At 39.2% G+C, this 230,686-nt stretch carries 204 protein-coding genes, 2 tRNA genes and 2 other RNA genes (2 of these 208 only partly in view); 123 read left to right on the plus strand and 85 right to left on the minus strand.

Translation table 11 applies throughout. The features are described 5' to 3' along the window. Both RMA94_RS08710 and RMA94_RS08715 read left to right on the plus strand, forming a co-directional pair. Nucleotides 1–654, plus strand: partial view of a hypothetical protein gene (locus RMA94_RS08710; RefSeq protein WP_311082565.1) — the 3' portion only. The gene continues 414 nt to the left of window position 1, outside the view; only the last 654 of its 1,068 coding nucleotides appear in the window; the start codon falls outside the window, past its left edge; it ends in the stop codon at nt 652–654. Continuing rightward, nucleotides 654–968 carry an RnfH family protein gene (locus RMA94_RS08715; protein ID WP_130173869.1) on the plus strand — a complete coding sequence of 105 codons (315 nt, stop codon included), beginning with the start codon at nt 654–656 and terminating at the stop codon, nt 966–968. Before RMA94_RS08710 ends, RMA94_RS08715 begins: the two co-directional genes overlap by 1 nt. A 64-nt stretch (nt 969–1,032) precedes the next feature. Here the strand turns inward: RMA94_RS08715 and RMA94_RS08720 are convergent, their stop codons facing one another. Further along, nucleotides 1,033–1,431 carry an outer membrane protein assembly factor BamE gene (locus tag RMA94_RS08720; RefSeq protein ID WP_002121740.1) on the minus strand — a complete coding sequence of 133 codons (399 nt, stop codon included), beginning with the start codon at nt 1,429–1,431 and terminating at the stop codon, nt 1,033–1,035. Nucleotides 1,432–1,542: 111 nt separating this feature from the next. Here RMA94_RS08720 and fur point away from each other — a divergent pair, with 111 nt between their 5' ends. Further along, nucleotides 1,543–1,980, plus strand: coding sequence for a ferric iron uptake transcriptional regulator (gene fur, locus RMA94_RS08725; RefSeq protein WP_016141990.1), 438 nt, complete (start codon nt 1,543–1,545; stop codon nt 1,978–1,980). Between the two features lie 69 nt (nt 1,981–2,049). On the opposite strand, the gene RMA94_RS08730 is transcribed toward fur, so the two are convergent. Next, nucleotides 2,050–3,168 (minus strand): PilT/PilU family type 4a pilus ATPase, encoded by a 1,119-nt coding sequence (locus tag RMA94_RS08730; protein WP_130173867.1) that lies wholly within the window; start codon nt 3,166–3,168, stop codon nt 2,050–2,052. Nucleotides 3,169–3,187: 19 nt separating this feature from the next. Next, entirely contained in the window at nt 3,188–4,225 is a 1,038-nt protein-coding gene (locus RMA94_RS08735; protein ID WP_002121749.1) for a type IV pilus twitching motility protein PilT, read from the minus strand. 126 nt (nt 4,226–4,351) lie between these two features. Between RMA94_RS08735 and RMA94_RS08740 the strand changes: the two genes are divergently transcribed. The 3 genes from RMA94_RS08740 to RMA94_RS08750 all read left to right on the plus strand — a co-directional run bounded on the left by RMA94_RS08740 (nt 4,352) and on the right by RMA94_RS08750 (nt 6,504). Beyond that, on the plus strand, nt 4,352–5,038 hold the full coding sequence (locus tag RMA94_RS08740; RefSeq protein ID WP_130173865.1) for a YggS family pyridoxal phosphate-dependent enzyme: 687 nt from the start codon (nt 4,352–4,354) through the stop codon (nt 5,036–5,038). 167 nt (nt 5,039–5,205) lie between these two features. Continuing rightward, on the plus strand, nt 5,206–5,943 hold the full coding sequence (locus RMA94_RS08745) for a hypothetical protein (protein ID WP_130173863.1): 738 nt from the start codon (nt 5,206–5,208) through the stop codon (nt 5,941–5,943). 165 nt (nt 5,944–6,108) lie between these two features. Beyond that, nucleotides 6,109–6,504 (plus strand): hypothetical protein, encoded by a 396-nt coding sequence (locus tag RMA94_RS08750; protein ID WP_130173861.1) that lies wholly within the window; start codon nt 6,109–6,111, stop codon nt 6,502–6,504. A gap of 26 nt (nt 6,505–6,530) precedes the next feature. On the opposite strand, the gene RMA94_RS08755 is transcribed toward RMA94_RS08750, so the two are convergent. Beyond that, a complete protein-coding gene (locus RMA94_RS08755) occupies nt 6,531–10,127 on the minus strand; it encodes an AAA family ATPase (RefSeq protein WP_311082569.1) in 3,597 nt (1,198 codons plus the stop codon). Nucleotides 10,128–10,136: 9 nt separating this feature from the next. Beyond that, the gene (locus RMA94_RS08760) at nt 10,137–11,405 is read right to left on the minus strand and encodes an exonuclease SbcCD subunit D C-terminal domain-containing protein (protein ID WP_311082571.1); all 1,269 of its coding nucleotides are present in this window, start codon (nt 11,403–11,405) and stop codon (nt 10,137–10,139) included. A gap of 163 nt (nt 11,406–11,568) precedes the next feature. On the opposite strand from RMA94_RS08760, the gene RMA94_RS08765 reads away from it, so the two are divergent. Then, a complete protein-coding gene (locus RMA94_RS08765; RefSeq protein ID WP_213074737.1) occupies nt 11,569–12,042 on the plus strand; it encodes an OsmC family protein in 474 nt (157 codons plus the stop codon). A 61-nt stretch (nt 12,043–12,103) separates the two neighbouring features. Here the strand turns inward: RMA94_RS08765 and RMA94_RS08770 are convergent, their stop codons facing one another. After that, nucleotides 12,104–12,481, minus strand: a complete 378-nt coding sequence (locus RMA94_RS08770) for a VOC family protein (protein WP_005075324.1) — start codon at nt 12,479–12,481, stop codon at nt 12,104–12,106. A 380-nt stretch (nt 12,482–12,861) separates the two neighbouring features. Here RMA94_RS08770 and RMA94_RS08775 point away from each other — a divergent pair, with 380 nt between their 5' ends. Both RMA94_RS08775 and RMA94_RS08780 read left to right on the plus strand, forming a co-directional pair. After that, nucleotides 12,862–13,314 (plus strand): ABZJ_00895 family protein, encoded by a 453-nt coding sequence (locus tag RMA94_RS08775; protein ID WP_311082575.1) that lies wholly within the window; start codon nt 12,862–12,864, stop codon nt 13,312–13,314. A gap of 88 nt (nt 13,315–13,402) precedes the next feature. Beyond that, on the plus strand, nt 13,403–14,308 hold the full coding sequence (locus tag RMA94_RS08780) for a TIGR01777 family oxidoreductase (protein WP_311082576.1): 906 nt from the start codon (nt 13,403–13,405) through the stop codon (nt 14,306–14,308). Here RMA94_RS08780 and RMA94_RS08785 read toward each other — a convergent pair. Together RMA94_RS08785 and hemB are read right to left on the minus strand one after the other, a co-directional pair. Next, a complete protein-coding gene (locus RMA94_RS08785) occupies nt 14,300–15,415 on the minus strand; it encodes an FAD-dependent oxidoreductase (RefSeq protein ID WP_311082578.1) in 1,116 nt (371 codons plus the stop codon). The genes RMA94_RS08780 and RMA94_RS08785 overlap by 9 nt on opposite strands. 25 nt (nt 15,416–15,440) lie before the next feature. Further along, on the minus strand, nt 15,441–16,454 hold the full coding sequence (hemB, locus tag RMA94_RS08790; RefSeq protein WP_039254387.1) for a porphobilinogen synthase: 1,014 nt from the start codon (nt 16,452–16,454) through the stop codon (nt 15,441–15,443). A gap of 142 nt (nt 16,455–16,596) precedes the next feature. On the opposite strand from hemB, the gene RMA94_RS08795 reads away from it, so the two are divergent. The 7 genes from RMA94_RS08795 to RMA94_RS08825 all read left to right on the plus strand — a co-directional run bounded on the left by RMA94_RS08795 (nt 16,597) and on the right by RMA94_RS08825 (nt 26,230). Then, nucleotides 16,597–17,094: a thioesterase family protein gene (locus tag RMA94_RS08795; RefSeq protein WP_017481338.1), complete on the plus strand. Its 498-nt coding sequence runs from the start codon at nt 16,597–16,599 to the stop codon at nt 17,092–17,094. A 267-nt stretch (nt 17,095–17,361) separates the two neighbouring features. Beyond that, nucleotides 17,362–18,513 carry an EmrA/EmrK family multidrug efflux transporter periplasmic adaptor subunit gene (locus RMA94_RS08800; RefSeq protein WP_002121732.1) on the plus strand — a complete coding sequence of 384 codons (1,152 nt, stop codon included), beginning with the start codon at nt 17,362–17,364 and terminating at the stop codon, nt 18,511–18,513. 6 nt (nt 18,514–18,519) lie between these two features. Next, nucleotides 18,520–20,043, plus strand: a complete 1,524-nt coding sequence (locus tag RMA94_RS08805) for a DHA2 family efflux MFS transporter permease subunit (RefSeq protein WP_311082581.1) — start codon at nt 18,520–18,522, stop codon at nt 20,041–20,043. Between the two features lie 303 nt (nt 20,044–20,346). After that, complete coding sequence (ggt, locus tag RMA94_RS08810; RefSeq protein WP_311082583.1) at nt 20,347–22,332, plus strand: gamma-glutamyltransferase; 1,986 nt, start codon at nt 20,347–20,349, stop codon at nt 22,330–22,332. Nucleotides 22,333–22,493: 161 nt separating this feature from the next. After that, nucleotides 22,494–22,853: a transfer-messenger RNA gene (ssrA, locus tag RMA94_RS08815) on the plus strand. A 159-nt stretch (nt 22,854–23,012) separates the two neighbouring features. Further along, on the plus strand, nt 23,013–25,145 hold the full coding sequence (locus tag RMA94_RS08820; RefSeq protein WP_311082585.1) for an AAA family ATPase: 2,133 nt from the start codon (nt 23,013–23,015) through the stop codon (nt 25,143–25,145). 5 nt (nt 25,146–25,150) lie between these two features. Next, complete coding sequence (locus tag RMA94_RS08825) at nt 25,151–26,230, plus strand: 5-methylcytosine restriction system specificity protein McrC (RefSeq protein ID WP_087088387.1); 1,080 nt, start codon at nt 25,151–25,153, stop codon at nt 26,228–26,230. A 9-nt stretch (nt 26,231–26,239) separates the two neighbouring features. On the opposite strand, the gene RMA94_RS08830 is transcribed toward RMA94_RS08825, so the two are convergent. Genes RMA94_RS08830 through RMA94_RS08850 form a run of 5 tightly spaced genes read right to left on the minus strand, consistent with a single transcriptional unit; the run spans nt 26,240 to nt 35,000 of the window. Next, complete coding sequence (locus RMA94_RS08830) at nt 26,240–27,730, minus strand: class I SAM-dependent DNA methyltransferase (RefSeq protein WP_228148930.1); 1,491 nt, start codon at nt 27,728–27,730, stop codon at nt 26,240–26,242. 25 nt (nt 27,731–27,755) lie between these two features. Further along, nucleotides 27,756–28,640, minus strand: coding sequence for a hypothetical protein (locus tag RMA94_RS08835; protein WP_087088391.1), 885 nt, complete (start codon nt 28,638–28,640; stop codon nt 27,756–27,758). Further along, nucleotides 28,637–30,397 carry an AAA family ATPase gene (locus RMA94_RS08840; RefSeq protein ID WP_087088393.1) on the minus strand — a complete coding sequence of 587 codons (1,761 nt, stop codon included), beginning with the start codon at nt 30,395–30,397 and terminating at the stop codon, nt 28,637–28,639. Before RMA94_RS08840 ends, RMA94_RS08835 begins: the two co-directional genes overlap by 4 nt. Beyond that, nucleotides 30,387–32,198, minus strand: coding sequence for a restriction endonuclease subunit S (locus RMA94_RS08845; protein ID WP_087088395.1), 1,812 nt, complete (start codon nt 32,196–32,198; stop codon nt 30,387–30,389). Before RMA94_RS08845 ends, RMA94_RS08840 begins: the two co-directional genes overlap by 11 nt. A 15-nt stretch (nt 32,199–32,213) precedes the next feature. After that, entirely contained in the window at nt 32,214–35,000 is a 2,787-nt protein-coding gene (locus RMA94_RS08850; RefSeq protein WP_311082594.1) for a DEAD/DEAH box helicase family protein, read from the minus strand. A gap of 514 nt (nt 35,001–35,514) precedes the next feature. On the opposite strand from RMA94_RS08850, the gene RMA94_RS08855 reads away from it, so the two are divergent. Next, nucleotides 35,515–36,465, plus strand: a complete 951-nt coding sequence (locus tag RMA94_RS08855) for a hypothetical protein (RefSeq protein WP_311082596.1) — start codon at nt 35,515–35,517, stop codon at nt 36,463–36,465. Between the two features lie 5 nt (nt 36,466–36,470). Here the strand turns inward: RMA94_RS08855 and RMA94_RS08860 are convergent, their stop codons facing one another. From RMA94_RS08860 to RMA94_RS08880, 5 genes are all read right to left on the minus strand, one after another. Next, the gene (locus RMA94_RS08860; RefSeq protein ID WP_032050869.1) at nt 36,471–36,773 is read right to left on the minus strand and encodes a hypothetical protein; all 303 of its coding nucleotides are present in this window, start codon (nt 36,771–36,773) and stop codon (nt 36,471–36,473) included. A 280-nt stretch (nt 36,774–37,053) separates the two neighbouring features. Beyond that, the gene (locus RMA94_RS08865) at nt 37,054–37,338 is read right to left on the minus strand and encodes a hypothetical protein (protein ID WP_086394347.1); all 285 of its coding nucleotides are present in this window, start codon (nt 37,336–37,338) and stop codon (nt 37,054–37,056) included. A 634-nt stretch (nt 37,339–37,972) separates the two neighbouring features. Next, complete coding sequence (locus RMA94_RS08870) at nt 37,973–39,319, minus strand: OprD family outer membrane porin (RefSeq protein ID WP_311082598.1); 1,347 nt, start codon at nt 39,317–39,319, stop codon at nt 37,973–37,975. Between the two features lie 77 nt (nt 39,320–39,396). Further along, complete coding sequence (locus RMA94_RS08875; RefSeq protein WP_311082600.1) at nt 39,397–40,782, minus strand: MFS transporter; 1,386 nt, start codon at nt 40,780–40,782, stop codon at nt 39,397–39,399. A gap of 172 nt (nt 40,783–40,954) precedes the next feature. After that, nucleotides 40,955–41,899, minus strand: a complete 945-nt coding sequence (locus RMA94_RS08880; protein WP_271050253.1) for a dihydrodipicolinate synthase family protein — start codon at nt 41,897–41,899, stop codon at nt 40,955–40,957. 187 nt (nt 41,900–42,086) lie between these two features. Between RMA94_RS08880 and RMA94_RS08885 the strand changes: the two genes are divergently transcribed. The 9 genes from RMA94_RS08885 to RMA94_RS08925 all read left to right on the plus strand — a co-directional run bounded on the left by RMA94_RS08885 (nt 42,087) and on the right by RMA94_RS08925 (nt 52,552). Continuing rightward, complete coding sequence (locus tag RMA94_RS08885) at nt 42,087–42,977, plus strand: LysR family transcriptional regulator (RefSeq protein WP_311082601.1); 891 nt, start codon at nt 42,087–42,089, stop codon at nt 42,975–42,977. Between the two features lie 136 nt (nt 42,978–43,113). Further along, nucleotides 43,114–43,635 (plus strand): sigma-70 family RNA polymerase sigma factor, encoded by a 522-nt coding sequence (locus RMA94_RS08890; RefSeq protein ID WP_003653184.1) that lies wholly within the window; start codon nt 43,114–43,116, stop codon nt 43,633–43,635. Then, on the plus strand, nt 43,636–44,652 hold the full coding sequence (locus RMA94_RS08895; protein WP_311082602.1) for a FecR domain-containing protein: 1,017 nt from the start codon (nt 43,636–43,638) through the stop codon (nt 44,650–44,652). Between the two features lie 139 nt (nt 44,653–44,791). Continuing rightward, nucleotides 44,792–47,968, plus strand: coding sequence for a TonB-dependent receptor domain-containing protein (locus tag RMA94_RS08900; protein WP_311082604.1), 3,177 nt, complete (start codon nt 44,792–44,794; stop codon nt 47,966–47,968). Between the two features lie 190 nt (nt 47,969–48,158). Continuing rightward, nucleotides 48,159–48,950, plus strand: a complete 792-nt coding sequence (locus tag RMA94_RS08905) for a Slam-dependent surface lipoprotein (protein WP_032037442.1) — start codon at nt 48,159–48,161, stop codon at nt 48,948–48,950. 103 nt (nt 48,951–49,053) lie between these two features. After that, the gene (locus tag RMA94_RS08910; protein WP_311084022.1) at nt 49,054–50,520 is read left to right on the plus strand and encodes a porin family protein; all 1,467 of its coding nucleotides are present in this window, start codon (nt 49,054–49,056) and stop codon (nt 50,518–50,520) included. Nucleotides 50,521–50,530: 10 nt separating this feature from the next. After that, entirely contained in the window at nt 50,531–51,451 is a 921-nt protein-coding gene (locus RMA94_RS08915) for a TonB family protein (protein WP_311082606.1), read from the plus strand. A 32-nt stretch (nt 51,452–51,483) separates the two neighbouring features. Further along, nucleotides 51,484–52,083: a biliverdin-producing heme oxygenase gene (locus RMA94_RS08920; protein WP_304397085.1), complete on the plus strand. Its 600-nt coding sequence runs from the start codon at nt 51,484–51,486 to the stop codon at nt 52,081–52,083. Nucleotides 52,084–52,111: 28 nt separating this feature from the next. Further along, nucleotides 52,112–52,552: a YbaN family protein gene (locus RMA94_RS08925; protein WP_311082607.1), complete on the plus strand. Its 441-nt coding sequence runs from the start codon at nt 52,112–52,114 to the stop codon at nt 52,550–52,552. Nucleotides 52,553–52,554: 2 nt separating this feature from the next. Here RMA94_RS08925 and RMA94_RS08930 read toward each other — a convergent pair whose 3' ends face one another. Continuing rightward, nucleotides 52,555–52,830: a hypothetical protein gene (locus tag RMA94_RS08930; protein ID WP_000061143.1), complete on the minus strand. Its 276-nt coding sequence runs from the start codon at nt 52,828–52,830 to the stop codon at nt 52,555–52,557. 321 nt (nt 52,831–53,151) lie between these two features. Between RMA94_RS08930 and RMA94_RS08935 the strand changes: the two genes are divergently transcribed. Together RMA94_RS08935 and RMA94_RS08940 are read left to right on the plus strand one after the other, a co-directional pair. Beyond that, the gene (locus RMA94_RS08935) at nt 53,152–53,859 is read left to right on the plus strand and encodes a YoaK family protein (RefSeq protein ID WP_014206013.1); all 708 of its coding nucleotides are present in this window, start codon (nt 53,152–53,154) and stop codon (nt 53,857–53,859) included. Nucleotides 53,860–54,008: 149 nt separating this feature from the next. Beyond that, nucleotides 54,009–55,922: an alpha/beta fold hydrolase gene (locus RMA94_RS08940; RefSeq protein ID WP_311082608.1), complete on the plus strand. Its 1,914-nt coding sequence runs from the start codon at nt 54,009–54,011 to the stop codon at nt 55,920–55,922. Between the two features lie 55 nt (nt 55,923–55,977). Here the strand turns inward: RMA94_RS08940 and RMA94_RS08945 are convergent, their stop codons facing one another. The 7 genes from RMA94_RS08945 to betI form a co-directional block, all read right to left on the minus strand. Next, nucleotides 55,978–57,312, minus strand: a complete 1,335-nt coding sequence (locus RMA94_RS08945; RefSeq protein ID WP_311082609.1) for a basic amino acid/polyamine antiporter — start codon at nt 57,310–57,312, stop codon at nt 55,978–55,980. A 5-nt stretch (nt 57,313–57,317) separates the two neighbouring features. Continuing rightward, nucleotides 57,318–58,196 (minus strand): homocysteine S-methyltransferase family protein, encoded by an 879-nt coding sequence (locus RMA94_RS08950; protein ID WP_130118744.1) that lies wholly within the window; start codon nt 58,194–58,196, stop codon nt 57,318–57,320. Between the two features lie 216 nt (nt 58,197–58,412). Beyond that, on the minus strand, nt 58,413–58,883 hold the full coding sequence (locus RMA94_RS08955; protein WP_311082611.1) for a hypothetical protein: 471 nt from the start codon (nt 58,881–58,883) through the stop codon (nt 58,413–58,415). 91 nt (nt 58,884–58,974) lie between these two features. Continuing rightward, entirely contained in the window at nt 58,975–60,615 is a 1,641-nt protein-coding gene (mqo, locus tag RMA94_RS08960) for a malate dehydrogenase (quinone) (protein ID WP_069037285.1), read from the minus strand. Nucleotides 60,616–61,125: 510 nt separating this feature from the next. Beyond that, nucleotides 61,126–62,784 carry a choline dehydrogenase gene (betA, locus tag RMA94_RS08965; RefSeq protein WP_202732861.1) on the minus strand — a complete coding sequence of 553 codons (1,659 nt, stop codon included), beginning with the start codon at nt 62,782–62,784 and terminating at the stop codon, nt 61,126–61,128. Between the two features lie 95 nt (nt 62,785–62,879). Next, nucleotides 62,880–64,352 carry a betaine-aldehyde dehydrogenase gene (gene betB, locus RMA94_RS08970; protein ID WP_032052489.1) on the minus strand — a complete coding sequence of 491 codons (1,473 nt, stop codon included), beginning with the start codon at nt 64,350–64,352 and terminating at the stop codon, nt 62,880–62,882. Then, nucleotides 64,345–64,968: a transcriptional regulator BetI gene (gene betI, locus RMA94_RS08975; protein WP_005070763.1), complete on the minus strand. Its 624-nt coding sequence runs from the start codon at nt 64,966–64,968 to the stop codon at nt 64,345–64,347. Before betI ends, betB begins: the two co-directional genes overlap by 8 nt. 264 nt (nt 64,969–65,232) lie before the next feature. On the opposite strand from betI, the gene RMA94_RS08980 reads away from it, so the two are divergent. From RMA94_RS08980 to RMA94_RS08995, 4 genes are all read left to right on the plus strand, one after another. After that, complete coding sequence (locus tag RMA94_RS08980; RefSeq protein ID WP_311082614.1) at nt 65,233–66,855, plus strand: BCCT family transporter; 1,623 nt, start codon at nt 65,233–65,235, stop codon at nt 66,853–66,855. Nucleotides 66,856–66,976: 121 nt separating this feature from the next. Continuing rightward, nucleotides 66,977–69,043 (plus strand): choline transporter, encoded by a 2,067-nt coding sequence (locus RMA94_RS08985; RefSeq protein WP_032063618.1) that lies wholly within the window; start codon nt 66,977–66,979, stop codon nt 69,041–69,043. Between the two features lie 11 nt (nt 69,044–69,054). Beyond that, a complete protein-coding gene (locus RMA94_RS08990; protein WP_002117499.1) occupies nt 69,055–69,669 on the plus strand; it encodes a MarC family protein in 615 nt (204 codons plus the stop codon). Nucleotides 69,670–69,919: 250 nt separating this feature from the next. Then, nucleotides 69,920–70,435, plus strand: coding sequence for an acyl-CoA thioesterase (locus tag RMA94_RS08995; protein WP_005070756.1), 516 nt, complete (start codon nt 69,920–69,922; stop codon nt 70,433–70,435). 127 nt (nt 70,436–70,562) lie between these two features. Here the strand turns inward: RMA94_RS08995 and RMA94_RS09000 are convergent, their stop codons facing one another. Further along, entirely contained in the window at nt 70,563–70,763 is a 201-nt protein-coding gene (locus RMA94_RS09000) for a hypothetical protein (RefSeq protein ID WP_032005829.1), read from the minus strand. 500 nt (nt 70,764–71,263) lie between these two features. On the opposite strand from RMA94_RS09000, the gene RMA94_RS09005 reads away from it, so the two are divergent. Next, complete coding sequence (locus RMA94_RS09005; protein WP_262441939.1) at nt 71,264–72,262, plus strand: GTP-binding protein; 999 nt, start codon at nt 71,264–71,266, stop codon at nt 72,260–72,262. A 45-nt stretch (nt 72,263–72,307) separates the two neighbouring features. Here RMA94_RS09005 and dctA read toward each other — a convergent pair whose 3' ends face one another. Beyond that, the gene (gene dctA / locus RMA94_RS09010; protein WP_063098292.1) at nt 72,308–73,570 is read right to left on the minus strand and encodes a C4-dicarboxylate transporter DctA; all 1,263 of its coding nucleotides are present in this window, start codon (nt 73,568–73,570) and stop codon (nt 72,308–72,310) included. Nucleotides 73,571–73,759: 189 nt separating this feature from the next. Between dctA and RMA94_RS09015 the strand changes: the two genes are divergently transcribed. From RMA94_RS09015 to pgaD, 5 genes are all read left to right on the plus strand, one after another. Next, the gene (locus RMA94_RS09015) at nt 73,760–74,290 is read left to right on the plus strand and encodes a YaeQ family protein (protein ID WP_039757051.1); all 531 of its coding nucleotides are present in this window, start codon (nt 73,760–73,762) and stop codon (nt 74,288–74,290) included. 87 nt (nt 74,291–74,377) lie between these two features. Next, nucleotides 74,378–74,716 carry an FKBP-type peptidyl-prolyl cis-trans isomerase gene (locus RMA94_RS09020; RefSeq protein WP_002117532.1) on the plus strand — a complete coding sequence of 113 codons (339 nt, stop codon included), beginning with the start codon at nt 74,378–74,380 and terminating at the stop codon, nt 74,714–74,716. A 243-nt stretch (nt 74,717–74,959) separates the two neighbouring features. Further along, nucleotides 74,960–76,954: a poly-beta-1,6-N-acetyl-D-glucosamine N-deacetylase PgaB gene (gene pgaB / locus RMA94_RS09025; RefSeq protein ID WP_311082615.1), complete on the plus strand. Its 1,995-nt coding sequence runs from the start codon at nt 74,960–74,962 to the stop codon at nt 76,952–76,954. Nucleotides 76,955–76,967: 13 nt separating this feature from the next. Beyond that, nucleotides 76,968–78,227: a poly-beta-1,6-N-acetyl-D-glucosamine synthase gene (gene pgaC / locus RMA94_RS09030; protein ID WP_002117710.1), complete on the plus strand. Its 1,260-nt coding sequence runs from the start codon at nt 76,968–76,970 to the stop codon at nt 78,225–78,227. A gap of 83 nt (nt 78,228–78,310) precedes the next feature. Beyond that, nucleotides 78,311–78,730, plus strand: coding sequence for a poly-beta-1,6-N-acetyl-D-glucosamine biosynthesis protein PgaD (gene pgaD, locus RMA94_RS09035; protein ID WP_311082616.1), 420 nt, complete (start codon nt 78,311–78,313; stop codon nt 78,728–78,730). Nucleotides 78,731–78,831: 101 nt separating this feature from the next. Here the strand turns inward: pgaD and RMA94_RS09040 are convergent, their stop codons facing one another. Then, nucleotides 78,832–79,620 carry a crotonase/enoyl-CoA hydratase family protein gene (locus RMA94_RS09040; RefSeq protein ID WP_311082617.1) on the minus strand — a complete coding sequence of 263 codons (789 nt, stop codon included), beginning with the start codon at nt 79,618–79,620 and terminating at the stop codon, nt 78,832–78,834. Between the two features lie 247 nt (nt 79,621–79,867). Between RMA94_RS09040 and pnuC the strand changes: the two genes are divergently transcribed. Beyond that, nucleotides 79,868–80,449 carry a nicotinamide riboside transporter PnuC gene (pnuC, locus tag RMA94_RS09045; RefSeq protein WP_005075405.1) on the plus strand — a complete coding sequence of 194 codons (582 nt, stop codon included), beginning with the start codon at nt 79,868–79,870 and terminating at the stop codon, nt 80,447–80,449. A gap of 14 nt (nt 80,450–80,463) precedes the next feature. Then, nucleotides 80,464–80,763 carry a hypothetical protein gene (locus RMA94_RS09050; protein WP_032056871.1) on the plus strand — a complete coding sequence of 100 codons (300 nt, stop codon included), beginning with the start codon at nt 80,464–80,466 and terminating at the stop codon, nt 80,761–80,763. Nucleotides 80,764–80,808: 45 nt separating this feature from the next. Here the strand turns inward: RMA94_RS09050 and RMA94_RS09055 are convergent, their stop codons facing one another. Further along, entirely contained in the window at nt 80,809–81,621 is an 813-nt protein-coding gene (locus RMA94_RS09055; protein ID WP_046813281.1) for an IclR family transcriptional regulator, read from the minus strand. 273 nt (nt 81,622–81,894) lie between these two features. Between RMA94_RS09055 and RMA94_RS09060 the strand changes: the two genes are divergently transcribed. From RMA94_RS09060 to RMA94_RS09125, 14 genes are all read left to right on the plus strand, one after another. Next, nucleotides 81,895–82,200 carry a non-heme iron oxygenase ferredoxin subunit gene (locus RMA94_RS09060; protein WP_002117586.1) on the plus strand — a complete coding sequence of 102 codons (306 nt, stop codon included), beginning with the start codon at nt 81,895–81,897 and terminating at the stop codon, nt 82,198–82,200. Between the two features lie 27 nt (nt 82,201–82,227). Beyond that, the gene (locus tag RMA94_RS09065; protein WP_005070730.1) at nt 82,228–82,527 is read left to right on the plus strand and encodes a recombinase-like helix-turn-helix domain-containing protein; all 300 of its coding nucleotides are present in this window, start codon (nt 82,228–82,230) and stop codon (nt 82,525–82,527) included. A 16-nt stretch (nt 82,528–82,543) separates the two neighbouring features. Further along, on the plus strand, nt 82,544–83,611 hold the full coding sequence (locus RMA94_RS09070; RefSeq protein WP_005070727.1) for an aromatic ring-hydroxylating dioxygenase subunit alpha: 1,068 nt from the start codon (nt 82,544–82,546) through the stop codon (nt 83,609–83,611). Then, nucleotides 83,604–84,368, plus strand: coding sequence for an SDR family oxidoreductase (locus RMA94_RS09075; RefSeq protein ID WP_311082618.1), 765 nt, complete (start codon nt 83,604–83,606; stop codon nt 84,366–84,368). The genes RMA94_RS09070 and RMA94_RS09075 overlap by 8 nt, the downstream gene beginning before the upstream one ends. A gap of 11 nt (nt 84,369–84,379) precedes the next feature. Beyond that, on the plus strand, nt 84,380–85,309 hold the full coding sequence (locus tag RMA94_RS09080; RefSeq protein WP_182917504.1) for a VOC family protein: 930 nt from the start codon (nt 84,380–84,382) through the stop codon (nt 85,307–85,309). A 28-nt stretch (nt 85,310–85,337) separates the two neighbouring features. Next, the gene (locus RMA94_RS09085) at nt 85,338–86,549 is read left to right on the plus strand and encodes an NAD(P)/FAD-dependent oxidoreductase (protein ID WP_017387113.1); all 1,212 of its coding nucleotides are present in this window, start codon (nt 85,338–85,340) and stop codon (nt 86,547–86,549) included. A gap of 42 nt (nt 86,550–86,591) precedes the next feature. Then, nucleotides 86,592–87,815, plus strand: a complete 1,224-nt coding sequence (locus tag RMA94_RS09090) for an MFS transporter (protein WP_014206034.1) — start codon at nt 86,592–86,594, stop codon at nt 87,813–87,815. A gap of 23 nt (nt 87,816–87,838) precedes the next feature. After that, nucleotides 87,839–88,360 carry a cupin domain-containing protein gene (locus tag RMA94_RS09095; RefSeq protein WP_002117566.1) on the plus strand — a complete coding sequence of 174 codons (522 nt, stop codon included), beginning with the start codon at nt 87,839–87,841 and terminating at the stop codon, nt 88,358–88,360. A gap of 35 nt (nt 88,361–88,395) precedes the next feature. Next, nucleotides 88,396–89,220, plus strand: a complete 825-nt coding sequence (locus RMA94_RS09100) for an alpha/beta fold hydrolase (protein WP_046813285.1) — start codon at nt 88,396–88,398, stop codon at nt 89,218–89,220. Between the two features lie 15 nt (nt 89,221–89,235). Beyond that, nucleotides 89,236–90,030 (plus strand): SDR family oxidoreductase, encoded by a 795-nt coding sequence (locus RMA94_RS09105; protein WP_005803011.1) that lies wholly within the window; start codon nt 89,236–89,238, stop codon nt 90,028–90,030. A 15-nt stretch (nt 90,031–90,045) separates the two neighbouring features. Continuing rightward, entirely contained in the window at nt 90,046–90,837 is a 792-nt protein-coding gene (locus tag RMA94_RS09110; protein ID WP_057068466.1) for an aspartate dehydrogenase, read from the plus strand. Nucleotides 90,838–90,850: 13 nt separating this feature from the next. Continuing rightward, nucleotides 90,851–92,317: an aldehyde dehydrogenase gene (locus tag RMA94_RS09115; protein WP_311082620.1), complete on the plus strand. Its 1,467-nt coding sequence runs from the start codon at nt 90,851–90,853 to the stop codon at nt 92,315–92,317. Between the two features lie 38 nt (nt 92,318–92,355). Further along, nucleotides 92,356–93,996, plus strand: coding sequence for a thiamine pyrophosphate-binding protein (locus RMA94_RS09120; protein WP_311082621.1), 1,641 nt, complete (start codon nt 92,356–92,358; stop codon nt 93,994–93,996). 154 nt (nt 93,997–94,150) lie between these two features. Beyond that, nucleotides 94,151–95,347: a hypothetical protein gene (locus RMA94_RS09125; protein ID WP_213067786.1), complete on the plus strand. Its 1,197-nt coding sequence runs from the start codon at nt 94,151–94,153 to the stop codon at nt 95,345–95,347. 61 nt (nt 95,348–95,408) lie between these two features. Here the strand turns inward: RMA94_RS09125 and RMA94_RS09130 are convergent, their stop codons facing one another. Beyond that, on the minus strand, nt 95,409–96,707 hold the full coding sequence (locus RMA94_RS09130; RefSeq protein ID WP_016802808.1) for an MFS transporter: 1,299 nt from the start codon (nt 96,705–96,707) through the stop codon (nt 95,409–95,411). Nucleotides 96,708–96,942: 235 nt separating this feature from the next. Between RMA94_RS09130 and def the strand changes: the two genes are divergently transcribed. Continuing rightward, nucleotides 96,943–97,425: a peptide deformylase gene (gene def / locus RMA94_RS09135; protein ID WP_311082624.1), complete on the plus strand. Its 483-nt coding sequence runs from the start codon at nt 96,943–96,945 to the stop codon at nt 97,423–97,425. A gap of 178 nt (nt 97,426–97,603) precedes the next feature. Then, nucleotides 97,604–98,926, plus strand: a complete 1,323-nt coding sequence (locus RMA94_RS09140; RefSeq protein ID WP_114259783.1) for a glutaminase — start codon at nt 97,604–97,606, stop codon at nt 98,924–98,926. On the opposite strand, the gene RMA94_RS09145 is transcribed toward RMA94_RS09140, so the two are convergent. Next, nucleotides 98,893–99,681, minus strand: a complete 789-nt coding sequence (locus RMA94_RS09145) for a helix-turn-helix transcriptional regulator (RefSeq protein WP_016802806.1) — start codon at nt 99,679–99,681, stop codon at nt 98,893–98,895. The genes RMA94_RS09140 and RMA94_RS09145 overlap by 34 nt on opposite strands. A 106-nt stretch (nt 99,682–99,787) precedes the next feature. On the opposite strand from RMA94_RS09145, the gene RMA94_RS09150 reads away from it, so the two are divergent. Continuing rightward, a complete protein-coding gene (locus tag RMA94_RS09150; RefSeq protein WP_262727971.1) occupies nt 99,788–101,008 on the plus strand; it encodes an MFS transporter in 1,221 nt (406 codons plus the stop codon). 67 nt (nt 101,009–101,075) lie between these two features. On the opposite strand, the gene RMA94_RS09155 is transcribed toward RMA94_RS09150, so the two are convergent. Next, complete coding sequence (locus tag RMA94_RS09155; protein ID WP_311082626.1) at nt 101,076–102,221, minus strand: aldose epimerase family protein; 1,146 nt, start codon at nt 102,219–102,221, stop codon at nt 101,076–101,078. A gap of 193 nt (nt 102,222–102,414) precedes the next feature. Between RMA94_RS09155 and RMA94_RS09160 the strand changes: the two genes are divergently transcribed. Beyond that, nucleotides 102,415–102,861 carry a hypothetical protein gene (locus tag RMA94_RS09160; RefSeq protein ID WP_311082627.1) on the plus strand — a complete coding sequence of 149 codons (447 nt, stop codon included), beginning with the start codon at nt 102,415–102,417 and terminating at the stop codon, nt 102,859–102,861. Between the two features lie 11 nt (nt 102,862–102,872). Here RMA94_RS09160 and RMA94_RS09165 read toward each other — a convergent pair whose 3' ends face one another. Continuing rightward, nucleotides 102,873–103,748 (minus strand): LysR substrate-binding domain-containing protein, encoded by an 876-nt coding sequence (locus tag RMA94_RS09165; RefSeq protein ID WP_081037658.1) that lies wholly within the window; start codon nt 103,746–103,748, stop codon nt 102,873–102,875. 184 nt (nt 103,749–103,932) lie between these two features. Between RMA94_RS09165 and RMA94_RS09170 the strand changes: the two genes are divergently transcribed. From RMA94_RS09170 to RMA94_RS09185, 4 genes are all read left to right on the plus strand, one after another. Beyond that, nucleotides 103,933–104,682 (plus strand): SDR family NAD(P)-dependent oxidoreductase, encoded by a 750-nt coding sequence (locus RMA94_RS09170; RefSeq protein ID WP_069141010.1) that lies wholly within the window; start codon nt 103,933–103,935, stop codon nt 104,680–104,682. A 78-nt stretch (nt 104,683–104,760) separates the two neighbouring features. Next, nucleotides 104,761–106,062: an MFS transporter gene (locus RMA94_RS09175; protein WP_032037199.1), complete on the plus strand. Its 1,302-nt coding sequence runs from the start codon at nt 104,761–104,763 to the stop codon at nt 106,060–106,062. A 19-nt stretch (nt 106,063–106,081) separates the two neighbouring features. Further along, nucleotides 106,082–106,927 carry a transketolase gene (locus RMA94_RS09180; protein WP_311084023.1) on the plus strand — a complete coding sequence of 282 codons (846 nt, stop codon included), beginning with the start codon at nt 106,082–106,084 and terminating at the stop codon, nt 106,925–106,927. A 10-nt stretch (nt 106,928–106,937) separates the two neighbouring features. Next, nucleotides 106,938–107,942 (plus strand): transketolase family protein, encoded by a 1,005-nt coding sequence (locus tag RMA94_RS09185; protein ID WP_311082629.1) that lies wholly within the window; start codon nt 106,938–106,940, stop codon nt 107,940–107,942. Between the two features lie 81 nt (nt 107,943–108,023). On the opposite strand, the gene metH is transcribed toward RMA94_RS09185, so the two are convergent. Then, nucleotides 108,024–111,710, minus strand: a complete 3,687-nt coding sequence (metH, locus tag RMA94_RS09190; protein ID WP_311082631.1) for a methionine synthase — start codon at nt 111,708–111,710, stop codon at nt 108,024–108,026. Between the two features lie 464 nt (nt 111,711–112,174). Between metH and RMA94_RS09195 the strand changes: the two genes are divergently transcribed. Then, nucleotides 112,175–113,806 (plus strand): inorganic phosphate transporter, encoded by a 1,632-nt coding sequence (locus RMA94_RS09195; protein WP_161281807.1) that lies wholly within the window; start codon nt 112,175–112,177, stop codon nt 113,804–113,806. A 165-nt stretch (nt 113,807–113,971) separates the two neighbouring features. After that, on the plus strand, nt 113,972–115,306 hold the full coding sequence (locus RMA94_RS09200; RefSeq protein WP_311082633.1) for a D-serine ammonia-lyase: 1,335 nt from the start codon (nt 113,972–113,974) through the stop codon (nt 115,304–115,306). 46 nt (nt 115,307–115,352) lie between these two features. Here RMA94_RS09200 and RMA94_RS09205 read toward each other — a convergent pair whose 3' ends face one another. The 5 genes from RMA94_RS09205 to RMA94_RS09225 all read right to left on the minus strand — a co-directional run bounded on the left by RMA94_RS09205 (nt 115,353) and on the right by RMA94_RS09225 (nt 121,194). Then, the gene (locus RMA94_RS09205) at nt 115,353–116,900 is read right to left on the minus strand and encodes a hypothetical protein (protein WP_311082634.1); all 1,548 of its coding nucleotides are present in this window, start codon (nt 116,898–116,900) and stop codon (nt 115,353–115,355) included. 554 nt (nt 116,901–117,454) lie between these two features. Further along, entirely contained in the window at nt 117,455–117,619 is a 165-nt protein-coding gene (locus RMA94_RS09210; protein WP_000854552.1) for a hypothetical protein, read from the minus strand. Between the two features lie 109 nt (nt 117,620–117,728). Beyond that, nucleotides 117,729–118,733, minus strand: coding sequence for a formylglycine-generating enzyme family protein (locus RMA94_RS09215; protein ID WP_311082637.1), 1,005 nt, complete (start codon nt 118,731–118,733; stop codon nt 117,729–117,731). Then, nucleotides 118,730–120,406 (minus strand): arylsulfatase, encoded by a 1,677-nt coding sequence (locus tag RMA94_RS09220; RefSeq protein WP_311082639.1) that lies wholly within the window; start codon nt 120,404–120,406, stop codon nt 118,730–118,732. Before RMA94_RS09220 ends, RMA94_RS09215 begins: the two co-directional genes overlap by 4 nt. Before the next feature lie 170 nt (nt 120,407–120,576). Then, the gene (locus tag RMA94_RS09225) at nt 120,577–121,194 is read right to left on the minus strand and encodes a rhomboid family intramembrane serine protease (RefSeq protein WP_004793994.1); all 618 of its coding nucleotides are present in this window, start codon (nt 121,192–121,194) and stop codon (nt 120,577–120,579) included. A 157-nt stretch (nt 121,195–121,351) separates the two neighbouring features. On the opposite strand from RMA94_RS09225, the gene nfuA reads away from it, so the two are divergent. Then, nucleotides 121,352–121,990 (plus strand): Fe-S biogenesis protein NfuA, encoded by a 639-nt coding sequence (nfuA, locus tag RMA94_RS09230; protein WP_151987195.1) that lies wholly within the window; start codon nt 121,352–121,354, stop codon nt 121,988–121,990. A 165-nt stretch (nt 121,991–122,155) separates the two neighbouring features. Further along, nucleotides 122,156–124,195: a ligand-gated channel protein gene (locus tag RMA94_RS09235; RefSeq protein ID WP_311082642.1), complete on the plus strand. Its 2,040-nt coding sequence runs from the start codon at nt 122,156–122,158 to the stop codon at nt 124,193–124,195. 22 nt (nt 124,196–124,217) lie between these two features. Here the strand turns inward: RMA94_RS09235 and RMA94_RS09240 are convergent, their stop codons facing one another. Both RMA94_RS09240 and RMA94_RS09245 read right to left on the minus strand, forming a co-directional pair. After that, complete coding sequence (locus tag RMA94_RS09240; protein ID WP_311082644.1) at nt 124,218–125,225, minus strand: hypothetical protein; 1,008 nt, start codon at nt 125,223–125,225, stop codon at nt 124,218–124,220. Between the two features lie 25 nt (nt 125,226–125,250). After that, entirely contained in the window at nt 125,251–126,276 is a 1,026-nt protein-coding gene (locus RMA94_RS09245; protein WP_311082646.1) for an alpha/beta hydrolase, read from the minus strand. Nucleotides 126,277–126,560: 284 nt separating this feature from the next. On the opposite strand from RMA94_RS09245, the gene RMA94_RS09250 reads away from it, so the two are divergent. Continuing rightward, nucleotides 126,561–127,175, plus strand: coding sequence for a carbonic anhydrase (locus tag RMA94_RS09250; protein ID WP_002117769.1), 615 nt, complete (start codon nt 126,561–126,563; stop codon nt 127,173–127,175). Nucleotides 127,176–127,210: 35 nt separating this feature from the next. On the opposite strand, the gene RMA94_RS09255 is transcribed toward RMA94_RS09250, so the two are convergent. After that, complete coding sequence (locus RMA94_RS09255) at nt 127,211–127,834, minus strand: arylesterase (RefSeq protein ID WP_005075467.1); 624 nt, start codon at nt 127,832–127,834, stop codon at nt 127,211–127,213. A gap of 44 nt (nt 127,835–127,878) precedes the next feature. On the opposite strand from RMA94_RS09255, the gene RMA94_RS09260 reads away from it, so the two are divergent. Together RMA94_RS09260 and RMA94_RS09265 are read left to right on the plus strand one after the other, a co-directional pair. Next, nucleotides 127,879–128,571 carry an ABC transporter ATP-binding protein gene (locus RMA94_RS09260; protein WP_005070633.1) on the plus strand — a complete coding sequence of 231 codons (693 nt, stop codon included), beginning with the start codon at nt 127,879–127,881 and terminating at the stop codon, nt 128,569–128,571. A 3-nt stretch (nt 128,572–128,574) separates the two neighbouring features. Next, nucleotides 128,575–131,034 (plus strand): FtsX-like permease family protein, encoded by a 2,460-nt coding sequence (locus tag RMA94_RS09265; protein WP_311082651.1) that lies wholly within the window; start codon nt 128,575–128,577, stop codon nt 131,032–131,034. Between the two features lies 1 nt (nt 131,035). Here RMA94_RS09265 and RMA94_RS09270 read toward each other — a convergent pair whose 3' ends face one another. Next, entirely contained in the window at nt 131,036–131,845 is an 810-nt protein-coding gene (locus tag RMA94_RS09270; protein ID WP_311082652.1) for a rhomboid family intramembrane serine protease, read from the minus strand. Nucleotides 131,846–131,921: 76 nt separating this feature from the next. On the opposite strand from RMA94_RS09270, the gene mtgA reads away from it, so the two are divergent. Together mtgA and ppk1 are read left to right on the plus strand one after the other, a co-directional pair. Beyond that, a complete protein-coding gene (gene mtgA, locus RMA94_RS09275) occupies nt 131,922–132,599 on the plus strand; it encodes a monofunctional biosynthetic peptidoglycan transglycosylase (protein WP_002117784.1) in 678 nt (225 codons plus the stop codon). Nucleotides 132,600–132,703: 104 nt separating this feature from the next. Further along, nucleotides 132,704–134,782 carry a polyphosphate kinase 1 gene (gene ppk1, locus RMA94_RS09280; protein ID WP_033848618.1) on the plus strand — a complete coding sequence of 693 codons (2,079 nt, stop codon included), beginning with the start codon at nt 132,704–132,706 and terminating at the stop codon, nt 134,780–134,782. A gap of 60 nt (nt 134,783–134,842) precedes the next feature. Here ppk1 and RMA94_RS09285 read toward each other — a convergent pair whose 3' ends face one another. Then, nucleotides 134,843–134,971 carry a hypothetical protein gene (locus RMA94_RS09285; RefSeq protein WP_014206068.1) on the minus strand — a complete coding sequence of 43 codons (129 nt, stop codon included), beginning with the start codon at nt 134,969–134,971 and terminating at the stop codon, nt 134,843–134,845. A 57-nt stretch (nt 134,972–135,028) separates the two neighbouring features. Here RMA94_RS09285 and RMA94_RS09290 point away from each other — a divergent pair, with 57 nt between their 5' ends. Beyond that, complete coding sequence (locus tag RMA94_RS09290; RefSeq protein ID WP_069122497.1) at nt 135,029–135,619, plus strand: SPOR domain-containing protein; 591 nt, start codon at nt 135,029–135,031, stop codon at nt 135,617–135,619. A 29-nt stretch (nt 135,620–135,648) separates the two neighbouring features. On the opposite strand, the gene oxyR is transcribed toward RMA94_RS09290, so the two are convergent. The 4 genes from oxyR to rubA form a co-directional block, all read right to left on the minus strand. Continuing rightward, complete coding sequence (oxyR, locus tag RMA94_RS09295) at nt 135,649–136,557, minus strand: LysR family transcriptional regulator OxyR (RefSeq protein ID WP_005070616.1); 909 nt, start codon at nt 136,555–136,557, stop codon at nt 135,649–135,651. Between the two features lie 6 nt (nt 136,558–136,563). Further along, nucleotides 136,564–137,508, minus strand: coding sequence for an esterase EstB (estB, locus tag RMA94_RS09300; RefSeq protein WP_057068520.1), 945 nt, complete (start codon nt 137,506–137,508; stop codon nt 136,564–136,566). Nucleotides 137,509–137,560: 52 nt separating this feature from the next. Then, complete coding sequence (rubB, locus tag RMA94_RS09305) at nt 137,561–138,742, minus strand: rubredoxin reductase RubB (protein ID WP_311082658.1); 1,182 nt, start codon at nt 138,740–138,742, stop codon at nt 137,561–137,563. A 94-nt stretch (nt 138,743–138,836) separates the two neighbouring features. Next, nucleotides 138,837–139,001 (minus strand): rubredoxin RubA, encoded by a 165-nt coding sequence (gene rubA / locus RMA94_RS09310; RefSeq protein WP_000760495.1) that lies wholly within the window; start codon nt 138,999–139,001, stop codon nt 138,837–138,839. A gap of 446 nt (nt 139,002–139,447) precedes the next feature. On the opposite strand from rubA, the gene RMA94_RS09315 reads away from it, so the two are divergent. Continuing rightward, nucleotides 139,448–139,891 (plus strand): SRPBCC domain-containing protein, encoded by a 444-nt coding sequence (locus RMA94_RS09315; protein WP_311082660.1) that lies wholly within the window; start codon nt 139,448–139,450, stop codon nt 139,889–139,891. Nucleotides 139,892–139,902: 11 nt separating this feature from the next. Here the strand turns inward: RMA94_RS09315 and RMA94_RS09320 are convergent, their stop codons facing one another. Continuing rightward, nucleotides 139,903–140,391, minus strand: coding sequence for a YqiA/YcfP family alpha/beta fold hydrolase (locus RMA94_RS09320; RefSeq protein WP_170248906.1), 489 nt, complete (start codon nt 140,389–140,391; stop codon nt 139,903–139,905). Nucleotides 140,392–140,647: 256 nt separating this feature from the next. On the opposite strand from RMA94_RS09320, the gene lysS reads away from it, so the two are divergent. The 5 genes from lysS to cysN all read left to right on the plus strand — a co-directional run bounded on the left by lysS (nt 140,648) and on the right by cysN (nt 146,736). Beyond that, the gene (gene lysS / locus RMA94_RS09325) at nt 140,648–142,177 is read left to right on the plus strand and encodes a lysine--tRNA ligase (protein WP_002117806.1); all 1,530 of its coding nucleotides are present in this window, start codon (nt 140,648–140,650) and stop codon (nt 142,175–142,177) included. A 186-nt stretch (nt 142,178–142,363) separates the two neighbouring features. Further along, nucleotides 142,364–143,806, plus strand: a complete 1,443-nt coding sequence (locus tag RMA94_RS09330) for a capsule assembly Wzi family protein (protein ID WP_086264887.1) — start codon at nt 142,364–142,366, stop codon at nt 143,804–143,806. Nucleotides 143,807–144,059: 253 nt separating this feature from the next. Continuing rightward, nucleotides 144,060–144,191 carry a hypothetical protein gene (locus RMA94_RS09335; protein WP_002117520.1) on the plus strand — a complete coding sequence of 44 codons (132 nt, stop codon included), beginning with the start codon at nt 144,060–144,062 and terminating at the stop codon, nt 144,189–144,191. Beyond that, a complete protein-coding gene (gene cysD, locus RMA94_RS09340; RefSeq protein ID WP_000140408.1) occupies nt 144,184–145,092 on the plus strand; it encodes a sulfate adenylyltransferase subunit CysD in 909 nt (302 codons plus the stop codon). Before RMA94_RS09335 ends, cysD begins: the two co-directional genes overlap by 8 nt. 30 nt (nt 145,093–145,122) lie before the next feature. After that, nucleotides 145,123–146,736 carry a sulfate adenylyltransferase subunit CysN gene (gene cysN / locus RMA94_RS09345; RefSeq protein WP_311082665.1) on the plus strand — a complete coding sequence of 538 codons (1,614 nt, stop codon included), beginning with the start codon at nt 145,123–145,125 and terminating at the stop codon, nt 146,734–146,736. Nucleotides 146,737–146,787: 51 nt separating this feature from the next. Here cysN and RMA94_RS09350 read toward each other — a convergent pair whose 3' ends face one another. Next, a complete protein-coding gene (locus tag RMA94_RS09350) occupies nt 146,788–147,345 on the minus strand; it encodes a DUF2239 family protein (protein WP_080749870.1) in 558 nt (185 codons plus the stop codon). Nucleotides 147,346–147,558: 213 nt separating this feature from the next. Here RMA94_RS09350 and RMA94_RS09355 point away from each other — a divergent pair, with 213 nt between their 5' ends. Next, on the plus strand, nt 147,559–148,071 hold the full coding sequence (locus RMA94_RS09355; protein ID WP_002117749.1) for a hypothetical protein: 513 nt from the start codon (nt 147,559–147,561) through the stop codon (nt 148,069–148,071). A 41-nt stretch (nt 148,072–148,112) separates the two neighbouring features. Here RMA94_RS09355 and RMA94_RS09360 read toward each other — a convergent pair whose 3' ends face one another. The 3 genes from RMA94_RS09360 to RMA94_RS09370 form a co-directional block, all read right to left on the minus strand. Continuing rightward, nucleotides 148,113–149,450 carry a CitMHS family transporter gene (locus tag RMA94_RS09360; RefSeq protein ID WP_002117607.1) on the minus strand — a complete coding sequence of 446 codons (1,338 nt, stop codon included), beginning with the start codon at nt 149,448–149,450 and terminating at the stop codon, nt 148,113–148,115. Between the two features lie 568 nt (nt 149,451–150,018). Continuing rightward, the gene (locus RMA94_RS09365; protein ID WP_002117726.1) at nt 150,019–151,344 is read right to left on the minus strand and encodes a hemolysin family protein; all 1,326 of its coding nucleotides are present in this window, start codon (nt 151,342–151,344) and stop codon (nt 150,019–150,021) included. 123 nt (nt 151,345–151,467) lie between these two features. Next, nucleotides 151,468–152,457 carry a LysR family transcriptional regulator gene (locus RMA94_RS09370; RefSeq protein ID WP_004703082.1) on the minus strand — a complete coding sequence of 330 codons (990 nt, stop codon included), beginning with the start codon at nt 152,455–152,457 and terminating at the stop codon, nt 151,468–151,470. 587 nt (nt 152,458–153,044) lie between these two features. Between RMA94_RS09370 and RMA94_RS09375 the strand changes: the two genes are divergently transcribed. Continuing rightward, nucleotides 153,045–154,649 (plus strand): isocitrate lyase, encoded by a 1,605-nt coding sequence (locus tag RMA94_RS09375; RefSeq protein ID WP_002117581.1) that lies wholly within the window; start codon nt 153,045–153,047, stop codon nt 154,647–154,649. 55 nt (nt 154,650–154,704) lie between these two features. Here RMA94_RS09375 and RMA94_RS09380 read toward each other — a convergent pair whose 3' ends face one another. Both RMA94_RS09380 and RMA94_RS09385 read right to left on the minus strand, forming a co-directional pair. Then, complete coding sequence (locus RMA94_RS09380; RefSeq protein ID WP_005075493.1) at nt 154,705–155,175, minus strand: copper resistance protein NlpE; 471 nt, start codon at nt 155,173–155,175, stop codon at nt 154,705–154,707. 187 nt (nt 155,176–155,362) lie between these two features. After that, nucleotides 155,363–155,686: a hypothetical protein gene (locus RMA94_RS09385; protein ID WP_005070594.1), complete on the minus strand. Its 324-nt coding sequence runs from the start codon at nt 155,684–155,686 to the stop codon at nt 155,363–155,365. 201 nt (nt 155,687–155,887) lie between these two features. On the opposite strand from RMA94_RS09385, the gene RMA94_RS09390 reads away from it, so the two are divergent. From RMA94_RS09390 to RMA94_RS09430, 9 genes are all read left to right on the plus strand, one after another. Beyond that, on the plus strand, nt 155,888–156,763 hold the full coding sequence (locus tag RMA94_RS09390; protein ID WP_214285146.1) for an urease accessory protein UreD: 876 nt from the start codon (nt 155,888–155,890) through the stop codon (nt 156,761–156,763). Nucleotides 156,764–156,863: 100 nt separating this feature from the next. Continuing rightward, nucleotides 156,864–157,166, plus strand: coding sequence for an urease subunit gamma (gene ureA, locus RMA94_RS09395; RefSeq protein ID WP_002117495.1), 303 nt, complete (start codon nt 156,864–156,866; stop codon nt 157,164–157,166). An 11-nt stretch (nt 157,167–157,177) separates the two neighbouring features. Further along, nucleotides 157,178–157,498, plus strand: coding sequence for an urease subunit beta (locus RMA94_RS09400; protein ID WP_005802937.1), 321 nt, complete (start codon nt 157,178–157,180; stop codon nt 157,496–157,498). Then, nucleotides 157,488–157,946, plus strand: a complete 459-nt coding sequence (locus RMA94_RS09405; RefSeq protein ID WP_161281917.1) for a GNAT family N-acetyltransferase — start codon at nt 157,488–157,490, stop codon at nt 157,944–157,946. The genes RMA94_RS09400 and RMA94_RS09405 overlap by 11 nt, the downstream gene beginning before the upstream one ends. A gap of 12 nt (nt 157,947–157,958) precedes the next feature. Then, the gene (gene ureC, locus RMA94_RS09410; protein WP_311082669.1) at nt 157,959–159,659 is read left to right on the plus strand and encodes an urease subunit alpha; all 1,701 of its coding nucleotides are present in this window, start codon (nt 157,959–157,961) and stop codon (nt 159,657–159,659) included. Nucleotides 159,660–159,729: 70 nt separating this feature from the next. Beyond that, entirely contained in the window at nt 159,730–160,212 is a 483-nt protein-coding gene (gene ureE, locus RMA94_RS09415; RefSeq protein WP_014206085.1) for an urease accessory protein UreE, read from the plus strand. Then, the gene (locus tag RMA94_RS09420; protein WP_063098329.1) at nt 160,199–160,864 is read left to right on the plus strand and encodes an urease accessory protein UreF; all 666 of its coding nucleotides are present in this window, start codon (nt 160,199–160,201) and stop codon (nt 160,862–160,864) included. The genes ureE and RMA94_RS09420 overlap by 14 nt, the downstream gene beginning before the upstream one ends. 23 nt (nt 160,865–160,887) lie before the next feature. After that, nucleotides 160,888–161,502 (plus strand): urease accessory protein UreG, encoded by a 615-nt coding sequence (gene ureG, locus RMA94_RS09425; RefSeq protein ID WP_002117800.1) that lies wholly within the window; start codon nt 160,888–160,890, stop codon nt 161,500–161,502. A 9-nt stretch (nt 161,503–161,511) separates the two neighbouring features. Next, a complete protein-coding gene (locus RMA94_RS09430) occupies nt 161,512–162,081 on the plus strand; it encodes a HupE/UreJ family protein (RefSeq protein WP_311082671.1) in 570 nt (189 codons plus the stop codon). Between the two features lie 42 nt (nt 162,082–162,123). Here RMA94_RS09430 and rsmD read toward each other — a convergent pair whose 3' ends face one another. Then, a complete protein-coding gene (gene rsmD, locus RMA94_RS09435; RefSeq protein ID WP_262441900.1) occupies nt 162,124–162,675 on the minus strand; it encodes a 16S rRNA (guanine(966)-N(2))-methyltransferase RsmD in 552 nt (183 codons plus the stop codon). Next, complete coding sequence (mrdA, locus tag RMA94_RS09440; RefSeq protein WP_262441899.1) at nt 162,675–164,693, minus strand: penicillin-binding protein 2; 2,019 nt, start codon at nt 164,691–164,693, stop codon at nt 162,675–162,677. Before mrdA ends, rsmD begins: the two co-directional genes overlap by 1 nt. 235 nt (nt 164,694–164,928) lie before the next feature. Between mrdA and RMA94_RS09445 the strand changes: the two genes are divergently transcribed. From RMA94_RS09445 to RMA94_RS09460, 4 genes are all read left to right on the plus strand, one after another. Further along, nucleotides 164,929–165,447 carry a hypothetical protein gene (locus RMA94_RS09445; protein WP_171430178.1) on the plus strand — a complete coding sequence of 173 codons (519 nt, stop codon included), beginning with the start codon at nt 164,929–164,931 and terminating at the stop codon, nt 165,445–165,447. 61 nt (nt 165,448–165,508) lie between these two features. Continuing rightward, on the plus strand, nt 165,509–166,822 hold the full coding sequence (locus tag RMA94_RS09450; RefSeq protein ID WP_005070566.1) for a membrane protein: 1,314 nt from the start codon (nt 165,509–165,511) through the stop codon (nt 166,820–166,822). Between the two features lie 86 nt (nt 166,823–166,908). Further along, the gene (adk, locus tag RMA94_RS09455; protein WP_002117671.1) at nt 166,909–167,562 is read left to right on the plus strand and encodes an adenylate kinase; all 654 of its coding nucleotides are present in this window, start codon (nt 166,909–166,911) and stop codon (nt 167,560–167,562) included. A 71-nt stretch (nt 167,563–167,633) separates the two neighbouring features. Beyond that, complete coding sequence (locus tag RMA94_RS09460; protein WP_002117672.1) at nt 167,634–167,771, plus strand: hypothetical protein; 138 nt, start codon at nt 167,634–167,636, stop codon at nt 167,769–167,771. Between the two features lie 37 nt (nt 167,772–167,808). Here the strand turns inward: RMA94_RS09460 and nth are convergent, their stop codons facing one another. Further along, nucleotides 167,809–168,498 carry an endonuclease III gene (gene nth / locus RMA94_RS09465; protein WP_017398664.1) on the minus strand — a complete coding sequence of 230 codons (690 nt, stop codon included), beginning with the start codon at nt 168,496–168,498 and terminating at the stop codon, nt 167,809–167,811. After that, a complete protein-coding gene (locus RMA94_RS09470) occupies nt 168,499–169,290 on the minus strand; it encodes an RnfABCDGE type electron transport complex subunit B (RefSeq protein WP_078220363.1) in 792 nt (263 codons plus the stop codon). It lies immediately after the preceding gene. A gap of 273 nt (nt 169,291–169,563) precedes the next feature. Between RMA94_RS09470 and gdhA the strand changes: the two genes are divergently transcribed. Further along, nucleotides 169,564–170,967, plus strand: a complete 1,404-nt coding sequence (gene gdhA, locus RMA94_RS09475) for an NADP-specific glutamate dehydrogenase (protein WP_311082674.1) — start codon at nt 169,564–169,566, stop codon at nt 170,965–170,967. A 53-nt stretch (nt 170,968–171,020) separates the two neighbouring features. On the opposite strand, the gene RMA94_RS09480 is transcribed toward gdhA, so the two are convergent. From RMA94_RS09480 to RMA94_RS09500, 5 genes are all read right to left on the minus strand, one after another. After that, on the minus strand, nt 171,021–172,130 hold the full coding sequence (locus tag RMA94_RS09480) for an META and DUF4377 domain-containing protein (RefSeq protein WP_311082675.1): 1,110 nt from the start codon (nt 172,128–172,130) through the stop codon (nt 171,021–171,023). 168 nt (nt 172,131–172,298) lie between these two features. After that, a complete protein-coding gene (locus RMA94_RS09485; protein WP_032005893.1) occupies nt 172,299–173,075 on the minus strand; it encodes a class III extradiol ring-cleavage dioxygenase in 777 nt (258 codons plus the stop codon). A gap of 112 nt (nt 173,076–173,187) precedes the next feature. Continuing rightward, nucleotides 173,188–173,667 carry a 23S rRNA (pseudouridine(1915)-N(3))-methyltransferase RlmH gene (gene rlmH, locus RMA94_RS09490; protein ID WP_002054393.1) on the minus strand — a complete coding sequence of 160 codons (480 nt, stop codon included), beginning with the start codon at nt 173,665–173,667 and terminating at the stop codon, nt 173,188–173,190. A 304-nt stretch (nt 173,668–173,971) separates the two neighbouring features. Further along, entirely contained in the window at nt 173,972–176,401 is a 2,430-nt protein-coding gene (gene lon / locus RMA94_RS09495; RefSeq protein WP_032037256.1) for an endopeptidase La, read from the minus strand. 461 nt (nt 176,402–176,862) lie between these two features. Beyond that, entirely contained in the window at nt 176,863–177,447 is a 585-nt protein-coding gene (locus RMA94_RS09500; protein ID WP_068529191.1) for a 5-formyltetrahydrofolate cyclo-ligase, read from the minus strand. Nucleotides 177,448–177,686: 239 nt separating this feature from the next. On the opposite strand from RMA94_RS09500, the gene RMA94_RS09505 reads away from it, so the two are divergent. The 3 genes from RMA94_RS09505 (at nt 177,687) to RMA94_RS09515 (ending at nt 178,671) form a co-directional block, all read left to right on the plus strand. Next, nucleotides 177,687–178,031 (plus strand): hypothetical protein, encoded by a 345-nt coding sequence (locus RMA94_RS09505; RefSeq protein WP_017398660.1) that lies wholly within the window; start codon nt 177,687–177,689, stop codon nt 178,029–178,031. Between the two features lie 112 nt (nt 178,032–178,143). Beyond that, on the plus strand, nt 178,144–178,257 hold the full coding sequence (locus RMA94_RS09510; protein WP_002117788.1) for a hypothetical protein: 114 nt from the start codon (nt 178,144–178,146) through the stop codon (nt 178,255–178,257). Nucleotides 178,258–178,350: 93 nt separating this feature from the next. Further along, the gene (locus tag RMA94_RS09515) at nt 178,351–178,671 is read left to right on the plus strand and encodes a hypothetical protein (protein WP_068529188.1); all 321 of its coding nucleotides are present in this window, start codon (nt 178,351–178,353) and stop codon (nt 178,669–178,671) included. 139 nt (nt 178,672–178,810) lie between these two features. Here RMA94_RS09515 and ssrS read toward each other — a convergent pair. The 3 genes from ssrS to RMA94_RS09530 all read right to left on the minus strand — a co-directional run bounded on the left by ssrS (nt 178,811) and on the right by RMA94_RS09530 (nt 180,029). Further along, nucleotides 178,811–178,995: non-coding RNA, 6S RNA (gene ssrS / locus RMA94_RS09520), on the minus strand. A gap of 192 nt (nt 178,996–179,187) precedes the next feature. After that, complete coding sequence (locus RMA94_RS09525; protein ID WP_005070547.1) at nt 179,188–179,472, minus strand: cell division protein ZapA; 285 nt, start codon at nt 179,470–179,472, stop codon at nt 179,188–179,190. After that, nucleotides 179,469–180,029: a hypothetical protein gene (locus RMA94_RS09530; RefSeq protein ID WP_002117619.1), complete on the minus strand. Its 561-nt coding sequence runs from the start codon at nt 180,027–180,029 to the stop codon at nt 179,469–179,471. The genes RMA94_RS09525 and RMA94_RS09530 overlap by 4 nt, the downstream gene beginning before the upstream one ends. Nucleotides 180,030–180,093: 64 nt before the next feature. Between RMA94_RS09530 and RMA94_RS09535 the strand changes: the two genes are divergently transcribed. The 5 genes from RMA94_RS09535 (at nt 180,094) to RMA94_RS09555 (ending at nt 185,041) form a co-directional block, all read left to right on the plus strand. Beyond that, entirely contained in the window at nt 180,094–180,723 is a 630-nt protein-coding gene (locus tag RMA94_RS09535; RefSeq protein ID WP_130173730.1) for a UPF0149 family protein, read from the plus strand. Nucleotides 180,724–180,790: 67 nt separating this feature from the next. Further along, nucleotides 180,791–182,113 (plus strand): Xaa-Pro aminopeptidase, encoded by a 1,323-nt coding sequence (gene pepP / locus RMA94_RS09540; protein WP_130173728.1) that lies wholly within the window; start codon nt 180,791–180,793, stop codon nt 182,111–182,113. Nucleotides 182,114–182,144: 31 nt separating this feature from the next. Then, on the plus strand, nt 182,145–183,353 hold the full coding sequence (ubiH, locus tag RMA94_RS09545; RefSeq protein WP_125739134.1) for a 2-octaprenyl-6-methoxyphenyl hydroxylase: 1,209 nt from the start codon (nt 182,145–182,147) through the stop codon (nt 183,351–183,353). Beyond that, nucleotides 183,350–184,582, plus strand: a complete 1,233-nt coding sequence (locus RMA94_RS09550; protein ID WP_311082680.1) for an FAD-dependent monooxygenase — start codon at nt 183,350–183,352, stop codon at nt 184,580–184,582. The genes ubiH and RMA94_RS09550 overlap by 4 nt, the downstream gene beginning before the upstream one ends. A gap of 207 nt (nt 184,583–184,789) precedes the next feature. Next, nucleotides 184,790–185,041: a hypothetical protein gene (locus RMA94_RS09555; protein WP_002117665.1), complete on the plus strand. Its 252-nt coding sequence runs from the start codon at nt 184,790–184,792 to the stop codon at nt 185,039–185,041. A gap of 38 nt (nt 185,042–185,079) precedes the next feature. On the opposite strand, the gene RMA94_RS09560 is transcribed toward RMA94_RS09555, so the two are convergent. After that, on the minus strand, nt 185,080–185,481 hold the full coding sequence (locus tag RMA94_RS09560) for a MerR family transcriptional regulator (RefSeq protein WP_044100633.1): 402 nt from the start codon (nt 185,479–185,481) through the stop codon (nt 185,080–185,082). Between the two features lie 65 nt (nt 185,482–185,546). Here RMA94_RS09560 and RMA94_RS09565 point away from each other — a divergent pair, with 65 nt between their 5' ends. After that, nucleotides 185,547–186,188: a cation transporter gene (locus RMA94_RS09565; RefSeq protein WP_130173724.1), complete on the plus strand. Its 642-nt coding sequence runs from the start codon at nt 185,547–185,549 to the stop codon at nt 186,186–186,188. A 55-nt stretch (nt 186,189–186,243) separates the two neighbouring features. Here RMA94_RS09565 and RMA94_RS09570 read toward each other — a convergent pair whose 3' ends face one another. Further along, complete coding sequence (locus RMA94_RS09570; RefSeq protein ID WP_057068558.1) at nt 186,244–186,846, minus strand: LysE/ArgO family amino acid transporter; 603 nt, start codon at nt 186,844–186,846, stop codon at nt 186,244–186,246. Between the two features lie 105 nt (nt 186,847–186,951). On the opposite strand from RMA94_RS09570, the gene RMA94_RS09575 reads away from it, so the two are divergent. Beyond that, nucleotides 186,952–187,842 (plus strand): LysR family transcriptional regulator ArgP, encoded by an 891-nt coding sequence (locus RMA94_RS09575; RefSeq protein ID WP_311082683.1) that lies wholly within the window; start codon nt 186,952–186,954, stop codon nt 187,840–187,842. Nucleotides 187,843–187,844: 2 nt separating this feature from the next. Here the strand turns inward: RMA94_RS09575 and rsmI are convergent, their stop codons facing one another. Further along, a complete protein-coding gene (gene rsmI / locus RMA94_RS09580; RefSeq protein WP_311082684.1) occupies nt 187,845–188,681 on the minus strand; it encodes a 16S rRNA (cytidine(1402)-2'-O)-methyltransferase in 837 nt (278 codons plus the stop codon). A gap of 209 nt (nt 188,682–188,890) precedes the next feature. Between rsmI and RMA94_RS09585 the strand changes: the two genes are divergently transcribed. From RMA94_RS09585 to RMA94_RS09595, 3 genes are all read left to right on the plus strand, one after another. Further along, nucleotides 188,891–189,292 carry a YraN family protein gene (locus tag RMA94_RS09585; RefSeq protein ID WP_014206105.1) on the plus strand — a complete coding sequence of 134 codons (402 nt, stop codon included), beginning with the start codon at nt 188,891–188,893 and terminating at the stop codon, nt 189,290–189,292. Between the two features lie 79 nt (nt 189,293–189,371). After that, the gene (locus tag RMA94_RS09590; protein WP_002117601.1) at nt 189,372–190,079 is read left to right on the plus strand and encodes a BON domain-containing protein; all 708 of its coding nucleotides are present in this window, start codon (nt 189,372–189,374) and stop codon (nt 190,077–190,079) included. A gap of 3 nt (nt 190,080–190,082) precedes the next feature. Further along, the gene (locus RMA94_RS09595; RefSeq protein ID WP_213385098.1) at nt 190,083–190,946 is read left to right on the plus strand and encodes an alpha/beta hydrolase; all 864 of its coding nucleotides are present in this window, start codon (nt 190,083–190,085) and stop codon (nt 190,944–190,946) included. 28 nt (nt 190,947–190,974) lie between these two features. Here RMA94_RS09595 and nudC read toward each other — a convergent pair whose 3' ends face one another. From nudC to dnaQ, 3 genes are all read right to left on the minus strand, one after another. Continuing rightward, nucleotides 190,975–191,718 (minus strand): NAD(+) diphosphatase, encoded by a 744-nt coding sequence (gene nudC / locus RMA94_RS09600; protein ID WP_068529007.1) that lies wholly within the window; start codon nt 191,716–191,718, stop codon nt 190,975–190,977. Then, a complete protein-coding gene (locus tag RMA94_RS09605) occupies nt 191,718–193,361 on the minus strand; it encodes a chemotaxis protein (RefSeq protein ID WP_202724541.1) in 1,644 nt (547 codons plus the stop codon). The genes nudC and RMA94_RS09605 overlap by 1 nt, the downstream gene beginning before the upstream one ends. Before the next feature lie 131 nt (nt 193,362–193,492). Continuing rightward, nucleotides 193,493–194,872, minus strand: coding sequence for a DNA polymerase III subunit epsilon (dnaQ, locus tag RMA94_RS09610; RefSeq protein WP_311082687.1), 1,380 nt, complete (start codon nt 194,870–194,872; stop codon nt 193,493–193,495). Between the two features lie 233 nt (nt 194,873–195,105). Here dnaQ and RMA94_RS09615 point away from each other — a divergent pair, with 233 nt between their 5' ends. The 6 genes from RMA94_RS09615 to RMA94_RS09640 all read left to right on the plus strand — a co-directional run bounded on the left by RMA94_RS09615 (nt 195,106) and on the right by RMA94_RS09640 (nt 205,269). After that, nucleotides 195,106–198,321, plus strand: a complete 3,216-nt coding sequence (locus tag RMA94_RS09615) for a LysM peptidoglycan-binding domain-containing protein (protein ID WP_017387171.1) — start codon at nt 195,106–195,108, stop codon at nt 198,319–198,321. 15 nt (nt 198,322–198,336) lie between these two features. Next, on the plus strand, nt 198,337–200,172 hold the full coding sequence (locus RMA94_RS09620) for an extracellular solute-binding protein (RefSeq protein ID WP_311082689.1): 1,836 nt from the start codon (nt 198,337–198,339) through the stop codon (nt 200,170–200,172). Nucleotides 200,173–200,203: 31 nt separating this feature from the next. After that, the gene (locus RMA94_RS09625) at nt 200,204–201,256 is read left to right on the plus strand and encodes a microcin C ABC transporter permease YejB (protein ID WP_199984630.1); all 1,053 of its coding nucleotides are present in this window, start codon (nt 200,204–200,206) and stop codon (nt 201,254–201,256) included. Further along, nucleotides 201,256–202,266 carry an ABC transporter permease gene (locus RMA94_RS09630; protein ID WP_311082690.1) on the plus strand — a complete coding sequence of 337 codons (1,011 nt, stop codon included), beginning with the start codon at nt 201,256–201,258 and terminating at the stop codon, nt 202,264–202,266. Before RMA94_RS09625 ends, RMA94_RS09630 begins: the two co-directional genes overlap by 1 nt. After that, entirely contained in the window at nt 202,244–203,836 is a 1,593-nt protein-coding gene (locus RMA94_RS09635; protein ID WP_311082691.1) for a dipeptide ABC transporter ATP-binding protein, read from the plus strand. Before RMA94_RS09630 ends, RMA94_RS09635 begins: the two co-directional genes overlap by 23 nt. A gap of 188 nt (nt 203,837–204,024) precedes the next feature. Continuing rightward, the gene (locus RMA94_RS09640) at nt 204,025–205,269 is read left to right on the plus strand and encodes an NADH:flavin oxidoreductase/NADH oxidase family protein (RefSeq protein WP_311080520.1); all 1,245 of its coding nucleotides are present in this window, start codon (nt 204,025–204,027) and stop codon (nt 205,267–205,269) included. Nucleotides 205,270–205,310: 41 nt separating this feature from the next. Here RMA94_RS09640 and RMA94_RS09645 read toward each other — a convergent pair whose 3' ends face one another. The 4 genes from RMA94_RS09645 to pyrC all read right to left on the minus strand — a co-directional run bounded on the left by RMA94_RS09645 (nt 205,311) and on the right by pyrC (nt 209,376). Beyond that, nucleotides 205,311–207,425: a TonB-dependent receptor gene (locus tag RMA94_RS09645; protein WP_311082692.1), complete on the minus strand. Its 2,115-nt coding sequence runs from the start codon at nt 207,423–207,425 to the stop codon at nt 205,311–205,313. A gap of 175 nt (nt 207,426–207,600) precedes the next feature. Continuing rightward, nucleotides 207,601–207,676, minus strand: a tRNA-Glu gene (locus tag RMA94_RS09650). Between the two features lie 18 nt (nt 207,677–207,694). Further along, entirely contained in the window at nt 207,695–208,357 is a 663-nt protein-coding gene (rnt, locus tag RMA94_RS09655; RefSeq protein WP_002117536.1) for a ribonuclease T, read from the minus strand. Next, nucleotides 208,342–209,376, minus strand: a complete 1,035-nt coding sequence (gene pyrC / locus RMA94_RS09660) for a dihydroorotase (protein WP_311082693.1) — start codon at nt 209,374–209,376, stop codon at nt 208,342–208,344. The genes rnt and pyrC overlap by 16 nt, the downstream gene beginning before the upstream one ends. A gap of 149 nt (nt 209,377–209,525) precedes the next feature. On the opposite strand from pyrC, the gene RMA94_RS09665 reads away from it, so the two are divergent. Next, entirely contained in the window at nt 209,526–210,788 is a 1,263-nt protein-coding gene (locus tag RMA94_RS09665) for a diguanylate cyclase (RefSeq protein ID WP_069036846.1), read from the plus strand. A 61-nt stretch (nt 210,789–210,849) separates the two neighbouring features. Here the strand turns inward: RMA94_RS09665 and argG are convergent, their stop codons facing one another. Beyond that, entirely contained in the window at nt 210,850–212,208 is a 1,359-nt protein-coding gene (argG, locus tag RMA94_RS09670; protein WP_014206117.1) for an argininosuccinate synthase, read from the minus strand. A 297-nt stretch (nt 212,209–212,505) separates the two neighbouring features. Here argG and RMA94_RS09675 point away from each other — a divergent pair, with 297 nt between their 5' ends. The 3 genes from RMA94_RS09675 (at nt 212,506) to RMA94_RS09685 (ending at nt 215,403) form a co-directional block, all read left to right on the plus strand. Then, a complete protein-coding gene (locus RMA94_RS09675) occupies nt 212,506–214,536 on the plus strand; it encodes an NADPH-dependent 2,4-dienoyl-CoA reductase (protein WP_311082695.1) in 2,031 nt (676 codons plus the stop codon). 85 nt (nt 214,537–214,621) lie between these two features. Beyond that, a tRNA-Ser gene (locus tag RMA94_RS09680) sits at nt 214,622–214,711 on the plus strand. A 368-nt stretch (nt 214,712–215,079) separates the two neighbouring features. After that, nucleotides 215,080–215,403: a hypothetical protein gene (locus RMA94_RS09685; protein WP_208753495.1), complete on the plus strand. Its 324-nt coding sequence runs from the start codon at nt 215,080–215,082 to the stop codon at nt 215,401–215,403. Between the two features lie 11 nt (nt 215,404–215,414). Here RMA94_RS09685 and RMA94_RS09690 read toward each other — a convergent pair whose 3' ends face one another. Continuing rightward, complete coding sequence (locus tag RMA94_RS09690; protein ID WP_069122590.1) at nt 215,415–216,515, minus strand: M48 family metallopeptidase; 1,101 nt, start codon at nt 216,513–216,515, stop codon at nt 215,415–215,417. A gap of 20 nt (nt 216,516–216,535) precedes the next feature. Then, nucleotides 216,536–217,624: a YjgN family protein gene (locus tag RMA94_RS09695; protein WP_311082697.1), complete on the minus strand. Its 1,089-nt coding sequence runs from the start codon at nt 217,622–217,624 to the stop codon at nt 216,536–216,538. A 931-nt stretch (nt 217,625–218,555) separates the two neighbouring features. Here RMA94_RS09695 and RMA94_RS09700 point away from each other — a divergent pair. Together RMA94_RS09700 and RMA94_RS09705 are read left to right on the plus strand one after the other, a co-directional pair. Further along, on the plus strand, nt 218,556–219,131 hold the full coding sequence (locus tag RMA94_RS09700; RefSeq protein WP_311082698.1) for a TetR/AcrR family transcriptional regulator: 576 nt from the start codon (nt 218,556–218,558) through the stop codon (nt 219,129–219,131). 233 nt (nt 219,132–219,364) lie between these two features. Beyond that, complete coding sequence (locus RMA94_RS09705) at nt 219,365–220,288, plus strand: hypothetical protein (RefSeq protein WP_311082699.1); 924 nt, start codon at nt 219,365–219,367, stop codon at nt 220,286–220,288. A 75-nt stretch (nt 220,289–220,363) separates the two neighbouring features. On the opposite strand, the gene RMA94_RS09710 is transcribed toward RMA94_RS09705, so the two are convergent. Next, nucleotides 220,364–220,834: a hypothetical protein gene (locus RMA94_RS09710; protein ID WP_032004098.1), complete on the minus strand. Its 471-nt coding sequence runs from the start codon at nt 220,832–220,834 to the stop codon at nt 220,364–220,366. Nucleotides 220,835–221,101: 267 nt separating this feature from the next. Here RMA94_RS09710 and RMA94_RS09715 point away from each other — a divergent pair, with 267 nt between their 5' ends. The 4 genes from RMA94_RS09715 to RMA94_RS09730 all read left to right on the plus strand — a co-directional run bounded on the left by RMA94_RS09715 (nt 221,102) and on the right by RMA94_RS09730 (nt 227,054). Further along, nucleotides 221,102–223,729 (plus strand): type VI secretion system Vgr family protein, encoded by a 2,628-nt coding sequence (locus RMA94_RS09715; protein ID WP_311082701.1) that lies wholly within the window; start codon nt 221,102–221,104, stop codon nt 223,727–223,729. Further along, nucleotides 223,730–224,635, plus strand: a complete 906-nt coding sequence (locus RMA94_RS09720; RefSeq protein WP_311082703.1) for a DUF4123 domain-containing protein — start codon at nt 223,730–223,732, stop codon at nt 224,633–224,635. It begins immediately after the preceding gene. A gap of 292 nt (nt 224,636–224,927) precedes the next feature. Then, nucleotides 224,928–225,344, plus strand: coding sequence for a hypothetical protein (locus tag RMA94_RS09725; RefSeq protein ID WP_130173945.1), 417 nt, complete (start codon nt 224,928–224,930; stop codon nt 225,342–225,344). 18 nt (nt 225,345–225,362) lie between these two features. Next, on the plus strand, nt 225,363–227,054 hold the full coding sequence (locus RMA94_RS09730; RefSeq protein ID WP_311082706.1) for a DUF2235 domain-containing protein: 1,692 nt from the start codon (nt 225,363–225,365) through the stop codon (nt 227,052–227,054). 130 nt (nt 227,055–227,184) lie between these two features. Here RMA94_RS09730 and RMA94_RS09735 read toward each other — a convergent pair whose 3' ends face one another. The 3 genes from RMA94_RS09735 to RMA94_RS09745 all read right to left on the minus strand — a co-directional run. Next, entirely contained in the window at nt 227,185–227,544 is a 360-nt protein-coding gene (locus tag RMA94_RS09735) for a hypothetical protein (protein WP_002120526.1), read from the minus strand. A gap of 377 nt (nt 227,545–227,921) precedes the next feature. Next, nucleotides 227,922–229,280 carry an amino acid permease gene (locus RMA94_RS09740; protein ID WP_311082707.1) on the minus strand — a complete coding sequence of 453 codons (1,359 nt, stop codon included), beginning with the start codon at nt 229,278–229,280 and terminating at the stop codon, nt 227,922–227,924. 146 nt (nt 229,281–229,426) lie between these two features. Next, nucleotides 229,427–230,686, minus strand: the 3' portion of a protein-coding gene (locus RMA94_RS09745; protein WP_044099646.1) for an FAD-binding oxidoreductase. The gene runs 186 nt beyond the window's last position; 1,260 of the gene's 1,446 nt are visible here — the last part of the coding sequence; its start codon lies beyond the right edge, outside the window; the stop codon is at nt 229,427–229,429.

A 230,686-nucleotide genomic window follows, 5' to 3' on the forward strand; every position in this document is an offset into this window, starting at 1 on the left:
ATTTTAATTTTACTGATGACGGTTGGTGTAATTGCTTCTCTTGTTTTAGCTAACACGATGGGAACGACTTTACAGCCTTGGCATTGGACCAATGTTGAGTTTAAAGAGTGGGGTAATGCAACTGTACTTGCACTTGTTGCGAGTGGGTTAGGCTTAGGGCTTTACTGGCAAAATAGTGTAGGTGCTGTTCAGCCACAAGAAGGAGCAACGAAAACTGTTCTTCCAATCTGGTTAGCTCAGTTAATTGCTGTGATTGCCTTCGGATTCTTTTCTTTACAAGCACAGCTTCCTGTTTTTACTTGGATCTTTACCGCAGTAATGACAACAGCGTTATTTGTCCAATTGGCTAGAGAGCAGCTTGCTCAGCGTCAGCTTATGCCTATTTTACAGTGGGTGATTATTGTTGTAGCGATTGCTGTTTGGGCTGTGCCTGAGCTTCATAACATCTTTACGCTGATTTTGATGCTTTGGGGATTACTCATTTGCTTGATCTATGCCATTTTTGCTGGCTGGATTATGAAAATTAGCCATTTGCGTAAATCTATGAATTTTAGCAATGAGTTGTTTTATAACTTATGGCGCATTGCGGTACGTATTGTATTGCCGCTTTCAATTGTGATTGCCATGATTGCGGTAATTGGACAAATGATCTGATGGAAAAAGCTCAGCAAGTGTGGGTTGCTTATGCAGCTCCAGAGCAACAGTTTTTAGTTGCTATTCCATTTGAAGCTGGTATGACTGCATTACAAGCAGTTGAGACGAGTGGTTTGCAGACACAGGTCAGTTTGCCTGAGCCATTACAACTTGGCATCTTTGGTGCAAAAGTTGAAGCACATGCGATTTTGCAAGCTGGTGATCGAGTTGAGGTTTATCGACCTTTAACGATCAATCCCAAAGATATACGTCGTAAACGCGCTGAGAAAAACCCTGTGGGGCGATATATTAAAAGTAATCGCTTTAAGCAATAAGTCCCATAAACAAAACCCCTCAAAGTATTTCACTTGAGGGGTTTATTTTTATTAGAAAAAACGATTATAGTGGTGGTGCAGTTAAAATCGCTTCTTTAGAAGCAGGTAAACCTGGTTGCGATTCTGGAATAGTTTCTAAACCTTCAATTTTAGTTACAGTACCAGTTCCATCAAAGTAAATTTTTAAATGCTGACCATGTGCTGCGGGGATTTTAGCTTTTTTAGCATAAGTTCCCGGGATATAGTTGTAAATGTAGTCCCAACGTAGAGGATTTAGAGGATCAGTCACTGTTGGACTACCAAGCAAAAAACGCACTTGCTGGAAATTCATGCCGACTTGTACTTGAGAGGCTTGAGCTTTGGTCAATGGAGTCCCTTGAGGAATATCAACCTTATACACACCAAAGATTGAACAACCAGCAAGGAGTGAAGTGACTAATAACGTCAGCACGAGTTTTTGCATTTTGCTACACTATCCCAATAAATTATGATGCATTTGATCAAAGGATAGATCATACTTCATCTAAATTCTATTGCCTATTCCAACTTGAGATTTGTTGAGAGACCTTTTTTCATGCCTATTTCCAATCAAGATTTGCGCAAAGCTGGACTTAAAGTTACCCTTCCACGAATTAAGATTTTGGAATTATTAGAAAATTCAAAACAACATCATCTTAGCGCTGAAGATATTTACAAGACTTTGTTAGAACAAGGGGAAGATGTCGGCCTTGCGACAGTTTACCGTGTGTTAACACAATTTGAAGCTGCGGGTATCATTCAGCGCCACCATTTTGAAAACAATCATTCTGTTTTTGAAATTATGCAAGAAGATCACCACGATCATTTGGTTTGCCATAATTGCAACAAAGTTATTGAATTTACTAATGATATTATCGAGAAAGAACAGCATGCTGTAGCAGAGCAACATGGGTTTACCTTAACGGGTCACTCATTAAATCTCTACGGTTACTGTAACGAACCTGAATGTCAGGAAGTGCTGCGCAAGAAATAATCGTTTTCACACAAAGAAAACAAATAAAAAAGGAAGGTTACGTTTAACCTTCCTTTTTTTATGAAGAAATTACTGTCGGTCGAAGGTTAAATGCTGATTTGTGCCTGCAATTTGCTCAGGACCTTCTTCGGCAAGCTTAATTGTTAAACGTAAATCGTTTGGTGAGTCGGCATGTTTTAATGCATCTTTGTAGGTAATTTGGCCTGACTTATAAAGATCAAACAGTGCTTGGTCAAAAGTTTGCATACCGAGTTCACGTGAGCGTTTCATTAAATCTTTAATTTCATGAATTTCACCTTTACGAATATAGTCTGAAATTAATGGGGAGTTAATGAGAATCTCAATCGCTGCACGGCGCGAATTACCATCAGGCGTTGGAATAAGTTGCTGTGCAATCATGGCCTTTAAGTTAAGTGATAAATCCATGTAGAGCTGGCTATGACGGTCACTTTCAAAGAAGTGAATAATACGGTCAAGTGCTTGGTTGGCGTTGTTCGCATGCATTGTGGCTAATACAAGGTGACCTGTTTCGGCGAAGCCAATCGCGTAGTCCATAACTTCACGAGAGCGAATCTCACCAATCAAGATTACATCGGGTGCTTGTCGCAAAGTATTCTTTAAGGCAATTTCAAATGAGTCTGTATCAATTCCGACTTCACGTTGAGTAATGATGCAGCCACCGTGTTCATGAATAAACTCAATCGGGTCTTCAATGGTAATGATATGACCTTTAGAGTTATGGTTCCGATAACTAATCATTGAAGCCAAAGATGTCGATTTACCTGTACCTGTTGCCCCTACAAAAATAATGATGCCGCGTTTGGTCATCGATAAATCTTTAAGCACAGGTGGTAATTGCAAGTCATCAATTGAAGGAATTTTAGTTTCAATTCGACGTAATACCATGCCTGGCATGTCGCGTTGCTGAAAAGCACTGACACGAAAGCGGGCAGTTTTATCACGGTTCATAATGGCAAAGTTACATTCACGAGTCTCAGCAAATTCTTTGCGTTGTTTTTCACTCATGATGGAATGTAATAGTTGTCCAATAATTTCGCCTGAAAGACTATTTTTTGAAATGGGAACAATTTGCCCGTTAATCTTCATCGATGGTGCAACGCCATCTGTAATAAAGAGGTCGGATGATTTTTTTTCAACCATTAGGTTGAGTAGGTCATTAAAATCCATATTTATTCTCTAGTTATTTTTATAGGAATGATTCAGGCTGTTTGGCAGCAGTACGAGCTGTTTGAGGGCTGATCACACCGCGAGACACCAAATTTTTTAAGCTTTGGTCGAGGGTGGTCATGCCATGATTTGCGCCAGTCTGAATAGCTGAATACATTTGCGCGACTTTGTTTTCACGAATTAAGTTACGAATTGCAGGAATACCAATCATGATTTCATGGGCTGCGACACGGCCACCGCCATTCTTTTTAAGCAGGGTTTGTGAAATAACAGCCTGTAAAGATTCAGACAGCATGGCACGAACCATGTCTTTTTCTTCTGCTGGGAATACGTCAATTACACGGTCAATGGTTTTCGCAGCAGAAGTGGTATGCAGCGTGCCAAACACCAAATGACCTGTTTCGGCAGCGGTAAGCGCTAAACGAATAGTCTCAAGGTCACGCATCTCACCGACCAAAATAATATCTGGGTCTTCACGCAGTGCTGAACGTAGCGCCTCATTAAAGCCATGTGTATCACGATGCACTTCACGTTGGTTAATCAAACATTTCTTAGATTGGTGTACAAATTCGATAGGGTCTTCAACCGTTAGAATGTGGTCATAACGATTTTCGTTGATGTAGTCCATCATCGCTGCAAGCGTCGTTGATTTACCCGAACCTGTTGGACCTGTCACCAGTACAATCCCGCGAGGATAGTCACAAATGTCTTTAAAGATTTGTCCTAAGCCTAAATCTTCCATGGTGAGTACTTTGGACGGAATGGTACGAAACACTGCACCCGCACCACGGTTTTGGTTAAATGCGTTTACACGGAAACGAGCAACGTTGGGCACTTCAAAAGAAAAGTCGGTTTCGAGTTTTTCTTCGTAGTCACGACGCTGTTTATCATTCATGATGTCGTAGACCAAACGATGAACATCTTTATGATCTAGAGCAGGTAAGTTAATGCGACGGACTTCACCATCAACGCGAATCATTGGTGGCATGCCAGCAGATAGGTGTAAATCGGACGCGCCATTTTTCACAGAGAAGGCGAGTAGCTCTGTAATATCCATAATTTCCCCAAGTAAATCAAAATATGTCATTATTTTGTAGAATAATATACGGCTTTCACCGAGGCTTACCAACACCTCGCTTTAGGTGAAAAGCAAAAAAGTTTTTTGAAAATGAGAACCTTGTCAATGAATTACCTGCAAGATGCGCGTCAGCACGTATTACAGCAAATCCAAAGTGCTTGTGGACATGCTCAGCGTGCGCCTGAAACTGTGCAACTTTTAGCCGTATCGAAAACACATCCAAGTGAAAGTTTGCGTGAAATGTATGCAGCAGGGCAAAGAGCATTTGGCGAAAACTATTTGCAAGAAGCTTTGGAAAAAATCGAAGCTTTACACGACTTAGACATTGAATGGCATTTTATTGGTCATGTTCAACGCAACAAGACGAAGCATTTGGCCGAGAAATTTGATTGGGTACATGGTGTAGATCGTTTAATTATTGCCGAGCGATTATCTAACCAACGTGGCGATGATCAATCTGCACTTAATATTTGTTTGCAAGTCAATATTGATGGGCAAGACAGTAAAGATGGTTGTGCACCAGATGAAGTTGCCGAGCTGGTTGCTCAAATCAGTCAATTACCAAAAATCAAGTTACGCGGTTTAATGGTCATTCCAGCACCTGACAATACTGCTGCATTTGCAGATGCTAAAGCCTTGTTTGATGCTGTGAAAGACCAACATGCCCACCCAGAAGATTGGGATACTTTAAGTATGGGAATGTCGAGTGATTTAGAAGCTGCAATTGCTGCTGGTTCAACTATGGTTCGTGTAGGAACAGCTTTGTTTGGTGTAAGGGATTATTTAAAATAATCTGAATTTATTTTCTATATACAGTAGAAATTACAATTATATAAAATAACTCTGCTGTAGAAAAAAGCGTATAAATTTGAAATAGTTTTTTATTCATTTATACTCATTAGTATAAATGAATAAATTTTTTACAACGATAAAAAATCGAATTTAGGATCAGGTTTAGAATGAAGAAACTCTATTTTTTAATATCTTTTATATTATGCTTATTTTTAGCAGCGTGTAGTAAGAAACAAAGCGATATTACTTCGGAATCAACTGATCAAAATACTCAAGTGAGTGTAGATGAAAAACTAGGAACAAAATGGGGAGATGAGATTACATCACATGTCTCTGAAGTAAATTTAGCTCGGTTATCAGACCAGCCAATTGCTGAATCACAAGTTCGTTATGCCAATAAACAATATGAAGGTAAAACAGTAAATAGTATTGCATTGCTTGCGGGGAAAATTAGTTTCTCTATTGTTGATGATGCAGGTCAAACATTTGCTTTGTTTCGTGATGGTCAAAATTATTTTCTTTCGGGTAATGATGGTCAAAGCTATCAATTAAAATATGAAAATCATACTGATAATACCTATGAAGTAGTGGCAAGTGTTGACGGTATTGATGTCTTAAATGGCAGTGCGGCTTCACGAAATAATGCAGGTTATGTATTACATCCACATAGTGAGATTAAAATAGAGGGTTTCCGTAAGAGTGACTCTGCTGTTGCTTCCTTTACATTTAGTAAGCCTGAAGATGCTTATGCAGCGAATTCAGATAATGGTTCAGTTCAGAATACAGGCATTATTGGAACAGTGATTTATCAAGTCCAATCACCTGATTCAAATAATGCAGATAAGGAAAATAAATCTTCTAAATATGCACCGCCACCTGAGGCTTTCCCTGCTGATAAGAGTTAACAATAGATGAGAAAACTCCTGCAAGATTCATTATTTTGAAGAGGTTTTCTCATGAAAGATTAAGAGTTTTAATAATATTTTTAAAAATTGTATGGATTTTAATCTGTTAATGCTCATTGAGCAGAAGATAATCTAGCTTCTGTTATTTAAAATTTAGGAATATAAATGAATATCGCAAAATGTTTATTGGCTGTTTTAATTGTTGTTACATGCATCTCTAGCAATGCAACACCCATACCTGAGATGGAAAATGCAGTTATTTCTGAGCATAAAACATATCAGGATTTTAAAGAAACTTTTATATTTTTGATTACAAAATTGACAGAAGAAAGTAAAGCTGAATCTGATGAGGAAAGTGTATCGGATGCACATTGGACATGTGTGAATCAACAGGAAATTGTGAAGATGTTTAATAATAATAAAAAATATAAGAAACAATTTGATCAGGAATTTGCAAAGGAATATCCAAGTTTTGATGCAACACTAGATGGCTTTCAAAAGTCAGTAACTGAAATGAAGTCATTTTGTGATCAGATGCAAGCGGCGTATGACAAGATCTAGATCCTGAAAAAGTGATGAGTTAGAGCTTAACTCGTCACTTCAATGGTACTTGCACCTGCGCCGAGTGGTTTTACCTGAATTTGTACAGGAATACGCTCATGCATTTCTTGAATGTGTGAGATGAGAATGACTTGGCGTCCCTGATTTTGCAATTGGTCTAAAGCATTCATGACCATATGTAAAGATGAAGCATCTAAAGTACCAAAGCCTTCATCAATAAACAGCGATTCAATTTTCATTGAACCCGAGGCCATATTGGCAATGGCTAAAGACAAAGCCAGTGCAGTTAAGAAGGACTCACCGCCAGACAAAGATGCAACAGAGCGGGTCTCTCCATCCATGTCGTGGTCAATAATCGCAAGGCTTAAAGACTGATCTAGACGTTTTAAAGTATAACGTTGAGACAGCATTGCTAGTTGCTGATTGGCATGCTCAACTAAAATATCTAGGTGATATTGCTGAGCATAATCGCGGAATTTCTTACCTTCTCTATCTCCCATCAAGCTTGAAATTTTGCTCCAGCGATGTTCCTCTTGCTGAATATTTTGAATTTGCTCGGCGTATCGTTGCTGTTTAGCCAGATTTTGCTGATGGACTTCAAGCTTAAGCTTAAGCCGATCACGTACTTCAAGCTGGGCTTTGAGCTCTGTAATATTGTCTTGAATGAGGCTAACAAGCTTTTCATATTCGATATCTGGCTGAGTTTGTAAGTGCTCGCTCAATTGCTCTTGCATAGTTTTAAGGGCAGAAGAGGCTTCACTTAATAAACGCTCGGCATGATTAAGACGGTTACGAATGTCTTGCTCTTGAGCTGAATTAATTTGCATGAGCGCCGTAAGATCAGAGGCTTGAAAATCAGCATGGGTTTTTAACCAGATTTGAATTTGTTCATGAATCTGCTGCTGGTACCCCGCAGTGTGTTGATGTTGATGCTTGAGTTGGTCGAGTGATTGTTTTTGCTGTTCAAAGTGTTGTCTGGTTTGTTCGAAACGTTGTTTGGACTCATGGTATGCCGTTTGTTGTTGCTGACGTTTGGCGTCATGCTCAATTAACCATTCATGTGGTTTAAGATCCGAGCGACCTGTCATTTGCTGAATGAGCGATACCGCTTTTTCATTATTTTGCTGACCTTTAAGCGTAATTTCTTTGAGATTTTGATCGACCTCATCAATTTGCTTGGCCATTTGTTCAAAGTTAGCAGTCAACATTTTAAGTTCCTGTTGCTGCTGTTCAAAACGCTGTGAAAGCTGTTCTTGTTGCTCAAGCTGCTTAGCACGTACGTCTAAAATTGACCAAGTCTGCTTAGCTGTTTGGCTACTCGATTGCTGCCATGCGTGCTGTTCGGCTTCAGATAGACACTCAACAATATGTTGAACTTGTTGTTGCCATTGCTGTGCCGTATTGAGCAATGTTTCATTACGCTGAATAGATTGAACGAGCTGATTGTGCTGTTTAATTGCTTGGGCTAAACGCAAGTTTTCTGAGTCAAATGAATTTATGGCAGTTTGCGCAGCTTGTCTGAGTTCGTTCAGCGTTAGCAAGATCTGCTCAGGAGCTTGATTAAGCTCAATATGTAAGTGATTGAGCTTAAACGTTTGCTCAAGTTCTTGTTGCAAACTTGATTGTTTTGTTTGAAGTTGAGCTAGATATTTCTGAACTTGCTCAAGCTCGGCACGACACTGGGTAAGTGCATGTTGCTGGGTTTGCCATGCATTAAATTTAGTTTGCTCGAGTGCAACAGCTTGCTGCTCTTGTTGTTGCTGCAAATCGAATAAAGCTTTGGAAACTGCACTATCATCAATACGGTAAGGGTGGTGGGTACTTCCACAGACTAAACACGCTTCACCTTCTTTAAGATTGGCCCGTAATTGTTCAATATTTTCTGTGTGTAATAAACGCTGCTGTTGCAGGATGTGCTGTAACTTTTCACGCTCAGTTTTTGCTGTTTGGTAGTCTTGTTCAGCTAACTGGCAAACGGTTTTAAGTTGCTGCTCTTGGGCTGAGGTTTGCGTTTGTTTTTCAGTGAATTGTTGAAGCTCAGCATATAGCTCATGATAAATTTTTATTTTTTGCTGAATCAGATCTAACTGCGTGACTTGAGCAAGCTTTTGTTCTTTGTCTTTACGTTGCTGTTCAAGCTTTAACTCAATTTGTTCAACTGTGCCTAGTGAAGCTATGAGTTGTTCTAGTTCACTTTTAGCTTCCGATAGCTTTTGGCGAGCAAGGGTAAGGTTTCCGAGCTGTTGTTCGATTGCTTGGTAATTTTGAATAAATTGCCCAAGTTGATGTAGATGTGCTGAAAGGCCTTTATCCAACACAGCATATTGCTGAGTTTGGGTAAGCTGTTGTTGCAGATGAATTTGGTTCTGCTCAAGCTGTGCAATGTGCTGTTGCACAGTGTTTTGCTGCTGGTGCAGTGGACTGAGTTTTTGCTCAAGTACGTTTCTTTTTTCTTTGCACTTTTTATATTCATCGGCAATAAAAGCACGTTCCTGAATGGACTGCCGAACTTGATTTAAAGCATATTGATGCTGTTGCTCAAAATCGAGTGTCTGTTTGAGCTCTTGTTCTGCGAGTTGATATTGTTTTTGTCCCGTTTCAAAAATTTGCACCAACTCATTAAACTTGGTTTGAGCTTGATGAATTTGCGGCTCAAGTTGTTGTAGGGTTTGTAAATTTTGAGATTGCTGAAAAACTTGTGGGCGTATTTCAGAGAAAACTTCGAGTCGTTTTAATTGCTCACGCTCACCAGCCAATTGTTGATGATGATTTTGCTGCGTTTGAAACTGTTGCTGTTTAGCTTGAACTTCTAGCTCAAGTTTCGCTTTACGCTCAAACCATTGTTGTTGTTTGTCTAAGACATTTTTTTGCTGTTCTAACTGTTGATAGTTTTGTTCGGCTTGCTGGTATTGTTCTGTAAATGCAGCAATCTCTTCATCAGACAAAATTTCAATGTGGCCTAAGAACTCTTCCAGCTGTTTACGCTGCTTTGCAATATCAGCTGTTTTACGAAAAGCCAGTTCACCGATTTTGGCGAAAATGCTGGAGTTGGTCAGGTACTCAAGTAATTCACCACGTTCACTGTCTCGAGCTTTTAAAAATGCGGTTACTTCTGACTGCGCAAGTAATACGGCACGAGTAAACTGCTCAAATGAAAGCTGGGTAATTTGTTTAACTTTTTCATCAACCGCTTTGGCTTTGTCGGCAAGTACCACACCATCAGTTAAGCATTTTAAGTGGCGCTGCACACTTTGTAATTTACCATTTGGGTTTTCACGTGCCCGTTTAATTTCCCAACGAGCCAAATAGCGCTTTTGATCTTGCGCAATAAAGCAAAGTTCAGCAAAACCATGGCCTGTACCACGGCGTAAGACAGTTAAAGGAGAGTTGGTCAGCAACTCAGAGCCATCAACATCTTTTAACTTACCATCGCTGTCTTTAAGGCGAGGAACCCGATTAAATAAGGCCAGACACATCGCATCTAAAATGGTCGACTTACCTGCGCCAGTTTTCCCCACAATTGCAATGAGACCTGCATGGGCCAGAGGTGCGCTTTCAAAGTCAATAAAATGTTCATCAGCAAGCGATGCCAGATTTTTTATTCGAATGGATAAAATTTTCATGGCATATCCTTAATGGCTTGCATCATTTTCAAGATGTTTTTGTGCTTCTTGTACCAGACTCAGAAAATCTTTTAAGACCGCATCATCGGCGTTGTAACCTTGTTTTTCCCAAATATTTTGAAAGAGTCTTTCTGGTGTTGGTGGTTCAAGTGCGATTTGCTGGGTGGTATTTGAATCGGTCGCGTCTTTATTTACATATTGACGTGAAATACGCACTAAACGATAGCGGTCAGGTGGTAGAGCTGCTTCAAACTGCTGACGTAAATTTGGCTGTGGCGGCGTTAAACTATAATACTCAATATCGACATATTCACGGTGGTCAATATTCTCAATCACGCCGTGTGGTAAAGCTTTGAGTTGTTGTAGCACTTCATTTAACTCACCACGGATACGGTGCAATTGTATGCAACGTGGAATTTCTACAGCTTCAAATTGCAAACGGCTGTCTGTGTCTTGAGTCGGATCAACTTTGACCTCAACCACTTGATGCTTGTAATTAATTTCACTAAAAGAAAGTGGAATGGGTGAACCGCTATAACGAATGTGCGGCTGACCTACCTTTTGTGGTTTATGTAGATGTCCTAAAGCGACATAGTCCACCGCATCTTCAAACAATGTCGTTGAAAGTGCCTCTTCATTACCAATAATAATGGGGCGTTCAGAGTCGGATGTTTCCCCACCTTGCATATGCGCATGTGACATCAAAATAAGTGCTTGGTCTGGCGTTTTACGACGTTTGGCTTCGGCAATAAGCTGCTGGTGCAAATAGGCAATCGCATTTTTGCTATTGGTGGTATGTTCGTTAAAGCCCGTAATTTCGGCTGAGCGTAAAAAAGGCAGGGCAAGGCACCACGCCACAATATCTTGATTTTGATTATAAATAGGTAAAAGTAGTCGATCGAGATCTAGAGTTTTATCTTCATTCCAGCGAACCACACCTACGGTTTTTGCATTGTATTTTTCTAAAAGCGGTTCGACCTGTTCAATACGATAGCCTGAGTCATGGTTACCCGCAATCATGAGTGTTTGCATGTGCGGTGCAATACGATGGGCATCTGCTAAAAATTGGTAGAGTTGTTTTTGTGCTTGTGAACCCGGGTTAATGACATCAAAAATATCGCCAGCAATAAGCAGGGCATGAGGTTGTTTTTCTTGAATTTGAGTGAGCAACCAACTTAAAAATTGTTGGTGTTCGTAGTGTCGTGAGTGATTATAAAAAAACTGCCCCAAATGCCAGTCAGAAGTATGTAGAAAATGTACGGACATAGAAACAGACATCAAGCCAAGATAAACACAGATACGTTAGCATAAATTGGCAGGAGATTTTATCAAGACATTTTAAAGTGCTCGTTATTTAAGCCAGCAATGAAATCTGAATTATTTTGTCTCCTTAAGCTCTGCTTTGTTACTATCAGGTCAAACCATGAACTTTGAGAACAAAATGGCTATTCATAAATACGAAGTAAAAATACAGTGGGAAGGCAATACGGGTACAGGCACTTCATCTTATCGTTCATATAAACGCGACTTTAGTATTCAGCATCCTCAAAAGACGACTATTCAAGGTTCATCAGACCCTGCCTATTTGGGCGATGTGACCAGATGGAACCCCGAAGATTTATTGGTTGCATCAGCTTCAGCTTGTCATAAGCTTTGGTATTTACACCTATGTGCAGTCAATCATATTCACGTTGTGAGTTATGTCGATCATGCACTGGGATTTATGGAAGATACAGATCCGGTCAAACGTGGTCATTTTACCCAAATTATTTTAAGACCAGAGATTGTTTTAGAAAAAGGTGCAGACCAAGAGTTTGCAGCAAAACTGCATGAAGAAGCACATCACGAATGTATGATTGCCAATTCGGTGAATTTTCCGATTACATGTGAGGCCAGCTTTAGCTTTGCCGAATAATTAATATGAAATAGCCACCGATAAAAAGGCGGTGGCTATACATTAAAAATAAATAAAATCTTTAAGCTGCATTTTCATCGACTTGAAAAATACCAAAAACGTTGTGGTCTAAATCGACAAAGTAACCATGCCAAGCACGGCCCGGAATAGCGAATTTATCCATTGCTACAATACCACCTTGCGCTAAAATTTTTGCAGCTACCTCATCGAAGTTTTCCACCTGAACCGAACAGGTAAATGCATTTGTCCCATATTCCATTGGAGGCGTTTGAGCGGGGCGTTTTAATAGCCCACCCATAATTGAAGGTGTCTCTATGCGATAATATTCAATCGGTAAGTTTGGATCTAGTTTAAATTGCCAGCCAAACACAGCTTGATAAAACTGCGCATCGCGGGCAGGGTTTGAAGACTGGATTTCAAAATAGGCAATAGTGTTCATATTATTTAAATCATATTTTTATGGTGTAAAAAGTATACGCATAGCCTTTATAGCCACGAAAGCACTATTGTGTATGGTGAGCGTAAAATAAATGAAAGTGCTAGAAAATAAAAACCGACGATTCGAGTGATGAGAGAATCGTCGGTCAAAAACTTCATCAAGGGTTTCGGCTGCTAACAAAACCTAATCCGAAGGAAGGAAAGAGTCGTAATGAAAGGTCACCGAAACAATTTTGCGGATGCCGTGCAAAGGAAGTATTCGGTTGCTGCGACCTTGTTACCCTATATAACGTCAAGAGATCAGGATTGGTTGACAGAAAAATGAAAAAAAATCGAAAAAAATTTATAATTATTTTTTGAACCCATAAATTAGGCAAAAATATGACCAAATTACGTTCTTACTTTCTCTGGTTTTTTGGTTTATGCATCGTGCTCACCTTAATTGTAGGTGTGGTTGCAGCACTATTACCAGCGAGTGTAGGCGGTATTTTAACAGCCGTTCCATATTTAGGCGCAATGATTTTTGTCTTATTTAAATTTTTAAAGAAAGAACGCCGTGCCCCGACTGTACCAGAAAAAAAGAAATTTACTTTAGGTTTTACCCTGATTTTTTGGGGCTACAACTTATGTGGTGTTTTATTTGGCCTGTTTTTATTTTCAAGAAAAGACCCTGAGATTTTGCAAAACTTTATGCTTTACCTCAAACAGCCTCAGTTCTTAAGCATTATGGTGATTATGCTTTTAATGTTAGCTATTCCGCTTTATTTAATTACCTACTGGTTTTATGGAAAACAGGCACAGCGCATGGCAAACAAAATGTTTAATGTGTCATAACTCACCACAAAAACTGATACGATTAGATCGTTATTAAATTTTATAACTATATTAATTAAAAACTGCTGTCCTCGGTTTTGGAGGAAATATGAATAAGAATGTATTAATCACAGGTGCCAGTGGCTTTATTGGAACGTATTTAATTAGGTTCCTATTACAAAAAAATTATAACGTGATTGCGGTGACACGGCAGGCTGGAAGGGAATCTGACCATCCTGCCTTGCAGTGGGTACAAAAGTTTGAAGATATTTCGACCCGACAAATTGATTATGTGGTGAATTTGGCAGGTGCAAATATTGGCGAGAAACGCTGGACCGAGTCACGTAAAAAACAACTCATTGAAAGCCGTGTAAATACGACCCGAAAACTGTATGCATGGCTTAATCAATCTCAAATTTTTCCGGAAGTGATTGTGTCTGGTTCTGCAATTGGTTATTACGGAATAGATGATCAAGAAAAGTGGGCAGAAGTGTGTACTGAACAAAGCCCGCCACAGCCTATTTTTATGTCCGAGCTTTGCCAAGAGTGGGAGCGAGCAGCTTTAGCAGATTCTCAACAAAATACTAAAATTATTCGCTTAGGTGTGGTGTTTGGGCAGGGCGGTGGCATTTTGCCTAAAATGTTGCTTCCTATTCGATTCAATTTAGTCGGTCAAATTGGTCATGGCCGTCAGCCTGTGGTTTGGGTACATATTGAAGACGTATTAAACGCAATTGAGTTTATATTTAAACATCCTCAATCAGCTCAAATTCACAATGTCGTAGCGCCAGAAAATGTGACTCAAAAAGCTTTTGTTGAACAAGCAGCAGAGGTTTTGAATAAGAAACCATTGTTGTCAGCGCCAAGTACGGTTTTTCGCTGTTTGTTAGGGGAACAATCGCAATTGATCTTAAATGGACAATACGTCAAACCCGCTGCCTTACAAGCAGAAGGATTTGAGTTTGCTTATCCTCAGTTAAAAATGGCTTTAGAAAATATACTCGCGTCAGGCTAAGATTTTATTTTGCAAACGCTCTGGGGAATATGCTTTGGCATCAACTAATGTCGGTTGATCCAGCATAAGCTGACGGAGCAATTGCGCAGAACCTGCGCCCATACACAAACCATTTCTAAAATGACCAAAGTTTGCCCACAGGTTATCCATTTCAGGCATTTTGCCAATGTAGGGAACGCCATTTGGTGAACTTGGTCTGAGTCCTGCCCAGCGATGTACAATCGGGAAATCGGCCAGTTCAGGCACCATTTCTAAACATGCTTCTAAAATATTGTGCTGAGTCGTTTCATCGGTAGAGGTGTCAAAACCACGATGTGCCATGCTAGAACCACATACGATATGACCATCCATACGAGGAATCAGATACATGACTCGATTCATACACATGGTCGGTAGCCAGTGAGCAGGGGTTTTAAATAACAGCATTTGGCCTTGAACAGGTTCGACTGGAATTTCGAGTTGTAATTGTGAGTTCCAGTAATGGCTCCAAGCGCCCGAAGTTATTACAAAATGGTCTGCTGTATATTTGCGACCATCTTCGGTTTGTAGTGCCTGTATCACATCGCCATTTTGAATCAGTTTTTTAACAGGAGTGTGTTCAAAAAACTCAACATTTGGATGTTGCTTTAAATAGCTAATCAGGGACTGTAATACACGTGGATTACGAATATTAGACAGTTCAGGGAAATAAATGGCTTCTTGAAACTGATCGGAAATATGTGGATTTACTTGTTCTAGCGCATCTCGCTGTAAATATTCACAGCGCTGCATCGGTTCTTGATGCTGCTCGGCGTAGGAAAGTCCAACGTCAAAATCTTCTTCATCAAAAATCAGCATGCCTGTGTCATGTATTTCAAAATCAATCCCTGTAACAGGGTAGAGCTTTCGGTTCCATGCTTGATAAGAAGCTTTGCCAAATTGAGCGAGTTGGTTCACTGCATGCACATAACGCCACGGGTACATCGGAGAGAGAATACCTCCGCCAGCCCAAGAGGCTGCTTGTCCCGCTTGTTGTTGATCAAAAATGCTGATGGTACAGCCTTGTTCAACCAACTCCAGCGCAGACATTAATCCACTTATGCCCGCGCCAATAATTGCAATATGCATGCAGTGTTATCCTTTCTCTGCGAACTTAGTTCATTTCCTTGAGTTTTTCAGCAGCGGTTTCTGCAAAGTAAGTCCAGATTCCGTCTGCACCAGCGCGGCGGCAGCACATGAGTGATTCTAAAATGACTGAGTCTGATAACCAGCCATTTTGAATTGCGCCAGCTAACATTGCATATTCACCACTCACTTGATAAATGAATGTCGGAACACCAAAGGTATCTTTCACTTCACGTACCACATCCAGATATGGCATGCCCGGTTTTACAATCACCATGTCGGCGCCTTCTTGAATATCAAGCGCGATTTCATGTAAAGCTTCGGCACGGTTGGCAAAGTCCATCTGGTAGTTATATTTATTACCACCTTTAAGGTTGGATGCAGAGCCAACAGCATCACGGAACGGGCCATAGAAGCTAGATGCATATTTTGCAGAGTAGGCCATGATGTTGGTATAGATGTGACCATTGGCTTCTAAAGCCTGACGAATCGCGCCAATACGGCCATCCATCATGTCACTAGGAGCAATCACTTCGGCACCTGCTTCTGCGTGACTTAACGCTTGTTTAATCAAGCATTCTACAGTCTCGTCATTTAGCACATAGCCAGTGTCATCAATAATGCCGTCTTGACCATGGGTGGTATATGGGTCGAGGGCACCATCGGTAATTAACACCATTTCTGGTAATTCTTTTTTAAGCAGACGGCAGGTGGTTTGTACTAAACCATCTTCACGCCATGCAGCTTCTGCGGTGAGGCTTTTATCTTCTTGCGGGGTAACTGGAAAAAGAGCCAGTTTTGATACGCCCAATTCCAGAAGTCTTTCAGCTTTTTTCAGTAACAAATCTGCCGACAAACGCTGAATGTTCGGCATACTTGGAATATCTTGGGTCTGATTTTGTCCCGGTAATACAAATACTGGATAAATCAAGTGATTGGTAGTGAGCTGTGTTTCGCTGACCATCGCACGCAACTGGTCATTTTTACGGATACGGCGCATGCGAGTGGCTGGAAATGCAGGACGATTGAACGTATAAGTCATAACAATCTCGATGTTCGGTATTACACTAGGATAGGTTGGCGGATATTCCATTACTGTCAACCGACTGCTGTATTGTAGCCCCATAATGCTGTATTTGTACAAAATTATGGGCGTTTATCATGCTTTTAAATTTAGGCAACATATGAGTGAAGAAAAGAAAAATTGGACTGGGAACATCCATTTAGGTGCAAAAACTGACCTGACTGTGGTTCTCAACCAATTATGTAAGGCGTTTAATAGCTCTCCTTTTTTTAAGCATAGTGGAATGATTATGCGTGTGGTGGACGGGCACATTGAAGGCTATATCGAGATGCAACCCAACCTGATTGGCAATTTGGCATTTCAGATTTTGCATGGCGGTGTTGCTGCAACTTTGCTCGATAGTATTGGTGGAATTGTGGCAATGGAACACCTATATCGCCGTTCAACTCCCGAAACTTTAACTGAAACCATTAAGCAAGTGTCGCGTTTGGCAACAGTCGACATGCGTGTAGATTATTTAGCACCGGGGCGTGGTAAATATTTTATTGCACGTGCTGAAGTTCTGCGTTTAGGTCGTAAGGGCTGCACCATGCGCATGACCATGGTCAATGATGAAGAGAAAGCCATTGCTGCCGGTATTGCTTCATATGCCTATTAAGCAATGAATTGAACCATTTAAAAGCGCCGAGTGCGCTTTTTTTAGTGTTTGAAAAGCTAAAATTTTTACAAAAACTTTGAGATAAACATTAATTTAATTAGAACGAACGCATGAGTTATAAATTTTTATTCTCATATTATGAGGTTTTAGCGTTAAAATTAGCTCCTTTGACAATGCGGTATGTCTTGTTTATAGAAAAATAAAAACTCTATAACAAGGTGTAGTGCGAGATTGATGGCAAAGCCAACTCATCTTTAGGAACATACCATGACTGATGCACAAAGCAATGTACAAGAAACAGTGCCAACAACATCTGCCTCGGATGAAAACAATCAAAACAAGCGCAAAAAATTTCTTGGTTTTTTTGCGCTGATTTTATTGATCGCCGCTATTTTGTATGCAATCTGGGCATTATTTTTAAATAATTCCGTGAGTACGGATAATGCCTATGTCGGTGCAGAAACCGCGCAAATTACTTCAATGGTGAGCGGACAGGTCGCTCAGGTTGTCGTAAAAGATACCCAAACGGTACATCGTGGTGACGTGCTGGTTCGTATTGATGACCGTGATGCCAAAATTGCATTGGCCCAAGCTGAGGCAGAACTTGCCAAAGCAAAACGCCAATACAAACAAACTGCGGCAAACAGTAGTTCTTTAAACTCTCAAGTGGTGGTGCGTGCTGACGAAATTAACAGTGCCAAAGCACAAGTTGCCCAAGCACAGGCTGACTATGACAAAGCTGCTTTAGAACTGAATCGCCGTGCGCAGCTTGCTGCCTCTGGTGCAGTGTCTAAAGAAGAACTGACTAAAGCACAAAGTGCAGTTGAAACAGCCAAAGCAGGGCTAGAGCTTGCTAAAGCTGGTTTAGCGCAAGCCTCTTCGAGCCGTAAAGCTGCCGAAAGTACTTTAGCTGCAAATGAAGCGTTAATTCAGGGTGTAAGCGAGACTTCAACACCTGATGTACAAGTTGCACAAGCACATGTTGAACAAGCTCAGCTTGATTTGGAACGTACCGTGATTCGTGCACCAGTCGATGGGGTGGTTACGCGTCGTAATATTCAAGTCGGTCAACGTGTTGCACCGGGCACCAGCATGATGATGATTGTGCCGCTCAATGATTTATATGTAGATGCGAACTTCAAAGAAAGTCAGTTGAAAAAAGTCCGTCCGGGTCAGGCTGTCACATTAACTTCAGATTTATATGGCGATGACGTTGAATATCACGGCAAAGTGATGGGCTTCTCTGGTGGTACAGGCTCTGCCTTTGCCTTAATTCCGGCTCAAAATGCAACAGGCAACTGGATTAAAGTGGTTCAACGCTTACCGGTTCGTATTGCACTTGATCCGAAAGAACTTGCTGAACACCCACTGCGTGTCGGCTTGTCGATGGAAGCAAAAGTCGACTTATCTGCGAAGTAAACGCTTATGAAAACGCAAACACCTTTTGCCGAACTAAGCGGTGGCCGTTTAATACTGGCAGCGTTTGTTATTGCCTTGTCGAATTTTATGGTCGTGCTTGATACGACCATTGCCAACGTATCTGTACCGCACATTACCGGTAACCTTGCCGTTTCAAGTACACAAGGAACATGGGTTGTTACGTCGTATGCTGTTGCAGAAGCGATTTGTGTACCTTTAACAGGTTGGCTTGCGGGTCGCTTTGGAACCGTTCGGGTTTTTATTTTTGGTCTGATTGGTTTTACCATTTTTTCTTTCTTGTGTGGTCTAGCAAACTCATTAGGGATGCTGGTGTTTTTCCGTATTGGACAAGGTCTATGCGGTGGCCCCCTCATGCCACTCAGCCAAACCTTGCTGATGCGTATTTTCCCTCAAGAAAAGCATGCACAGGCGATGGGCTTATGGGCCATGACTACCGTCGTTGGACCAATTTTAGGGCCAATTTTGGGTGGTCTGATTAGTGACAACCTGTCTTGGCACTGGATTTTCTTTATTAACATACCAGTCGGGATTGTTTGTGTTTTAGCAGCAATCCGTTTGCTTAAACCAGCCGAAACAGAAACGATTTCTTTAAGAATCGATACCGTCGGTTTAGGTCTGTTAATTTTGTGGATTGGTGCGCTCCAGCTCATGCTCGATTTAGGGCACGAACGAGATTGGTTTAATAGCACCAGCATTATCGTTTTAGCTTTAACTGCCGCTATTGGCTTTGTGGTGTTCCTCATATGGGAGCTGACCGATAAACACCCCGTGGTAGACGTGAAAGTCTTTAGGCATAGGGGCTTTGCAATCTCGGTGCTGGCCTTGTCGCTTGGCTTTGGCGCGTTCTTTGGCAGTATTGTACTGATTCCCCAGTGGCTGCAAATGAACCTTTCCTACACCGCCACGTGGGCAGGCTATTTAACTGCAACCATGGGCTTTGGTAGTCTGACCATGTCACCGATTGTGGCAAAGCTCTCGACCAAACATGACCCAAGAGCACTAGCGAGTTTCGGTTTAATTTTGCTGGGTGGTGTGACCTTAATGCGGGCATTCTGGACCACAGATGCCGACTTTATGGCGTTGGCTTGGCCGCAAATCTTGCAAGGTTTTGCTGTACCGTTCTTCTTTATTCCACTGTCGAATATTGCACTCGGTTCGGTACTCCAGCAAGAGATTGCATCCGCTGCGGGTCTTATGAACTTCTTACGAACCATGGCAGGGGCGATTGGTGCTTCAATTGCAGTGACCGTGTGGGATGACCATGCTAAAGTTGCGCGTAGTGAAATGGTGTCAAACCTACATACGACTGAAGTACAAAACACACTTTTGCAAAATGGTTTTACGGCTGACTCGACCTTAGGAATTATTTCAAACCTTGTCGATAAAGAAGCGATTACCATGTCGGCAAACCATGTATTTTTGCTATTTGCGATGGTGTTTGTCTTTGCGGGACTGGTCATTTGGCTGTGTCCAAAACCCAAACAGGTCAGCGGTATGCCTTCTCACTAAGCACCAAAAAGCATCTCTTCGGAGGTGCTTTTTTTAGGCCAACTACAAAATGAGTGAGTTTATAAATAGGAAATTTTGCCTGTATTTAAAGAAATAAAGCATGCCAGAATTGGGCAAATCAGTTATAAAAGAGTGTGATAACAAGCAAGGAGACATCGCACAGAGCACAAAATAAACACCCTCAATCATTTAATAATATTAAAACTTTATTTTTATCAAAGATTAAAAAACTGAAGACCTGAAAACAAAGAAGCTTGCATGGCAATTGCATGGATAGGCAGGCGTATATATTGGAGTTATCACGTGAATAAAAGATATTCATTTTTGTTCAGTAGTTTATTAGCAGTCGGTTTATTACAAGGATGTGGAGATGATTCCTCGTCAGATCAGCTCAAGGATGATTCAAATACAACCCCGCCCAATTTAATTGTTGATAATGACCCGACCAGTTGTAGCAAACTGGCACAAGACGGTTCAAGCGTAGTGGTCGGTTCAAACCAAAATGGTGACCCGGCAGCGCCAGAGGGTGCTTCGGGTTATAGACTCGGTAACACGGTTAAATACGCAGATAAATATATGGTGGTGGCAAATACGCCACTTGCGGTAAAAGCGGGTTGTGATGTTTTAAAAGCAGGTGGTAGTGCAGTCGATGCAGCCGTTGCGGTACAAGCCGTGCTTGGTTTGGTCGAGCCACAGTCGAGTACCATTGCTGGTAGCGGTTTTATGATGTATTACGATGCCAAAACCAAACAAGTCACTGCTTATGATGGCCGTGAAACCGCACCTGCCGCAGCCAACGAATTTTATTTAATTCGCCAAAATATATATGACCCAAATTCACCTGCACCAGTACCAAGTGCGCGCCGTAGTGGTCGCTCGATTGGTGTGCCGGGTGTGATGCGTTTGCTTGAACAAGCACAAAAAGAACATGGCAAACTCAAATGGAACCAGCTTTTTGGTGAAGCGATTGGTTTGGCTGATAATGGTTTCCGCATTCCGGGGCGTTTGGCAGATGCAATTGCAAGCAATGCAAACAATTTAGCACTCGATGCAAATGCAATGGCGACCTATTTCTACCCAGATGGATCACCACGTAAAGTCGGTGAGACCATGACCAATAAAGCGTATGCAAAAACGCTTGAAGCACTCGCTTCACAAGGCGCAAATGCGCTGCACACGGGTCCAATTGCTCAAGCGATTGTGGCAAAAGCAGGGCAAACTGTAGGGGATGACCCCGCACGGACTCCAATTACCCCAAGTTTAATGACCTTACAGGATTTATCGAACTATCAGGTGAAAAAACGCGACCCGATTTGCACGACGTACCGTGACCGTTACTATGTTTGCACCATGCCGCCTCCATCTTCGGGAGGAATTGCGGTTGCACAGACGTTGGGTATTTTAGAAAACTTTGATATGTCGCTTTACCCACCTAAGAACCCTGAAAATGAAGGCGGTGTACCTGATGTCATGGGCGTACATTTAGTGTCTGAGGCAGAGCGTTTGGCCTATGCCGACCGCGATAAATATGTGGCAGACACTGACTTTGTTCGTTTGCCGGCACAGGGTATTCCAAGTTTTATTGATAAAAATTACCTGAAACAACGTGCAGCACTAATTAACCCGAACCAAAGTATGGGCGTTGCGCCTGCAGGCAATTTCAACCCAGCTTCGGGTGTCGACACGACTGTTGAACATGGCACGACTCAGTTCACGATTGTAGATGCCTATGGCAATGTGGTTTCAATGACATCGACTGTTGAATCGAGCATGGGTTCATTCCACATGGTGGATGGTTTCTTGCTGTCGAACCAGTTAACTGACTTTAGCGCGAATCCTTATGACAGCACTGGGGCACCAGTTGCCAACCGTGTAGAAGGGGGCAAACGTCCACGTAGTACTATGGCACCAACTTTAGTGTTTAAAGGCACCACGCCAGATGAGTTTTATATGGCAACAGGTTCACCAGGCGGCGGGACCATCATTCAATATGTGGTTAAAACGTTGGTGGGTGCATTGGACTGGAACTTAAATGCACAGCAGGCCACTTCGCTTGTAAACTTTGGCGCAACCAATAGCAAAAACACCAATATTGATAGCTCGAATGTACAGCTTTCCTTAGTTGACTTAATTGAAGGCTTAAAAGCAAAAGGGCATGGCATTTCTAACACTGCGCAAACCAGCGGTATTTCAACGATTATGAAAGTAAATATAAATAATCAAAGCAAATACGCAGGTGGGGTAGACCCACGCCGTGAAGGGATCGTGTTAGGCAATGGAGCTTTATAGATCAAACTTTAAAAAAAGCTGTCATTTTTGGCAGCTTTTTTATGAGGGGCCTTGAAAAAAACAAAAGGCTCTCCATTATGTAAATATGTTCATCAGTAGCAGACTGTTGATAAATTGCACAGCATTTTATTTTAGTTATGCTATGATGTTCAGACATTCATGGGGATGTTATTGGCTTCGACGCCGGTGATGAAACTCATAGATGCATGCCGAGAGCGCATTTTCTCTCGTAAATAAAATTTGCATTTTAATAGTCGCAAACGACGAAACTTACGCTCTAGCTGCCTAAGGGCAGTTTGTCCGCTTCCTAGAATACTTGTGGTTTAGGAACCCGACCGTAGCGCACGCACACAAGTCCGTATAGAGTCAAGCCTCGGGGCTTTATACCAAACTTAGAGGATCGCACCTTGTACCCTGTTCGTCGGGTCACTTGGTGTTAAAACAATAGACGATATCTAAGCATGTAGTATTCTCGAGCGTAGTGCTGGCGGACGCGGGTTCAACTCCCGCCATCTCCACCAAAATTCGTGAAAAACCCTGAAACGTAAGTTTCGGGGTTTTTTATTGGCTTTAAATTAATATTTTATTAAAAAATAATAAGTTTGCTTTTATTCAAAATTATGAGTTTAAAGTTAAAAGAATATATAATTTATTAATTTGCATTAAATTAGTAAGAAAAAATGGCTTTAAATAATATTGAAAACCAACTGGATAAATCAACTGTAACTTATTGGTTCGTGGGAGCAACCTTTGGTCGCAATGAAGATCAATTTGAGCGCTTTATTAGTCAAAGGATTTGGGAAAATGGATACGAAAATGAGTTAACAGATAAAGTCCAGTCAATGAAAGTAGGGGATAAAATAGCTATCAAGTCCAGTTATGTTCGTAAAAATGGACTGCCATTTGATAGTAGAGGTAATTTCGTTTCAGTAATGGCTATTAAAGCTATTGGGACTATAACAGCAAACCGTAATGATGGTCACTTCGTAGATGTAGATTGGGAAGTATTTAAGCAACCTAAAGAGTGGTATTTTTATACGAATAGAACAACTTTATGGGAAGTTAAGTATGAATCTGACTATGCTAAAAAATTAATTGATTTTACTTTTGGAAATAGAACTCAAGATTTAGATTTCTTCCGAAATGAGCCATATTGGAAGAATCGTTTTGGAGATATTATTAAGAAAGAAATTACTTGGGCGCCATTTTTGGTTGATTTATCTAATAAACTATTAATATATAAACAGAATAGAACTACTTTAGTCGAAAAAATTAAGCTTATTGCTGAAAAACATAATTTATCTTATTTATTGAATAAAAAATTGAATGATATTTGTCCATTTACTGTGGTGGGTATGATTAATAGGCAAATGACTATTGCTAATAGAAAAGCAATTGCCGCTGATTTAGCACAAGTTTTGTCTATAGAGTCAGAGTTGCCTACTGATTTTGATGGGGTTCCAGTTTTAAATAACATGAAATCTTGGTTCTTCTCTTATGAACAATTTCAGCAGCCCAACGATGTACAAAATTTATGGAATTTCTTTGAATCATCAATTTTGTTTGCAGATGGAGAAGATACTGTTCAAGCAACACAGATATTTATAGATTCTTATAACAACCTTTTAAAGCAAAAGGGTATTGGTTGGAATATTACGATGGCATTGTTTTGGATACGGCCATGGGATTATTTAAGTCTAGATGGTAGTTCCCGTAAGTTTATTGAAGAAGAATTAAAAGTTAAAATTCCATATAGTGGTATTAAGAAAACTATAGATGGTAAGAATTATTTAGGATTGATTAGTAGTCTCAAAACAATGTTTGAAAATGATAATTCCATTGTAAAAAGTTTTCCTGAGTTAAGTATTAAAGCTTATGACCCTGATATCTTAGAACAAGATGAAATTGCTGATGAATCATTAATCATTGAAGAGTTTGAGATATCTTTAACTGATATTGTTGCTAATCAATGTTTTATTGAGGAAGAAAGACTCAGCCAGATTGTTCGTAGAATTAAGTCAAAAAAGAATGTTATTTTCCAAGGGGCAACAGGTACTGGCAAAACTTGGATTGCAAAACAGTTAGCGGAATATATTGTTGGGCATAATAAAGAAAATTTTATTCATGTTCAGTTCCATCCGACCACCTCGTACGAGGATTTTGTTAGAGGTTGGAGGCCTAATTCTGACGGAAAATTACAGCTTGTTGATGGTCCTTTTCTTGAATTGATAAATCGAGCACGTCATAACCCTTCACAAAACTTTGTTATTTTAATAGAGGAAGTTAACAGAGGAAATCCTTCGCAGATATTTGGTGAAATGTTGACGCTAATAGAAAACTCAAAACGAACTCATCAATATTCATTAGAGTTAATTTATAAAAAAGATAAAAATGAAAAAATTTATGTACCTGAGAATGTTTATGTATTAGGTACAATGAATATTGCTGATCGTTCATTGGCCAAACTAGATTTAGCATTTCGAAGACGTTTTGCTTTTGAAGAGTTGGAACCAACTTTTAATGAAGTTTGGATGAAAGTTGTTAAGGAAAATGTTGTTCAAGTAACTTCAGAACAACTCCAAAAGTTACGTTTTAATATTGAGGAATTAAATAATGTAATTAAAAAAGATCCTCGCTTAGGTAAACCATTCTGCATAGGTCATAGTTTCTTTACATCAGTTCAAACCTTTTCAAGTATACAAGAGTGGCTTGATGATATTGTAGAGTCAGAAATCAAGCCATTGTTGTTAGATTATTGGCCAGACAATGAGTCTCAAGTTTCAAATTTTTGTAATGAATTAAAGGATATCTAAGTAGCATGTTAGATATCCACTACCATTACATCACTAAATATGGCATACCTATAAAAAATGTTTGGTTATTAATTCTTTATGCATCAGAAGTCTACAAAACTTCTGAAGATAAATTTTTTAACATTGAGGAAAATCTTGAAGACTTATATACCGTTATATTAGAGTTATTATGCAATCAATTTGATAAGAATATTTCTAAAGGATTTTCAAGTAATTATATTACTAGAAGTGAAAATTTAACTCGTGTACGAGGCAGTATTAACTTTTTAATAACTGAAAGTAAGATGTTGATGCAAAGAGGACAGGTCAATTGTTCTTATGATGAGCTTACTCTAAATATCCCACGATACCAATATGTACTTATAACTTTAAAAAATGCACTTTTCTTAAAAGGTATAGAGGGGGTTAAAGAGAGGCTTTTACAAAATATTAATATTCTTGAAGGACTAGGAGTAACTTGTCCACTAATTCAAAACTATGACCTTAGATCAGATCGATTCGGACATTTTGACTATTCTGAACAGGCCCTTCTCCAAACATGTCAGCTGCTAAATGAACTAAAAATTCCTACAATGCAAAAAGGAAATCATTTAATTCCGAATTTAGAGGAAATGAGTGAGGAGTGGCTAAGAAAACTATTTGAGAAAGCAGTTTATGGATTTTATTCTAAAAATTTACCTGCTAATGTTTGGGATGTAAGTCATAACAAAAAATTGCAGTGGAAGCTAGACACTGATTCATTGATTACAGATGTGTTGCCTCAGATGGAGGCTGATATCATTATAAGAAATAGACAAACGGGACAAGCGACTATCATTGATACTAAATTTAATAAAATTTTAGTAAGCAATCGTTTTGGACGAGAAAAGTTCAGGAGTGGTTATATCTATCAAATATATACGTATCTAAGGTCACAAGAAGAAGAGGGATGTCCACTATTTCAAAGAGGAGTGTTACTTCATCCAAGTGTTGGAGAAAAAATATTCGATAAAGTGAAAATTCAGGGCTATTTGTTAGAGTTTCAAACAATCGATTTAACAGAAATGGCAAAAGAGATTAAAGCTAGACTAATCGAATTAGCCTAGCTTTTTATTTTAGTTTTTTAAACTTATAGCAACGGATTTAAAAGCATCTAACGCAGCTTCTAAATGCTCAATAATTTCTTGCTGAAGAACTTCTGGTGAGGGTAAATCATCAAGATTGTCTAAACTGTTGTCCTTCAACCAGAAGATATCTAGACTGGTTTTGTCACGAGCAATGATTTCATCATAGCTGAAATATTTAAATCGTTCAGTCTCCTGACGTTCAAAGCGATTTTCAGGGTTATAACACTGAATAAAATCACTCAAATCAGATTGACGTAATTGACGAGTTTTGAGCGTAAATCGTTGATTGGTCCTAAGATCATAGAACCAAATTCCTTTCGTTTGAATCTTTTCAGATTTAGGTTTGTTATCGAAGAAAATAACGTTTGCTTTTACACCATTTGCATAAAAGATACCTGTTGGTAATCGCAAAATGGTATGTACATCGCATCCAGCAAGTAATTTTTTACGTACACGTTCACCAACACCACCTTCGAACAATACATTATCTGGTAATACTACAGCTGCTTTTCCATCTTTTTTTAGCATACTCACAATATGCTGGAGAAAATTAAGTTGCTTATTTGATGTAGTTACCCAAAAGTCTGAACGTTCATAGGTGAGAGATTCTTTATCTTCTTCACCTTCCTCGTTGGTAACCGTCATACTGCTCTTCTTACCAAAAGGAGGGTTCGCTAAAACATAGTCTGCTTTTTTTGTTGGCTCACTTATTAAAGCATCTGCACGAACAATAGATGGTTCATCGGTAAGGTGACCAACATTATGTAAGTACAGATTCATGAGACATAGACGTCTTGTACTTGGAACGATCTCATTACCAAAGAATGTATTTTCTTGAAGAAATTTAGCTTGTTTGTTATCTAATTTTTGAGCCAACAGGTATTTATGTGCACCAAGAAAAAAGCCACCTGTACCACACGCTGGATCAGCAATGGTTTTCAACGGTTGAGGACGAATACATTCTACGATTGCATCGATGACAGGACGAGGAGTGAAGTACTGTCCAGCCCCACTCTTTGTATCTTCAGCATTTTTCTGTAATAGGCCTTCGTACATATCACCTTTTACATCAGCGCCGATACCACTCCATGTATCTTCATTGATGAGTTGAACTAAACGATGTAATTTGGCTGGATCTTGTATTTTATTCTGTGCTTTAAAGAAAATAGCACCTAACATACCTGACATTGTACCAAGCTTATTGAGTACTTTAAGATAGTGATCTTCTATCTCAGCACCTTTTAAGCTAATGAGGCTGTCCCAGTCAAAACCATCAGGAATACCAATATCAACTGACTCAAATGGATGCAATGTTTTTTGCTCGTGAGCCATTTTTAAGAAAAGTAAGAATGTCAGTTGTTCTAGATAATCACCATAGCCTACACCATCATCACGTAAGGTGTGGCAGAAATTCCAAATTTTGGAGATTAAAGTCGTTGCATTCATTACAATATAATCAGGTCTAAATAGCTCGGTCAAGAATACATCAATATTAGTCCAAGACCTATAATCCCATTGATGTTAGTTTACTATCTAACCAAGGTATATCTTCACAATATTGCAGAATTATACCTTTGACAAAGGTGTAATATTCTCGTGCAGGATTGAGATTTCTTTCAATAAATCTCTCGAAGCCTGCATCTACACTATTTTTACCTATGTACTTGTCTAATATAAATTCGATATCTGCTTTTATTTCTCTTTTCTTTTCCACTACACCATAAGCATTTAGCCCTAACAATTTAATAGAAAATGATGCTCTTATATATTCAACAGTTGTGACATCCGAGGCAATAGGTTTAATTTCACCAGAAAGAGTATGTAAAAGATGTGCTGTATCTGCTTGAATACATGGATCAAGTAGTAGTGGTGCTTCTGTTAAATGATTCCCAGTTAGATCCCAACAACGTTGATTTTCGTCAACTAAAGGGAATGAGTTTCCTTTACCATGCACGATTTTTGTAGAGGGATCAGTGTCTAACCTATTACATCTCTGACAAGATAATCTATAATTAGTCCACTCATAACTTAACCACCAGTAGCCTTCAAATTCATCACCAGCTTTTACATGGGAGGTAGGATATTTTAATATTCCTTTGTCAATCTTTACTTGATTCTTTGGTCTAAAGTGTTCGACATCAGAGGTAGATCTCAATTCTTTCGACTCACAAAACCAACATTTACCAGAGCTTTTTGATACCAACCATTGCTTTAAGTCTTTCCAATGGGCATCTTTAATCAATTTTTCTTGGGGGGTAAGAGTCTTTTTTGGAAAAGGTCCAACAATTTTTGCAACTTGTAATAAGCGATATGTATACGTGGTTGAGGGATTACTAGGGTTGTGAAAATTTATATCTGTTGGTGGTGAGGTATGATCTATAAAATTCATTCGTCAGTCTTCATTAAACTTTCAACTAAAGCTTCTAAAGCTCTCTGCTTATTTTCGTCTGTAACGATAGGCTCGTCTGCATATGTAGTTCCATGCATTAAATCAAAACGAGCACGCATATATTCCTGTTTTAGGCGATCTTTAAAATCGAAATTAAAATCTAATTTCTCAAGATATTTGCTTAGATCTTGTTGTCGTTGTTTATCTTTTGGGGTTTTATCTGCTCTTGGTGTAATTACTAATTTTTGATACTCGATTAATAATTCATTAGTTTGTTTGTCTAGTGAACTACCTAGTCCAAACATATCACTGGTGATGATTCCAGCATACCCCATACCTTTCGGATGTAAATCAGGCTCAGTTGCATAAATCTGCTTATCTTCATCACGATGTAAAATTTGAATTTGCTCTTTTTGAAGCTCTGCAATTGCGATAGGGTTATGAGTGGTTAATACAATATGACTGTTTGTTCTTAATCCATTGCTTTCATTTTTCATGAAATCCTGTAAATATTTTAAATATTCGACCGACCATTTAGGGTTTAGATGTGTATCTGGTTCATCAAGTAAATAAAGACTTTCTTCTTCATTTGTAAAACGTAGTAAGCCTAATACTGTTAATAGTTGTTGTTCACCCTCACTCAACTCCTTAAACGTAACAGTGTCATTATTCTTTTTTAACTTAACTCGTATATGTACAGCTTCAATTAATTCAGAAATATAAGTACTTTCTAAATCACGAAATAGGGTCCGTGGTTCTTTATGCTCTATCAGCCTTTGAAAAGATGTCATATCTTTAAGAAAGAGATATTGATATTCACGAGTTTTTTTATTCCATAGACTGCTTTTTGATTTTCTTTTGAATTTAATGGGTGCTAATGAAAGATTGTAAAGTTCACTTAGAAACTCTTTAACGACTCCTTTTGAATCCCAAAGTCTCGAATCACCATCATCATTTTTATTTGTCCAAGAAGGTTGGCGGAGTTCAAATAAAATTGATTCAATCCCAGATTCAGCATCAATACCTAACTGATTTTCTAAAAATGATTTAATAGTTTCATCTTGTTTAAACAAAAAGGCTAAAAGTACAAATTGACTGTGAATTGGAAGGGCATAGAACATGCGCTTAAAACCAACTTCTTCAGAAGGTTTAGCGCCTCTTAATTTTTTGTCATACTTCTCAATGTAAGGTATAAAAATATTATGCATTCTGGTACTTAAACCAGAATAATAACTAAAGACAAATCTTGGTAAAAATTCGCTATTGTCAGCTGTAAATTTAGAAAAAGAGACAATGATAGGCTTAGGTGTTTCCGTACTCCTTTCTTCAACTTTAACGTTGAGATGGTTATCTTCTTGAAAGAAATCAGACTGTTTTAGCTCGACTAAACTTACTGATGATTTCTCTTTATCTAATGGCTCTAGAATTGGTTGAAAAGGGATATATGAAAAAATAAATTTATCTTTTTCTAAATCTGGATCAGCTTGAATAGTGACATATTTTTTGTTGATGCCCGATCCAATTTCATATTTAATCTCGTAAGCAAAAGCAGGTGTTTTATCTTTAGATGGCTGGATTAAGTCTCGAAATATAATAGCGAGCGCTTCTAATACATTAGATTTACCTGTTCCATTCCAGCCAATAACGACAGTGATTGATTGATGTTCATTAAAGTCTATACAGACGTTTTTTAAATTTTTAAATTGATGGGTGGGGCTATTCTTAGCACTGCCGATCTTTAAGTAATCAAGACGCATCAGTTTTGTCCTTAAGTTTAATCAGATCCTGTTGCTTTTTATTTAGTTGATCTGGTCTTACCATTATTTTATCGTCTAGGCTCAGTGTGCGAAGCTCTTCGTAAAATTGCTCAATATCTTCAATACTGCTTTGTGCAGTTAGCCCGAAAGCAGTTGCTAATTCTTGTCCTGAAATCCAATCTGACTGATTTTTTAGAACGTCGAGGATAGTCTTAGACATACTAACTTCCTTTTTAACTTTTGGGGTTGAGCTTTTTTGGGTATTATTCTTTTTCGCTAAAAATTCAGCTTCTTTTTGCTGCTGAATGCGTTCTAACAAGATTTGAGCAGGTTCATCATTTGGATCTTGATACACTAAACTGCCATTGAATGCATCCTTCAGAACATTAAGTTTTTGATCTGATGTTTGCTTAAGGATTATCGCTAATGAATCAAATTGATTAGAAATATTTTCTAATTTTAAAGATATTAAATTCGTTAGATATAATTGCTCCGTTAATGGTGGTAAAGCAATTGGGGTTTGTTTTATATCTTCACCAGAAACACCAGTTTGACCAGAAGTAGTTTTGGCTCTAGACTTTACATAACCTCTTGAGTGACCAATATTTGCAGCTAACTCAATCCAATTTGATAATGTTTCACCTAAAATAGGCTGAGCTCTGATTAGTTTGTCTGGATGTAGCATTGGCTTATCAAGATCTCGTACCACACCAAACACACCTAATAAATCAATACTACCGTTATAACGAGTTATTAAAATATCATTATTTTTAATAATGAAATTTTTAACACTTTCGTATGGTAAATCAATATGTCGGCATTCATCTAAGTGAACTTTCATTGCTCTGACAGCATTGATCCTTAAAATAGGATAGCCTTTTTCTTCAATATTCGGTTTTGGAGACATTCCATTTCGAATTGGGTATGCAAGTTGATCTAAGCTAGCCCATGTCCAATTGTTAGGTAGCTTAGGTAAATTAATAGAGTCATAAGGTTGAACAGGCTCAGGATATTTTTCCTGCCAATTTTTAGGAGGAGTTTTCCCTTTCTCGTTAAACTCGTTAAGTTTTTCTTGTGCCCAACGTTCACGGCGTTCTTTTAAAATACGCTCTAACAGCTGCTTACCAGTTTCAGAAATTTCAGTTTGGGTTTCACGCCATTCTTTACTGAGTTTACCTTCAACGGCTGATTTTAATAATGATTGACGATAAAGTTCTAACTTCTTCTGAGCTGTTTCAAGTTCTTCAATTCCATTATCCAATTCGCTGAATAACTCATCGATTTTGTCAGCGATACGTTTTTGTTCATTTAAAGGTGGAAGTGGTAATAATATTTCATTAAGAGTTTTAGATGATAAATGTTTTACAGTAATTGATGAGGTCGCATCATTAATAGCCTTTAAATATGGAGGGAGAAGATAAATTAAAAATTGCTTATCGTAGATGTTGTCATTTTTAAGTGATATTTTACATACTCGCTGATTGAGTAGGCTAGGCGAACTTTTCCATAAACCTAAATTGAAATCTCCATCCATTCCCACTAAAATTTCATTTTTATTAACTAAATAAATATCATCGTAATCGCCATTATAGTAGGTTGTTGTATTGCCTTCGGTTACATCACGAATTCTTATTAAAGGTAGACCTATACCATCATTGTTAAAATAGGAAGAAGGAAATGCAAATCCATTCAAGATAGTAGCTACATTACTTAATTCAATGCGGAGCCATGATGGATGTTTAGAAAGAAGTCCCGTAGTATCTTCTTTAATAATATCTGAGATCTTTCTGGTTAAAGCCATTTTGATACCATCATGTTATGCAACGAGTTCTTCGTTCAATTCTTTAATTAATGGCATAAGTTTCTCTCGACCAAAAACTTCTGCCGCTTTAAATGCCCCACCATTACTCGCCAATGACCCCAACTTAAAATCATTCGGTGTTAGCTGACAACTATTTGCTATATGATCTTTCATTAGACGTAACCATGTCATTTGCTCTTCGTTGAATGCAGTGGCATTGTTAGCATTATGCCTAAACACCCATTTCTGAAAGCGCTTATCTACTTCTTCGCTAAAAGGGGAAAGCTCATGATTTAAGCCAGAAGCAAAACGAACTAAGGATAATAAATCGGTTAATTTACGCTGAGAATTTACCCCTTTGACTTGACTACTCTTTACTCTTTCATAAGCAGACCAAAGACGTTCAGTCGTAAGTAATAGCGGAGGACGGCTGAGTTTATCATGAAGTTCATGGATCATCGTCAATGTCAGTTCACGACGTTGGTAAGGTTGATCATAAAAGAAACTTAAAGCCCCAATCTCTTCACGATTCTCTTTCAAGTATTTTTCAAACTGTTCAATATCTTCTTTTGCTTTCTGCTCAACATTTGCAGAGAAGCCTCGGTTAATTACCTTATCCAAATTTACCGTATCAATTACCTGTTCTGCATCTTTTTTATCGGTCAGGAGAGAACGAAGTTCAGGATCATCAAAAACTCTATAAGCTTGTTCTAAGAGTTCAGACATTTTTTCTAAATATTGTTGTTCTGAGATGGAGTCTTCATTCAACACATTACCTTTTAAGCCTTCATCTAAGATGACAGCTTGATTAATTGTATCGGGGTCAACGGCATTAATAATGGTTTCTGTAATCTGCTTTAGATTTTTACCTTTGGTCAACTCAGTAATTTTAGATTGAGTCTCTGCATCTAGGTTTTTGTTTAGTCGAATTAAGCGATTTGCTAGACTTAAAGCAGTATCTTCATCAACATCACCGAGAATGACGCCATCCATAAGTTGTTTTAACGTCGTTGAGGGTTTTCGTTCTAGTTGACGACTTTCTGTTTTTTGAGATTTCTCAACACCTACAGCATCGATAATGACGAAACGAGTTTTTGCACCTGAGGCACTTTGAGAGACTTTTTGTAGCCCATCTTTATCTAAGCTACGAACCCCGCGCCCTTTCATTTGCTCATAATAACCTTTGGAACGTACATCTCGCATGAAGAGCAATACTTCTAAAGGTTTGACATCTGTACCAGTCGCAATCATATCGACTGTTACTGCTATACGAGGGTTATATTCGTTCCGAAAATCACTCAAAACACCATCAGGATCTTTTGCACTGTAGGTAACTTTTTCACAAAATTCATTACCTTTACCATATTCTTCACGAACAATATTAATTATGTCATCCGCATGGCTATCTGATTTCGCAAATATTAATGTTTTTGGAACTTCTTCCCGATTAGGAAAGATTTCTTGGCTGACGGCACGCTTCATTTCACGAATAATATTGCGAATTTGACTTGGATTCACAACATCCTTGTCTAAGTCCTTATGGGTATAGACAATCTCTTCTTCTGTTTCAACTAACCGTTTAGCACGAGTCTGGCGGTTACGACGGTCAATCCATTGTTTGGCACGGATTTTTTTACCTTTCTTTGTTATCTCAGTTTCAATTTCATAAATGTCATATCCAACATTGACACCATCAACCACTGACTGTTCATAACTATATTCTGCAACAATATTTTCGTTAAAAAAGCCATATGTTCTGTTGTCAGGTGTTGCAGTCAGACCAACAAGAAATGCATCAAAGTAATCAAGTACTTGTTTCCATAAGTTGTAGATACTACGATGACATTCATCAATAATAATAAAATCAAAAGACTCAATTGGCACATTAGGGTTATATTGAATATGTTTTTTAGATAGTCGTGTACTTTCTTCCAAAGCAGTAACTTCATTTAGATTAATATCTTCATCTTGCTCATCTAATTTCTCGCCAGATAAAATGGAATACATTCGTTGAATGGTAGAAATGCATACATCAGTTTTAGTATCTAACGTTGATGACATTAATCTTTGAACATTATAAAGTTCAGTGAATTTACGTTTGTCATCGGGTGGGGTAAATGCCATAAGTTCTTGATGAGCTTGCTTACCTAAGTTCCGTGTATCAACTAGAAATAAAATCCGTTTTGCTTTAGCAAACTTTAATAGACGATATACAGATGAAATCGCAGTAAATGTTTTCCCTGCACCAGTTGCCATATGAACTAAAGATCGTGGTTTTTGTAGCGCTAAAGATTTTTCTAACCCAGTAATCGCATTAATCTGACAGTCACGAAGATTATCTGTCACTAAGGGTGGCATCTCTAGTAAGTTTTGTCGTAAGTTTTTATTTCTTTTATATAGCTCATCTAAATATTCGGGCTTATAAAAATGGAATAGTTCACGAGATCGAGCTTCAGGATCTCGTCTGTCCGTGAATCGAATAATCTTTGATGTAGCTTGAAATAGAAATGGAAGGGCATCGTATGTCTGTTTGGCTTTAAAGCCAGAAGTAGCGTATCGATCAGTTTGGCGCTCGTGAGCAGTAATATTTTCCCCTTCTTCATCACGTTTAGCTTCAAGTACACCAATTGGTGTTCTATTCACAAAGAGAATATAGTCCGCAGGTCCTGTCTTTGTTTGAAATTCACGAACAGCAATGCCAAATCCTGCACTAGGATTGTAGTTTTTTTTATCGACAACAATCCAACCAGCATCTTCTAGTTTTTTATCAATAACTATACGTGCTTTATCTTCAGGCTTCATGATACTGTTATTTCTAAACTTCTATATTTAGGAAAAGTATACTCATAATTATTAAATTGTTAAACTTGTAATTTAGAATTACTAAATATTACCTTTGATTTAAGTTTATAAATTTTATTAATTAATAAAAACTCTCCATATTGTTAAATTAATCTTTATCCGACTTTAACATAGCTCTTACCTCATCTATTGAAAATGCAGGTTTATGTTGATGGATGATAAAATGGCAATTAGGACAGACAGGAGCCATATCTTTTATTGGGTCAACAATATATTTTTTACCAATAAAGCTAACCAAAGTTTAATTTTTTATGGGGTTAAAATAGAAATTATTGCAACACAAGTTAAAGTAGAAATTCCAAGCACTCATAAGTTTTGGAGTGTTATTGAAAGTATGTGAAAACATACTCTGAAATTTGGGGAAATTTCAAAAGATGATTACTCCGCTGGGGAGCGGTTCAAGAAAAAGGTAATCATTGATTTTTTTATAATTTATAAGATTTGGTTAGATCAAATGAACAACTTAATAACGAGATGTGTAAATAATCTGGGGCAGTGGCATGAAGTTGCGCTGACAATGACTAAAGCGATAGTTGCAATAGGGGTGTTGTGCTTAGTTGTGTATCTTTTAACAATTGGCTATATCCCGTCGGAAATTAGCTTTGGTGATACACTTATTTTTTTACTGATTTTTGCCGCGTTCTCTATTGCTTACACTGTATTAGGGCTTATGCTATTTTTCTTTGGCACATCCTTAGCTCCAGTCACATATCTTGTCTTAAATTGGGTTGATAAGTATTTACCACCACATATTAGAATTGGGAAAAAACTTCCTTTTCCAAAAATTAATATTATTACGTTAAGTGGTTCTCTTTATCTTTTATATGTTATTCACGGCATATTTTTATTACATTGGAAGATTAATCTGTACATAGGCATTACCGTATTTTTTATTGCCTTTGCGTATTATCCTTTTTACATGAATCGGCAGAAGATTAAAGAATTTAATATAAAATTTGAAAATCTAGCAGATATTGTTGATGATCCTGATGCAAGTGATCATCTTAAAGCATTTGCAATAAAAAAATTAAAGAGGTTAGAAACGCATATTAAAGATAGCTTAGAAATAGCTTTGTTTATTAGCTTAACTCCGCTTGTACCCCTGATTCTTATTGGTGATGTTGGTAAAATATTTCTTAATACTACAATGCAAAATACTGGGGTACGAATAGAAAAGGCAACCTTATATATTAAAGAGCCTTATGCAAATTTAATTGAATTACCAAAAACGACTACTAAAGAACCGAGTCAGTATAAAACCTTTATTTTTAAAGATGTTAAAGTGTTGTTTCAAGGCATTGGTAAAAGCACTTTAGTTTCTTATAAGGTAAAGAATATGGAAAAGCAGTTAGTAATTCCTAATGAATATATTACTGTAGAGCGAAGCAAGAAAATTGAAGAGTAATTAAATTATAAAAAATAAGAAATAGTTAGAATTATGAAAGCAAGGATGTAAACAATTGCAATTGTTGTTCTAGCCATAGCGTTTGCATCACTACTTTTTTCCGTAAGTGGGGGAAAAAGTGGTAATGCTGCATTTTTTAAAATAAAGAATATTAAGGCGTACCCTGCAATAAGTGAAAATACATATTCAAATCCCAACTTTCCTTTAAAGTAAGCAATTAAAGCCATTATTAACATGAATAGGGCTAAGCTTATTAAAAGATATCTCTTAGAGGGAGAGTCTTTTATAAAGAAATCTTCTATTGACATAGGAATGGCTCGCTTTGAAATATTAAATTTTAGATAAACAATTTTTTTTCAAATCAACGAATTAATTTTTTTTGAGCATTCTTTCTATGTAAAAATAATAGACTAAATTTTTTGATTAACATAGATACTTCAAGACAAATGGTAGGAACTAATCCTTAGAAAAGGACGTAATGAAATCATTCCCCCAAGGCCCCCGTGCCACAACAGAACTTTAATTTTTTGCGCTGATTTAAAGTAATCTACCATTGCGACACAGAGATAAGGGAGCTAAGCCAAACGCTTAGCCCATGTCTTCTTTATCGCACCGCCGCATCACGCTAAAAAAAGTAGGGGCAAAGTCCTGTGGGAGAGCAGGACTTTGCAAACTGACATGTTCTAGACGCTGCATAAGCTTATGCGAGTAAACTTGCTCAAGCCGTTGGTAAATACAGTCGCAACTGGCTTGGGTGTGCCCACCCGACAGGCAAATTTTTTCAAAATCCTGCTGAGTGTGGAGGTCACAACCCGAAACGCTGTAATCGCCGATCACAAGGCCTAAAACCAAAATAGTTTTATAAAATTTCATATTATTCTCGTAATGATTGGGGATATATCAATGAGAAAAAATAAACTGCTATATTCTAAGTTTTAAAATCATTTTTTAGGATGTAGTTAATCCGCCTATAAAATAAGGAAAATAAAATGATTAAAATTTTAAAATAAAAATAATTTATAAATTAAAAACTTTAGATAATAGAAAACCTAAGTTTTAAATAAATAAAAAGTTTATAGGGGAGAGGGGATAAGTTTATATAGTGGCATGGTCAACTCCTAGAATTTATGGAGCTCTACCACCAAAGATCACCGTCAATTGATTATGGTGGTAGAACGAAAGGGGGTTAGCAGACTGGGATCCAAGGAACCAGCACGCGCAAGCGCGTCCCCCTCCCGTCCTACCGCAAAGAAAAGGGACGCAAGGGTCTAACGACTTATAGTGGAACTATAACCCGCCATGGATCTACGGTCTGCTAAAACCGACTGGCAATGTAGGCCAGTGGGACCATAATAATCATAAGTTTTTAACAGGTCAATTCAATTTAAATAAAATATTATAAAAATTTTAAATATAAATTTATATTTCAATTAAACTCAAAAGTTAATATATTTAAAGCTGTAAATTAATAAAAATAATAAAGCTAAACTAAACGTTTGGCCTATACTTAAAATGTATAACGGTAATTAATAAATACTCGGTGCTGGTCCCAATCTTTCCGAGACATTCCATTTATTTTTTCACCTAAGTTTACATTTTCAAACTTCGACTCATAATGCAAAAATGAATAACGCACATCTAAGTTTTTCACCCACGGCAAGGCATAACTCACTGTAAAGTCAAAGTAACGCTCTTTACCCTCAATATCACTGCTGATGTTATTTTGGTGAGCGCCAAAGCCATAAATATACTTCGCCTCGGTTTTTAAACCTTTCACATAGTCTTTCCAGTTATATTTCAGGCGAAGGGCAACGGCGGTTTCATCGTTGTTGGTAAAGTCGGGGCCAATGGTCGCAGAGGTCGGAAACGGGTTGGTACCGTGGTCTTGCGTCACAACCGAGTTGCGGGCGGAGTGCACGGCAAAGTTATCTTCAATCCAAAAACCATCAAACTTTGAAACGGCAATGCTGCCTTCAATATTATTCTTGGCTAGATTTACATCGACAAAATAGCCATTGCCACGGTTGTTAATGTCTTGGCCTTTGACACAGTCCAGCTCGGTTTCGGCACCGCATTTAAACAGTTTGCCATCATCACGCGAGAAAAAAGCACCTGTGTTAAATGTCCACACCAAGCCATGAAACGGCAACTTATATTGAGCAATTGCCCCGTACTTTTTTAAGTAATCTTTGCTATTTAAATACTCGGCATTCACGCTCCAGTTTTTGTACTGATACTTAGCTCCCAGCAAACCGACATAATCAATACGCTCGTCATTTTCAGTCACCAGTTTTTCAAATGAGTCCATGCTGCGCGGTTTCCAGCGGTCATAGTAAGCCATGTAAGTTTGTAGCTGATCATTCAATTGAAACTGACCACTCGCACCCGAAAAAGTATCGGGCACCACGCGGTTATTGGTGCTTTTAAGTAACAGCGAATCGTGCAACTGGCGACCTAATTTAATCTCGCCTTTATCGCCCAGTTTAGCTTTGATGTAGAGCTGCCCTAAAGTTGCAAAGTTTTGATCGAGCTTGCCGTTATTTTCGACCTCTAAAAGCTGAGTGCTAGGCTTGCCAGAGTCAAATAACTTGGTGACTGCATAGAGTGAACCATCTACCCCAAGCCAGTTCCACATGTACGGGGACTGATAATTTAACTCAAGCCCTAAGGCACTTTGTTCATATTCACTCGACGAAGGCGAAGGGTTGGCAAGCGTGGGCTGGGCAGTGCCTTCATCGTTCCAGTAACGGGTGTTAAGCTTTAATTCTAACTTGCCAAATTGTTGAGGAAGCTCTGCATATGCATTGCTCACGCTGCCTAAACCAATACAGCCCCATAGCAAATATTTATTCATTTTAAATTCCTTTTTTAAGCATGAATAAGCCCTTTGCCTAACGCTGGGTTAGGCAAGCTTTTTATGAAATGGATGAATTAAGGAGAGAGTTTTTCGAGCACTTGGCCTTTGGTTTCAATGGCAAACAAGAAAGTCACTAGGCCACCAATGAGTGCCACAACGGCAAGCACACTAAACACATATTGAATGCCATAGCCACCAACCACGAGGCCGACCATAACTGGTCCAATCGCAGAGCCGGCACGGAGCCAAGCGGTACTAAAACCAATGCCCATCGCACGGAGACGAGTAGGGTAAAGTTCGGCAGCGTAAAGGTATAAAGAGAATGAAATAGTTTGCAAAATGGCATAGCTCAGCGTTGCTAAAATCACAACTTCCATCGCCGATTTTGCACCTAAAATTGAGAGGCTCATGAGTGGAATAATCGCCAAGAAAAACGCTGCACTGTACCAAGGACGGCGGCCGACTTTATCAATCATTAACGCACAGATAATAGAGGCAATCACACCCACGCCCGAGGTAATCCAGCCATAACCTAAACTGGTTTGAAGCGACAGACCAAAGTGTTGTTTGTAGAGAGATGGCAGCCAAGTCACCATGGCATTGTTCACCATATACACGCAAAACCACATGCCCCATAGGGTAAAGGTGCGTTTACGGTAAATGCCATGGAACAGCTCACGCCAGTCGGTTTTTGCCATGCCTTGCGGGTTAATCTCTTTAACCACTGGTTCAAGCAAAGTTTTACCGCTTTTAATGGCACCATCTTCAAAGCTTTTGACGACTTGATCTGCTTCTTTAAAGCGGCCTTTTGAAGCAAGCCAGCGTGGTGACTCAGGCAAGAAAAACCGTAAAGGAATCACCAGTAAAGATGGAACTAGGCCCACAATAAACATGACTTTCCAGCCGTAAATTGGCATCAGAAAAAATGCTGCCATGCCTGCAAACATAAGACCAAGTGGGAACAAAACTTCATAGAGCAAGAAAAACTTACCGCGCTTTTCTGCGCCAATAAACTCGTTAATATAGGCACTTGCAACAGGCACTTCACCGCCAGTTCCAACACCTTGTAAGAAACGGAAAATTAACAGCGACATTCCGCTCCACGCAAACAGACAAGAAATGTCCATTGCCACAAACAGTAAAATGGTAAAAGATAGGACTTTTAAACGACCGACTTTTTCGGCAAGAGAACCAAAGAAGATCGCACCGACCAGTTGCCCGACATAGCCCGCGGCAATGATCGCACCAACATAGGCAGGCGTCAGGTGCCATTCGGTAATGAGTTGGGGTAAAGCAAAGGCAATCGCTAGAACAGTATACGCGTCAAAAAAGGTCGCGATCCCAATCGTAATTCGCATAAATTGCAATCGACCAGTGACGGGTAGTCGTTCGATTCTTGCAATAATTTCCGCATTTTTTTGATGATGACTAATTTGTTCTACATCCGCTAGATTTGTCATCTTCTATCTCCTTATTACTACATTCCTCGTAGTTTTGTTGTTCTATTTCGCACCACCTGTTCACCACAGTTTGCATGCTTTTTATTATTGTTTTTAAGAGACATGCCCGATGTTTGGCCTCAGGCAGCGTACAGGAAAAAAAGGCTAGCGTACATGCTAGCCCGAATAGAATTTAAGTAACGGCTTGGGTTAAATCGACCTTGCCAATTCCGGCTTGACGCATCGCATCATGAATTTCTTGCTCAGCACCGTCTGCCAGTGGAAGCAGAGGCGATCGCACAGTGGCATGGTCCAAAATTCCGCGAGCAACCAGTGCATGTTTAAGCGCGACCGTGCCTTCCATGTGTGAACCACGGTGGTAAACATTGCGAGTTACTGGTAAAAGCTGGTCGTGAATCGCACGAGCTTTGGCGTAATCTTTAGCTTTACCTGCTTTAATCATTTCAATTAACAGTTCAGGGGCAATGTTGCCATAGCCAACCAAAGCGCCGTCTACATCAAACATAGTGTGAAGCAAATATTCATCGTGGCACGTCAACACCTGTAAGTCTGGACGTTCACGGCGAATAATTGGAATTTCGACATCCCAGCGGCGCATATTACGCACGCCATTTTTCATGGCAAACACGCCTGGCTGTGCAGAAATATCGAGTAGAGTCTCTAGGTCGTAAGTGGCCTTCGTTGCATCTGGATATTGGAACAAAATAGATGGCAAACCACTTTCTTCATAAATTGCTTTATAGCGGTCTTGTGGTGCGCCTTTTTGATAGCCAAAACGCAACCAGCCATGTGAAGGGTAAATCAAACCTGCCGAAGCACCAGCGCTGACTGCACGTTTTGCTTCTTCTGCTGCAACCGAAGTACCTTCGAGTGTAATCCCTGCGATTACCGGAATTTTGTCATCTACCGATTTAACAAAGCTTTCGATGACCTGCATTTGTTCTTTTTGCGACAAGAATGTTCCTTCACCTGCATGCCCAAGAACAACCAAGCCTTTCACACCATCAATACTGCCTAACCATGAACCTAAACGTTGAATTGCATTATGGTCTACTTGCCCGTCACGGGTAAAAGGAGTCACAGGTGCTGGGGTTAATCCACGTAAATCTAAACTCATAATCGTACTTCCTATACAGTGTAATTAAATATTCTCTGGTTCTTAATCTGACTTAAATCGTGTTGTAGAGAACATGATTGGAGTATAGAAATAGGTGAGCTATGTAGGAATTACCAATTCTTGAATTTCAGTTATACTGAAAATGTATGGCCCAAAAAGCTGCCTATTTACGATTTAGGACGAATCGATGAATTATGAATTATGGAAAATATTTTTAGACGCGGTCGAACTCGGTAGCTTAAGCAAAGTCGCGATGCTACATAACACCAACCAACCGCAAATCAGTCGGCAAATGAACGAACTTGAAGCGCAATGTGGTGGTCGTTTGTTTAATCGAACTGGCCGCGGCGTTGAGCTTACCGATTTAGGTCAGCATTTACTTCCTAAAATTCGTTCATGGCTAAACGTAACCGATCAACTCAATAATGAAATTTTGCACTCGACCGATACACCGATTGGTACGGTGCGCATAGCTAGTTTGCCGTCTACTGCACATCCGTTGTTATCGACTCTGTATAAAGTACTGCAGGAAAAATATCCCCTAATTAAACTGTCGGTGCGTGAAGGGCAAGGGGTGCATTTAGAAAAATGGCTGGAAGATGGCAGCGTCGATTTAGCCATACTCTATCGGTTTAACCCGACGCCTAAACAGGGCGATGTTTACCTTACCGAAGCCGATACCTATTTGGTCGGCTGTGAAGGAGATGCACTCACTCAGGCCAATGAAGTAGAGTTTAAAAAGGTAAGTCAGTTACCACTGGTCACCTTTTGCAGGCCAAGTAACTGGCGAAACTTTTTAGACCACATGGCTTATGAAAATGGGGTAGAACTGAATATTGTGTTTGAAGCCGATTCGATTAGTTTACAAACCCATTTGGTTTCAGAGTCTCGCATGTACACCATGCTGGGACCACAAGCGTTAAAGAAGGCCAGCCAATACACCTCAATTCAAGCCGCAAAAATTATTAACCCTGCGCTAAAGCGCTACATTTCTTTGTCTATTTCTAAACATGGCTATTTAACGCCTGCGTGTAAGGCGGTGATGGAAGAAATTAGGAGTTTGGCTGATTTGCTTTAAGAAAAGTGCAGCAAAGCAAGCGGGCAATTAATTCAATTTATTAAACAGTGATTTAAGTTTTACTTGAATTATTGCTTGACTTGTTTAAATGATAATTATTATCATTTGTAAGTTCCTTGTTTTGAGTCCAATTGCTGTGAACAAAACTTCTTTGCTTGTAGATCAGTTATATAGAAGTCACCAAAGCTGGCTTCACCAATGGTTGAGACAAAAATTAGGTAATACTGATCAGGCCGCAGATCTGGTTCAGGACACATTTATTAAACTGCTACAAACGCGAGACGAGCTATTCGGCATTAAGGAACCGCGTGCCTATTTAACCTCGATTGCTAAAAACCTACTCATTGACCAAGTGCGCCGTAAACGCATTGAACAGGCCTATTTAGATGGCTTGAGTCAAATGGAATATATGCTTGACGCAGTGGCCTCACCCGAAGACCAGATGCAAATTATTCAAGCAATTAACCAGCTTTGTAAAGCACTCGAAGGGGTTTCTGAAAAAGCACAGCAAGCTTTTATTTTGCATTACCTCGAAGGCTATACCCATAAAGAAATTGCTGAGCGTTTAAATGTGTCGACCAAAATGATTCAAAAATATTTGGCGAGCTGCTTAATTCAGTGCTACCAAAACCGACAAGACATGGACGCTTGCATTTAAATGGCTATGGAAAAAAGCAAACATCACCAGCTCGTTGAAGAAGCCGCATATTGGATTGTTCAACTGAGTTCGGATGATGAAAGCTCACGAAAAACTGCCAATCAAAAATTTGAAGAGTGGAAAAAAACCAGTGAACAACACCGCCAAGTGGCTGCCGATATTGAACAGTGTATTGGATCAATTCAAAAACTTTCTCAAACCAGCGGACATAAAAAAGTTACTAAAGTCGCTCTTAAAGCTGGCCTAAGCTCAGGAAAAACCTATAAACATTTACGTGCAGGAACAGCTTTTGCCGTTGTGTTTGTTGCCATGAGTGGGGCGTTATTTTATTTAACTGACACCACTGTGGCCTATGTTACGGCCGACATTCAAGGGCAATTGGGGCAGTGGACCACGCAAACCTTACCAGATGGCTCACGTTTAATTTTACGTGGTAAAAGTGCAGTTAATCTTGATTTTAAAACCAACCAGCGAGTGGTTGAGCTGGTGCAAGGTCAAATTTATGTCGATGTTGCCAAAGATAAGACTAGACCGTTTTTGGTCAAAACCAGTCATGGACAAATTCAGGCACTCGGCACAGCTTTTAGCGTCAGTTATGACCCCTCAGCAACCGAGCTCAACATGTTGCACTCGAAGGTAAAAGTAGAAGCCACGCAAGTTAAAACCACTCAATTGCATGCGACTCGTCAGGCTATTGTCGAGGCAGGTCAAGCCATTAAAATGGACAAAAATGGCGTACAAAAACTGCCTGCACTGAATGTTTATAACGAACAACAAAAATGGCAAAAGCATCAACTCATGGTAGAAAACTTGCCACTGAATCAAGTGCTACAAGAGCTAGACCGCAACTACAAAGGCAAAATTATTTTTAATGATGCGGCGTTGCAACATGTACGGGTCAATGCGGTATTGCCTTTAGACCAAACAACAGAATCACTTAAGCTTTTGGCTACGGTTTTTCCAGACCTGAAAATTAAGCAAATCACGCCGTTTGTGGTCATGGTTTCTTTAAAATAATAAAAAATTAAATTTATTTTCGATTTTAGGTTCCACTTTTTTGAAAGTCGTTCGTCATAGTAAGTAGAAGCAATAAATATGGATCATTTTAATTTGTTGTATTGAATGATTCTTATTACGATTTACTGGGGCGGGGCAAATGAAAAAAGCGGGAACGGGGCAAAAGCGGAATCGATCGATTTTTCGATTTTCAACACTGGCGTTTGCCATACATGCTGTGTCGATGGGTGGGCTTGTTGTTGTGCTTCCTATGCAGCAGGCCTATGCACAAACAGCCGGAGTGAAAAGCTATAACATTCCTGCGGGTCGCCTTGCTAACGTACTCAACCAGTTTGCCGAACAATCGGGTACTTCAATTGCAATGGATGCCCAGCAACTCCAAGGGTTGCATAGCCTAGGCTTAAAAGGCAATTTTGCTGTCGAGCAAGGTTTTGAGCAGCTTTTAAAATCAACCGAATTTAATGCTGTAAAAGTTGGGCAGGGCTACACACTCAGCAAAAAATCTACGCCTCGGGTCACTCCCGCTAAGGTTCAGGCCACTAGCCTGCCGCCAAGTAGCGCCGTAATTGAAGAAGATGCATCGATACGACTCACGCCAATTGTGGTGTACGGCAAAGAAGACCGTGACACAGAAGGCTATAACAAAGTTTATGACGCAAACCGCTCTTCGGTCTATGCGGGCAAAGACTATGTTGAGCGATTTAAAGGAACCAACCCAGCCGATGTTTTACAAGGCATGGTGGGAGTCTATAGCGGCGATGCCCGTAACAGTGGCGCACTCGACCCAAGTGTACGTGGTGTGCAGGGTGTTGGTCGTGTGCCTTTAACCATTGATGGCACTGAACAGTCGATTGCCGTGTGGCGTGGCTACAACGGGGTAAACAATCGAAACTATATCGACCCCAATCTTATTGCGGGCATTGAAGTCATTAAAGGCCCATCTTTAGAGCGTAATACCACAACTTCTGTTGGCGGTGGTGTAGTCGTTAAAACGCTAGAGGCCGATGACATTGTTCGTCCGGGTAAGTCTTTTGGTGCCGAGTTAAAAGTAGAAGGCTCAACCAACTCAATCGATCCGTCTTTGCCAGACATGAGCAAAGTGGGCCAAAACTACGATGACACAACGCCTTGGATCGACATGAACGGGTCAAAGTATGACCCCGATATTTATAAAAAGAACCGGACCAGAAGTGATAACTCTCATTTTTCGGGCGATGACTTAGCGGGCCGACTGGCAATTGCCACCAAGCAAGACAAATTCGATTTACTGGCAGTGTATGCAGTACGTGAGCGCGGCAATTATTTTTCTGGCACACATGGCGCGGGCTACTATAAACGAGCGACACCGGACAGCAGCCTCGATTTTATTCCTTACTTTGCCTATGCCTATCAACCGGGTGATGAAGTTCCTAACACCTCAAGTCATATGGAATCGTGGTTATTAAAAGGGACCTATCGCCCAACCGATAGCCAGACTCTTAAGCTGACTTACCGAGATACCAAAAATATTTTTGGTGAAATTATGCCGTCTCGGATTGTTTGGGGCATTACGCCTGACTTGGGTGTTCCGCAGTGGCCTTTAAGCAATATTCACTCTAAAGCCTATAGCCTCGAGTATAAGTTTAAGCCTGAGAATAATCGCTGGATTGATTTTTATGCCAATATTTGGCAAACCGACACCGAAAGCCAGACATACACACGTGGTGGATGGCCAACCACAATCGATTTTAGAGATAACACCATTATTAATACGGCAATAAGCCATTCTGACAATACGCGTAAAGGCATTACGGTCAGTAATAAAACCCGTTTATTAGACCAGCTTGATTTGACGCTCGGCGGAAGTTTCTTAAAAGAAAAATTAACATCTGACGATGTGTATGGTGAATTTGGCCCAAGTTATTCGCTCTATCAAGCATTGCCACGGGCAGGGCGCCGTGAGGAAAAAACGTTCGACTTTAATTTTAATTATCGACCCCTGTCTTGGTTAAGTTTTGATGCGGGCATGCGTTATCGTTCATATTGGGCTGTTGATGACTTTTTAAATAAGTCTTTGCAGAGCGAGATTGCCCCGAGTTTAAATCCGCTATTTACCAAAAAAAGTAGGCTTAAAGAATATACCTTTGAATATCAGACCATGCCTGAGAGTTACACCTCGACTCAGCAGCGTTTAATCAATGTTTTAAAACAGCGTTATGCCACAAAAAATCCTGAGTGGGATGGGCAGCTCGACACTGTACCTGCATCAGAGAGCACGTTGTATAACATGATCTGGTCACAGAAAAATACGCTGAGCTGGAAAGCAGATGCGAATGGGCAATTGTCGCTTGCTGATAATCCTTTAAATCAGCTCAATGCCTCTGGACAAAAGTACGTCGTAACTGGCGGGAACTTTATGTCGGTGGTAGACCAAGTTCCGGTTGAGTCGGCCGACAAAGTTAAAGATAGCGGCTGGGCACCGCAGTTAGGCGCCTCAATTCATCTCACGCCAAACAGCAGAATCTATGCCCGCTATGCAGAGGAATATCGCTTACCAAGTTTGTTTGAAAGCACTGTCGGTTTTTCTGCTATGTTGCCATATCAAGCAATCAAACCTGAACATGCTTTTAACTACGAAGTAGGGTATGTCTATGACATGCGCGATTGGTTCAGCACAGCGCGCAATGCCGACATTAAGCTCGCTTATTACTACAACAAAACCAAAAATGTGATTGAGCGTGACCAAAACCTTATTTTTACCAATATGGATGAGCAAAAGCTATCAGGTCTAGAGTTACAAAGCCGTTTTGATAATGGCGGTTTCTTCACAGACTTGAGCGTGGCCTATAACTTAAAAAATGAAGTGTGTGACACCAATAGTGCCATTAACAAAATGATTTTAGGCGGCACGGTTCAAACCGAGCAGCGCCTTGAGTTCCGTGAACCGTATCAGCGTTGTGTTGATGATGGTTTTCCAAATGGCTACTTGGTGACTATGGCCACTCCTGAACTGAGTTTTCACGGTTTACTTGGCGCACGCTTTTTTGATGAAAAGTTAGAACTCGGTGCACGTGCAACATTTTATAAAGCTTATGAAAGCCCGCTACGCAAAAACAATGATGCTAGCGTCAATAAAGGCTATTACCTCAATGTGCCTTTGGCTTGGGATGACACGTGGATTTTTGATGCCTATGCACGTTATCAGGTCGATGACTACAACACGGTTGAGTTTGTCGGCAGTAATCTTTCTAACCAGTTTTATATCGATCCTTTAACTCGTAGTGCCATGGCCGCACCCGGCCGAACGATGAAAATTAGTTGGACCACTAAATTTTAAAAAGAATTTGATTCCCTCTATACATACATAAAAGGGGAGTCAGGTAACGGTAAATAATAAGATTGAATGATTATTATTTACAAAAAGCCGAGTAGGTTTTCAGCTGGGCCTACTCAATAAACTAAAAATAGCGAAATCGTTATTTTAAATTAAACAATAACTTAGTTTTAAAAAGATGGAGTAACAACAAATGAAAATCTCTCAATTGTTCTTGGGTCTCGTTGCTTGTTCAACTGCATTTGCTTATGCAGGAATTGATGGTATTTCGAGTAATGAAAGTAATATCAAAATCGGTGCTGCTGCCAATGCAAGCCATCCGGGTGGTGTAGCAGCGGTGTCGGTTCAAGCTGCGGGTGCGCCATATAACGCTTTTACAGGTTTTAGTTCGTTAAAAGGTTTGGCTCAGGCTTTTGCTGCTCAGGGAACGAGTAACACCAATGTAACGGTTGGCAGCAAAACCTTTAATATTTCGCATATTCCAGTGTCTGCAATGCCACCTTCACACAGTGCATTAGGTAATTTTAACTTTGGTCAGGTGGGCACACAGGAAGTCTATTTTGGTGAATGGTGGAAAGCGGGCGACACGCCGGCAAGCGCGAGCCATACCGTTTACTACGCGGGTGATAACACCAATACTAGTGTTCCAACCGCGGGTACTGCAACCTATACCGTTGCAGGAGTTAACGGCTCTGGAAGCAATCTGTTAAGCGGTACGTTCACCGCAAATTATGGTGCGGGCACACTTGAAGGAACGCTTACAGGAACTGGTACGGCTGTTTCATCATTAAGCCTAGATGGTGTGGCATTTAACCCGGGTACTGCTGCGTTTGCAGGTTTGGCAACGGCTAACGGTACGGCTGGTGTCGACAACTCTGGTGTGGTGCAAGGTCAATTCTTTGGTGCAAATGCTTCGGCTTTAGCGGGTATTGCCCAGTTTGATAACGTGTCTTACAACACTGCATTTGGCGGTGCTAAAAATTAATGAATGCAAAAGGAATCTACACACGTAGGTTCCTTTTGTTTTTTGGGCTTTTGCTTGGTTGCTTCAGGTTTATTGTTTTATGAAACGAACGTTTTTGTGCTGTCTGACATTGTTGAGTTGTCCATTTTTATATGCCGACGAAGACACACAGCTTCGTCTTAATCAAAGCTTGGACCAAACGCTTTTACAAGAACAGCGACAGTTTCATGAGCAGGGAACCATTCGTAGTACCGAGCAATTACCTAAACTTCAAATTAATGGACAAGAATACAGTGTTGAGCAAAACCCGAATGATCTTGCCAAGGCATTATATTTGGCTGTCATGCAAAAACAGTGGCTCAAAGCCACGGTTTATTTAGAACATTATAAAAAATATGTTGGCTACGATCGGGCTTTAACCGACTTTGCCGAAGGGGCAGTTGCACGTTCTCAGGGGCAACTGAAATTGGCTGAACAAAAATTTCAAAGCAGCCTAAAACAACAACCTCATAATTTAATTTGTGAACTTGAGTTAGCGCGCGTGCTGTTTGAACAACAGAAGAATAAGGAAGCAGCACGCCTTTTTATTTCAATTCAAGATCAACTTAAACAAAGTGATCCTGCGGTAATTCCGTCTGGGGTTTTAACAACAGTAAATACCTTTGTTCAGGCATTAAAAAAACGAGACTCTTGGCAAGGCTCGGTTTCAGCGGGTTACACCTATGTCAGTAATTTAAATAGTTCGTCTGAACAGAGCAAAACATGGATGCTTTATGGCAAAGATAGTGGCGGTAATATTATCCCAATTGAGCAAGTTACCCGTGGAACGCCTAAAGCTGAGTCGGCAATAGGTTTAGATTACGAAGCCAGTCTGATAAAACGCTATGCGATTAAGGGGCATCATGGCGTGGCTTTACGTGCACTGGCGTTTGGACAGTCCTATAACGACCACGCGGCATTTAATGAATCTACCATTAACATTAATGCAGGCTACAGCTACTTTGACTTAAAAAATCAAATTGGGGTGAGTCCGCTATTTGAACATAAACGTTATGGCAATGATGGTCTTTACAATGCCTGGGGTGCGCGTGCCGAGTGGATGCATTTTATCTCTGCAGATAAAGCTTTCAAGCTTGAGGCTGAGAGTAAAGATTTAAATTATCAGAAATATAAAACCCTAGATGGGGTAGAAAGCTCAGCTTTTGCTACTTTCTGGAAGATTTTTCCAGACCAGTGGACTTTTTTTGGTGGTCTAGATGTGCTCGACCATTCGACCCAAGAAAAATACATGGCTGCCTACCAACAGCAAGGTGTGCGATTGGGCTTAAGCAAATCTTGGAGTACAGGATTTAATACCACTTTGCTGAGTTCTTATCGTTGGCGTGTGTTTGATAAATACGCAGAAACTTTCTTAGCTCGTCGTCATGATTTTGAACAAAACTATACCTTTGTTGTGCAAATGCCGCGCTTTGAGTTTTATGGCATGACGCCTAATTTAACCTATCGCTATAACCATAATAAAAGCAATGTCGATTGGCTGTATTCCTACGATAAACACAACATTAGTCTCAAGCTTGAGCATCGTTTTTAGGGAATAAGTCATGAAATCAAAATCTTTATTCCCTACACATAAGCCGATGGTTATGTTGCCTTTACCACAAGGGCCAAAGCATTTTTATAAGTGCTTAACCGTAGTCGTGGTGATTGGTCTGCATGTGTTTGTTGTCTGGATGCTGAGTCATTTAATTGAACCTTATACTTTTAAAGCAACACCCAAAGTAGATGCCTTAAAAGTAAGTTTTGTGTCATTGGCGCCCGCTAAAAAGCCATCGGCTGAAAAGACTGAAAGCCAACCTAAAAACAGTGTAACGCCTCAATCTACTTTAAACAGTTCGGTATCTCATGCGCCCGATCAGCCAAAAAACTCGCCTACAAATGTTCAAACATTAGCGTCAAAAACTGCCCCTAAAGAGGCCGTGCAAAATAATTTAAATGACAAACAGCAAGTACAATCAAAAACGACTTTAAATAATTCAACTTCACTCCAACCAGCGCAGCGTACAGAAAGGCTGGTGACTCATACCGATAAAAAACTGAGTTCGACAGACTTTGAACAAACGCAAACTGAGCAGTTGCCACAAAACACCAATAGTGAAACTAAAAGTGGTGGGGTCAAAACACCCGCAATGCAGCAAGAATATTCCAAAGCCCCTAGCACTCAAGTTGAACACGATGACGTTGTTCAGGTGAGTAGCGTGGATGTGCTGAGTTTTGGCGGACTTGACTATGATGACCGCGAGTTAAAACAACAAAATCGTTTGGTTGAGCTTCGTATTCGCATTAATGAAAAAGGGCAGCCAATCAACATTCAATTACGTCAAAGTTCGGGCATTCAAAGCCTTGATGAACGGGTCATACAAGCTGTACGTAAATCTAGATTTAAACCCCACAAAATTAACGGTCGAGCCGTGACCATTGTTGTGGATTTTCCAGTCCAACTCAAACTCAATCGGGGCCGCTAACCGATGAGTAATATCTATTTTGCAGGAGAAAGATGATGAATTCATCTACAGAACAAATCATTAGCAACAGTTTGTCTTTACGTTTGAAACAAGAAACTGCTGCTGAACACGAACGTATGCATCAATTAATGTCAGAGGCGAAGGTGTTTTCAAGTAAAGAAAAATACGCGCAATTTACTTTGTCTCAATATTACTTTCAGCGCGAAATTGAACATCTTTTTGAAAAAGAGGGTGTGGCAGGACTGATTCCAGACTTAGACATTCGTGGCCGCTCAAAACAAGCACTTGCCGATTTAAATGATTTAGGTATTCAACCCAACGAACAGCAATTACAAAGTGAAAACGTACAGCTACCCGAAGCTTTAGGCTGGATTTATGTGTCTGAAGGTTCAACCTTAGGGGCAGCATTTTTATTTAAAGAAGCTCAAAAGCATTTGGGTTTTTCTGAAACGTTTGCTGCACGTAATTTAGCTGCATATCCCGAAGGGCGCGCTAAAGTCTGGAAACGTTTTGTAAAAGCACTGGATGAAGCAGGCTTTGACCAAACCCAGCAAGACCGAGTCGTTCAAGGAGCTTTAGATGCCTTTGGATATTTTGGTCAAGCGCTTGATCAGCTTGATGAATTGAAGTAGTAAAAAGTGGATAAAGGGAATACCCGATATGGACAAACTCAATCAAGTAAATGTAATCGTAAAACATGAGCAGTCGTTAGCGCCTGCTCAACCAGTCAGTAAGCTTGCCCGTTCTATGTGGGCACGCTGGGTGTTTATTGGTTTGGCTTGGTTGTGTATTGCGCTTGGCATATTGGGTATTTTTATTCCGGGTTTACCTACCGTTGATTTTATAATTTTGGCGGTTTTCTTTGCGGCTCGAGGTTCTGAAAAACTTCATCAATGGTTTCGAAATCATCGCTATATCGGCCCACTTATTCATGAGTGGCAAGAACATCGTCGTATTCCCAAAAAGGCGAAATACATCTCGACCTTAAGTATGAGTCTGGCTGCGGGACTGATGATTTGGACCATTCCGCATCCGTGGTTTGTCTATCCAGCAATTTTATGTATGGCTGGGGTATTGGTGTGGATGTGGCTTAAAAAATAAAATTATGACTGGCATTTTTGCATAGTACGCATCATGGATTTTACAAAATCACGCGGTATTTCAGGACTTTGTAAACTCAAACTTCCAAGTTTATGCATGAGCTTAGGGGAGTATTGGCGTTCTAAACGATGATAAATGCATGTACAGCTTGCACGGCTATGACCAGCCGCAATACATTTTAGATAGAAATCACGATGAGGACTGTTTTTTTGACCCGCGAAGGCAACAGATACAAATAATAATCCCCCTAAAAAAACTGAAAAATTATAAAGTGACATATATCTACTCGTGATTGTTGTTATTGATTATCCATATTTTGGCATAACTTTTTCAGGTCCAAAACCAGTTGATGTCAACTAGCGGCTTCATCATAGTTAGAACAGTTTTGGAGGTCAAATTGATTTAAGGAGGAGAACAGTTTAGTGTTTTAAAAATAGTCAATTTTGATTGTTGCCATTTTAAAGACAGTGTTACGACATTACGCACCCTATTTTTTTACATGATTTTTTGTTTTCATAAACGCTTTAGTATTATTCATTTTTAAATCATTTATATACAACTTGCTTACTTTAAAGTTTTAATTTAACAGGATATTTTATATGACAGATACCCCAATTAAAAAAGACACAGAAAGTACCTGGGCAATATGTCGAGATCCTGTTTTACTCACTATGGTGGGTGGGGCAATTGATACTATTGGCTTTATTGCATTGTTTGGCTTTTTCACCGCGCATGTGACGGGAAACTTAGTGTTAGCAGGGGCAGCATGGGTTAAAGGTGGCTCGGGTTTATGGATTAAGCTCGCAGCAATCCCACTATTTATTTTGACTGTTGTCATTACCAAACTGTTGATTGACCGCAGTCAGGTCAAGCATAAGACGCTGTCTTATTTATTTTTATTTGAAGCTATTTTTCTATGTGCCTTTATGGTGGCAGGGCTTTACTTCGAGCCATTTAAAGATCCGGATGCATTAACAGTTGCAGTAACGGGTGGGCTAGGTTTAATTGCTTTGGCTATTCGTAATACTTCAAGCAAAACCCTTATTAAAAATATTAGCCCAAGCACTATGATGACAGGCAACACTACCCAGCTTGGGATAGATATTGCCAACTTACTTAAAAACAATAACGCAGCTAATCGAGCAAGTTTTCTAAAAAGTGCCAGTATTGTAATTGGTTTTGTGATTGGTGCTTTCTTAGGGGCGATACTTTATGTCTATTTTGATTTCTGGAGTGTAGCGCCGTTTATCTTACCAATTTTGTATTTCTCTTATTTAGCTTCACAGCAAAAGTTCAACCAAGCTTGATTTGAAAAAATAACAAATTAGCCTGAATTAAAATGAGTTCAGGCTTTTTTTCGTAATAAAGGAAAACGGAAGCGGACTCGAAATTGTTCGTTCAGTGCTTTACAGGCATAATGACCAGATGGGGAATACATTCGATTAAGGAAGGCAGAATGACAAAGTCTTACCATTATTCAATCATAACAATAATGGCTTTGCTCAGTGGTTGTCAGGTCATTCATTTAAAAGAAAGTAATTTAAGCAATGCTTTAAAAAGTAAGAATGAAAGTATTCTGACCGATGGCACCTTAAGCCATCAAACCCAAAACTTACTGTATTTGGTCAAAGAAGATGAAAAAACTTGCCTACAAAATTTTGATGATTGTTTAAATAAGGTTCAGAGCCTGTCCGAAAATAGTAGCCGAGAAGAACGCTATGCTGCGCTGAGTGAAATTTACTTGGCAAAAGCTTTAGATGTTGGGCGTAGTAGCCAGTGTCATGTTATTAATAAAAGTAACAGTTGCGTTGAGCAAGAGTTAGCGCTGTTCGATAAAAGCTTACGCTATAGTTATGTCTATTTATTTGACTCTGAAGAGTCGCCTTTCGATCGGGTGTTTGACCATCGCCAAAATCAGGTACGTATTTTTTATAACGTCGCCTTGTCAAAGCTTATGACCACGTATTTTAATCATTTAAATACACATCGTTTTCCGCCATTGCTGAAAGCAGATGGGCATGAGTACCATGTCAATTTTGACCACGCGTTAGATGTACAAAAAATTGAAGTCGATACTTTTCGCTCCAGCTATAACATGAACTTTTCCGGTTTTAATACCGTCAACCGTAAGGATGGTTTGGGGGCAGAGTTTATTGTTGGGCGTAAAGAAAATGATGTAAATCACGGCTTCATTTTAGACCCCGATAATTTTTATGCTCATCAAGCCAATCCTAATATTCATTTACCACGCTTCTTTCCAGCCACTGCGATTGCATACCCAAAACAAAAAGCCACAGCCGATCAGGTCATTGCTGGGGCAGAGTTAGAAATTTCAATGTTCGATCCATATCGACAAGACCGTGTAAAAATTGAAGGTGTGGACTATCCACTGACTGCAAACTATTCGGCTCCTTATGGGCTTTGGCTATCAAAATATAATTTAGGGGCAGCAGGTTATTGGTCTTTAATTAATAAAGAAGCCAATTTAATCATGCCGCATTTATATATGCTGGAACCTTTTAACCCAAATAAGAAAATTATTGTGTTTGTTCATGGCCTGGCAAGTAGCCCAGAGGCGTGGGTGAGCCTAACCAATGACATTATGGGCGATGCTGAATTAAGGAAAAACTATCAAGTTTGGCAAGTGTTTTATTCAACCAACATGCCAATTTTTGAAAGTCGTTTTCAGATTTATTCATTGTTGAATCAGGCTTTTCAAAACATTGCCAAAGACAGTTATGCTGCACACGATGCAGTGTTAGTTGGGCATAGTATGGGCGGCGTGATTAGCCGTTTACTGGTGAGCAATGCCGATGTTTCAGAGCAAGCCATGCAAAAAATGAATGAAGCGCAGCTAAACCGTTTAAAAGAAAATCCGATAATTCAAGAGCGTTTTCAGTTCAAGGCTTTGCCATATTTTAATCGAGTTGTTTTTGTTTCGGCACCGCATCATGGCACAGACTACGCTGACCGATGGTTTACCCAAATTGCCCGCCGTATCATTCGTTTGCCCGCTGATTTTTTTATTGCAGTTGAAATGAGAGATGAGAAAAATACAAAACTCAGAAAAGGCTTAATTGAAAATGGGGCGAGTAATTTAAGTCGCTCTTCTAACTTTATGCAGTTGACTCAAGCCATTCAGCCATCGCCCCAAGTGGTCTATCACTCGATTATGGGTAATATTAATGGGACAACAGATAAGTTAAAAAGCAGTGATGGGATTGTGCCTTATCAAAGTTCACATCTGGGTGGGGAGCAGTCAGAGCTGATTATTAAAGGTGGGCATTCGATTCAAACTAGCCCAGAGGCGATATTAGAATTACGCCGTATTTTACGATTGCATTTAAAGCAGTCGCAGCCTTCAAAATAGAAATTTTTGTTTTTAGAAAACCACTGCTGAACTAGGTCAACAGTGGTTGAAATAATTAATTTAACTGATTTTGTTTGAGCGATTTTTTATGCTCAAAGTAGCTGATTGAAAAAATAACCAAGCCGACCAAATACAACACACCAGACAACAGAAGTAAGTCTAGTCCTGCGGCATAGAGCAACCAAAGCGCATAGATTGAAGCGATACTTGCAATCGCAATATGCGGCATGCGTTTATGGCGAATGGATTCTTTAAGATAAAACGCCGAAACCAGAAAATAAGGCAGCAAAATCATGACCGATGAAATCAATAAAAGCTGAGTGTAGTTTTTATTGAAAAAATACACGGCAATGAGTGAGCCTTGTACCACAAGCGTCGTCAGCCAAAGTGATGAGATTGGTACATTATTTTGATTATTCTTTAAAAATAATTTCGGGAAAGCACCATTTTTTGCAGCCAGAAATGGAATTTCAGTGGCAAATAACGTCCAGCTTAAATAAGACGATGCAACAGAAATAATCAGCCCGATAGTAATAATAATGGTACCCGGCAAGCCGATCAGTTGCTGCAAAATGGTCGCCATAGATGGGTTATGCATGCCTGCAAGCGCTTCACGACTCGCCACACCATAAGCCAATACTGTCACCATCACGTAAAAACTTAATGCCAGCAAAACACCTAAAATAGTTGCTTTACCAATATCATGACGTTTTTTTGCACGCGATGATAAAACTACAGCACCTTCAATACCGGTAAATACCCAAAGGGTAATCAACATCAGGTCTTTCACTTGCTGCCAAAGTGGAACTTGCAAAGAAAAGTCATGTAAGTTGAGTTTGAATAGATCAAACTTAAAGGCAATGAAGGTAAAGAAGATGAAAACCACCATTGGAATAATTTTGGCAATGGTTGCCAGTAAATTCACAATCGCCGCTTCTTTAATGCCTCGACTCACTAACCAGTGCACCAGCCATACAAAAATGCTTGAGCCAATCAGTGAATAGAGCGTATTACCTTCACCAAAAATAATATGGTCTTTGCTGTCGGTAAACATGCCCACGCCTGAAAAGGCAATGACTACATAGCCGACAATACCAATGGTAGTACACAACCAATAGCCCCACGCCGAGCAAAACCCGATCAGGTCTCCAAAGCCTTCGCGTGCATAGTTATAAATACCGCCGTCAAGGTCTGGTCGTTGACGCGTTAAATGCAACAACGAGAGGGCCAAGAAAATAATACCGACCCCAGTAATGAGCCATGCGACTAGAAGGGCAGAGCCGTTGGCGACTTGAGCCATGTTTTGGGGAAGGCTAAAAACGCCTGACCCCACCATAGAACTAAAGACCAGCGCTGTAAGAGACAATAATCCGATTTTGGCAGCAGACATGGTATTTATTCTTTAAAAAATTTTGAAAGTTCAGCAATGTGTTCTGGTCCAATACCGCAGCAACCGCCCACTAAACTTGCACCTGCTTGTTGCCATTGCTTGGCAAAACCTAGATAAGCTGGAGCATCTAAGTCTTTACGAATTTCATCCAGACCATCGTTGGCAGTAGCGCTTTCATCTTGTGGTGGGAAAGCATTGGCATAAGCACCAATCTGCACAGACTCTGGAATAAGTCCTTTAATTTCATTAATTGCTTGCAAGATCACTTCAGGTTGGCAGCAGTTAAACAACACTGCTTTGGCATTTGATTGTTTGATGAACTCAGCCACTTGCTGCATATTTTCACCAGAACGAAGGAGGGCTTGTTCTTGTTTAATCTCATCTTGCAGCGTAAATGACACCCAATAGTCCTTACCATCTTGTGGTAATAGCGCATGAACTGTTTCGACTTCTTTTAAGCACGATTGGGTTTCAGCGAGCCAGAAATCTACTTCTGGTGCCAATGTGTTAATGATCGGCTCAGCAAGGCTTTTAGCTTGTTCAGGTTGGAACAGGTCAGCACGATAAGAACCAAATAACGGTGGTAAGCAGCCTGCGATTTTGACATTTTTGCCGCTTTCTTTAACTGCATTTTTTGCTTGTTCAATAGCAACTTTAATTAAACGCACGCCGTCAGTTTCAAAGCGTTCTTGTCCAATATGAAAAGGCACAACAGCGTAGTTGTTAGTCGTAATGACTTCTGAGCCAGCATTAATAAAATCGAGATGTACTTCTTTTACTGTTTCTGGTGCTTCAATGAGTGCAAGCGCAGACCACTCTGGTTGACGAAACGGAGCGCCACGACGGGCCAATTCACGGCCTAAACCGCCATCTAAAATTTTCATAAATTACAACGTAAAGGGAGAAAAATAATTCAGCTAATCTAGCGTGTAGATGGATCGTATTCAATCGCGAATATGCTCGATATATTTCTAAATAAATTAGATTGTTATGAATATTTTTTCTTAAAAGGAATTCTGTAGATCATGTTCAGTTTTACTGATGAACTTCATGTGAAAAAGATTACGTATTTATTTGAAAATATAGACTAAAAAATAATCTTATAACGCGCCATATTGTTGCCAATTTTCGCCAGTGTGCTGCGTTCTATAATACGCTTTAAGCTGTTCAAGCTGCATAAAGTGTATGCCTGACCAAATTAATAAACTGATGAATATTAAAACTTTAGATAAGCGACGAACTTTTTCTAGGCGAGCAAAAGCTAACAGTACAAAAAATAAGGCAGGTAAAAATATAAAGAATTGAACAGGGGAGAAAAATAAATGAGCAGTACTGAAATATAACGCTACTGCACCCATCAGCAGATTTAAAACAGAACATAGCTTTTGATATTTACCGAGCTTAAGTGCATAAGCCGTTATGGCAAGTAACACTGCTGAGCTGATGTAAATTGCTGTGCCGCCAATCATCCACATATAAAAACCGCTTACCAAAAGATAAGCCAGCAGTAAAACAAGCACGAACTTAAAACCAAATGACAAGAGGCGAGGTGATGATTTTAAAGGCTTCATAGTGAATCTAAATATCTCAACTGAGGTCTTAAAAAACAAAAGGACGAATCGAAATTCATCCTTTTGGAATTTTACTTATACATCGTCAAACTTAGTTTGCTTTTGCAACTGGGGCAGCAGCAGTTTCATCGTTTGCAGCTTTGAACGGAGATGTATAGTTCAAGCCAAGCGTAGAACTTGTGTATTGACGAACTTTGTCGAGTAACACAGGATCTTTGCTTAAGTCTTGTTTATAAGAAACCACAATTTCATGAAGCTTCTGATTCCACTTACCTTCAGTTTGCTCAGGGAAAGCTTTTTCAAGCAAGTTAAGCATGATGTAAGGAGAAGTCGAAGCACCAGGAGATGCACCTAACAATGCAGTTACAGCACCATCTTTAGAAGCAAAGATTTCTGTACCGAATTGAAGTGTTGCTGGTTTACCTGGTTCTTTTTTGATGATCTGAACACGTTGACCACCTTGGCTTAAACGCCAGTCTTCAGCTTTCGCATCTGGGTAGTATTTACGAAGTTCATTGAGACGGTCTTCATCTGACATCATAACTTGGCTGACCAAGTATTTAACAAGATCAAGGTTTTCCAAGCCAACAGTCGTCATTGGTAAAACGTTGTTTTTGTTGGTAGATGCAAGTAAATCAAGCTGAGAACCATTTTTCAGGAACTTGTTTGAATAGGTTGCAAATGGGCCAAACAATACATATTTTTTACCGTCGATATAACGTGTATCAATATGTGGTACAGACATTGGAGGCGCACCAAGTTCAGCACGGCCATATACTTTCGCTGTGTGTTCAGCAGTAATTTTGGGGTTGTCAGTAATTAAGAACTCACCACCAACAGGGAAGCCAGCATATTGTTTAGCTTCTGGTAAACCGGTAAGTTGCAATAATTTAACTGCTGCACCACCTGCACCGATAAATACAAAACGTGTTTTAACGTGATCTACTTTACCAGTTTTCAAATTTTTGAAAGACACAGTCCAAGTTTTGTCATCATTTTGGCTGATGCCAGTCACTTCAGTTGATGTCTGTAATTTGAAATTCGGGTTTTGATTTAAATGACCCACTAATTGTTTAGTGATTGAACCATAGTTTACGTCAGAGCCAACATCCATACGGGTCGCGGCAACTTTTTGACTTGGATCACGGTCATTCATGACTAAAGGTGCCCATTGTTTAATAACAGCAGGGTCTTCAGTAAATTTCATACCTTTGAACAACGGGCTTTGAATCATGGCAGCATAACGTTTTTCTAAGAATTGAACGTTATCGCCCCAAACGAAAGCAATATGCGGAACTGGATTAATGAATGATTTCGGTTCAGCTAAAACGCCTTGTTTTACCTGATATGACCAGAACTGTTTAGCAACTTCAAATTGAGAAGCAACTTTTTCAGCTTTGGCAATTTCCATCTTACCGTTTTTCTCTTCGGTATAGTTCATTTCCATAAAGCCAGAGTGGCCTGTTCCGGCATTGTTAAAGCCGTTTGAACTTTCTTGAGCAACTTGGTCAAGACGTTCGTACATACGAATTTGCCAGTTTGGTTCAAGCTCAGTGAAATAAGTACCGAGAGTGGCACTCATGATGCCGCCGCCAACAAGAACAGCATCAACAACTGGCTCATCTTTTGCAGTTTCAACTTGTTTTGACGTTGTTGGTCTAAACAAGAATGCAATACCTGCAATTAGAATAAGAATGATTAATACCAGAAGGTATTTCAAAAACTTTTTCATGTAAGGGGGACCTTAAAATAAGTTATTTGAGTCACTTAAGGTGTGAGGAAACCTAGACAGCGTATCCAGACAAAACGGATATAAATGCGAAAGTAAATTCTCAAAATTAGAGAACTTCGAAAAAAATAAAAATTACTTGGGATTATCGCAAACACTCTATATTTTAGACTAATTTTGCATTGACAAGACAATTTTTATAATAAATGGGGTTCATCAAAATCATAAATATGATTTATATTTAATCAAATTGAGCTTTAAAAAGATAATTTAAGCTAATTATTTTTATTTAAATATTTGAAATTAAATTAATAATTTTAATTTGATTAAAGTTAAATCATTTGAAGAATATTTGCCTATAAAAATCGATTAATTTTTATTTCGTACCCTATTTATGTAAATAAGCTCTTCGCAGGCGCTCATTTTCTGTCATACATCGTTCTTATTAATATTGGTTCTATAAAGATTAAATTAAGGGCATATCTCTGCATAAGAAATATGCCCTTTCAGATTTTATGATGCTACATAGAACGGTGCAGTTGAACGTGGTAACGCTTCACGTCCACGAATTTGGTCTGCAATTTTCTCGGCAATCATAATGGTGGTTGCATTTAAGTTACCAGTAATGATTAGTGGCATGATTGAGGCATCAACTACACGTAAACCACACATACCGTGGACGCGACCTTGACCATCTACCACAGCCATTTCATCTTCACCCATCTTACAACTACAAGACGGATGGTAAGCTGTTTCTGCATGGTTACGAACAAAGTCATCAAGCTCTGCATCGGTTTGCAAATGTTTACCTGGGCTAATTTCATCACCACGATATGGATCAAGCGCAGGTTGCTGCATGATTTCACGAGTAATACGAATTGCATCGCGGAACTCGCGCCAGTCTTGCTCAGTCGACATGTAGTTAAACAAGATACTTGGATGCTCAAACGGATCCTTCGATTTAAGTTTGATACGACCGCGTGAAGGCGAACGCATTGAACCGACGTGAGCTTGGAAACCATGTTCTTTCACTGCATTACTACCGTTGTAGTTAATGGCAACTGGCAAGAAATGGTACTGGATATTTGGCCATGTAAACTCATCCGAACTACGGATAAATCCGCCTGCTTCAAACTGGTTACTTGCACCAATACCTGTACCGTTAAATAACCACTCGGCACCAATCGCAGGTTGGTTATACCATTTCAAGGCAGGGTATAAAGAAACGGGTTGTTTACATTTATATTGTAAGTACATTTCTAGATGGTCTTGCAGGTTTTCACCTACGCCCGGCAAATCATGAACCACATCGATATCCATTGATTTTAAGAAGGTACTTTGACCCACACCTGAGCGCTGTAAAATTTGCGGTGACGCAATTGCACCTGCGCACAGTAATACTTCGCGTTTAACCAATGCACGTTGTAAGTTGTTTTGGTCAGCGCCAATAATATATTCAACACCAATTGCTTGTTTTTGATTAAACAAGATTTTGTTGGTCGTCGCATGAGTCAAAATAGTCAGGTTTGGACGACCTTTTGCCATATCTAAATAGCCACGTGCAGTGCTTGAACGCCGACCTTTAGGCGTAACCGTGCGGTCCATTGGACCAAAGCCTTCTTGTTGGTAACCATTTAAGTCATCAGTACGAGGGTAACCGGCTTGTACACCAGCTTCAACCATGGCATGGAACAACACATTGTTGCCATTTTTAGGAGTAGCAACGGACACAGGACCATTGCCGCCATGGTAGTCATTTTCACCAATGTCACGGGTTTCGGCTTTTTTGTAGTATGGCAAACAGTCGGCATAAGACCAGTTTTCAAGGCCTTTATGTGTTGCCCATTGTTCTAAATCCATTGCATTACCGCGGATATAGCACATGCCGTTAATTAAAGATGAACCACCTAAACCTTTACCACGACCACATTCCATACGGCGGTTATTCATGTGTGGCTCAGGATCGGTTAAATAAGCCCAGTTATAGCGACGGCCTTGAAGAGGGTAGGCCAAAGCTGCCGGCATTTGTGTACGGAAATCCAAGCGATAATCTGGTCCACCCGCTTCTAATAATAAAACGGTGGTATCTTTGTCTTCAGTAAGACGCGCAGCGAGTACATTTCCGGCAGATCCTGCGCCAATAATAATGTAATCATATTCTTTAATATTCATAACTATCCTTTTTTTACTAACAGTTTGCCTGAGCAATCTATAAAGACTGCTCGGCATATGTGATTTAGGTTGAAGTGTTTAAAGCGATGGAGGCATTAAAAAATGCTTTGATAATCGCCAAGTTCAACTTGAATAGATTTGATACGGGTATAGTGCCCAAGCGTAGTTAAGCCATTTTCGCGGCCTACACCAGATTGTTTATAGCCACCGACTGGCATCTCGGCAGGCGATTCACCCCACGTGTTAATCCAGCAAATACCGGCTTCAATTTGGTGAATAATACGATGAGCACGGCTTATGTCTTGAGTAACTACGCCGGCAGCTAAACCAAAGGTCGTGTCGTTAGCACGTTGAATCACTTCTTCTTCAGTTTCATAGCTTAAGATGCTCATGACAGGTCCAAAAATCTCTTCTTGAACAATAGCCATCTGGTCAGTGCAGTCGCTAAATACTGTAGGTAGTACATAAGCGCCTTTGGCAAGTTCGCCTTCTGTTGCGCGGCCACCGCCAATTAACACTTTAGCGCCTTGTTGTTTGCCTGACTCAATGAAAGACAACACTTTTTCCATGTGAGGGAAGCTAGTGAGTGGACCGAAGTTGGTGTCTTCAGCCATTGGGTCGCCAATGCGAATACGTTTTACACGCTCTACAACCGCTTTTTCAAAGTCGGCTAGAAGTGATTTTGGAACAAATACACGCGTACCGTTGGTACATACCTGACCTGAGCTAAAGAAGTTCGCCATGACTGCAATATCTGCTGCACGGTTCAGGTCGGCATCTTCACAAATAATCAGTGGAGATTTACCACCGAGTTCCATGGTCACTTCTTTAAGCGTAGAACCAGCGGCACTTGCCATGACTTTTTTGCCAGTTTCCACACCACCAGTGAATGAGATTTTTTCAATCACGGGATGTTCAGTCAGCCATTGTCCAATTTCACGGCCAGCACCTTGCACCACGTTAAATACGCCGTCTGGTAAGCCAGCTTCTGTATAGATTTCTGCAAGTTTAAATGCAGTAAGTGGGGTGGTTTCACTTGGCTTGAAAATCATGGCATTACCGGCAGCAAGAGCAGGGGCAGATTTCCATAAAGCAATTTGAATTGGATAGTTCCAAGCACCGATACCGGCAACTACGCCTAAAGGTTCACGGCGTGTATAAAAGAAACTTGATTCGCGAAGTGGAACTTGTTCACCTTGAATGGCTGTTGCAAGTCCTGCGTAGTATTCGAGTACATCTGCACCAGTCACGATGTCGACTGTAGATGTTTCGCTAAAAGCTTTACCTGTGTCGAGTGTTTCAAGACGGGCAAGCTCATCATTACGTTCACGAAGAATGTCGACAGCACGACGTAAAATACGTGAACGCTCCATGGCAGTCATGGCAGCCCAGATTTTTTGTCCTTGTTGGGCACTTTGTACAGCAGCTTCAATATCTTGTTCAGAAGCTTGTTGAAGAGTCGCGATTGTCTCGCCGTTGGCAGGGTTAATGCTATTAAATGTTTTACCACTGGTTGCTTTAACGTAGCGTCCATGGATATACAATTGATGAACTTGTACATCACTCATTTTGTCTCTCCTGCAAAGGCTTGTTCGCAAATTGCAATTGCGTTTGTACATAATCGTAAGCAATGGAACGAGCAAGATTGCTGTCAAATTCGTTATGACGGCTTAAACTGCCTCGTAACCATAATCCATCAATCAATGCTGCCAAACCTCTAGCGGCAACACTGGCCTGTTGTTCATCCATTAACTTAAGAAAATAAAACTTTAAGTTGGAATACAGGCGTTGATCATTAATCTTTTGCAAGCGGCTTAAGTCTGGTACATGCATACTTGCTGACCAAAAGTCCAACCAGACCCGCATTGCTTTTTCATTGACCTGACTAATGTCAAAGTTAGAGTCGATAATGGCCTTAATTTGGCTCTCTGGATGCGAATCTGCTTCTGCTCTGTACTGTTCGGTTTTACGACGCAGAACATTTAACATTTCTTGCATACAGGTATTTATCAACCCTTGTTTGTCGCCAAAATAATGGCTAACAATGCCGGTCGACAGCTCGGCTTTTTTTGCAATTTGTGCAATGGTGGTATTAGATAACCCCACTTCATAAATTACGTCGAGTGCAGCGTTCATGATTTCTTCACGTCGCACATGTTCTGGTTTTACTCTGCGTTTTGTCATGGTTGTCCACATCAGCACTTTTAGTGGTGCTTAAAATTCAACATGTTAACTTGCAGAGCATCATAGCACTTTTTTATCATACTTGTTATTGATTGAACGTTCAATCAATAACAAGTATGATATGTAAAAATCAATGAATTTTTGAACAAGCTTCTAAAAATAAAGAGGTGAAATCAAAGGTTCTTAAGGATAGGATGATGCGCATAAGTACATTACTTATCACGTTATTTTGAGAAAAATACACCGATTGCAAGGAGCAATAAGATGGTGTTGAAAAGTGATGGATATTCTTCAGACCATATTCGGTTAAATCGTTTCGTATTTTGGAGTTCAGCAATCAGTATCGGTATTTTTGGCCTACTTTTTGTGCTGTTTCCAGAAAAAAGTCAGTTTTGGCTGACCTATGTACAAGAGCAAGTAAATCACTTTTTTGGGTGGTATTACATGCTGGTTATTGTGCTGTGTCTGGGTTTTGTTGGTTGGCTCGCTTTTTCAAAAGTAGGGCAGATTCCTTTGGGAAAAGATGACGACAAACCAGAGTTTAGTTATTTAGCTTGGACTTCAATGCTGTTTTCGGCAGGGATTGGTATTGCGCTACTTTATTATGGTGTGGCCGAACCAGTTGACCATTTTTTAAGACCGCCAGAAGGTGAGGCAGGAACGATTCAGGCAGCCCGTAATGCGATGACTTATAGCTTTTTGCATTGGGGGATTCATGGCTGGGTGCTCTATGCATTGCTTGGAGTTACTTTAGGTTATTTTGCTTTCAGACAAAACTTGCCATTAGCACTGCGTTCAGCACTTTACCCAATTTTTGGAGAGCGAGTGCATGCCTTGGTGGGCGATTTTGTCGATGGCTTTGGAATTTTAGCGACAGTTATTTCCTTGGTTACCAACTTGGGAATCGGAGCGTTAGTGCTTGTATCGGGCATTTGTTATTTACTTCCGCAAATTCCGGATAACTCTGCGACTTTAATTACTGCCGTGCTCATCATGATGTTCGTTGCCACGATTACGACAGTGGTGGGTATTGAAAAAGGTTTGGCGTGGTTGTCGCGTATTAATTTACGTCTGCTATATGCCTTACTTTTATTTGTATTTTTAACGGGTCCGACAAACCATTTATTAAATGGTCTGGTACAAAATACGGGCGATTATCTCAATAATTTTATTGGTAAAAGTTTTGATATGTATTTGTACAATCAAAAAGCCAGTGGCTGGTTGGGTTCGTGGACTGTATTTTATTGGGCATGGTGGATTGCTTGGGCGCCTTTTGTCGGCATGTTTATTGCCCGCATTTCAAAAGGACGTACCATTCGTGAAGTAGTATTAGGTGTATGCTTGATTCCACTAGGCTTTACACTGGCTTGGATTTCAGTTTTTGGAAACACTGCAATTTATTTTATCTTGCAGCAAAAACAGAAAGTATTAGGTGATATGGTCTTAACTGATCCAGCATTATCTTTATTTAAATTACTCGAATATCTGCCGTTTAATCCGTACGTTGCAGGTATTGTTGTTGTAATTTGTTTCGTTTTATTTTTGACACCAGTTGGCTCTGGTACACTAATGATCGCTAATTTGTCCTCAAAAGGGGGCACCAATGATAGTGATTCACCGATCTGGTTACGCGTCTTTTGGTCTGTGGTAATTACCATTGTAAGTATTGGCTTGCTTTTAGCCGGTAGTTTTAACTCCATGCAAAGTGCTGTGGTGTTATGTGGTTTACCATTTTCAGTCATTATTTTGCTTTATATGTTTGGTTTAGCCAAAGCATTAAAGCAAGATGATTTTGACCCTCAATTAGTGAAAAAACAGTTAGCTGTTTCAAAAGACATTTCAGTCCCATCGAATTGTGACCAGAATAAAGTGACCGAGGTTTTATAACCTCAATCGATCACATCTATATATTATTTTTTTGCGTTTAAAGTCGTCTTTTCATTGTTTTAAATAAGAGTGAAAAGACGAAATTAAATATTTTGTTTTTATTTTATTCCTTGAGGATTGTATGGCAACAGATAATCCAAGAGCAGTTGATGATTTAACATTATCTAAATCTAAAAAAGACCCGCTCAACCGTGTGGTTTTTTATTTTTCAGCTGTACTTATTTTAATTTTTTCTCTCGTCACGTTTTTGTTCAACGATTTTGCAAATCGAGTCATGAATGCCGTGCTTCAGTGGGTAACTTCAACCTTTGGTTGGTATTATCTGCTGGCTGCAACACTATATATGGCCTTCGTGATTTTTATTGCCTGCTCAAGATATGGCAGTATCAAATTAGGACCTAAGCATTCAAAGCCTGAGTTTAGTTTACTCAGTTGGTCTGCCATGCTGTTCTCGGCTGGTATTGGTATCGACCTCATGTTCTTCTCGGTCGCTGAACCACTATCTCATTACATGCAACCTCCGGTCGGAGCAGGGCAAACCTATGAAGCAGCACGCCAAAGTATGGTTTGGACCTTATTCCACTATGGTTTAACTGGCTGGTGTATGTATGCCTTGATTGGTATGTCATTGGGATATTTCAGCTATCGTTATAATTTGCCGCTTACCATTCGTTCTGCACTTTATCCAATCTTTGGACAAAGAATTAATGGTGCGATTGGACATAGTGTTGATACAGCTGCCGTGATCGGGACAATTTTTGGTATTGCGACCACCTGCGGGATTGGAGTAGTACAGCTGAATTACGGCCTACATGTGTTATTGGGGTTACCAGAAAATATCTGGATGCAATTTATCCTGATTGCTGTTGCAGTGGGTATTAGTATTATTTCAGTGACATCCGGGGTCAATAAAGGCCTGCGGATTTTATCTGAAATTAATATTTATGTTTCGGTCGGTTTATTGCTGTTTATTTTATTCTTGGGAAATACCGAGTTTTTACTCAATGCCCTTGTCCAAAATATTGGTGACTATTTAACTCGTTTCCCTGCTTTAGCATTACAAAGTTTTGCTTTTGAACAGCCTAAAGAATGGATGAGTAGTTGGACTTTCTTCTTCTGGGCGTGGTGGATTGCTTGGTCTCCATTTGTAGGACTCTTTTTGGCACGTATCTCAAGAGGACGTACCATTCGTGAGTTTGTATGCGGTACCTTGATTATTCCACTTCTATTTACACTTACGTGGTTATCTATTTTTGGTAATAGTGCTCTGCACAGCGTTATTTTTGAAGGCAATCAAACCTTAGCAGCGACTGTGTTAGCAAATCCGGCTCATGGTTTTTATGACCTGTTAGCGCAATATCCGGGCTTTACCTTTATTGCTTCAATTGCCACTGTAACAGGGCTTTTGTTTTACGTGACTTCTGCCGATTCGGGAGCGCTGGTTTTAGGTAACTTCACCACTAAACTCACTAATATTGATAATGATGCTCCACGTTGGTTAAGCGTGTTTTGGGCAGTGGCGATTGGTTTACTCACGCTAGCCATGCTCATGACCAACGGCATTACCGCCTTGCAAAACGCAACTATTATTATGGGATTGCCGTTTAGTTTTGTGATGTTCCTTGTGATGGCAGGGCTTTATAAGTCGCTCAGACTTGAAGATTACAGGCATGCTAGTCTCAGTATGAATGCAGCGCCAGTGGTAGGGAACGTTGATATTCTGAACTGGAAACAGCGTTTAACTCGAGTTATGCATCATCCGGGAACCACTGAAACACAGCGCATGCTAGATACGGTGTGTTTGCCAGCTGTTCAGGCTGTTGCTGATGAGTTGATTAAGCAGGGCATGAATGTGGACGTGCAGCAAACCCCGCTTGAAGATGAAGATACGCTTTACCATTTAGATCTGACTATCCATTTGGAAGAAGAGCAAAACTTTGTTTATCAGATCTGGCCTGTACGCTATAGCGCGCCGAACTTCAGTCAGCGTGTAAAACGTGGCAAACAGTTCTATTTCCGACTTGAAACCTATCTTTATGACGGCTCGCAAGATAACGATCTGGTTGGCTATAGTAAAGAACAGGTCATTAACGATATTTTAGATAAATATGAAAGACATATGACGTTCTTACATATTAATCGTATTAGCCCCGGGAATCGTCCATTGTTCCCAGATCCACAAGCTTAAGAGGAAAATGCATGGCTTCTCCTTATCTACATTCTTTTGCTTTATTTTTCTCGTTGCTCAATCCATTTTTAATGAGCATTTATATGATTGGCCTGATCCGCCATTCAGAAGCCAAGGTGTTTAACAAAGCACTGATTCAGGGAAGTTTGATTGCTTTTGTCGTGTTCATGCTATTTGCATGGGGCGGCGAAACAATTTTTAGTAAATATCTGAATGTACGTTTTGAAGCCTTTCAGATTTTTGGAGGTCTTATCTTTTTGGTGATTGGCTACCGCTATGTGTTTCAGGGGGCCGATACCATTGGAGAAATGCGTGGTGCTCCAGAACATCTGGCTGGCACCATTGCCATGCCGTTTATGATCGGTCCAGGGACTATTAGCGCTGCGGTAGTCACAGGGATTGAAATGTCAATCGGTGAAGCAGCCCTAGTGATTGCTTTCACCTTGTTTTTAACTTGCAGTATTTTGATTTTGATGAAATTTTCACATGATCATTTACGCTATAAACATGCCAAACATATTGACCGCTATTTTGACATTGTCGGGCGTTTATCCGCTTTATTAATTGGTACGATCGCCATTGATATGATCATTAATGGTGTGACAGGCGTCATTAATAAAGTTTAGCAAGTCACTCATAACAACCTGCTATGCCATTGAACATGGAATAAAATGGCATAGCATCTTCTAAAAAATTCTAAGATAAATAAAACAGCTTTAAAAAATAACTTTAAAAATAGTGCCTTAAAAAATTAAATTTTAAAAAACAATCAAAGATATTAAAAAATACAATGCTATGTTGTGGATTTAAGCATGTTTTTTTTGTGAATTATCAACCATAATGTTGACTGAGCTTGTTTTAAGACAGAGTTGAGCTATGCCTACATTAGATGAAATGACCACAGCAACTGATGATCAGTCTGAATTGACGATGTCAGTTTTGATGACGCCTGATATGGCAAATTTTTCAGGTAATGTTCATGGTGGTACGATTCTAAAACTACTAGACCAGGTCGCTTATGCTTGCGCAAGTCGTTATTCGGGTGGCTACGTGGTGACTTTATCTGTAGATAAAGTAAATTTTAAAGAACCTATTTATGTAGGTGAGCTGGTGACCTTCTTGGCAAGTGTGAACCATGTAGGTCGTACTTCAATGGAAGTCGGAATCCGTGTTGAAGCCCAAAATATCCAGAAGCGGACAGTGCGCCATACCAATAGTTGTTATTTCACGATGGTTGCTGTTGATGAACAGGGCAAGCCATGTGAAGTACCTCAATTAAATCTCAATACAGAGTGGAAGCGTTGCCGCTTTGAAGCTGCTGAGCATCGTAAGGTTTTACGTCTGCAAGAAAACCACAACCCATCTTGTAGCATGTATAAGAAAACTTCTTAAAAAAGATTGAATTAAAAAAGGATCGAACCGCAGCATGGTTCGATCCTTTTCTTCTTTACCAAAATTCAGCGTCCATTTTTCATTTCAGTAAAATTATCTCTGAGCTTGGAGGAGAATGCTGAGAGAATTAACGAGTTGCAGGAGCAGCTTCAGAAGCAGAACCTACAGCATCAGATGCAGCATTTGCAGTGTTTGCTTGTTCTTGAGTTGAAACAACAACTTTTTCTTCACCAGCAGCGTTATGTGCTTGGTCGTGCTTAGAAGCAGCAAAAGTTGAAGCAGCAGTTAAAGCAAGTGTAGTAGCGAGTAAAGTTTTAGCTAATTTCATTTTATGGCATCCTTAAATTTCATTTAAAAATAAATTAAACCTAATCGTTCATACATACCTGAAACCTGTATGGCTGAATGACTAAGCTAGGACACATGCTAAGCCGAGGTTGGTATTACATCAATTAACTTAACAATCTATTACGGCTATCTTAACAATATGAAATATACGGGTCATTTATGTGAGCAATCTGTAAAATAAAGGGGCTTAAATACACCTTAAAATGTGAAAAAATATTTCTTATCGAGTAAAAAAAAGCCAACTCTGTTACGCAAACCTAACACTCTGGCATGAATTGTGAATATGCTTGAATAGGATATTTCGTTTGAATTGTAGATATTAAAAGTTAATTTAGATGATTGATGAGATGCCTGTCACAAATTGAGAGCTTTAGCCTGATAATTGAAAAGTATATCTTCAAAGTGAAAAATCATTTTCATGGGATTTAAACAGTGATATACCTTTCTTAGTTTTTTATACCTTGTTGATTTGAGCCGCTTGTGAAACTGATAGCCCCAAAAACTGTTCCCACCCATATTATTTCCGGTTTTTTAGGGGCAGGAAAAACCACGTTGTTACAGCATTTATTAAGCCAAAAGCCTAAAGATGAGGTGTGGGCTGTATTAATGAATGAGTTTGGGCAAATTGGAGTAGACCAACAACTCTTACCTCAAGATGAAGGATATGCAGTCAAAGAGCTATTAGGTGGTTGTTTATGTTGTAGCAGTCAATTGCCAATGCATATTGCTTTAGCCCGTCTATTGAGTGAACAAAAGCCAGATCGACTCTTTATTGAGCCGACTGGACTTGGACATCCTTCTCAGTTATTTGACCAACTGACTGAACCTCATTGGCAAAGTAGTTTAGCCATGCGAGCATTGATTACGGTGGTAGATGGCAGTCGTTTGCACGATACCAATTGGGTTAAACAAAACCTTTATGAAGATCAGTTAAAAGCTGCCCAGATTGTGGTGGTGTCACATAGCGATGTGATGACTTTTGAAGATGATCAGGCGCTTGAGCTATTAAAAGACGAATACCAACCTTATCACCAAGAGTGGATTAAAATTGAACATGGTCAGTTAGCGTTAAATAAAATTGATATAGCTGCTCGTTTAACCGAGCGATCTATACAACCTTTACTTAAACTTCAAAAACAAATGACTGAAACCGAGGTTAAGAAGGAAATTCAGCAATTACCTTATCATTATGTCGAGTCGGCACAAGGCTATATTGTGGCAGGTTGGAAATTACCTAAGCGCTGGAAATTCGAGTTTTATGCTTTGCTAGATTTATTATGTGCACAGCAAGACTGGCTTCGAATTAAGGGAATTTTTAACACAGATCAAGGGTGGAAAGTTTTTAACTTTAATCCTGATCAGTTTAATTATAAGTCTGGTGAAGAGGGCATTGATAATCGTATTGAAATCATTAGCGAGCATAACCATGATTGGTTGGCTTTTGAAACAGCTTTACTTGCCTGTCAGCTTGAAGAATAGAGAACATTAAACCAAAAGTAATTCAATGTTCTCTGAAGAGTGGGATTAAGGTTTGCTATCTAACACAGCTTTAGCTTGCGCATGGTCAATATCTTTTTCCCAGTGAGCAATCACTACGGTCGCGACACAGTTACCAATTAAGTTGGTACAGGCACGAATAATTCCGATAAACCAGTCGACTGAAAGTAGAAGCACTAAGCCAATTGCAGGGAGACTTGGTATCACTGAAAGCGTGGCTGCAAGAATAACTAAAGCCGAGCCGGGAATGCCGTGCGCCCCTTTAGATGTGATGAGTGAAACCAGCAAAATAGCCAGTAAGTCATGCATAGACAAATCAATATTGCAGGCCTGTGCAATAAAGATCACGCCTAAAGTTAAGTAAATTGAAAAGCCATCTAGATTAAATGAATAACCAGTTGGAATAACCAGACCGACAGTTGAATCTTTAATTCCCAAATTTTTGAGTTTTTTCATAATTTGAGGAAGAACAGAGTCAGAAGAAGCGGTACCTAAAACAATAGCGAGTTCATCTTTAAAATAGCCCACAAATTTGAAAATGTTGAGACCGGCAAGTTTTAAAATCGAACCTAAAACAATAACGACAAATAAAATGCAGGTTGCATAAAACAGTAAAACTAAATAACCCAATTGTAAGAGTGAATCTAAACCAAATTTAGCAGTGGTATAGGCGACTGAACCGAATACACCAATTGGAGCTAAACGAATAATGAGCCCCATAATTTTAAAGAAGACTTCTGAAAAAGCTTCAAGTGCTTGACGTACCAGCTCTGCTAAATGTTTAGGAATTAAAAGTAGGGAAACACCAAATAAAATAGCGATCAATAAAACCTGTAAAATATCGCCGTTTGCAAAAGCAGCAGTGAAAGTTTTTGGAATAATATTGAGTAGAAATTCCGAACCTGTATGCATCTCGTGGGCACGTTCGGTATAGGTACTTAAATCTTTTGCATCTAAATGGCTAATATCGATATTCATACCGACGCCCGGTTTAAATACATAGGCCACAATAATGCCTAAAATTAAGGCAATAGTAGTAACCACTTCAAAATAAAGAATGGTTTTTGCACCGACTTTGCCCATTTTTTTAATGTCGTTTGCACCATAGATTCCCAGTACAACAACACAAAACACAATTGGTGCAATAAGCATCTTAATTAAAGAAATAAAACCATCACCTAATGGCTTGAGAGATAGGGAGAAATCATGGAAACCGATTCCAACTGCAACTCCAAGGAATAGAGCACAAAGAACCTGTAAAAATAAACTACGCTTGAGCTTTAGCCACATAAGTCATCAATTTTAGCAAGAGGAAAATATATCTCTCTAAAGCAAAAAACCGGCCAACTATAACTTGAGGGGAGCGTTTTGGAAGAATATGCAAATTTCACATGACTATGCTTTAGATTGTTCAGTTTTTTTATAATTTCTTATCCAAAATCGAGTATCCTTAGCGCCAAATTTTGGGACATATTAATCATGGCGCTTAAAGCAACAATTTATAAGGCAGACTTGAATATTGCCAATATGGATGACCATATTTATGGTGATTATCAACTGACACTTGCCTTGCATCCCTCTGAGACTTTAGAACGCTTAATGGTTCGTTTGATGGCCTTTGCTCGTTTCGCAAGTGATGAGCTTGAGTTTACTAAAGACCTTTTTGAAACTGACGAGCCAGCGTTATGGCAAAAAGATTTAACGGGTCAGTTAGAAACATGGATTGAAGTTGGTTTGCCATCTGAAGATAAAGTCAAAAAAGCCAGTGCACGTTGTAAAACAGTGGCGATTGTTGTTTATGGCACACAAGTCGAAGACTGGTGGAAACGAAACAGTAAAATTAAAACGTTAAGTAACGTTCAGGTTTGGCAAATTGCCCCTCAAAGTACAGTAGAGCTAGAGCAACTGTGTGAACGTACGATGCAGCTACAATTAAATGTCATGGACAACGAGTGGACGCTTTTAGGTGAAAAGGGTCAAGCAAATGTTGTGTGGACACAGTTACAGTAACATAGAAAAGCGCAACAAATTCTACAGATTCAGTTGGTACACTAAGTACCAATTGCGATTTTAAAGATTCAGATTAAGGGGTAAACCATGTCAAATGAATTAGAAATTATCGATTTAAAAGTAGGTGAAGGCAAAGAAGCGGTTAAAGGTGCTTTGATTACAACTCACTACACAGGTTGGTTAGAAGACGGCACAAAATTTGATTCTTCAATTGACCGCGGTAATTATTTTGAATGCGTGATTGGAACAGGCCGTGTAATTAAAGGTTGGGACCAAGGCATTATGGGAATGAAAGTTGGCGGCAAGCGTAAACTCATCGTACCTGCTCATTTAGCTTATGGTGAGCGTAAAATGGGTAAGATTATTCCTGCTAATTCTAATTTAATTTTTGAAATTGAATTATTCGATGTCAAAACTCGTGACTAGTGAAAATTTAAAGCCCTTTAGGGGGCTTTCTTGTTTATATGAGCTTTAAATATAAATACATTATTAATTTATATTTTAGCTTTTTGAATATTTAAGATTATTTTCAGATTATTTGATTATAAATGCTGACTGAAAAACTGTTCATTTATAGGCAGCGTGATATTAAGACCAAATTTCAAAAAGTTTGTGGCTTAACATCAAATTTCACATAAATAATCTATATTGATATCGAGACGCTATTTCATGACTATCCGCTTTGCATCTCCTTTGTTGAACATATCACTTGGCTTGGCCTTGGCAGGTTTGTCAGGCATGGCATTAGCTAAACCACCTAAACTGGACGCTTCAACACTTACGGTGATTGGTTATCATGAAATTACCGATACTAAAAATGCCTTAATTCCTCAATATGCAGTGACCACTCAACAATTTACACAGCACGTTGAATGGCTACAAAAAAACGGATTCCATTTTATTACGGTTGATCAGTTGATCCGTGCTCATCAAGGTAAATTTCAACTGCCTACAAAACCAGTTTTATTAACTGTAGATGATGGTTATCAATCTTTCTATCAAAATGCTTATCCTGTTATTAAAGCTAAAAAAATCCCTGTAGTACTTGCAGTAGTAGGTTCATGGTTAGAGCCAAAAGCAGGGCAGAAAGTCGATTTTTCAGGGGAAGAAATTCCACGTGACAAAATCTTAAGCTGGGGTGAGCTGAAAGAGATGCAAGATAGTGGCTTTGTTGAGATCGCAAGCCATAGCTATCATTTGCACCGTGGTATTACAGGCAACCCACAAGGCAACTCTGAACCTGCTGCAACAACTCGTTTTTATGATGTAAAAACTCAAACTTACGAGAACGATGCACAATATCAGTCACGTATTTATAACGACTTAAAGAAAAATAACGAACTACTAAAAGCACACGGCTTACGTTCACCACGTATTATGGTCTGGCCTTATGGTCGCTATAATATGCAAACAGTTCAAATTGCTAAAAAGCTGGGTATGCCAATTACCATTACACTTGATGATGGGGCTGATCACGCAAAACAATCTCTACAAAATATGAGCCGTATTTTGGTAGAAGGCGATATGACGACTGATGATTTGGCTCAAGAAATTAAAAATCGTGAATTGAATTTAACGGATAACAACCGTCCGCAAAAAATTATGCATGTCGATCTGGACTATATTTATGACCCGGACCCGAAACAGCAAGAGCGTAATCTAGGTCACTTGTTAGACCGAATTAATGCGATGGGTGTAAATACTGTCTATTTACAGGCTTTTTCAGATCCCGATGCGAATGGCTCTGCTGATATGGTGTATTTCCCGAACCGCCATATTCCAATGCGTGCTGACTTGTTTAACCGTGTTGCATGGCAAATTCAAACGCGTACGCCTGTGAGTCGTATTTATGCGTGGATGCCTTTATTGGCATGGGAATTACCAAAAACTGATCCTGTTTCTAAGGATTTGGTGGTGACAGAGCAAGCAAAAGCTGGTGAACACCTCAACATGGGATATATCCGTTTAAGTCCGTTCTCAGCAGACGCACGCCAAACTATTCGTGAGATTTATCAAGATTTGGCTAAGTCATCTTCATTTAACGGCATTTTATTTCATGATGATGTCACCTTATCTGACTATGAAGATGCAAGCTCAGATGCATTAAAAGCCTATGCAAAACAAGGCTTGCCAACAGATTTGGCAAAAATCCGTGATAATGATCAAGATTTGCAAAAATGGACGGCATATAAGACAAAATATCTAGATGATTTTGCAATGCAACTTGTTGATGACGTGCGACAATATGAACCATTCTTGATGACTGCACGTAATTTGTATGCGCAAGTTGCTTTAAAACCATATGCAGAAAACTGGTATTCACAATCGCTTGAAGAGTCATTAAAACGTTATGACTTTACGGCTATTATGGCAATGCCTTATATGGAACAGGTAGATAATGCTGATCAGTTCTATAAAGATATGGTTGATCGCGTGAAACAATATCCAAATGGCATTAAGAAAACCGTTTTTGAATTACAAGCAACCGACTGGCGTAAAAACGAAAAGGTACCTTCAACTGAAATGGCCGCAACAATTCATTCTCTGTATCAGCAAGGTGTAATGCATGTCGGATATTACCCAGATGACCCAATTAAAGATCATCCGGATGTGGACACTATGCATAAAGCATTTGCTGAAAAATCATCTCGTCTTGTGCCGTAGTTGAGGCTAAAACATGACAATCTTTGCTGCAATATGGTCGCATGCCTTAAAATTCGTTTTCTATTATCCATTATTCATGTCGTATTTATGGATGATTGGCGCGATCATTTTCTATTGGAAAGAACGTCAGGCCCCGCCTTACGATCAACCAGCTCCATTAGAGAGTTATCCAAAAGTCGCTGTGTTAATTCCTTGTTTTAATGAAGGGGATAATGCAGAAGAAACCATTAGCCATGCGTTAAAACTGGACTATCCTCATTTTGAAGTGATTGCGATTAATGATGGTAGCTCGGACAATACAGGTGAGGTACTCGACCGTTTAGCAGCACAACATGAAAAACTACGTGTTGTTCATTTGGCGCAAAACCAAGGTAAAGCCATGGGGTTGCAAGCCGGAAGCTTAATGACCGATGCCGAGTTTTTAATTGGTATTGATGGCGATGCTTTACTTGATCCTCATGCAGCAAAGTGGATGATTCGTCATTTTCAGGAAAATCCAACAGTTGCAGCAGTTACGGGTAACCCGCGTATCCGTACTCGTTCAACTTTGCTAGGGCGTATTCAGGTCGGTGAGTTTTCTTCGATTGTCGGCATGATTAAACGTGCACAACGTACCTTTGGACGCTTATTTACCGTATCGGGTGTAATTACCGCTTTTCGTAAGAGCGCTGTTCACCAAGTCGATTATTGGTCGCCCAATATGTTGACTGAAGATATCGATATTACTTGGAAATTGCAGCGTGCAGGTTGGGACATTCGTTTTGAACCGAATGCCTTGGTCTGGATTTTAATGCCTGAAACTTTAAACGGTTTGTGGAAACAACGTTTACGTTGGGCTATGGGTGGGGCACAGGTATTAATTAAAAATATTGATGTGTTCACCAAGCCAAAATTAAATTTTTTATGGCCTTTAATGTTTGAGCTTTGCTTAACCTTAGTTTGGTCATATTTAATGCTGGCGATGGCTTTATTATGGTTGGTACATTTTATTTTACCGGTCCCTGCTTTAGCCGTTGTGAGCTCTCCATTTTTACCGTATGGTAGCGGTATTTTATTGGGGGCAACCTGTCTCATTCAGTTTGCTTTAAGCAAATGGATGGATAGTCGTTATGAACCACATCTAGGAAAAAACTATTTCTGGATGATCTGGTATCCATTGGTCTTTTGGCTAATCACCATCTCGGCAACTATTGTGGCATTTCCAAAAGTTTTAAAACGTGGAGATGAGAAACGTGCGCGTTGGGTGAGCCCGGATCGGGGCATTCGTGGATGAAATGCAAGAGTCATGAGATTTTAAAGATCGTGCTGTATTGATGTCTGGGGAAAACCACAGCACTTCGTTAGGTAAAGAGAGAAATGAAGACAAATTCGTTGATTATTGATTTACGCCGTCAATTACCATGGCATAAGCGCTATGCTTCTACAACAAGCACAGCCATGATGTGGGCGGTTTGGTTGTTGCTGTGGCGTCCGTTTGTACTGATCTGGGTTTTGGCTGAGCTCCAAAAAACACATTTAGTTCACCGTTTGTTTAGTGCCTTTGGTTTGGGCATTGAACATGGCATTACTGCATTAATTGCTTGTGCAATTTGCTTATTGTTGTGGAGTCATGTGCTGCCTGAGCATCGTGTTGGCGGTAATGCGCTTAAAGCAAAACAGACAGAGGATTATGCGCGCTATTTTGATTTACCTGAACATGAAATTGAACAGGGACGTAGTCAGAAAATTACAGTCGTTCACCATGATGAGCTAGGTAAAATCATTAGAGTTGAATAAAGCCAATTAATAAAAAAGCCCGCATCGTGTGGGCTTTTTTTTACGCTAATTTCTGTATATCCATAGGTTTTAAACTGTAGAGCGCAGTGCTTGAGCAGGTATTATTTACCTTTAAAAACAGGCGGTCTTTTTTGTAACATGGCAAAAACACCTTCTTGAACATCTTCTGTTGTGAGCAATGGTTGAAGATGAGTTTGCAGTTGCTTAAAGGCAACCTCGTAACCTTCGTTAATAGCTTCGCGAGCAGAGGCGAGCGTCGCTTTTACAGCAAGAGGAGCAGCTTGCGCAACATGTTCAGCAAGTTCTATTGCACGGTTGAGCTGAGAGCCTTCTGGACATATTTCTGTAATCAGGTTCATATCAAATGCTGCTTTTACATCGAAAGAGTCACCAGTGAGTAAATAACGCATGGCTTTGGCCCAACCCGCGGCTTGAGTAAAACGCGCAGTAGCTCCGCCAAAAGGTAAGATACCACGTTGAACCTCCATTTGAGCAAATTGTGTATTTTCACTCGCAATCGTAATATCTGCGTTAAGAAATAGTTCGATACCAGCGGTATAACAATAACCTTGTACTGCAACAATTAAAGGTTTACTCAGTTTTCGTCCAACTGTACCCCAAGGGTTCACTTCTTCATCACTAAAATCAAAAACACCTGTAGCGAGCTTGGGTTGTAACTCAACTAGGTCTAAACCAGCTGTAAAATGATCCCCATGAGCAAAGATAACCGCACAGCGAAGCGCATCATTATTTTCATATTCGGTGAGCGCTAGTGATAAGTCTTTGATCATGTGACTATCAAAAGCATTACGTTTTGCTGCCCGATCTAGACCAATTAAAAAAATATGTCTACGAGTTTCACGGCTGACTTTTCCTTCTTGATTTGACATATTGTCACGCTCTTTATTTGTCTTTAATCATGTTTTAAACAATCGTTTAAAAACTAGCAAATATAATTTGTTCGCGACTCGATCGGTATTTCTTTTATCTGTGCATTGAAATAAATCGATGACATTAGAAAAGAATAAAACCTCAGACAATGCCAATTTGCATCATTTATTTAAATTAGCAGTTTGCTTCGCTTTATATTTTTCTCATAATACTTCGTCAAATTGATCTCAATAAGCAGCTGTTTTTATGTCACCTCTAGAAATCTTTGCGGTCTTGATTAGCCTGATTGGAGTCGGATTAACGGTAATCCGTAATATGTGGTGTTGGCTGTTTAATTTCTTTGCCTTTGTTTTATATGCCTATTTGTTTTACGAATTTAAGCTATATGGCGAAACGATTTTGCAGTTCTTTTTTATGGTCGTAAATTTTTATGGCTTTTACTACTGGCTCAAAGGAAAGCAGCAAGATCATGACATTCGTATAGAGCCAATAGCTCCTAAAGTTGCAATTTTTCAAATGATCATTGCCGCGGTAGGTGGCTTGCTTTTTGGCTTAATTCTTAAAAACTTTACTGATGCAGCAGTTCCTATGCTCGACTCACAACTTGCCGCATTTAGTTTGCTTGCAACGTATTGGACCAGCCGAAAACATATTGCGACTTGGATACTTTGGGTATTTGTCGATATTATTTATGTCGGTATGTTCATCTATAAAGATTTATTTTTAACAGCCGCTTTGTATGCAGCATTTGTTTTGATGGCAGCTTATGGTTGGTATCAATGGGAAAAGGTTAAAAAGAAACAGCTTTTAGCCTCAAACCAGCTTTAATTTGGAGTGTGATCATGCTGTTGAGCTTAGAGGTCTATAAACAACAACAATTTGATCAAATTGCTGCAAAAATAATGGCAGAGCCAAAACAGTATTGTGAATTTAATTCTGTATCAGATTTTTATAACGCTGCATGGCTTAAGAAATTTCCGCAAGGCAGCCAGATTTCTGCGACAGGTTTAGATGATGGTGCAGAAGAGTTTTATGCGGTAATCCAGTTTAAACAGCAGTATTTAAAATTTGATATTAAAGAAAATGATTCGACAATTATCTTTAAAGATATGAATGAGAACGTTTTAAAAAGTAATTTTTAATTTATGAAATAAAATCTAAAAAAAAGCGACTTAACGTCGCTTTTTTTAATAAATAAATTTGGAAATTTTGTTTGCTGTTTCAACGACTAGGCTTGCGATATCTTCTTTAAATGTTCTTTCATCATAAGTCGTAATTGGACAACTTACAGAGATAACAGCCACCATTTTACCATTTGACTGTTTAAAAATAGGCGCCGCGCACGCTGCCATATCATGATTGTAATGACCCCAGCTCACCATGGTTTTTTGAGTTTTTACATAAGAGAGTCTTTGCAATAAAGCTTTTAAATTGGTTGGCGTCAGTTCAGAGAAACTGTCCCAATCGCTAAAATTGCGGTAACGCTGACGTACTTCAGTTTCAGGTAAATCAGATAAAAGCATTTGACCAATGACGGTTGCATGGGCAGGCCAGCGAGTTCCTAAACTAATGTTACTCGTAAAGGTTCCCATAGACTGGATATTATTTACAAAGACAATATGAGTACCTTCTAAAATAGAAAGATGTACAGCGAGTTTGGTTTGGTCACGTAGTTCTTTCATTAAAGGTGTCGATAAATCGAGTAATGAAAGTTTAGATAAACTGTTAAAACCAAGTTCCATGACTTTGGAATCGAGTGCATAAGTTTTTTGAGATGCTTTTCTTAAATAGCCACAAGATTCGAGTGTATAAATCAGGCGAAATGCACTAGAACGGTTCACTTCTAAAATTTCAGCAATTTCTGTAATGGTCATTTCTTGCGCTTGTTGATTAAATGCTTGCAAGATAGCTAAACCCCGTACAAGTCCGGGAACTAAATATCGGTCATCATTTTTTGTTGTTTCCGATTCGTGCGAATCTTCTTCAATTGCTATGCTCATTCGTGTCATTTTCCTATAAATAAAACATGATTCAATTTGGGGCAAGCTGCTTTATTTTATAACTATTGTAATTGTTAAAAATGCATAAAACAATTTTTATATTTAAAACTTTGTTTCCTTCTTGAAACGTAACAAAATATTTAAAAATTAGTAAACTAATGAATTTTATATTTATTTTTACTTTGACAAAAAATGATCAAGGGGATTATGCTTAGCTTATGTTTTGAAAATCAAATTATGTTTTGTATATAAAACAAAATGAGGACGCAAGGTATGAGTTGGATCTCAGTTTGTCAGCAGGGTGACGTTAGCGAAGATGAGCCGAAAGCCATCGAAATTGAAGGGAAAAAAATAGGCGTATTTTTCGTCGATGAAAATTACTTTGCTATCGAAAATGTTTGCCCTCATGCGTATGCCTTATTAACCGAAGGATTTATCGAAGATCAGACTGTTGAATGTCCATTGCACGAAGCAATTTTTGACATTCAAACAGGTGAGCTAAAAAGTGGGCCAGGGTGTAGAAACCTATGTACGTACCCAGTTCGTGTTGAAGGACAGGATATTCAAATTCAACTCTAGTCCTCACATGTACAAGGAAGCAGAACAATGAAGACATTTAATGAAAAGTTGGCAAGCTGGATTCATGCAACGCCGGCAACCGAAGCAGGTATCAACAATATTCAAATTCCAGGTCAATCTGAATTGTTGGTTTGGCAGACACGTTATAAAGAGCCAACGCTCTATGAACAGGATTTTGTAAAAAACTTGATTCAGGCATTTTCTGCGGGCGCAACAGAGTTAGATGACGTTGTTTCTGCACTTAATCAACAGGGTTTCCGCTGTGAATCTGGTGATGAATGGACTTCTGCAAGCTTTACAGAAGAAATGCAACGTTTAGGTTATTGATTCAGGGAAGAATAAAATGAACGCAATCGTATCAACTTCACAAAGCGCTGAAGAATATTTAGAACTTGGTTTACGTGACCAATGGCATCCGGTTTTGGCAAGTTGGGAAGTCGCTGCTAATCCAGTCGGTATTACCCGTTTAGGCGAAAATATCGTGGTTTGGCGTGATGCCGAAGGTCAGGTTCATGCACTTGAAGATCGCTGTCCACACCGCGGTGCTCGTCTTTCCCTTGGTTGGAACTTAGGCGACCGAGTTGCTTGCTGGTATCACGGTGTTGAAGTTCGTGCTGATGGTGTAGTTGCTGATGTGCCAGCGGTTCATGAATGTCCAATGACCGGAACTAAATGTTTAAAGAACTATCCAGTAATTGAGCAACATGGCGCAATCTTCATCTGGTTTGGTATTGATGCAAATGAACAACCAGCACCGCTTGAGTTCCCAGAGCAACTCGCAAGTGAAGAGTGGAGTGCGTTCCTTTGCCAAGCAGACTGGAAAGTAAACCATCAATACGCGATTGATAATGTGATGGACCCAATGCACGGGACCTATTTACACGCGACATCGCACTCGATGGCAGATGGTGAACGTACTGCAGAGATGAAGCACCGCACGACCGATAATGGCTTTGTTTTTGAAAAAGAAGGTCAAACAGGTGTGAACTTTGACTGGGTTGAATATGGTTCAACAGGTGCAAGCTGGTTACGTCTTTCAATTCCATACCGTAAACAATTTGGTCCAGGTGGTGAATTCTGGATTGTGGGTTATGCAACGCCAATTGATGCCAACAATACTCGCGTATTTTTCTGGCGCTGCCGTAAGGTGAGTGGTTGGCAACGTAATGTATGGCGTTTCTTATATCGCAATCACTTAGAACAATTGCATTGGGATGTATTAGAACAAGACCGAATTATTTTAGAAAACCTTGCGCCAAATGCGCGTGAAAAAGAGTTTCTCTATCAACACGATGTTGGTCTTGCACGTTTACGCCGTTTAATGAAAAAAGAAGCTGAGAAGCAATTAAAGAAAATTGCTGCACTAAATGCATCAAACCGTATCGAGATGCAGGAAGAAGCTCATGGCTAATGTAGCGTTGTTGCAAGGCAAAAAAGTTTTAGTGACTGGTGCTGCGCGTGGTTTAGGTAGAGATTTCGCTCAAGCCATTGCCGAGGCAGGTGCTGAAGTTGTGATGGCAGATATTTTGTCTAACTTGGTGCAACAAGAAGCACAAGCGTTACAACAACAAGGACTAAATGTTCATGCTGTCACCGTTGACCTTGCCAATGCAGACTCTATTGAAAATGCTGTTGCAAAAAGCGTTGAAGTATTACAGGGACTAGATGGCCTTGTGAATTGCGCGGCACTGGCGACCAATGTCGGTGGAAAAAATATGATTGATTACGATCCTGAACTTTGGGATCGGGTCATGAATATTAATGTGAAAGGCACATGGCTGATCAGTAAGGCATGCGTTCCCCATTTAAAGCAATCGGCTGCAGGCAAGATCATTAATGTTGCTTCCGATACAGCACTTTGGGGCGCACCAAACCTGATGGCTTATGTGGCAAGTAAAGGTGCAATTGTTGCCATGACGCGTTCAATGGCAAGAGAGTTGGGACAATCTAATATCTGTGTCAACACATTGTCACCGGGCCTTACTCTGGTTGAAGCAACCGAGTATGTGCCTCAAGAACGTCACGATTTATATGTCAACGGAAGAGCGATTCAACGTCAGCAACTTCCACAAGATTTAAATGGAACAGCATTGTATCTACTGTCGGATTTGTCCTCTTTTGTGACAGGTCAAAATATTCCGGTCAATGGCGGTTTTGTCTTTAACTAAGGAGTAGTCAAATGATTACAGGGATCGAGATTTTAAAGTTTGGAGTTGAAGATAGAGCCGCTTCAAACAAGTTTTTGGCAGATTTTGGTTTAAGCCAAAGTACTTCGGATATTGAAGGTACTGATCTTTACCAAACCCAAAATGGTAGCAAGATTTATCTATTTAATTGTGATGATGAGCGTTTGCCGACTGCTATTGAACAAGGTTCAACTTTACGTGAAGTGACTTGGGGCGTTGATAGTGCTCAAGACCTTGATGACTTGGCAGCTCGTTTGGCCGATGTAGAAGGTTTTAAACGTACTGAAAATACAGTTGAGTGTATTGACCCAAATGGCATGACCATCCGTTTTGAACAAAGTTTTGTTAAAGAAGTACCTGAACTTAAAACGGAAGGTATTAACCAATACGGCAACATTCAACGTGTGAATGCAGCAAGTCCTGTTTATGAAAAAGGTCAACCTGTTGCGATTGGACATGTGGTGTTCTTCACACCGGATTTGGCAACAACTGAAAACTTCTATATTGAAAAAGTAGGTTTCCATTTATCTGATGCTTACAAAAATCGCGGTGCATTCTTACGTTGCCGCGGTGAAGGTTATCACCATGATTTATTCTTGCTCAGTGTTCCAAATAAACCTGCTGGCTTAAATCACGTTGCGTTTGTCGTTCGCGATATCCATGAGGTGATTGGGGGCGGTTTAAATATGAATCGTTCGGAGTGGTCAACCTTTATTGGACCAGGACGTCATCCAATTTCTTCTGCTTATTTCTGGTACGTCAACTCACCATTAGGTGGTGCATTTGAATACTACACCAACGATGATTATTTGACAGAAGAATGGCAACCACGTGTAGAAGAACATCGTCTAGAGCTTTTCACTGAATGGGCGATTGAGGGTGGTCTTGATGACACAACTCGCCGTCAGGTGAAGCCTGTTTAACAGGTATTGCTTTACAAGGAAGATGGCTATGGAAAAGATCGTAATTGTAGGTGCCGGACAGGCAGCGGGTTGGGCAGTAAGTACCTTGCGTCAAAATGGGTATGTGGGCGAAATTCACGTGGTTTCAAATGAAGATCAAGTGTTTTATGAGCGTCCGCCACTGTCTAAGCAAGTACTTTCAAAAGAAGCAACGTATGAAAGTTTGAATCTGTTCTCTCCTGAACAGGTTCAAGAGTTCAACGTTCAATGGCATAAACCTGAAATTGCGACAAAAGTCGATCGTGAGCAAAAACAGGTTCATTTAGAAAGTGGTCAGATTTTGCCGTATGACAAATTGCTGATTGCAACTGGAAGCCGTGCACGTGTACCCGTCAATACATGGCAGTTCATTCCAAATGTTGTGACTTTACGCAATGTGCATGACTGTGAACGTTTGGCTGAAATTTTAAAGAATGCAAAAAATGTCGCTGTGATTGGCGGTGGCTGGATTGGTTTAGAAATTGCTGCAACTGCACGTAAGCAAGGTAAAGATGTTCATATATTTGAATATGGCGATCGTTTATGTGCAAGAAGCGTGAGTCCGGAAGTTTCTGCATTTTTAAAAAATATGCATGAAACTCAAGGTACAAAAATTCATTTAGACAGCAAGAGTCTTCATTTAGTTGAAGCGCCAAATCAAAAAGTTGAAGTGGTGAACCATCCTCAAAATAGTCAGTTATTTGACTGTGTCGTGGTAGGTGCAGGCGCTGAGATTGCCAAAGAGTTAGGTGTACATGCTGGTCTCGATGTGAAAGATGGCATTGTGGTGAATTGTTTTGGGCAAACTTCAGATCAAAACATTTATGCCGCAGGTGATGTTGCGATTCATCCGGGCTTGGGTTATTGCATTCAGTCTTGGGCAAATGCGCAAAATCAGGCGATTGCAGCAGCAAAGTCGATGCTCGGCATTGAAACCGAATATAGCGATATTCCATGGCTTTGGTCAGATCAATATCACTTTAATATCCAGATTTTAGGTACGTATCAACCTGAAAAAACGAAGGAAGTAGTCATTCGCCAAGGTGGGGAAGATCAGGTGAGCTATTTATATCTGGACCATGAAAATCGTTTGCTCAACATGATTGCCATTAATGATTCTAAACTGGTCAAACTGGCAAAACGTTGGATGCAAGCCAACACCGTTTTAGATCCAAAACTATTAGCAGATGCTGAATTTAATGTCATGAAGTTAAAACCGTAAACATTAAATCTGGTTCTCATTACCAAATCGAAGGAATGACACATGAGTAATGAAGAAAAAAGTGGATTGAAGCATTGGGTACCTGCTTTTGTCCTTATGGTATGTGTGGTACTGGCGTTTTTCGACAAGATTAGTATTGCGGTTTTATTTTCAGATCCTCATTTTCAAAGTGCAATGGGAATTGCTGAAGATAAGGCCAAGCTCGGATGGCTCATGACAAGTTTTTTACTTGCTTATGGTTTTTCATCAGTCTTTCTAAGCTTTTTGGGTGACATCTTTAACCCAAAGAAAATGCTGTTCTGGAGCGTAACGTCGTGGGGCGTACTCATGTTCTGTATGGGGTTCACCACCAGTTATTCAGGCATGTTGGTTTTACGTGTACTGCTTGGTTTAGCAGAAGGTCCATTATTTGCCTTGGCATATACCATTGTTAAGCAGACTTATACGGACCGTCAGCAGGCACGTGCTTCTACCATGTTCTTACTTGGAACGCCAATAGGTGCATTTCTTGGGTTCCCGATCACTGCAAATGTTTTAGCTCACCACGACTGGCACACCACTTTTTTTGTGATGGCTGCGCTAACCCTGATTGCGATTTTTAGCATTGTTTTTGGTCTGCGTAACTTGCAGCTCAAGAAAACTGTCGAAATTGAGGGCGAGAGTAAACGCACTAATTTCAAAGGTCACATTACTAATACTAAATTGCTGCTCAGCAACAGCGCATTCTGGTTGGTTTGTCTCTTTAACATTGCATTGATGACGTATTTGTGGGGCTTAAACAGCTGGGTTCCTTCTTACTTAATGCAAGACAAAGGATTCAATCTCAAAGAGTTTGGAATGTATTCAAGCTTTCCGTTCATTGCCATGTTAATTGGCGAAATTATCGGTGCGTTTTTATCTGACAAGTTAGGCCGCCGTGCAATTCAAGTATTTAGCGGTTTATTACTCGCGGGCATCTTCATGTATGTGATGGTCATTATGACTGAGCCACTATTGATTATTGCTGCCATGTCTTTAAGCGCTATGGCATGGGGTTTTGGAGTAGCAGCTGTATTTGCTCTGCTTGCAAGAGTGACGACCTCAAATGTAGGTGCGACTGCGGGTGGAATATTTAACGGTTTAGGTAATTTTGCAAGTGCAATTGCGCCTGTTCTTATCGGTTACATCGTGATGCAAACACACAGTTTTAATTTAGGAATTACCTTCTTGGCTGCTGTCGCTGTCATTGGGTCGTTGTTCTTGGTTCCTCTTTTAAAACGTTATTAATTCACTGTATAGGAGTTTAAAAAATGACTACACAACAATTCGAATCGTGGGCACAACCAGAGGGTGCTTCTTTAGAAGATTGGTTAAACACACGTATTGCTCGCTTTGAGACACGTAAATACGACTTCGATGCTTTGAAGTTCCAAGCAGATTACGACCCGAAATATCGCCGTGCACAAATGCGTTACATGGGTACGGGTGCAACAGGTGTTGCGAATGACGGCAACACTGTACCAGCAGAAAACTTCACGTTTTCAACCATGGTTCTACCACCACAGTGTGAAGGTCCTTTGCACATTCATCACGATGTTGAAGAAGTTTTCTTTATGCTTCGCGGCGAAATTGATTTGTTCATTGAGCACAACGGCGAAAAATTTGAAACCCGTTTAAAAGAGCGTGATCTGATTTCAATTCCACCGGGAATCTACCGTGGTCTGTTTAACCCAGGTCAAGAAGATGCCTTGATGTGTGTGATGTTAGGAACAGGTAAACCAACCATTCCGAACTATCCACCAGAGCATCCATTGTCTCAAATCAAACGTTAATTGTTTGATGAAGTGAATGAAGGAAAGAATTGAAAATGATGACACTCATTGAAAAGTTAGCAGAATTTCCGGTGAAAACCGTTACTGTTCAAGGCCAGCAGCAAGCCTATCGGGAAGCCGGTCAGGGCGAGTACCTTGTGCTGTTGCATGGTATTAGTTCAGGTTCTGCTTCATGGGTAAACCAACTTGAAGTGCTGTCTCATCATTTTCATGTCATTGCCTGGGACGCACCGGGCTATGGCAAATCAGATGAACTTTTAACTGATCAGCCCAATGCTACTGACTACGCAAAGCGTTTGGCAGCATTGTTAGATGTTTTAAAAATTGAAAAAGCAATTGTGGTCGGACACTCATTAGGTGCCTTACAGGCCAGTGCATTTGCTGCACTTTACCCAGAGCGAGTGGAACACTTGGTTGTTGCTAACTTAGCTCAAGGCTACCAACGCCACGATGAGCAAACACAAATTCAGGTTTTTGAAAAAAGACCAAAAATGTTGAAAGAACTCGGTGCTAAAGGAATGGCCGAAAGCCGTGGACCTCATTTGATTTATAAACAAGAACCACAAGCCTTAGCTTTAGTTTCAGAGGTGATGCAGCAGTTGACCCTAAAAGGTTTCACCCATGCATCGTACTTACTGGCATATGACGAAATACGTAATTACTTAACCAATTTAAAAGTCCCATGCACAGTCATTGCAGGGCAGCAAGATCAAATCACTCCTGCGTTAGGTATACAAGAGCTTGCTCAGGAATTGCAGTTGGAACAGCGCTTCGTCATAGAAGATGCAGGACATTTAAGTTATGTCGACCAACCGCAAGCATTTAACCAAATTATGTTGACGATTCAGGAACAATCGTAAGAGAGATTAAGGATTATGAGCTTCCAAGTTGAAGGAAAAGTTGCAGTTGTTACCGGTGGCTCATCTGGGATTGGGCTGGCTGCTGTTGAAATACTGGTTGCAGAGGGTGCAAAAGTTGCTTGGTGTGGTCGCGATGAAGAACGTTTAAATGCTTCTAAGCACTATATTTTAGAAAAATATCCGCATGCCAATATTTTTACTAAAGCATGCAATGTATTGAAAAAAGAAGAAGTTCAGCAATTTGCCAAAGACGTCAAACTCAATTTGGGCAATGTGGACATGCTCATTAACAATGCTGGGCAAGGCCGTGTTTCAAATTTTGAAAATACGCAAGATGAAGACTGGATGAAAGAGATTGAACTGAAATATTTCAGTGTTTTACATCCGGTACGGGCTTTTCTTGATGACTTAAAACAGTCGGCAAATGCCTCAATTACCAATGTGAACTCGTTACTGGCATTGCAACCGGAACCGCACATGATTGCGACGTCATCTGCACGCGCTGCACTGTTGAACTTAACCCATTCGTTGGCGCATGAGTTTACTCAATATGGCGTTCGTGTGAACTCGATTTTACTCGGTATGGTCGAATCTGCGCAGTGGAAACGCCGTTATGAAACCCGTTCAGATTTAAATCTGTCATGGGAAGAGTGGACAGGCAATATCGCAAAAAATCGTGGTATTCCAATGCAGCGTTTAGGTCGTCCAGAAGAGCCTGCACGTGCTTTAGTTTTCTTGGCATCACCATTGGCATCTTACACCACAGGTTCGGCAATAGATGTCTCAGGTGGTTTTAACAAACATTTATAAATATTAGGTGCTGTCATGAAAAAGTTGATGATGATTGGTTTTGGCGCAATGGCAGCAGAAGTGTATGCCCACTTGCCTCAAGATCTGCAACTCAAATGGATTGTCGTGCCATCTCGTAGCATTGAAAAAGTTCAATCACAAGTCTCCTCCGAGATTCAGGTGATTTCAGATATTGAGCAATGTGATGGTACGCCAGACTATGTCATTGAAGTGGCAGGTCAAGCAGCAGTAAAAGAGCATGCTCAAAAAGTTTTAGCGAAAGGCTGGACCATTGGTCTGATTTCGGTGGGTACTTTGGCTGATAGCGAGTTTTTGGTTCAGCTTAAACAAACTGCCGAAAAAAATGATGCACATTTGCATTTGCTTGCAGGGGCTATCGCAGGTATTGACGGTATTTCTGCGGCCAAAGAAGGTGGTTTGCAAAAAGTCACTTACAAAGGCTGTAAAAGTCCAAAAAGCTGGAAGGGCAGTTATGCAGAGCAATTGGTCGATCTAGACCATGTTGCTGAACCTACTGTCTTTTTCACTGGAACTGCCCGTGAAGCTGCGACCAAATTTCCAGCCAATGCCAATGTTGCAGCAACTATTGCACTTGCAGGACTTGGAATGGATGAAACCATGGTTGAGTTAACTGTTGATCCAACCATCAACAAAAACAAACACACCATTGTGGCAGAAGGTGGCTTTGGGCAAATGACCATTGAACTGGTGGGCGTGCCGTTACCAAGTAACCCGAAAACATCAACTTTGGCTGCGCTTAGCGTGATTCGTGCTTGTCGCAACAGTGTAGAAGCAATACAGATTTAAGAAGGATTTGATCATGGCAAAGGAAATTTATATTGCAGGTGAATGGCGATTAGGCCGTGGTGCAGTCATTCAAAGCCTGTTTCCGGCAGATCAGTCGGTAAACGCTGAGCTTTCAACAGCAACGCTTGAAGATGTAAATGAGGCAATTGAAAAAGCGGATCAGGCGTGGCGTCAACCTAGCTGGAGAAACAGCTTGCCGCATGAGCGTGCACGTATTCTCTATAAAGTTGCAGACATTATTGAAGCGCGTGTAGATGAATTAGCCAAATTACAAACACGTGATAATGGTAAGCCTTTAACTGAAACTCGTGGCTTGGTCATGAGCGCTGCGGCGACTGCACGTTATGTTGCTGCGGCATGTGAAACGTTGAACGATGAGCTCACCACTCAACGTGCTCCAGACTTTATGACCATGAGCGTGCATGAGCCTGTAGGCGTTGTGGCAGCCATTACTCCTTGGAACTCTCCAATTGCGAGTGAAGTTCAAAAGCTTGCTCCAGCTTTGGCAGCAGGAAACGCCGTGGTGTTAAAACCAGCAGAAGCAACTTCACTCATTGCTTTAGAGCTTGCCAAAATTTTTGAAGAAGCAGGTTTACCAAAAGGCTTACTCAGCGTGCTAGTTGGTCGTGGTTCTGTGATTGGTGATGCAATTGCTCAGCACCCATTGGTTCGTAAAATTTCCTTTACAGGTGGAACAACCACGGGGCGTCATTTGGCACATATTGCCGCTGACAAACTCATTACCACTTCGCTTGAGTTAGGTGGTAAGTCACCAACCATCGTTCTGCCGGATGCAGATGTCGAACTGGCAGCTAAAGGTGTGGTGTACGGAATTTTTAGCTCGGCAGGCCAAGCGTGTATTGCAGGTTCTCGCTTGTTTATTCATAGCAGTCTTTACGATCAGTTTTTAACGCGTTTGGTTGAAATTACCAAAGGCTTACGTGTGGGCCATCCGGAACAGGCGGGTGTGCATTTAGGGCCACTGGTCAATGACAAGCATTTGCAGTCAGTTGACCGCTATGTGCAACTTGCTAAAAGCGAAGGTGGTCAGGTTCTAATTGGTGGTGAAGCGCTTACGGCTGGTGACTATGCCAAAGGAAGCTATTACTTACCCACCATTATCACGGGCTTAAATAACAGTGCTCAAACCTGTCAGGAAGAAATTTTTGGTCCTGTTTTAGTGGTTATGAAATATGACAACGAGCAAGATTTAATTGCCCAAGCCAATGACAGTTGTTTTGGCCTTGCCGCAGGTATCTGGACTGAAAGCTATCGCAAAGCTTGGCGTATTGCACGTGCATTAGAAGTGGGAACGGTATGGATTAATACCTACAAAAAGTTCTCGATTAGTGCGCCGTTTGGTGGCTTTAAAGACAGTGGAATCGGGCGCGAAAAAGGCCGTTTAGGCATTTTATCGTACATGCAACAAAAGAGTATTTATATGGGGCTGAATGAACAGCCTAACCCTTGGTGCGATTAATAAATTCAAGGACTGAAAACAAATTTTGAGGAACAGACATGACTGAACGTGTAAATGTAGGCGAAGCAATCGCAAGAGTTTTAGAAGCGCACCAAGTTGATAGTATTTATGGTGTTATTTCCATCCACAATTTACCTATTGCCGATGCGGTAGGGCGCCGTGAAAAAATGCGCTTTGTAGCAGCCCGTGGTGAAGCGGGTGCGGTTACTATGGCAGATGCACACTCACGCTTTAAAGGCCTAGGGGTAGCGTTAACCAGTACGGGTGCTGGTGCAGGTAATGCGGTGGGTTCACTCATTGAAGCAATGAATGCGGGTAGCCCTGTATTGCATTTAACAGGTCAAGTTGAGCGTGAATATCTCGACCGTGATGCAAGCTTCATTCATGAAACCAAAGATCAACTTACATTTTTACGTGCATCAAGCAAAGCAGCATTTCGTATTACCAGCCCAGACAATGCTGTTGGTGTAATACGTGAAGCCATCCGTGTTGCAACTACAGTTCCAATGGGGCCAGTAAGTGTTGAGCTACCAATTGATGTACAAGCAGCCGAAATTGATTTGCCACTTAACTTAGGGCCAGTTAAAGCACTTGAGTTACCACAGGCAGAGCAAGCTGAAATTGACCATCTTGTCAGTGAAATCAAAAAAGCAAAACGTCCAATTTTCTGGATTGGCAGTGGAACTTTAAATAGCGTTGCCGAAGTTAAAGCAATTGCAGATTTAGGTATTCCTGTTGTGTCATCTACACATGGCCGTGGGGTGTTGGCAGATGATCATCCACGTAGTTTAGGTGCTTTCCATAACTCGGCGGGTGTTGAGCAGTTATTAAAAGATGCTGACCTGATGGTTGTGGTGGGTTCTCGTTTACGTAGTAATGAAACTAAAACTTATTCGGTTGAATTCCCTGAAAACATTATTCAGGTGGATGCCAACCCAGTGGCTCAGCAACGTAATTACAAAATCCGCAACTTCATTTGTGGCGATGCCAAAGATGTCTTAACACGTGTGTTAGAGCAGCTTCAAGGAACTTCAAAAGTTGATGCCGATTACGATGCCGCTGTAGTGGCTGCTAAACAGGCTGCAATTGATGCACTGCGTAAACAAATCGATCAGTACGCATTAATTTGTGATCACTTGCGCGCAGCTTTACCTCAAGACGGCATTTTTGTACGTGACATCACCATGTCAGGTAGTACATGGGGCAGTCGTTTATTCCCTGTACAAGCACCAAACCAAAACATCCACTCACTCGCGGGTGCAATTGGTTTAGGCCTTGCAACAGCAATCGGTGCTTCAGTTGCTAACCCTGACAAAAAAGTAATTGGTTTAGTCGGCGATGGCGGCTTAATGCTGGGTATTGGTGAAATTGCAACTATGGTGCAAGAAAACACCAACATGGTCTTAATGATTATGAATGACGGTGGTTATGGTGTAATGCGTGGCATTCAAAATAACTACTTTGGTGGTCGTCAGTATTTCAATGAATTGCATACACCTGACTACAAACTCCTTGGCGAATCAATGGGTGTGAAAAGCTGGAAAGTCGGTAGTGCAGATGAGTTTAAAACGGTTATTCAAGAGGCTGTTGCTTTTGAAGGGCCAACCGTGATTGAGCTCGATATGAACTCGATTGGACCATTAAACTTCGCGGGTCCACCGCAAAAGAAACTGTATTAACCAGTTTGGATGGTTTAGTACATATGCGATGGGAGCTGCTAAGCCATCCTTTTTTAGATAAATTTTTTTGTCTAAAAAACAATAAAAACTAAGTTTTACAGGTAAAACAAATAAAGTTCCAGCAGGACGCTGGAACTCAATCAAGGATGTAGAGATGAAAAAGACTTCATTGATCATGGCATTCATTGCACCGCTTACGCTGGGGGTAAGCGTCGATGCATTTGCAAAAGACTCATTGCTTGAATGGAAAAGTGATGACGGCACCGACTCATTAAAGTTAGGTGGGGTGGTTCGGTTAAATCAACGCTATGAAGATTGGGAAGGGCCAAACCGTGGTTTTGGTAAGCTCCATTTTGATATTTTCAGGGTAGATCTCAAAGGTAAGTTTGATGATGCCTATATCAATGCCAGCTATATGTTTCAAGACCAACAGAAAACGTCCATTGAAAAAGCATATGTTGGCTATAACTTAGATGCCAATAACAGCATCGAAGCGGGGCTAGTCTATAAACCTTTTACGATTTATCCTTATCCGCAAAATGGCTGGACCTATCACATTCCATTCTTTTTAGGTTATGGCAATAACATTGCACCGGGGATCAACTGGAATTATCACAACAAAGATTGGGATGTAAAACTCGGTTATTATCCTCAAATGTTAGAGACGAACCTGCGTTATTCCCCTGAAAGTGCAACTTATGATGACTTGGCAGGAAATGCATTTCCATCTCAAAAAGCCTATCAAAATGAAAAGCGCAATCAGGTGAATACCCGCATTGTTCGCAAGTTAGAAACTGATTTCGGTAAACAAGAGTTTGGCGTGTCGGGTGCAATTGCCCAGCTACATAATGACATTACTGACAAAGACGGCAAATATTATGCAGTCGGTTTGCATACCGAAAACAACTATAAGCGCTTTAACTTACAAAGTTCGGTCATTCATTATCAGTACGATGCTAAAAATCCGGATGGTGTAAACAGTGATATGACTTTGATGGGAGCGAATGGCCTTACACCTGCTTATTTCATTGCTTCGGAAGGTACGATTGCCAGTTTAAACCTTGCCTATACGTTGCCTGTGACCAATATGGGCAAGCTAAAAGCCATTAAGTTTTATAATGACTATAGTTATCTCGATAAAAAACGTGATGATTGGTCAGACTCGCAAATGAACACTACAGGGATGATGTTTATTGCTTCACCATTTATGGTTTGGGCAGATTATACCTGGGGTAAAAACTCTAACATTATTGGTGGGGCAACCAACTCAACAGGGTATACCTCTGCAACTTCGCCAAACAGTGACAAATGGTTATACCGTATTAACTTTAATATCGGCTTTACTTTCTAAAGTAAGCAGCGATAAAAAACCACGCAATCGGCGTGGTTTTTTATTTAATAATTTAAAGCGTTTAATATCTGTTTTTTTCAAACTTATTCCAAAACACAAAGGCAGTCACAAAGGCCAAAATGGTTAGCGCGAAAATATAATACATCGCACCAATATCACTATATTGACTGAGCCAATGCACTAAAGGCAGGGTCATACCACCAACAATTGCATACGATAAATTATAAGAAAATGAAATGCCCGAGAAACGTACAGGCGCGGGGAACATTTTGACCATACTGCTCGACACCATGCCGACAGTACCTGAGCATAGACCCAACAACATATATAAACCAAAAATGGTTGAATGGGCGGCATGTCCTAAACTGTTATAAAAAACTGCTGCTGTAAGTGCAACGGCAAGCGCACCGACCATCATGACTTTGCCACAGCCAAAACGGTCAGCAAAATAGCCTGCCAAAATACAGCCTACCATTTGCATGACAATGGCTGCACTTTGCATTTCAAAAGTTTGAGCACGCTCAAAGCCAAACGTACCAGTTAATAAATTTGGCATGGCTAAAATCACCACCACCACACAGCCTGTTAAAAACCATGTAAATAACATACCAATCGCTACGGCTGTTTTATGCGTTTTTAAGACTTGTTTTACAGGCATTTCTTTTGAGATTTCTTTGCGAGCCTGCATAGCTTTAAACACAGGCGTTTCTTTTAAATAAGTCCGCAAATAAAGTGCAACCAGACCAAAAATACCACCTGCAATGAAAGGAATACGCCATGCCCAGTCATGGATTTGTCCTTCACTAAAATTCAGTGAAATCCATAAAGACATCAATGCACCCAATAAAATTCCTAAAGACAGCCCAGCGGTGAGTAAACCATTTGCCAGTCCAATTTTTCTTTCGGGTACGTGCTCAGACACAAATGTCCATGCGGCTGGAATTTCACCCCCAATCGCAATACCTTGCACCACACGCATAAGCAATAAAAGTAGGGGTGCCAAATATCCGATATTTTCAAAGGTAGGCAATATCCCGATAAACAGGGTAGGCAGTGCCATCAGTAAAATAGAAAGCGAAAATAGTTTTTTACGACCGACCAAATCACCAAAATGGGCCATGACAACCCCGCCTAAGGGCCTGAAAAAATAACCTGCTGCAAAAATGCCATAAGTGTTGAGCATGGCCCAAAACGGACTAAGTGTGCTGGGGAAAAAGAGGTCGGAAATGATTTTGGCGTAAAACACATAAATCACAAAATCATAAAACTCTAAAGCTCCACCCAATGAAGAAAGGGCGAGGGTTCGTTTATCTTCTTTATTAAGATAGTTCGCATCCTGCAAAGTTAATTCCTGATCCATTTTTTACTTAATTGTTGTAATTGAAGTTTGGATATTAATGGAAAAGTGAAGTAAAAGTAAATGGAGGAAATTTGTTCTATGTGGCAACGTCGATTGGACCTGCTCAGATCAAAAAAGCTTTAAAACAAAAAACGCTTTAGATGAAACAAAAACAGATGTAGGAATGGCTTTTCTTTTGTTTCGTTCAGCGACACAATAAAACTTGTTATAGCCAGTTTAATGAGAGAGTCAAAGGATGAGTGTAGTTTTACCTGTCGCGAAGCGCGGTGAAGATATTTTGAAACTGACTGCGGCCCCTGTGTCGGCAAATGAGTTAAACAGTAATTGGCTTTATCAGCTGGCTGACGCTATGCATGCGACAATGCTTGAGCGTAATGGGGTAGGAATTGCTGCGCCGCAAGTGTATATCTCTAAACGCGTCATTATTGTGGCGTCTCGTCCAAACCCACGTTATCCCGATGCACCTGAAATGGAAGCAGTGGTCATGGTGAATCCTGAGATTTTAGAGTTCTCAGACGAAGTTTGTTTAGGTGAAGAAGGTTGCTTAAGTGTGCCAGACGAGCGGGGGCAAGTTGATCGCGCAGAAATGGTTAAGGTTAAATATTTAACACTTCAGGGTGAAGCAGTTGAAATGATTTTCCATGGTTTTCCTGCTCGTATTGTTCAACATGAAGTCGATCATTTAAATGGGATCTTATTTGTAGAAAGAATAATCTAATCTTTAGTTTAAAGTTTTGAAAAACCTATAATGAGCTTGAAAAGGATAACTCATCGGAATTAGAATACTTATATCGTGATATTTAAATCATTACAAAAGATATAATTTTAATATTATCAGCAGGTTGTGCTGAAATTTTGCGCGATGTTGTAAATCTCCTCATTTAAGGTTACTGACCATGAAAACCCCTCTACCAGAATATTTGGCAAATGTTATAGAAGCCTGTGACATCGATAACAGCGGTCATCTCGCCGATTATATTCCTGAGTTGGCAAATGCAAACCCAAATCGATTAGCTTTAGCAATGTCTACGGTAGATGGTGAAATTTATTCGGTCGGCGATGATGATGTTGAATTCACCATACAATCAATTTCTAAACCATTTGTATATGCCTATGTTTTACAACAGCTTGGCATTGATGCAGTACTTGCGAAAGTAGGGGTAGAGCCTTCTGGTGAAGCCTTTAATGAAATTTCATTGGGTAAAGATGGTCGTCCGAAAAACCCGATGATTAACTCTGGCGCAATTACTGTACATTCCTTGATTCAGGTCAAGCATGGTTTGCATAGCGCAGAAATTCTACGCCGTTTTATGAGCGAGCTTGCAGGCCGCGAATTAAGTTTTGATGAGTCAGTTTATGATTCGGAAGTCAAAACAGCCTACCGTAATCTTTCGATCGGTTATATGTTGCGCACAGTGGGGATTTTGGAAACTGACCCTGTCGATATTGTGAATGGTTACATTCGTCAATGTGCGATCATGGTTACAGTTAAAGACTTGGTACGTATGGGCAGTGTACTTGCTAATGGCGGGGTCGATCCTAGAACTGGAAAGCGCCTATTAAATCGATCTGTCGTTAGACAAGTACTCAGTGTCATGATGAGCTGTGGTATGTATGATGCTGCGGGTGACTGGCTTTCAACTGTAGGTATTCCTGCTAAAAGTGGTGTAGCAGGCGGTATCTTGGGTGTGCTACCGGGGCAGGTGAGTATTGCTGCTTTTTCACCTCGACTAGATGAGCATGGTCACAGTGTTCGAGGTATCGATATTTTAGAACGATTATCTCGTGACATGGGGCTACACCTCATGGAAGGTACACCTTCTGCACAGACCATTGTACAAAGTCATTATCGTACTGGGAAAGACGCATCATTGAGTGTGTATGTGCTTCGAGGGGTATTGAAATTTACCGAAGCTGAAATGTTGTTGCGTATTTTACAAGACGAGACAACTGACCAAAGCACAATCGTGATTGATTTAACCCAGATTTCACTTATCCACGATGTGGGTAAACGTATGTTCTTAGAAGGTGTAGATCGTCTGATTGATGATGGCCATACTCTTGTTTTAGTCGACCCTGAACAGCGCCTAGATCATGCCAGAACTGGTAAAGATCGAGAACTGCATGTTTATCATGATTTCGATGATTTGCTCGAAAAGCATGACCTCCCTGCAAAAAAAAAGACTTATAGCGACATCGCGGCACTTCTAAACTGCTGAGGTGTTTTTCCTAGATGTCGCTTAAACATTGCACTGAACGCGCTGGGGTTTGTATACCCCAGTGATTCTGAAATTTGAGCAATAGATTCACCATTCGCGATTTTACTTAAGGCAAGTGCAATATGCATTTGTTGCAACCATGCCCGATATGACAGCCCAGTTTCTTTTTGGAACATACGCATTAGGGTTCTAGAACTGGCACCAATATCATCAGCCCAATCTGTTAAATCTTTTGAACTGTCAGGCGTATGTAATAACTCTTGGCAAATTTTTAAGAGTCTTTTGTCTTTCGGCCACGGAATCTGAATAGGCAATAAATTGGCCCGATGTATTTCTTCAAAAATCAAAATTTGTAAAGAACGGGAAAGCTCTTGAGAGGTTGCTGTATTTGGAGTTTCCTCACGTTCAATTTCATTTAAACGAATCAAAAGCTCATGCAACAGGTTGCTCACCCGAATAATAAAACAATGTTGTCCCATTAAAGCTGCTGCATTTACTTCAACCAATGCCGTATTTAACTTCACGTGACTCAGTGAAATCACGCTGTGCTCTACATGTGCTGGAATCCATAACGCGCACATGGGCGGCACAATCCACACATGATTGGGCGTAAAAACTTGAATGTTTCCAGTGGACGCATATAAAAACTGCGCACGTGTATGCGTATGGGTAGGCGTGATTTCTCGGTAAGAATGCTCAGAAGATAGCCCAATCACAAGTTCAGACAAATCAGACTGAATAAGAGAATCGGACATAAACTATCCTAAAAATTGTCACTTATACGATGATTATTGGAAGATAACTTTATAAGCGACAATTTACAATAAGCATCTCATTTAAAAATATTGGAGTTTTTCAGGTATGACGTCTTCAATACAATTGAAAGATGGTATTACCAATACCGTTGCAAATGATCAGCCTCAAGGAATGATTATTAAAATTGTAGGCGCCGTGGCAGTCGCACATTTACTAAATGATTTAATTCAGGCGGTGCTACCAGCTATCTATCCAATGCTAAAAGCAAACTTTTCACTGAGTTTTGCCCAAGTCGGCCTGATCTCGTTTGTATATCAAATTACAGGTTCACTGCTACAGCCTTGGATTGGACTTTATACCGATAAACATCCAAAACCGTATCTTCTCCCACTCGGAATGGTCGTCACATTCTGCGGCATTATCTTGTTAGCATTTTCACCAAGTTTTGTTGTGTTGTTATGTGCCTCTGCACTGATTGGGGTAGGATCTGCAACCTTTCACCCAGAAGCTTCGCGGGTGGCACGAATGGCATCGGGCGGGCGCTTCGGTACAGCGCAGTCGACTTTCCAAGTGGGCGGAAACACTGGTACAGCCATTGGTCCATTGTTGGCAGCTTTACTAATTGTCCCGTTTGGACAGCATGCAGTTGCGGGCTTAGTGATATTTGCACTTTTAGCGATTTGGGTTTTATTTGGTGTAAGCCGTTGGACTTTGAGTCATGCAAAAAGTCAGGTGGTTGCACGTGCTACCCAAGCACATACTAAATTGCATGGCCGTAAGCTAATTATTGCCCTGAGCACAATTAGTGTGTTGATGTTTGCCAAATTTACCTACATTGCCAGCATTAGTAACTACTTTACTTTTTACTTAATTCAAAAGTTCCATATCAGTATTCAAACAGCTCAGTTGCATTTATTTGCTTTTTTGGCAGCCGTTGCTTTAGGTACATTTGCAGGTGGCCCAATTGGTGACAAAATTGGCCGTAAAGCGGTGATCTGGGTTTCATTTGTGGGTATGGCACCGTTTGCATTAATGATGCCGTATGTAAACCTATTTTGGACAACAGTTTTCTCAATTATTGCAGGTTTAGTGTTGTCATCAGCTTTTGCAGCGATGGTAGTTTACGCACAAGAAGCCGTTCCGGGCCGTGTGGGTATGATTGCAGGTTTAATGTTTGGTCTTATGTTTGGGGTCAGTGGTATTGCCGCAGCTGGGTTAGGGCATTTAGCGGATATTAACGGCATTGAATGGGTATTTGGTTTATGTTCATTGTTGCCATTACTTGGTTTTGCAACCGCATTTTTACCCAACACAAAAGTAAAATAAATGAAAAGACTCTCAGCCATATTCAGCTGAGAGTCTTTTTAATATGAACATAGCCTCATTGAAAAGACTATTTTTGAACACCAAACTTAAATACGGTGACACTGTTATAAGTTTGATTTGGGTTTAAACGAGTGGATGGGAAAGCCGGTTGATTTGGGCTATCTGGAAAATGCTGTGTTTCTAATGCTAGTGCGTCTGCTTGTCGATAGAGCACACCATTTGCGCCAACAATATTTCCTAATAAATGATTGGCTGTATACATTTGAACGCTTGGTTCAGTAGTTAAAACCTGCATGGTCCGTTTAGATTTTGGATCAACTACAACAGCCGCAAGATTGAGTTTCCCTTGAGACTTTTGATTAATTACCCAAGTTTGGTCATAGCCATATCCATAGGCCAATTGCTGATTATTCGCTCGAATATCTTTCGCAATCGTCTTAGGTGTCCGAAAATCAAAAGGTGTACCTGCAACCGAAGCTATTTCACCTGTGGGTAAAGAGTTTTGATCGGTTATCAATATACGGTCTGCATTGAGTTGTACCACATGATCTAGTACGCCATAAGGATTATTCCCAGCGCCTGATAAGTTGAAATAACTGTGGTTGGTGAGATTGACTACTGTCGGTTGATCAGTTTTGGCTTTATATTCAATCTGGAATTCATTTTGATCTGAAAGACTGTAGATCACTTCTACATCTAATTTTCCGGGAAATCCTTGATCACCATTTGGACTGGTCAACTTAAGAGAAGCTTTAACGGTTTCACCTTTAGAAACGAGGGGCTTGACTTGCCAAACACGTTTATCAAAACCCGGTTTACCGCTATGTAATGAATTCGGTCCATTATTTTTTTCAAGATTATATGTTTTTCCATCTAAGCTAAATTTAGCTTTGCCAATACGGTTCGCATAACGACCAATTAATCCTCCAAAATGAATGCCTTCCTTAGTATCAGTGACTTCATAACCTTTTAGATCATCAAAGCCCAAAACAATATTATTTTGTTTACCTTGTGCATCGGGAGTCAAAATCTGTGTAATTACACCACCGAAGCTAATAAACGATACAGAGACTCCTTTGTTATTGCTCATGGTGTATAGATCAACTTTTTGACCGTCTTGAGTCGTACCATATGGTTTTACATTTAATGTGGCTGCATTGGTAAGTTGTGCAAAGCTATAAATCGTAATACCTAAAATTACTAATTTTTTCATGTTTATACTCTATTTTTTAATAGTAAGACTGGATGAATATAAGATTGATTTTTCATCTTTTTAAAGAGGTTTTTATTATAGATAGTGTTAATGATGCTTAGTGCCATTAACTCTAAATATTGAACAAACTTGCACAATTTAAGGTTATAAAGAAATTAATCTTATGAGTAAAACTCAACGGTAAGCTATTTTTATGATTCATCCCGACTCGGTTTTAAAATTTTCACTTGGTCTAAATAGTCTCTGGTTTGATGTAGACAGCCAACACATTCACCTTGAGCAGGGCTTAGGTTTTGTTAATTCAAAAAGTATCAGCGATGGTGTGATTGATGAGCTTGCGATTGAAAAGATGATTTATTTCATTGAAGAAATCATCGAGTCGCAGCCCCTCAGAAATTTAAATATAAGTGGTGTAGCTGTTACCTCTGATGCTGTTATGACACAACTGAGTCAGTTATTTTTTAATGCTAAAAAGCAAATCAGCCGTACTGAGCTTGAGCATGGATTTAATGGTTTTATTGAACGTTTAAGTTACTACACAAACCAAGTGGCTCCAAATCAGCTTTATATTTTTACCTACTTTGTATTTGTTCGAGAAATGATGCATCACTTAAGAGTTGAGGAAATTCAAATCATTTAATAATTACTTTCTCAATCCGCTAACTCATCATGAATCCAGTTTAAAAACAGCTCAATTTTAGGAATAAATTGGTGGGTTCGTGGATACACCAAATGATGAGCAGAGATAGGAATCGATAGCTCATCTGCAAAAACTCTAACTAATTTTCCAGATTCCAAATAATTTTGAGTAAGCAAATTGCTCTCCAAAACAAAACCTAGTCCGTGTGTAGCTGCTTCAAGTGACATATAAGAGCGGTCAAAACTCAAAGTGTAGGGAAACTCAGGAATGCTTAAACCCTGATGGGCAAACCACTGCGGCCAAGTAACTAAAGTTGAACGCGATAAAATCAGTTCTTTCTTTAATAAATCTTGAGGTTTATTTACTGGACTACGTTCAAGTAGCTTAGGAGATGCAAGTACTTCTAGTTTTTCATTACGAATCGTTCTGATTTCTACCCCTGTCCAGTTGGGCAAACCATGACGAATATCAATGTCGATCTTGTCGCGGGTAAAGTGCAAGTTTTCATAAGAACACGAAAGATTGACCTGAATCATTGGGAACTTTTCTTTAAATGACTCGAGGCGAGGGAGCAACCAAAGCAAACCAAAACTTGGGGATGAATGAATATATAAACTGTCTTTAGGGCTTTTATCGGCAGCTTTTTCAGTGGCTAACATCAGGTTATGCAAAATGGTGGTGACATCTTGAAAATAGCGCTCGCCAGAAGGGGTAAGCGTCACACCACGGGCACCACGAATAAATAAACTCTGCCCAATCATTTCTTCAAGCTTAGCAATTTGATGACTTACTGCTGAAGGGGTGAGATTCAAATGCTCGGCTGCCTTGGCAACATTGCCGAAACGGGCGGTTTGTTCAAAAGCCTGTAATGTTTTAATTGAGGGCATGTGGTTGAAATTGTTTTCACTACTATCCATGAAATGATCCGTTTTTATCCCTAAAACTTATTTGAAAATAGCATAGGCATGAATTTTTTTCATGCCTTGTTGAATTCGACATGATTGCTGGGCTTTGTGAAAAAAGAGATTCTAAGTCAGAACTCAGGAAATAAAGCGTAAAAGAGGATTGAACATGTTACTACAAGGAAAAGTGGCATTAATTACCGGTGCAGCATCAGAACGTGGAATTGGGCGAGCAACCGCCGAAATCTTTGCACAACAGGGTGCCAAAGTCATTATTGTTGATTTAGATCTTGCTCAAAGCCAAAACGCTGCAAAGGCGCTTGGTGAAGGACATTTAGGCCTTGCTGCAAACGTTGCGAACGAAGAACAGGTCAGAGTAGCTGTTGAACAAGCATTACAGCACTATGGCAAGATTGATATTTTAATTAACAATGCTGGTATTACTCAGCCAGTTAAAACACTCGAAATCCAGCGCAATGACTATGACCGCATTTTAGATGTTAGCCTACGCGGAACATTGATTATGTCGCAAGCTGTTATTCCATCCATGAAGGCAAATGGTGGTGGAAGCATTGTATGCCTATCTTCAGTTTCAGCGCAGCGCGGTGGTGGTATTTTTGGCGGGCCACACTATAGCGCTGCGAAAGCAGGTGTGTTAGGTCTGGCAAAAGCGATGGCTCGTGAGTTTGGTGGCGATCAGATCCGTATAAATTCTCTTACTCCCGGTCTAATCCAGACTGATATTACTGGTGGTTTAATGAATGATGACCGTCGTCATGACATTTTGGCAGGTATTCCTCTCGGCCGCTTAGGTAAAGCGCAAGATGTTGCAAATGCAGCATTATTTTTGGCAAGTGATCTGTCAGCTTACTTAACTGGTGTCACACTCGATGTAAATGGTGGCATGCTGATTCATTAATCGCTCACTATTTCAAAACTAAAAATAGAATGATGGTCACAAGAGGATACTGTGGCCAAATGTAAAGGGATTCGCATGATGGATACAGTATTTTCATCTGAAGTAGATACGGCGGTTCGTAAATCTGCCTATCGAAAAATTGCATTTCGGCTCATGCCATTTTTAATGCTTTGTTATTTTTGTGCCTATTTAGATCGAGTAAACGTGGGTTTCGCCAAGCTCCAAATGATGAGCGATTTACAGTTTAGTGAAGCTGTATATGGTCTAGGCGCAGGGATTTTCTTTATTGGTTATTTCCTATGTGAAGTACCAAGTAACATTGTACTTCACAAAGTAGGTGCACGGCGTTGGATTGCCCGAATCATGATTACATGGGGCATCTTGTCAGGCTGTTTTGCGTTTGTTCAAACCGAATGGCAATTTTACACCTTACGTTTTCTATTGGGTGTCGCCGAAGCTGGACTAGCTCCGGGCTTGTTGCTCTACCTTACTTATTGGTTCCCGTCTTATCGCCGCGCACGCATGACAGTTCTTTGGTTTATCGCGATTCCAATTTCAGGAATGATTGGTGGACCACTTTCAGGCTTAATCATGGACCGAATGAGCGGTGTACATGGTTGGTTTGGCTGGCAATGGATGTTTGTAATTGAAGCCATTCCCACAGTGATTGTTGGCCTGCTTGTACTTGCTGTTTTAAAAGATTCAGTTCAAGACGCCAACTGGTTAACCCAAGACGAAAAGAACTTGGTGAAGCAAGAGCTTGCTCAAGATAACCAGCACAAAGAAGGTCATGCTAGCGTCAAAGAGTTCATCGCAGATAAACGCTTATGGCTACTGGCAGGTATTTACTTTTGTGTCGTGATGGGGCAATACGCCATTACATTTTGGCTACCAACTCTCATTCGTAACTCGGGCATTAGTGATAACTGGCATATCGGTTTGCTCACCAGTCTGCCTTATATGTGTGCCATTGTGGTCATGATTTTGGCAGGGCGTAGCGGTGACCATTTTCAAGAACGCCGCTGGCACTTAATTATCCCGATGTGTGCAGGCGCTTTAGCACTCACATTTGCAACTTTATTCGCTTCAAATCTAACGCTCTCTTTAATTTGCCTTTGCATTGCAGCCTCAGGTGTGCTGACGGCATCCTCTTTATTCTGGATGTTACCGACTAACTTTTTGGGTGGTGTTTCCGCAGCGGCAGGTATTGCAGCAGTGAATAGCTTTGCCAATCTTGCAGGATTTTGCTCACCTTATTTAATCGGTTGGGTCACTACCAACACAGGTTCAAATGCAATCGGCATGTTCTTAATCACAGCAGTATTAATTTTCGGTGCCAGTCTGGTTCTGCGTGTTCCGGCAAAACTGGTTAATCGTTAATAAGGAATAGTAAATGACAATGTTAAATGTTGATAAAGCAGGCCAAATTGCCGAGTTGCAACAACGTGCCTACCACATTCGCCAACATGCTTTACGTATGGGGCAAGTACAAGGCCAAGGCTATGTTGGACAAGCATTAGGTGCAGCAGATCTACTGGCAGTATCTTATTTCCATGCCATGAAATATCAGCCTGAAAACCCTGAATGGGAAGCCCGTGACCGTTTTTATCTTTCTATTGGGCACTATGCAATTGCACTCTATGCAGCCTTAATTGAAGCAAAAATTATCCCGTTTGAGGAACTTGAAACCTATGGTGCAGATGACAGTCGGTTACCAATGTCGGGCATGGCTTCCTATACACCCGGCATGGAAATTACAGGTGGCTCATTGGGTCATGGTCTTGGAATTGCAGTCGGCGCATGTTTAGGACTAAAACAGAAAAAGTCGGATGCTTTTGTTTATAACTTACTGTCCGATGGAGAGCTAAATGAAGGTTCAACGTGGGAAGCCGTAATGTCTGCCTCTCATTGGAAACTAGATAATTTAATTGCCATGATTGATGTAAATAATCAGCAGGCAGATGGACACTCCAGCGAAATTTTAGCGTTTGAGCCAATTGTTGATCGTTGGCAGTCATTTGGTTGGTACACCCAACGTGTAGATGGCAACAACATGGAAGCTTTGCTTGAGGCATTTGACCAAGCACGAAACCATGAAGGAGCATGCCCAAGAGTCATTATTTGTGACACAAAAATGGGTAAAGGCGTATCGTTCTTGGAAAGTCGCGAAAAAACACATTTCATTCGTGTTGATGAACATGAATGGGACGACGCTTTAAATATTTTGACCCACTACGGACAGTAAGGAATATACCATGAGCCAGTTAGCCAATCCCCCTAAGAAAAAACTAACCACTTCGGCAATGATTGCTTCTATTGCTGCCGAGGGCCAACCGACCAAACCAGCACCATTTGGACATGCACTGAATGCCTTGGCAAAAGAGCGTGACGATATCGTAGGTTTGTCAGCAGATTTATCAAAATATACTGACCTACATATTTTTGCCAAAGAAAACCCAGATAAGTTTTTCCAAATGGGCATGGCAGAACAACTTTTGATGAGCGCAGCAGCAGGACTTGCTCGTGAAGGATTTGTTCCTTTTGCGACGACCTATGCCGTGTTTGCATCACGCCGTGCCTATGACTTTATTTGTATGGCCATTGCGGAAGATAACCTGAATGTCAAAATTGTAGCAGCACTTCCGGGGTTAACCACGGGTTATGGCCCAAGTCATCAGGCAACGGATGATATTGCAATTTTCCGTGCTATGCCGAACTTGATGGTCATCGATCCATGTGATGCCTTGGAAATAGAACAGGCGATACCTCAGATTGCCGCGCATAATGGTCCGGTATATATGCGTTTATTGCGTGGTCAAGTTCCGTTAGTACTCGATAAATATAATTATCAGTTTAAATTGGGTAAGGCACAGGTGATTAAACCCGGTAAAGACTTACTCATTATTTCCACTGGTCTATTGACCATGCGTGCGGTTGAGGCAGCCGAAGAGCTTGAAAAAGAGGGCATTGAGGTTTCAGTGCTACATGCACCGACCATTAAGCCTTTAGATGAACAAACTATTTTGGATGAAGTCGCTAAAGGTGGCCGACCTGTTTTAACTGCCGAAAATCATTCAGTGATTGGTGGGTTAGGCGAAGCAGTTGGCTCACTACTTCTAAGAAATGGGCAACATCCTCGTTTTGACATGATTGGTTTGCCAGATGCATTTTTAGATGCAGGGGCATTGCCCACTTTGCATGATCGCTATGGTATTTCAACTGAAGCAGTTAAAGAGAAGATTAAGGCACATTTGAAGTAAAAAGATTAAATTTTCAAATTGAAAAGGGCGTGATGGATTTCCTTCACGCCCTATTTTTTAATCAGGTTTATTTATATGAACTTAAGCAATCGAATCATCTAAATTCGGAGCTAACCAACGCTTCGCTTCATCAAGTGTCCAACCTTTACGTTTTGCATAATCTTCAAGTTGGTCTTGAGAGATCTTGCCCACGTTAAAGTATTCACTTTGTGGATGAGAATAATAAAAACCACTTACTGAAGATGGTGGCATCATTGCGAAATGCTCAGTGAGTTTAGTACCGATTTTATCGGTAGAACCCAACCAGTCAAACAACACTGCTTTTTCAGAGTGCTCAGGGCAAGCAGGGTAGCCTGGGGCAGGGCGAATACCGACATATTTCTCTTTAATCAGTTCTTCATTGCTGAGCTGTTCGTCAGCTTTATAACCCCAAAACTCTTTACGAATGCGTTCATGTAAGTGTTCGGCAAAAGCTTCAGCAAAACGGTCTGCCAATGACTGAACTAAGATTGCAGAGTAGTCATCACCTTTAGCTTTGTATTCATTTGCCAGTTCTTCTGCACCAAAAATCGATACAGTGAATCCGCCTAAGTAGTCTTGTTGTTCACGGTCAGTACGAATGTAATCTGCCAAGGACAAGTTCGCTTTACCGGTCACTTTGTCTGATTGCTGACGTAAGTGTTCAAAGGTGTGCGTAACATTCTGACCATTTTTATCAAACACGCTGACTGTGTCTGCACCAGTACGCTGAGCAGGGAACATACCAAATACGGCACGTGCATCAAAACGATTGTTGTCGATAATATCTTTCAACATTGCTTGAGCTTGGTTGTACAAATCTGTTGCTGCTTCACCGACCACTTCATCTTGTAAAATTTTAGGGAATTTACCCGCCAAGCTCCAAGAAATGAAGAATGGTGTCCAGTCAAAATATTCAACCAATGTTGCCAGTGGGTAGTTGGTTAAAACTTGTGTACCAATTAGGTTTGGCTTTGCTGGAACATAGTTTTCATCAATTTTAAAACCATTTTCAACTGACTCAGCATAGGTCAATTTTGCAGCTTTTGGCTGTTTGTTAGCTAAGCGCTCACGAATCTTGGCATATTCAGCACGGTGCTCTGCAATAAAGTTTCCACGCATTTCTTTAGAAAGCAGGGTCGTTGCAACACCCACAGCACGTGAAGCATCAGCCACATAAATCACAGCATCGTTTTGGTACTGAGGATCAATTTTTACTGCTGTGTGTGCTTTAGAAGTAGTCGCGCCACCAATCAATAAAGGAATGTTAAAGCCTTTGCGTTGCATTTCTTTCGCAACAAAGACCATCTCATCTAAAGATGGGGTAATCAGACCTGACAAGCCGATGATGTCACATTTTTCATCAATTGCAGTTTGCAGGATTTTCTCGCAAGGGACCATCACGCCAAGGTCAACAATGTCGTAACCATTACAGCCAAGTACCACGCCTACAATATTCTTACCAATATCGTGTACGTCACCTTTAACAGTTGCCATCAGGACTTTACCTTTAGATTGGCTACCTGTTTTTTCAGCTTCAATGTACGGGTTGAGCCAAGCCACTGCTTGTTTCATGACTCGGGCAGATTTTACAACTTGTGGTAAGAACATTTTGCCTGACCCGAACAAGTCACCAACCACGTTCATCCCGTCCATCAAAGCGCCTTCGATTACATCTAAAGGACGTTTGGCTTTGAGGCGAGCTTCTTCGGTATCTTCATCAATGTAAGTGGTAATACCTTTAACTAAAGCGTATTCAAGACGTTTTTCTACAGATTCATTACGCCATTCAAGGTTCTCGGCTTCTTTGGTAGCACCGCCTTGTCCACGGTATTTTTCAGCCACTTCAAGTAGTTTTTCAGTCGCAGCCTGACCAGACTCACCTTGGTTTTGGTTTAAGATGACATCTTCAACTGCTTGTTTTAGCTCGGCTGGAATATCATCATAAATTGCCATTTGGCCAGCATTCACAATACCCATGGTCATGCCTTGCTTGATCGCATGGTACAAGAACACAGAGTGAATGGCTTCACGCACAGGCTCATTACCGCGGAATGAGAACGAAACGTTCGATACACCACCAGAAATCATGGCGTGTGGTAAGTTCTGTTTAATCCAACCTGTGGCCTCAATAAAGTCGACGCCATAGTTATTGTGTTCTTCAATACCAGTTGCTACTGCAAACACGTTCGGGTCAAAAATAATATCTTCAGCAGGGAAGCCTACATCGTTAACCAAAATGTCATATGAGCGTTTACAGATTTCACGCTTACGTGCAGCAGTGTCGGCCTGACCTGTTTCGTCAAATGCCATGACAATAATCGCAGCGCCATATTGACGGCACAGGCGAGCTTTTTCTACAAACTCGTCATAACCTTCTTTTAAAGAAATCGAGTTAACAACGGGTTTACCTTGTACGCATTTTAAGCCAGCTTCAATGATTTCCCATTTTGATGAGTCAATCATGATTGGCACACGTGAAATATCTGGCTCAGAAGCCACAAGGTTTAAGAAATGCACCATCGCATTTTGCGAATCGAGCATCCCTTCATCCATGTTAATGTCGATAATCTGTGCGCCAGCTTCCACTTGTTGCTGTGCAACTTCTAAAGCTTCAGCAAAGTTTTCTTCACGGATTAAGCGTAAGAATTTTTTCGAACCTGTAACGTTAGTACGTTCACCCACGTTAACGAACAATGAGTCATCATAAATATTAAATGGTTCTAAACCACTCAAACGGCATGCAGGTACAGTTTCAGGAACTTGACGAGGGGCAATGTCTTTTACAGCATTGGCAATCGCACGGATATGATCAGGTGTTGTACCACAGCAACCACCAGTAATATTAATTAAACCGCTTTCTGCAAATTCTTTTAAGAATGCTGCAGTTTGCTCTGGCGTTTCATCATATTCACCAAAAGCGTTTGGTAAGCCCGCATTTGGGTGCGCTGAAACAAAAGTATCTGCGACATCGGAAATGGTTTTTACGTGAGGACGCATGGCATCTGCACCAAGCGCACAGTTAAAACCAATCGATAGCAAGTCACCATGACGTACAGAGTTCCAGAATGCTTCTGCAGTTTGACCTGTTAAGGTACGACCCGATGCATCGGTAATGGTCCCTGAAATCATAATTGGTAATTCGCGACCAATCTGTTTAAAGACTTCTTTTACCGCAAAAATCGCAGCTTTACAGTTTAATGTGTCAAATACGGTTTCAATCAAAATGATATCTGCACCGCCGTCAATCAACGCATGAGTCGCTTCAATATAGTTTTCTTTTAGCTCATCAAAGGTAATGTTACGAAAGGCAGGGTCATTTACATTAGGTGAAATTGAACAAGTACGTGATGTTGGCCCAAGCACGCCTGCAACAAAACGCGGTTTATCTGGAGTCGAATACTTCTCACACGCTGCTTTGGCCAAACGTGCTGCTTCACGGTTAATCTCTGGAACAAGATCTTCCATGTGGTAATCCGACATAGAAACACGTGTGCCGTTAAAGCTGTTGGTTTCAATAATGTCTGCACCAGCATCAAGATAAGCTTCATGAATACCTTGAATGATTTGAGGTTGTGTCAGAACTAGAAGGTCATTGTTACCTTTTAAGTCATGTGCCCAATCGGCAAAACGCTCACCACGGTAGTCAGCTTCTTCCAATTTATGGCGCTGGATCATAGTTCCCATTGCACCATCAATAATCAGAATGCGTTTAGCAAGAAGCGCTTTTAGGGTGGCAAGCGTAGACATAGAAAACCCCGATCTTTTATATGAATTTAAAAATGCGGCGCTATTGTAACAGAATAGTTGCGCAATTGATGACCTATAACGACCCATCATTCACTGTAATAGATTCATTAAAAAACGGCTTTTATGACAAATGAAGACTGTTTTTTCATCAAATATTCATAAAATGATCATGATATTGAAATATTTCATCTCCAATATTCGATTTTATGACAGTTATGATGTTTAAAAAGTAGTCGTTTAAGTAATTTTTTAGATATTTTTGCTTCAAAAATAGTCATAAAATAGATGAGTGGGAATTTATGTAAATTATTGTATTTAAATAAAAAAATAAAAACCATAGAGGAAAGGTGCATCAAATGAGGTCAAAATGTGAAAAATTGACTTCATCAGGCGCCGCTTTGTCATATAATTGTCATAATTTAATTTAAGAATACAGAGGATTTTTTTATCCTCTTACCGTCTGCATGAATTCTAATCTACCCCCTGTTTCGGATTCAAAACTTGCGGCAAACCTGCAAGTCAAATCGACGAATGTACATGTCCCGACACCTAAATTTTTTATGCCGGTGTTTCTGACGATTATTGTTGCAACACTTATTTATATTGGATTTCAGGTGAGTGCGGATTTAGCGCATGTACCACCTTTGAGTCTTTATTCAGTTATTCTTTTATCAACTGCACTCTTGATTGCTTTAGGCTTTGAGTTTGTAAATGGCTTCCACGATACTGCAAATGCAGTGGCAACAGTGATTTACACCAATGCTTTACCAGCACCAGTTGCAGTCATGTGGGCTGGTTTTTGTAATTTCCTTGGGGTAATGGTTGCAAGCGGCGCAGTCGCTTACGGCATTATTGCATTGCTGCCTGTTGAACTGATCATGAATATGGGTAGCGGTGCAGGTTTCGCAATGGTTTTTGCATTGTTGCTCGCTGCAATTCTTTGGAATCTTGGTACATGGTTCTTAGGAATTCCTGCGTCTAGCTCTCATACTTTGATTGGTTCAATCTTGGGTGTGGGCATTATGAACCATCTATTGAGTGCATCGACTGGCGTAACGACCAGTGGTGTTGATATGGATCAGGTGATTAAAGTCGGTAAGGCATTATTATTTTCACCTTTAATTGGTTTCGCTTTTGCAGCGATTGTATTCTTGTTGGTTAAAACTATTTTTAAACGCCAAGTAGAATTATTCCAACCACCTGAAGGGAATAAACCACCACCAGCAATCATCCGTGCAATTTTGATCTTTACCTGTACAGGTGTAAGTTTTGCACATGGTTCTAATGACGGTCAAAAGGGTATGGGACTCATCATGCTGATTTTGGTTGGTCTGGTGCCATTGGCTTATTCATTAAATAAAAATCTTGATACACAACAAGTTCAATCATTCCATCAGCTTTCTTCTCAAACTGCCGTATTGTTGAAGCAAAATCAGCCAGAATTAACTGATGAAAAAGCACGTGTTATTCTGACTAAATATATTCAAACTAAACAGCAAACTCCAGAAGTCGTGCCTGCATTGGCAAGTATGACTGATCACTTGGGTGAGCGAGTTTCTAGCTATAACAACTTAAAAGATATTCCTGAAGCTGCAATTAGTGAAATTCGTAATGATATGTATTTAAGCACCACGACGTTTAAGCGTTTGGATAAAGCGGATGCTTTACCAAAAATGGATCAATCACAAGAAAAACTTGTGAAAGAATATCGTAGTAGCTTAGATTCATTCTTACAATACATTCCGACTTGGGTAAAAGTAGCTGTTGCTTTAGCACTTGGCCTAGGCACAATGGTTGGTTGGAAACGTATTGTTGTGACTGTAGGTGAGCGTATTGGTAAGCATCACATGACTTATGGTCAAGGGATGTCTGCTGAACTTGTTGCAATGAGTACAATTGCAGCTGCTGATGGTTTAGGTATGCCGGTTTCAACAACGCATGTTTTAAACAGTGCTGTTGCGGGTACGATGGTCGCGAATAAATCAGGTTTAAACTTTAATACTGTGAAGACAATTCTCTCTGCATGGGTATTTACTCTTCCTGCAACAATCTGCTTGTCAGGTGGTTTGTACTGGTTATTCTTACAGTTTGTATAAAAGCATTTAAAAAATTAAAGCCACTGTTCACAGTGGCTTTTTTATTTGTTTAGTTTTTAAAGTTGAGACTATTTTTCATGTACATTCATCTATAAATTAATAAGTTGTTATAGGTCATTAAACAGCTTTATAGGCTGGGCTTAAAATTTTATATCAGGATATATTATGAATGCGGTTCAAATAGATCAGCTAAAACAACAATTTCCACTTATTGAAACACTTCAAGCCTATCAAGAAGTATTTTGGTTTACACCTCATCGCTATCCTTTAAAAGAAGCTTTAGAAAAAGTTGGGCTAACCGCTAAGGACGTAAGTGAAGCAGAAGCAAGACTAGCGCGTTTCGCACCTTATTTGGCAAAAGTATTTCCTGAAACTCAAGCACAACATGGAAAAATTGAATCAGATATTGTTGAAATTGCTCATATGCAACAAGCACTTTCTTCTGCAAAACAAGTACAGCTTAACGGAACATTCTGGTTGAAAAAGGATAGTCATCTACCAATTTCAGGCTCTATCAAAGCACGTGGTGGCATTTATGAAGTGCTCACACATGCTGAAAAACTTGCCATGCAGGCAGGGTTACTCAAACCAGAAGATGATTATAGTAAATTAGATCAAGATTCATTTAGGGCATTCTTTTCTAAGTATCAAATTGCAGTAGGTTCTACAGGCAACCTTGGGCTTTCTATTGGCATTATGAGCGCCAAACTCGGCTTTAGAGTCACTGTTCATATGTCGGCTGATGCTAGACAGTGGAAAAAAGACAAACTACGTTCACTCGGCGTTAACGTTGTAGAATATGCTAGTGATTACGGCGTAGCTGTTGAAGAGGGACGAAAAGCCGCAGAGCAAGATCCACACTGCTTTTTCATTGATGATGAAAACTCAACAACATTATTTTTAGGTTATGCCGTTGCAGGAATACGCTTAAAACAGCAATTTGAGCAAAGCCAAATTAAAGTCGATGCTGAACACCCATTATTTGTTTATTTGCCATGTGGCGTCGGTGGTGGGCCTGGTGGGGTGAGTTTTGGACTAAAACTGGCTTTTGGTGAACATGTACATTGTATCTTTGCAGAACCAACACATTCACCATGTATGTTACTTGGTGTCCACACAGGTTTGCATGATCAGATTTCAGTCAATGACATTGGCATTGATAACGTTACTGCGGCAGACGGACTTGCGGTAGGGCGTGCTTCAGGTTTTGTCGGGCGTGCTATGCAACAGTTAATCGATGGCTACTACACCATTCATGATGAACGTTTATATGAGCTTATTGCGCTTTTAAATCAAACTGAGAATATTCAGCTTGAGCCTTCTGCGGTAGCAGGCATGATGGGGCCGTATTATGTTCATACGAGTCCTGATTACTTGGCTTTACACCAGTTAACAGCTGAGCAATTGCAGCAAGCAAATCATGTAATATGGGCTACCGGGGGTGGCATGGTGCCATCTGATGAAATGCAAAAATATCTATCGCACTTTCAAGATAAATAAAGACACTTTAGAAAAAGCCCAATTCTAAGATTGGGCTTTAATCACATTATTTTTTAGATGATTTTCTAAAAGGGAGTTTTTCGGTAGCAAAACCATAAATTGCGGCAAAAGGCAGGGCAGTTCGTGCTAAATAAGCGACACGCCATAAGCCACCGTGGTTGGCACCTTCCATCATAAGTTCAAGCGGATGGTCTAAGACAGTTTCAGGATTCGCGACAGAAGACTCATTTCTTAAGTCATGAATCCAGAGCGCCGCCATAATGGCATTGGTGGTTTCAGGGCTAAATGCTTCTACATCGAAAAGTTCTGCGCCATTAAAAGCTGCTTTCAATAATGGATTTTTAGTCACTGAATGAGTCGTTGTCGATGGTGCAATATTAATGCTGACACGTTGTCCTTGATGGCGGGCCAAAATAGCACGCCATTGTTGAATACGCTTTGCCAAAGCATAGTTTGGACCTTGTTCAACCACTAAGCAGTCGGCAATACCATAAGTTTTTCCATTTTCACATGTAACCAAGTCTTGATATGGCGCTTGAAAAAAACGATTGAGCGAAAGAGCAGAAACGCCTTTTACTGCCAATTTTTGCATTTTTCTGCGGGATTTAAATTTCTCTTGAGCAGCCTCTGCAACTTCTTTTGGTACTGCATAAACATCGGTTGGAGTACACATAAACATAAGGCTTGTATCAGGCTTATGCTCGCTCACAAATTGCATAATACTATCCATTGCCATGGAAACGCGGACATGCTTTTCACCATCTAAATAGGCGATTGCTGCCAAATCTAACTTTTGTGGAAACTGCACCAGCCACTGTGCTATTTCTGGTAATTGAGTCAGTAAATTTGCACCCAGCTTATCTTTTAACTCAGAAGCTTTTGCTGACGAATCAACGGCTTCAACACATGGTGCAATGAGTGTTGCATTCCCTTGTTGAACCGTATTTAAGATTTTGCCCCAGACTCGTGAGTTTGGTAAATCTACAGCAACAATATTTGCTTTCCATTTGGCTAACCAAGGCAGTGGTCCTGCTTCTGAGGCTGCACCAAACAGCACCATCGTACGGTCAGATAAATCGAACCATTCAGGATGAGCAATAGCTTCACGAAGTGCCTTTGCATGACTTGGCTCAATAATACCAGCCTCTTCCCAGCGTTGAATCTGGTCTAATAAGCTTTGTCCACTGAGCTTTTGTCCTTTATAAGGAACATACCACTCTGGTGCTGCCTCACTTTCACCTTTAAGTTTTACTGTATAAAGAGGAGTAGATGAAGCGATATGAACGGCATCTTTTAAAAGGTAGTGTTTACCATCACGATAATAATCAAAAATATGGTGAGCTTTATGCAACCCTTGCTTCGCAATAGTAATTGGGTTGTTGATATTAGAAATTCCTTGTTTAACAAGAGCTTTAAAATATAAAGGATAGTTTTTTCGCCAGTTTTTTTCATTCAACACTTGTTGTGCGGTTTTATTATCTACAATAGATAAGGCCTCTGACAAAATCTCTTGGCCTGTAAGAGATGTACTTTGTTTTTTTGTTGAGGCGTGTACCGGAAATTGTAGACCTTCGACTTGACTTGTGCTGGACATAAAATATCTCGTTTATACGACTGGGTTAATATACATGTGTATACATTATCTATGCCAATGAAAGGAAACGAGTGGCAATAACTGACAAAATAATATTGATTATTTATGTGATGAAACGTGAAAGAGAAAGTTATTATGATAAATTCATCTCATTTTGGCCTTAATTTTTTTCACATTTTTAGAACATTTTTATAGACTTACGTTACATAAATGTTTATTTTGTATTAAGCAAATACATCAGTATTAACCTGAAGGTAAAATGTTCAAAATGTATCAATAATAGAGATACAGAAATGATTAAAAACTAGACTTTTTTCTTAAGCGGTAAGAAAAGTCAAACGGAATAAGAAAGAATTGGGGTGAAACTAGATAGAAGACAACGTAAGATTGTCTTTTAAAAATCTTGGGGATATGGTGATTTTTTTACACCATAATTTTCTAGTTTCATCCCATCTATTTTTGGGCTGGAACCCTCCATTTAGTATTCAATTCATCACTTGATTGAAGCCTATTTCTTTAGAGTAACTTCAAAATTACTTTAAAAGAGGGTATTTCTAACAACGTCCTTTTTTAGCTTGTCCTGGTGGGCAAAAGCCTCCTGGATGTCCGTAATATGGTGAATCAGGGTCAATCACAATACTACCTTCAGGTGTATGGACCGCACAGGCTGATAGTGACATTGTGAAAATTGCTGCGGCACAAAGAAGTAAAGTTTTCATCTTGTTCTCACTTTTTTATCATTCTCACTTGTACTATAAAAACATTTTGATTATTTTTCGACCTGATTTTGGTTAAAAAATATCTTTAATCAGTCGAATTAAGTAGAAATTAAGGAGACCGTAAAATAGTCCGAAATCCAACATGTGTTGCAGCTAAATCAAAATCTTGTGGATAACGGCTACTGCTACGATAACGTGAACAATAATTTTGTGCACAAAGAAAAGATCCACCTTTAATTACATATTGAGTGCTGGTGATTTCTTGTTGACGTAAATCAGAATAATTTCCCATATGCTGGTCATGAGCACCTTGATAAGGAGAAGATGTCCATTCCCATACATTTCCAATCATATCAAATAGTTTGAATTTATTTGCCGCAAAACATCCAACGGGTGCAACACCTTTAAAGTGATCTTGATTTAGGTTTTGAAAAGGGAATTCGCCTTGCCAGTAATTGGCTTGCGGATGTTGATATTCATCAGTAGGGGCCTGATGTAAAGGGGTATCAGTTTTTGAATTGGCTTTAGCTGCATATTCCCATTCTAGTTCTGTTGGTAAATCACGTCCTAGCCACACTGCATAATGTTCAGCATCATTTTTACTTACATACCTTACAGGCTCATTAGGATTTGCTATAGCTCCAGTACCGCCGTTTGGCGTTTTCCATGTATACCCTGATTTTAGCTGCCACCATTGCTGTGGGTGATGAGGGTCTGGTGAGAAAACAGCAGCCTGTTTTTGTTTTTCGGCATCGGTAATATAGCCAGTTGCTTTTACAAAACTTGCAAACTGAGCGACCGTAACTTCAGTTTGGTCAATCCAAAATCCTTTGACTTCGCGCTGCTTTTTCCCAAAATTAAGTTCATCGGGATAGGCCTTTTCAGAACCAAAGTTAAAATTTCCATCGGCAATTAAAATCATTCCTGCTGTAGGCTGTTTGAGCCAACCCTGAGGCAGACCACTATAGTTTTGACATTTTTCAATAGACCCTAAATCAGCTAAAGAGGTTTGCTGTTGCGTCGAAGACCTGGATTCAGAAACTTTTGAAGATTGGCTACAGCCCGTCATAATAGACAGGCTGATTGCGGTAACTAAAAATGGCTTCAATTTCATTTGGCGTTATATTCCTGCACACCATTTTTTTCAGTATATTTTTGATAGACCGATAAAAGTTCTTGAACTTTTGCAGGATAAAGCTGAGCAACGTTTTGTCTTTCACCGCGATCTAATTTAATGTTGTATAGCTCCCAAGTCCCTGTGCCTAATTCAGGTCGTCCTTGAAGTGCGATTTTCCATTCACCTTGTTTTGCATATTTGCTGCCATGTAACTCATCGGCAAAGCTAAAATTTGCAGGACGAATAGTATCGGTTTTGTTTTCAAGCAAAGGTTTCCATGAAATCCCAGATGGTGTATTAATGGCTCGGCCATTATATTGGCCTTGAGGTACTGGAATATGAGCATATTCTAGTAAGGTAGGGAAAACATCGAGTACAGATGCAAAGCTATGATTGGTTGCTTCTGCTTTTTTCTGATTTGGTAATTTCACAATAGCAGGGGCAGTTGTTGCGCCTTCGCCCGCCGTATCTTTCCATAAGTGGAAAGGCGCCGCACTGACCTCGGCCCAACGTGGCCCAATATAGTGATATGAAGTAGGTGTACCCACATTTGCTACTGAGTTATCAAAACCAGATTCACTGCCATATCCGCCACGTACAAAACCTTCTGCACCATTGTCTGAAACAAAGAAAATTAAAGTATTGTCATAAAGATTATTTTGTTTGAGATATTGAATAATGCGGCCGACATTGGCATCAAGATTTTCTACCATGCCTGCATAGATTTCCATTTTACGAGCTTCTAATGCCTTTTGTTCGGCTGTTAACTCATCCCATTTTCCATATTTTTGTGGGGCATTTTGTGTTGCAATTGGTTCTGCTGCCTCAAAGTTTGCAGGGATAATTCCAAGCTGTTTTTGCTTAGCAATACGTGCGTTACGAATAGCATCGTAACCGACATCATAAACTCCGCGATATTTTTCACGGTATTCAGCAGGTGCTTGAATTGGCCAGTGAGGCGCCGTATAGGCAGCATAAGCAAAGAATGGTTTTCCACTATTTTTGCCTGATTCTAAGTAGCTGAGTAATTTATCGGTAAAATAATTTGTCGAGAAAAAGTCATCAGGCAAAGCTGAAACAGGAATAATTTGGCCATCTTCTGTATAAGTTGAATTTCGTTTAAACGCACTTGGCGCTTGCTTAAAGTGGTGATCTAAACCTTGTAATAAAGTAAATGAATGATCAAAACCTTTTGCATGTGCATTGGTTTCAGGGGTTAACCCTAAATGCCATTTACCGCTGATGTACGTGCGGTAACCATTATCTTTAAGTACTTGAGCGATAGATAGAGAACGTTCATTTAAATATCCCTCGTAGCCTGGTTGTCCTTTTAAATGTTCCGGTGTGAGTTCAGCCATTGCCCCAATACCAGCTAAATGATGATCAGTACCAGAAATGAGCTGAGAGCGTGTTGGAGAGCAGGTCGGGGCAGTATGATAATCCGTTAAAAGGCGGCCTTCTTGAGCCAAACTATCAATATTAGGGGTGTGAATTTCACCACCAAAAGCCCCTAAATCTGAATAGCCTAAGTCATCAGCCATAATAAATAAGATATTCGGTTGCTTAGGTGTGGTTGCTACATTTTCTTGATTATCGTTGTCATTACATCCAGCTAAAGATAAGCTAAATAAAGCAATGGAAAGGCTAGATAAAATTGCTTTGTACGTCATTGTATCATCTGAATTATTAAAAGAATTGGCACGAGTTTAATCAGATGGTTTTTGCAATCAAAACAAAGAAATGATCAAAGATAATCAGAAAAAAGACTGAGAATTTATAGTGATAAATTAATGAGAAAAAAAGAAAAGCCCACAAGGAGCCTTTCTTTAATTTATTTTGTTTAGAAAGGAAGGCGAGTTAGTTGGTCTAAGAAATGCGGAATAACTTTTGGTTCAAGTAAAATTGTTACGATGATTCCGTAAGCTGCACCCCATAAATGAGCACTATGGTTAATATGGGTATTACCACGCTTACCAGCCCAAATACTGTAGGCCACATATAAAATTGCAAAAATAATAGCGGGTACAGGAATGAAAAATACGAAAATTAGCTTCCACGGTTGGAATAGGATATAAGCAAATAACACTGCTGAAACAGCACCTGAGGCGCCTAGGCTGGCCCAATTCGCATCATTTTTATGTTGTAAATAGCTTGGTAAAATCGCGAAGATTAAGCCACCTAAATAGAACAACACAAAACCCATGTCGTAGAAATATTGGCGATAAAAACTTTCAATAATACTGCCAAAGAAGAACAGGGTAATCATGTTGAAAAGTAGGTGTGTTCCATCGGCATGGATAAAGCCATGGGTAATGAAGCGATCAATCTGTCCACGTTGCATTGCAGGCGGCCAAAAAATCAGCCGGTTCATCACGTTTTGGTTGCTAAAAGCAATTAAAGAGATAATGACCGTAATAATAATAAGAGTAACTGTATGGTTAAATGGCAAATGCAACATAAGAAATATTTAAAAAATGATCAATACTGGCTCAATAATGCCATTAAAAACTTAAGTTGAAACCCTGTTGTGTATAAATCCGACAAATTTAGTTGATTTTTTTTAAATCCACCTCATCTTCGGTTAATATAAAGGCATCAGCTTGAGGAATATTGTTATGTCGACTGAGAACACCAACACTGCTGTTGCAGAAGAAATTCCAAACCTTTTGATTACACCATCTGCACAAGAGTATTTGCACGATTTATTAACGAAGCAAAATACTCCGGGAATTGGCGTTCGAATTTTTGTTGAGCATCCAGGTACGCCACGTGCCGAATGTTGTATGGCATATAGTGCGCCAGAAGAAGTGATCCCAACAGATTATAAACAGGACTATCCTGATTTTCCTGCGTATATTGATGCACCATCTATTCCATATCTTTTAGATGCTGTAATCGATTACAACAAGGACCGTTTTGGTGGTCAGCTCACTTTCCGTGCACCAAATTCTAAGGTTCCACGTGTTGGTCCAGATGCATCAATTGAAGAACGTATTACTTACATTCTTCAAGCAGAAATTAACCCAGGTCTTGCAGGGCATGGCGGAAATTGTAGCTTGGTAGAAGTACAAGATGATCCAGAACATGGTTTAACTGCTGTATTGAAATTCGGTGGTGGTTGCCAAGGCTGTTCTGCAATTGACGTTACCTTGAAACAGGGCGTTGAAACTACTTTAAGAGAGCAGATTCCTGAGCTTCAACGTGTGGTTGACCAAACTGACCATACGCAAGCAGAAGGTGCTTATTTCAAATAATTAAATTATTTGAAAAGTGACATAAAAAAGCCTCGCAATGAGGCTTTTTTATGGTCTTGCAATTGAAAATAATTATCAATATTATTTATTTTTTTATTTAAATTTGTTACTTTTGTTTAAGTAAAACTTAATATTTATTCATAATTTAATATCTTGGAGTAGGGTATGACGAAAAGTATTTTCCAATCTGTATTATCAATTTCGGTACTTACAGTAATGTTTCCTGCGGCTTATGCCGCTGAAAGTGAAAATATTTTAGTTGATTCTTCCATAAAAAATGAAAAAGAAAGCGAAGTTACTCAACTTGAAAAAATTGTCGTGACAGCAAGTGGTTTTGAACAAAATATAAAAAAAGCAGCAGCTTCGATTTCGATTTTAACTCAAGAAGAAATTAATAAAAAAGCATATCGTGATGTAACTGATGCACTTAAAGATGTTCCTGGTGTAGTTGTTACAGGTGGTGGAAGCTCATCTGATATCAGTATTCGTGGGATGGGAAGTGCATATACCGTTATTATGGTTGATGGTAAAAAAGTAAATACACGTTCTGTGCGACCAAATAGTGATAATTCAGGTATTGAGCAAGGTTGGTTACCGGGAATCGAAAGTATCGAACGTATTGAGGTTATTCGTGGTCCAATGTCGGGTCTATATGGTTCGGATGCGATGGGTGGTGTGATTAATATCATTACTAAAAAAGTTGCAGATGTTTGGAACAGTTCTGTTAAGTTAGATACAACAATTCAAGAAAATAATAAATCTGGAAATCTTTACCAAGCCAATACTTATGTGTCGGGACCTTTAATTAAGAATTTACTTGGTTTAAAAGCCAGTGGCACATTTTCACAAAGAGATGAAGATGAAATTATTGGTGGTTATAACAAACAAAAAATTCGGGCGGGAGGGGCTACTTTAAGCTTAACTCCTAATGATCAATATACCATCGAGCTTGAATACCAGCGTTCTATCCAAAATCGTAATGCCACAATAGGTAAAACAGTTTCACCTATTCAAACTGGTCGCAACCCACCAGTAGATTCATTAACAGACTATTACCGTACAGAATATAGTTTAACGCACCGTGGGGACATTGGTCCTGTAAAGACTCATTCTTATATTCAACGCGAAGAAAATAAGAACCCGTCTAGAAATATGGAAGCTGTAAATACGACATTTAACACGCTTAACCAGATCACACTCGCAAATCATGCGCTTAGCGTGGGCGGAAGTTATCTAAAAGAAGAATTAGATGATTTAGGTAACCAATTAAAAGTGGGTGGCTCACAACCTGTTTCTAATTTAGATCGTTATAGCTGGGCATTATTTGCAGAAGATGCATGGAATATTATTGATCCTTTCACTTTAACAATGTCATTACGGATGGATCAGGACGAAAAATTTGGAGATCATTTCAGTCCTAAGCTATACGGGGTATGGATCTTGAATGATAACTGGATTATTAAAGGCGGTGTATCAACAGGCTATAAAACACCTGCATTAAGAGCGACTGTAGCAGAATGGGGGCAAGCTACGGGTGGAGGACGTTCGGCAGGAGTAATTGTTGGTAATCCAAATTTAAAACCAGAAAAAAGTACCAACTATGAGTTGTCATTTTCTTGGGACAATTTAGATAACTTGAATGCTGGCTTAACGATCTTTAATAGTGAATTTAAAGATAAAATTACAGAAGTTAGAACATGTTCCGGAGATGCAGGTACTTATAATTGCGATTGGTTAGGTACAAAATTTGATTTTGTCAGTCAACGCACAAATGTGGATAAAGCTAATATGAGAGGAGTTGAAGCGACGTTTGGTTGGCTCATTTCACCTGACTTAAAGCTAAATGCCAATTATACCTATACAGATACAGAGCAAAAAAGTGGTCAATTTAAGGGTCAGCCTTTAAATGAGATGCCGGAACATATGTTTAATACCACTTTAGATTGGCAAGTTAATGACTTGGTAAATATGTGGAGCCGTTTGAATTTTCGTAGCAAAACTTCTGAATATTTAAGTCGTACGTCAATGGCTGAAGGGAAGCCTGCTTATGGACTAGTTGATGTTGGTATGAACTATAAACCAACTGACAAAATCCAAGTTGCGGCTGGTATTTACAACTTATTTGATAAAGATATTGACGTAGCAACTTATAGTTATGTTTTAGATGGGCGTCGTTATAATTTAGGAATCATTTATAAATTCTAAGTGGTTAAATAACAAAGGCGCTCTAAGCGCCTTTGTTATTTAAAATATTTAATGTTTTTTCAGAATAATAAAATTTTTCTAGGTAAACACGGGCACGACGTCTTAAATGTCCTGTTGTAATTAATTGCTGTAATACAGGCACAAGTAGCTTGGTCAGTTCATGTTGCACTAAGCTTTCATCAATATTGAGGTCACGGAGCAATAAATCAAAACTACGCTCTTGATTACGTACATACCAAGTATAGATACCATCATGTACTTGTTGTTTTAGATAATCAGTTTGACAAATGTGGTCCCAGATTTCATGCCCTAAACCAACCGTTTTTGATAAGTCTTGAGTTTCTACATAATTTTTTAAAACAGAAAGTGGCATAGTTTTAACTTTATGCCAAACATTTGCCTGAAAATGGTAGAGCTTATCATTGTCAAAATGTTGGTTTAAAACACGCTCACTCATTTGGCTGAGTTTTAAAATATTCTTTTGCAAATAATGATTAATCGTATCGTCCAGATTTGAATCGGTTACTGTTTCTAAAACAGATTTCCCCATTTTCATAAAACGACCTACACCTGGTACACGCTTTGACATTGATTCATCTAAATAATCATGCATTGTTTGCTGAATCAGTTGCGTGAGCAGGGCCGAAAAAGCAGGGTTATTTACAATTGTTTTAATCAGTTTTTTACGGTGCTCTTCTTTACTTGCAACGTATTGTGCAATTCGGTCAATCGTTAAAACAGGAATAACATCTTCAACAGTTGCGGTTTCATTTGCAGGATGAATCAATGCAAAGCGAATATGCTCAGCAATTTGTTCAATCAGGAAATCAGAAGCAGGCGTATCTAAAATCTGCTTTTGAATGAGCTGTTGAATTTGTTCAAAAGTCCACAGATGTTGTAATTGCCGACTCCCCAACCAATGATAAAATTGCTCAAACTCTTGCTGGATCACCTGAGCCTGAGCAAATTGCTCATCTAAAAAATCTAGATGAGCTTCAATAAGTTTTTCAATAAGTGGTTGGGTAGACATAAGGTCTCACAAGTCCGAAGTTTTATTAAGGTGTGGTCGTTTTTGACGACTGATTTGTTTCTACTTTAAGTAAAAACGGTAGATATTGTTGCATAACCAACTGTTCAGCTTCCAATATTGGCATATGACCTACATTTTCTAAAATAACTGGAGGCTGAGCATTCTTTAAAAGTCGTTTTAGTTCACTTGCTACTTCGACATTAATAATCTTATCTTGTTTGCCCCATAGAATGAGCGTCGGTGCATCAATCGTTTTGGTAAGTACCGCAAATGAATCTGGTGTATAGACTTTATTAAGTGCAATCAATTGATCAACCAGTTTTTGTGTTTGAGGTGCCTGCTCAATCATCAACTTTTCTTGAGCTTGAAGAAACTCTTTAGGAATAAATGGAGGATTAAACATGGTTTGTTTTAATAAATAATTAAAGTCACCTTTTTTAGACACTAACAGTTGTTTGAGGTAAGCAGGATCTTTTAAATAAATTGTATTGGCTGAGCGAAAAATACCGCCGCTATCTACTAAAAATAAACTTTTGGTTTCAAATGGATACTGTCCAGCATAGAGTAGGGCAATAGATCCGCCGAGTGAGTGCCCAGCAATATGAATTGGACCTTTTAAATTTGCAGCCTCAACAAAGCGACGTAATTTTTCAGCAAGATTTGGTACCGAATAATCGAAGTCTTGGGAAACGATAGTTTCACCACTACCAGGTAAATCAGGAATAATGACATGATAATTTGTGGTGAGATAACGAGCCACTCGGTTCCAGTTATCACGGCTACCCGCTAAACCATGAATAAGGAGTAAAGTCGGTTTTGTTGTAGAGCCGCCTTCGCTATATGACCAAGTCACATCACCGACTTTTAAACTTTTGCTTTGTAGGCCTGCCCAGCTACGTTCTTGCTGTAATACATTCTGGAATGTCACATCAATATTATCTGCTGCCTGTGTTTGAGAAATACTCATCACTGACAATACGCTACAAGCCAAAGTCAGGGCGGTAGCAGTTTTTTTCATAGAGGCCATAATTGATGTGGACAGCCTTGTCATAGATTTCATCCTTGAAGCTTAAGCGAGTTTGAAAAATTATTGAAAAACTTTGCCAATGAGTCATTTGCCAAATGTTTAGAATGAAGAAAATTATAGTCAATCCGAGAACCAAAGTATGTCTATTTTTTCACTAAACAGTAGCGAATATGCAGTGAGCTCTACATTAAAGCAGGTTAAGTATTTTTAAATTTTTTCATAGAAAAGGATTTATTTTTTGTCAGTGACATTCAAATTTTGACACATTAAAATGATTTCCAACCTTGAAAAAACAATGGAAATATAAAATGCCTACTGCGCAAGAAGTTTTAGATCGTCTGAAAGCCGGTAATCAACGATTTGTAAATGGAAATACTTCCCTTGCAAAAACCTTATCTCATCAAGAACGCGCTGAAATGGCAAAGGATCAAAATCCGTTTGCAATTGTACTTGGCTGCTCAGATTCTCGTGTTCCAGCAGAGATGGTATTTGACCAAGGTCTTGGTGACTTATTCGTAATCCGTGTAGCTGGTAATGTGGTTGCACCTTCGCAAGTCGGTAGTGTTGAGTTCGCAGCAGAGCGTTATGACTGCCCAGTTGTAGTTGTATTAGGACACAGCCATTGTGGTGCGATTCAAGCAACAATTGATACGTTAATGAATCCTGATCACCCGCCATCATCTAACCTAATGTCGATTGTGAACCGCGTTCGTCCATCAGTTGAAATTTTAATGCAGACTGACTTAAAAAATGATTTGAAAAAATTATCATGTCATGCGGTACGTTCAAACGTTTTTGCTTCTGTAAATCAATTACGCCATGGTTCAGCGGTGTTAGAGAGCCTGATTGCAAAAGGTGAATTAATTGTTGTTGGTGCAGAATATTCACTCGAAACAGGTGAAGTTACTTTTTTTGATTTCTGATTATATTAAAAAGAATGCTTAAAGATAAAAGGTGCCTATAGGGCACCTTTTATATATGGGTAAGCTAAATTAAGTAGTTTTGACTGCGCTTGAGCATTGGGATGAATCAAATCATTTTGCATAAGCTGTTTTTGACCAGCAACACCATCTAGAAAAAACGGTAGTAGTTTCACCTGATATTTTTGACTTACAACTTTATAATTATTTTCAAAAGCTTTGCTATACGCAGCCCCATAATTTGGCGGAATCTTCATGCCAAAAAGAATAACTTTGGCTTTTTGTTTCTGGCTTAATTGAATGAGCTGATCCAGATTTTTTTGAATCATTTGAGGCGGTTGACCACGCAAGCCATCATTCCCGCCTAATTCAATCACGACCACATTCGGCTTATAGGTCTGTAATAACTTAGGTAATCGAGCTAAAGCACCGCTAGTCGTTTCTCCACTAACACTTGCATTGACCACTTTGTGTTGTTTGGGATACTGTTGGTCTAAACGTTTTTGCAGTAATTGTACCCAACCTTGTTTGGGATCAATTCCGTAACCGGCACTAATACTATCTCCTAAAATTAAAATAGTTTTCGCCGATACAAGCATGGGCAGCATACTTAATGAGATGAGCATGATGCTTTTAGAACCAATCAAAAAAGATTTATACATTTGTACTTCGACCCTGATTCTGAATACATAGGACTTTTCACATCATGCCACAACCCATCATTGCTGCCCATCAAGTTACACAAACTATTCAGATTAACCAAAATCAGTTTACGATTTTAAAAGATATTGATTTAGAGATTTTTGAAGGGGAACAGGTAGCAATTACGGGACGTTCCGGCTCAGGTAAATCAACCTTACTAGGAATTTTGGCGACTTTAGATCAACCGTCTGAAGGAGAAGTCTGGTTGTGTGGTCAAGCTGTTCATCAGTTAACAGAGGAACAACGTGCCCAAATCAGAATGCAGCATATTGGTTTTGTATTTCAGTCTTTTCAACTTCTGCCTCAGTTGAGTGCGCTTGAAAATGTGATGTTACCTTTACGATTACGTAAAGACTTTGATTATAAAACAGCGGAGAAAAAAGCTTTAGATTGGTTGCATCGAGTAGGGCTGAGTCGTCAAGTTGAACAAACGCCTAAAGTCTTATCTGGTGGCGAGCAGCAGCGTGTAGCCATTGCACGCGCTCTTATTGCAGAACCACAAATTATTTTTGCGGATGAACCGACTGGAAACCTAGATGGTCAGACAGCACAAGAAATTGAAAGCTTGCTCTTTGATTTAAACCGAGAGTTAGGTACGACTCTGATTTTAGTCACCCATGATCGTAATTTAGCATCCCTTTGTCAGCGTCATGTTGAGTTAGATGATGGCCGACTAAAGACAGTACAGGGTGGTTAAACTATGCGTAATCTTCTCAAACCACTTTTGCTACAAAGTTTTCGTACGGGTGGATTATATCTACTCATTATTGCTCTATCGCTTGCGATCAGTGCAACAACTGCCCTGAAATTTAGTAACGACCAAGTTAAAAATGCAGTCAGTCTGCAAGCTTCACAAATGCTGGGTGCGGATTTGGTTCTGTCGAATAACGAGCCTATCGAACAGCAGTGGAAAAAGAAAGCTGAGCAGCTTAGTTTAAAGCAAACTAATGTCACTATATTTAGCTCGATGGCTCATACCCAAGATCAGTTTGTCATGGTGAATGTAAAGGCAATTGAGCCTTTATTTCCACTCAGAGGACAGTTGGAAATTGAACCAAGTGATAAAGCGATTCAATCTGGTGAAGTTTGGCTAAGTCAAAGAGCAGCCGATTTACTTAAAGTAAGGCTAGGAGATACTGTTTCTATTGCTGATGGTACCTTCCGTTTTAGTGGCGTGATTGTGCGTGATTCAAATCAGGAACTCGGTTTTTCGGGCTTTTCGCCAACCGTTATTATTCATCAAGCCGATATTGCTAAGACTCATGCGATTCAGATAGGGAGCAGAATTGACTATCGTTTATTAATGGCAGGTAGCTCTGAACAGGTTCAGTCATTTTCAAAGCAATTTAAGCAACAGCATCAACCTTCTAAAGATGTAGATGAAACGGCTGGCTTGCGTTTACGTGATGCAAGTGAATCGAACAGTAGGTTATTACGTCCGCTTGAAAATTTAGATACCTTTTTGCAATTGGCCAATATTTTAACGATTTTATTGTGTGGTATTGCCATCGCTTTAACGAGTCAAAGATATGTTCAACAAAACCAAGATCACATTGCACTTATTAGATGCTTAGGCGCCAGTAAGTTCCAAATCTTGTGGGCATATATTGGATTGCTTTGTATTGTCAGTGCGATTTCAATTGTGCTAGGAAGCCTATTAGGTTTAATCATGGGGTTTGGTCTGCTGCAACTTATGCTGCAATTGATCCCTCAATTAGAGTTAAGTTTTTCGGTTGTACCTCTTTTAATCGGGCCTTTACCAATTGCGATTTTTACCAGCGTGATTGTGCTGCTTGGTTTTATTTTGCCAAGCATTTGGGAGCTTTTAAATACACCTCCAATTCGTGTTATTCGGGAGCAAGCCAAATCTCGCAAATCTTTATTCTTCATGTTTTTTGCAGGAATCACTAGCCTAGTTGTTTTTAGTTTGGTGTTGAGTGAAAACTTAATGCTCAGCATTCTGGTTTTAGCAGCAATTATTGTTCTTTGTATTTTGCTTTACACTGTTGTTTGGCTATTGCTTCGCAGTTTAAAAAAGCTGAAAAATCGTTTGTCTTTTTATATTCGTTCGCCATCGCAAAGCGCCTTACAAATTACTGCATTGGCTTTAGGATTAAGCCTCATTACAGTACTCAGCGTATTAAGAACAGATTTATTAGAGCGTTGGCAACAACAACTTCCGGAAGGAACACCGAATCAATTTGTTTATGGATTGCCTCCATTTGATTTAAAAGCCTTTGAGCAACAGTTAAAGCAACATGGTTGGCAAAGCACCCCGTTATACCCCAATATTCGTGGCCGATTACTAGCTAAAAATGATGTACCTTTTTCAGAAGAGGCTATAAAGCAAAATAATTCTTTACGCCGTGAACTGAATTTGACTCAATCAGATTTACTACCAAATGACAATGTCATTACAAATGGTCAAGCCCAGTTTAATGGCATAGGACAAGTTTCAGTCGAAAGTAAAACTGCCGAAAGTTTGGGAATCCAAATTGGAGACAAGCTTACCTTTAGCCTGCCTGAAGGTACACTACAAGCCAAAGTTGTGAATTTCCGGAGTGTCGAGTGGGAAAGTTTTAGCCCTAACTTTTTCTTTATTTTTTCACCTAAAACCTTAGACGAAAATGCTGGAAGTTATTTAGGTAGTTTCTATGTGCCTAAGCAAGATCAACCTAAAATGATCACTATTATTCAGCAGTTCTCAAATACAGTATTTATTGATGTTGACCGGATTTTAGATGAAGTAAAACGCTTAATGAATGTTTTGGTCAAAATAGTAACTGTACTGGCAGCGTTAGTCGGTTTTTCTGGAATATTGGTACTGATTGCATGTTTAAACCTGTTAATGGACGAGCGACGCCGTGAGGTTGCTTTACTGCGCTCATTTGGTTTATCTAAAAATAAAATGAAGCAAATGCTCAGTTTTGAGATTGGTTTCTTAGGTCTGCTAGCAGGCATAGTTGCCTGCTGTTTTGCAGAAGTGATTAGTGCGATCGCAAGCTATAAAATGAATATGGCAATACAGTGGCATATTGAAATATGGCTGATTTTACCAATTGGCATGATGCTGGTTTGTGCGCTGATTGGTCGTTATCGACTAGGCTATCTCTGTAATTTGCCACCTTTACAAAGTTTAAGAGAATTAAACCAATTGTAGTTTAAGGAATAATGTCAGGGTTCTGGATGATGATTTCATGCCATAGGGGAAGCAACGGTGAGTTGAGCTGTACACAGTACATATAAACACCACCTGTAATTACAACTGCTCCTAATAAACCTAGGATTTTGAGCACATTTTTTAACTTGCTGACATAGCTTAAGTACCACATCAGTGCAAGAAATGCTCCAATAATCATGCCGCCAATATGCGCGGCATTATTAATACCGGTTGCGACAAAACCAAAAACAAGGTTGATGGCCATAATCATTAATAATGCTTTTTTATCGAGTATGTAGGCTTGATGCGGCAGCGGTGGAAATAAAGAAAGAACGGTTAATGCAGCACCTAATCCCATCACGGCACCTGAAGCACCTGCACTGACATGAGGTAGTAAGCTTTGATCGAAATGTTGCAGTAATTCATGCCCATTTTGAATAGTCATATAGCTACTGAGAAGGCTACCAAATAAGCCAGCAAGTAAATACATACCTATAAAATAGAAGCGACCAAATAGTGACTCAGCTACATTACCGAAAATATAGAGGGCCCACATGTTAAGCATGAGGTGAACAAGACCAAAATGAAAAAACATGCTGGTAAATAAGCGTTCGGGCTGCCCAGTAAAAGTAAGTGGTGTAAAATCAGCCCCCCAATGAATAGCATCTTTCATGGCTGGGTCGCTAATATCGACACCAGTTGCAATTTGCCAGACAAACAAACTTACATTAATCAAGATCAGTAAGGCGGTCAGCCACCAAGTTTGTACATTGAGTTTACGATTAATGTGCGGAGGCTGATATTGAGTCATGCTATGCTTTTGTTATATATGAACATGCTTAACAGCTTAACATGAAAAAAGTTGAATACAGGAGATAAGGACGAACATGAAAGCTTTTATTGTTCGCGTGTTGTTAATTTTTATTGGGGCAATTCTCCTTATTCAACTTTGGATTTTCTCAAGTTTGGTTTGGTGGCGTACACATGAAGTTGATACCACCATGTTTATGAGAATTGATTATTGGTCAGATACATCTGAGCCGATCATTCATGAATGGCTTGACTATGATGATATTAGCGACAATTTCAAACATGCGATTTTAGCTGGGGAAGATGCAAAATTCATCCATCATCATGGTTTTGACTGGGATGGCATCCGTTTTGCTCTAGAGCGTAATAATGAAGAAGGAGAGGTTGTTGCTGGTGGATCTACTGTGTCTCAGCAACTTGCAAAGAATTTGTTTTTATATAATAAGCGTTCGTTTATTCGTAAAGGCCAAGAAACTATCGCAACTTGGATGATGGAGCGAATGTGGTCAAAACGCCGAATTCTTGAGGTGTATATGAACTCTGTTGAATTTGGCAAAAATCGATATGGTGTTGAAGCAGCAGCTCAATATTATTATGGTAAAAGTGCGAGAAGCTTAACGCGCGAACAAGCTGCCTTTTTAGCCGCGTTATTGCCTGATCCGAAATATTATCAAGACCACCGTAACGATCGTAAACTACAATATAGAAAACGCGTTATTTTACGTTATATGAATAGTACCCAGATTCCTGAATAATGATGTTTAAAGATGTGTTAATTTTTTAGTTTTTACCAAATTGTCATATTTTTGCAGCATACTGTTTTATAGAGATTTTGGCTGGATAGAGAATTGAGTTAGACATGAATACAGCGATTACACCAACGACCCCTACAGAATATAGTTATAATGACCGTTATATAAATCGTGAATTGTCTATTCTTGACTTCCATTTGCGTGTATTGGAGCAAGCGGTAGACCCTTTACATCCATTACTTGAGCGAATGAATTTCTTGCTCATTTTTTCACGTAATCTAGACGAGTTTTTCGAAATTCGTGTTGCGGGGGTAATGGAGCAATTTTCTCTAGGTAATGAGAGTCGTAGCCCTGATGGTTTGACGCCAAGACAAGTCTTACAAAAAATCTCTGAAACTGCTCACGCTGCGATTGAGCGTCAATATCGTATTTTAAATGAAGAAATTTTACCTAAGTTGCGTGAAGAAGATATTTGCTTCCTTCGCCGTGGTGAACTAACCCCAGCTCAGTCGGCTTGGATTAAGAAGTATTTTCAAGAGCAAGTTGCACCTGTATTAACTCCAATTAGCTTAGATCCAGCGCATCCGTTCCCACGTCTCGTAAACAAGAGCTTAAACTTTATTATTACCCTAGAAGGTAAAGATGCTTTTGGTCGTCAAATTGATTTAGCTGTGGTTCCAGCCCCACGTTCATTACCTCGCGTTGTACGACTGCCAGATGAGTTAACAGGTGGTAAAGAACATCACGTCATGCTATCTGCAATTATCCACGAGCATGTGTCCGATTTATTCCCTGGAATGACCGCAACTGGATGTTATCAATTCCGTGTTACACGTAATGCTGACTTGGCATTAAATGAAGATGTTGAAGATTTAGCAAAAGCTTTAAAAGGTGAATTAAGTTCTCGACGTTTTGGTCGTGCGGTTCGCTTAGAAGTGACTCATAATTGTCCACAGCATATTTATGAGTACTTATTAGAAGAATTTGATTTAACCGATGAGCAATTATATAAAGTTGATGGACCTGTAAACTTAGCTCGTCTGGTTTCAAATTTTAAACGCCCTCATTTGCGTTATGACTCGCATACGCCGGTTGTGCCTAAAGTGTTTAAAAAGACCGAGAACATTTTCTCTGCAATGCAGAAGCAAGACATTTTGCTTCATCATCCTTTTGAATCTTTCGCACCCGTGATTCAGCTACTTCGTGAAGCTGCTCGCGATCCACAAGTATTGGCAATTAAGCAGACGCTTTACCGTAGTGGTGCTGACTCTGAAATTGTACAGATTTTGGCGGAAGCAGCGCGTAATGGAAAAGAAGTGACCGCAGTTATTGAATTGCGTGCCCGCTTTGATGAAGAGTCAAATATTGAAGTAGCTAATGTTTTACAAGAAGCGGGGGCTGTCGTTGTTTACGGTATCGTAGGTTATAAAACTCACGCCAAAATGATTATGGTGGTGCGCCGTGAAAACAACAAACTTGTGCGTTACGTTCATTTAGGCACTGGTAACTACCATGCAATGAATGCTCGAATTTATACCGATTATGGTCTCATGACGACTGATAAAGATCTGTGTGAAGACGTGCACCGTATCTTCCAAGAGTTGACTGGTATGGGCAAAATGGCGAAATTGAAAAAGCTATTACATGCACCATTTACCTTACATGCTCAGCTCATCAACTTTATTGATGAAGAAATTGCCAATGCTAAGGCGGGGCGTAAAGCTCAAATTATTGTGAAAGTAAATGCCTTAACGGAAGTTCAATTAATCAATAAATTATATGAAGCATCTCAAGCGGGTGTTCAGATTGATCTGATTATTCGTTCTATTTGCTGTTTACGTCCAGGTTTGCCTAACTTATCAGAAAATATTCGTGTACGTTCAATTGTAGGACGTTTCCTTGAACATACTCGCGTTTATTACTTTAGCAATAATGGCGATGCGCGTATTTACTGCTCAAGCGCAGACTGGATGGATCGTAATTTATTTAACCGTGTTGAAGCATGTTTCCCTGTGGAAGATCCTGCATTGAAAAAGCGTATTTATCAACAAGGCCTAGTGAACTATTTGCAAGATAACCAGCAAGCTTGGTTGTTACAGTCAGATGGTACTTGGGTGCGTGCTGAGCCAGCAGAGGGTGAAAAATTGCATAATGCTCAACGGGCACTATTAGAAATGATTAAATAATAAGTTTTAAATTTAATTAAAAAAGCCGACAAAATGTCGGCTTTTTTAATTCACTGAAATTCAAAATAATTTAATTAGTTTTTCTAAATGGTTGTTGGGTAAACGATAATAATTTGAAACACAGCAAGATGTTTTTAAAATATGTGATTTTTTCCATAAAACATTGAATTTTAAAAATATACAAATCATGTGAAATCTACTTTAATACGCCGCATTAAATATACTTAACTTCGGTAAATGAATAAGATGCAATGCTTTATTAGAAATTTACTTATTAGAATACTTTTGGGGATAATGCCAGTGACCGCCTACGCAGATCAGAAGTGTTATGGGGATATCATCGTATTTCAAAGGTTTGATGATCAAGCGATATATCCTTATTTTGCGCCAGTTTCCAATGATAAAACTAAAAAGAGTGAGGTAAGGAATAAAACAATAATCATCCAAAAAAGAAAACAAAAGCAAGATGAGTTTTTAGCGCAAAAGAAAAATGAGGAAGTTCACACAAAAAAAGTAGAAGAAAAGAAAAATTCTGAAAATAAAAAACAACTTGATGCTGCGATCGCTAAAGAAATTTTAGAAAATGGCGAAAAAAAATGGATGGTACAAGTTGCGCTAGCTTCTAATCAAAATAAAGCAAATAGGATTCAGTCACAGCTTGAAGCAAAGGGCTATAAGGTCGTAACCAGCTCAACGACTAAAGGAATACGAGTCATGATAGATCCAGCCAACGACTATGCTATAGCACAGATTATTAGAGAAAAAATTATTGCTGATAATAGTTTGAATATGCAATCTGCTTGGGTGTTTAAATGGGCATCCCTTACACCTCAATAAAATAAAAAGGAGTCCGAAGACTCCTTTTTTTATTCATGTAAATTCGTGGTGATTTTCTGCATAATTTGCAGTAATACATCGAATTCACTTTGTAGTGGCGTACTTTTACGAGTGACTAATGCTAAAGTGCGGCTTGGAGCATCTTCAATTGGTTTTGCAGTAATTTGATCATTAAACTTGATCATACTGTTATCAATTGCAATTTCTGGTAAAAGGGTAAAACCTAAATCAGAAGAAACCATTTCAACTAAAGTTGGTAAAGAGCTTGCTTTTAAACGGTTGTCGTTTTTACGTTCACCGATAGGGCATGCACTTAAAACGTGGTCACGTAAACAGTGGCCTTCTTCAAGCAAAATTAATCTCGATAAATCAAGATCATCTAGTGAGTTTGCTTGAAGAGCATTCGTATCTTGTTTACTACATACAAGGTACAAATTTTCTTTCGAAATTTCAGCGACTTTTAGGCCTCTAGTGTCAAACGGTAGAGCAAGAACGATCATGTCTAGATTACCGTGTTCTAAACGCTCTACAATTTTTTCACTTTGTGCTTCATGCAAATGCAGCTGAATTTTAGGCAACTGCTGATGCACTTCATCAAGTAACCGTGTCAGGATAAAAGGTGCAATGGTTGGGATAACTCCCAAATGCAAATCACCTGTTAACGGTTCACTCATTTCACGGCTCAATCGCATTAAATCTTGAGCATCTGCTAGTAATACACGGGCACGAGCAACAACTTGTTCACCCAATGGTGTTAAACGCACATTCTGACGGTCACGCTCTACCAGAACGCCACCTAACAATCGTTCAAGCTCCATGATGCCGCCTGATAACGTCGATTGCGTGACAAAAGAGCGGCGTGCTGCTTCAGTAAAATGCAAAGTTTCCGACAACGTAACTAAATATGATAGCTGTCTTAGTGAGGGTAATGCAGCCATAGTGTCCTAGTATGATGATTTAAAATGATGCGCAAATAAACCGCTAAGCTGAGGAATAAAATGTGCAGGGATATCATGCCCCATTCCATCAATTAATTCAAACTTAGCACCGGAAATTGCTTTTGCTACAGCCTTACCATGACTAGGGGGAAGTAAGCGATCACGAGAGCCATGTAAGACTAACGCAGGTTGCTTAATTTCACGGTCCAGTTGAAGTAAGGAGCCTGTACATAATATTGCTAAAAACTGTTGAAGTACACCAGCAGGATAATAGCTACGTTGATAAAGTTTGCGTGCAGTTTGCATTGCTTCAATCTGGTTGACGTAACCAGGTGAACCAATTAATTGAAATAGTTTTAAGCTGTGATTAACAATACCATCTTCGTCACGTGACTCGGGTTTGCCAATTAAACTCAAAAGCTGTTTCGGAAAAGGAGGAGGTAAAAAAGGCTGATTATTACTTGTAAACATGAGCCCCAATTTCTCAACCTTCTCAGGATATTTTGCTGCAAGAATTTGAGCAATCATCCCACCCATTGATGCGCCAATGACATGTGTTTTAGCCACGCCTAAGCGGTCAATGAGCATTGATACATCATCTGCCATATCATGCAGAGTATAAGGAGCACCTTGATTACTTAGTCCGAGTGCAAAGCGACCCATCAATTTAACCGTATTTAACCGTTTACCTTCATGACGTACTTTTGAAGAAAGGCCAATATCGCGGTTATCAAAACGAATAACACGAAAACCTTGATCAATGAGTGATTTACAGAAGAAATCTGGCCAGAAAAGCATTTGAGCCCCAAGACCCATAATCAGCAAAATGGTTGGATGTTCCGGTTTTCCACCTACTTCTACATGTAGCTCAATACCATTGCCTAAGTTGACTTTGGTTTCTTGCATGAAAGATGTGTACGGCGAAATGTTAAACTGTAAGGCACTATTCATGTTATTCATTCCTTAAAGGAATACTCTCAAAAGAGTATTCCTGATTCAAACCTTATGCTTGGGCTGGAATAAGATCTGGAACAAGCTTTGTTAAAGTTAAGCGTTGTTTACCTGCTGTTGCACCTAACAATACGAAACCACGCAATGTTCCTTCATTGTCAATTGCTTTAGCAAGCATACCATCGTCGAACTCTTCTGTTTCCCAGTTCACTTCTACATCTACTGGTGCCGGTAATACTGTAAGTGGAGCTGCAGGAGTTTTTACTGCAACGGGCATAGCAGGGTAGTGTACGGCAGTTTGTTGTCCGCTGAGGGTTTTTGCAAGAGCACGAGCTTGCTGCATAATCGGCATTACATATGGAAGTAGTGTGCCATTTACTTCTGCACAATCGCCAATTGCATAAATGTCGGCTTGATTCGTTTCAAGTAAACTATTGGTAATAATTCCACGGCTTGTTTGAATATCTGCACTTTTAGCAAGTGAAATATTTGGCTGTAAACCAATGGCTGAAAGAACAATGTCTGCTACCAAAGTTTGGCCATTTGCGAGTGTAATCGCATAATCTTCGCCATCATTAATTTTGCTGACTTTCTCAACTGTTGTGCCTAATGCAAATTTAACACCAGCCTCTTCGAGATTTTGCTGGAATGCAGAAGCAATATGACCTGGCAATAAGCGGCCTAATGGTTGAGGTGCCAAATCAATGACAGTAATCTCATATTCACTGTGAAGTAAGTCATTGGCAAATTCACAACCAATCAAACCAGCCCCTAAAATAACAACACGCTTGTCTTTACGTTGAGCTAGATTTTCACGGAAAGCACGGTAATCAATTAGCGAGTTCACTACATGAATGTCATCGCTACCATCGCCTGCAATTGCAAGACGAATTGGGTTAGCACCAACAGCTAAAATTAGTTTTGAATAGGGTTGATTCGAAGTTACCCCGTCTTTCTCAAGAACAAGCTCATGGCGTTCAGTCAAAATTTCTTTTACGAAAGTAAAAGGCTCAATACGCATATTGAGTTGGGTACCCATTTTTGCAGCATCACCTAATGGAATTTGTTCAGGTGCTTTTTTACCTGCAAATGCATTTGATAATGTTGGTTTTGCATAATTCACTGCATCATCCGCACAAATCATCACAAGTTCTTGCTCTGGACTAAGCTTACGAAATTCACGTGCTAAGGTATAACCCGCCATGCCTGATCCGATAATGACGATAGGATGCATTTTTCTCTCCAGAGTTAGAATTATTTATTTAATACGGTGATTGGTAATATTCGTAAAAAAGACCATGTCAATCATGGCCTTTTACTTGAAGTCATTAGATTTCGATCATTTCGAAGTCAGCTTTTGAAACGCCGCAATCAGGGCAAGTCCAGTCATCAGGGATATCTTCCCATTTTGTTCCAGCTGCAATGCCGTCTTGTGGCCAACCTTCTGCTTCATCGTAAATCCATCCACAAACGATACATTGATATTTTTTCATGAGACTCTCCGCACTGATAAGTTTGCTCAAAGCTGCCTTTCAGTAAAACTATTCCATCTATTAATAATGTAACCACGATCCGGTCAATAATAACCAATGTGCCTTTGATCGGATATCAAATTTTTACGCAGTTCTACATTTAATGTAAAGCAAATAACGGAGTTTAATCATTCGTAAGCAAAGATGAATGGCAGGTTAGGACAAATAAGTGGTTTTTTAGGCAAAACTTGAGCATAAACTAATAATAACTAATACATTCTTAACGTTAATTTTAAACTTAATGTTGTTTGTGAAATTATTGAGAAATAAAAAGTGTCTGCTCATTTAAAAGATTTATATAATAAGAAAGCTAAATAACAACAAATAAAGATTCAACAGATGTCATCATTAAATCCGAAAATTAAAATTCGACATCATAAGAACGGAATAAATCAGGGAAGTGAAGTATGGAAAACTTAGTATACGAAGTAGACATTGAAGCCCCTATAGAGAAAGTATGGGAATTGCTCTGGAATAACGAGACATATAATGCTTGGACAAAATTCTTTGCCCCAGATTCCTCAATGCGTACCGATTGGCAAGTAGATGGTAAAACTTATTTTTTAGATGGTGAAGGAAATGGCATGATTTCCACAATCAAAGAATTGAAAAAACCGGAAATTTTGATTTTTAAACATTTAGGAATGATTAAGGACGGTAAGGAAGATTTAGAAAGTGACGAAGTTAAAGGATGGAGTGGTTCCCTAGAAAAATATTTTCTAAGCCAACACGATAATGTAACTACTTTAAGAGTCGAATTGGCCACCTTACCCGAATATATGGGTATGTTGAAAAGTGGCTTCGTCCAAGGTTTTGAGGTAATCAAGAAATTGGCAGAAAAAAATAAATAATCTGTTTAAATCTAAGCCAAATATTTTTTATAAATTTTCATAATCAAATCATTGATGCGAGAAGGATAGGCTAAGCGATGATGTCCACCTTCAAATGTTTCAATATTCATGTAGGGTGCAAGTTTTTCTTGAACCTGATACATATCAAGTTGCTCATCTCCTAATTCTAAATAGGCCATTTTAGGATTAGAGATGGTGAGCTCCTCTTCAGAAAGTTGAGGATAGTCAGGTCGAAAACTAGGTGTAAGACTTGGATTTGCCACAATCACAGCTAATTTATGTTGAGCGGCAGTTTTTAAGGCCCAATATCCTCCAAGGCTGTGACCAACCAGTAAATCTGGTTTGATCGTCTGAATAGCCTGATGATAAAAGTACTCAACAGACGCATAACTTAAGTTACGATAATCAACGTCAATACAAAATTTTTCAGGATGTAAAATAGCGTGGAACTTTGTCGATTCACGAGAAGAATCCAAGCCATGTAAAAATAGAATTTTCATTATTTACGACACAATCTCATTGATAAAATACAAGGCAAATAAGGCCTTTGAATATCGAGGTTATTTGGATTTTTTTATATTTTACTAAAAGCTTTAAAAAATGATCTTAGCGATTGGTCTAAGTCATTTTGCCTTTAAAAAGTACTGCTCTTTTCCATAAATTGTCTTTTTTCATTTTTGTTTGATTGAAATCATTCGAAAAACTCCTGCAATCTGTTAAGCTATGCCACTTCATTTTTACTTAATCGAGGCAGAGATGACGCAACAAAACGCTCAATCGACTTCTGAACCAACTATTTCCGAAAACGATTTAATTGCACAGCGTCATGCCAAATTAAAGCAAATCCAAGATGTTGCGAAGGAAACTGGGAAGAGTCCTTGGCCAAATACTTTTAAGCGTGAACATTACGCAGCTGATCTACAAGAACAATTTAAAGATCAGTCGAAAGAACAAATTGAAAGCGCTGAGCATGTTTATGTAAAAGTGGCTGGCCGTGTCATGTTAAACCGTGGTTCTTTCATGGTGATTCAAGACATGACAGGTCGTATTCAGTTATATGTTGACCGTAAAGGCTTACCAAAAGATATTCTTGAAACTATTAAAGGTTTAGATCTTGGTGACATTATTGCTGCCGAAGGTTATATCGGACGTTCAGGCAAAGGTGACTTATATGTTCATCTTGAAGGTTTTGAACTTCTTACAAAATCTCTTCGTCCGTTACCAGATAAATTTCATGGCTTAAATGATACAGAAGTTAAGTACCGTAAACGCTACCTTGACTTAATTGTGAATGAAGAAACACGTAAAACTTTTGAAATTCGCGCCAAAGTTGTTGCTGGTATCCGAGCGTTCTTAAACAACGAACGTTTCATGGAAGTTGAAACGCCAATGATGCATGTGATTCCAGGTGGTGCTTCTGCACGTCCATTTGAAACACATCACAATGCTTTGGATATGCCTTTATTCTTACGTATTGCGCCTGAACTTTATTTGAAGCGTTTAGTGGTTGGTGGTTTTGAGCGTGTGTTCGAAATCAACCGTAACTTCCGTAATGAAGGGGTGTCAACACGTCACAACCCTGAATTCACGATGATCGAGTTTTATCAGGCATATGCTGATTATAAAGACTTAATGGCATTGACTGAAAATATGCTTGAAAAGTTGGCTTTGGATATTCTAGGTACAACTGATGTTCCTTACCAAGGTGAAGTATTTAGCTTCAAAGGACCATTCAAGAAAATCTCTATGTTCGATGCAATTTTAGAGAATAATCCGCAGTTCACACCTGAAAATGTAGGTGATCGTGAGTTTCTTGCAAAATTTATTCGTGAAGAGTTGAAAGAAGAGGTTAAGCCAGGTTTTGGTTTAGGTAAGCTTCAAACGATCGTATTTGAAGAAACTGTTGAAACGAAACTTCGTCAGCCAACATTTATTACTGATTACCCAGCAGAAACTTCTCCATTGGCGCGTCGTAATGATGACAATCCACACGTTACAGATCGTTTTGAATTCTTCATCGGTGGTCGTGAGTTAGCAAATGGCTTCAGCGAGTTAAATGACCCGATTGATCAGGCTGAACGTTTCCAAGCGCAAGTTGCTGAAAAAGACGCTGGTGATGATGAAGCAATGCATTACGATGCAGAATTTGTTGAAGCACTTGAATATGGTTTACCTCCAACAGCAGGTGAAGGTATTGGTATTGACCGTTTAGTAATGTTATTTGCTGACGCACCAAGTATTCGTGATGTAATTTTATTCCCGCATATGCGCCGTAAAGAAGGTTAATCCTCTACGATGCAAAAAGGCAGTATTTATACTGCCTTTTTTATTACTTTTTATATCTAGAAACTTACCTAATTATACTAATCTTAAGGTAGCGTTAAAAAATGTAATTGCACAGTTTAACAATTGCAAAGTTGTGATAAAAAATTTAAGGTGTTGCTCATAAATAACTTTGAGAATTGTGCTGGCATGTTTCTAAGAAAAACACTTTCGATTGCAATATTGGCAACTGCTTCATCCGCTATTTTTGCACAAGGTTTGGTGCTAAATGATGAGGACTTACGTACAGACTTAAATTGGTTAAATCAGCAAGGTGTTATTAATATTAGCACTTCAACTTGGCCGTTAAGTGGTGATGAAATTCAGCGTGCGCTCTCTCAGGCAAAAGTGTCTCATCCAGCTCAACAAAAAGTTATTAACTCAGTTCTTAATGCATTAAAAGCAGATAACAATACAGTGAAAGTGGGTGCTTTTGCTGAAACTGATATTAAAAATATTCCACAAGCATTTGGTGATAACCAAAAAGCTCAATATCAAGGTTCGTTAGAATTTAATGCGGGTGGTGAAAACTGGGATGCAAAAATCCGAGTAAATGCAGAAAAAGACCCGCAAATCGATAATGGGCAAGATGTTAATGTCGAGGGTTCATATGTCGCGGGTAAACTTTGGAATCAATGGGTAGTTGCAGGTCAAATTCCAACATGGTGGGGACCTGGACACGATGGTAGTTTAATTCGTGGTGATGCGAGTCGTCCCGTTTATGGCGTGACTGCACAGCGTGCTGTGCAAAATGCTTTTGAAACAAAATGGTTATCTTGGATTGGGCCTTGGCAATATCAAGCTTTTGCAGGTCAATTAGATGATTATAAAGCAGTTCCTGATGCTAAATTATTAGGTTTACGTGTAACTGCAAGACCATTACCTTATTTAGAACTCGGTGCTTCTCGAACTTTACAATGGGGTGGTGAAGGACGTTCTGAAAGTTGGGATTCTTTATGGAATGCGATTAAGGGTAATGATAATGTTTATGATGCCTCTGAAGACAGGTCTAACCAAATTGCTGGATTTGATGCCCGTTTAAATCTTCAATCTCTTTTAAATGCTCCTGTTGGCGTTTATGGGCAATATGTGGGTGAAGATGAGGCTGGGTTACTACCATCTAAAAAGATGTATTTAGCTGGGGTTGATTATTCGTCAAGCTACAATGATATGCCGTATCAACTTTATGCGGAATGGGCTGATACACGAACCAATGGTGATGTAAAAGGTATTTCTTATAACCATTATATTTATAAAGATGGTTATTACCAACACGGTTTCCCGTTAGGACATGCGATGGGTGGTGACGGACAAATGTATTCAGTTGGTGGTGATATCCGCTTTGATGTTATGAATCGTTTGAGCGGTCGTGCTATGGTGGTTAAAGTTAACCAATCTAATTTAGCAATCAATAAAGCCTTTCCTAAAGATGATGAAATTAAGGCGCTTGATTTAACTTGGACGCATTTCATTAAACCTGATCTTCCATTAAAAATTAATGGCTGGGTAAGTGATTCTGATCTAGAAGGTAATGATGCAGGTGCATCTATTGGTATTGAAATTCCATTAGAACGTAAAATGTTTGGTTTCTAAGATTAGATCATGTTTTCAAAAAGAGAAGCGATTAATGCTTCTCTTTTTTATGGTTTTTAAAGAAATCTAAAGACTAGAACATAATTTGCTTAAGTTAACTACACAGGCTAGGATTACAAAGTTGTGCAAGTGAATCAGCATATTACATGCATATGATTAAATCGAATATCAATATGAAAAAACAAGCAAAAGGAATCGGTTTTAAATCACTATAATGCATAACTAATGCTATAAGCGATATAAAGGCTTGTAGTTGGATTATCTATCACGAAAAATTGGAGTTGTTATGGCACTCGTTCCTCCACATGGTCTTCTAGGTGGTGGTTTAATACTACTTCTAGATTTTATGGGCAAAATGGATAGAGAAGGACGTGTTCATGACTGAATCAAGACTCACACATCTCAAGCAACTTGAAGCTGAAAGTATTCATATTATCCGTGAAGTTGCTGCAGAATTCGAAAACCCAGTCATGCTTTACTCAATTGGTAAAGACTCGGCTGTTATGCTTCATCTTGCATTAAAAGCATTTTATCCAGCGAAACTTCCATTCCCATTATTACATGTAGATACGGGTTGGAAGTTTAAAGACATGATCGCGTTTCGCGATAACATGGCAAAAACTCATGGTTTTGACTTAATTGTTCATCAAAACAAAGAAGGCCGTGAAGCTGGGATCAACCCATTTGATCATGGTAGTTCAAAATATACAGATATTATGAAAACCCAAGCTTTAAAACAGGCTTTGGATAAATATCAATTTGATGCTGCTTTTGGTGGTGCACGTCGTGATGAAGAAAAATCACGTGCGAAAGAGCGTGTATATTCATTCCGTGATAGTAAACACCGTTGGGACCCTAAAAACCAACGTCCTGAACTTTGGAACCTTTACAATGGTAAAGTGAACAAAGGCGAAAGTATTCGTGTATTCCCATTATCGAACTGGACAGAGTTGGATATCTGGCAATATATCTATTTAGAAAATATTCAAATTGTTCCTCTTTATTTCTCTGCTGTTCGTCCAGTGGTAGAGCGTAGTGGTACGTTAATCATGGTTGATGACGAACGTATGCGCTTAAAAGAGGGTGAAGTTCCACAGATGAAGTCTGTACGTTTCCGTACGCTTGGTTGTTACCCGTTAACTGGTGCAGTTGAGTCTGAAGCAGATACGTTACCTGAAATTATCCAAGAGATGCTTTTAGCCACGAGTTCTGAGCGTCAAGGTCGTATGATTGACCATGATGAAGCGGGCTCAATGGAAAAGAAAAAGCAAGAAGGCTATTTCTAAGACAATTTCTAAATTTGTGGAGTTTGAGCAATGTCTCATCAATCAGAATTAATCAGCCAAGATATCTTGGCCTATTTAAAGCAACATGAACAAAAAGACCTTCTACGCTTTTTGACTTGCGGTAACGTAGACGATGGTAAAAGTACGCTTATTGGGCGTTTACTCTACGATTCAAAATTGATTTATGAAGATCAATTGCAAGCAGTAACGCGTGACAGTAAAAAAGTAGGAACTACTGGTGATGCACCAGACTTGGCATTACTGGTAGATGGTCTGCAAGCAGAACGTGAACAGGGTATTACAATTGACGTAGCTTACCGTTATTTCTCAACAGAAAAGCGTAAGTTTATTATTGCGGATACCCCAGGGCATGAGCAATATACACGTAACATGGCAACAGGTGCGTCAACTGCGGATTTGGCAATCATCTTGATTGATGCGCGTTATGGTGTACAAACTCAAACTCGTCGCCATACCTTTATTGCAAGTTTGCTTGGTATTAAAAATATCGTTGTTGCAATCAATAAGATGGACTTGGTTGAATATTCACCTGAACGTTTCACTGAAATTCAAATTGAATATGATGCTTTCGTAAGCCAATTAGGTGATCGCCGTCCAGCCAATATTCAGTTTGTACCAATCTCTGCTTTAAATGGTGATAACGTTGTAAATCCGTCAGCTCATACGCCGTGGTACAAGGGTCAAACCTTGATGAGCATTCTTGAGTCGGTGGAAATCAGTCGTGAATCGAATAAACACGAATTCCGTTTCCCTGTTCAGTATGTAAACCGTCCAAATCTTGATTTCCGTGGTTTTGCGGGGACCGTTGCTTTAGGTGAAATCAATGTTGGTGATGAGATTGTTGCACTGCCATCAGGTAAGCGTTCAACAGTTAAAGAAATCGTTACTTTTGATGGAAACATTGAGCAGGCTGTAGCGGGTCAAGCGGTTACATTGACCCTCAATGATGAAATTGATATTAGCCGTGGTAACGTTTTGGTACGTGCTGGCGAGCAACCGTTAATTTCACGTAGTGTTCGTGCTTCAGTGGTGTGGATGAATGAACATCCGCTCGTGAAAGGTAAGTTATACAACGTTAAGATTGGTACCCAGACTGTTCCTGCTAAAGTCACTAATATTCACTATCGAGTGAATGTGAATACACTTGAACATACTCATGTGGAAGAGCTTGAGTTAAATGCAATTGCAGATGTTGTAGTTGAGTTCGATGCGCCAGTTGTGTTTGATCAATATCAAGATTCTCGTTATACAGGTTCATTCATCTTCATTGACCGCTTAAGCAACGTAACTGTTGGTGCAGGTATGGTTGAGGCTGCTGTTGAATGGACTGCACATAGTAATCCTGTAACAGCTGAAGATCGTGCTGCACGTTTGGGCCAAAAGCCAGCGGTGATTGGGATTTCTGCACAATTAATCGAGAAAGCTCAAGTTTTAGAGAGTTTGCTGATTCAGCAAGGTGTAGTTGCGATTGCAAAAGCCAACTTAACTGCTGAGCAAATTACTTTATTGCGTGAGACAGGTGTTGTGGTTATCACAACTTCTGTGGAAGGTACGGATACAGAAGTTACTGCTGAAACCGTTGAAGAGGCAGCTGAAAAAGTTGTGGAATTAGTTCGTCTTTAATAGACTGAATTGATTTTGAAAAAACCCGCGTAAGCGGGTTTTTTATTGGGTTTAGAAAATACTTTGAGTTTTTAAAGTTAAATATTCTCTTAAATCTTTGGGATAGCTCTGAATCATCTTTAAAAATATATCTCGATCACCTTGATATAAGGCACGTGTTGCTTCTTCGTAATTTGGCATATTGCCCAACATGGCAGACATAAAACGGTCGATGGCTTGTTTAGCGAGCATAATATTACCTTCAGAATTTGGGTTATTTAACTCTTTATCAATTAACTTACGAATTACTGCTGATGCACTCGCACTTTGTTGATCTAACCAATCCCAATGTTTTTTCTGTAAAGTGATTTCACGAGAAATTACTCCGAGTTTAGGTCGTCCAACTTTTTTAATTTCTTCCGGTTCAGCATAACGTTGATGAAATTCTTGTTCCGAACCAGAAAGATCAAGATCAATTTGTTGACCTGTTTGATCATTAAAAATCAGAATATTTTCCGTTGTTTTCGGAAGATCTTTGAGTTTTTTTGCAAGTTCAATGAGGGAGTCACTCGCAATAAGCGTGCTTCCAGTGAAGGCAGTATAGGTGATTTTAGTATTCATTTTAGCCATATATTTTTATCTGGGTAAAATAATATTATCAGGGTAAAATTAATTTGGCAAATAATTAAAATTATAACCAAAGAATTATTTGATTTTATGAGTGTAGTCTATGAAGTTAGGACTATAAAAATAGTCAAGATAATGAGCTATTTAAAATTTTACTCTGTTTTAGTATCGCTTTTATGAGAGAATACGCCTTTAGTTGTATGTATAGAGACTCCTATGTTTGAGCAATCTCCTGAATCTTTAAGCGATATCGAAATTTTAGACATTTTACAGTCGATGAAAAAAGATAAGCTAGATACGGAAGCAAATGAGATTATCCGTAATGGGGGGAAAGCTGGGCGTCAGGAAGCACATAAACAGGCTTTAGTGGCACTGAATACAAATTTTGAAGAAAAGTTTGTAGAGGCAGTTACTCTTGCACTAGGTTTAAATGCAGCTCAAGCTAAAAAAATTCGCTATAAAAAAGATCGAATTCGTATTTTAAAAGCGCGTGGTATTGATTATTTAGCTATTGATGGTGCAGAAACAGCGCAAGTTTTGGCACAAATTTCACAAGCGATTGTTCGAGAAGATGCAATAGTTACTCATGACTTACATGACATCTTCCCATTTTGGAAAGAAGGTTGGCCAATGGTGCAATTTGATAATGCCTATAAAATTTTAGAAGAAGATATTAGCTTGCACTTTCATGCGTTCTTAGACGCCATGATTGAATATATAAATAAATAAAAATAAAAGCCCCGTTTGGGGCTTTTATTTATAGGGAATAATTAAAGTGTACTAAAGAGCGGGAAAACGCCAATCACTAATGCAGTGCCCATCAAAACCATACATGTTATAAATGCCCACTTAAATGTGAACTTTTGATGATCTGCAAAGTCAACTTTAGCAAGACCGCATAACAAGTAAGTTGATGGAACAAGAGGCGATAGCAAGTGCACTGGCTGGCCTACAATTGATGCACGAGCAATAGCTTCTGGGCTAATACCGTAATGTGAAGCCGCTTCAGCAAGAATTGGTAAAACACCATAGAAGAATGCATCATTTGACATAAAGAATGTCAAAGGCATACTGACTAAAGCGGTAATCGGTGCAAGATATGGACCCATGCTTGGAGGAATCATTGCGACGAATTCTTTAGACATCGCCTCAACCATACCTGTACCAGATAAAATCCCTGTGAAAATACCTGCAGCGAAAATTAAACCTACAACAGCTAAAATACTATCTGCATGCATTGCGATACGCTTTTTCTGCATATCAACATCAGGATAGTTAATCAGCATTGCAATACAGAACGCTAGCATGAATAACACTGACATTGGCAAAATGCCTTTGATTAATGCAATCATGAGAATAATAGTAAGTACCATATTTACTTTGCGTAAATGTGGACGCGTCGCTTCAGGGTCTTTCGACACGGTAATATTGTCACCATGATGACTTTCAAGCTCAATCACGCCTAAACGTTTTTGCTCATAACGGCCATATAAATATGCCAAGAAGAATAACCAACCAATACTAATGATCATTGGAAGGATCATCGGTACGAAAATATGGCTTGGATCAACTTGTAACGCACTTGCAGCACGAGCAGTAGGACCACCCCATGGCGTTAGGTTCATTACACCACTACATAAAAGCATAAGCGCAGTCATGATGAGTGTGTTCATTCCTAGACGTTGATAAAGTGGCAACATTGCAGCCACACAGATCATATAGGTGGTTGAGCCATCACCATCTAAAGAAACGAGAGTGGTTAAAAAGACAGTTCCTAGAGTAATTTTTAAAGGATCGCCTTTAACTTTTTTCAAAATCCATTTAACCGGTGGGTCGAAAAGACCTGCATCGATCATTAAGGCAAAATACAAAATTGCGAATAAAAGCATTACGCCAGTTGGCGCTAATTTTTTGATGCCATCCAGCATCATCTCACTGAGACCTTTAAGTTCAATGTGACTTAAACTTTCAAAGTAATGACCTAGGCCCCAAGCAATGAGAGAAAAAATAAACGGGATGAGAATTAAAGCAATAATAGGGCTTAAACGTTTGGACATGATTAAGTACATGAAGCACAAAATCATGCCAACACCAAGTAATGTCAGCATACAATCAATCCTTTGCCTATAGTTTTACTGAACAAGTTTATTCAAAACTCTGACCTTGGTTATTCTTATTAATTTTTATTAAAAAGACAAATAATATATTTAGTTTGTTTGGTTAATATATATTCATTTGGATGGGTATATTTAGATGAAATACTGAACATATATATTAAGGTTATAATGGTTTTATAATAAATGAATGCTATTATAAAATAATATAAAGGTATTATAAAAATAAAAATTATATGGCATTTTTTTTAATTATATATATTTTGATGATTGAAATGAGAAGAAGAAGCATTTAGAGATTGACTTTGAGCTAAGTTACATAAGTTTGTTTGCAATGTAAATGGGGCTTAATGACTTTATAAGCAGTTAAGAGATATAGATTATTTTATTAATTTTCAGTATTTAAGCTTTAATAGAGTTACTAAATAAAATAATAATACTTTTAAATTAAAAGAGCAAATTGAATAAATGAATCTAAAATAATTATTACACATATTTAAAAAATTTATTTAGTTTTAAAAAATACCCCAGCTAAATTGTGGGGCATTTAAATTAATAACGATTAGTTTTCATCAATTGATGAGTGTGTTTCGGTTTGTTCTAAAATTCGAGTTACAAGAAGTTGGTCAATTTTAAAATGGTCGACATCGACAACTTCAAATTTATATCCACCAAATTCCACAAAATCTGCTGGACGTGGAATTTTGCGTAAACGGTACATCATGAAACCTGCGAGCGTCTCATAGTTTTCTTCATCAGGCATTTCATCAATTTCAAGAGCATGTCTTAGATCATCAATTGGTGTACTGCCATCAATTAACCATGAGTTATTATCACGTTTAATGATTTGCTGTTCTTCTTCAATAGGGGTAACCCAATCACCCATAACTGTAATCATGATATCGCTTAACGTAATCACTCCTACAACAAGTGCATATTCATTGATAACGACAGCAAATTTCTCTTTGGTAGATCGAAAACGATCAAGTAGTTCAGAGAGTGTGAGGGTGTCAGGAATCATTAGGACAGTACGAATAGTAGACTCATTTAATTGGGTTGGTGATTGATTATTTAAAATGCGTACTAAGAAATCTTTAGCATCAACATAGCCAATGACTTGATCAATATTTTCATTACACACCAAAAATTTTGAATAAGGATATTCTGCTAATTTTTGTCGAATACTATCTTCATGTTCATTTAAGGTGAAATAAACGACGTTCTCGCGTGTCGTCATGCTTGAGGGTACTGTGCGTTCTTCTAATTCAAAAACATTTTCAATAAAGTGATGCTCTTGTTTTTGAAGTACGCCAGCTTGAGCACCTGCATCCATGACAGCTGAAATATCATCAAAAGTAATGTTATCTTCGCGTGTTGTATTGACTTTAAACAATCGAAATAACAGGTTCGCAATAGCATTAATTCCCCAAGCTAAGGGTTTACATACCTTAATAAAAACTTGAATCGGGTTAATAACGCTAATTGCAATTTTTTCAGGTGCAATCATTGCCAAACGTTTTGGCATGAGATCGGCGAATAAAATAAATAAGGAAGTTACTAAAGTGAAGGAGAGGGCAAAACCTATAGTTTGTGTCCAGGGACCTTCATAAAAGCGATCAACTAAAGTGACGAAAAAGGGACGAAAAGCAGCTTCACCCAAAATACCACCTAAAATTGCAACTGCATTTAGGCCAATTTGAGAAGCTGCAAAAAAGTCGGCAGATTGTTCTTGTAGATCAAGTACTTGTTGGGCACGTTCTTCGCCAGCTTCGGCTAAAATTTTTAACTTTACTTTTCTGGCGCCAGCCAATGCAATTTCAGTTAAAGATAAAAAGCCTGCTGCGATGATGAGCAGTACGATGATAATGATATTTTGAAAGAGACTCACAAATCACCCGAGGTTCATCATTATTATGACTATGTTTTAACACAAAAAAGCGCCGAGGTAATCAGATTGATTGCTCAGCGCTTGAAGATAATGTCTAAAATCGACAATTAAATCAAAATTTACTTAATAGTGAGAAAATTGCGAATTATTTGTTAGAAATTCACGGTTTTCTTCTTCAATCATTTGACGAGCAACAAATAAAATAAGCTGGCGCAACCAGCGATGAGCTGGATGATGATGTAATAACGGGCACCAAGCCATTTTAAGTTCAAATTCTGGAATATAAAAAGGAGGATCCTTTATAACCAGTTTTGGATTTTGAGTTTGTAGGCGCGCCATCCGAGTTGGAAGCGTGGCAATTAGGTCAACATTTTGAGCAAGTAATGCTGGCATTTGGTAGTGGCGGGTAAAAACAGAAATTTTACGACGTTGACCAATACGTTCTAGTGCCTGATCGATCCAGCCTAAACCGCCTTGTTTATCTGGATTTACCCCAAAGCCTACACCCATACCAGTTTTAGAAACCCAGATATGCTGTGCATCTAGATAACTTTTAAGATTCAAATGGGTTACAGCAGGGTGTTTGTCATTAAGAATACAGCTGAAACTATCACGCCACACTAAAACTTGGTGGAAACTTTGCGGTATTTCATTAAATCTATTAATCGCAAGATCGACTTTACCTTGTTCCATATCTCTATAAGACACATCACTTGGTGTAAGAAAGTCGAGTACAACATTTGGAGCTTCAGAGCGTAGAGCTTTGACAAGACGAGGGACTAAAGTTGCCTCGGCATAGTCAGATGTCATAATGCGGAAAACGCGATTACTTGTATAAGGGCGGAATTCGGTACGGGGTTCCAAAATCATGGAAAGATCAGAAAGGGCATCACGAATACGAGGTTGTAATTCAAGTGCACGTTCTGTTGGGGTCATCCCTTCGGAAGAACGGATAAGAAGCGGATCATTAAATAAATTACGTAAGCGTCGTAAAATATTACTCATTGCAGGCTGAGTTACCCCAAGCTGTTCGGCTGCGCGCGTAACATTTTTTTCACGAAGAAGTACATCAAGATATATTAATAGATTAAGATCTACTCGCTCCAGATTCATAAAAAAAATACCGAAAATAAAACCCTGAAATTGTTTCAAATTATGCCATATTTAATGATCATTGTGTGAAAAAATGATGAGAAAAGCGACATTTTTTGTAGGAATTAAGTAGGGTGTAAAGACGTTTCAAAGGCACGTTTTTACTGTCTTTGCTCAGTTTTGAATGAAAGAAATCTAAATAGAATATATTTATGAATAACTTCTAAATTTCTAGCATATCAATTGACTTTTTGCATTGGCAAAAATAGCCTAATTTACAATTGACTTTTAGATTTAAAAATGAGTGGAAAATCTCCAAAAATTGTATAAAAATAAGACTTAGGGAGTTTTTAGAATAAAACTCTATACTCCTTTAGGATAATTTTATTTTTATAAACAAGGTGTTAAAGTTTTTGATTTTATCTATAATATCGATTTATTGGTATATTTTTTAAATAAATACTGAAGATTAACAAAGGATATTGGATTAATTGATTGGCTAAGTCTAAGCTGTGTTCATGAGGAAGCAGCTGGTGTCATAAGAAATTTAAGTAACGTGACTCTAGGCTTCAATCGATGAAATCCTAAAATGAATACAGGACAATATCATGACTACATATCAAACAGCGATTGATGCAGTACGTCAATTAAAAGCAAAATTCGGCAATACTTGGGCAGACATTAGCCCAGAAGATGCTGCTCGTATGCAACTTCAAAACCGTTTCAAAACTGGTTTAGATATTGCTAAGTATACAGCTGCGATTATGCGTCGTGATATGGCTGAATACGATGCTGACTCAAGCAAATACACTCAATCATTAGGTTGCTGGCATGGTTTCATCGCACAACAAAAAATGATTGCGAACAAAAAATATTTCGGTACTACAAGCAAACGTTATATCTATCTTTCTGGTTGGATGGTTGCTGCTCTTCGTTCTGAATTTGGTCCACTTCCTGACCAATCTATGCACGAAAAAACTTCTGTTCCTGCATTGATCGAAGAAATCTATACTTTCTTGCGTCAAGCTGACGCAAAAGAATTAAACGATTTATTCCGTGCGCTTAAAAAAGCACAAGAAGCTGGTGATACTGCTAAAGCAGCTGAAATCACAGCTCAAATCGACAACTTTGAAACTCACGTTGTGCCAATTATTGCGGACATCGATGCTGGTTTCGGTAACGAAGAAGCAACTTACTTACTTGCTAAGAAAATGATCGAAGCTGGTGCTTGTGCGCTTCAAATCGAAAACCAAGTATCTGATGCTAAACAATGTGGTCACCAAGCTGGTAAAGTAACTGTTCCACACGAAGACTTCATCGCTAAGATCCATGCATTACGCTATGCATTCTTAGAAATGGGTCTTGAAGAAGGTATCATTGTTGCGCGTACTGACTCTGAAGGCGCTGACTTGACTCAAAAAATCCCAGTGGTTAAAGAGCCAGGTGACATCGCTTCTCAATACATCAGCTACTTAGATACTCAAGAAATTGACATTGCTGATGCTCAAGAAGATGAAATCTTAATCAAGCGTGATGGTAAATTACACCGTCCTAAGCGTTTACCTTCTGGCTTATATCAGTTCCGTGCTGACACTCAAATTGACCGTGTTGTACTTGACTGTGTATCTAGCTTACAAAATGGTGCTGACCTTCTTTGGATCGAAACTGCGACTCCAAACGTAGAAGAAATCGCACACATGGTTAACCGTGTTAAAGAAGTTGTTCCAAATGCTAAGCTTGTTTATAACAACAGCCCATCATTCAACTGGACTTTAAACTTCCGTCAACAAGCTTACGACCGTTGGGTTGCTGAAGGTAAAGACGTTTCTGCATATGACCGCGCTAAATTAATGAGTGCTGAATATGACAACACTGAATTAGCTGCTGATGCTGATGACAAGATCCGTACTTTCCAAGCAGATGCTTCTCGTGAAGCGGGTGTGTTCCATCACTTGATCACACTTCCGACTTACCACACTGCTGCTCTTTCTACTCATGAGCTTGCACAAGGTTACTTCGGTTCTGAAGGTATGTTGGCTTATGTTGCTGGCGTACAACGTAAAGAAATCCGCGGCGGTATCGCTTGTGTTAAACACCAAGCAATGGCGGGTTCTGACATCGGTGATGATCACAAAGAAATCTTCTCTGGTGATAACGCTCTTAAAGCACATGACGATGCTAAAAACACAATGAACCAATTCGCAGCTCACTAAGAATTGATTCATAAAAAAACCCGCTCAAATGAGCGGGTTTTTTAATTATTAAAAATTATTTTTTCAAAACATAGTGTTCAGCTAAAGAGCCTTCAACTTTTTTACCTTCCATATCTAAAGCAGTTGCAGTATTTTCACCAATAAAGAATTTACGGTTTTGGCCTTTATCATCTAACGTAATAACTGAAGTATTATCTTTGTCGAAAGTAAAGGTACCATGGGTTTCAAATGGGTTGGTGTCACCTTTACCAAGATAAGTTTCGGTTAGCTCGTAGGTTTTATCATCTTTAAGTTCTAATTCAGTTTTAATACCTTCACAGTCCGCACATGGGAGAGTGCCTTTATATGTGCCGTCCCAATCGAGTGAGTTTTCAGCTGTGTGCGCGGTATCTACAGCATTATTATTTGCTTCAGTAGTTTGCGCTGGAGCAGATGCTTGAGTTGTCGTGTCGGCTTTATTTTCATTTTTGCTACAAGCGGCAAGAAGGATACTTAAGAGTGCTACTGATAATAATGTTTTTTTCATGATGATCTAAACCTCGGAAAATAAATAAAAAACAAGTAAACAGGCTATGAAATATAAGAGCCTAATAAAAGTTTAAGTATGTAATTTAATTTTAACAAAAGGTAAAGTGAGTAAAAATTAATCAAAAAGAAAGATATAAAATTAAAAAAAGGTATCCACTAAAAAATTAAGTGAATACCTTTATATATTAAGGTTGAGAAGAAACCCCACCTAAAGAATCACAAGCTGATTTATAAAGTTGATATTGTTGCTTTAAAACTTCATCGAGCGGCATGTCGAATAATTCTTCACCATTTTTATAACTCTCTACATATGAAGTCGCCTTTTCTTTGCTTACCGCTAAAGACTGCTGGTAGTAAGAATTGATTGAGCTTGTTGCAATCTGACTTGTCTCAACATTTTTACATTCAAAATTATGGAGAATTTTTTCTGCACGTTTAACCTCACTAGATTGGCCAAAAATACACCCAGTTAAAAAGACAAGTGGCGTTAACACGAAAAAAAGTTTCATGGAGAGCAAGTATGGAAGCAACGGTGGGCGCTATTGTATAAATAATTCCATAAGTTACTGTGGTTTTATGTTAGACATTGATTGTTTTTTAACTCATTAAAATCAAAAAATTGTATCTAATTTTATCATTTTGCTTATTTTTATATTTGGTGCGTATTTTGCTTATAGCTTTAAGCACTTATTTTGAACATATGAACCAGAATGAATCAGGTACAAACGTTTTCAAAAAACTCTTTAGCACCATTTTGGTATGCGCGATTAGAGCTCGGATTTTGTTTTGAAAATTCGCGCACCATAATGAGTCATAGGAAGCACCATGGCCCTGTAAGGGTGCAAAAAATGCTCTGGCCTGAAAAAACAGGCGTATGTCATGCGATTATTGTACATCCTCCAGCAGGAATCGCAGGAGGAGATCATCTTACTTTTCAAATCGAAACCAAAGATCAAGCTCATGCGGTTGTAACGACTCCTGGTGCGGGAAAGTGGTATAAAACCAATGGAAAGCAAGCCTTTCAGCATATTCATCTTCATGTGCGAGATCAGTCTATTTTGGAGTGGGTTCCACAAGAAACGATGCTGTTTGACGGAGCTCTAGCACACTCTGAAACTCATATTCATCTTGATCATGCTGCGAGTTTTATTGGCTGGGATATGTTGGTACTCGGGCGACAGGCACGTGCTGAACGTTTTGTGCAGGGAAGTTATCACAACCAGTTTAAGTTGTGGCGAGAACAAAAGTTAATAGTTGCAGATACATTGTTTTTTGAAGGTGAAGACCGTTGGCTGAGTTCATGTTTAGGTATGAATAATCAAGCAGTAATGGGAAGCTTTTGGGCAGTCGCTCCTGAAAAGTACCGCTCAGCTTTTTATTTAGAACAGCAGTTAGAACTCATTCGCGAATTGATGATGCGTATGCAAGCACCTGTAACTTTAACGTTATTAGATGATGTAGTTTGTGCGCGTTTCTTGGGAAATGATGTCCGACATTGCCATGATGCTTTTGCGGCAATAAGAGCAAGATTAAGACGTTATTGGTTTGATTTAGATGAAGAATTCCCAAGAATCTGGAGAACCTAAGTTACGTTAAATTGCGTATTTAAAAAACGATTAAAACAAGTATGCTGCTTTTGAGCACGTATTTTGCTTAAAGAAATTAGATGCTATTTAGGAAAGAGATATGGAACTCAATCCAACAGAAAAAGATAAATTACTTATTTTTACCGCAGGGCTAGTCGCTGAGCGCCGTAAAGCTCGCGGCTTAAAGCTAAATTATCCGGAAGCTATCGCTTTTATTTCTGCTGCTTTGCTTGAAGGAGCGCGGGACGGTATGACGGTGAGTGACTTGATGCATTACGGAACAACTTTATTAAAGCGCGAAGATGTGATGGATGGTGTGCCAGAAATGATTGCTGAGGTTCAGGTCGAAGCAACTTTTCCTGATGGCTCGAAATTAGTCACTGTCCATCAGCCAATCGTATAAAAGGAGCGTTTATGATCCCCGGTGAAATCATTACTCCAGATGCAGACATTGAGCTGAATGTTGGGCGACAAACTTTAAAAATTGTAGTTGCTAATATTGGCGATCGGCCTATTCAGGTAGGTTCCCATTTTCATTTTTATGAAGCAAATGATGCATTACAGTTTGATCGTGAAACAGCGAAAGGCTTTCGATTAAATATCGCGGCAGGCACGGCAATACGTTTTGAACCGGGACAAAGTCGGGAAGTGGAGCTCGTTGCTTTAGCAGGTAAGCGAGAAGTATATGGTTTTGCAGGCCGCGTCATGGGGCGTTTGGATGAAAATGTTGATTAGAAAAGCAATGAAAGATGACACAGATACTATCGTTGCCATAATCGCTCCATATGTAGATCAAGTGATTGCAAATGAAGAAGGGCGCTCACGCTTTAAACCAGAAGTCATACAAACAATTTTTGATCGAGAAGATATTCATTATTTTGTTGGAGAGATTGATCAACAGATCGTGGGTATAGTCGCTTATATGGAACCCTCACATTTAATGCATTTTTTTATTAAAAAAACACATTTGAAACTAGGTCTAGGGCGACAGCTTTGGGATTTCATAGAAGAAAAAATTAAAAATGAAAATATAGACGTTGAGAAAATTACGGTAAATTCAAGTTTTTATGCTCAAGATGTCTATGAAAAATTTGGTTTTATTGTAAGTGGTGATGCTGCTGAAAAATGGGGAATCCGGTTTATCCCGATGATAAAATATTATGCTTTGCCATCAGAAAAATAAGGAACTAATCATATGAAAATGTCACGTCGTGCATATGCTGAAATGTTTGGTCCAACGGTTGGTGATCGTATTCGCTTGGCTGATACAGAGCTTTTTATTGAGGTTGAGCAAGATCTAACGACTTATGGTGAAGAAGTTAAGTTTGGCGGTGGCAAAGTTATTCGTGATGGAATGGGGCAATCTCAACTTTTAGCTGATGAAGTTGCCGACACTGTCATTACTAATGCCTTGATTGTGGATTGGTGGGGGATTGTAAAAGCTGATGTTGGCTTAAAAAATGGTCGAATTTGGAAAATAGGGAAAGCAGGAAATCCTGATATTCAACCTGACATTACCATTCCTTTAGGTGCTGCAACAGAAGTGATTGCGGGTGAAGGGCAAATTTTAACGGCAGGTGGTATTGATACTCACATTCACTGGATTTGCCCACAGCAAGTTGAAACTGCACTTATGTCGGGTACAACAACAATGGTGGGTGGCGGAACAGGACCTGCGGCAGGTACTTCGGCAACGACAGTGACTCCGGGGCCTTGGCACATTGCTACCATGTTGCAGGCGATTGATGATTTGCCTATGAACATTGGACTGTTAGGCAAAGGTAATTTGAGTTTGCCAGACCCAATTCGTGAGCAAATTAAAGCTGGAGTAATTGGGTTAAAACTACATGAAGACTGGGGCTCAACACCGGCAGCCATTGATAACTGTTTGAGTGTGGCAGATGAGTTTGATGTGCAGGTTGCAATTCATACAGATACTTTAAATGAAGGTGGTTTTTTAGAAGAGACTCTGGCTGCATTTAAAGATCGTACGATTCATACGTATCATACCGAAGGTGCGGGTGGTGGACATGCACCTGACATTTTAAAGGCAATTGGACAAAGTAATGTGTTGCCATCTTCAACTAATCCAACGCGACCTTATACCATCAATACTATTGATGAGCATTTAGATATGCTCATGGTTTGCCATCACTTAGACCCGGCAATTGCTGAAGATATCGCTTTTGCTGAAAGTCGTATTCGCCGTGAAACCATTGCCGCTGAAGATATTCTGCAAGACTTAGGGGCAATTGCCATGATGTCGTCTGACTCTCAGGCGATGGGTCGTGTCGGTGAAGTGATTTTACGTACTTGGCAAACTGCTCATAAAATGAAAATTCAACGTGGCTCGCTTGAGGGTGATAATGAGTTTCATGATAACAATCGCGTTAAACGCTACATTGCCAAATATACAATTAACCCAGCCATTACCCATGGTTTAAGTCATGAAATCGGTTCGGTTGAAGTTGGAAAACTTGCTGATTTAGTGTTATGGAAGCCTGCTTTTTTTGGTGTAAAACCTTCCATGATTATTAAAGGTGGCATGATTGCAGCGGCACCGATGGGTGATATCAATGCTTCAATTCCAACCCCACAACCCGTGCACTACCGTCCAATGTTTGGTGCCTATCCGCGTGGTGTACATAACACCTGTATTACCTTTTTATCTCAAGTGGCAATTGATGAAAAAGTTGCTGAGAAGCTAAATCTTAAAAAGCTAATTAGTCCATGTAAAAACACGCGTGCAATTACTAAAGCCGATATGAAGCACAACACATATTGTCCAGTTATGCATGTTCATCCTGAAACTTATGAGGTGCGGGCTGATGGCGAATTATTAACGTGTGAACCTGCTGACGTGTTACCAATGGCTCAGCGATATTTCTTATTTTGATGAATTTTATAGAGGTGATTTGCCTCATTACTTTAGATATGAAAGAAATAAATAAGGAGAGAGAAGCTAAATGAAAATTTACACCCAACGACTTGAAGATATTTCTCCTGATCAGGCATTTGAAACGGTTGAACTGACTTTTGATACCCGCCAAAAATCCCGCTTTCGAGCGGCTTTAGCGAGTGGCGTCGATATTGGTGCAGATTTACCGCGTACTGGCATTTTGCGTAGTGGCTCATATATTGCAACGCAAGAGGGTGATGTATTACGTGTCGATGCCAAGCCTGAGCGATTAATGCAAGTCACTGCTCAAACCGATTTTGATTTGCTTAAAGCTGCCTATCACTTAGGTAATAGACATGTACCATTAATGTTGACCCCTACAGCTTTGTATTTTGAGCCTGATCATGTGCTTGCAGAAATGGTGGAAGGGTTAGGGCTTACAGTTTCAGAAACTGATCATCCGTTTGAACCTGAAAGTGGTGCTTATGCGCAGCATAGTCATGATCATCGTTTAAGCCCAATCAAAGCTTTACATCATGTCCATTCATAGTGCCGCGCAATTACTGCAACTGCTGACACTGTCTTCTACAGCATTGCCAGTTGGGGCGTATTGTTATTCACAAGGTGTGGAAACGGCGATTGATATTGGTCTAATACATGACGAAACCTCGGCAATTGCTTACTTTGAAGAAGTACTTGAGATGTTGTTGGTGAGGTTTGAGTTGCCCGTATTAAAGCGTCTCATGCAGCATCATGATGACTCAGAACAGTTTCTGGTATGGGCAAATTTGTATAAGGCCAGCAGAGAAAGTAAAGAACTCTTGGCAGAATCTCAACAGCTGGCATTTTCTTTAAATGCGTGGATTAAAGATGTTTTAAAAAAAACAGTTGAGGTTAAAAAGCAGTTTGGTTTCGTACCAGTCTATGCACAGCTTTGTGGCCGACTCGAACTCAACGACATGGATGTACTTACGGCTTATACCTTCACTGTTTTAGAAAATCAGGTTTTAGCAGCAGTAAAAACTGTTCCTTTAGGACAAATGGCTGGGCAAAGAATTTTATGGCACTTGCATGGTTTAGTACCACAAGCGGTAGAGAAAGCTTTGAAGCTTAATGACGAGCAATTGAGCAGCGCTTTACCTCGTTATGCCATGCTGAGCATGAAACACGAAACACAATATTCACGGTTATTCAGATCTTAAGTTTAGGAAAAAGGATAAAAATCATGACAGAACGTAGTCCATTACGAGTTGGAATTGGCGGACCAGTGGGTTCGGGTAAAACAGCGCTTACACTTAATTTATGTTTAGCCTTGCGTAATAAATACAATATGGCTGTGGTGACAAATGATATTTACACCAAAGAAGATTCAAACTTCTTAACGCGTAATGAAGCGATGTCGCCAGATCGTATTGTGGGTGTTGAAACAGGTGGTTGTCCGCATACAGCTATTCGTGAAGATGCTTCAATTAACTTGGCTGCAATTGATGATTTGTGTGAAAAATTTGAAGGCTTAGAACTCATTATTATCGAAAGTGGTGGTGATAATTTAGCTGCAACATTTAGCCCTGAACTTTCTGATTTAACTCTATATGTGATTGATGTGGCAGGCGGTGAAAAGATTCCTCGTAAAGGTGGGCCGGGCATTACTAAGTCAGATTTACTCATTATTAATAAAACTGACCTTGCGCCAATGGTAGGTGCAAATCTTGATGTCATGGATCAAGATGCGAAACGCATGCGTGGAGAAAAACCATTTTTATTTTCAAACATGAAAACACAAGATGGGCTTGAAGAAATTATCCAGTTTATTGAGAAACAAGGGCTGTTTAAAGCTTAAGGAGAGATTATGGACTTCATGAAAAAATGGAGTATAGCGCTCCTTTCATTATTGCCAGCACTTGCAATGGCTCATCCGGGACATGAGCATGCACATTCTGGTTTTATGACAGGTTTTATTCATCCGTTTACCGGTCTAGATCATTTAGTCATGGCTTTAGGTTTTGGTGTCTTGTTATGGTCAGCAGCTAAACAGTGGAAAATTGCTGGGATTATTGCCTTGAGTATTACCTTAATTATAGGCTTTTTAATAGGTGCTCAAGGTTTGGTGCCAGTTAATATGGCTGAATACGGCATTGTTGCTTCTTTAGTTATTACGGCAATTGCCCTATGGACAAAATCCAATAAAGTTTTACCAATTGCCGCGGCATTACTTGCAAGCTTCCATGGCATGGCTCATGGTGTTGAGTTAGCACATGCAGGCCATATTGTTGCATTAGTAACTGGTATGGTTGCTGGTATGGCGCTCATCTATTTTGGTGGATTAGTGTTGGGTGCTGTGCTTACCCGATATGTGCCATATGGCAAAAAAATTGTTGGCGCCTGTGCAGCAGTTGTTGCAGTCATTGGCTTAAGCTAACTAAAAATTTGCAAAGAAAAAGGTAGCTTTAAGCTACCTTTTTTATTCGCTTACTTTTTGGTAAAGCCCTGCGTGAACTGTACCAGCTTTAGTGGTTTTAACTTGTTGCCATGTGGCTGGAAGATGAAGCTGAGATAAATCTCGGTCAGCTTCAACATAAATATATCCATTTTTTTTAATATGAGGCTCGGCCAAGTTCGAGAGTTCATGCCATAAATCAAGACTATAAGGTGGATCTAAAAAAACCACATCGAACTGTTCTTTTAAGCGGGGGAGAGCTTGTTGAGCCGTTGCGTTAATTAGATGACAATTTTTGGCTTTTAATAGTTCAATATTATCTTTTAAAAATCGTGCCTGAGTCTTATCTGGCTCAATCATATAAACAGATGCAGCACCACGTGACAGAGCCTCAAAACCTAATGCACCAGAACCTGTACAGATGTCGAGAACTTGAGCATTTTGAATATCCCACATGAGCCAGTTAAATAGAGTTTCGCGTACTCTATCTGGGGTTGGACGTAGACCTTCAATGCTAGCAAAGGGAAGTAGTCGTCTTTTCCATTCGCCACCAATTATACGTAATTGATTTTTCATTATTCATCTGCCTCATTGGTAGCAGGGCGAGCAGGAGCAGCCTGTGGTGTTGATGCTGCTGGTTTGTTGGTGGTAGCTATAGCCGCTGCTGGGCCAGAACTTTCACCTCCGCTTGGAAGTTCACCTGGTTTAATCCCTGCTGTCATTAGCCCGCCATTGACTTGATGATTTGCGGGACGAATCGGGTTTTTCTTACGAGTTAATAACCAGTAATCGAACACAGGTCTTGCAAGTTGAGCAGCAGAACCACCATGACGACCATTTTCCCAAATGACTGCAATCGCAATTTCAGGTTTGTCAGCAGGGGCAAATCCAACGAATAAACCATGGTCAAGTTGACGCTCAGTCAAGGCTGCTTCGTTATAGCGTTTACCCTGTGCAATACTCTTAACCTGTGCTGTACCTGTTTTCCCTGCAATTTGGTAGAGGGGAGTGCGAATACCCCGACCGGTACCTGATTGAATTACATCAATCATGGCATCACGCATTTGAATCCAGTCTTCATCTGTTCCGTTAAAGTTGATTTTGCCATCAGGTGCATTACGTACCGTAAATGGTTTTGCACCATGCGTTGCGCGTAAAACATGAGGCGTTACATGAGAACCATGATTCGCAGTAATTGCTGTTGCCATTGCAAGCTGTAATGGCGTGGCTGTAAACGCGCCTTGACCAATACTGACAGAAATAGTTTCGCCCTTCATCCATTTCGTTTTACGCGTACGCATTTTCCATTCAGGACTTGGATAAAGGCCTTCACTTTCACTTGGTAAATCGACCCCTGTTTTTTGACCAAATCCAAATTGACGCATCCATTGGTTCATTTGATCAATGCCCATTTGATGGGCAAGAATATAAAAATAGGTATCACAGGATTGCACAATGGCTTTATGCATATTCACGACGCCATGACCAGATTTTTTCCAGTCACGGAATTTATGTGAGTCACCAGGTAGATGGAAATAACCAGGGTCAGAAATTGCTGTTGACCAGTCTACAATACTGTAGTGTAAACCACCCATTGCTTCCATTGGCTTGATGGTAGAACCGGGTGGATATACACCTTGCACAGCGCGGTTATAGAGTGGTTGATCTAAATTGTCACGTAGTGAACTGTAGTCAGTATGACTAATGCCAGTCACAAACAAATTAGGGTTAAAACTTGGGCTAGACACTAACGCTAGAATTTCACCCGTACGAGGATCAATGGCGACAATAGCTCCACGACGACCTGCAAGCTGTTGAGAAGCGATAACTTGTAAACCATAATCTAAAGATAAATAGAGGTCATTACCGCGAGTAGGGTCTTTGCGGCCTAAATGACGTAATACATTGCTATGCGCATCTGCTTCAACAGATTCATAACCCGGTGTTCCGTGCAATAGGTCTTCATAGCTTTTCTCAACGCCAATTTTTCCAATTAGGTTGGTCCCAGCATATAAGTCTTTATCAATACTTTTTAATTCTTTGTCGTTAATACGGCCAACATAGCCAATCACATGGGCAAATAACTCACCGTGTGGATAATAACGAGTCATTTGTGTCTCGATTCTTACACCCGGAAACTTATATTTGGCTTCACTAAATTTAGCAATATTGGCTTCAGTTAGATTAAGTTTAATCGCGACGCGTTCAGTTTTACGGGCAGTTTTTATACGGCTTTTAAAACGGTCAATATCTTCTTGTGTTAAATCTAAAATAGGCTGTAATTGCTCAATGACACTATCAACATCTTCTACATCTGTTTTACTTAAAGTTGCTGTAAAAACAGGATAGTTATCTGCTAGTAATACACCGTTTCGGTCATAGATATAACCACGAGCAGGTGGAAGTGGTTGTAAGCGAATTCGGTTTTTGTCAGATGCAGTCGAGAATTCGTCGTAGTGAAAAATTTGCAGGTAAGCGTATCGGCTAATTAAGACTAATAAGCAGATGGTCACGATCCCTACGGCAAAAAAGATACGACCTCGATAAATGCGCTTTTCTTGCTGGATATCTTTTAAAGGAAAGTGCTGTTTCATAAGGATCGACTTAATGACATAGGGTAGAAAAATAGCTGCTTATTCTAACGCAAGAGCACTTAAAATATTGCATAATTTTCAAAGTTTCATTGCATTTTAATAAGATACTTTTTGACTTTGCAGACAACAAAATTGTAGATACTTGTATATAAGAAGCAAAATAATTCTGTTAAAGTCTCTCATTCAATAGAATAGGGTTGTTCTCACCATACGATTAGGGAAAATGGAGAAAATAATGAGAAAAATTTATCCCTTACTTGCAGTTTTGACAGTAAGTAGTTGGGCCCATGCTCAAGACTACTCGTTTCTTCCGGAGGCAAAATTAGTAGGACATAATGCATCTACTTGGAATGTGGGTGCAGGCGTTACTCAAAAATTATTACATCTTAACGGTGAGTGGGTAAATCCGTATGGTATTGCCTATGCGAAAGCCGGCGCATTTTTGAATGGTGACAAAACCGCTGGTGGTCAAGTTGGCTTCCGATATCCTTATTATCTTACTGGCACAGACAAAAATGGTTACTATATTGGTTTCTATGCTGGTCATCTTGATAGTAAAGAGGTTGATGGTGATTTTAAATCCCGTTTAGGTGCGGGTGTTGATTTGGCCTATGTGTGGTTAAATTCAGAAAGAATTAGCACTTTTAGTGTGGGTATCGGTGCGGCTGAAAAATTAACTGACCAGAACGGAAATGTTGCTGCAGATACTAAACCACAAATTCAATTTTCTTATTCTCTAAGTTTTGGTTTATAAAACAAAGCAGTTTATCGTTAACTCGCCATAAGCAGAGCACAAATAAATACGAGAGTCTTACATGTTAGAGTACGTCAGTGGATTGTGGCAGACCTTTTTACACAGACCTGATTTTTGGGCCGTTTTGAGTATTATTCCCGTAACGGCTTTTGTCACATGGGCACATGTGTGGATGGCTTTAAAAATGGTATTTTACCCAATTAAATTTTGGGGATTCCATTTAGGACCATTGCCGGTAGGTTGGCAAGGTATCGTGCCACGTAAAGCAGGACGTATCTCTGGGATTATTACCGATAACACTTTATCTAAATTAGGTTCATTGCGTGAATTTTTAGAAGCAATGGATCCTGAAGATATGGCGCGTATTATTGGTGAACAAGTCGGTTTTGAACTTGAACATCTTATTGATGAAGTCATGATCGATCGTAATGCCGTACTTTGGGAAAATCTACCTTATTCAATTAAACGCCGTATTTATGCTCAAGCACATAAGCAATTGCCAGGTGTGTTAAAAGAATTGGTGACTGAGCTGACCATGAATGTAGAGTCACTGGTTAACATGCGTGAAATGGTCGTGAGCCAGATGGAAGGTGATCGCCGTTTAATGGTACGTATGTTCTTAAAGGTTGGTCAAAAAGAAATTAACTTTATTTGGCATATTAGTGCACTGATTGGGATGTTCTTTGGTATTTTCCAAATGGTGGTTTGGTTTGTAGTACCATGGCACTGGACAGTACCATTTTGGGCTGCAATTTGGGGCTTTTTAACTAACTGGATCGCAATCTGGATGGTATTTAACCCAATTGAGCCGCATTATATTCGTTATCCACAGATTTTTAGATTAACAAAAGATCGTAAGTTTCCATGGATTGTACCAGTTCTTCGAATTGGGACCTATAATGTCCAAGGCGCTTTTATGAAGCGTCAAGAGGAAGTCTCTGATGTGTTTTCGAGCGTGGTTACAGAAGATTTGATCACGTTAAAATCGATTATGACCGAAATGATGTACGGGCCGCGTAAAGATAAAACGCGCCGCATTGTTAAGCGTCATATTAACGAAATCATGGAAACCCCGTTAGTTCGCACCTCTTTACAGCTTTCTTTAGGGCCAAGAGAGTATGCAAGATTAAAGACGGACTTGATTGATCGTTCAATTGAAATTACGATGGGACCCGTATGTGACCCAGCACTGAACGCAAGCCGGGCACAGAAGATTTTTCAAATGTTTAAAGAGCGTATTCGTGAACTAACACCAAAAGAATTTCAGAATTTACTACGTCCTGCATTTCAGGAGGATGAGTGGATTCTTATTGTACTAGGTGGGGTAACCGGATTTATTGCTGGTACAATACATTTGTTTGTGGCTTTCTTATAATTCGATGTCAGGCAGGATCTATTGAAGATTAACGAGACTTTTTCTGCCGGACTTCATATTCATTGTTTTAAATGAGGATGTTTTTTATGCGCATTATTTTACTCGGACCACCTGGAGCAGGCAAAGGGACTCAGGCTCAGTTGATCTGTAAGCGCTACAATGTCCCACAAATTTCAACCGGTGATATGCTCCGTGCTGCGATTCGTGAAGGTACTGAATTAGGTCTAAAAGCTAAAAGTGTAATGGAATCTGGTGGTTTGGTTTCAGATGAACTTATTATCGGTTTAGTAAAAGAACGTATTGCTCAACCTGACTGTGCAAATGGCTGCATTTTCGATGGTTTCCCACGTACTATTCCACAAGCTGAAGCTTTGGAAAAAGAAGGGATTAGTATTGATCACGTGATTGAAATTGACGTTCCTGATGAAGAAATCGTAAAACGTCTTTCTGGTCGTCGTCAGCATCCAGCTTCCGGTCGTGTTTATCATACTGTATACAATCCACCTAAAGTGGAAGGTAAAGATGATGAAACTGGTGAAGATCTTGTTCAACGTCCAGATGACCAAGAAGAAACAATCCGTAAGCGTTTAGCGTCTTATCATACTGAAACAGAGCAACTGGTTGGTTTCTACCAAGGCCGTGCTGCTTCTGGTGAAAATGCTCCAACTTATGACAAGCTTGATGGCTTACGTACTATTGAAGATGTACAAAAAGATTTGTTCAACATCTTAGACAAATAATTTAATATTGTTTGTGATAATGAGCCCTCTTTGTGAGGGCTCTTTTCTTTCATTAAGTGCAGGAGAACAATATGAAAATCATATTGATTTTGGTGGTATTGCTGAGTCTGGCACTAGTAATATTTTTGGCTTTTCAAAGCTACAAAATGCTAAGACAGGTTCAAAAACAAGCAAAAGAAGAGCGTAATGAAAAAAAGCGTCTAAAGTAAGTTTGATTGGGTATGATCCCTATACCCAACTATATTTTTAAGCTTCAATATTTTTAATGGCAATTTGCTTTTGTGCGCCAAATTCAAAGCGATCAGGCCAGTTACAGACATCTGCAACAACACATTCTGCACATTTAGGTTTACGGGCGATACAACAATAACGACCGTGTAATATGAGCCAGTGATGTGAATCTAAAATAAATTCTTTAGGAATAACCTTAATTAAGCGGTGCTCAACTTCAAGTACATTTTTTCCTATTGCTAAACCGGTTCGATTACCCACTCGGAAAATATGGGTATCGACAGCCATAGTCGGTTGTCCAAAAGCCGTATTTAAAACTACATTGGCTGTTTTACGTCCGACGCCTGGTAAAGCTTCTAAGTCTTTTCTGTTGCTTGGCACTTCGCCGTTAAATTGTTCCATTAAAATCTTACAGGTCTTAATGACATTTTCGGCTTTTGCGTTATAGAGACCAATTGTCTTGATATATTCCTTTAACCCATCTACGCCCAAGTTATAGATTTTTTCAGCTGTATTCGCCACAGGGTAGAGTTTATCAGTTGCTTTATTAACACTTACGTCGGTCGCTTGAGCTGACAACATAACTGCAATAAGTAGCTCAAATGGAGATGAATATTTTAACTCGGTTTGAGGTGAAGGTCGTTGTTCGCGAAGGCGTTCAAAGAAAATTTGAATCTGCTTTTTCGTCATATTCTTGACGGCCATTCAGACCTCCTGTAATTGCATGAGTTGCTGTTGAAGTTCTTCAAGTTGAAGACGTTTTTTAGCATCTTCACGTACACTGAGTTGTTTTTCCAGTTTCTTAATTTGCGTACGAATTTTCGCTAACTCAATTGTAGTTTTTGCATCAGTTGACACAACTTCTTTGGGTTTCTCGATGAGCTCGATTGAAGGTACTTCATCAAGTGCCTGAGAGAATTGGGCAAACAGTTGGGTATCAATTTCAGCGCGTACTACAGGCCCTTTACGGTGAGTACGACGTTTTTCTTCGCGCTGAATGTGAGCGTAATAACGTTGTCTTAAATCATTTTGTTCAGCGATACGCTGTTGCTCATTTGGTAATACTTGCGTGTCTTCGACCAAATCAATGCAATCTACGGGACATGGTGGAATACATAACTCACAACCTGTACATAAGTCAGTCAAGATGGTATGCATGAGCTTACCACTTCCAATAATAGCATCTACAGGGCAAGCACTAATACATTTGGTGCAACCAATACATTCATCTTCTCGAATAATCGCTTTCATTCGCTGAGGGCGCCCATCGGCCTGTACAGGCCATACGCTAGTTTCAGCGGTTAACACAGAACGATTTAATAGATTTGCGAGTGCATCGGCTACAGGCTGACCACCTGGAACGCATTTATTTGCTTCTTCACCTTCAGCAATCGACTTTGCGTAGGGTAGACATCCATCACGATGTCCACATAAACCACACTGAGTCTGTGGTAATAACGCATCAATCTCGCGTATGAGAGAAATAGATGAATTCATAGTGGGCAAATAGCTTGGTTAAAACGATGCGATAATGAAGAAAAACCTAAGTAAGGTCAATGGATTTTAACGAATTTATTGGCTTTTTGATTGACCTAAAATGTAGCTAATATTGCACAATAATAGATCAATAAAAATGAAAAGATAAATGACTATTTCTTATTTTTTAAGTAGTTTTTCTAAAAATAAGTTTTTGATAATTAAGATAAATAAAATAATTTAAAATAAGTATTGTTAAAATTGATGGAAAGGGATTTAATATTTTGCTGCTAAATGATGCATTTAAAAATGTATTGCACCAATTTAATTCATTACTATGCTGAGGACCGTGCATTGAAATACAACAACCTGAATGAATTCCTGAATTACGTGCAAGCGCGTGATCCGCATCAACCTGAGTTCTTACAAGCTGTCGAAGAAGTTATGACGAGTTTGTGGCCATTTATTGAAAAAAATCCGGAATATGCAGAGCAGGGATTGCTAGAACGTTTGGTTGAACCAGAGCGTGTGATTCAATTCCGTGTTTCATGGATGGATGATCAAGGTCAAACCCAAGTTAACCGAGCTTTTCGCGTTCAATACAATTCAGCAATTGGTCCATTCAAAGGTGGAATGCGTTTCCATCCATCGGTCAATCTATCAATTTTAAAATTTTTAGGTTTTGAGCAAACTTTTAAAAACTCACTGACGACTTTGCCAATGGGTGGTGGGAAAGGTGGTTCAGATTTTGATCCTAAAGGTAAATCTGATGCTGAAATTATGCGATTCTGTCAGTCACTCATGATTGAGCTTTACCGTCATTTAGGACCAAATACGGATATTCCTGCGGGTGATATTGGCGTGGGGGCGCGTGAAGTCGGTTATATGGCAGGCATGATGAAAAAGCTGAGTAACGACACCGCTTGTGTTTTTACTGGTAAGGGAATTTCATTTGGTGGTAGCTTGATGCGCCCTGAAGCAACTGGTTATGGTACGGTTTATTTTGCAGAAGAAATGCTAAAAGCCCGTGGACAATCTTTTGCTGGTAAAACTGTTTCTGTTTCAGGTTCTGGTAACGTCGCACAATATGCAGCGGAAAAAGCGATGTTCTTAGGGGCAAAAGTTGTTACCTTGTCGGACTCAAACGGCACAGTTTATTTAAAAAATGGTTTTACAGATGAGTTACTTGCTGAAGTAATGGAACTGAAAAACGTTAAACGTGGTCGTATTTCCGAGTTTGCTTCTAAACATGGTTTTGAATACTTTGAAGGAAAAACACCTTGGCATATTCCTGTTGATATTGCTTTGCCATGTGCTACACAAAATGAATTAACAGGTGAAGACGCTAAAACACTTATTTCTAACGGTGTAATTTGTGTAGCTGAAGGCGCTAATATGCCATCTACACTTGAAGCAGTTGAACATTTTATTGAAGCTAAAATTTTGTATGCGCCAGGTAAGGCATCTAATGCGGGTGGTGTGGCAACTTCTGGTTTAGAAATGTCTCAAAATGCAATTCGTTTAGGCTGGACCCATGCTGAGGTCGATGAACGTTTACATGCAATTATGAAAGACATTCATGCCAACTGTGTAAGATACGGTACTAAAGAAGACGGTAGTGTGAACTATGTAGACGGTGCCAATATTGCAGGTTTTGTAAAAGTTGCTGATGCAATGCTTGCTCAAGGTATTTTCTAAGATAGAAATAAAAAATCCGATGCATAAGCATCGGATTTTTTTAGTCTAAAAAATTATTTTTTAGGTTTTTTAACTAACTCTTGTTCTACAACCATATCTAATACATCTGCTTGACTAGATTGGTCTGCAGCTGGGTTTTTCACTTCAAAACGTTTTACACGCAAAATTACGCGTTGGTCTGGTTTATGTTCAAACCCTTCGATTTGACCGTAATATAATGACCAGTTTTTGTCAGCGTAAGTTTTAACACCTTTGTCATCATATTTAATTTCACGAACTTGCATACAAGTTTGTGGCGCAACACCAGTACAAGATTTAGTTTCTGGAGCTACTTCAAGGAAAACTGTTTTTCCTTCAGATTGATATTTTGCTTCAGGTGTCATTTTACCAGTGAAAGTATATTTCTGGCCTTGAGCATCAGATACTGTCAATGTTGGTTGATCAACATTTGTAGTATTGATTTCAAATGGAATTGCACGTTTTTGGAAGAGGCTGCTAGAGAACTGTTCCTGTTTCATTAAAGCAGGTTCACACGCCATCATTGTCGACATTACGTCAGCTGTTACAATCGTATTATTTTCAACTTTCCAAGTTGTTCCTTGGCGGTTACAACCTGTTGCGATAGATAAACGATCATTTGTAAAGTTAAGAACGATTGGTTTTTTAGTATTTTCAGGCTGATATGACCAAGAGTAATCTGTTAAAGCTTGAGTATTAACTGCTTTTTGACCTTGGAAAATGTGTTTTTGACCAGTTTTATCTGTCACCGTTAAAATCACCTGACCATTAGTGTTGCTAATTTCAATTGGTAATTTTGCTTCATTAAAGATGCTAGTAGAAATTTGTTCTTGTTTCATTAAATCATCTTGGCAAGCCATCATCGTTGAAACAAGATTAGAAGTAACGAGTTGGTTGCCTTCAACTTTCCAAGTACCGCCTTGGCCATTACAGCCCGTATTAATGGCTAATTTACCATCTGCATTAAAGTTAAGAATAAGTGGTTTAGAAGCTTTTACATTTTGATAAGTCCATGCATATTCACCTAAAGTGGTTGCAAGGTTTTGTTGTTGCTCAGAAACAATTGGAGCAGGAGTATTAGTAACTGTTTGACACGCCATCAAAGAAAAAGGTAATAACGCAAGAATTAAATATTTAATTTTCATTTAAAAACTTCAAGTAAAAAAACAACAGTAATAAGCTTAAAACATTCTTAAAAAAAGAAAATGTAAACATTTGATTGTTTCGGTTTTTAAAATGTATAAGTTTGTAAATTATTCTAATTTTCAACAAAAATAATGGTATACCCCGCAAAACGGGGTATTTCTTAATAATTAATCAAAACGATAGATGTCCATTCCTAATGAGCCCATTGTGAAGCTACTATGAACAATCGTAAAGCGATTGCCTGTACCCATAGCAAAAAACAAAGGTGCAAAATGTTCAAGCGTAGGGTGGTTGCGTTTCACAAACGGCAGTGATTGCCAGTCTAAAACTCCATCATAATCTTGATGGGAAAGCTTATTAACGACAGTATTTCTAAAAGTTGAAGCCCATTCAGGAACTTTAGAGTTGTCTCCTTGCCAAGATAACTCTGCAAGATTATGAGTAATACTTCCTGAACCAATGAGTAAGATTTGTTTATCACGTAAAGGGGTAAGCGTTTGTCCTATACGATAAATTTCTTGTGCACTTAAATTTGATGGCAAAGAAATTTCGACTACAGGAATGTCTGCATCTGGGTACATATGCAATAAAGGCATCCATACGCCATGATCACGAGGACGGGTACTATTGGCATGTGCAACAAAGTGAGCATCGGCCAATAATTTTAAGATTTCTTCTGCTAATGCTGGTTCGCCAGGCGCACTGTAGCGAATTTCATATAACTCTTTAGGAAATCCACGGAAGTCATGCCATGTTTCAGGACGAGTCGAAATGCTCACTTCAAGTGCTTTACTTTCCCAGTGCGCAGACATCACAATGATTGCCTTAGGTATAGGAAGATTTGTGCCTAAACGGTGTAGAGCAGGTCCCACTTGTTCTGGATCAAGTGCAAGCATGGGCGAGCCATGGGAAATAAACAGTCCAGGAAGGGTTTGTAGTTCCATTTCATTACACCTGAGTTGAAAAGCAGAATAATAGTCATTATGCCAAAATCAGGACATGTTAAAAGTATCCTGATTTCAACGGATTGTTCTTAAAATGAAACGTTTGTTCCTTTTATGCACGGTGATAAGGATGATTATGATTAATGCTCATCGCTCGGTAAAGCTGCTCGATTAATAAAACACGTACTAAAGGATGGGGCATGGTAAGTTTTGAGAGTGACCAATGCCAAGCAGCTGCTTTACGTACTTGATCTGACAAACCATCTGGACCGCCAATCGCAAGTGCTACATCATTACCCTCAAGCATCCATTGTTTCATTGTATCAGCTAATTTTTCTGTACTTAGTTCCCGACCACCAACTTCAAGAGCAATTAAGGTTTCATTCGGTTTTAAAGCATTTAAAATACTTTCGCCTTCAATTTGGCAATACTTTAAAATATCCGCTTCTGAATCATTCTTACCACGTTTGGCCATAGGTAGTTCAATAACTTGAGTTTGAACAAAAGGTTGGATGCGTTTGAAATAATCTTCAAAACCAGTAAGAACCCAAGCAGGCATTTTTTGACCAATGGTCAGAATACGAATTTTCATGTTATCTATTCATTCAAATACAGCTGGCGCATTATACCTGATGAATGAAAGTATCTGACGATCTAAAAAGCTGGCATAAAAAACGCAGTCCAAAAAACAGTGTTGGACTGCGATCAAATGATCATCTGTCTGGAGTTCAGATGATCATAGAGAATAAAAACAAGGCTATCTAAGAATTAGATAGTTAAGAGTACTCATTTATTTAAATACTCTTATTACCTATTATGAGGATGGTTGGATATTTTTCAATCAAATTGTGTAACAAAAAAAAGAGAGCCGAAGCTCTCTTTTTCTATATTTTTAATTAGTGACGTGCTGCTTTTGAGCCTTCCACCGGTTTTACAATCGGTGTTTTAGGTAAAGGCTTTGGCAACGAAACTAATGCTAAAGGTAAGATGTCATCAATACTTTTCACAGCTTTGATTTCCAAACCTTCTTTAACATTCGCAGGAATTTCTGCTAAGTCTCGAACGTTGTCTTGAGGAATAAATACAAGTTTAATTCCACCGCGGTGTGCTGCAAGAAGTTTTTCTTTTAAGCCACCAATACGCATTGCACGACCACCTAAGCTTGTTTCACCAGTCATTGCAATATCAGGACGAATTGCAATACCTGTAAATGCTGATACAAGCGCAGTTGTTAATGCTAAACCAGCAGATGGGCCATCTTTTGGTGTTGCACCTTCAGGTAAGTGAACGTGTACATCAGTTTCTTCAAAACGAGAAGCTTCAATACCTAACTCATCGGCACGTGTACGCACTAAAGTCATTGCTGTAGTAATAGATTCTTTCATTACGTCACCGAGTGAACCGGTTGTAATGAATTTACCTTTACCTTTAACCGCTGCAACTTCAATAGTAAGTAACTCACCACCTACAGATGTCCAAGCTAGACCATTTACACGTCCCACTTGTGCTTCATCTTCTGCAATACCAAAGTCAAACTTATGTGGACCTAAGTATTCTGGAAGATTGGCAGAAGTCACATCAAGCTGTAAGTTTTTAGACTTTTTACTTACTGCTTCTTTTACCACTTTACGTGCAATTTTAGACACTTCACGCTCTAAACTACGTACACCAGCTTCACGCGTATAACGTTGAACAATGTCACGGATCGCTTCTTCATGAATTGTTAACTCTTTTGGACGTAAACCATTGTTCTTAATTGCTTTTGGAACAAGGTAACGTTCAGCAATGTTAACTTTCTCATCTTCGGTGTAACCCGGTAGACGAATAACTTCCATACGGTCAAGCAAGGCTTCTGGAATATTCATACTGTTTGCAGTACAGATGAACATCACTTCAGATAGGTCAAGATCAAGATCTAAATAGTGATCGTTGAACTTGCTATTTTGTGATGGATCTAATACTTCAAGCAATGCAGAAGCAGGATCGCCACGGTAGTCTTGCGCCATCTTGTCAATTTCGTCGAGTAAGAACAATGGATTCTTCACGCCAACTTTTGTTAAAGATTGCACAATTTTACCTGGCATCGCACCAATATAAGTACGACGGTGACCACGAATTTCAGCTTCGTCACGTACACCACCGAGTGCCATACGAACAAATTCACGACCTGTTGCTTTCGCGACAGACTCACCAAGTGAAGTTTTACCTACACCAGGAGGGCCTACTAAACATAGAATCGGACCTTTGAGCTTTTTAACACGCGACTGAACAGCTAAGTATTCAACAATACGGTCTTTTACATCATCTAAGCCGTAGTGATCTGTATCGAGAATTTCCTGTGCTTTCGCAAGGTTAATACTCACTTTGCTCGCTTTATTCCACGGCGTATCTAAAATTACTTCTAGATAGTTACGTACAACAGCTGCTTCACTAGACGCTGGTTGCATTGCTTTAAGCTTACGGAACTCAGCTTCAGCTTTTTTACGTACGTGTTCAGGTAAATCAGCTTCAGCAAGACGTTTCTCTATCTCAGCAACGTCATCTTCAGCACCGCCATTCATATCAGAAAGTTCACGTTGAATGACTTTCATTTTTTCATTTAGAAAGTATTCACGTTGGTTTTTTTCCATTTGGCGTTTTACGCTGTCATGCAAAGTTTGTTCAATTTGCTGTTCAGCAGATTGATTTACCAAGTAGCTCATAAGCTCTTGCAAATGTGCTTCAAACTCATCGTGCTCTAAAAACTTCTGTTTAATTTCAATATTTAGAGGCACACGTGTTGCTACGAAGAACATGAGTTGTAGCAAGTCTTCAATTTTATTAGCCGCAGCAACGAGTTCACGTGCATTACGTAATTTTGCTTCAGCATATTGAGCAAATAAAGTACGTAACTCTTGCAAACGAGTTTCTTGAGTAGCTTTATCTACGTTAATTGTCATTGGACTTAAGCTGTGTTCAGCAGTCAAATGGCTATCTTCATCGATAATCTTTTCAAGTTTAGAGCGATGTAAACCTTCAATAAGTACTTTAATGCAGTTTTCATCATTCTCATGATTTACGACTTGAACAATCTTAGCGACAGTTCCGTACTGATAAAGGTTATCGTGATCAATTTCTTCTGTAAGCGAATCTTTTTGCGCAACTACAAATACTAAATTGTCACTGTTACGAGCCACATCAACTGCATTGATCGATTTTTCACGACCCACGAATAACGCAATTTGCATGTGTGGGTAAACCACAACATCACGCAACGCTAAAAGTGGTAATACACTTGGAACCTGAGGCTCTAAGTCAGTTTTTTCATTCATAATAAGTTCAGACATGGGCACTCCTAATGAGTGACAACGAGGTTGCCATGTTTTTTATAGTGATGTGTATTTTAAAAATTACAAGGGCCTCACTAGAGAAAATGTGGAAAAAAGGACTAATTTAGTCAACTTTTTTTTAAAAATGTTATGAATCAAGAGATTAATTCTTAAGAAGAATAAAATTTTGTATTAATGCTAAGTAATTTAGCTTAATAATTATAAATATCCATATCACAAAAAATGTTTATGAATAGAAAGTAATCATTTTGTGGGCGATTTATAGACATTATATGGTTAACAATAATTCACAACTTATTCAATGTTTGGTGCCTAATAGAGGTGCTAATATAAGTTGGTGAAACGGTCTGTCACGTAAAAGTAACCATCCTTAGGGTGGTTACTTTTATGATTTTGAAAGACATAAAAGTAAAAAACTGGTTTTATCTGACTAAATTTTATTAGTTTTTATATAAATATTATCTTTTAAAATAATAAACACGTTGAGGTGTGAGTAAAGCATCTAATGGCTGATCCCAACTCTGACGTTTTAAAGTATGTTCGATAAATTGAAATTGATGAGCTAACCCTAAACGATAAGGTTTGTGTTTTGCACTTGCCAAGGTACGATCATAATAACCACCTCCCATGCCAATACGTGTACCATATCGATCACATGCCAGAAGTGGCATGATCAATAAATCAAGTGATGAAACATGTTTTGCTCTAGTTGCCATCGGTTCTTTCATTCCCAATGGGTGATGCGAAAAACGTCGGTTTATATATTGGTTTTTAGAAATTTTTACCCAGACTAAACGCTGGTTCATTGAACAAATCATCGGTAAATAAACTTGTTTATTCTTTTTAAAACATAATTCTATGAGAAGCTCTGTGTGAACTTCTCCAAAGGCATGCAAATATAAACCAATTTTTTTGGAAGAATGAAAAATGGGCAGGGTATTTAAATGATGAAGAATATCAAGTTGAGCTTGTTTTTGCTCAAATGAACTTAAAGAACGTCTTTTAGATCTTAAATTTTTTCTAATAAAGCTGAGTTCATTCATGTATAAATCTAACTAAGATTAAAGATCAGTCATGCAAAATTATACCTATTTTTCGACAGCTTTATGGAAATAGGAGGTTAATTCGAAATAACTTAAATTCGTTGGAGCAATAGTCACAAATTGATCTGATCTATTGTGTTTAACTATTAAAAATTCTATTTCTTTACGTATTGTCAGTATTTCTTTACATTTAATAAGGTTAAGTATATTTAAAAGATTAATGCAGAATTGTTAAGCCTATGAAGTTGAAAATTTTAACCATTACAATAAGTATTGGTCTGCTACTTGGTGGATGTACGAAACAAGCCGAACCTGAAGCGGCGGAAGTTGATTATAAAGCTCAATTTGAAGAATCAGATCGTAAAATAGGAGAGTTTTTAGATCAACTAGATAACCCGAATACACCGCAAGAAGTTAAAGTCAAAATCTTATGTCATGACTATCCAGAAGTTTATAAGACCCAATATATGCCTGCCTTAATAAAAATTTCGCCTAAACCTTATACCGAAGAGAAATTATTATCAGATTTGAAAAGTGCGACGGACTACTATAAGGATGCTTTTGCGATTAGATGCACTCAATAAGTTTGTTTTGATTTTAATCTCAAAAAATCCGATAAATGTGAATTGATTGGCATTATTGGGTTGTGATAAATTTTCTTCTATCTTTATAAGTGAAAGTTTAGGGGATTTAGATATGGAAATCTTAAAGTTCTTACAGAGTTTTAATACAGTTGGTACATACTTAACGATCGCTTCAACCGTTTTAGTAGGTCTAATTATTTATTTTTATGTGATTAATCCAGCATAAAAACCTTTAAAAGAAATAGGGATCAATTTCCTATTTCTTTATTAATAATAAAATTCTGTAATTAATTTAAAGCTATAAAAATAAGGTAGGTACATGAAGTTTAAATTATTTTTTCTTGGTTTTTTTGCTTTTGGCTGTTATGCCGATGAAAGTGTAAATGACCCCGAAATTTGTAATGTGGTAAAGAAAGTTTCTTATACTGTCATGGAAGCGCGTCAACAAAAAGTCCCATCTGAAGACTTGCAACATATAGCGAATAGTCTTGAAGATCCAAAGGCAAAACAACTTTATCAAGATTTAATTACTTCTGCTTACTCAACCAAAGTATTCAAGACCAGCTTCTTTAAACGAAAAGCGATAGAAGATTTTCAAACAGCTTGGTATCAAGAATGCCTGAGTAGAAAAGAAAGGTAATTTTGAATTCAGAGACTCATTCATCTCTAAAATAATAATATCATGCTTATTGAATGCTTGAGAAAAGATCGTACCGACAGGTCTGTATTGAAAGGCAAATTAAAATAAATATTTGAAATTTTATTATTTAATTAAAAGTAAATGCTCCGAAGATGCCGCTGCATGTGTCGTTACCCTGAACCCGATGAGTTCAAGGTGGACGCGACGTATACTTGCTGGGTTTCCTACTCGAAGGTAGGCATACACTCTAAATATACAGAACGCAATCCATAAGTTTAAGTATCGGCAGGGGAATAGACCCGCTGGCGAACATCCCAGAGATAGCTTAAGTATAACCGATCTGACTATGTTGGCAATCACTTGAGTCTATGGAACTGTAAACTTAGTTTGCGTTTGATGAAGCTTTGTACATTGAAAGTGGATAAAACGATATTCAACCGTAATGGATAGTCAAAAATAAAAAAGCCTTGCATCTATGATTTATAGAGCAAGGCATTTTGTGGTAATCAAAGCTTGTTAAATAACCTGTTCCACATCTTCTAAAATCGTTTGCAGTAGACGTTCACAGTGAGTGTATTCCTGCAAAGATTTATTAAGACTCAGCACTTCTTGAGTTAACTGTAGAGCGACCATAATGACTAGTTTGTTGTGCTCAACACGTGGGGCACTACGGCGCATGTCATTAAATTTCTCATTGAGAAGTTGCGCTGCGCGTTCAAGTTCATCTTTTTTATCTGAGGTAGTCGCGAGTCTAAAAGTCTGCTCAATCAGCCTAAGCTCTACCATGACTTGTTCACTCATGATTGGATCTCCTCACCAGTTTCAGCATTAGGATGGGCAAGTTGCTGGATTTCTTGAGCGTGTTGATCTTGAGCAGTGCCTAAAATTCCTAAACGCTGAATAATGGCTTCAACTTTTGATTTGGCAAGCTCATTTTTTTGTAACAAACGGTCACGATCTTGTTGTAAATCATGCAGCTCTTGTTGGGTTTGACGCTGGTGGGCTTGTAACTTCTCTTTTGCAACACGTAATTCATTTCGTTCTGCAAGAATTTCTTGAAAACGATTTTTTAAATCAGTCGTACTTTTTTCTAATCGGCTATAACGTTCGGCAAGTGTGTTAGCATCTTGATTCAATTGTTGAAATTGGCCTTTTAACTGAGAAAGTTGCTCAGTTACTGACTCAATTTCCTCTTGTTTTTTAGTGATAATACTATTTTTTTGCACAACTTGTGCGTGATGCTCTGTTTCAGCCAGTTCTTTAGCTTCCGAGAGTGCCGCATGTTCACTCTCTAAATGATGTAAGCGTGTTTTTAAAACGCTAATATGCGCTTGTAGCCGCTGTAATTGTTCTAACATAACGAGGTCGCACAGAATTGCAATCAAAGGTAATATATACAAAGTATAGAGATTGGATAAACGAATGCAAGACGATATTTCAGGCTGGACAGATTGGAACGCTCATTTTGAAGGAATTGAAGAAATTTCAAGCCCTAGTGAGTTACATGGTCTGTTAACAGGTATTGTTTGTGTGACAGAAGCGCCTACGCGTGAAGAATGGTCACAAATTTTAACAACCCTTAATGTGCCAGAGTTAAGTGAAGATGCTTTAGCGCTTTTGACTGACGAAGCAGAAGATGTGGTTCATGCTTTATCTGAAGATGAATTAGATTATCTACCAATGCTTCCAGATGATGAACATCTACTTCAAGAGCGTGTGCAAGCACTATCTGATTGGTGTGCGGGTGTTGTGTTAGGTTTTGGTTTGGCATCGGGTCATGTTCGTGGTGATGAGCGCGAATTGATTGAACACCTTCAAGATGTTGCTGCAGTTGAATTTGAAGATTCTGACAATGATGAGGAAGGTGAAAGCAGTTACGAAGAATTGTATGAATTTGTACGCTTAATCCCTGTGAGCTTGTCTATTGGCAGAAAAAAAATCACTGTAGCTGAAAGTTCTTTATTGAAAAACTTTCATGCAAAAAGTAAAAATGCAGCTCTAGGTACAGATCAGAATATTGTAGAAATGTTCACACCACATCGTCCAAGCTAATTGAGGCGATGTGTTATTGGTTGTATTTTATTTTTTGACTTTAAAATTCTAAATCAAGTAGATCATTATGAAATTGCCTCAAGCTGATTTTCAACATCGTAGAGACCGTTTAGCAGAAAAAATGGGTCCTAACAGTATTGCAATTATTGCAACGCGTGAGGAGATGTACCGTAATCGTGATGCGGATTATAAATTCCGTGCCGATAGTAGTTTTTTCTATTTGACGGGCTTTGCTGAGCCTGAGGCAGTTGCAGTTATTGAAACTTTTGAGGATGTAACTGACTATAGCTATAGTCTTTTTTGCCGTGAACGTAACCGCGAGATGGAAATCTGGAATGGTTACCGTGTCGGAATTGACGGTGCAATCGAAGACTATGATGCAGATGAAGCCTATGCAATTGATCTACTTGATGAGGAAATTATTGAAAAGTTATTAAATAAAGAACGCCTTTATTATCGGATTGGGCAAAATGCTGCGTTTGATGCACGGGTGAGCCAGTGGATTAAAAAAGCAGATGCTGAGCATCGACATCAAGGTGCTCCAGCTCAACTGGTACAGCTCGACCGTATTGTCGATGAAATGCGGTTAATTAAGTCACCACAAGAACTTGAGCTGATGCAAATTGCCTCAAAAATTAGCGCTCAGGCACATACCCGCGCGATGCAAATGGTGCGTCCAGGTATGATGGAATATGCGCTAGAAGCCGAACTCAATTATATTTTCGGGCAAAACGGCTGTGTCCCGTCTTATAACAGTATTGTTGGTGGTGGGGCTAATGCCTGCATTTTGCACTATGTTGAAAATAACCAACCTCTTAAAGATGGTGATTTAGTCTTAATTGATGCTGCATGCGAATATGAGTTCTATGCGTCGGATATTACCCGTACTTTTCCGGTAAATGGTAAATTTAGTGCTGAACAAAAAGCATTATATGAAGTTGTATTGGCTTCTCAATATGCGGCGATTGATGCAGTACGCATTGGTAATTCGTACCGTGAGCCTCATGAAGTAGCAGTTAAAATTTTAACCGAAGGCTTAGTGGATTTAGGTCTGCTCAACGGGGATATTAACGAACTTATCGAAACCGAAGCATACCGTCAATTTTATATGCATGGTACAGGTCATTGGTTAGGAATGGATGTACATGATGTCGGGTCTTACAAAAAAGGTGAAGACTGGCGTCAATATGAAGAAGGTATGGTCGTTACCGTTGAACCAGGCCTATACATTGCACCAGACGATGAAACTGTAGATAAAAAATGGCGTGGTATTGGTATTCGTATTGAAGATGATGTGGTCGCAACCTCAAAAGGTCCACGAGTTTTAACTGCTGATGTAGTTAAAAATATTGCAGATATTGAACATTTAATGGCGCAAGCTAAATCATAATTAAACGTATTCGCCAAAGGAGCACAACTCGATGCAACAACACGTGATTATTGTAGGTGGGGGAATGGTTGGACTTAGCCTTTCACTCATGCTGGCGAAGGCTAATATTGCAGTAAAGCTGTTAGAAGCTGTGAAATACCCAAACTATGATGATCAAAATGTTGCCCCTTATCATTCCAGTTTTGATGCGCGTAATACGGCTTTATCGCGTCGTAGCGTCCAGATTTATCAGAAGCTGGGGTTATGGGATGCATTACAGCAGCACGCGACTCCAATTCTACAAGTTCACATTACTGAACAAGGCAGTTTTGGTAAGGCACGATTAATTGCAGAACAAGAAAAAGTCGAAAGCTTTGGGCAGGTGATTGAAAATGCTTGGTTGGGTCGTGTTTTATTGACTCAAGTACGTCAGCAGCCTTTGATTGAGCTGATTGATGGCGTTCAAGTGACTGCTTTAACTCAAGATGCTGAGCAAGTACATATTGAGGCCAAGCGTGGTGATGAAGTTTTAAAACTTGAGTCAAAACTATTAATCGCCGCAGATGGGCGTGACTCTTTCTGTCGTCAGGCAATTGGCGTCGATGTTGATGTTCATGATTATGATCAGGTTGCAATTGTCACTACCGTTCAGACTTCAAAACCCCATGAGCAAGTAGGTTTTGAGCGTTTTAGTGCATTAGGTCCTTTAGCTTTGTTGCCTTTACCGGGCGAATATCGCCGTTCGGTTGTATGGCCTGTTAAAAAAGGCACTGAAAGTGAGTGGTTAGGCGATGAAAATGATCAGCATTTCTTAAATGCTTTACAACAAACTTACGGTGACCGAGCTGGTAAATTTGAAAAAACCGGCAAACGCTTTAGTTATCCGCTTTCACAAGTGCTTGCACATAAACAAGCTGTAGGTCGTGTTATTTTGATGGGTAATGCAGCGCATACAATCCATCCTGTTGCAGGACAGGGCTTTAACCTATGCCTACGTGATGCGGATGTTTTAGTGCGTTATTTAGTAAACCAGCTAACCTCTTCTGACGATATTGGCAACCCTGATAATTTACTGGCTTATGAACAGGCCCGTTTGTCAGATCAACAGCGAGTAATTAAGTTCTGTGACACCGTGGTTCGTGGTTTTAGTAATCAAAATCCATTATTAAAATTAATTCGTAATACGGGATTAATTGCATTTGATGTCATTCCAGGTGTTAAACCACTGGTAGCGAACTATGCAATGGGGTTAAAAGCATGAGTGAAGTACTAGATGTTGTCATTGTTGGTGGTGGGCTGGTTGGTGGTTTAACAGCTTTATTACTTGCACAAGGTGGTGTACAGCCTACTGTGCTTGACGCTGCTCCTGTACTGGATGTTGAAAAAACACTAAGTGTGATGAATCCGCGTGTTTTAGCACTGAGCCAAGCGACCATTCATTTACTTAAAACTGTCAATGTTTGGGATGATCTAGCACGTCAAATGCCATATACAGGAATGCAAGTGTGGAATCTGAATGGCTATGGTGAAATTAATTTTGGTCACGAGTCCGTACAAAGACCAATGCCAGAACAGGCCTTGGGTTCTATGGTTGAGCCAAGTGTGTTGAATGTTGCTATTCAACAAAAAATGCTTGAGCAGTTAACAGATTATCGTACTCAAGTTCGCGTGACTCGCATTGAGCAGGGTGTTGGTTGTTGGTATATTCAATTGGCAGATGGTACGACACTTAAAACAAAGCTGCTGATTGGTGCAGATGGTGCCAATTCATTTGTACGAGAACAGGCCTTTATTGACCTAGATGTCTTAGATTACAAGCAAGCAGCGATTAGTTGTGCCATTAAAACATCTAAACCCCACAATCATGTTGCTCGTCAAATTTTCTTACCTACAGGGCCTTTAGCTTATTTGCCGATGGCTAGTCTTGAAGAAAGTGAAAATGGCTACTGGCAGTCAATTGTCTGGACACTACCTGATGATTATGCCGATGAATATTCTGCTTTAACCGATCATGAATTTATGCAGCTTTTAACTCGTGAAAGCCAACATATGTTGGGTGAAGTGTTAGATGTACGTTCAAGAGCCCAATTCCCACTCAAAGCGCGCGCCGCAAAACAGTATGTGAAAGCTGGTTTAGCTTTAATTGGGGATGCAGCACATGTGATTCATCCACTTGCTGGACAAGGGGTAAATATTGGTTGTTTAGATGCGGCTGTACTCTGTGATGCACTGTTACATGATTTAGCGCGTGGCGTATGGGCAAATGAACAGACATTGTTGCGTTATGAGCATCGCCGTAAAGGCCAGAATGATGCAATGATGCATAGCATGTCGGCAATTGGCTGGTTGGAAAGTAGTGAGCTATTTCCATTTATCTGGGCTCGGAATGTGGGACTCAAGCAAGTTGAACAAATTTCCTTCTTAAAAGAGCGTTTTATGCAACAAGCAAACGGTTTAGGGTCTTTACAAAACACCCAGTATAGTCGTTAAAATAATTACGAAGTTTATGCTCTACTGGTCTAAATAAATATCAGTAGATATTTTTTAAACAATCATTTATATATCATTACCAATTGGGTTGAAAAAGATACACATTTGACCAATTTGGCTCTTTGCTAAATGCAAAGAGATTGCTAAATTTCTGAGGTCTTGGGACCATAGCGATGATGCAATAGAAATCATTCTGGGGAGTGAAAAATGTCAGATATCAATGATTATGAAGATGCAGAAGATTCTGCTGTAGATGAAGATGAAGCGAAGGCAGCTGAAAGCGGTGCAGCTGATGAAGAAGCAAGCAGTATTAATGATACTGATATTGCTGAGGCAGAAACACTGACTGTGACTGCTAAGCAAAAACAGCGCCAAGCGCTGGAAGATGAAGTTGCCGCATTTTTAGCTCGAGGGGGGAGAATTACTGAAGTTCCTCCAGATGAACATAGCGACCATTAATCCTAAAAAGCATCACATGAGTGATGCTTTTTTTATTTTTAAAGCGAGTTTTGCAGTTCTCTCAGGATCCCGCATTCATCTACTGTTCGATTGGTAGAGCAATGCTGTTTTAAATCAATTAAAGATTCTTTTAAAAGTAATAATCGTTCGATTTTTTCTGATACTTCTTTTAAGTATTTATCGACTAAATTATCAATTTCTGTGCAGGCCTGTTTAGGCTGAGTTTTCATTTCTTTTAATGTTTTAATATCACTTAGTGAAATATCTAATTCACGGCAATGCTTAATAAATAAAAGGTCTGCAAGTGTTTGTTCGGTATAAACACGATAATTATTTTCTGAACGTTGGATGCGATCAAGTACACCTACTTTTTCGTAATAACGGATCGTATCAATTGGAATATCCGCTTTTTTTGATAATTGACCAATAGAAAGACTCATAAGACTTGACTCTGGAGCTGCTCAAGGGTTTTTAATCACTATAAAAGAGTTTTTGAGGAAATAAAATGGCTGGATGTGGTTGTGCTTCAACATGTTCTCCTTCAAAGAAGGTGAGTCCACGTTTTAGAAAAGCGTTATGGATTGCACTCGTGATCAATGGCTTAATGTTTGTGGTGGAAATATTGGGAGGTTATAAGGCCCAATCTGTTTCACTTTGGGCAGATGCATTGGACTTCGCCGGAGATGCAGCAAATTATGCATTATCTTTAGTCGTTCTTTCGATGAGTTTATATTGGCGTGCGACAGCGGCATTAGTTAAAGGAATAACGATGGCGGCTTTCGGCGTTTTTGTCATTGCGAAAGTGATCTGGTCGTATTTTTATGGTGTTTCACCCGAACCAATGGTGATGGGGGCAATTGGTATAATGGCTTTAATTGCTAACGTTTCTGTCGCGCTTATGCTTTATGCATTTCGTGATGGTGATGCCAACATGCGCTCTGTTTGGTTGTGCAGTAGAAATGACTCAATTGCCAATATTGCTGTAATTTTAGCGGCGGTTGGGGTATTTGGAACAGGCAGTGTATTTCCCGATTTATTTGTTGCCTTTGTCATTGCATACTTGGGTGTATCTTCTGGCTATGCTGTTATAAAACAGTCACAACAAGAAAGAAAACAGGCAAGAGTTATAGTTGCCAGTGAAGCGTAATACTAAAGAGTAATAAAAAAGGATCTTTTTATGATCCTTTTTTAATTTTAAGCCGTTAAAACAAGAGGGTTATAGCGATACTCCACATAACGCAACCAATAATGAAATCTAAAATTTTCCAAGCTTTGGGATTGGTAAATAGTGGCTTTAATAATCTTGCACCATAGCCCAGACTAAAAAAGAAAACCCAAGAGGCAAGAATGCTGCCCAAAGCAAAACTCACTTTATCTTCAAGCTGAGTTGCAACTGAACCAATCAGAACAATAGTGTCTAAATAGACATGAGGATTAAGCCAAGTAAAGGCAAGACAGGTCACTAATGCTTGAGTTAATGTTTGTTTTTGACTGCTATCAAGGACCATACTTTGGGTAGTCTTAAATGCAGCATAAAATGCTTTGGCACCGTAAACTAATAAAAACGTTGCCCCTAAATATTTAGCTACGGTAATTAAGATAGGTGATGCCGTCATGATTTCGGCAAAGCCTAATACACCACAGGCAATTAAAATTGAGTCGGACAGAGCGCAGATTAAACACAACCAAAATACATATTGCTGTTTAAGTCCTTGTTTTAGGACAAAAGCATTTTGAGCTCCAATTGCTACGATAAGCCCACTGCCAATACCGAAACCTTTAAAAAATATACTAAGAGAGAACATAACAATAAGGTGAAAAAATCAGATGCGGGAATTATCTGACTTTTTATTAAGAAATAAGTAAAATTAAGAATATTTAGGTTTGGCTAAAAAAAATTTAGGCTTGATATGTTAGATAGCAAACAGTGTGAAGCCTTTCTTGCAGTAGCAGAATTGGGAAGTTTTGATGCGGCAGGGGAGCATTTATATATTACACCCTCGGCAGTGTCCTTACGCGTACAGGCTTTAGAAAAATATTTAGGACAAATTCTAATTATAAGGGGGCGCCCGTGTGTGCTCACTCAAGCAGGGCAAACTTTATTACAACATTTACGGCATACGAGGTTAATGGAGCAAAATTTATTACAAGGTTTGATGGGAAAATCATCAGAATCTGAATTTTATAAAATTGCTCTAGCTTCAAATGCAGATTCATTAGCTACTTGGCTTTTACCAAATATTCAGCAAACGCTTTTTAAAGAAAAAATAGTATTAGAACTAAAAATTGATGATCAATCTCACACGCACACTTTATTGGAGACAGGACAAGTCAATGCCTGTATTTCGGCAGAAGAGCAGGTCATGTCAGGTTGTTTAGCTCAACCACTAGGAAAAATGCGTTATAAAATGTTGGCCTCTGCTGAATTTGTAAATAAATGGTTCAGTGCTGGAGTGAATAGAGACGCATTAAGAAAAGCACCAGCAGTTATTTTTAATCATAAAGACTTAATGCATTCAGAGGTCTTACTAAAAGGATACGGTTTACCGATGCAAAGTTATCCTTATAGTTTTATTCCAGCAACAGATGCTTTCGTCAAAGCAATTCAATTAGGTTTAGGCTATGGCATGGTGCCCGAGTTGCAGGTTCAGTCACTACTCGAAAATGGAATACTTGTTGATATTATGCCTGAAGCCGAACTTGATGTTCCTTTATATTGGCACCACTGGAAAAGACAGTCGCAGCAACTTGATGTATTAACTGAGACAATTGTTCAGTCAGCAAAACAGATATTGAGATAAGTTTAAGATTGGGTTAACTCAAGCGCACGTTGATAAGCAATTTTTTTCTTAATACCTGTTAAATCGGCAGCCAGTTGAGATGCCGCTTTAACAGATAAATCTTGAAGTAAACGCTTTAAAAGCTCATCTAGTTTTTCTTGTTCCAGATCTGTTTTTTCTGGTGCACCGCCAACTACAAGAACAATTTCGCCTTTTTCTTGATTGTGATCATTTTCAATAAAACTGACTAAATCTTTTAAAGTCATTTTTTTGATAGTTTCAAAGGTTTTGGTAATTTCACGTGCGAAACCTACAGGGCGGTTTTCACCAAATACCTCAGCCATATTTTTTACACATTCTAAAATACGGTGTGGTGCTTCATAGAAAATTAAGGTCTGAGTTTCATTTTTGAGTTTTTCTAATTGAGAAATACGTTGAGAAGCTTTTGATGGCAAAAATCCTTCAAAACTAAAACGATCGCTCGGTAGACCTACTGCACTTAGAGCGGCAATTGCAGCACATGCGCCAGGCACAGGAACAACTTTAATGCCATGTTCTTGAGCAGCTCGAACTAACTTAAAACCAGGGTCACTAATAAGTGGTGTACCGGCATCACTAATTAAAGCAATGTTATCGCCTGCAAGTAATTTTTGAACTAACTGCTCAATTTTATTACTTTCATTGTGGTCATGACATGCAGTAAGTTGAGTCGATATATTATAGTGCTTAAATAATTGTGCTGATTGACGTGTATCTTCGGCAGCTACAATAGAAACTGATTTTAAAATATCAATTGCACGGAAAGTCATATCATCTAAGTGCCCGATTGGGGTGGCTACAACGAATAACTGAGCACTCATTTGGTTTTACTCCGTACAGATAAACAATTTTAATGGGGTAGTTTACCCGAAATTATGATTTGGGCGTGAACAATGTCTGCTAACCTTTGCTTTTCCAAAATGATCTGATTTTCATTTGTTCAATTTAAATCAAAAAGTACGGGTGGATTTAACGAAATAATTTAAGCATCAAAATATGTGGTGCTACTTTTAATTTGGGGAAGATAAGAATGTTAATAGCGCAGCAGTTGGGAAAATGGGCAGAGCAAACAGCTTTAAACCTGTTGCAAAAGCAAAACTATGTATGGGTAACCAGTAATTACCATTCACGCCGTGGTGAAGTGGATTTGATTGTTAAAAGAGGGCAAGAGCTGGTTTTTGTTGAGGTAAAGGCGCGTACTATAGGAAATTATGGACAGGCTTGCGAAATGGTAACGAGAACAAAGCAGAAGAAAATTATTAAAACCGCGATGCGTTTTTTACAGCGCTACCCATCTTATCAGGATTTTTATTGTCGTTTTGATGTGATTTGTTTTGATTTTCCACAGAAAATTGCAAAAACAGTACAGCAAGACTTTTCAAATTTCCATTATGATCTGCAATGGATCGAAAATGCATTTACTTTGGATTAAGAGTTCATTACTCTTTTGAGCAAATTAAAACCGATGTTTTATGATCAAGCCAAGAAGAGATTGATAGGAGTCTGGTGGAGTGTTGAAACGTATTGCTGTAACAGCGCTTTGTGTCGCAAGTTTGTCAGGTTGCGCAAGTTTTATTTCTGGTGGAACAGGTACAGCTCCAGTCGGAACAGATAGTGGTGTACGTAGCTTAGGTCAGGTATTCATTGATTCTTCAATTAAACGTACAGCGAATATTAACCTCTATAAGCTTGATCAGCGTTTTAAACAATCACGTATTAATATCGAAAGTTTCCACAGTACTGTTTTATTAACAGGACAAGTGCCAGACCCATACTTGAAACAATTGGCAGAAGACAATCTTAAAGCTATGAGTGATGTAAAAGCTGTACATAACTACATTACCGTGGGTAATAAGGTCAGCTATAACACGATCATGCAAGATGCTGGTGTAACTGCAAATACACGTGCTCTATTAATGAAAGCGCCAGTTGTATCGGATAGTAAAGTACTTGTCCATACCGAAGACGGCGTACTTTATGTGATGGGTCGTTTAAATACAGCTGAAATTAATGATTTAAATAATGTGCTTCAAAATGTTGGTAACGTGACCAAAATTGTGACACTCATTGATAACGTTGATTTAGCACCTGCGCCAGCGGCGAGTACGGCTAGTGCAACGACTACACCAATTATTAATAACGTCATTGCTCAACCAACAGTTCAAACTCCTGTTGCAATTGATCCTGACCAAACAGATCCAGCTTCGAATGCACAGTAATATATGAATCTGATTGAACAACTACTAAGTAAAATTGAACAGGCGCGAACTCTTTATAAAGAGTTCCGCCTTTATGATTTGGGGAGTTTTGCTTTAAACCGTTTTACGCCAAAAGATGGTTTTGAACAGGTCGCAAATGTACGTTATGGTCTAAAGCCGCGTCACCGTTTGGATATTTACCGATCTATTAAAAAACTAGCACATCAGCCTCTTATTGTTTTTGTACATGGTGGTGCTTGGCAACATGGTAATAAGCGAGATTATCTTTTTATTGGTGAGACGTTTGCTAAAGAAGGTTATGATGTTGCAGTTATCAACTATCAATTAGCTCCTAAAAATATTTTTCCGAGTTTTGTTGATGACCTGACTCAGGCATTGAATTATTTACATCAAAACCAAGACAAACTAGAAATTTCTACAGAAAATGTTGTGCTTATGGGACATTCGGCAGGGGCATTTAATGTAATGTCTGCTGTTTATCACCCAACGCCAAATCCTATTCAATGTTTAGGAAATATTAAGGCGATTTTCGGTTTAGCTGGACCTTATCATTTTGATTATAAGGGTGATCCACTAGCTGAAGATGCTTTTGATCAAAGTATTTCTTATCAAGAGGTGATGCCATACTATTTCGTCAATCAAAATAGTATTAAACATTACTTGCTCATGGCTGAAAATGATCAGCTTGTCGGCAAAGAGAATACATTGGATTTGGATCGGGCTTTAAGACAGAGTGGAAATCACAGTCATATCGCTGTGATTCCCAAAACTGGACATATTACAATTTTGGCCAGTCTTTCTAGCTTTATTAGCCACTATTTCAGAACGAAAAGAACGATCTTACATTTTCTTGAAGAAGTGTTTTAAACGAGAGTCTCGTTTAAAACACGCCAGATTACCCAGCTTGAGTAATCTGCATAATCATTGAATGAGCAATACTTCCTTTAAACGGAATCTCAGGTAATTGATTAATTTTGAAGAATTGTGCATCTGCAATTTCTTCTTCTTGAAGCTTAATTTCACCCGACTCATATTCTGCCCGAAATGCCACCATAAGGTTACTTGGGAATGGCCAAGGCTGGCTGGACATATACTGAATATTTTTAAGTTTTAAACCTACTTCTTCAAAGGCTTCACGTTGTACTGCCTCTTCAAGTGTTTCGCCCACCTCAACAAAACCTGCAATCAAACCATACATATTGGTTTTGTTATGAACTGATTTAGCCAGCAAGATTTCATCATCACCACGAGTAATCACGGTAATAATGCAAGGGTTTACACGAGGATATTGGTGGTAGCGACAAGAAGGGCATACCATCGCATATTCAGTTGGATGAACTTCTGTTGGATGTCCACAATGGCTACAAAACTTATGATTGCGTCGCCATTCAAGTAACTGTACAGCGCGGCTTGCTTGTAAGAACTGTTCTTTCGACCAGCTGGTAATGAGTTGGCGAATGGGAACCAGTTGTAAGCCTTCGGGAATGGGTTCCTCAGCAAGCAAGTCACGTGCAATGACCTGCTCATCATGAGTGAAAAGTAAATCACTTGCTAACTTTTCGACTTTAGGTAGTTGGAGATTCTGGTCAACCAGTAATTGTTGATGATGGAAAATATAAGCAAGTGATAATTCAGACATTAAGCTGCCTTTTTTTGAAGTTGTTGACTACTCGACAATGCTACATTAAACATGGATTGTAGAACAGGTTGTTTATTTTTTAAATTGTCAACTAACATGTCAATGCCTGCTAATACGTTAAAAATACAGTGAATTTGGTCTGTATTAAAAGGCTGGTTTTGTTCAAGTTGCTCTTGAACAAATTGGGCAGTTTGGAGTAAAGCATGTTGTTGAGTCGTGCTTCCTAAAAATTCGGCCGCACCTGCTAACTCTTTTAATGAACCTGCAATGGCTTCAATATTTTGTGTTTGGTCATTGGCATACAACGTAAGACTCTGACAGATAAAATCAATTAAATTTTTTGTTTCGGTAAGCAAAGCTTGATGAGCTTCGTCAAGACGGTCTAAAGAAATAGCCGTATTATTCACGCTAAGTTGTAGACGATTTGACGTGTAATTGCGTACCAAAATACCAATTGAGTTCATGGCAGATAAAATGCTGTTCATGAGCTGCTGAGCATAGTTTTCATCACTTAAAATGTTAAGTTGACTTAAACTGCTGGCTTGTTGAGAAAGCGCAGAGGCGGCTTCATCAAGGTTTAGGAGTTTAAAGGTATGAGCCAGTTGTAAAAGGCTCGCTTGTAGTTGCTGTGCTTTTTCAGGCGACATATTTTGGTAGTTGTATTCAATATCGTTTCGCACCTTATTCATTTCATCCAAGATTAATTGGCTGACAGTGTGCATCGTGTCAAAGTCAGGACCAAAGAGATGGCGACTTAAAACGAGTAATTGAGTATCAGTCGGTGTTTCATCACCAATATGAAGTTGGTTACGAATAAGATGAGAAATCTCATCTTCTTGAGCGATGACAATACTTAAAATATCTGCGAATGCCGCTAAATTAGGTTCAAAACTTTCGGGTGCTGCCAAAAATAGAGCAATATGACTTTCAATATTAATCAGTACACGTAGGCGTGAATCATTTAAAAGTAGGTCATCAATATGGTTAAAAGCGTAATTGACGAGCTGCCAATATTTTTGGCTTGGCTGAGTATTCGCCATGCTGACCAAATAGGTTGCAATAAGTTTAAAGGCTTGAAAATTCTGAGCTGATGCTGTCTTTTTCAAAAATTGATGGAGAGATAGTTTGTAGAGTTGATGGATAAACTGAGTTTTTTCACTAATTAATATTTCAGGCAAGGGTAGTTCAAGCGAAGTATTTGCAAGTAAAGGAACAATAGCTTGCCCCGATGTAGTTAGAGGCTTATTCAAAGCTAATTCTAAATTATTTAAGGTCGTAAGAAGAAATTGTGGAACTTGTATTTCACGCAAACAGATAAATTCAATATAGCGCTTTACCATGGTCGTGCCTTCGCTTAGGGCAACCACATCATCCGTATTAATTTGGGTTGGATTCGCAATAATTTTTTGCATCAACTCAGTCGAATATTGAGTAATTTTTGCAAGATAAGGAACATCAATTAAGCGTAGAACTTGAGTGCATTGTTTAAACTGTTCTAATGCATCATCAATACCAAAAGGGAGAGCCTGTTCTTCAATTAAGGTACTTACTGCACCTTCAACCAGTTTTATTGAACGATCAATTTCATGTTTAATGATGAGTAAAGCTGTTGGATCGAAATGAATCGACGTATGCTCAGACATAAACGTTCCCCTTTGCAAAAAAAATCAATTGTTATATTCGTAGTGCTCAATAATTTGAGCTAAAAATCTATGCGACTAATATAACTTAACTTACAAAGGGGAAAAGCTAAAAACACTAAAGAATCAAAAATTTATTTTGCAAAAAGGCAAGGTTCTCCGTGTTTTTCCTCATATTCTTTGACCCAAGTCTCATGTGTATTTAACTCTTCATCTGAAGGGTAAATTACAGGGAGGTCAATTTGAACTCTGCTTCTATTGGTTGTTTGCTGGCTATTTTCACTCTGAGATAAGGCATCTATATCAAAAGAAACCTGACCACCAGTCATTGCCAAGTAAACATCAGCAAGAATTTCAGCATCGAGTAATGCGCCGTGGAAAGTACGGTCACGTGCTGGAATTTCATAACGTCTTACAAGCGCATCAAGGGAGTTTTTTTGTCCCGGATGTTTGTTTTTCGCTAAAGCTAAAGTATCTGTTACCTCACATACTTCAGAAAGTGCAGGAAGTCCTACGCGCTTAAACTCCATATCAAGGAAGTTCATATCGAAGGTCGCGTTATGGGCAATAATCTCTGCACCTTTAAGATAGTCAAATAAGGTGTCAGCAATATCCGCATAGAGCGGTTTATCTTTTAAGAAATCATCACTGATACCGTGGATGTTTTCTGAGTCTCCCACTGGTTTTTGTGGGTTAATATAAATATGAATCGAGCTACCCGTAAGCTTACGGTTAATCATCTCAATCGCGCCCACCTCAATAATGCGGTCGCCATCTTGGAAATAAAAACCCGTAGTTTCCGTATCGAGAATCAGTTGTCGAGGACCTTGTAATTTTAATTTGGCTTCGGTCACAACGATTTGAGGATGAATATTATTGGTTGGCTGCTTAATTTCTTGTTCGGCAGTTTCAACTTCAATAATTTCTTCTTCCACAATAATCACCTCAACTTCTTCAGTTGCTTCAAGATGAATATTTTCTTCTTCAGTTGCGTCAGCTAGGTCAAACCCGAAAGGGTCATCTAGTAACCAGTCCTGTTCAGGCTTTTTTATATCTTGCGTTACAGTGGCAGACTGTGGTTGCTTGAGTTCTTTCGCAGTTTTGTCTGCACCTAAATTAGCAAGCTGGTCTGCCATTTCATTGCCTGGATGTCCTGCATGGCCTTTAATCCAGTTCCACTCAATATTTCTACCTGCACAGACAGCATCTAATTTCTGCCAAAGGTCAGGATTTTTTACATCTTTCCAATTTTTCTTTTTCCAGCCATGAATCCACTCAGTAATACCTTGCTTCACATAATTTGAATCTGTCCAGATAATCAAATGTGCATCGGCTGGGCAAAATGAAACACCTTCAATGGCAGCAGTGAGCTCCATACGGTTATTGGTCGTATCAGGCTCACCGCCAAATAATTTATGTTCACCCTGCTCAGTAATGACATATGCGCCCCAACCACCTAAACCCGGATTGCCACGACATGCACCATCAACATACAGTGTGATTGTTTGAGACATAAATCGAAACCTAAACTAAAAGAAAAAGAACTGAATATGGTGTATTGTATACGCAAAAAGTTCGGTTCCATCGTATCAAAGCAAGGTTTTTTTAATTTCTTGTAACATTTCCATGCAAATGACATTAAATTATTGCCTTGTCTATCTTGCATGCTTTACTACAATGGCATCGAAGACCTAGGGTTTGTGGGCAGACCCCAAAAAAATATTACGCGAGTTGTTTGGAAATTTTTATGTATAAACCAACCACATTTGTGTGGCAGCCATCTGCAGCATCATTGTTTAAAATTACCGTACTTAGCTCTGCGTTAGCTGCGTTGGGTATTACAACAGGCTGTTCATCGACTCCGCAATCTGCAAAAACCTCAAAATCGAAACAGGTCAGTGGTGCAGGTTATTTAGATGCGAGTAGTCTTGATTCATTGGAAGACTTACTTTCAGCAACTGATATGCGTGCTGTAGAGGGTGACCGTCTGCTTATTTTAAAGCATGGTGATGTCTGGAAACGTATGTCTGTTGGTTTTAAAATGGATTTGAACCATTGGGATTCACGTATTGAAGCTCAGCGTAGTTGGTTTATTTCTCGTCAGCCTTATCTTGATCGTTTAAGTGCCCGTGCAAGTCGTTATTTGTACCATACAGTTAAAGAAGCTGAACGCCGTGGTTTGCCGACAGAACTTGCACTCTTACCTGTAATTGAAAGTTCATATGACCCAGCTGCAACAAGTAGCGCAGCCGCAGCAGGTTTATGGCAGTTTATTCCGAGTACTGGCCGTATTTATGGCTTAAAGCAAACAGGCATGTATGATGGTCGTCGAGATGTTGTTGAATCGACTCGTGCTGCCTATGAGTTTTTAGGAAGCTTATATAACCAATTCGGTTCTTGGGAACTTGCTTTAGCAGCCTATAACGCTGGACCGGGACGTATTCAACAAGCAATTAACCGAAATCAGGCAGCAGGTTTACCTACTGATTATTGGTCTTTAAAATTACCTCAAGAAACCATGAACTATGTTCCGCGTTTCTTGGCCGTTGCTCAAATTATTAAAAATCCAAAAGCTTACGGTATTTCTTTACCACCAATTGCAAATAGACCCCATTTCCGTGAAGTGACTTTATCTGCACCTTTATCTTTAAATGAAATTGCTTCTGTAGCTGGATTAAGTCGTTCGGAACTCTATGCATTAAACCCGGGATATCGTGGTGAAATGGTAGACCCTGCAAGTCCAATGCGTATCTTGATTCCGGCGGATTTAAGTCCTTCAATTGATAATAAATTAAAAGGTATGAAGTCTGGTGGTGGTTCAGGTTGGTGGGCAAATGTGACCTCACCATCTAAGCCAGATGTAAGTGCGTCAACATCTGTGACAATTAAAACCACGCCTGCAAATCAGGTTCAACCGGTTAAACCGTCTACACCTACTAAAACAACGAGTAGCTCTACCACGGTAAAAACTTCAACTCCACGTGGGTCTGATGCTTTAGCCGCGTTTGCAGCTTCGGCTGATGTACCAAGTGCTCCACGTATTCCTGTTGCTGTGACACCTGCGGCAAATATTAAGCAAGTGAAGACAGAGCCACCAATCTCGGCTGCAGAACGTGAAAAGATTTTAGCGGCAGTTCGAGCTGAAGGTGAGAAAGAAACAGTTCAACAAGCTTTAGAGCCACAACCAACGCAGGCTGAAAAAGATCAAGTAGTTGCCGAGTTAAAAGCTATTGCACCACAAGGAACAGAAATTGTTGATCCTTATGATGGCAAAATTAAATTAACTGCGATTCAAACAAGTCAGTCAGTTGCAGAGCAACAAGGTAAAGAAGTAAGTAAAGGTTTTGCATATCCAAAAACTTTAGCTGAAGATGTGACTGTAGCTAACTCTGAAGATGGGCAGCGTAATAAAGACAAGCCTTACATTAAAACTGACACAGATGTAGTGGTTGTGCAGCCTAAAGGCAAACGTAGTACCTATACAGTTTTACCGGGTGATACTTTAGCCGTTATTGCGATGAAAAACGGCGTAAACTGGCGCGATGTTGCTAAGTGGAACCAGATTGATCCTGAGAAGACGTTATATGTTGGTTCAACGCTTTACCTTTATGATGCTAAGCCACAAGAAACTCAAACGACTTCAAAAAGCACAGCTAAACCAGATGTATATGTCGTTCAGGCTAACGATAGCTTAAGCGGTGTGGCTAACCAGTTTAATTTGTCAGTAAGACAATTGGCTGAATATAACGATTTATCAGTGACTGATGGCTTATTTGTTGGGCAAAAACTACAGTTAAAAGAACCAAAGAATAGTCGCTCAAGTGCTAAAGCAGAACCGAAAGCAGTTCAGGCAAGTGCAAAACGTATAGCAACTAAGAGCTATACTGTGAAGCGCGGTGAATACCTTAAATTGATTGCAGATCGTTATGCGCTCTCTAATCAGGAACTTGCTGAATTAACACCGGGATTAACTGCGGGCAGTAACTTAATGGTAGGCCAAAAAATTAATGTGCCTACACAAGATATTTCTGTAGATGAAGTTGCTGAAACTAAGGCTTCTAGTAAATCTGAGAAAGCATCAGCAAGTGTTTCTTATAAAACAGAAGGCTATAAAGTACAACGTGGTGATACTTTATCGAGTATTGCAACTAAATCAAAAATTAGCCTAGCTGAGTTAGCCGAGTTAAATAACTTAAAAGCAAATAGCCATGTACAGCTTGGTCAAACTTTAAAAGTACCGGCAGGCTTAAGTGTTCCAGAACAATACGTTGTACAGTCTGGCGATAGTTTAAATGCGATTGCGAGTAAATATAATTTGCAAACAAGCTATTTGGCTGACCTAAACGGTTTGTCTCGTACTGCTGGTTTGCGTGCTGGTCAACGCTTAAAACTAACAGGTACGGTTGAAGAAGTGCCAACTAAATCTTCTAAAAATACTAAAGAAGAAACACCAGAAACTTATACAGTTAAATCGGGTGATAGCTTAGGTAATATCGCTAATCGCTACCACTTACAGCTGGACTACCTTGCTTCATTAAATGGTCTTTCACGCAACAGTAGCGTTCGTGTGGGGCAGCGTTTAAAGCTAACGGGTGATGTACCTACAGTTGAAACAGCTAAAGCAGATACTAAGTCTTCAACTAAAACGGTTGCCGCTGGTAAAAATACTGAAAGATATACGGTTAAATCTGGTGAGTCTTTAAATAGTATTGCGAGCCGTGCTGGTATTTCAGTGCGTGAACTGGCTGAAATGAATGCATTAAAAGCAAATGCTAACTTACAGCGCGGTCAGAATATTGTGATTCCAAAAACTGTCGTGGAATACAAAGTGAAGCGTGGTGATACCTTAATCGGTCTTGCGAGTAAATATGGTTTAGAAACCAATTTATTGGCTGAGCTGAATAATTTAACGCCTTCTACTCAGCTTCGCATTGGTGATGTGATTAAAGTGCCTAATTTGTAAAATAATTAGCCACTTATGCATAAATTAAATTTTCAACTGAGCCTGCTAGTCGGGCTCAGTGTCATTTCCCATAGTGTTTTTTCTGCACAGCAAACCACTTCATATATAGCGATTCATTCTAAGCCTAAGTATTTAGAAATGATGGCTATGCCATATGCAAACCCTAATGCACCTAAAGGTGGCCTATTAAGTCAGGCAGCTCAAGGAACTTTTGATAACCTTAATAGTATGAATGGGAAGGGGAGTGCTACAGAAGGCGTTAATTATCTTTTTGATACTTTAATGACCCAATCACTTGATGAGGTCGGGGTTTTATATCCGCTTTTGGCACAGAAAGTGAGTTTTGACCCAGAAAAAACGCAATCAGTGACTTTCTATTTAAACCCTAAGGCGCGTTTTAGTAATGGACAGCCGGTCACTGCGGTGGATGTTAAATTTAGTTTTGATGCTTATCAGACGAAGTCCAATTTAGGTTTGCAAATGTACCTTGCTGATTTAGCAAAAACAGAAGTAATCAATGCTCATCAAGTAAAGTTTAGTTTTAAGTCTACACATAACCCTAAAATGCCATTCATTTTGGCAACCTTACCCATTTATTCAAAAGCAGATTGGCAAAAAAGAGATTTTAGCCGCATTACTTTACAACCGATTATTGGTTCGGGACCGTATGTAGTTGAACGAATCGATCCGGGTAGAAGCATTAGTTATAAACGAAACCCGAATTATTGGGCAAAAGATTTACCTATTAATAAGGGACGTTATAACTTTGACCGATTAAAATATGTCTATTATCGAAATTGGGATATTGCTTTTGAAGGATTTAAATCTGGGCAATACACTTTGCATGAAGAAACTAACCCAAAAAAATGGGTAACAGATTACCGTTTTCCAGCCGTAAAAGCAGGGTTGGTTACTCAATATAAGTTTCGTCATCATAATCCTATCGCCACTGAAAGCTATGTTTTTAATACGCGACGAAAACCTTTAAATGATATTCGTTTTAGACAAGCTTTAACCTATGCTTATGACTTTGAATGGCAGAATAAAGCTTTGTTTTATGGACAATATCAGCGCCTACAAAGTTATTTTGAAAATAGTGAATTAGCAGCAACAGGCCGACCTTCAAAAACTGAATTAGAGTTGTTAAAGCCGTTATTGCCTAAGTTATCTCCAATCATGCAGCAAGGTGTTTTAGCAAATTGGAAATACCCCGTGTCTGATGCGAGTGGTTTCAATCGTCAGAATTTATTAACTGCGCGCCAATTGCTTATACAAGCTGGCTATAAAGTTAAAGAAGGGCAGCTCTTTACCCCTGAGGGCAAGAAAGTTCAGCTTGAGTTTTTAATTCAGCAAGATGGTAAACAACGAACACTTTTACCTTTTATTCGTAACTTAAAAAAGTTAGGTATTGCAGTTAATTTGCGTCAGGTTGATGCTCCGCAATATTTAGAACGGACTCGTCGTTACGATTTTGATATGACCACAATGAATTTGCCTCAATCTCTCAATCCGGGAAATGAACAGACTCAATTTTGGGGGAGTATCGCCGCAGCTCAGGATGGAAATTACAATTATGCTGGAATTCGCAATCCAGTAATTGATCAAGTGATTTCAAAACTCGTTGCGAGTAAAAATCGTGAACAGCAGGTTATTTATACTCGCATTCTCGATCGATTGCTTAGAGCTGGTTATTATCAAATCCCGACTTATGGTAAAGGTGAAAACTGGTATGCTTATTGGAATATATATCAACAACCTAAAGTTAAACCAACACTTTCTTCTGGGATAGAATATTGGTGGAGTGATGCAAACAAAGCCAAAACAGTTGCCAAATATCTACATCAACAATAAAAAGCACCTGCCATAAAGGAAATCCTGTTATATGGGTTCATATATTCTCAAGCGACTTCTTTTAATGATTCCCACATTATTTGTCATTCTATTGATTAACTTTGTGGTTGTGCAAATTGCACCGGGTGGACCAGTTGAGCAAGCAATACATCAGGCACAAAGCGATTTGGGAATTGGTCGTGCATTAAGTGCAGAAACTTATTATCAAGGTGCTCAAGGTTTAAGCCCTGAAATGGTTGAACAAATTAAGGCACAGTATGGCTTTGATCGTTCTGCACCTGAACGGTTTTTCTTGATGTTAAAAGGCTATTTAACTTTAGATTTCGGACAAAGTTTCTTTAAAGATAAACCTGTTGTGCAATTGTTGTGGGAAAAAATGCCTGTTTCCATTTCACTTGGGCTGGTGAGTACTTTACTCATTTATCTCATTTCTATTCCGCTGGGAATTAAAAAGGCAAAACAGCAGGGCTCTTGGTTTGATCGATCCACTTCTTTAGTGCTTGTGGTGGGGTACGCTGTACCAAGTTTTGTATTTGCGATTTTATTAGTTGTTTTTTTTGCAGGTGGGTCTTATTTCCAATGGTTTCCACTACAAAATTTAGTATCAGATAACTTTCATCAACTCAGTCTCTGGGGCAAAGTTACCGATTATTTATGGCATATGACTTTGCCACTGATTACGATGGTATTAGGCGGTTTTGCCAGTTTAACCTATTTAACTAAATACTCATTTTTAGAAGAACTCAATAAACCCTACGTTTTGGCAGCCTATGCAAAAGGGTTGAACGGTCAACAGGTCTTATATAAGCATGTCTTTCGTAATGCCATTTTAGTTGTGCTCGCAGGATTGCCAGAAGCGTTAGCGGGCATTTTCTTTGTAGGTAACCTGTTTGTAGAAATTATCTTTCATCTAGATGGGGTAGGGTTGTTGGGCTTTGAAGCGATTGTCCAGCGTGACTATCCTGTTATTTTTGGTGTTTTATTTTTCTTTACTCTATTTAGCCTAATTTTACGTCTTATTTGTGATGTGTTGTACCAATGGATTGATCCTCGAATTCACTTTGATGCGCAAGGAGGCAAATAATGTCCTTGATTGTGCGGACACGATTACAGCGTTTTAGACAGCATAAATTGGGCTGGGCAAGCTTTATATTATTTAGTCTGATTTTGGTTTTGTCATTAGCCGCGGAGTTAATTGCTAACGATAAACCGCTGTTAGTGAAGTATGAAGATTCTTTCTATTTACCTGTGTTAAAAGCTTATCCTGAAACTGCGTTTGGTGGGGTGTTTGAAACAGAAGCTGACTATAAAGATCCCGCCGTACAAGCGCTTATTGAAGCTAAAGGATGGGCAGTTTGGCCCCTCATTCAATTTTCATATCAAACTCCCAATTTAGACTTGGCAGTTCCTGTGCCATCACCACCTTCCAAGCAAAACTGGTTGGGAACAGATGATCAAGGAAGGGATGTTCTTGCGCGTATTCTTTATGGCTTAAGAGTATCGTTGCTTTTTGGCTTAGCCTTAACCTTTTGTTCTGCTTTATTTGGAATTACGGTAGGCGCTATTCAAGGCTATTATGGCGGCTGGGTCGATTTATTGGGGCAACGTTTAGTTGAAGTCTGGAATGGCTTACCCATGCTTTTTATGGTCATGATTTTAGTCAGTATGTTTGTTCCAAATGTATATTGGCTATTTTTCATTATGTTGTTTTTCGGCTGGACTGTTTTGGTGGGCATCGTTAGAGCAGAATTTTTGAAAGCTCGCCAGCTTGATTATGTTCGTGCAGCCCAAGTTTTGGGAGTGACTGATCGCGCGATTATTTTTAGGCATATTTTGCCAAATGCGATCAGTTCGAGTTTGTCTCAGTTACCTTTTATTTTAACAACTAATATTAGCGCTTTAACTGCTCTTGATTTTTTAGGATATGGACTGCCACCTGATGCTGCCTCTTTAGGTGAATTATTGCTTCAAGGTAAAAATAATTTAGATGCGCCATGGCTAGCAATTTCAGGCTTTTTTAGTCTAGCGATTGTTCTTTCACTTTTAATCTATATTGGGGAGGCGGCTCGCGATGCTTTTGACCCAAGAAAATAATTTAAATCCCACTTCAACATTATTAAAAGTAGAGCATCTTTCGGTTCAAACCAAAAATCAAAGAGTTTTATTAGATGACCTGAATTTTTACTTAAGTGAAGGGGAAACACTGGCTGTTGTGGGCGAAAGTGGTTCAGGTAAATCGATGAGCTGCTTAGCAATAATGGGGTTGCTACAAGATAAATTAGAAATAACGGGACAGGTCTGGATTGGTCCACAAAATATGCTTGAGCTAGATGAAAGAGCTCAATCAAATTTACGTAGTCGACAAATCGCTATGATTTTTCAAGAGCCTGCTGCTGCATTAAATCCGCTCCATCGGGTTGAAAAAATTATAGGGGAAAATCTTCTTTTATCTGGTTTTTCAAAACTTGAAGTTCGACAGCAAATAGTTGAATTACTAAAAGATGTTGGAATTGTTGAACCAGAACAAATATTAAAACGTTATCCTCATGAGCTTTCTGGTGGGCAAAGACAACGTGTCATGATCGCGATGACATTGGCGCTTCGGCCTAAAATTTTGATTGCTGATGAACCTACTACTGCGTTGGATGTGGTTTTACAGATACAGATTTTAGAGCTATTAAAATCTTTGCAAGCAAAATATGGAATGGCACTTATTTTAATTAGCCATGACCTCAATTTAGTGCACCGCTATGCTGAGAAACTTATTGTATTGCAAAGAGGGCGTGTAGTAGAGCAAGGTGAACTGAGCCAAATCTTTGCAAATCCTAAAACAAGTTATACAGCAGAATTATTAGATCATGATTTTGGAAAAGTAGAATTTAGACCGGCTCAACAGAATGTTTTATCAGTTCGACAGCTCAGCGTGCAGTTTCCTATAAGAAAAGGAATTTTAAATCGCATTCAAGGGTATTTCACCGCAATAGAAGATTTGAGTTTTGATCTTGCTCAAGGTGAATCGCTTGGGGTAGTTGGTGAAAGTGGTGCTGGTAAGTCATCTTTAGCCCTCGCTTTGGTCCGACTTATTAAAAGTGAAGGGCAGATTGTTTTTTTAGGGCAAGATTTGAATCAGCTACAGCTCAAAGCCCTACGTTTGATGAGATCAGATTTTCAACTTGTATTCCAAGACCCAGTTGGAAGTTTAAACTCGCGTATGACAGTAGGGCAGATTATTGCTGAAGGATTGAAAGTGAAAGCAGTAGCTGATAACGAGATCAAAAAGCAAGTAGAATCTGTATTGGTAAAAGTTGAATTGGCTGAAGATTTTCAACATCGTTACCCTCATGAACTTTCAGGCGGACAACGTCAACGTGTCGCCTTAGCCAGAGCTTTAGTGGTTCGGCCTAAACTTTTAATTCTGGATGAACCTACGTCGGCCTTAGATAGGACCACGCAAAAAGCCATGATCAAGCTGTTGAGACAATTACAGCAAACTGAGCAGTTAAATTATATTTTCATTAGTCATGATCTCAATATAGTAAAAGCACTATGCCATAAAGTGATGGTATTACGTCATGCAAAAGTTGTTGAATATCAGGAAACTGAACTCTTATTTTCTAAGCCTAACAGTGAATATACGAAACAGTTAATTAAAGCATCCTTTTAAAGATATTTATTAATTGATTGTTTTATATAAATAAATTTTGGTTAAACTTCTAATGCAAAAAGTTGCATATTTTTATATTTTTTAAAATTGACATGTGCTATTGTCAGTTATCGATTATGACTTGACATGCCCAATAACTCATTTAAATTAGAGTAATTGCTCTAAAATTCAAAGAACAGAGGTTAACCATGAACCAGATTGCTGAACCCATCACAATTCGCAATACCACCTTTAAAAACCGAATTATTAAAGGTGCAATGAGTGAGGCACTTGCAAATTATGAAGGCCAACCAAATGACTTACATTTGGGTTTATATGGTGCATGGGCAAAAGGTGAGCTTGGCTGTGCCATTACTGGCAACGTCATGGTAAATGCCGGCGCAAAAAATGAACCAGGTGTTGTTGTTATTGAAACTGAACGCGACCTAGAGCGCTTAAAAGAATGGGCGGCATTAGGTAAAAAATATGGCATGGTTCAGTTGATTCAATTATCGCATCCAGGTCGTCAGTGTCCAAAAGGTTTAAATAAAGAAACTGTAGCGCCTTCAGCCGTACCTTTTAGCCCAGCTTTAGCAACCATGTTTGGAACGCCACGTGAACTTACTCATGACGAAATTCTAGATATTATTAAACGTTTTGCGACAGCAGCTCACATTTGTGAAAAAGCAGGTTTTGAGGGAGTACAATTACATGGCGCACATGGTTATTTAATTAGCCAGTTTTTATCGCCATTAACCAATAAGCGTACAGATCAGTGGGGCGGTTCAGTTGAGAATCGTACTCGTTTTTTACTAGAAGTTTATAAAGCGGTACGTGAGGCAACTTCAGATAATTTTATCATTTCAGTGAAGCTTAACTCGGCTGATTTCCAGCGTGGTGGTATTAGCGAAGAAGACGTTATTTCAGTGTTTAAAGCAGTGGATGAAGCTGGTATCGATTTAATTGAAATTTCAGGCGGTACTTACGAGGCACCAGCAATGGCTGGAGCTAAGGCCGACAAACGTAAAGCAAGTACGATTGCGCGCGAAGCATACTTTTTAGATTTTGCAGAGAAAATCCGCCAGCATGTTAATTGTAAACTCATGGTGACAGGCGGTTTCCGTACTGTAGAAGGCATGAATGCCGCACTTGAAAGTGGTGCATGTGACTTTATTGGTATTGCTCGTCCATTTGCAGTTGAAACCGATTTAACAGAACGTTTAATTGCAGGGCAAGATGTTCGCTATGCTGTAAAACCGATTAAAACAGGCTTACCATTTGTCGATAAGATGGCAATTATGGAAATTATTTGGTATGCCGCTCAGTTTAAAACGATTGGCAAGGGTAAAAAGCCAAATCCAAAACTTTCACCACTGGTAGTGTTTTTAAATTACGCCAAAGGCAATATTAAAGCGGTGATTCAAGGACAAGTTAATTCACGTAAGTCTGCATAAATCTGATGCGCCATTTCAATAACTGAAATGGCGTATTTGTTTTAGAACGTATAGCTCATACCTAATTGAACAGTACGTGATTCACCCGGATATGCATATAGATTGAAAGCGCTTTCATCATAAACTTTGTCAAAAAGATTTTTCAGATCTAAGTTAATACGAAGTTTTGGTGTTGCCTGATAATAAGAAACCAAATCTGTAACTGCATAACCTTTCATTGTATAAGTACTATTAGCTGTTTGACCTGCACGCTTATCAATATATTTTTGATTAATGCCTAGACCTAAGCCTTGTAAAGGACCATCTTGAAATTCATAGATATTTAACAGATTAAAACTATTCTTTGGAATATTGGCTAAAGCGGTTCCTTTTTTCAAAGTATTGTCTTTGCTGACTTCTGCATCTGTATAGGCATATCCACCAATAATTTTCCAAGCTGGAGTGATTTGCCCTGCAACATTTAGCTCAATACCTTGGCTACGAACTTCACCAGCAGCAACTTTATAGGCTGAATCTACAGGATCGAGAGTTAAGACATTTTCTTTTTTTGCATAAAAAATCGCAGAGTCAACCGATAGCATATTGTCGAGTGCTTGCCATTTAAAGCCTAACTCGTAAGCCATGCCTTCCTCTGGGTCAAATCCCTCTCCATTACGGCTAGCACCAGTGTTAGGTCTAAAAGATTTTGCAGCATTGCTATAGATTGAAAGGTCATCACGCGCTTTAAAAACCAAACCTAAACGCGGAATAAATGCATCATGACTGGTATTCCAGTTTGCAGTATTCGGTAATAGATTTTTGTAATCATGTTCGTAGTGCTCAAAACGCAAACTCAGCAGTGAACTTAAACGCTCATTTAAATCGATTTGGTCTTGTACAAAAAGGGCTGTTGTTTTTAAATTTTCGCGGTCATGGGTCGTAATGTTTTTAAGCTCAGGTAGAGGTTGACCTAAAACTGGATTATAGATATTGATCGGGTAGTTATTTGACTTAGCATCTGAACGAATAATATATGACTTATAATCATAGTTTTCGTATTCAAGCCCAGTCACTAAAGTATGAGCTAGACCTAAAAGTTGGAAATTACCTGTTAGATTAATTTGGGCATCGGTATCTTGCCATTTTAATTCGCGATAGTTGTAATTTCGGTTTAAAGTTTCACCGTCATCTTGAATGCCATTTGCCTCTACTGCATAGCCATGCAATTTGCCATTTAAATACTGCACACCAGCATTTAGCTTCCAGTCATTCCCAAGGTCGTGCTCGACTCGTAATTGCGTCATATTGTTATCATTGTAGAGTCGGTTGTTGTATTTACCTGTTTCCCATAAATAGGTTTCGGGTGAACTATTAAAAGACTTTTGTGTAGGGTAGCGTGTGTGCCCGCGATCAAGTGGATGTTGATTTCTTAGGATATCGGCTTCAAAAGTAACTTTTGTTGCGTCAGAAGCTTGCCATTGAATGACTGGTGCAATTCCATAACGTTTAGACTCGACATGATCGCGATAACTATCACCACCTTCTGCAATCACATTGAGACGATAACCGATATTTTCTGCATTCTGGATAGTACCTGTTGTGTCTACCGTGGTGCGATATAAACCTTCACTACTGAGCTGAGCACTTAAAGTGGTTTGTTGCGCAGACTTCGGTGTTTTAGAAATTAAGTTAAACGTACCACCTGGGTCACCACGACCATATAAGCTAGAAGAGGGGCCACGTAAAACGTCTACACGTTCAATAGTGTTGCTATCTGGAGCATTTGGATAACCACGATTAATCGGGAATCCATTACGATAAAATTCACCGCTAGTGAAACCACGAAGGTTAAAGCCTGTTAAACCTTGACCTCCAAAATTATTAGCACGAGTCACACCGCCAGCTAAATCAAGCGCTTCGATTAAACGTGTCGCGCCAATATCTTCAATTACTTTTTGAGTCACTACACTGACAGATTGTGGCGTATCTTTTAATGCGACTTCACTACGTGTTGCGCTACTTGAACTATCGACTTTATAAGTTTGGTCAGCAGCTTGTTGGGCTTTAATCTTAATGGTAGCAAGCGTTGTTGATGAACTATTGGTTTCTGCAAAAGCACTTGAAATACAACATAGTTGAGCGATGCTCAGGGAGAGAAGACGAAGCTTAAGATCCATTTAAAACCTTGTTGATAATAAATATCAGTATAAAAATAAGAATTATTATATTGTAAATCTATGTAAAGCAAATACCGGATCCGTGATATATGTGTACAAGTGTATTTTATTAGGAAATACAGAAGATTAGAAATATAAAAAATTAAATAGAAAGGAATTTTATAAGAAGAGAATATGGCGTCCCTACGGGGATTCGAACCCCGGTTACCGCCGTGAAAGGGCGATGTCCTAGGCCTCTAGACGATAGGGACGTTGAGGATGGCGGTATCTTAAGAAGCCGCCACCAAACTGTCAAGGAGGTAAGGTGACAGTTTGTTCAAAATATAGCAAAACAGTTCAGCAGTCTTCTGAGTATCGTACAAAGCAGAGTGTGCTTCTTTACCATCAAACTCAATTCCAGCTTGAATACAGGCTTTAGCAAGCACAGTTTGTCCAAACATAACAGCACTTAAAGTAACCGTATCCATTACTGAAAAACTATGGAATGGGTTTTGGTTTTTTGTGCTTGTACGTGCAATTGCTGCTTGCACAAAACCAAGGTCAAAATGCGCATTGTGGCCCACTAAGACGGCATGTGTACAATGTTGCTGTTTACGGACTTCATTCACCGATTTAAAAATACGGCGTAATGCAGTGCGTTCATCTTCAGCCATTGCAATACGCATTGGATTGAATGGATCAATACCAATAAAGTCTAACGAACGGCGATCGAGATTAGCCCCTTCAAACGGGTTAATATGTGCATGAAATGCTGGACCAGGGACAAATTGTCCCTGAGCATCATACACAATTGGAATGCACGCAATTTCTAGCAATGCATCTGTCTGGGCATTAAAACCTGCCGTTTCAACGTCAACAACAACAGGTAAGAAGCCACGAAAACGTTGGCCAATGACCGGGACAGAGGTTTCTTGTGTCACACTTTTCTCCATTGCAGCGTTTTCCCGGCATGCAGCGGGATAATTTTTTGATCATCTAAATAATCAAAAGATTCTGGAACGAGGTTATCTTCTTTTACCAAAGTAATGGTAGAAGTATTACGTGGTAGCCCGTAGAAGTCTGAACCAAAGTGGCTTGCAAAACCTTCTAAGCGCTCTAATTTACCCACTTGGTCAAATGCTTGAGCATAAAGTTCAATTGCATTAGGCGCACTATAACAGCCCGCACAGCCACACGCATTTTCTTTTGCATTTTGCGAGTGAGGAGCACTATCTGTACCCAAGAAAAATTTAGGGTTACCGCTCGTTGCAACTTCAAGCAAAGTGGTCTGGTGAGTTTGACGCTTTAAAATTGGTAAGCAATAGAAATGCGGTTTAATACCACCAACCAACATATCATTACGGTTAAATAATAAATGCTGAGGCGTGATTGTTGCAGCGACATTGCGATCTTGTTCTAAAACAAAGTGTGCAGCATCGCTTGTTGTGATGTGCTCAAGTACCACTTTAAGTTTTGGAAACTGTTTTAATAACGGTGATAAAACTTCGTCTAAGAAGCGTTTTTCACGGTCAAAAATATCAACGTGGTTATGAGTCACTTCACCATGAAGTAATAACGGAACTTGATGCTCTTCTAGTTGCTCAATGACTGCATAAACTTTACGAATGTCACTTACACCGTTATCAGAGTTGGTGGTTGCACCTGCTGGGTAAAGTTTAATGGCATTTACATGTCCAGATTCTTTAATTTTACGAACTTCATCTGGTGAGGTGAAATCAGTAAAATAAAGCACCATACGTGGGTCAAAGTTAAGACCCTCTGGAACATGAGCAAGAATACGTTCACGGTAAGCCAGTGCTTCTTCCACAGTTTTTACAGGTGGAACAAGGTTTGGCATACAGATCGCACGAGCAAATTGTTTGGCCAAATCAGGTACAGTACGTTTTAATGCTAAACCATCACGTAAATGTGCATGCCAGTCATCTGGCTGGAGCAGGGTAATAGAGTCCAAGGCAGTTCAAACTTCGAAATAAAACAAATGATAATCGATAAAGTGTGAAAATGGTAACGAGAATTACGGACAAATGGCAAAATAAAGCGCCAGAGGCCTTAAAAAATAATGTTATATTTTGTTAATGTGTGAGAGGCAGGAATCAAGTAGTGGCAAATAGGGGAAATGTACATGAATTACTCAAAGCAAAAGAAGAAATAGAATATCTAGTAACTCTACATACCCATCGTTATGCCAATATACCTCTGCCACATCAATTAGAAAAAAAATTCTGGTGTCTAAATCTTGAGCGAACTAAACAGAATATCTCAAAGTTTTTAGCAAGTGGCGTTTTAACCTATCTCATTTTTATATTGCTGGCTCTACCTACGGACTATTTGGTCATAGGGGTGCCTTATATTACTTGGGACTTTATTTACTGTTTACTTAGTGCAATTAATATTGCTTGTGCACTGCTGTTATTTTGGGTTTTTGCAAAGTTTAAAAAACTCACTGAATATTTTTATATCGCTGCATGTGGCATTGTATTTTTGACCATCATTATCAATGCAATGTTGCTCCTTAGCGTAGGAAATGTCGCTCTTAAAAACCAGTCGATGTTACTACTTTCCTTCTTATATATGCTGGGGTTTATTTTAAGCGGAATAAAGCCTCTACATATGCTTTATGTAGGTTTAACAGCAGCCTTTTGTGTTTTTTCCCTACTGATTTTATGGCAAGCCAATTGTGATTTTATTGCTTTGGGAAGAGCGCTGTTTGGAAGTTGTATTTTAGGTTTTTCAATTAGCACGATGCTTACATCTAGAGAAAGAAGCCTCTTTTTAAATAATCAGCTTGCTGAACTTAATGAACAGATTTTACGTATTGAGGCATCTGAATTGCTTCATTTAAGCCAGCAAGATGCACTGACTAATATCTCAAATCGACGTACTTTTGATGAGATGTTCGACTTTTTTTACTATCGTGCAAAGCAAGAAAAGCGTCCATTGGCTGTTTTATTTATTGATATCGATTTTTTTAAAAATTATAACGATTTTTATGGGCACCAAATGGGGGATAAAGTCATCTCATCTATTGCCGCTGCAATTAAAAATTCGATTCGGCATGTTGATTTTGTTGCCCGTTATGGTGGAGAAGAGTTTGTTGTACTTTTACCAAAAACACCAGCTCAAGGCGCCTATGCCGTCGCTGCAAATATTTATAAAGCGATTGAGCGACAAGCGATTCCTCATGCAGCATCTTTAGTTTCTAAGCATGTCACGATTAGTTTAGGTTTTACTGTTTATACAGAAGGTTTTAAAGTAAATCAGGAAAAATTAATTCACGCTGCGGATCAAGCTTTGTATCGTGCTAAGCAACTTGGACGTAACCAGATTTATTATCAACCGTTGGAAGTGACAGAACTTGTTTAAACACAAATATTTGAAATAAAAAAGCCACCTGTGTCGGTGGCCTTTTTATTAAGTAAGAAAATTATTTTTTCTTGCTATCAAGTTGTGGTACAGCAGAACCTTGACCGATTGAAAGCAAACCAGCATCTGTATAGATACCAAGTTTTGCACGTGTATCGGTAATGTCGAGGTTACGCATAGTCAACTGACCAATACGGTCCATTGGCGTAAACATTGAATCGCCTTTTTCCATTGTTAAACGTTCAGCTTCGTACGTTAAGTTTGGAGATTCAGTGTTCATGATGGTGTAGTCATTACCACGACGAAGTTCAAGAGTTACTTCACCAGTAATCGCTTTAGCAACCCAACGCTGTGCAGTTTCACGCAACATAAGCGCTTGAGAGTCGAACCAGCGGCCTTGGTAAAGTAAACGACCTAAACGTAAACCGTTAATGCGGTATTGTTCGATCGTATCTTCGTTATGAATACCAGTAACCAAACGCTCATAAGCAATATGAAGAAGAGCCATACCTGGTGCTTCATAAATACCACGAGATTTTGCTTCGATAATACGGTTTTCGATTTGGTCAGACATACCTAAACCATGACGGCCACCAATACGGTTTGCTTCAAGAATAAGCTCAACCGGATTGTCAAAAGTTTGACCGTTTAATGCAACAGGTACACCTTCTTCAAAACGTACAGTCACTTCTTCTGGAGTAATTTCAACTTCATCTTTCCAGAAAGCAACGCCCATAATTGGGTCAACGATTTTGATACCAGCATTTAGGTATTCAAGATCTTTTGCTTCGTGAGTCGCACCCAACATATTTGAGTCAGTTGAGTACGCTTTTTCTTTTGACATTTTGTAGTCAAAACCGTTGTCGATCAGGAACTGTGACATTTCTGCACGGCCACCGAGCTCATCGATGAAGTTTTGATCTAACCAAGGCTTATAAATTTTAAGATTCGGGTTAGTCAACAAACCATAACGATAGAAACGTTCAATATCGTTACCTTTATAAGTTGAACCGTCACCCCAGATGTTTACGTCATCTTCTTTCATTGCGGTAACTAGCATTGTGCCTGTTACTGCACGACCGAGTGGAGTCGTATTGAAATAAGGAACACCACCTGTACTGATATGGAATGCACCACACTGAATCGCAGCAATACCTTCAAGCGCAAGTTGTAAGCGGCAGTCAATTAAGCGAGCTTTTACAGCGCCGTATTGTTCTGCTTTCTTTGGAATTGCATCGTAGTCATCTTCATCAGGCTGACCTAAGTTTGCAGTATATGCATAAGGTTCTGCGCCTTTTTGTTTCATCCACAATAAGGCAGCTGAAGTGTCTAGGCCTCCGGAGAAGGCAATCCCAACTTTTTTGCCTACTGGTACATGCTGCAAGATAGTTGCATTATCAGTCATTGCTAATCCTAACATTTATGAAAAAGACCCCATATAGGCGGTCTTGAGAATTCTGAATGGCGGCTATTGTAGCACTATTCATGGTGCTTTTTTTCGCAAAAAAAGCATTAATTCACTTGTTCTGATTTGAAGTTTTAATTTGATAAAAAATATAAGGCTATTTATAGAATAAGAAGAAGTGAATGAAGTATTGTTCTTTAATAAATGGATTGACCATAAGCTCCGATAAATTTCTTTGCTTGGTCATCCAAAATTATCAAAAAAGTATTAAAGTACTATGCAACAAGTTGCAAAAAATTATTGGGACGCAGCATGACAAGTTACGCCAATTTATTAAAACCATTACATCTAGGCTTTACCACCATTAAAAACCGTGTGGTGATGGGTTCCATGCATACGGGGCTTGAAGATCGTTTTTACAATTACCCAAAGCTGGCAGCTTATTTTGAAGAGCGTGCAAAAGGTGGGGTGGGCCTGATTGTGACAGGTGGTATTTCACCGAACCGTCAAGGATGGTTAGCACCTGCTGGCGGGACCATGAATAGCTTATTTGATATTCCACAGCATCGTCTGGTTACACATGCTGTGCATAAACATGGTTCAAAAATCTTAATGCAAATTTTGCATGCAGGTCGTTATGGTTACCAGCCGTTTGTTGTATCTTCAACTGCAATTAAATCTCCAATTTCCCCATTTAAACCACGCCAGCTTTCTGAAAAAAATATTCTGAGCACAATAGAAGATTACGCACACTGTGCTGACATTGCCAAAAAAGCAGGTTATGACGGTGTCGAAATTATGGGCTCGGAAGGTTATTTAATTAACCAGTTTTTAAGTCGCCACGTGAACCAGCGTACTGACCGTTGGGGTGGTGAAATTGAAAACCGTATGCGCTTTCCAGTCGAGATTGTTAAAGCGATCCGTGCCAAAGTCGGTGAGAAGTTTATTATCTGTTTCCGCTTGTCATTACTTGATTTAGTCCATGACGGTAACACCATGCAAGAGGTGGTGACTGTAGCCAAAGCTTTAGAAAAAGCAGGGGTGACTTTATTAAATACTGGCATTGGCTGGCATGAAGCTCGTGTGCCGACCATTGTAACATCTGTGCCTCGTGCAGCTTTTGTCGACTATACTGCTCATGTAAAACAACATATTTCTATTCCGATTATTGCTTCAAACCGTATTAACATGCCTGAAACTGCCGAAGAAATTTTGGCAACTGGCAAAGCGGATATGGTTCAAATGGCGCGTCCTTTATTGGCCGATGCATTTTGGGTAAATAAAACTGCGACTAACCGTGTTGATGAAATTAATACCTGTATTGCATGTAACCAAGCCTGTTTAGACCATGCTTTTAAAAATAAGCGTGTATCTTGTTTGGTTAACCCACGTGCAGGCCATGAAACTGAACTGGTCTATTTAAAGACTAAACAGCCTAAGCGAATTGCAGTTGTGGGCGGCGGAGTAGCGGGTATGTCGGCGGCAACTGTTGCTGCAAGCCGTGGCCATGCAGTGACGCTGTTTGAGGCAACTTCTGATGTAGGCGGTCAATTTAACTTTGCCAAAGTTGTACCGGGCAAAGAAGAATTTCACGAAACGATCCGCTACTTTAAAGTCCAACTGGAAAAAACTGGAGTGGACGTACGTTTAAATACTCGCGTAAATCGTGAGCAGCTCGAACGCGAAGGTTTTGATGAAGTAATCGTTGCAACAGGTGTAATCCCTCGTGCATTAAAAATTGAAGGAAGTAATGCACCACAAGTCCTTTCATATGCTCAAGTTTTGAAAGGGGCAGAAGTCGGGCAAAAAGTTGCAGTGATTGGTGCGGGTGGTATTGGTTTTGACGTGTCAGAGTTTTTACTTAAACCGCCACATCAACCACAGCCTCAACCTTTGGCTGATTGGCAACGTGAATGGGGGGTAGACCCAGATCCGAATTATGTTTCTGAAGGTGGTATGCAGCCGCCAGAAGTTGAACCAGCAATCCGTGAAATTTATTTACTACAACGTAAAACAACACCACTCGGTATTGGCCTTGGCAAGACTTCGGGTTGGGTACACCGTGCACAGCTTAAAAAGCATGGCGTACGTATGCTGCGTGGTGTGCAATATAAAGCAGTCACTGATGAAGGGCTTTGGATTGAGCATAATGGGCAAGATCAACTTTTACGTGTAGACACTGTGGTGGTGTGTGCAGGTCAAGAGTCGGTAAAAGACTTGATGCCAAAAGAGGGTGAGTCGACTATAGCGAACTACCATATTATTGGTGGTGCAAAGCTCGCAGCAGAGCTAGATGCGAAGCGTGCGATCAAAGAAGGAGCAGAATTGGCTGCGCAACTGTAAAATTGATGAAACAATATGCACTTGAACACAAAGCGATGATATTTTTCTTGAATAAAATGAATAAGCTTTGTATTCTTAAGCACATGGAAGCGTGGCAGAGCGGTTTAATGCACCGGTCTTGAAAACCGACGAGGGTGTGAGTCCTCCGTGAGTTCGAATCTCACCGCTTCCGCCAAATTCGAAAAGCCCCTGTTTAAAGCAGGGGCTTTTTTTTATATCTATTATTTTACCTCTCATTCTACCCCACATAAAAATTTGGATTGAGTTAGACAGATTTTGATTTCAGTTTAATTTTATATTGTGTAGTTAATCGCACCCTCATAAGGGTCAATATCTTGTAATTGTTTGATGAATTCTTTCGGGGCGACTATTGCTGCTATATGTATAATTATGGGTAGAATAGCTCCTTATAATACTAATCCCTTTGCATCACTAACTTGCAAAGTAAAATTGACTGATATGTACCAAATTTAAATTAAGAGATATGGATAGTTCATGAATTTAATAAATCACCGTAGTAAGTTATTTCTTGCAATTTTTCTTATGATGAATCTTTCAAATACATATGCAGCAAAGATACAGGCTGTAGGTGCTGAAGTACAGGAGAGTGCTGGAGACGCAATGGAAGCGGCTGAAGCAGAAGCTGTAGAGGTTGGTGGGCAAGAGGCTATATGTCGTGCTGATGAGGCTTGTGATGTTGCATCTGCTGTTTCTGAGGATGAAATGTACGGTGGTATTCAACAGGAATATGTCGTAAAAGGCTGCAAGGTAACAATCTACAATGATGGACCTGTGAAAATGGTCAACGTAAAGACAGATCAACCATGTGATGCCCCACTTCCTAAAGATCATAAATTTTCTAGATAGACTCTGTGTACCTATAAATTATTTTGTGCACCTTTCTGTTTTTTCTCAAAATCATGAACCATTCGAATACGCTCTTCGGTTGCAGGATGAGAGGATAAAGCATCAAGAACAGCTGTAGATAATTTATTAGCTGAAGATTCTTCTTGAGAAGTTGCTGGGTTGGCCTGATTCTTTTTATCGATACCTTCTTCTGTTGTATCGCTTAAACGTTGTAAGAAATTTGCAAAGTGCGAGACTTCTATATGCTTCTTATCCATTAACTGTAAAGCATATAGATCGGCTTCGGATTCAAATTTACGTGAGTAATTTGCACCAATCATAGCGGCAGGTAAGGACGTAAATAAGTCTGAATTATCTCCTGTCATTGCAATATATAATATACTTAGGCCTAAACTCGTTAACCCTTGTTGCAAACTATGGCGATAAACCAAATGGCCTTGTTCATGGGCTAATACGCCCAAGATTTCCTGATTCGTATGTGCCAATTTGATCAGTTCATCTGTGATGATAATCGTATTATTGGGTAGCGCTACAGCATTAGCCCCTAACTGATCGCCTTTACGGAAGACTAATTTAGCTGGTTTGTTTTCAGCAACAGTATTCAAATACTGTTTAGTAATTTGATCTTTTTGAGTTTGTGCTAATTGGCTGGGTGCAGTCCAATTATTTAATACATAATTCTCTGCTTCATCACCTAGTTTCTTTAAAGTATTCTCAGGTAATTGAAAAGCAAGATAATGGGACGTTGCTGGAACCCCCCATTTGACTAAACTGATCGCAAAAGTAATCACAAAAATTACACTAAAAAGAATAAGACCCGGAGAGCGTTCAAATTTCCAGATCGAATGTTGAACCTTTTTAGTTGAGTAATTAAACCATTCAGGTAATGCACTATGAAATTCAATTCGTGCATCATCAGATAATTCAATTACTGGGTGTAACTGTCCCAGCGCACCAATCAATTTCATATCAGTATATTGATAATGACGCTGAAGTTCTAATTGCTCACCATACCGAATTAGAACTTCAGATTCAGATTGAGCTGAAATCTGAGCAGGGTATGGTTTAGACACTAGGCCATCATAGAAAGTGATATCTACTGCGTGGGACATAAATTATTAAACTCAGATTATTATAAAGAGATGTCGATATCAAAAATATCACTGATTTCTTCAGCTAAAGCACTTTGTTCTTGCTGAGCTAGATTCATCATTTGATCTGGATCATCTAATAAAATTAAACTCATCGATTCAATCTGGTATTTATGAATACGAACAGCAGCCCAAGCAGACATTAAACCTATGGTTAAGATTTTTACAATCCAATTCGATGCTACAATCCATGCGAAACGCCATTGGTTACAGTCTGTTTTAAATTGACTGTTCCCAATTGTAGTATTGTTCCATGTCGTAATAAAAATACGAGCAGCAATTAATGGATAAATAAATAATCCAATAAATGCATATACCGTAAATATTCCGAAGAATATAGCGTTTGGTGAGAACTCAGAAATTGTTCCTGCCATAGCAAAGTAAATGATTGAAAAAATAGCAATTATACCAATTGCAATAAAAACTGGTATATAAACTGCAGCCATATATGCAGACCATTTCGCGTTTAATTTAAAATTTAGTTGGCCAGCATATAAGTTGTTAAGATAATATTTTTTATATAGCCAAATAGCTACAGGTGTAAAGATTCCTAAAGTGAAAATATATACCAATATACTTAAAAGAAAGACTTTATAAGATTCTTTTATCGTTCCACCAAAATAAAAACGTGCGTTGCCGAACTTACTATTTCTTGCCGTAAAACGTAAAGTAGCGCGAATTAGCCAAGGTACTGCTGCATATAGCGCAACTAGTCCAACCACAGTCGCAATCATTGAATACTGTGATGAAATTGCAAATACGACGTAAATTCCTAATGCAATTAAACGTCCAATCAAAATCTTGGTTGGAATGCCTGTAAAATCAAAGCGACGTTCAAAAAATTCTGTATTGCCATAGAAATAGCGTAAGCGACGAACTTTAGCCCAAGGCGCATATAAGCTTAAAGTAATAATAGTCAAAAGAATATTAACGATCCAGATTCCAAAATATTCTGAGGCATTCCCATGAAATTTAAAATGATGAATTCCTGAATGTGAAATTGGTGGAGTTGTAATATTTTGATCCTCATTTACATCTTGAGGAAGAGAGGTTAAAGCTTGGTCTTGCATTTTATTCTCTTTATTGAAAATATATGATCTTGATTGAATGTAATAGATAATTAGAAAACTATTGAGAATATTATATATTTTTTATAAATTGAAATAAATAGAATAAAAAGCAAGCAATAATTTATCAGCTCTTTTTTGTTAAATTATTCGGAGCAGAAAGCTTATCACGAGAAGTATAAGTAATAGGTTTAATGGCATCGGTAACTTATTGTGATTGTAAATTTAGTAGTAATTCTAAGAAAAACTTTCTACATCATTAATTTCATCATTTACTATTTTTTATATTCTAATCTTACCTGTTGAAACTAATATATCTATATAAATTTCAATCCCGTTATAAACCCCACTTTAACAATAACTCATTCATTATTTATCCTTACTTTTTAATAGTCTAATTTAAAACAAATGTCATTTTGTGTGCTTGACTGTAAGAGAGTTGAATACTATTCTTCGCATGCTGGCCACATTGCCAGTCGGTTGTCGCAGACCGGGAAAACAAAGTCGATATGCAAAATTCTTATTTTGTGTGTCGGGAACTCGTTCGCCCCCTTTTTCTCTACGGTAGGGCGGAAGGGGGACACCTTCGGGTGTGCTGGTTCCTTTGTTTCCAGTCTGCGAACCCCCTTTCGTTCTGCCACCATAATTTTAATGATTTGGCAGAACTCCCAATAAAAAAGGAGTTGGCTTTGCACATTCATTATTTCTTGGCAGCCTTTGCCAAAAGCTATAACGACACAACTTAAAAATTTAAAGCAGTTTGAATGCCATAAGGTTTTCAGGCTTTAAGTCATTTTTACTTAAAACTTAGCAAAACAAAACTTGAGATGTGCCAAGCACCGTCTTACGGCATTGCTGCGCCTTTTTTTCTCCCAGAAAGGGCACAGGCTTTTTATCTCATTTAGACACAACAAGAATTTATAACGGTAAAACGATGCCAACTTTAGAAATATCTTCCAAAAAATTACAGGTTGTTCAAACCGCTATCCAACTTTTTACCACGCATGGATTTCATAATGCAGGCGTAGACCTGATTATCAAAAAATCCAAAATTCAAAAAGCCACGTTTTATAACTACTTCCACTCGAAAGAACGCCTTGTTGAAATGTGCTTAATCTTTCAAAAAAGCCGACTCAAAGAAGAAGTACTGGCAATTGTCTACTCACACCGCTACCCAACCGCAGCCGATAAACTCAAAGAAATTGTTCGATTACATGTCGATGTGAATAGCCATTACCATCTTTTGTTTAAAGCCATTTTTGAATTAAAACCGCTTTATCCTCGAGCTTACCGCATGGCGATTGAATATAGAAAATGGGTACTTAAAGAGCTTTTTGATTTGATATTTAGTCTAGAAAGTCGTGGCTTAAAACCTGATGCAAACATGATTTTATTTATGATTGATGGTGCAATCATCCAACTTTTAGATCCAAATAAAGCTAGTGAAAAGGAGAAGTTGTTGGATTATTTTTTAAACTTTCTATCTAATATGAATGATTATCTTAGATGACACGATGAATAGATCATTGGATTAAGGATATTACCTATAAATCTTAAGTATAATATTAAAACCTGAAGTTAAGTTTTATTCAGATTATTTAAGTAATTTTCTTAGAGTGTAAGAGATTAAATATATTTTAATAAACTTTGCTTTCTCATAGGGTTATAGTGCTATTTCTTAAATAAGTTGGCACTTACTAGGAGTTTATCCAATTTTACGCTTAAATAAAATATACAATCTTAATGATTTATTTTATGAAATTTAATAACTATAATTTAAAATTTTTTTTTAATAGCAATGATATCATTATGTCAAAATTAGAAGTAAAGGCTGAAAACCATAAAATATTTGTTTTTAAGAAAATATTTGAATTTGATTCAGCAAAGCAACAAGCTGAAAAGAAGAAGGTTAATGCTTTTGGAATGTTAGCAAAATTTAACTTTTTAAAACGTCCCACAGAAGAAACAGTACATTTAAAAAATCATATATTACGTTATGAACCATTTTGGTTTGTCTCAAGCGAGCGTAACCTTAATTACGATTGTGTTGTGACTTATTCTATTCCTGTACATAATTCACATGCGAAGCAAATTCAGGTTTATGAAGATCCTGAACAAAAAAATTATCCTGTTACACGTCAACAGGATAAAGGCAAAATAGAATTGCAAATGAAAGAAGTTTGTAGCAGAAAAATAGAATTTTCAAATTACTTTGATGGCTTGCAACGTGAGCTTAAATCATCTCATTTAGCGGAATATATTAGAAAGTTTGAACTTTCTGAGGTAGATAAAGTCGAAGTTGATAATGTACTTCAACCATTACTATCTCTTGACTCTATTACTAGCATTGTCAGATCGGAACTACAAAATCAAAAAGTTCATGCAACTAATATTATTGAAGATTCAGAGGAAATAACTCAACTGTACCTATATTTTCGTCCAGTTTATGCATTTGAATATATTTGGTCTAATGCAGATAAAGTTGGCGTTATTGAGGTTGATGGACTTACAGGAGAAGTTATTGAACAAGGAAGTTGGTTCCGGAATACTTTTGATCAAGCTTTTACTAAAGAGAATTTAGTAGAACTTTCGGCAGAATTAGCTAGTACGGTTGTTCCAGGTGGAGGAACTTTGGTAAAAGTCGCATCAAAGGCGATTCCTCTTTAATATAGTTTATAGCCGTTCGATTCTTCTAGCCAAACTTACTAGTTTGGCTTTTTATTTTTAGAATTTAACTTCGATTTATTGGGATTCATCTAAATCGCGTTCGCGGCATGATAATTCATAGTAATTACCTTTGGGTAATGAACGGATTTTAAATCCATAGTAATCACTGTCCTGTTCTATAGGAGAGATTTTGCATTGATTAGTTTTTGCAAAATGTTCAATTAATTTCAAATTAGAGATTTGTTTAAATACCGCGCCCCAACCTTCACTAACGCAACAGCCCACATATTCAGACATATATTCATCTGAGATTAATACAACATTTTGTCCCATAAATTGATAAGGCTTTTTCAGTTTGTATATATCATTATAATCTGCCCTTGAAATAGTTGCTTTCTTTGCTATAAAGCCTTGTTTTTTGAGTATTTCAAACTTTAAAAAATCTTTAGTACCAGTGCCTAGTCCGCGGTAAATTGAACTATTGTCTTCAGCAAAAGTATATGAGCTAAGGACACTTACTAAACTTAAAAATAATATTTTTTTCATTTTAACTTTCAGATGTTATATGAGGTAATAATTTTTTCATATCCTCTTAATAATGTAAAGTAAGTCACTGATTTTATTGTTTCTCTCCACTGAGATTGGTTGTAAATATTTTGTTTTAAAATTTAAGTTCAGTTTAGATTTCAATAAAGGAAGTGAGAAGATGATAGGGAAAAGATACTAATATAAACAAAACATGAAATACCCTAAATTGAGACAGACTTATCATTCTGTTAGACTTGTTTAATTAATAATAAGGTTTGCATCATAATGTTGAATAATATCTTTGGTATTTTGGAAAAAATAGGATTTGGCGCTCAAAAACGTGCGATTAGTATCCAGTTTTCAAATACTGAGCTTAATTCACAGATTATGTTGCAACGTATTGATGGCTATCATGGTATTAATGATGGACTATCGGCAGAGCTTATTTGTTTATCTACAAACCCATATATTGAATTAAAACAATTTATTGGATGTCAGGTTGCAGTTGATCAAGTAACAGATGCAGGTCAGCTTTTTAGAACTACGGGTATTGTTACTGGTGCTAGCCAAGGTCAAAGCGATGGTGCTTTTAGTTTATATCGCTTGACTATGCAGGACGCTACTAGCTTATGGCATAAACGACGTAATAGTCGTGTGTTTATGAATAAAAGCGTTGTGGACATTATCGAAGTCATCTTTAAGGAATGGCAGAGTAAAAGTCCGTTATTTGCGTCAAGTTTACAGTTAGATACGACCGGTTTAACCAAAACATATGATGTACGCCCTTTTTCCATGCAGTCGAATGAAAGTGACTATGCATATTTAACTCGAATAATGCGTGAAGAATCGATTAACTGGCTTGTGGATGAGGCGAGTTATCTTGTAGCAAGTAATAGCCAAAGTATTGAGGCACAAAAACTACGTTTAATTGATGATAATGCTCAGTTTCAATCGCTCGAACGCAGAACCATCCGTTATCACCGTTCAAATGCGACTGAACAATATGACAGTATCACTAGTTTTATTGCTCAGCGACAGTTACAACCAACCGCTATCCATGTACAACGTTGGCAAGCTGATAGTCTAAGTCAAGAAGATGCCAGTGGATCAGTGGTCAGCTCACATCAACACAGCACTCAGCGAGACAATGAAAGCTTAAGTCTGGAACAGGCGTGGAATATATCTCCTGCTTGGATAAGCGATCTTAAAGGAGAGGATCAAGCCACCGCTTCAAGTAATTCTCAGTTAGAAAAACTGAATATGCACTTAAACCAATATCAGGCATTACAAGCCAAGTATTTTACTGCACATAGTAGTGTACGTGACACTCAAGTCGGTTATTGGTTCCAATTGATTGACTATCCAGAATTAGAAAAAAATCATAGTCAGCAAGATAAAGAGTTTTTAATCCTTAATAAGTACTTTTATAATCAAAATAACCTACCCAAAGATATTCAAGACCAAGTAGAAAAACTATTGACCTTAAGTCACTGGCAAAACAGTAAAGACAGCGAACAAGAGCGCCAGGCCAATGAATTTGTAGTTGTTCGCAGAAATATTAACGTTGTCCCTGAATATGATCCATTGAAGCATCGCCCCGTTGCCCATGTCCAACGTGCCAAAGTGGTTAGTGATGGTGAAGAAATTCATGTGGATGAATGGGGGCGAATAAAAGTCAGATTCTTATTCACACGTACCGATGACCATTCCCATGATGGTGGTGCGGGGGCCAATAATAGTGATACAGATTCGGCTTGGGTAGATGTCCTTACTCCATGGGCTGGTGAAGGCTATGGGGCACGTTTTTTACCGCGTAAAGATGAAATCGTAGTGATTGATTTTTTTGATGGCAACATTGACCGCCCTTTTGTGACGGGACGCATCCATGAGGCGCAGCGTTCACCAACGAAGTTTGATATTAAAGGGCAATTACCTGACACAAAAAAACTGAGTGGTATTCGTTCAAAAGAGGTTGACGGCAGTGGGTATAATCAACTCCGTTTTGATGATACGACAGGGCAGATTAGTGCTCAGTTACATAGCAGTCACGGTTCCTCTCAGCTTAATTTGGGGAATTTGAGTCATCCTAAAGAAAGTGCGACGAGTGAGGGGCGTGGTGAGGGATTTGAATTAAGAACGGATCGTGCAGGTGCAATCCGAAGTAAAGGATTATATATCTCAACATTTGTTCAGAATAATGCAACGGGTATACATTTAGAGGCAAAAGAAGCAGTTCAAAACTTCACAGAAAGTTTAGAAAGTATGAAAGCTTTATCTGAATATGCTGTGAAACAGAAAGCAGAAGCTGCTGACATGCTTGAAAATATTAATCAGTATATTAAAACGATCGAATCTCAGTGGTCTGACTTAAAAGCGACTAAAGAAGCTTTAATGTTATTAGCTTCCCCAGATAGTATTTCTTTAGTTTCTGGAAAAGATATACATATTAATGCTTTGGATAGTGTAACAGTTGGCAGTGGGCAATCCATTAATGTCAGTACAGATGAACATCTAATTTTAAATGCTAAGAAAAAAGTAAGTCTGTTTGCAGGTGAGGAAGATTTAAAAATTTATGCAGCAAAAGGGAAATTTGATCTGCAATCGCAAGATAATTTATTAGATGTTTCTGCAAGACTCGATGTAAAAATAACATCCTCTGAAGGTAAAGTAGAAATCCATAGTCCAACTGAAATTGTATTTAAAGCAAAAGATAGCGCTCTAAAAATTAATGGTGATGGCGTTACGGTGATTACTCCAAATAAGTTTACTGCTAAAGCAGGTCAACATCTCTTTACAACAGGTGCAAGTGAAAGCCCAACGCTTCCGATATTTCCAAATAATATTTGTTGGGAATGTCTTGCTCGACGCGCAGCACAACGTGGAGCTTTCATCAATAAAGGAGATAGAATGTAAATGATAGATAATCAAAGTCTCCAATTTTTGTTTAAAACTTTTGAAAAGTATCCGCTTGATCAAATTGGATTAAATATTTATGCAATCGCTGATGCAGCCCAAGATAAAAAGTTTTTAAAGGTTTTAGAGCATTTACGTCAAAAATGTCTACTCAAAGAAGCTAGTGGTGAAAAAGCTAAAGAGATTTCTCCACATTTAATTCAGCTACCTAAAAATTTTACGTCACTTGAGTGGGAGTGGATTGAAAGCAATGTTGCTGGCACAACTAAAATGACAATTATTATTACGCCTTTAACTTTTGATTATCTTTACAAACATTTAAGAAATTTTTTAGATATTGAATTTGATGGTGGTCTAGAAATGATGCTGGCATTTTGGGATCCTGCTATCTTGGCGACATTAGTTGGGCACAAAGCTGATAAAACTTTATATGTACAAGGCCCTGTTTTTAATCCTCAGCAAATCGAAGCTTTACTAAAACCTATTCAAAGCTGGTGGTATTGGGATCGCTTAAGTAATCTGCAAAGTATATTTGGATTGAATGAGCGCGTTGAAGTGCTTCCACCCATCGAAAAGCCTTTACATTTTACGGTGGAGCAAGAAGAAATGATGGTAGAGGCAACTTTTCCTGACAATCTAATTTATTACCTCAAACTAAATAACTCATTTTTGGTTGATAAAATTGATGATAAGTCATTATATGAATTTGTAATTGAAAGCATCCCTGAAGCAAGAGATTACTGTTTATCTGGTACTCGCGATATTTTAAATTTTATCTGCCTAAAATTGATGTACGGAGTCCAGTTTGAGTCAGACCATAAACTACAGTATTTATTAAATAATCTGAAAGATAAAAAGCTAACAATGGATCAGATTATGAATAGCTTAATGTCTGAAGCTGGATAATTAATTTTTTAATCATCGCTAATATACTTTTATTGAAATAAATTAATAAGAGTTCTAAATGGAGAGAAATAATGAAATATAGAATACTATTTATTTTACTTGCTATACCAGTAATTTTAACTGGTTGTAATTGGATGTATGGACAAATTTAAGTGATGGTAGGGAGTTCAAGGATGTCAATATTTATCTGCATATTTATATCCTAATGATACAGTAGAAATTACTACATCTAACAATTGACCAAGTTCAACTGCAAAAGGTCTAAGTTAGCAAGAAGAAATGAGGAAATAGCATGAATCTGAAAAAGTTTTTACTCTTACCGATAAGTTTCGTATTCAGTGCTGCGGGTTGTGCTGGTATCGGCCCAAATGCAACATACTATATGGGTACGACCTCTTTTCATTATGATCCAAGCTATAATGCGTATATGGTAAAGCTTAATGGACATGAAATAGGTGGAGGTTTTGGAGGAGGTATGAATACCTCTCCTGTAAAATTCGGCCCACAGGTTATTACATGGGAAGAATCTAATAGTGATAAATTACACCGAGCAAAAAATCAGGTCACTTTAACTAAAGAAGACTTGAAAGGAATGAAGTATTTAGCGGTACACTTATATCCAGATGATACTGTAGAAGTTACTACATCTAATAATTGGCCCAATCCAACTGAAAAAGGGATAAAATGGTTAAATCAACTAAAAAAATAATAAAAATGAGACCAATTTATGTTTAAGAAAACGATGATAAAACGGACTATAGAAACCAATAGTGAAGTTTCTAATACTCCACCTAATGCAAAACAGGATTGTTCAGATGTAGTCCATATTTCAGTTTTTTTTGATGGCACAGGCAATAATAAAGATGCTGATGAAGAATTAAAGAAATGGTCAAATCCTGCACGATTATGGAGAAATGGAATCGAATTTGCTTTAGATGAGGCAAAGAAGAGTCCGAGTAACATACAAAATAATTATGCAATCTATGTATCCGGGGTAGGAACACGTTTTAATGGTCAGTTGAGTATTTTTCAACGTGCACTTGCTATGATTCAAGATCATGGTGGTTTGGGGCTTGCTGCAGGAACAGGAGGCACTCGACGTCTTGATTATGGTGAGGTTCAACTCAATGATGCTTTAAAGCAAGTCATGATTATGAATGCAAAAAAAGCAGAAATAGATACGAATAAATATGCCAATGAAAAGAAAGTTTCTAGTTTTGCTGAAGTCGATAAAAGTTTAAGTCAACATCGGCTCATCAAAAAAATTAATATTTCTATTTTTGGTTTTTCTCGTGGCGCTGCTTTAGCACGTGCTTTTACTAATCAGTTTATGTGGCAATGTGAATCTGATTGCAATGGTTTAACTTATGGTACAGGGAAATACCCTATCGAATTTAAATTTATGGGGATATTCGATACCGTCGCTTCTTTTGGTTTACCTGCAACTAACTTAAATAATAATCTAACCTTTGATGGTCGCGATATGGTTATTGATGAACGGGTAAAAATGTGTGTTCATTATATTGCAGGAAATGAACAGCGTTTTGCTTTTCCTGTTGACTTAATTCATAAAGAAAATGGTGAAATTGCGAACTCTAACTGGAAAGAAATTGTCTATCCGGGTATGCATTCGGATGTAGGAGGAGGTTATGCTCCTGGAAGCCAAAATGTAAATGATAACTATGCTCGTATTCCGCTTAAAGACATGTTGGAAGAAGCTGTGAATGCAGGCGTTCGGATGTTTGACTATAATCAACTAAAGGAAAAACATGTTAAAATATTCAAAGAACAGTTTGAAATTCAGGATGAAACACAGCGTCTATATAATGCTGTAAAAGCAGAGATCCCCTCTGCTGGAAAAATTCAAGACCAGATTATTTCTACAATGAAAGTCTATTATGCGGCTTATGGAGCTTTAGCTAAAAAGAAAATTGTTTCTGTAAGTCAGCAAGCGCGTAATGAGAATAAAATTCGTGAATATATTCCAATTGGCCCGTCAGATATGGCAACTGAGATTAGCCGTTTAGAAAAACTGCAGAAACTCACTGCTCCAAATAAAACAGGGGGAATTAATATTTTTAGATTATTATCACCTGTTTCGAAAGCTTATGAGTTTTACTTGGGTATTGATGATTGGGAGTTTGCAAGCTGGAGAAAAGGAGCAAGCTCAGAAATTATGGACTTTTATCAGAATTATATACATGACTCCAAATATGGTTTTATTAGTAATGCAGAACCATTTAGTTACTTCCGACAAAGAACAGTTTACGAATCTCGTCGAAGTGGAAAAGGGAAAGAGGTAGATCAAAAAGTCGCTGAAGATAAAGCTGTATGCAGTGTAGGTCGTCAAGATGTTAAGCAAGAACAGCTTTTTGATGAATACCAAAAAGCTCAGCAGGACTTTAAAGCAGCCAGTTAACTCAATAAGAGTCAGATTGCAGTCGAAAACTTTCTCATCCTTGAAAAATTAAGGCTTGTATGTGTAGGGTCTTGATGGTGTTTATGGTGGTAGGAGAGCTAGAGCAACTAGTTCTCCTATTTAATTTAAATTACTTCTTTTGCTTAAAACGGTATTTACATTTTAGACAGCGATAATCTTGAAAAATATTCTTGTCGATTATTACGCCAGCTTTCTTACCAAAAATATTACCAACTACACCGCCAGTAATTCCTGCACTAATGGCACCAACAAAAGTCCCTACAGTTCCGCCAACAATTACACCTAAAGGACCAGCAACAGTACCAATAGCTGCTCCAACAGTCGCGCCAGTCGCAGCACCACCTACAGTGCCTGCCGTTGTACCGGCAGCTGTAAGTAAAACACCGCCAGTTGTTCTAAGTAATTTGTCATGGTCACGTGCTTCAATTTCTGTAGAACCACACTTAGGACATTGCAGAGCTTTTTCCATAAAATTTCCTGTCTTTCATCATTGAGTGACACAGTTGACGGCTAAATCAGTGCAGTGGGTAAAGAACCTGTCTTGCGATACAGTATCTTTTGCCTATTGAGTGATCATAACAATAAACTGGTCTGTTTTGATTTTAGCTGAACATTGACACAAATATTTATAGATCATGTAAACACTTGTACTTTAATAATTATCTCATTAAATACCAATGTTTAGAATGACTAAGGGTTACATATCAATGTGGCCAGCAGAGAACTATTCAATAATGATGAATAGAATGTGAATGGTTTTTTGAATAGATTTTCTGAAGTTGCTTAGGGTGACAAGCTGGTAAATGATAAAAGGCTTATTCTGTTTGAATAAGCCTTCTTTGAAGATTAGAGTGATTTTTTCCAACTCAAAAATTTATATAATCCAAACATGAATGCAATCCAAATTGGAATTAAAATCACTGATTTTTCAAACCCTTGAGTCCACATGATATATAAAATCATCCCAATAAAAATCAAAACAATATAGTTACTTAAAGGTGAAAATAATGCAGGGAACTTGGCAACTTTATTTTCAAGTTTCATCGCACGTTTAAACTTTAAATGTGTAAAGCTAATAATTGCCCAGTTTAAAACTAGTGCAGCCACGGCCATGTACATGAGATAGCTTAAAGCTTCTTCTGGGATAAAATAATTCAGTAATACACAACCAAAAATTAGGATAGAAGAAAAGATAACAGCAGGCGTTGGAACCCCTTGTTTACTGACTTTTGTAAAAATTTTGGATGCATGGCCTTGTACTGCTAGGCCATATAACATACGGCTGTTTGCATACATACCGCTGTTATAAACTGACAGTGCGGCTGTTAAAATAATAAAGTTAAGCAAATGTGCTGCCCAACCAATACCAAGCTGGCTAAAAATCATCACAAATGGACTTTTATCTAAACCACCGAGGTCAAGCTGATTCCACGGAATGAGCGACATGATGATAGCAAGCGAAGCCACATAGAAAACCAAGATTCGAAAGATGACTTGGTTAATGGCTTGTGGAATGCTTTTTTCTGGATTTTCGGCTTCAGCGGCAGTCATTCCAATCAGTTCAATACCACCAAAAGCAAACATTAAAAAGGCGAGCATATAAAATAGGCCCGAGAACCCATGCGGGAAAAATCCGCCATGCTGCCATAAGTTTGAGAAGCTAGCGATAGAGTCATTACCCGCGGTAAGCAATAAATATAAGCCAAACACGATCATGGCAATGACCGCCGCAACTTTAATAATAGCTAACCAAAACTCAGATTCGCCATAAAATTTAACGTTGCCTAAGTTCAAACATGTGACCAAAACAAAGAAAAATAAGGCTGATATCCAAGCAGGAATGTGGGGCCACCAGTAATGCACATATTTAGCAACTGCTGTCAGTTCGGTCATCGCGACCAGAATATAAACCACCCAATAGTTCCAGCCCGATAAAAAACCAGGGAATTTCCCCCAATATTTTTGTGCAAAGTAACTAAAGGAACCAACCACAGGTTCTTCTACGATCATTTCACCCATTTGGCGCATAATTAAAAATGCGACCAAACCGACAATGGCATAACCTAAAATAATAGAAGGACCAGCAGACTGGATGACTTGTGCAGAGCCTAAAAATAAACCTGTCCCGACAGCACCACCCATAGCGATCAACTGGATATGGCGATTTTTAAGTCCGCGTTTTAATTGGGAAGATGAATTGCTCAAAATATATGCGCTGAATAAAAAAGCTGGCGCTATTGTAATAGATTGGGTAGGGATAACCTAGTTTGAAAAGGATTTTACTCAGCTAAATAAAAAGGATCCGTACAAAGCTATACGGATCCCTTTTTGAAATCAGTTATTTTAATAAATTAGAAAGATACCATTTTGCCCGGATTAATCATTGCGCCAATGCCATACATACTTTTTGCGAGTGGAATAACCACGGGTGCAAGGGTACGACCAAAAATAATATTTTGATGATCAATTTTAGATAACATTTCGAAGTCGTTAGATTGCCCAACAAAGTCATTCGCGATGGCTTTACCAATACGTACCGTCTGAGCAACGCCGTGACCACTCCAACCATGAACAGCATAAATGGGGAATTTATTGCCAAACTTACGGCTATCGACTGCACCATTTACGGTTAAATCGGTCGTGCCACTCCAGACAAAATCCATCTCTAGATTTTTAATTTGAGGGAAAACAGTGTGAATTCGATGTTCTAGATAATTTAATGTTTTCTCTGGTCCCCAGCATGTGCCAGTGCCTTGGCCACCAAACAATAAGCGGTTGTTAAATACGGGGCGATAGTAATCAATTTGGAACTGAGTGTCATAAACTGGATGCCCAAATGGCAGTAGCTCTTTCGTATCAAGCTCTAGCGGGGCAGTCGTCGCAACATAAGTATAAAACGGAATAGTGGTATTGTTTTGCTCTGATAAAAGTTTAAACGAAGCATGGTGTACTGCTAAAACTACAGACTTTTTAGCTTTCACGACAGCATTTGCAGTTTGAACATAAATACCATCTGGTTTTTCTTCTATTGAAATGACTTCTGTTTGTTCATAGACAGAACCGCCGTTTTGGCAAAAGCCATAAATTAAGCCACGGTTCAAAGCTAAAGGATGGATTTGTCCCCCCAACTCATCAATTAAGCCACCTGTATAGTAATCCGACTTAATATAGTCCATGAGTTCATGTTTACCCACAATGCGGGTATGGTCTTCACCTAAATATTTTCGTGCGTCGGCGCCTTGTGTTAAGCCAACTAAATGTCCTTCATGAACGGCGGCAGTAATGTGACCATATTTTCGGTCAAAGTTAAGTTGGTATTTTTCCGAGATGTCATCAATGAGTTGCATCGCTTCTGTAGAGGTAAAATGCCAGAGTTTTTTGGCATCTTCATAGCCTAAGCGATCGGCCATTTCTTGAGCTTCCCAGCGAGCTAAACCGGGAGTAAGTTGTCCGCCATTTCGGCCAGAAGCTGCACTACCAATGCGATTTTTTTCTAATAAAACAGTCTCTACGCCTTGTTCAGCTAAATGTAATGCACTCGATGAACCTAATAAACCACCGCCAATAACCACGACATCACATTCAATATCAGCTTTTAAACTGTCAAAAGT

The sequence above is a fragment of the Acinetobacter sp. V115_6 genome (genome assembly GCF_031799025.1).
Taxonomy (GTDB): domain Bacteria; phylum Pseudomonadota; class Gammaproteobacteria; order Pseudomonadales; family Moraxellaceae; genus Acinetobacter; species Acinetobacter pittii.

Bases quoted from the DNA above. Each gene is read 5' to 3' on its own strand.
- RMA94_RS08895 (WP_311082602.1), top strand. From the start codon at position 43,636: ATGGCTATGGAAAAAAGCAAACATCACCAGCTCGTTGAAGAAGCCGCA.
- RMA94_RS09575 (WP_311082683.1), top strand. From the start codon at position 186,952: ATGTTAGATAGCAAACAGTGTGAAGCCTTTCTTGCAGTAGCAGAATTG.
- hemB (WP_039254387.1), bottom strand. From the start codon at position 16,454: ATGACTTATACGTTCAATCGTCCTGCATTTCCAGCCACTCGCATGCGC.
- RMA94_RS09525 (WP_005070547.1), bottom strand. From the start codon at position 179,472: ATGAGTGAACAAGTCATGGTAGAGCTTAGGCTGATTGAGCAGACTTTT.
- rsmI (WP_311082684.1), bottom strand. From the start codon at position 188,681: ATGAGTGCTCAGTTATTCGTTGTAGCCACCCCAATCGGGCACTTAGAT.
- mqo (WP_069037285.1), bottom strand. From the start codon at position 60,615: ATGAAAAAGTTTTTGAAATACCTTCTGGTATTAATCATTCTTATTCTA.
- lysS (WP_002117806.1), top strand. From the start codon at position 140,648: ATGACGCAACAAAACGCTCAATCGACTTCTGAACCAACTATTTCCGAA.
- RMA94_RS09700 (WP_311082698.1), top strand. From the start codon at position 218,556: ATGCCAACTTTAGAAATATCTTCCAAAAAATTACAGGTTGTTCAAACC.
- fur (WP_016141990.1), top strand. From the start codon at position 1,543: ATGCCTATTTCCAATCAAGATTTGCGCAAAGCTGGACTTAAAGTTACC.
- RMA94_RS09110 (WP_057068466.1), top strand. From the start codon at position 90,046: ATGAAAAAGTTGATGATGATTGGTTTTGGCGCAATGGCAGCAGAAGTG.
- betI (WP_005070763.1), bottom strand. From the start codon at position 64,968: ATGACAAAACGCAGAGTAAAACCAGAACATGTGCGACGTGAAGAAATC.
- ureA (WP_002117495.1), top strand. From the start codon at position 156,864: ATGGAACTCAATCCAACAGAAAAAGATAAATTACTTATTTTTACCGCA.
- RMA94_RS09555 (WP_002117665.1), top strand. From the start codon at position 184,790: ATGTCAGATATCAATGATTATGAAGATGCAGAAGATTCTGCTGTAGAT.
- RMA94_RS09315 (WP_311082660.1), top strand. From the start codon at position 139,448: ATGGAAAACTTAGTATACGAAGTAGACATTGAAGCCCCTATAGAGAAA.
- RMA94_RS09165 (WP_081037658.1), bottom strand. From the start codon at position 103,748: ATGCCCTCAATTAAAACATTACAGGCTTTTGAACAAACCGCCCGTTTC.
- RMA94_RS09480 (WP_311082675.1), bottom strand. From the start codon at position 172,130: ATGAAAATTAAATATTTAATTCTTGCGTTATTACCTTTTTCTTTGATG.
- RMA94_RS09685 (WP_208753495.1), top strand. From the start codon at position 215,080: ATGATGAATCTTTCAAATACATATGCAGCAAAGATACAGGCTGTAGGT.
- RMA94_RS08940 (WP_311082608.1), top strand. From the start codon at position 54,009: ATGACAAAGTCTTACCATTATTCAATCATAACAATAATGGCTTTGCTC.
- rnt (WP_002117536.1), bottom strand. From the start codon at position 208,357: ATGGAGAAAAGTGTGACACAAGAAACCTCTGTCCCGGTCATTGGCCAA.
- adk (WP_002117671.1), top strand. From the start codon at position 166,909: ATGCGCATTATTTTACTCGGACCACCTGGAGCAGGCAAAGGGACTCAG.
- lon (WP_032037256.1), bottom strand. From the start codon at position 176,401: ATGTCTGAACTTATTATGAATGAAAAAACTGACTTAGAGCCTCAGGTT.
- RMA94_RS09430 (WP_311082671.1), top strand. From the start codon at position 161,512: ATGGACTTCATGAAAAAATGGAGTATAGCGCTCCTTTCATTATTGCCA.
- RMA94_RS09215 (WP_311082637.1), bottom strand. From the start codon at position 118,733: ATGAAATTGAAGCCATTTTTAGTTACCGCAATCAGCCTGTCTATTATG.
- RMA94_RS08860 (WP_032050869.1), bottom strand. From the start codon at position 36,773: ATGTCAATAGAAGATTTCTTTATAAAAGACTCTCCCTCTAAGAGATAT.
- RMA94_RS09250 (WP_002117769.1), top strand. From the start codon at position 126,561: ATGCCTACTGCGCAAGAAGTTTTAGATCGTCTGAAAGCCGGTAATCAA.
- RMA94_RS09040 (WP_311082617.1), bottom strand. From the start codon at position 79,620: ATGTCAAATCAAGAAGGAAAAGTCAGCCGTGAAACTCGTAGACATATT.
- RMA94_RS09450 (WP_005070566.1), top strand. From the start codon at position 165,509: ATGTTAGAGTACGTCAGTGGATTGTGGCAGACCTTTTTACACAGACCT.
- RMA94_RS09020 (WP_002117532.1), top strand. From the start codon at position 74,378: ATGTCAAATGAATTAGAAATTATCGATTTAAAAGTAGGTGAAGGCAAA.
- RMA94_RS09175 (WP_032037199.1), top strand. From the start codon at position 104,761: ATGGATACAGTATTTTCATCTGAAGTAGATACGGCGGTTCGTAAATCT.
- RMA94_RS09140 (WP_114259783.1), top strand. From the start codon at position 97,604: ATGAAAACCCCTCTACCAGAATATTTGGCAAATGTTATAGAAGCCTGT.
- RMA94_RS09510 (WP_002117788.1), top strand. From the start codon at position 178,144: ATGGAAATCTTAAAGTTCTTACAGAGTTTTAATACAGTTGGTACATAC.
- RMA94_RS08745 (WP_130173863.1), top strand. From the start codon at position 5,206: ATGAAGAAACTCTATTTTTTAATATCTTTTATATTATGCTTATTTTTA.
- RMA94_RS08850 (WP_311082594.1), bottom strand. From the start codon at position 35,000: ATGAAGCCTGAAGATAAAGCACGTATAGTTATTGATAAAAAACTAGAA.
- RMA94_RS09615 (WP_017387171.1), top strand. From the start codon at position 195,106: ATGTATAAACCAACCACATTTGTGTGGCAGCCATCTGCAGCATCATTG.
- RMA94_RS09380 (WP_005075493.1), bottom strand. From the start codon at position 155,175: ATGAAAAAAACATTATTATCAGTAGCACTCTTAAGTATCCTTCTTGCC.
- RMA94_RS09185 (WP_311082629.1), top strand. From the start codon at position 106,938: ATGAGCCAGTTAGCCAATCCCCCTAAGAAAAAACTAACCACTTCGGCA.
- RMA94_RS09625 (WP_199984630.1), top strand. From the start codon at position 200,204: ATGGGTTCATATATTCTCAAGCGACTTCTTTTAATGATTCCCACATTA.
- RMA94_RS08955 (WP_311082611.1), bottom strand. From the start codon at position 58,883: ATGAAGCCTTTAAAATCATCACCTCGCCTCTTGTCATTTGGTTTTAAG.
- RMA94_RS09695 (WP_311082697.1), bottom strand. From the start codon at position 217,624: ATGCAAGACCAAGCTTTAACCTCTCTTCCTCAAGATGTAAATGAGGAT.
- RMA94_RS08905 (WP_032037442.1), top strand. From the start codon at position 48,159: ATGAAAATCTCTCAATTGTTCTTGGGTCTCGTTGCTTGTTCAACTGCA.
- gdhA (WP_311082674.1), top strand. From the start codon at position 169,564: ATGATGCATTTAAAAATGTATTGCACCAATTTAATTCATTACTATGCT.
- pgaD (WP_311082616.1), top strand. From the start codon at position 78,311: ATGAAGACAAATTCGTTGATTATTGATTTACGCCGTCAATTACCATGG.
- RMA94_RS08780 (WP_311082576.1), top strand. From the start codon at position 13,403: ATGAATAAGAATGTATTAATCACAGGTGCCAGTGGCTTTATTGGAACG.
- RMA94_RS09180 (WP_311084023.1), top strand. From the start codon at position 106,082: ATGTTAAATGTTGATAAAGCAGGCCAAATTGCCGAGTTGCAACAACGT.
- RMA94_RS09570 (WP_057068558.1), bottom strand. From the start codon at position 186,846: ATGTTCTCTCTTAGTATATTTTTTAAAGGTTTCGGTATTGGCAGTGGG.
- RMA94_RS09195 (WP_161281807.1), top strand. From the start codon at position 112,175: ATGAATTCTAATCTACCCCCTGTTTCGGATTCAAAACTTGCGGCAAAC.
- RMA94_RS08765 (WP_213074737.1), top strand. From the start codon at position 11,569: ATGGCTATTCATAAATACGAAGTAAAAATACAGTGGGAAGGCAATACG.
- RMA94_RS09255 (WP_005075467.1), bottom strand. From the start codon at position 127,834: ATGTATAAATCTTTTTTGATTGGTTCTAAAAGCATCATGCTCATCTCA.
- RMA94_RS09075 (WP_311082618.1), top strand. From the start codon at position 83,604: ATGGCTAATGTAGCGTTGTTGCAAGGCAAAAAAGTTTTAGTGACTGGT.
- RMA94_RS08785 (WP_311082578.1), bottom strand. From the start codon at position 15,415: ATGCATATTGCAATTATTGGCGCGGGCATAAGTGGATTAATGTCTGCG.
- RMA94_RS08835 (WP_087088391.1), bottom strand. From the start codon at position 28,640: ATGAATTTTATAGATCATACCTCACCACCAACAGATATAAATTTTCAC.
- RMA94_RS09090 (WP_014206034.1), top strand. From the start codon at position 86,592: ATGAGTAATGAAGAAAAAAGTGGATTGAAGCATTGGGTACCTGCTTTT.
- RMA94_RS09130 (WP_016802808.1), bottom strand. From the start codon at position 96,707: ATGGATCAGGAATTAACTTTGCAGGATGCGAACTATCTTAATAAAGAA.
- RMA94_RS09460 (WP_002117672.1), top strand. From the start codon at position 167,634: ATGAAAATCATATTGATTTTGGTGGTATTGCTGAGTCTGGCACTAGTA.
- RMA94_RS08740 (WP_130173865.1), top strand. From the start codon at position 4,352: ATGAATTACCTGCAAGATGCGCGTCAGCACGTATTACAGCAAATCCAA.
- RMA94_RS09170 (WP_069141010.1), top strand. From the start codon at position 103,933: ATGTTACTACAAGGAAAAGTGGCATTAATTACCGGTGCAGCATCAGAA.
- RMA94_RS09595 (WP_213385098.1), top strand. From the start codon at position 190,083: ATGAATCTGATTGAACAACTACTAAGTAAAATTGAACAGGCGCGAACT.
- RMA94_RS08925 (WP_311082607.1), top strand. From the start codon at position 52,112: ATGGACAAACTCAATCAAGTAAATGTAATCGTAAAACATGAGCAGTCG.
- RMA94_RS09565 (WP_130173724.1), top strand. From the start codon at position 185,547: ATGGCTGGATGTGGTTGTGCTTCAACATGTTCTCCTTCAAAGAAGGTG.
- RMA94_RS09585 (WP_014206105.1), top strand. From the start codon at position 188,891: ATGTTAATAGCGCAGCAGTTGGGAAAATGGGCAGAGCAAACAGCTTTA.
- dctA (WP_063098292.1), bottom strand. From the start codon at position 73,570: ATGTGGCTAAAGCTCAAGCGTAGTTTATTTTTACAGGTTCTTTGTGCT.
- RMA94_RS09320 (WP_170248906.1), bottom strand. From the start codon at position 140,391: ATGAAAATTCTATTTTTACATGGCTTGGATTCTTCTCGTGAATCGACA.
- RMA94_RS08795 (WP_017481338.1), top strand. From the start codon at position 16,597: ATGAGTGAAGAAAAGAAAAATTGGACTGGGAACATCCATTTAGGTGCA.
- RMA94_RS09235 (WP_311082642.1), top strand. From the start codon at position 122,156: ATGACGAAAAGTATTTTCCAATCTGTATTATCAATTTCGGTACTTACA.
- RMA94_RS08875 (WP_311082600.1), bottom strand. From the start codon at position 40,782: ATGACAAATCTAGCGGATGTAGAACAAATTAGTCATCATCAAAAAAAT.
- RMA94_RS09265 (WP_311082651.1), top strand. From the start codon at position 128,575: ATGCGTAATCTTCTCAAACCACTTTTGCTACAAAGTTTTCGTACGGGT.
- RMA94_RS09160 (WP_311082627.1), top strand. From the start codon at position 102,415: ATGATTCATCCCGACTCGGTTTTAAAATTTTCACTTGGTCTAAATAGT.
- RMA94_RS08920 (WP_304397085.1), top strand. From the start codon at position 51,484: ATGATGAATTCATCTACAGAACAAATCATTAGCAACAGTTTGTCTTTA.
- pgaC (WP_002117710.1), top strand. From the start codon at position 76,968: ATGACAATCTTTGCTGCAATATGGTCGCATGCCTTAAAATTCGTTTTC.
- RMA94_RS09515 (WP_068529188.1), top strand. From the start codon at position 178,351: ATGAAGTTTAAATTATTTTTTCTTGGTTTTTTTGCTTTTGGCTGTTAT.
- RMA94_RS09125 (WP_213067786.1), top strand. From the start codon at position 94,151: ATGAAAAAGACTTCATTGATCATGGCATTCATTGCACCGCTTACGCTG.
- RMA94_RS09505 (WP_017398660.1), top strand. From the start codon at position 177,687: ATGAAGTTGAAAATTTTAACCATTACAATAAGTATTGGTCTGCTACTT.
- pnuC (WP_005075405.1), top strand. From the start codon at position 79,868: ATGTCACCTCTAGAAATCTTTGCGGTCTTGATTAGCCTGATTGGAGTC.
- RMA94_RS09445 (WP_171430178.1), top strand. From the start codon at position 164,929: ATGAGAAAAATTTATCCCTTACTTGCAGTTTTGACAGTAAGTAGTTGG.
- RMA94_RS08760 (WP_311082571.1), bottom strand. From the start codon at position 11,405: ATGTCTGTTTCTATGTCCGTACATTTTCTACATACTTCTGACTGGCAT.
- RMA94_RS08855 (WP_311082596.1), top strand. From the start codon at position 35,515: ATGAACAACTTAATAACGAGATGTGTAAATAATCTGGGGCAGTGGCAT.
- RMA94_RS08870 (WP_311082598.1), bottom strand. From the start codon at position 39,319: ATGAATAAATATTTGCTATGGGGCTGTATTGGTTTAGGCAGCGTGAGC.
- RMA94_RS09535 (WP_130173730.1), top strand. From the start codon at position 180,094: ATGCAAGACGATATTTCAGGCTGGACAGATTGGAACGCTCATTTTGAA.
- RMA94_RS09635 (WP_311082691.1), top strand. From the start codon at position 202,244: ATGCTTTTGACCCAAGAAAATAATTTAAATCCCACTTCAACATTATTA.
- RMA94_RS09105 (WP_005803011.1), top strand. From the start codon at position 89,236: ATGAGCTTCCAAGTTGAAGGAAAAGTTGCAGTTGTTACCGGTGGCTCA.
- RMA94_RS09070 (WP_005070727.1), top strand. From the start codon at position 82,544: ATGAACGCAATCGTATCAACTTCACAAAGCGCTGAAGAATATTTAGAA.
- RMA94_RS08980 (WP_311082614.1), top strand. From the start codon at position 65,233: ATGGTGTTGAAAAGTGATGGATATTCTTCAGACCATATTCGGTTAAAT.
- RMA94_RS09705 (WP_311082699.1), top strand. From the start codon at position 219,365: ATGATTTATTTTATGAAATTTAATAACTATAATTTAAAATTTTTTTTT.
- RMA94_RS09720 (WP_311082703.1), top strand. From the start codon at position 223,730: ATGATAGATAATCAAAGTCTCCAATTTTTGTTTAAAACTTTTGAAAAG.
- RMA94_RS08720 (WP_002121740.1), bottom strand. From the start codon at position 1,431: ATGCAAAAACTCGTGCTGACGTTATTAGTCACTTCACTCCTTGCTGGT.
- RMA94_RS09210 (WP_000854552.1), bottom strand. From the start codon at position 117,619: ATGAAAACTTTACTTCTTTGTGCCGCAGCAATTTTCACAATGTCACTA.
- RMA94_RS08755 (WP_311082569.1), bottom strand. From the start codon at position 10,127: ATGAAAATTTTATCCATTCGAATAAAAAATCTGGCATCGCTTGCTGAT.
- RMA94_RS08805 (WP_311082581.1), top strand. From the start codon at position 18,520: ATGAAAACGCAAACACCTTTTGCCGAACTAAGCGGTGGCCGTTTAATA.
- RMA94_RS09065 (WP_005070730.1), top strand. From the start codon at position 82,228: ATGAAGACATTTAATGAAAAGTTGGCAAGCTGGATTCATGCAACGCCG.
- nfuA (WP_151987195.1), top strand. From the start codon at position 121,352: ATGTCGACTGAGAACACCAACACTGCTGTTGCAGAAGAAATTCCAAAC.
- RMA94_RS08945 (WP_311082609.1), bottom strand. From the start codon at position 57,312: ATGTCTGCTGCCAAAATCGGATTATTGTCTCTTACAGCGCTGGTCTTT.
- RMA94_RS09530 (WP_002117619.1), bottom strand. From the start codon at position 180,029: ATGTTAGAACAATTACAGCGGCTACAAGCGCATATTAGCGTTTTAAAA.
- RMA94_RS09715 (WP_311082701.1), top strand. From the start codon at position 221,102: ATGTTGAATAATATCTTTGGTATTTTGGAAAAAATAGGATTTGGCGCT.
- RMA94_RS09400 (WP_005802937.1), top strand. From the start codon at position 157,178: ATGATCCCCGGTGAAATCATTACTCCAGATGCAGACATTGAGCTGAAT.
- RMA94_RS09225 (WP_004793994.1), bottom strand. From the start codon at position 121,194: ATGTTGCATTTGCCATTTAACCATACAGTTACTCTTATTATTATTACG.
- RMA94_RS09485 (WP_032005893.1), bottom strand. From the start codon at position 173,075: ATGGAACTACAAACCCTTCCTGGACTGTTTATTTCCCATGGCTCGCCC.
- RMA94_RS09120 (WP_311082621.1), top strand. From the start codon at position 92,356: ATGACTGAACGTGTAAATGTAGGCGAAGCAATCGCAAGAGTTTTAGAA.
- RMA94_RS09205 (WP_311082634.1), bottom strand. From the start codon at position 116,900: ATGTCCAGCACAAGTCAAGTCGAAGGTCTACAATTTCCGGTACACGCC.
- ppk1 (WP_033848618.1), top strand. From the start codon at position 132,704: ATGAATACAGCGATTACACCAACGACCCCTACAGAATATAGTTATAAT.
- RMA94_RS08845 (WP_087088395.1), bottom strand. From the start codon at position 32,198: ATGGCTTTAACCAGAAAGATCTCAGATATTATTAAAGAAGATACTACG.
- RMA94_RS08995 (WP_005070756.1), top strand. From the start codon at position 69,920: ATGCCTACATTAGATGAAATGACCACAGCAACTGATGATCAGTCTGAA.
- ureE (WP_014206085.1), top strand. From the start codon at position 159,730: ATGAAAATTTACACCCAACGACTTGAAGATATTTCTCCTGATCAGGCA.
- dnaQ (WP_311082687.1), bottom strand. From the start codon at position 194,872: ATGTCTCAAACAATCACACTGTATGTTGATGGTGCATGTCGTGGCAAT.
- RMA94_RS08930 (WP_000061143.1), bottom strand. From the start codon at position 52,830: ATGTCACTTTATAATTTTTCAGTTTTTTTAGGGGGATTATTATTTGTA.
- RMA94_RS09220 (WP_311082639.1), bottom strand. From the start codon at position 120,406: ATGACGTACAAAGCAATTTTATCTAGCCTTTCCATTGCTTTATTTAGC.
- RMA94_RS08825 (WP_087088387.1), top strand. From the start codon at position 25,151: ATGTTAGATATCCACTACCATTACATCACTAAATATGGCATACCTATA.
- RMA94_RS08865 (WP_086394347.1), bottom strand. From the start codon at position 37,338: ATGAAATTTTATAAAACTATTTTGGTTTTAGGCCTTGTGATCGGCGAT.
- RMA94_RS09260 (WP_005070633.1), top strand. From the start codon at position 127,879: ATGCCACAACCCATCATTGCTGCCCATCAAGTTACACAAACTATTCAG.
- RMA94_RS09375 (WP_002117581.1), top strand. From the start codon at position 153,045: ATGACTACATATCAAACAGCGATTGATGCAGTACGTCAATTAAAAGCA.
- RMA94_RS09560 (WP_044100633.1), bottom strand. From the start codon at position 185,481: ATGAGTCTTTCTATTGGTCAATTATCAAAAAAAGCGGATATTCCAATT.
- metH (WP_311082631.1), bottom strand. From the start codon at position 111,710: ATGTCTACGCTTGCCACCCTAAAAGCGCTTCTTGCTAAACGCATTCTG.
- RMA94_RS08950 (WP_130118744.1), bottom strand. From the start codon at position 58,196: ATGAAAATTTTAGATGGCGGTTTAGGCCGTGAATTGGCCCGTCGTGGC.
- RMA94_RS08735 (WP_002121749.1), bottom strand. From the start codon at position 4,225: ATGGATATTACAGAGCTACTCGCCTTCTCTGTGAAAAATGGCGCGTCC.
- RMA94_RS08715 (WP_130173869.1), top strand. From the start codon at position 654: ATGGAAAAAGCTCAGCAAGTGTGGGTTGCTTATGCAGCTCCAGAGCAA.
- RMA94_RS09735 (WP_002120526.1), bottom strand. From the start codon at position 227,544: ATGGAAAAAGCTCTGCAATGTCCTAAGTGTGGTTCTACAGAAATTGAA.
- RMA94_RS08915 (WP_311082606.1), top strand. From the start codon at position 50,531: ATGAAATCAAAATCTTTATTCCCTACACATAAGCCGATGGTTATGTTG.
- RMA94_RS09270 (WP_311082652.1), bottom strand. From the start codon at position 131,845: ATGACTCAATATCAGCCTCCGCACATTAATCGTAAACTCAATGTACAA.
- pepP (WP_130173728.1), top strand. From the start codon at position 180,791: ATGAAATTGCCTCAAGCTGATTTTCAACATCGTAGAGACCGTTTAGCA.
- oxyR (WP_005070616.1), bottom strand. From the start codon at position 136,557: ATGGCTGCATTACCCTCACTAAGACAGCTATCATATTTAGTTACGTTG.
- RMA94_RS09080 (WP_182917504.1), top strand. From the start codon at position 84,380: ATGATTACAGGGATCGAGATTTTAAAGTTTGGAGTTGAAGATAGAGCC.
- RMA94_RS09240 (WP_311082644.1), bottom strand. From the start codon at position 125,225: ATGTCTACCCAACCACTTATTGAAAAACTTATTGAAGCTCATCTAGAT.
- estB (WP_057068520.1), bottom strand. From the start codon at position 137,508: ATGAATAGTGCCTTACAGTTTAACATTTCGCCGTACACATCTTTCATG.
- RMA94_RS08985 (WP_032063618.1), top strand. From the start codon at position 66,977: ATGGCAACAGATAATCCAAGAGCAGTTGATGATTTAACATTATCTAAA.
- rubB (WP_311082658.1), bottom strand. From the start codon at position 138,742: ATGCATCCTATCGTCATTATCGGATCAGGCATGGCGGGTTATACCTTA.
- RMA94_RS09200 (WP_311082633.1), top strand. From the start codon at position 113,972: ATGAATGCGGTTCAAATAGATCAGCTAAAACAACAATTTCCACTTATT.
- RMA94_RS08800 (WP_002121732.1), top strand. From the start codon at position 17,362: ATGACTGATGCACAAAGCAATGTACAAGAAACAGTGCCAACAACATCT.
- ureG (WP_002117800.1), top strand. From the start codon at position 160,888: ATGACAGAACGTAGTCCATTACGAGTTGGAATTGGCGGACCAGTGGGT.
- RMA94_RS08990 (WP_002117499.1), top strand. From the start codon at position 69,055: ATGGCTTCTCCTTATCTACATTCTTTTGCTTTATTTTTCTCGTTGCTC.
- RMA94_RS09725 (WP_130173945.1), top strand. From the start codon at position 224,928: ATGAATCTGAAAAAGTTTTTACTCTTACCGATAAGTTTCGTATTCAGT.
- RMA94_RS09150 (WP_262727971.1), top strand. From the start codon at position 99,788: ATGACGTCTTCAATACAATTGAAAGATGGTATTACCAATACCGTTGCA.
- RMA94_RS09100 (WP_046813285.1), top strand. From the start codon at position 88,396: ATGATGACACTCATTGAAAAGTTAGCAGAATTTCCGGTGAAAACCGTT.
- RMA94_RS08885 (WP_311082601.1), top strand. From the start codon at position 42,087: ATGAATTATGAATTATGGAAAATATTTTTAGACGCGGTCGAACTCGGT.
- RMA94_RS09015 (WP_039757051.1), top strand. From the start codon at position 73,760: ATGGCGCTTAAAGCAACAATTTATAAGGCAGACTTGAATATTGCCAAT.
- RMA94_RS09145 (WP_016802806.1), bottom strand. From the start codon at position 99,681: ATGTCCGATTCTCTTATTCAGTCTGATTTGTCTGAACTTGTGATTGGG.
- cysN (WP_311082665.1), top strand. From the start codon at position 145,123: ATGTCTCATCAATCAGAATTAATCAGCCAAGATATCTTGGCCTATTTA.
- mrdA (WP_262441899.1), bottom strand. From the start codon at position 164,693: ATGAAACAGCACTTTCCTTTAAAAGATATCCAGCAAGAAAAGCGCATT.
- mtgA (WP_002117784.1), top strand. From the start codon at position 131,922: ATGAAAGCTTTTATTGTTCGCGTGTTGTTAATTTTTATTGGGGCAATT.
- RMA94_RS09330 (WP_086264887.1), top strand. From the start codon at position 142,364: ATGTTTCTAAGAAAAACACTTTCGATTGCAATATTGGCAACTGCTTCA.
- def (WP_311082624.1), top strand. From the start codon at position 96,943: ATGAGTGTAGTTTTACCTGTCGCGAAGCGCGGTGAAGATATTTTGAAA.
- betB (WP_032052489.1), bottom strand. From the start codon at position 64,352: ATGAGTGATGTACAAGTTCATCAATTGTATATCCATGGACGCTACGTT.
- RMA94_RS09730 (WP_311082706.1), top strand. From the start codon at position 225,363: ATGTTTAAGAAAACGATGATAAAACGGACTATAGAAACCAATAGTGAA.
- RMA94_RS09420 (WP_063098329.1), top strand. From the start codon at position 160,199: ATGTCCATTCATAGTGCCGCGCAATTACTGCAACTGCTGACACTGTCT.
- argG (WP_014206117.1), bottom strand. From the start codon at position 212,208: ATGTTAGGATTAGCAATGACTGATAATGCAACTATCTTGCAGCATGTA.
- rubA (WP_000760495.1), bottom strand. From the start codon at position 139,001: ATGAAAAAATATCAATGTATCGTTTGTGGATGGATTTACGATGAAGCA.
- RMA94_RS09470 (WP_078220363.1), bottom strand. From the start codon at position 169,290: ATGAATTCATCTATTTCTCTCATACGCGAGATTGATGCGTTATTACCA.
- ureC (WP_311082669.1), top strand. From the start codon at position 157,959: ATGAAAATGTCACGTCGTGCATATGCTGAAATGTTTGGTCCAACGGTT.
- RMA94_RS09085 (WP_017387113.1), top strand. From the start codon at position 85,338: ATGGAAAAGATCGTAATTGTAGGTGCCGGACAGGCAGCGGGTTGGGCA.
- nth (WP_017398664.1), bottom strand. From the start codon at position 168,498: ATGGCCGTCAAGAATATGACGAAAAAGCAGATTCAAATTTTCTTTGAA.
- RMA94_RS09370 (WP_004703082.1), bottom strand. From the start codon at position 152,457: ATGAATCTGGAGCGAGTAGATCTTAATCTATTAATATATCTTGATGTA.
- RMA94_RS08820 (WP_311082585.1), top strand. From the start codon at position 23,013: ATGGCTTTAAATAATATTGAAAACCAACTGGATAAATCAACTGTAACT.
- RMA94_RS09710 (WP_032004098.1), bottom strand. From the start codon at position 220,834: ATGAAAAAAATATTATTTTTAAGTTTAGTAAGTGTCCTTAGCTCATAT.
- pgaB (WP_311082615.1), top strand. From the start codon at position 74,960: ATGACTATCCGCTTTGCATCTCCTTTGTTGAACATATCACTTGGCTTG.
- RMA94_RS09115 (WP_311082620.1), top strand. From the start codon at position 90,851: ATGGCAAAGGAAATTTATATTGCAGGTGAATGGCGATTAGGCCGTGGT.
- RMA94_RS09405 (WP_161281917.1), top strand. From the start codon at position 157,488: ATGTTGATTAGAAAAGCAATGAAAGATGACACAGATACTATCGTTGCC.
- RMA94_RS08935 (WP_014206013.1), top strand. From the start codon at position 53,152: ATGACAGATACCCCAATTAAAAAAGACACAGAAAGTACCTGGGCAATA.
- RMA94_RS08900 (WP_311082604.1), top strand. From the start codon at position 44,792: ATGAAAAAAGCGGGAACGGGGCAAAAGCGGAATCGATCGATTTTTCGA.
- cysD (WP_000140408.1), top strand. From the start codon at position 144,184: ATGACTGAATCAAGACTCACACATCTCAAGCAACTTGAAGCTGAAAGT.
- RMA94_RS09350 (WP_080749870.1), bottom strand. From the start codon at position 147,345: ATGGCTAAAATGAATACTAAAATCACCTATACTGCCTTCACTGGAAGC.
- RMA94_RS08750 (WP_130173861.1), top strand. From the start codon at position 6,109: ATGAATATCGCAAAATGTTTATTGGCTGTTTTAATTGTTGTTACATGC.
- RMA94_RS09050 (WP_032056871.1), top strand. From the start codon at position 80,464: ATGCTGTTGAGCTTAGAGGTCTATAAACAACAACAATTTGATCAAATT.
- RMA94_RS09550 (WP_311082680.1), top strand. From the start codon at position 183,350: ATGAGTGAAGTACTAGATGTTGTCATTGTTGGTGGTGGGCTGGTTGGT.
- RMA94_RS09000 (WP_032005829.1), bottom strand. From the start codon at position 70,763: ATGAAATTAGCTAAAACTTTACTCGCTACTACACTTGCTTTAACTGCT.
- RMA94_RS09285 (WP_014206068.1), bottom strand. From the start codon at position 134,971: ATGATTTGTATATTTTTAAAATTCAATGTTTTATGGAAAAAATCACAT.
- nudC (WP_068529007.1), bottom strand. From the start codon at position 191,718: ATGTCTGAATTATCACTTGCTTATATTTTCCATCATCAACAATTACTG.
- RMA94_RS09640 (WP_311080520.1), top strand. From the start codon at position 204,025: ATGAACCAGATTGCTGAACCCATCACAATTCGCAATACCACCTTTAAA.
- RMA94_RS09675 (WP_311082695.1), top strand. From the start codon at position 212,506: ATGACAAGTTACGCCAATTTATTAAAACCATTACATCTAGGCTTTACC.
- RMA94_RS08770 (WP_005075324.1), bottom strand. From the start codon at position 12,481: ATGAACACTATTGCCTATTTTGAAATCCAGTCTTCAAACCCTGCCCGC.
- RMA94_RS09630 (WP_311082690.1), top strand. From the start codon at position 201,256: ATGTCCTTGATTGTGCGGACACGATTACAGCGTTTTAGACAGCATAAA.
- RMA94_RS09620 (WP_311082689.1), top strand. From the start codon at position 198,337: ATGCATAAATTAAATTTTCAACTGAGCCTGCTAGTCGGGCTCAGTGTC.
- rlmH (WP_002054393.1), bottom strand. From the start codon at position 173,667: ATGAAAATTCGTATTCTGACCATTGGTCAAAAAATGCCTGCTTGGGTT.
- RMA94_RS09385 (WP_005070594.1), bottom strand. From the start codon at position 155,686: ATGAAACTTTTTTTCGTGTTAACGCCACTTGTCTTTTTAACTGGGTGT.
- RMA94_RS09055 (WP_046813281.1), bottom strand. From the start codon at position 81,621: ATGAGCATAGCAATTGAAGAAGATTCGCACGAATCGGAAACAACAAAA.
- rsmD (WP_262441900.1), bottom strand. From the start codon at position 162,675: ATGAAAAATCAATTACGTATAATTGGTGGCGAATGGAAAAGACGACTA.
- RMA94_RS09500 (WP_068529191.1), bottom strand. From the start codon at position 177,447: ATGAATGAACTCAGCTTTATTAGAAAAAATTTAAGATCTAAAAGACGT.
- RMA94_RS08730 (WP_130173867.1), bottom strand. From the start codon at position 3,168: ATGGATTTTAATGACCTACTCAACCTAATGGTTGAAAAAAAATCATCC.
- RMA94_RS09095 (WP_002117566.1), top strand. From the start codon at position 87,839: ATGACTACACAACAATTCGAATCGTGGGCACAACCAGAGGGTGCTTCT.
- RMA94_RS09690 (WP_069122590.1), bottom strand. From the start codon at position 216,515: ATGTCCCACGCAGTAGATATCACTTTCTATGATGGCCTAGTGTCTAAA.
- RMA94_RS09155 (WP_311082626.1), bottom strand. From the start codon at position 102,221: ATGAAAAAATTAGTAATTTTAGGTATTACGATTTATAGCTTTGCACAA.
- RMA94_RS08880 (WP_271050253.1), bottom strand. From the start codon at position 41,899: ATGAGTTTAGATTTACGTGGATTAACCCCAGCACCTGTGACTCCTTTT.
- RMA94_RS08775 (WP_311082575.1), top strand. From the start codon at position 12,862: ATGACCAAATTACGTTCTTACTTTCTCTGGTTTTTTGGTTTATGCATC.
- ubiH (WP_125739134.1), top strand. From the start codon at position 182,145: ATGCAACAACACGTGATTATTGTAGGTGGGGGAATGGTTGGACTTAGC.
- RMA94_RS09060 (WP_002117586.1), top strand. From the start codon at position 81,895: ATGAGTTGGATCTCAGTTTGTCAGCAGGGTGACGTTAGCGAAGATGAG.
- RMA94_RS09360 (WP_002117607.1), bottom strand. From the start codon at position 149,450: ATGCTGACATTACTTGGTGTTGGCATGATTTTGTGCTTCATGTACTTA.
- RMA94_RS09390 (WP_214285146.1), top strand. From the start codon at position 155,888: ATGAATCAGGTACAAACGTTTTCAAAAAACTCTTTAGCACCATTTTGG.
- betA (WP_202732861.1), bottom strand. From the start codon at position 62,784: ATGAATATTAAAGAATATGATTACATTATTATTGGCGCAGGATCTGCC.
- RMA94_RS09290 (WP_069122497.1), top strand. From the start codon at position 135,029: ATGCAATGCTTTATTAGAAATTTACTTATTAGAATACTTTTGGGGATA.
- RMA94_RS09605 (WP_202724541.1), bottom strand. From the start codon at position 193,361: ATGTCTGAGCATACGTCGATTCATTTCGATCCAACAGCTTTACTCATC.
- RMA94_RS09245 (WP_311082646.1), bottom strand. From the start codon at position 126,276: ATGACAAGGCTGTCCACATCAATTATGGCCTCTATGAAAAAAACTGCT.
- RMA94_RS09645 (WP_311082692.1), bottom strand. From the start codon at position 207,425: ATGGATCTTAAGCTTCGTCTTCTCTCCCTGAGCATCGCTCAACTATGT.
- RMA94_RS08840 (WP_087088393.1), bottom strand. From the start codon at position 30,397: ATGCGTCTTGATTACTTAAAGATCGGCAGTGCTAAGAATAGCCCCACC.
- RMA94_RS09355 (WP_002117749.1), top strand. From the start codon at position 147,559: ATGTTTGAGCAATCTCCTGAATCTTTAAGCGATATCGAAATTTTAGAC.